This is a genomic window from Kitasatospora mediocidica KCTC 9733 (assembly GCF_000744225.1).
In the GTDB taxonomy this organism is placed as follows: domain Bacteria; phylum Actinomycetota; class Actinomycetes; order Streptomycetales; family Streptomycetaceae; genus Kitasatospora; species Kitasatospora mediocidica.
In genome coordinates this window covers 112,785-340,602 of sequence record NZ_JQLN01000006.1, presented here as the reverse complement: position 1 = coordinate 340,602, position 227,818 = coordinate 112,785, and the positions used below count along the sequence as shown (strand labels likewise).

The 227,818-nt window shown below is 72.8% G+C and carries 209 protein-coding genes and 6 pseudogenes (2 of these 215 only partly in view); 111 read left to right on the top strand and 104 right to left on the bottom strand.

Annotation, left to right across the window (positions count from 1 at the left end):
- Positions 1-912: the 3' portion of a multicopper oxidase domain-containing protein gene (locus tag BS80_RS27815; protein WP_035803285.1), read on the top strand. Its footprint begins 273 nt before the window's first position; only the last 912 of its 1,185 coding nucleotides appear in the window; its start codon lies beyond the left edge, outside the window; it ends in the stop codon at positions 910-912.
- Positions 913-931: 19 nt separating this feature from the next.
- Here the strand turns inward: BS80_RS27815 and BS80_RS27810 are convergent, their stop codons facing one another.
- Complete coding sequence (locus tag BS80_RS27810) at positions 932-2,566, bottom strand: FAD-dependent oxidoreductase (protein ID WP_035803284.1); 1,635 nt, start codon at positions 2,564-2,566, stop codon at positions 932-934.
- Between the two features lie 251 nt (positions 2,567-2,817).
- Between BS80_RS27810 and BS80_RS27805 the strand changes: the two genes are divergently transcribed.
- The 7 genes from BS80_RS27805 to BS80_RS27775 all read left to right on the top strand — a co-directional run bounded on the left by BS80_RS27805 (position 2,818) and on the right by BS80_RS27775 (position 8,220).
- Complete coding sequence (locus tag BS80_RS27805) at positions 2,818-3,969, top strand: SchA/CurD-like domain-containing protein (RefSeq protein ID WP_157536639.1); 1,152 nt, start codon at positions 2,818-2,820, stop codon at positions 3,967-3,969.
- A 56-nt stretch (positions 3,970-4,025) separates the two neighbouring features.
- Positions 4,026-4,442, top strand: coding sequence for a cupin domain-containing protein (locus BS80_RS27800; protein WP_035803279.1), 417 nt, complete (start codon positions 4,026-4,028; stop codon positions 4,440-4,442).
- The gene (locus tag BS80_RS27795) at positions 4,439-5,707 is read left to right on the top strand and encodes a beta-ketoacyl-[acyl-carrier-protein] synthase family protein (RefSeq protein WP_035803277.1); all 1,269 of its coding nucleotides are present in this window, start codon (positions 4,439-4,441) and stop codon (positions 5,705-5,707) included. Before BS80_RS27800 ends, BS80_RS27795 begins: the two co-directional genes overlap by 4 nt.
- Entirely contained in the window at positions 5,704-6,972 is a 1,269-nt protein-coding gene (locus tag BS80_RS27790) for a beta-ketoacyl synthase N-terminal-like domain-containing protein (protein WP_051967271.1), read from the top strand. Before BS80_RS27795 ends, BS80_RS27790 begins: the two co-directional genes overlap by 4 nt.
- Positions 6,973-7,020: 48 nt before the next feature.
- Positions 7,021-7,278 carry an acyl carrier protein gene (locus BS80_RS27785; protein WP_035803270.1) on the top strand — a complete coding sequence of 86 codons (258 nt, stop codon included), beginning with the start codon at positions 7,021-7,023 and terminating at the stop codon, positions 7,276-7,278.
- 1 nt (position 7,279) lies between these two features.
- Positions 7,280-7,765: an SRPBCC family protein gene (locus tag BS80_RS27780; RefSeq protein WP_035803268.1), complete on the top strand. Its 486-nt coding sequence runs from the start codon at positions 7,280-7,282 to the stop codon at positions 7,763-7,765.
- A gap of 122 nt (positions 7,766-7,887) precedes the next feature.
- Positions 7,888-8,220: a TcmI family type II polyketide cyclase gene (locus tag BS80_RS27775; RefSeq protein WP_035803266.1), complete on the top strand. Its 333-nt coding sequence runs from the start codon at positions 7,888-7,890 to the stop codon at positions 8,218-8,220.
- A gap of 136 nt (positions 8,221-8,356) precedes the next feature.
- Here BS80_RS27775 and BS80_RS27770 read toward each other — a convergent pair whose 3' ends face one another.
- The 4 genes from BS80_RS27770 to BS80_RS27755 form a co-directional block, all read right to left on the bottom strand.
- Positions 8,357-9,412, bottom strand: coding sequence for a methyltransferase (locus BS80_RS27770; RefSeq protein ID WP_051967270.1), 1,056 nt, complete (start codon positions 9,410-9,412; stop codon positions 8,357-8,359).
- A gap of 42 nt (positions 9,413-9,454) precedes the next feature.
- Complete coding sequence (locus BS80_RS27765; RefSeq protein WP_035803262.1) at positions 9,455-10,543, bottom strand: right-handed parallel beta-helix repeat-containing protein; 1,089 nt, start codon at positions 10,541-10,543, stop codon at positions 9,455-9,457.
- Between the two features lie 271 nt (positions 10,544-10,814).
- Positions 10,815-11,285, bottom strand: coding sequence for a cyanase (gene cynS / locus BS80_RS27760; protein ID WP_035803259.1), 471 nt, complete (start codon positions 11,283-11,285; stop codon positions 10,815-10,817).
- A 66-nt stretch (positions 11,286-11,351) separates the two neighbouring features.
- Complete coding sequence (locus BS80_RS27755; RefSeq protein WP_035803257.1) at positions 11,352-11,966, bottom strand: carbonic anhydrase; 615 nt, start codon at positions 11,964-11,966, stop codon at positions 11,352-11,354.
- A 118-nt stretch (positions 11,967-12,084) separates the two neighbouring features.
- Here BS80_RS27755 and cynR point away from each other — a divergent pair, with 118 nt between their 5' ends.
- Positions 12,085-13,008 (top strand): transcriptional regulator CynR, encoded by a 924-nt coding sequence (cynR, locus tag BS80_RS27750; RefSeq protein ID WP_408607436.1) that lies wholly within the window; start codon positions 12,085-12,087, stop codon positions 13,006-13,008.
- 69 nt (positions 13,009-13,077) lie between these two features.
- On the opposite strand, the gene BS80_RS43115 is transcribed toward cynR, so the two are convergent.
- The 4 genes from BS80_RS43115 to BS80_RS27730 form a co-directional block, all read right to left on the bottom strand.
- Positions 13,078-13,593 (bottom strand): SRPBCC family protein, encoded by a 516-nt coding sequence (locus BS80_RS43115; protein WP_035803255.1) that lies wholly within the window; start codon positions 13,591-13,593, stop codon positions 13,078-13,080.
- Complete coding sequence (locus BS80_RS43110; RefSeq protein WP_035803253.1) at positions 13,590-13,910, bottom strand: ArsR/SmtB family transcription factor; 321 nt, start codon at positions 13,908-13,910, stop codon at positions 13,590-13,592. Before BS80_RS43110 ends, BS80_RS43115 begins: the two co-directional genes overlap by 4 nt.
- A gap of 70 nt (positions 13,911-13,980) precedes the next feature.
- A complete protein-coding gene (locus BS80_RS27735; RefSeq protein ID WP_035803252.1) occupies positions 13,981-14,490 on the bottom strand; it encodes a mycothiol transferase in 510 nt (169 codons plus the stop codon).
- 44 nt (positions 14,491-14,534) lie between these two features.
- Entirely contained in the window at positions 14,535-14,804 is a 270-nt protein-coding gene (locus BS80_RS27730) for a GlsB/YeaQ/YmgE family stress response membrane protein (RefSeq protein ID WP_035803249.1), read from the bottom strand.
- 1,386 nt (positions 14,805-16,190) lie between these two features.
- On the opposite strand from BS80_RS27730, the gene BS80_RS27725 reads away from it, so the two are divergent.
- Positions 16,191-16,796: an acetate uptake transporter gene (locus BS80_RS27725; RefSeq protein WP_035803247.1), complete on the top strand. Its 606-nt coding sequence runs from the start codon at positions 16,191-16,193 to the stop codon at positions 16,794-16,796.
- A gap of 175 nt (positions 16,797-16,971) precedes the next feature.
- Complete coding sequence (locus tag BS80_RS27720; RefSeq protein WP_035803245.1) at positions 16,972-17,769, top strand: DUF4232 domain-containing protein; 798 nt, start codon at positions 16,972-16,974, stop codon at positions 17,767-17,769.
- Between the two features lie 48 nt (positions 17,770-17,817).
- Here BS80_RS27720 and BS80_RS27715 read toward each other — a convergent pair whose 3' ends face one another.
- A complete protein-coding gene (locus BS80_RS27715) occupies positions 17,818-18,159 on the bottom strand; it encodes a DUF5713 family protein (RefSeq protein WP_035803243.1) in 342 nt (113 codons plus the stop codon).
- A gap of 147 nt (positions 18,160-18,306) precedes the next feature.
- On the opposite strand from BS80_RS27715, the gene BS80_RS27710 reads away from it, so the two are divergent.
- The 3 genes from BS80_RS27710 to BS80_RS27700 all read left to right on the top strand — a co-directional run bounded on the left by BS80_RS27710 (position 18,307) and on the right by BS80_RS27700 (position 21,200).
- Entirely contained in the window at positions 18,307-19,302 is a 996-nt protein-coding gene (locus tag BS80_RS27710) for a pirin family protein (protein WP_035803241.1), read from the top strand.
- A gap of 175 nt (positions 19,303-19,477) precedes the next feature.
- The gene (locus BS80_RS27705; protein WP_035803239.1) at positions 19,478-20,713 is read left to right on the top strand and encodes a beta-ketoacyl-[acyl-carrier-protein] synthase family protein; all 1,236 of its coding nucleotides are present in this window, start codon (positions 19,478-19,480) and stop codon (positions 20,711-20,713) included.
- Positions 20,714-20,786: 73 nt separating this feature from the next.
- Positions 20,787-21,200 carry a hypothetical protein gene (locus tag BS80_RS27700; protein WP_157536638.1) on the top strand — a complete coding sequence of 138 codons (414 nt, stop codon included), beginning with the start codon at positions 20,787-20,789 and terminating at the stop codon, positions 21,198-21,200.
- Here the strand turns inward: BS80_RS27700 and dacB are convergent.
- The gene (dacB, locus tag BS80_RS27695) at positions 21,167-22,762 is read right to left on the bottom strand and encodes a D-alanyl-D-alanine carboxypeptidase/D-alanyl-D-alanine endopeptidase (protein WP_051967268.1); all 1,596 of its coding nucleotides are present in this window, start codon (positions 22,760-22,762) and stop codon (positions 21,167-21,169) included. The genes BS80_RS27700 and dacB overlap by 34 nt on opposite strands.
- A 155-nt stretch (positions 22,763-22,917) precedes the next feature.
- Entirely contained in the window at positions 22,918-23,370 is a 453-nt protein-coding gene (locus BS80_RS27690; protein ID WP_232246670.1) for a MarR family winged helix-turn-helix transcriptional regulator, read from the bottom strand.
- 110 nt (positions 23,371-23,480) lie between these two features.
- Between BS80_RS27690 and BS80_RS27685 the strand changes: the two genes are divergently transcribed.
- Positions 23,481-24,404, top strand: a complete 924-nt coding sequence (locus BS80_RS27685; RefSeq protein ID WP_035803237.1) for an alpha/beta hydrolase — start codon at positions 23,481-23,483, stop codon at positions 24,402-24,404.
- Between the two features lie 80 nt (positions 24,405-24,484).
- On the opposite strand, the gene BS80_RS27680 is transcribed toward BS80_RS27685, so the two are convergent.
- Positions 24,485-25,975, bottom strand: coding sequence for an MFS transporter (locus BS80_RS27680; protein WP_157536637.1), 1,491 nt, complete (start codon positions 25,973-25,975; stop codon positions 24,485-24,487).
- A 243-nt stretch (positions 25,976-26,218) separates the two neighbouring features.
- Between BS80_RS27680 and BS80_RS38095 the strand changes: the two genes are divergently transcribed.
- From BS80_RS38095 to BS80_RS27665, 3 genes are all read left to right on the top strand, one after another.
- Positions 26,219-27,049: a TauD/TfdA family dioxygenase gene (locus tag BS80_RS38095; RefSeq protein ID WP_083975451.1), complete on the top strand. Its 831-nt coding sequence runs from the start codon at positions 26,219-26,221 to the stop codon at positions 27,047-27,049.
- Positions 27,050-27,150: 101 nt separating this feature from the next.
- Positions 27,151-30,039 (top strand): glycosyl hydrolase 2 galactose-binding domain-containing protein, encoded by a 2,889-nt coding sequence (locus BS80_RS27670; protein ID WP_198045638.1) that lies wholly within the window; start codon positions 27,151-27,153, stop codon positions 30,037-30,039.
- 125 nt (positions 30,040-30,164) lie between these two features.
- Positions 30,165-30,578, top strand: a complete 414-nt coding sequence (locus tag BS80_RS27665; RefSeq protein WP_035803235.1) for a hypothetical protein — start codon at positions 30,165-30,167, stop codon at positions 30,576-30,578.
- A 5-nt stretch (positions 30,579-30,583) separates the two neighbouring features.
- Here BS80_RS27665 and BS80_RS27660 read toward each other — a convergent pair whose 3' ends face one another.
- Entirely contained in the window at positions 30,584-31,441 is an 858-nt protein-coding gene (locus tag BS80_RS27660; protein ID WP_035803233.1) for an SDR family NAD(P)-dependent oxidoreductase, read from the bottom strand.
- Between the two features lie 451 nt (positions 31,442-31,892).
- Between BS80_RS27660 and BS80_RS27655 the strand changes: the two genes are divergently transcribed.
- Together BS80_RS27655 and acs are read left to right on the top strand one after the other, a co-directional pair.
- The gene (locus BS80_RS27655; RefSeq protein ID WP_035803228.1) at positions 31,893-32,540 is read left to right on the top strand and encodes an acetate uptake transporter; all 648 of its coding nucleotides are present in this window, start codon (positions 31,893-31,895) and stop codon (positions 32,538-32,540) included.
- A gap of 18 nt (positions 32,541-32,558) precedes the next feature.
- A complete protein-coding gene (gene acs / locus BS80_RS27650; RefSeq protein ID WP_035803226.1) occupies positions 32,559-34,529 on the top strand; it encodes an acetate--CoA ligase in 1,971 nt (656 codons plus the stop codon).
- 12 nt (positions 34,530-34,541) lie between these two features.
- Here acs and BS80_RS27645 read toward each other — a convergent pair whose 3' ends face one another.
- Both BS80_RS27645 and BS80_RS27640 read right to left on the bottom strand, forming a co-directional pair.
- A complete protein-coding gene (locus BS80_RS27645) occupies positions 34,542-34,802 on the bottom strand; it encodes a hypothetical protein (protein WP_035803224.1) in 261 nt (86 codons plus the stop codon).
- A gap of 426 nt (positions 34,803-35,228) precedes the next feature.
- Positions 35,229-35,543 (bottom strand): hypothetical protein, encoded by a 315-nt coding sequence (locus tag BS80_RS27640; RefSeq protein ID WP_035803222.1) that lies wholly within the window; start codon positions 35,541-35,543, stop codon positions 35,229-35,231.
- A gap of 315 nt (positions 35,544-35,858) precedes the next feature.
- Between BS80_RS27640 and BS80_RS27635 the strand changes: the two genes are divergently transcribed.
- The 3 genes from BS80_RS27635 to BS80_RS27625 all read left to right on the top strand — a co-directional run bounded on the left by BS80_RS27635 (position 35,859) and on the right by BS80_RS27625 (position 37,822).
- Positions 35,859-36,254 carry a YciI family protein gene (locus BS80_RS27635; RefSeq protein WP_232246710.1) on the top strand — a complete coding sequence of 132 codons (396 nt, stop codon included), beginning with the start codon at positions 35,859-35,861 and terminating at the stop codon, positions 36,252-36,254.
- Positions 36,251-37,510, top strand: coding sequence for an RNA polymerase sigma factor (locus BS80_RS27630; protein WP_035803218.1), 1,260 nt, complete (start codon positions 36,251-36,253; stop codon positions 37,508-37,510). The genes BS80_RS27635 and BS80_RS27630 overlap by 4 nt, the downstream gene beginning before the upstream one ends.
- Positions 37,511-37,603: 93 nt before the next feature.
- Positions 37,604-37,822 carry a DUF2277 family protein gene (locus tag BS80_RS27625; protein ID WP_035803217.1) on the top strand — a complete coding sequence of 73 codons (219 nt, stop codon included), beginning with the start codon at positions 37,604-37,606 and terminating at the stop codon, positions 37,820-37,822.
- A gap of 6 nt (positions 37,823-37,828) precedes the next feature.
- On the opposite strand, the gene BS80_RS27620 is transcribed toward BS80_RS27625, so the two are convergent.
- Positions 37,829-39,898 (bottom strand): sensor histidine kinase, encoded by a 2,070-nt coding sequence (locus tag BS80_RS27620; protein WP_051967265.1) that lies wholly within the window; start codon positions 39,896-39,898, stop codon positions 37,829-37,831.
- An 843-nt stretch (positions 39,899-40,741) separates the two neighbouring features.
- Between BS80_RS27620 and cspE the strand changes: the two genes are divergently transcribed.
- Positions 40,742-40,951, top strand: coding sequence for a transcription antiterminator/RNA stability regulator CspE (gene cspE / locus BS80_RS27615; protein WP_035803210.1), 210 nt, complete (start codon positions 40,742-40,744; stop codon positions 40,949-40,951).
- Between the two features lie 81 nt (positions 40,952-41,032).
- Here the strand turns inward: cspE and BS80_RS27610 are convergent, their stop codons facing one another.
- Together BS80_RS27610 and BS80_RS27605 are read right to left on the bottom strand one after the other, a co-directional pair.
- Positions 41,033-41,806 (bottom strand): leucyl/phenylalanyl-tRNA--protein transferase, encoded by a 774-nt coding sequence (locus BS80_RS27610; RefSeq protein ID WP_035803208.1) that lies wholly within the window; start codon positions 41,804-41,806, stop codon positions 41,033-41,035.
- The gene (locus BS80_RS27605; protein ID WP_198045637.1) at positions 41,803-45,093 is read right to left on the bottom strand and encodes an amino acid adenylation domain-containing protein; all 3,291 of its coding nucleotides are present in this window, start codon (positions 45,091-45,093) and stop codon (positions 41,803-41,805) included. The genes BS80_RS27610 and BS80_RS27605 overlap by 4 nt, the downstream gene beginning before the upstream one ends.
- 295 nt (positions 45,094-45,388) lie before the next feature.
- Between BS80_RS27605 and BS80_RS43105 the strand changes: the two genes are divergently transcribed.
- The 3 genes and pseudogenes from BS80_RS43105 to BS80_RS27590 all read left to right on the top strand — a co-directional run bounded on the left by BS80_RS43105 (position 45,389) and on the right by BS80_RS27590 (position 51,184).
- A complete protein-coding gene (locus tag BS80_RS43105; RefSeq protein WP_232246669.1) occupies positions 45,389-48,535 on the top strand; it encodes a putative bifunctional diguanylate cyclase/phosphodiesterase in 3,147 nt (1,048 codons plus the stop codon).
- Between the two features lie 91 nt (positions 48,536-48,626).
- Positions 48,627-48,794, top strand: a pseudogene (locus tag BS80_RS27595) (precorrin-6A synthase (deacetylating)); the annotation flags it as partial.
- Positions 48,795-48,955: 161 nt separating this feature from the next.
- Positions 48,956-51,184 carry an FUSC family protein gene (locus tag BS80_RS27590; protein ID WP_051967262.1) on the top strand — a complete coding sequence of 743 codons (2,229 nt, stop codon included), beginning with the start codon at positions 48,956-48,958 and terminating at the stop codon, positions 51,182-51,184.
- A gap of 28 nt (positions 51,185-51,212) precedes the next feature.
- On the opposite strand, the gene BS80_RS27585 is transcribed toward BS80_RS27590, so the two are convergent.
- Positions 51,213-52,643 carry an alkaline phosphatase family protein gene (locus tag BS80_RS27585; RefSeq protein ID WP_408607435.1) on the bottom strand — a complete coding sequence of 477 codons (1,431 nt, stop codon included), beginning with the start codon at positions 52,641-52,643 and terminating at the stop codon, positions 51,213-51,215.
- Positions 52,644-52,905: 262 nt separating this feature from the next.
- Between BS80_RS27585 and BS80_RS38090 the strand changes: the two genes are divergently transcribed.
- Both BS80_RS38090 and BS80_RS27575 read left to right on the top strand, forming a co-directional pair.
- Positions 52,906-53,535, top strand: a complete 630-nt coding sequence (locus BS80_RS38090; RefSeq protein ID WP_051967261.1) for a C40 family peptidase — start codon at positions 52,906-52,908, stop codon at positions 53,533-53,535.
- A 50-nt stretch (positions 53,536-53,585) separates the two neighbouring features.
- Positions 53,586-54,281, top strand: a complete 696-nt coding sequence (locus BS80_RS27575) for an NADPH-dependent F420 reductase (protein ID WP_035803203.1) — start codon at positions 53,586-53,588, stop codon at positions 54,279-54,281.
- Here BS80_RS27575 and BS80_RS27570 read toward each other — a convergent pair.
- On the bottom strand, positions 54,278-55,333 hold the full coding sequence (locus BS80_RS27570) for a bile acid:sodium symporter family protein (RefSeq protein ID WP_157536636.1): 1,056 nt from the start codon (positions 55,331-55,333) through the stop codon (positions 54,278-54,280). The genes BS80_RS27575 and BS80_RS27570 overlap by 4 nt on opposite strands.
- Before the next feature lie 121 nt (positions 55,334-55,454).
- Here BS80_RS27570 and BS80_RS27565 point away from each other — a divergent pair, with 121 nt between their 5' ends.
- A complete protein-coding gene (locus BS80_RS27565; RefSeq protein ID WP_035803201.1) occupies positions 55,455-56,315 on the top strand; it encodes a LysR substrate-binding domain-containing protein in 861 nt (286 codons plus the stop codon).
- A 58-nt stretch (positions 56,316-56,373) separates the two neighbouring features.
- Entirely contained in the window at positions 56,374-57,198 is an 825-nt protein-coding gene (locus tag BS80_RS27560; RefSeq protein ID WP_035803199.1) for a M55 family metallopeptidase, read from the top strand.
- 29 nt (positions 57,199-57,227) lie between these two features.
- Here the strand turns inward: BS80_RS27560 and BS80_RS27555 are convergent, their stop codons facing one another.
- The 6 genes from BS80_RS27555 to BS80_RS27530 all read right to left on the bottom strand — a co-directional run bounded on the left by BS80_RS27555 (position 57,228) and on the right by BS80_RS27530 (position 63,636).
- Entirely contained in the window at positions 57,228-57,446 is a 219-nt protein-coding gene (locus BS80_RS27555; RefSeq protein WP_157536635.1) for a hypothetical protein, read from the bottom strand.
- Between the two features lie 308 nt (positions 57,447-57,754).
- Positions 57,755-58,534, bottom strand: coding sequence for a 3-oxoacyl-ACP reductase (locus tag BS80_RS27550; protein ID WP_035803195.1), 780 nt, complete (start codon positions 58,532-58,534; stop codon positions 57,755-57,757).
- A gap of 4 nt (positions 58,535-58,538) precedes the next feature.
- Positions 58,539-59,927 (bottom strand): aldehyde dehydrogenase family protein, encoded by a 1,389-nt coding sequence (locus tag BS80_RS27545; protein WP_035803193.1) that lies wholly within the window; start codon positions 59,925-59,927, stop codon positions 58,539-58,541.
- Between the two features lie 48 nt (positions 59,928-59,975).
- A complete protein-coding gene (locus tag BS80_RS27540; RefSeq protein ID WP_035803191.1) occupies positions 59,976-60,689 on the bottom strand; it encodes a gamma-glutamyl-gamma-aminobutyrate hydrolase family protein in 714 nt (237 codons plus the stop codon).
- On the bottom strand, positions 60,686-62,050 hold the full coding sequence (locus BS80_RS27535; RefSeq protein ID WP_035803190.1) for a glutamine synthetase family protein: 1,365 nt from the start codon (positions 62,048-62,050) through the stop codon (positions 60,686-60,688). The genes BS80_RS27540 and BS80_RS27535 overlap by 4 nt, the downstream gene beginning before the upstream one ends.
- On the bottom strand, positions 62,050-63,636 hold the full coding sequence (locus tag BS80_RS27530) for an amino acid permease (RefSeq protein ID WP_408607434.1): 1,587 nt from the start codon (positions 63,634-63,636) through the stop codon (positions 62,050-62,052). Before BS80_RS27530 ends, BS80_RS27535 begins: the two co-directional genes overlap by 1 nt.
- A gap of 243 nt (positions 63,637-63,879) precedes the next feature.
- Here BS80_RS27530 and BS80_RS27525 point away from each other — a divergent pair, with 243 nt between their 5' ends.
- Genes BS80_RS27525 through BS80_RS27510 form a run of 4 tightly spaced genes read left to right on the top strand, consistent with a single transcriptional unit; the run spans position 63,880 to position 66,666 of the window.
- A complete protein-coding gene (locus BS80_RS27525; RefSeq protein WP_035803188.1) occupies positions 63,880-64,626 on the top strand; it encodes a FadR/GntR family transcriptional regulator in 747 nt (248 codons plus the stop codon).
- Positions 64,627-64,662: 36 nt separating this feature from the next.
- Entirely contained in the window at positions 64,663-65,460 is a 798-nt protein-coding gene (locus BS80_RS27520; protein WP_035803186.1) for a methyltransferase domain-containing protein, read from the top strand.
- Between the two features lie 43 nt (positions 65,461-65,503).
- Positions 65,504-65,935 carry a YchJ family protein gene (locus BS80_RS27515; protein WP_035803184.1) on the top strand — a complete coding sequence of 144 codons (432 nt, stop codon included), beginning with the start codon at positions 65,504-65,506 and terminating at the stop codon, positions 65,933-65,935.
- Positions 65,935-66,666 carry a class I SAM-dependent methyltransferase gene (locus tag BS80_RS27510; protein ID WP_035803183.1) on the top strand — a complete coding sequence of 244 codons (732 nt, stop codon included), beginning with the start codon at positions 65,935-65,937 and terminating at the stop codon, positions 66,664-66,666. The genes BS80_RS27515 and BS80_RS27510 overlap by 1 nt, the downstream gene beginning before the upstream one ends.
- A gap of 72 nt (positions 66,667-66,738) precedes the next feature.
- Here BS80_RS27510 and BS80_RS27505 read toward each other — a convergent pair whose 3' ends face one another.
- From BS80_RS27505 to gndA, 5 genes are all read right to left on the bottom strand, one after another.
- Positions 66,739-67,026 carry an RICIN domain-containing protein gene (locus BS80_RS27505; RefSeq protein WP_035803181.1) on the bottom strand — a complete coding sequence of 96 codons (288 nt, stop codon included), beginning with the start codon at positions 67,024-67,026 and terminating at the stop codon, positions 66,739-66,741.
- 192 nt (positions 67,027-67,218) lie between these two features.
- Positions 67,219-67,743: a gamma carbonic anhydrase family protein gene (locus tag BS80_RS27500; RefSeq protein WP_035804067.1), complete on the bottom strand. Its 525-nt coding sequence runs from the start codon at positions 67,741-67,743 to the stop codon at positions 67,219-67,221.
- A gap of 69 nt (positions 67,744-67,812) precedes the next feature.
- On the bottom strand, positions 67,813-68,616 hold the full coding sequence (locus tag BS80_RS27495) for a family 1 encapsulin nanocompartment shell protein (RefSeq protein ID WP_035803179.1): 804 nt from the start codon (positions 68,614-68,616) through the stop codon (positions 67,813-67,815).
- Positions 68,613-69,641, bottom strand: a complete 1,029-nt coding sequence (locus tag BS80_RS27490) for a Dyp-type peroxidase (RefSeq protein ID WP_035803177.1) — start codon at positions 69,639-69,641, stop codon at positions 68,613-68,615. The genes BS80_RS27495 and BS80_RS27490 overlap by 4 nt, the downstream gene beginning before the upstream one ends.
- Positions 69,638-71,116 carry an NADP-dependent phosphogluconate dehydrogenase gene (gene gndA / locus BS80_RS27485; protein WP_083975443.1) on the bottom strand — a complete coding sequence of 493 codons (1,479 nt, stop codon included), beginning with the start codon at positions 71,114-71,116 and terminating at the stop codon, positions 69,638-69,640. Before gndA ends, BS80_RS27490 begins: the two co-directional genes overlap by 4 nt.
- Before the next feature lie 238 nt (positions 71,117-71,354).
- Here gndA and BS80_RS27480 point away from each other — a divergent pair, with 238 nt between their 5' ends.
- From BS80_RS27480 to BS80_RS27455, 6 genes are all read left to right on the top strand, one after another.
- A complete protein-coding gene (locus BS80_RS27480; RefSeq protein ID WP_035803175.1) occupies positions 71,355-71,909 on the top strand; it encodes a YceI family protein in 555 nt (184 codons plus the stop codon).
- A 135-nt stretch (positions 71,910-72,044) separates the two neighbouring features.
- Positions 72,045-72,506, top strand: coding sequence for a cold-shock protein (locus BS80_RS27475; RefSeq protein WP_035803173.1), 462 nt, complete (start codon positions 72,045-72,047; stop codon positions 72,504-72,506).
- A 61-nt stretch (positions 72,507-72,567) separates the two neighbouring features.
- A complete protein-coding gene (locus BS80_RS27470; RefSeq protein WP_035803171.1) occupies positions 72,568-72,852 on the top strand; it encodes a DUF427 domain-containing protein in 285 nt (94 codons plus the stop codon).
- Between the two features lie 132 nt (positions 72,853-72,984).
- Entirely contained in the window at positions 72,985-73,704 is a 720-nt protein-coding gene (locus BS80_RS27465; protein WP_035803169.1) for a YoaK family protein, read from the top strand.
- Between the two features lie 115 nt (positions 73,705-73,819).
- Complete coding sequence (locus tag BS80_RS27460) at positions 73,820-74,611, top strand: SGNH/GDSL hydrolase family protein (protein ID WP_035803167.1); 792 nt, start codon at positions 73,820-73,822, stop codon at positions 74,609-74,611.
- A 213-nt stretch (positions 74,612-74,824) separates the two neighbouring features.
- A complete protein-coding gene (locus BS80_RS27455; RefSeq protein WP_035803165.1) occupies positions 74,825-75,106 on the top strand; it encodes a hypothetical protein in 282 nt (93 codons plus the stop codon).
- Positions 75,107-75,129: 23 nt separating this feature from the next.
- Here BS80_RS27455 and BS80_RS27450 read toward each other — a convergent pair whose 3' ends face one another.
- Positions 75,130-75,417, bottom strand: a complete 288-nt coding sequence (locus BS80_RS27450; protein ID WP_035803163.1) for a hypothetical protein — start codon at positions 75,415-75,417, stop codon at positions 75,130-75,132.
- Between the two features lie 31 nt (positions 75,418-75,448).
- Positions 75,449-75,604 carry a hypothetical protein gene (locus BS80_RS42060; protein ID WP_035803161.1) on the bottom strand — a complete coding sequence of 52 codons (156 nt, stop codon included), beginning with the start codon at positions 75,602-75,604 and terminating at the stop codon, positions 75,449-75,451.
- A 167-nt stretch (positions 75,605-75,771) separates the two neighbouring features.
- On the opposite strand from BS80_RS42060, the gene BS80_RS27440 reads away from it, so the two are divergent.
- From BS80_RS27440 to BS80_RS27425, 4 genes are all read left to right on the top strand, one after another.
- Positions 75,772-76,401, top strand: a complete 630-nt coding sequence (locus tag BS80_RS27440; protein ID WP_035803159.1) for a TetR family transcriptional regulator — start codon at positions 75,772-75,774, stop codon at positions 76,399-76,401.
- 180 nt (positions 76,402-76,581) lie between these two features.
- Positions 76,582-76,926, top strand: coding sequence for a hypothetical protein (locus BS80_RS27435; protein ID WP_035803157.1), 345 nt, complete (start codon positions 76,582-76,584; stop codon positions 76,924-76,926).
- 318 nt (positions 76,927-77,244) lie between these two features.
- Positions 77,245-78,915, top strand: coding sequence for a glycosyltransferase family 2 protein (locus BS80_RS27430; protein WP_035803155.1), 1,671 nt, complete (start codon positions 77,245-77,247; stop codon positions 78,913-78,915).
- Between the two features lie 15 nt (positions 78,916-78,930).
- A complete protein-coding gene (locus BS80_RS27425) occupies positions 78,931-82,014 on the top strand; it encodes an acyltransferase family protein (RefSeq protein WP_051967260.1) in 3,084 nt (1,027 codons plus the stop codon).
- Between the two features lie 55 nt (positions 82,015-82,069).
- Here the strand turns inward: BS80_RS27425 and BS80_RS27420 are convergent, their stop codons facing one another.
- Positions 82,070-83,440, bottom strand: coding sequence for an amidase (locus BS80_RS27420; RefSeq protein WP_035803153.1), 1,371 nt, complete (start codon positions 83,438-83,440; stop codon positions 82,070-82,072).
- 168 nt (positions 83,441-83,608) lie between these two features.
- Positions 83,609-83,929, bottom strand: a pseudogene (locus tag BS80_RS27415) (transglycosylase family protein); the annotation flags it as partial.
- Positions 83,930-85,185: 1,256 nt separating this feature from the next.
- Here BS80_RS27415 and BS80_RS27405 point away from each other — a divergent pair.
- The 10 genes and pseudogenes from BS80_RS27405 to BS80_RS27360 all read left to right on the top strand — a co-directional run bounded on the left by BS80_RS27405 (position 85,186) and on the right by BS80_RS27360 (position 96,545).
- Entirely contained in the window at positions 85,186-87,507 is a 2,322-nt protein-coding gene (locus BS80_RS27405; RefSeq protein ID WP_051967259.1) for a nitrate- and nitrite sensing domain-containing protein, read from the top strand.
- Complete coding sequence (locus BS80_RS27400; protein WP_035803149.1) at positions 87,504-87,926, top strand: roadblock/LC7 domain-containing protein; 423 nt, start codon at positions 87,504-87,506, stop codon at positions 87,924-87,926. Before BS80_RS27405 ends, BS80_RS27400 begins: the two co-directional genes overlap by 4 nt.
- 86 nt (positions 87,927-88,012) lie before the next feature.
- Complete coding sequence (locus BS80_RS27395; protein ID WP_051967258.1) at positions 88,013-89,182, top strand: ABC transporter substrate-binding protein; 1,170 nt, start codon at positions 88,013-88,015, stop codon at positions 89,180-89,182.
- A gap of 44 nt (positions 89,183-89,226) precedes the next feature.
- Positions 89,227-91,052 (top strand): annotated as a pseudogene (locus tag BS80_RS44280) (ABC transporter permease subunit).
- Positions 91,049-91,798, top strand: a complete 750-nt coding sequence (locus tag BS80_RS42055; RefSeq protein ID WP_035803145.1) for an ABC transporter ATP-binding protein — start codon at positions 91,049-91,051, stop codon at positions 91,796-91,798. The pseudogene BS80_RS44280 and the gene BS80_RS42055 overlap by 4 nt, the downstream one beginning before the upstream one ends.
- Before the next feature lie 2 nt (positions 91,799-91,800).
- Positions 91,801-92,532: an ABC transporter ATP-binding protein gene (locus tag BS80_RS27380; protein ID WP_035803143.1), complete on the top strand. Its 732-nt coding sequence runs from the start codon at positions 91,801-91,803 to the stop codon at positions 92,530-92,532.
- On the top strand, positions 92,532-93,347 hold the full coding sequence (locus BS80_RS27375) for a class I SAM-dependent methyltransferase (protein WP_035803141.1): 816 nt from the start codon (positions 92,532-92,534) through the stop codon (positions 93,345-93,347). Before BS80_RS27380 ends, BS80_RS27375 begins: the two co-directional genes overlap by 1 nt.
- Before the next feature lie 42 nt (positions 93,348-93,389).
- Positions 93,390-94,133 carry a PIG-L deacetylase family protein gene (locus BS80_RS27370; RefSeq protein WP_035803139.1) on the top strand — a complete coding sequence of 248 codons (744 nt, stop codon included), beginning with the start codon at positions 93,390-93,392 and terminating at the stop codon, positions 94,131-94,133.
- Between the two features lie 94 nt (positions 94,134-94,227).
- Complete coding sequence (locus BS80_RS27365) at positions 94,228-94,770, top strand: PadR family transcriptional regulator (RefSeq protein WP_035803137.1); 543 nt, start codon at positions 94,228-94,230, stop codon at positions 94,768-94,770.
- A gap of 53 nt (positions 94,771-94,823) precedes the next feature.
- Complete coding sequence (locus BS80_RS27360) at positions 94,824-96,545, top strand: acyl-CoA dehydrogenase (RefSeq protein WP_035803135.1); 1,722 nt, start codon at positions 94,824-94,826, stop codon at positions 96,543-96,545.
- Between the two features lie 76 nt (positions 96,546-96,621).
- On the opposite strand, the gene BS80_RS27355 is transcribed toward BS80_RS27360, so the two are convergent.
- Positions 96,622-96,996 carry a hypothetical protein gene (locus BS80_RS27355; RefSeq protein WP_157536633.1) on the bottom strand — a complete coding sequence of 125 codons (375 nt, stop codon included), beginning with the start codon at positions 96,994-96,996 and terminating at the stop codon, positions 96,622-96,624.
- A gap of 179 nt (positions 96,997-97,175) precedes the next feature.
- Here BS80_RS27355 and BS80_RS27350 point away from each other — a divergent pair, with 179 nt between their 5' ends.
- Positions 97,176-98,414, top strand: a complete 1,239-nt coding sequence (locus tag BS80_RS27350) for an NAD(P)/FAD-dependent oxidoreductase (protein ID WP_035803131.1) — start codon at positions 97,176-97,178, stop codon at positions 98,412-98,414.
- 18 nt (positions 98,415-98,432) lie between these two features.
- Here the strand turns inward: BS80_RS27350 and BS80_RS27345 are convergent, their stop codons facing one another.
- From BS80_RS27345 to BS80_RS27325, 5 genes are all read right to left on the bottom strand, one after another.
- Entirely contained in the window at positions 98,433-99,140 is a 708-nt protein-coding gene (locus BS80_RS27345; RefSeq protein ID WP_051967257.1) for a hypothetical protein, read from the bottom strand.
- A gap of 105 nt (positions 99,141-99,245) precedes the next feature.
- Entirely contained in the window at positions 99,246-100,640 is a 1,395-nt protein-coding gene (locus BS80_RS27340) for a cytochrome P450 (RefSeq protein ID WP_083975439.1), read from the bottom strand.
- A 251-nt stretch (positions 100,641-100,891) separates the two neighbouring features.
- Positions 100,892-102,181, bottom strand: coding sequence for a cytochrome P450 (locus tag BS80_RS27335; protein ID WP_035803130.1), 1,290 nt, complete (start codon positions 102,179-102,181; stop codon positions 100,892-100,894).
- Positions 102,182-102,364: 183 nt separating this feature from the next.
- Positions 102,365-103,225: a lysozyme gene (locus tag BS80_RS27330; protein ID WP_035803128.1), complete on the bottom strand. Its 861-nt coding sequence runs from the start codon at positions 103,223-103,225 to the stop codon at positions 102,365-102,367.
- Between the two features lie 202 nt (positions 103,226-103,427).
- Complete coding sequence (locus tag BS80_RS27325) at positions 103,428-103,901, bottom strand: MarR family winged helix-turn-helix transcriptional regulator (RefSeq protein ID WP_035803125.1); 474 nt, start codon at positions 103,899-103,901, stop codon at positions 103,428-103,430.
- Between the two features lie 135 nt (positions 103,902-104,036).
- On the opposite strand from BS80_RS27325, the gene BS80_RS27320 reads away from it, so the two are divergent.
- Together BS80_RS27320 and BS80_RS27315 are read left to right on the top strand one after the other, a co-directional pair.
- On the top strand, positions 104,037-104,750 hold the full coding sequence (locus BS80_RS27320) for a GTP cyclohydrolase II (RefSeq protein WP_083975437.1): 714 nt from the start codon (positions 104,037-104,039) through the stop codon (positions 104,748-104,750).
- A 59-nt stretch (positions 104,751-104,809) separates the two neighbouring features.
- On the top strand, positions 104,810-105,799 hold the full coding sequence (locus BS80_RS27315) for a threonine/serine dehydratase (RefSeq protein WP_035803123.1): 990 nt from the start codon (positions 104,810-104,812) through the stop codon (positions 105,797-105,799).
- A gap of 12 nt (positions 105,800-105,811) precedes the next feature.
- Here the strand turns inward: BS80_RS27315 and BS80_RS27310 are convergent, their stop codons facing one another.
- Together BS80_RS27310 and BS80_RS27305 are read right to left on the bottom strand one after the other, a co-directional pair.
- Positions 105,812-107,035 (bottom strand): 4-hydroxybenzoate 3-monooxygenase, encoded by a 1,224-nt coding sequence (locus BS80_RS27310; RefSeq protein ID WP_035803121.1) that lies wholly within the window; start codon positions 107,033-107,035, stop codon positions 105,812-105,814.
- A 179-nt stretch (positions 107,036-107,214) separates the two neighbouring features.
- Positions 107,215-107,715: a MarR family winged helix-turn-helix transcriptional regulator gene (locus BS80_RS27305; protein ID WP_035803119.1), complete on the bottom strand. Its 501-nt coding sequence runs from the start codon at positions 107,713-107,715 to the stop codon at positions 107,215-107,217.
- A 118-nt stretch (positions 107,716-107,833) separates the two neighbouring features.
- Here BS80_RS27305 and BS80_RS27300 point away from each other — a divergent pair, with 118 nt between their 5' ends.
- Positions 107,834-108,334, top strand: a complete 501-nt coding sequence (locus BS80_RS27300; RefSeq protein ID WP_035803117.1) for a VOC family protein — start codon at positions 107,834-107,836, stop codon at positions 108,332-108,334.
- A 22-nt stretch (positions 108,335-108,356) separates the two neighbouring features.
- Here the strand turns inward: BS80_RS27300 and BS80_RS41155 are convergent, their stop codons facing one another.
- Complete coding sequence (locus BS80_RS41155; protein ID WP_157536631.1) at positions 108,357-108,509, bottom strand: hypothetical protein; 153 nt, start codon at positions 108,507-108,509, stop codon at positions 108,357-108,359.
- 142 nt (positions 108,510-108,651) lie between these two features.
- On the opposite strand from BS80_RS41155, the gene BS80_RS27295 reads away from it, so the two are divergent.
- Positions 108,652-108,846, top strand: a complete 195-nt coding sequence (locus BS80_RS27295) for a hypothetical protein (protein ID WP_035803115.1) — start codon at positions 108,652-108,654, stop codon at positions 108,844-108,846.
- 32 nt (positions 108,847-108,878) lie between these two features.
- Here BS80_RS27295 and BS80_RS27290 read toward each other — a convergent pair whose 3' ends face one another.
- The gene (locus BS80_RS27290; protein WP_051967256.1) at positions 108,879-109,673 is read right to left on the bottom strand and encodes a VOC family protein; all 795 of its coding nucleotides are present in this window, start codon (positions 109,671-109,673) and stop codon (positions 108,879-108,881) included.
- A gap of 180 nt (positions 109,674-109,853) precedes the next feature.
- Between BS80_RS27290 and BS80_RS27285 the strand changes: the two genes are divergently transcribed.
- The gene (locus BS80_RS27285) at positions 109,854-110,897 is read left to right on the top strand and encodes an AI-2E family transporter (RefSeq protein ID WP_051967255.1); all 1,044 of its coding nucleotides are present in this window, start codon (positions 109,854-109,856) and stop codon (positions 110,895-110,897) included.
- An 11-nt stretch (positions 110,898-110,908) separates the two neighbouring features.
- Here the strand turns inward: BS80_RS27285 and BS80_RS27280 are convergent, their stop codons facing one another.
- The 6 genes from BS80_RS27280 to BS80_RS27255 form a co-directional block, all read right to left on the bottom strand.
- Positions 110,909-112,303 carry a class II fumarate hydratase gene (locus BS80_RS27280; RefSeq protein ID WP_035803113.1) on the bottom strand — a complete coding sequence of 465 codons (1,395 nt, stop codon included), beginning with the start codon at positions 112,301-112,303 and terminating at the stop codon, positions 110,909-110,911.
- Positions 112,304-112,389: 86 nt separating this feature from the next.
- Complete coding sequence (locus BS80_RS27275) at positions 112,390-112,803, bottom strand: VOC family protein (protein ID WP_035803111.1); 414 nt, start codon at positions 112,801-112,803, stop codon at positions 112,390-112,392.
- Positions 112,804-112,914: 111 nt separating this feature from the next.
- Positions 112,915-113,637, bottom strand: coding sequence for a DUF7158 domain-containing protein (locus BS80_RS27270; RefSeq protein ID WP_035803108.1), 723 nt, complete (start codon positions 113,635-113,637; stop codon positions 112,915-112,917).
- Positions 113,634-117,851 carry a glycoside hydrolase family 38 N-terminal domain-containing protein gene (locus BS80_RS27265; protein ID WP_035803107.1) on the bottom strand — a complete coding sequence of 1,406 codons (4,218 nt, stop codon included), beginning with the start codon at positions 117,849-117,851 and terminating at the stop codon, positions 113,634-113,636. Before BS80_RS27265 ends, BS80_RS27270 begins: the two co-directional genes overlap by 4 nt.
- A gap of 102 nt (positions 117,852-117,953) precedes the next feature.
- Complete coding sequence (locus tag BS80_RS27260) at positions 117,954-118,916, bottom strand: glycosyl hydrolase family 18 protein (protein WP_083975436.1); 963 nt, start codon at positions 118,914-118,916, stop codon at positions 117,954-117,956.
- Positions 118,917-119,088: 172 nt separating this feature from the next.
- Positions 119,089-120,108: a LacI family DNA-binding transcriptional regulator gene (locus BS80_RS27255; protein WP_035803105.1), complete on the bottom strand. Its 1,020-nt coding sequence runs from the start codon at positions 120,106-120,108 to the stop codon at positions 119,089-119,091.
- A gap of 163 nt (positions 120,109-120,271) precedes the next feature.
- Here BS80_RS27255 and BS80_RS27250 point away from each other — a divergent pair, with 163 nt between their 5' ends.
- From BS80_RS27250 to BS80_RS27225, 6 genes are all read left to right on the top strand, one after another.
- The gene (locus tag BS80_RS27250; protein ID WP_035803103.1) at positions 120,272-121,564 is read left to right on the top strand and encodes an ABC transporter substrate-binding protein; all 1,293 of its coding nucleotides are present in this window, start codon (positions 120,272-120,274) and stop codon (positions 121,562-121,564) included.
- 38 nt (positions 121,565-121,602) lie between these two features.
- Positions 121,603-122,475: a carbohydrate ABC transporter permease gene (locus tag BS80_RS27245; RefSeq protein ID WP_035803101.1), complete on the top strand. Its 873-nt coding sequence runs from the start codon at positions 121,603-121,605 to the stop codon at positions 122,473-122,475.
- A complete protein-coding gene (locus BS80_RS27240) occupies positions 122,475-123,395 on the top strand; it encodes a carbohydrate ABC transporter permease (protein WP_035803099.1) in 921 nt (306 codons plus the stop codon). Before BS80_RS27245 ends, BS80_RS27240 begins: the two co-directional genes overlap by 1 nt.
- Before the next feature lie 11 nt (positions 123,396-123,406).
- Positions 123,407-124,684 carry a glycoside hydrolase 5 family protein gene (locus tag BS80_RS27235; protein WP_232246666.1) on the top strand — a complete coding sequence of 426 codons (1,278 nt, stop codon included), beginning with the start codon at positions 123,407-123,409 and terminating at the stop codon, positions 124,682-124,684.
- Positions 124,685-124,747: 63 nt separating this feature from the next.
- Positions 124,748-127,789 (top strand): alpha-mannosidase, encoded by a 3,042-nt coding sequence (locus BS80_RS27230; RefSeq protein WP_035803097.1) that lies wholly within the window; start codon positions 124,748-124,750, stop codon positions 127,787-127,789.
- Positions 127,790-127,875: 86 nt separating this feature from the next.
- Complete coding sequence (locus tag BS80_RS27225) at positions 127,876-128,850, top strand: ROK family protein (protein ID WP_051967254.1); 975 nt, start codon at positions 127,876-127,878, stop codon at positions 128,848-128,850.
- 32 nt (positions 128,851-128,882) lie between these two features.
- Here the strand turns inward: BS80_RS27225 and BS80_RS27220 are convergent, their stop codons facing one another.
- Together BS80_RS27220 and BS80_RS27215 are read right to left on the bottom strand one after the other, a co-directional pair.
- A complete protein-coding gene (locus BS80_RS27220) occupies positions 128,883-129,740 on the bottom strand; it encodes a hypothetical protein (RefSeq protein ID WP_035803096.1) in 858 nt (285 codons plus the stop codon).
- Between the two features lie 143 nt (positions 129,741-129,883).
- Complete coding sequence (locus BS80_RS27215; RefSeq protein WP_232246665.1) at positions 129,884-130,996, bottom strand: PP2C family protein-serine/threonine phosphatase; 1,113 nt, start codon at positions 130,994-130,996, stop codon at positions 129,884-129,886.
- 208 nt (positions 130,997-131,204) lie between these two features.
- Here BS80_RS27215 and BS80_RS41150 point away from each other — a divergent pair, with 208 nt between their 5' ends.
- Positions 131,205-131,387, top strand: coding sequence for a hypothetical protein (locus BS80_RS41150; RefSeq protein WP_157536630.1), 183 nt, complete (start codon positions 131,205-131,207; stop codon positions 131,385-131,387).
- Positions 131,384-132,088 (top strand): LysE family transporter, encoded by a 705-nt coding sequence (locus tag BS80_RS27205; RefSeq protein WP_035803092.1) that lies wholly within the window; start codon positions 131,384-131,386, stop codon positions 132,086-132,088. Before BS80_RS41150 ends, BS80_RS27205 begins: the two co-directional genes overlap by 4 nt.
- Positions 132,089-132,177: 89 nt before the next feature.
- On the opposite strand, the gene BS80_RS27200 is transcribed toward BS80_RS27205, so the two are convergent.
- Positions 132,178-134,073, bottom strand: a complete 1,896-nt coding sequence (locus BS80_RS27200) for a cholesterol oxidase substrate-binding domain-containing protein (protein ID WP_083975434.1) — start codon at positions 134,071-134,073, stop codon at positions 132,178-132,180.
- A gap of 362 nt (positions 134,074-134,435) precedes the next feature.
- Here BS80_RS27200 and BS80_RS27195 point away from each other — a divergent pair, with 362 nt between their 5' ends.
- Entirely contained in the window at positions 134,436-135,170 is a 735-nt protein-coding gene (locus BS80_RS27195) for a PIG-L deacetylase family protein (protein WP_035804054.1), read from the top strand.
- 124 nt (positions 135,171-135,294) lie between these two features.
- On the opposite strand, the gene BS80_RS27190 is transcribed toward BS80_RS27195, so the two are convergent.
- Positions 135,295-135,957, bottom strand: a complete 663-nt coding sequence (locus BS80_RS27190; protein ID WP_051967252.1) for a TetR/AcrR family transcriptional regulator — start codon at positions 135,955-135,957, stop codon at positions 135,295-135,297.
- 73 nt (positions 135,958-136,030) lie between these two features.
- On the opposite strand from BS80_RS27190, the gene BS80_RS27185 reads away from it, so the two are divergent.
- Positions 136,031-136,936 (top strand): alpha/beta fold hydrolase, encoded by a 906-nt coding sequence (locus BS80_RS27185; RefSeq protein ID WP_035803090.1) that lies wholly within the window; start codon positions 136,031-136,033, stop codon positions 136,934-136,936.
- Between the two features lie 228 nt (positions 136,937-137,164).
- Here the strand turns inward: BS80_RS27185 and BS80_RS27180 are convergent, their stop codons facing one another.
- The 3 genes from BS80_RS27180 to BS80_RS27170 all read right to left on the bottom strand — a co-directional run bounded on the left by BS80_RS27180 (position 137,165) and on the right by BS80_RS27170 (position 143,249).
- Complete coding sequence (locus BS80_RS27180) at positions 137,165-139,231, bottom strand: phosphocholine-specific phospholipase C (RefSeq protein ID WP_035803088.1); 2,067 nt, start codon at positions 139,229-139,231, stop codon at positions 137,165-137,167.
- A gap of 249 nt (positions 139,232-139,480) precedes the next feature.
- Positions 139,481-141,658 carry an MMPL family transporter gene (locus BS80_RS27175; protein ID WP_035803086.1) on the bottom strand — a complete coding sequence of 726 codons (2,178 nt, stop codon included), beginning with the start codon at positions 141,656-141,658 and terminating at the stop codon, positions 139,481-139,483.
- A gap of 10 nt (positions 141,659-141,668) precedes the next feature.
- Positions 141,669-143,249 carry an SDR family oxidoreductase gene (locus BS80_RS27170; protein ID WP_051967251.1) on the bottom strand — a complete coding sequence of 527 codons (1,581 nt, stop codon included), beginning with the start codon at positions 143,247-143,249 and terminating at the stop codon, positions 141,669-141,671.
- Positions 143,250-143,376: 127 nt separating this feature from the next.
- Here BS80_RS27170 and BS80_RS27165 point away from each other — a divergent pair, with 127 nt between their 5' ends.
- Positions 143,377-144,159 carry an isocitrate lyase/PEP mutase family protein gene (locus BS80_RS27165; protein ID WP_035804051.1) on the top strand — a complete coding sequence of 261 codons (783 nt, stop codon included), beginning with the start codon at positions 143,377-143,379 and terminating at the stop codon, positions 144,157-144,159.
- 52 nt (positions 144,160-144,211) lie between these two features.
- Entirely contained in the window at positions 144,212-145,279 is a 1,068-nt protein-coding gene (locus BS80_RS27160) for an NAD-dependent epimerase/dehydratase family protein (protein ID WP_035803084.1), read from the top strand.
- A gap of 6 nt (positions 145,280-145,285) precedes the next feature.
- Here BS80_RS27160 and BS80_RS27155 read toward each other — a convergent pair whose 3' ends face one another.
- The 3 genes from BS80_RS27155 to BS80_RS27145 form a co-directional block, all read right to left on the bottom strand.
- Positions 145,286-146,140, bottom strand: a complete 855-nt coding sequence (locus BS80_RS27155; protein ID WP_035803082.1) for an alpha/beta fold hydrolase — start codon at positions 146,138-146,140, stop codon at positions 145,286-145,288.
- A 166-nt stretch (positions 146,141-146,306) separates the two neighbouring features.
- Entirely contained in the window at positions 146,307-147,485 is a 1,179-nt protein-coding gene (locus tag BS80_RS27150) for a sensor histidine kinase (protein ID WP_035803080.1), read from the bottom strand.
- A complete protein-coding gene (locus BS80_RS27145) occupies positions 147,482-148,234 on the bottom strand; it encodes a response regulator transcription factor (protein ID WP_035803078.1) in 753 nt (250 codons plus the stop codon). The genes BS80_RS27150 and BS80_RS27145 overlap by 4 nt, the downstream gene beginning before the upstream one ends.
- A gap of 104 nt (positions 148,235-148,338) precedes the next feature.
- Here BS80_RS27145 and BS80_RS43090 point away from each other — a divergent pair.
- From BS80_RS43090 to BS80_RS27130, 4 genes and pseudogenes are all read left to right on the top strand, one after another.
- A pseudogene (locus BS80_RS43090) lies at positions 148,339-149,061 on the top strand (glycosyltransferase family 2 protein); the annotation flags it as partial.
- On the top strand, positions 149,035-149,682 hold the full coding sequence (locus BS80_RS43085; RefSeq protein ID WP_408607445.1) for a TIGR04282 family arsenosugar biosynthesis glycosyltransferase: 648 nt from the start codon (positions 149,035-149,037) through the stop codon (positions 149,680-149,682). The pseudogene BS80_RS43090 and the gene BS80_RS43085, both read left to right, overlap by 27 nt.
- A complete protein-coding gene (locus BS80_RS27135; protein ID WP_035803077.1) occupies positions 149,679-150,368 on the top strand; it encodes a methyltransferase domain-containing protein in 690 nt (229 codons plus the stop codon). The genes BS80_RS43085 and BS80_RS27135 overlap by 4 nt, the downstream gene beginning before the upstream one ends.
- Positions 150,369-150,480: 112 nt before the next feature.
- Positions 150,481-150,699: a dodecin gene (locus BS80_RS27130; protein ID WP_035803075.1), complete on the top strand. Its 219-nt coding sequence runs from the start codon at positions 150,481-150,483 to the stop codon at positions 150,697-150,699.
- On the opposite strand, the gene BS80_RS27125 is transcribed toward BS80_RS27130, so the two are convergent.
- The 4 genes from BS80_RS27125 to BS80_RS27110 all read right to left on the bottom strand — a co-directional run bounded on the left by BS80_RS27125 (position 150,662) and on the right by BS80_RS27110 (position 154,595).
- A complete protein-coding gene (locus tag BS80_RS27125) occupies positions 150,662-152,071 on the bottom strand; it encodes a glycosyltransferase 87 family protein (RefSeq protein ID WP_063772089.1) in 1,410 nt (469 codons plus the stop codon). The two genes, BS80_RS27130 and BS80_RS27125, sit on opposite strands and share 38 nt — an antisense overlap.
- A gap of 90 nt (positions 152,072-152,161) precedes the next feature.
- Entirely contained in the window at positions 152,162-152,650 is a 489-nt protein-coding gene (locus BS80_RS27120) for a GNAT family N-acetyltransferase (RefSeq protein ID WP_035803074.1), read from the bottom strand.
- 89 nt (positions 152,651-152,739) lie between these two features.
- Positions 152,740-153,999 carry an MFS transporter gene (locus BS80_RS27115; RefSeq protein WP_232246664.1) on the bottom strand — a complete coding sequence of 420 codons (1,260 nt, stop codon included), beginning with the start codon at positions 153,997-153,999 and terminating at the stop codon, positions 152,740-152,742.
- A gap of 110 nt (positions 154,000-154,109) precedes the next feature.
- Positions 154,110-154,595: a universal stress protein gene (locus tag BS80_RS27110; protein WP_051967250.1), complete on the bottom strand. Its 486-nt coding sequence runs from the start codon at positions 154,593-154,595 to the stop codon at positions 154,110-154,112.
- A gap of 223 nt (positions 154,596-154,818) precedes the next feature.
- Here BS80_RS27110 and BS80_RS27105 point away from each other — a divergent pair, with 223 nt between their 5' ends.
- Both BS80_RS27105 and BS80_RS27100 read left to right on the top strand, forming a co-directional pair.
- Positions 154,819-155,931, top strand: a complete 1,113-nt coding sequence (locus tag BS80_RS27105) for a molybdopterin-dependent oxidoreductase (protein WP_232246707.1) — start codon at positions 154,819-154,821, stop codon at positions 155,929-155,931.
- A gap of 5 nt (positions 155,932-155,936) precedes the next feature.
- A complete protein-coding gene (locus tag BS80_RS27100; protein ID WP_035804045.1) occupies positions 155,937-156,350 on the top strand; it encodes a hypothetical protein in 414 nt (137 codons plus the stop codon).
- A gap of 360 nt (positions 156,351-156,710) precedes the next feature.
- Here BS80_RS27100 and BS80_RS27095 read toward each other — a convergent pair whose 3' ends face one another.
- Entirely contained in the window at positions 156,711-157,340 is a 630-nt protein-coding gene (locus BS80_RS27095) for a TetR/AcrR family transcriptional regulator (protein ID WP_035803072.1), read from the bottom strand.
- Between the two features lie 178 nt (positions 157,341-157,518).
- Between BS80_RS27095 and BS80_RS41145 the strand changes: the two are divergent.
- From BS80_RS41145 to BS80_RS27085, 3 genes and pseudogenes are all read left to right on the top strand, one after another.
- Positions 157,519-157,953: pseudogene (locus BS80_RS41145) on the top strand (cupin domain-containing protein); the annotation flags it as partial.
- Complete coding sequence (locus BS80_RS41140) at positions 157,936-158,841, top strand: alpha/beta fold hydrolase (protein WP_332262205.1); 906 nt, start codon at positions 157,936-157,938, stop codon at positions 158,839-158,841. The pseudogene BS80_RS41145 and the gene BS80_RS41140, both read left to right, overlap by 18 nt.
- A gap of 172 nt (positions 158,842-159,013) precedes the next feature.
- Positions 159,014-160,135 (top strand): DUF5954 family protein, encoded by a 1,122-nt coding sequence (locus BS80_RS27085; protein ID WP_035803068.1) that lies wholly within the window; start codon positions 159,014-159,016, stop codon positions 160,133-160,135.
- 93 nt (positions 160,136-160,228) lie between these two features.
- On the opposite strand, the gene BS80_RS27080 is transcribed toward BS80_RS27085, so the two are convergent.
- Positions 160,229-161,017 (bottom strand): maleylpyruvate isomerase N-terminal domain-containing protein, encoded by a 789-nt coding sequence (locus BS80_RS27080; protein ID WP_035803066.1) that lies wholly within the window; start codon positions 161,015-161,017, stop codon positions 160,229-160,231.
- A 187-nt stretch (positions 161,018-161,204) separates the two neighbouring features.
- Entirely contained in the window at positions 161,205-162,371 is a 1,167-nt protein-coding gene (locus tag BS80_RS27075) for an alpha-hydroxy-acid oxidizing protein (protein ID WP_035803065.1), read from the bottom strand.
- Between the two features lie 121 nt (positions 162,372-162,492).
- On the opposite strand from BS80_RS27075, the gene BS80_RS43640 reads away from it, so the two are divergent.
- The gene (locus BS80_RS43640; protein ID WP_051967248.1) at positions 162,493-163,566 is read left to right on the top strand and encodes an Lrp/AsnC family transcriptional regulator; all 1,074 of its coding nucleotides are present in this window, start codon (positions 162,493-162,495) and stop codon (positions 163,564-163,566) included.
- A 37-nt stretch (positions 163,567-163,603) separates the two neighbouring features.
- Here the strand turns inward: BS80_RS43640 and BS80_RS27065 are convergent, their stop codons facing one another.
- The 6 genes from BS80_RS27065 to BS80_RS27040 all read right to left on the bottom strand — a co-directional run bounded on the left by BS80_RS27065 (position 163,604) and on the right by BS80_RS27040 (position 170,799).
- Positions 163,604-163,912: an NIPSNAP family protein gene (locus BS80_RS27065; protein WP_035804044.1), complete on the bottom strand. Its 309-nt coding sequence runs from the start codon at positions 163,910-163,912 to the stop codon at positions 163,604-163,606.
- A 46-nt stretch (positions 163,913-163,958) separates the two neighbouring features.
- A complete protein-coding gene (locus BS80_RS27060) occupies positions 163,959-165,212 on the bottom strand; it encodes a vWA domain-containing protein (RefSeq protein WP_035803061.1) in 1,254 nt (417 codons plus the stop codon).
- Positions 165,209-166,474, bottom strand: a complete 1,266-nt coding sequence (locus BS80_RS27055) for an AAA family ATPase (protein ID WP_035803059.1) — start codon at positions 166,472-166,474, stop codon at positions 165,209-165,211. The genes BS80_RS27060 and BS80_RS27055 overlap by 4 nt, the downstream gene beginning before the upstream one ends.
- A 51-nt stretch (positions 166,475-166,525) precedes the next feature.
- Entirely contained in the window at positions 166,526-167,962 is a 1,437-nt protein-coding gene (locus tag BS80_RS27050; protein WP_035803057.1) for a hypothetical protein, read from the bottom strand.
- A gap of 150 nt (positions 167,963-168,112) precedes the next feature.
- On the bottom strand, positions 168,113-169,393 hold the full coding sequence (locus tag BS80_RS27045) for a M16 family metallopeptidase (protein ID WP_198045635.1): 1,281 nt from the start codon (positions 169,391-169,393) through the stop codon (positions 168,113-168,115).
- 62 nt (positions 169,394-169,455) lie between these two features.
- Complete coding sequence (locus BS80_RS27040) at positions 169,456-170,799, bottom strand: M16 family metallopeptidase (protein WP_083975424.1); 1,344 nt, start codon at positions 170,797-170,799, stop codon at positions 169,456-169,458.
- 452 nt (positions 170,800-171,251) lie between these two features.
- Between BS80_RS27040 and BS80_RS27035 the strand changes: the two genes are divergently transcribed.
- Positions 171,252-172,268 carry a helix-turn-helix transcriptional regulator gene (locus BS80_RS27035; RefSeq protein WP_035803053.1) on the top strand — a complete coding sequence of 339 codons (1,017 nt, stop codon included), beginning with the start codon at positions 171,252-171,254 and terminating at the stop codon, positions 172,266-172,268.
- 24 nt (positions 172,269-172,292) lie between these two features.
- On the opposite strand, the gene BS80_RS27030 is transcribed toward BS80_RS27035, so the two are convergent.
- From BS80_RS27030 to BS80_RS43635, 5 genes are all read right to left on the bottom strand, one after another.
- Positions 172,293-172,562 (bottom strand): hypothetical protein, encoded by a 270-nt coding sequence (locus BS80_RS27030; protein WP_035803051.1) that lies wholly within the window; start codon positions 172,560-172,562, stop codon positions 172,293-172,295.
- A gap of 16 nt (positions 172,563-172,578) precedes the next feature.
- Positions 172,579-173,877, bottom strand: coding sequence for an MFS transporter (locus BS80_RS27025; protein WP_035803049.1), 1,299 nt, complete (start codon positions 173,875-173,877; stop codon positions 172,579-172,581).
- Between the two features lie 13 nt (positions 173,878-173,890).
- Positions 173,891-174,733 carry a phytanoyl-CoA dioxygenase family protein gene (locus BS80_RS27020; protein WP_035803047.1) on the bottom strand — a complete coding sequence of 281 codons (843 nt, stop codon included), beginning with the start codon at positions 174,731-174,733 and terminating at the stop codon, positions 173,891-173,893.
- Positions 174,730-175,890 (bottom strand): M29 family metallopeptidase, encoded by a 1,161-nt coding sequence (locus tag BS80_RS27015; RefSeq protein WP_035803045.1) that lies wholly within the window; start codon positions 175,888-175,890, stop codon positions 174,730-174,732. The genes BS80_RS27020 and BS80_RS27015 overlap by 4 nt, the downstream gene beginning before the upstream one ends.
- 102 nt (positions 175,891-175,992) lie before the next feature.
- Entirely contained in the window at positions 175,993-176,121 is a 129-nt protein-coding gene (locus BS80_RS43635) for a hypothetical protein (protein ID WP_269676125.1), read from the bottom strand.
- Positions 176,122-176,373: 252 nt separating this feature from the next.
- Here BS80_RS43635 and BS80_RS27010 point away from each other — a divergent pair, with 252 nt between their 5' ends.
- Positions 176,374-176,607, top strand: coding sequence for a hypothetical protein (locus BS80_RS27010; protein WP_035803042.1), 234 nt, complete (start codon positions 176,374-176,376; stop codon positions 176,605-176,607).
- A gap of 40 nt (positions 176,608-176,647) precedes the next feature.
- Entirely contained in the window at positions 176,648-177,880 is a 1,233-nt protein-coding gene (locus tag BS80_RS27005) for a cytochrome P450 (RefSeq protein ID WP_051967247.1), read from the top strand.
- 37 nt (positions 177,881-177,917) lie between these two features.
- On the opposite strand, the gene BS80_RS27000 is transcribed toward BS80_RS27005, so the two are convergent.
- The 5 genes from BS80_RS27000 to BS80_RS26980 form a co-directional block, all read right to left on the bottom strand.
- A complete protein-coding gene (locus BS80_RS27000; RefSeq protein WP_035803040.1) occupies positions 177,918-178,178 on the bottom strand; it encodes a hypothetical protein in 261 nt (86 codons plus the stop codon).
- Positions 178,175-179,338: an inorganic phosphate transporter gene (locus tag BS80_RS26995; protein WP_035803038.1), complete on the bottom strand. Its 1,164-nt coding sequence runs from the start codon at positions 179,336-179,338 to the stop codon at positions 178,175-178,177. The genes BS80_RS27000 and BS80_RS26995 overlap by 4 nt, the downstream gene beginning before the upstream one ends.
- A 181-nt stretch (positions 179,339-179,519) precedes the next feature.
- Positions 179,520-180,398 (bottom strand): S-methyl-5'-thioadenosine phosphorylase, encoded by an 879-nt coding sequence (locus BS80_RS26990; protein WP_051967246.1) that lies wholly within the window; start codon positions 180,396-180,398, stop codon positions 179,520-179,522.
- 136 nt (positions 180,399-180,534) lie between these two features.
- A complete protein-coding gene (locus BS80_RS26985; protein WP_051967245.1) occupies positions 180,535-181,077 on the bottom strand; it encodes a DUF4383 domain-containing protein in 543 nt (180 codons plus the stop codon).
- Between the two features lie 120 nt (positions 181,078-181,197).
- The gene (locus tag BS80_RS26980; RefSeq protein WP_035803036.1) at positions 181,198-181,584 is read right to left on the bottom strand and encodes a DoxX family protein; all 387 of its coding nucleotides are present in this window, start codon (positions 181,582-181,584) and stop codon (positions 181,198-181,200) included.
- Positions 181,585-181,824: 240 nt separating this feature from the next.
- Between BS80_RS26980 and asnB the strand changes: the two genes are divergently transcribed.
- The gene (gene asnB, locus BS80_RS26975) at positions 181,825-183,675 is read left to right on the top strand and encodes an asparagine synthase (glutamine-hydrolyzing) (RefSeq protein ID WP_035803034.1); all 1,851 of its coding nucleotides are present in this window, start codon (positions 181,825-181,827) and stop codon (positions 183,673-183,675) included.
- Positions 183,676-183,724: 49 nt separating this feature from the next.
- Here asnB and BS80_RS26970 read toward each other — a convergent pair whose 3' ends face one another.
- Positions 183,725-183,907: a hypothetical protein gene (locus BS80_RS26970; RefSeq protein ID WP_035803032.1), complete on the bottom strand. Its 183-nt coding sequence runs from the start codon at positions 183,905-183,907 to the stop codon at positions 183,725-183,727.
- A 225-nt stretch (positions 183,908-184,132) separates the two neighbouring features.
- Here BS80_RS26970 and BS80_RS26965 point away from each other — a divergent pair, with 225 nt between their 5' ends.
- Positions 184,133-184,525, top strand: coding sequence for an RDD family protein (locus BS80_RS26965; RefSeq protein ID WP_051967244.1), 393 nt, complete (start codon positions 184,133-184,135; stop codon positions 184,523-184,525).
- Between the two features lie 265 nt (positions 184,526-184,790).
- On the opposite strand, the gene BS80_RS38085 is transcribed toward BS80_RS26965, so the two are convergent.
- Complete coding sequence (locus BS80_RS38085; RefSeq protein WP_157536628.1) at positions 184,791-185,633, bottom strand: AfsR/SARP family transcriptional regulator; 843 nt, start codon at positions 185,631-185,633, stop codon at positions 184,791-184,793.
- 150 nt (positions 185,634-185,783) lie between these two features.
- On the opposite strand from BS80_RS38085, the gene BS80_RS26955 reads away from it, so the two are divergent.
- The 8 genes from BS80_RS26955 to BS80_RS26920 all read left to right on the top strand — a co-directional run bounded on the left by BS80_RS26955 (position 185,784) and on the right by BS80_RS26920 (position 193,582).
- Positions 185,784-187,154, top strand: a complete 1,371-nt coding sequence (locus BS80_RS26955) for an FAD/NAD(P)-binding protein (RefSeq protein WP_035803030.1) — start codon at positions 185,784-185,786, stop codon at positions 187,152-187,154.
- A 345-nt stretch (positions 187,155-187,499) separates the two neighbouring features.
- Entirely contained in the window at positions 187,500-189,032 is a 1,533-nt protein-coding gene (locus BS80_RS26950) for an ATP-binding protein (protein ID WP_157536690.1), read from the top strand.
- Positions 189,032-189,436, top strand: a complete 405-nt coding sequence (locus tag BS80_RS26945; protein ID WP_198045658.1) for a roadblock/LC7 domain-containing protein — start codon at positions 189,032-189,034, stop codon at positions 189,434-189,436. Before BS80_RS26950 ends, BS80_RS26945 begins: the two co-directional genes overlap by 1 nt.
- Complete coding sequence (locus BS80_RS26940; protein WP_035803024.1) at positions 189,433-189,795, top strand: DUF742 domain-containing protein; 363 nt, start codon at positions 189,433-189,435, stop codon at positions 189,793-189,795. Before BS80_RS26945 ends, BS80_RS26940 begins: the two co-directional genes overlap by 4 nt.
- Entirely contained in the window at positions 189,776-190,393 is a 618-nt protein-coding gene (locus BS80_RS26935) for a GTP-binding protein (RefSeq protein WP_035803022.1), read from the top strand. The genes BS80_RS26940 and BS80_RS26935 overlap by 20 nt, the downstream gene beginning before the upstream one ends.
- 93 nt (positions 190,394-190,486) lie before the next feature.
- Positions 190,487-191,911: a cytochrome P450 gene (locus tag BS80_RS26930; RefSeq protein WP_035803020.1), complete on the top strand. Its 1,425-nt coding sequence runs from the start codon at positions 190,487-190,489 to the stop codon at positions 191,909-191,911.
- Between the two features lie 196 nt (positions 191,912-192,107).
- Complete coding sequence (locus tag BS80_RS26925) at positions 192,108-192,983, top strand: alkaline phosphatase family protein (protein ID WP_035803019.1); 876 nt, start codon at positions 192,108-192,110, stop codon at positions 192,981-192,983.
- 134 nt (positions 192,984-193,117) lie between these two features.
- The gene (locus tag BS80_RS26920) at positions 193,118-193,582 is read left to right on the top strand and encodes a COG1361 family protein (RefSeq protein WP_157536627.1); all 465 of its coding nucleotides are present in this window, start codon (positions 193,118-193,120) and stop codon (positions 193,580-193,582) included.
- An 18-nt stretch (positions 193,583-193,600) separates the two neighbouring features.
- Here BS80_RS26920 and BS80_RS43905 read toward each other — a convergent pair whose 3' ends face one another.
- Together BS80_RS43905 and BS80_RS26910 are read right to left on the bottom strand one after the other, a co-directional pair.
- Positions 193,601-195,103, bottom strand: a complete 1,503-nt coding sequence (locus BS80_RS43905) for a glycoside hydrolase family 16 protein (RefSeq protein ID WP_332262199.1) — start codon at positions 195,101-195,103, stop codon at positions 193,601-193,603.
- Positions 195,104-195,177: 74 nt separating this feature from the next.
- Positions 195,178-195,714, bottom strand: a complete 537-nt coding sequence (locus BS80_RS26910) for a GNAT family N-acetyltransferase (protein WP_035803015.1) — start codon at positions 195,712-195,714, stop codon at positions 195,178-195,180.
- Positions 195,715-195,868: 154 nt separating this feature from the next.
- Here BS80_RS26910 and BS80_RS26905 point away from each other — a divergent pair, with 154 nt between their 5' ends.
- The 9 genes from BS80_RS26905 (at position 195,869) to BS80_RS26865 (ending at position 206,903) form a co-directional block, all read left to right on the top strand.
- Positions 195,869-196,972, top strand: a complete 1,104-nt coding sequence (locus tag BS80_RS26905; RefSeq protein ID WP_035803013.1) for a hypothetical protein — start codon at positions 195,869-195,871, stop codon at positions 196,970-196,972.
- A gap of 31 nt (positions 196,973-197,003) precedes the next feature.
- Positions 197,004-198,443: a pyridoxal phosphate-dependent decarboxylase family protein gene (locus BS80_RS26900; protein WP_051967241.1), complete on the top strand. Its 1,440-nt coding sequence runs from the start codon at positions 197,004-197,006 to the stop codon at positions 198,441-198,443.
- Positions 198,444-198,526: 83 nt separating this feature from the next.
- Positions 198,527-199,927: a GNAT family N-acetyltransferase gene (locus BS80_RS26895; protein ID WP_083975416.1), complete on the top strand. Its 1,401-nt coding sequence runs from the start codon at positions 198,527-198,529 to the stop codon at positions 199,925-199,927.
- A 214-nt stretch (positions 199,928-200,141) separates the two neighbouring features.
- Entirely contained in the window at positions 200,142-201,410 is a 1,269-nt protein-coding gene (locus BS80_RS26890; protein WP_035803009.1) for a MurT ligase domain-containing protein, read from the top strand.
- 107 nt (positions 201,411-201,517) lie between these two features.
- Positions 201,518-202,258, top strand: coding sequence for a type 1 glutamine amidotransferase (locus tag BS80_RS26885; RefSeq protein WP_035804035.1), 741 nt, complete (start codon positions 201,518-201,520; stop codon positions 202,256-202,258).
- Between the two features lie 293 nt (positions 202,259-202,551).
- On the top strand, positions 202,552-203,577 hold the full coding sequence (locus BS80_RS26880; protein WP_035803007.1) for a 6-phosphofructokinase: 1,026 nt from the start codon (positions 202,552-202,554) through the stop codon (positions 203,575-203,577).
- Positions 203,578-203,828: 251 nt separating this feature from the next.
- Positions 203,829-204,788: a cytochrome c oxidase assembly protein gene (locus tag BS80_RS26875; RefSeq protein WP_035803005.1), complete on the top strand. Its 960-nt coding sequence runs from the start codon at positions 203,829-203,831 to the stop codon at positions 204,786-204,788.
- Between the two features lie 328 nt (positions 204,789-205,116).
- The gene (locus BS80_RS26870; protein ID WP_051967240.1) at positions 205,117-206,253 is read left to right on the top strand and encodes a hypothetical protein; all 1,137 of its coding nucleotides are present in this window, start codon (positions 205,117-205,119) and stop codon (positions 206,251-206,253) included.
- Positions 206,214-206,903, top strand: coding sequence for a hypothetical protein (locus BS80_RS26865; protein WP_051967239.1), 690 nt, complete (start codon positions 206,214-206,216; stop codon positions 206,901-206,903). Before BS80_RS26870 ends, BS80_RS26865 begins: the two co-directional genes overlap by 40 nt.
- Before the next feature lie 101 nt (positions 206,904-207,004).
- Here BS80_RS26865 and ltrA read toward each other — a convergent pair whose 3' ends face one another.
- The 4 genes from ltrA to BS80_RS26845 form a co-directional block, all read right to left on the bottom strand.
- Positions 207,005-208,762 (bottom strand): group II intron reverse transcriptase/maturase, encoded by a 1,758-nt coding sequence (ltrA, locus tag BS80_RS26860; protein ID WP_035804032.1) that lies wholly within the window; start codon positions 208,760-208,762, stop codon positions 207,005-207,007.
- 892 nt (positions 208,763-209,654) lie between these two features.
- Positions 209,655-210,602 carry a DDE-type integrase/transposase/recombinase gene (locus tag BS80_RS26855; RefSeq protein ID WP_083975414.1) on the bottom strand — a complete coding sequence of 316 codons (948 nt, stop codon included), beginning with the start codon at positions 210,600-210,602 and terminating at the stop codon, positions 209,655-209,657.
- 70 nt (positions 210,603-210,672) lie between these two features.
- Positions 210,673-211,056, bottom strand: coding sequence for a transposase (locus BS80_RS26850; protein WP_035803003.1), 384 nt, complete (start codon positions 211,054-211,056; stop codon positions 210,673-210,675).
- Between the two features lie 207 nt (positions 211,057-211,263).
- Positions 211,264-211,572, bottom strand: a complete 309-nt coding sequence (locus BS80_RS26845) for a hypothetical protein (protein ID WP_232246663.1) — start codon at positions 211,570-211,572, stop codon at positions 211,264-211,266.
- 304 nt (positions 211,573-211,876) lie between these two features.
- Between BS80_RS26845 and BS80_RS26840 the strand changes: the two genes are divergently transcribed.
- Together BS80_RS26840 and BS80_RS43900 are read left to right on the top strand one after the other, a co-directional pair.
- Positions 211,877-212,551 (top strand): SMI1/KNR4 family protein, encoded by a 675-nt coding sequence (locus BS80_RS26840; protein WP_035803001.1) that lies wholly within the window; start codon positions 211,877-211,879, stop codon positions 212,549-212,551.
- 141 nt (positions 212,552-212,692) lie between these two features.
- A pseudogene (locus BS80_RS43900) lies at positions 212,693-212,980 on the top strand (transposase); the annotation flags it as partial.
- A gap of 108 nt (positions 212,981-213,088) precedes the next feature.
- On the opposite strand, the gene BS80_RS26835 reads toward BS80_RS43900, so the two are convergent.
- Positions 213,089-213,751 (bottom strand): CGNR zinc finger domain-containing protein, encoded by a 663-nt coding sequence (locus BS80_RS26835; RefSeq protein WP_051967237.1) that lies wholly within the window; start codon positions 213,749-213,751, stop codon positions 213,089-213,091.
- Between the two features lie 274 nt (positions 213,752-214,025).
- On the opposite strand from BS80_RS26835, the gene BS80_RS26830 reads away from it, so the two are divergent.
- Entirely contained in the window at positions 214,026-215,630 is a 1,605-nt protein-coding gene (locus BS80_RS26830) for an FAD-dependent monooxygenase (protein ID WP_035802999.1), read from the top strand.
- Here the strand turns inward: BS80_RS26830 and BS80_RS26825 are convergent.
- From BS80_RS26825 to BS80_RS26800, 6 genes are read right to left on the bottom strand one after another with little or no spacing between them, the layout of a single operon-like run.
- Positions 215,625-216,482: an urease accessory protein UreD gene (locus tag BS80_RS26825; protein ID WP_051967236.1), complete on the bottom strand. Its 858-nt coding sequence runs from the start codon at positions 216,480-216,482 to the stop codon at positions 215,625-215,627. The genes BS80_RS26830 and BS80_RS26825 overlap by 6 nt on opposite strands.
- Positions 216,467-217,153, bottom strand: coding sequence for an urease accessory protein UreG (gene ureG / locus BS80_RS26820; protein ID WP_035802997.1), 687 nt, complete (start codon positions 217,151-217,153; stop codon positions 216,467-216,469). The genes BS80_RS26825 and ureG overlap by 16 nt, the downstream gene beginning before the upstream one ends.
- Positions 217,143-217,817, bottom strand: a complete 675-nt coding sequence (locus tag BS80_RS26815) for an urease accessory protein UreF (protein ID WP_035802995.1) — start codon at positions 217,815-217,817, stop codon at positions 217,143-217,145. The genes ureG and BS80_RS26815 overlap by 11 nt, the downstream gene beginning before the upstream one ends.
- Complete coding sequence (locus BS80_RS26810; protein ID WP_051967235.1) at positions 217,814-219,571, bottom strand: urease subunit alpha; 1,758 nt, start codon at positions 219,569-219,571, stop codon at positions 217,814-217,816. The genes BS80_RS26815 and BS80_RS26810 overlap by 4 nt, the downstream gene beginning before the upstream one ends.
- A complete protein-coding gene (locus BS80_RS26805; RefSeq protein ID WP_035802994.1) occupies positions 219,564-219,887 on the bottom strand; it encodes an urease subunit beta in 324 nt (107 codons plus the stop codon). The genes BS80_RS26810 and BS80_RS26805 overlap by 8 nt, the downstream gene beginning before the upstream one ends.
- Positions 219,884-220,186 carry an urease subunit gamma gene (locus BS80_RS26800; protein ID WP_035802992.1) on the bottom strand — a complete coding sequence of 101 codons (303 nt, stop codon included), beginning with the start codon at positions 220,184-220,186 and terminating at the stop codon, positions 219,884-219,886. The genes BS80_RS26805 and BS80_RS26800 overlap by 4 nt, the downstream gene beginning before the upstream one ends.
- A 374-nt stretch (positions 220,187-220,560) precedes the next feature.
- On the opposite strand from BS80_RS26800, the gene BS80_RS26795 reads away from it, so the two are divergent.
- Positions 220,561-221,223, top strand: coding sequence for a phosphoribosyltransferase (locus BS80_RS26795; protein WP_063772088.1), 663 nt, complete (start codon positions 220,561-220,563; stop codon positions 221,221-221,223).
- A gap of 238 nt (positions 221,224-221,461) precedes the next feature.
- Entirely contained in the window at positions 221,462-222,916 is a 1,455-nt protein-coding gene (locus tag BS80_RS26790; protein WP_035802990.1) for a catalase, read from the top strand.
- Positions 222,917-222,998: 82 nt separating this feature from the next.
- On the opposite strand, the gene BS80_RS26785 is transcribed toward BS80_RS26790, so the two are convergent.
- On the bottom strand, positions 222,999-223,655 hold the full coding sequence (locus BS80_RS26785) for an NAD(P)H-binding protein (protein ID WP_035802988.1): 657 nt from the start codon (positions 223,653-223,655) through the stop codon (positions 222,999-223,001).
- Positions 223,656-223,777: 122 nt separating this feature from the next.
- On the opposite strand from BS80_RS26785, the gene BS80_RS26780 reads away from it, so the two are divergent.
- Positions 223,778-224,356: a dihydrofolate reductase family protein gene (locus tag BS80_RS26780; RefSeq protein WP_035802986.1), complete on the top strand. Its 579-nt coding sequence runs from the start codon at positions 223,778-223,780 to the stop codon at positions 224,354-224,356.
- On the opposite strand, the gene meaB is transcribed toward BS80_RS26780, so the two are convergent.
- The 3 genes in view from meaB to BS80_RS26765 are tightly spaced (at most 4 nt apart) and all read right to left on the bottom strand, a layout consistent with a single transcriptional unit that may run on beyond the window.
- Positions 224,342-225,334, bottom strand: a complete 993-nt coding sequence (gene meaB / locus BS80_RS26775; RefSeq protein ID WP_035802984.1) for a methylmalonyl Co-A mutase-associated GTPase MeaB — start codon at positions 225,332-225,334, stop codon at positions 224,342-224,344. The genes BS80_RS26780 and meaB overlap by 15 nt on opposite strands.
- Positions 225,335-225,338: 4 nt before the next feature.
- The gene (scpA, locus tag BS80_RS26770; RefSeq protein WP_232246662.1) at positions 225,339-227,549 is read right to left on the bottom strand and encodes a methylmalonyl-CoA mutase; all 2,211 of its coding nucleotides are present in this window, start codon (positions 227,547-227,549) and stop codon (positions 225,339-225,341) included.
- Positions 227,549-227,818, bottom strand: partial view of a methylmalonyl-CoA mutase subunit beta gene (locus BS80_RS26765; RefSeq protein WP_035802980.1) — the 3' end only. Its footprint extends 1,638 nt past the window's final position; the window shows 270 of its 1,908 coding nt (coding positions 1,639-1,908); its start codon lies off the right edge, out of view; the stop codon is at positions 227,549-227,551. Before BS80_RS26765 ends, scpA begins: the two co-directional genes overlap by 1 nt.

Genomic DNA, 227,818 nt, shown 5'->3' with positions numbered 1-227,818 from the left:
GAGCACAACGCGGTGCCCAACGGCTACGACGGCATGACGGGGATGCGCTTCACGGCCGCGCAGACGAGCTTCTGGGCGATCGGCCTGCGCGCCTACACCCCCAACTGGGCCGCCCCGCTGGACCCGGACCTCAGCCCGCAGGGCGTCGGCCCCAACACCGGCATCCCCGGGCCGGTGCTGCGCGCCGAGGTCGGCGACACCATCCGGGTGCACTTCCGCAACAACGACACGCACTACCGCTGGCCGCACAGCCTGCACCCGCACGGGGTCGGCTACGACCGCGACAACGACGGCGGCTGGCTGGCCGACGAGCCGGACCGGCCGGGCACCGCCGTCGCGGTCGGGGAGAGCTACACCTACACCTGGGTCTGCCGCCCCAGCTCGGTGGGCACCTGGCCCTACCACGACCACTCGGTGCCTCAGTCGATTCCGCTGCCCGACGGCAGCGCCTCCACCCACCCCAGGCCCGACGTGATGGAGATCGGCGCGGAGCTGGGCATGTTCGGCATCATCGCCGTCACCGACGAGCAGACTCCGCCGGTGGACCGGGAGTTCGTGCTCTTCTGCCACGACGCCTCGCCCGCCGACGTCCCCTCCCTCGCGCAGAACACCAACATGTTCAACGGCGGCGCGTTCGTCGACAACACCCCGACCTTCACGGCGAAGGCCGGGGAGCGGGTGCGCTGGCGGATCGCCGCACTCGGCAACGAGACCCACGTCTTCCATCTGCACGGGCACCGCTGGCGCAGCAACGAGGGCTTCCAGGGGTGGGTGGACTCGCAGATCATCGCGCCCTCCACCACGCTGACCGTCGAGTACACCGAGGACAACCCGGGCGACTGGATCTACCACTGCCACGTCACCCACCACATGATGGGCGGCATGGTCGGCCGCTACCGGGTCACCTCCTGAGCCGGTAGCGGCCGATAACTCACCCGGACCGGCCGAACACGCCGGCCAGCACGCCCTCAAGCTCATCCTCGTGCGCGCCCGCGAAGCCCTCCGCCGAGCGCCACGCCACGAACCCGTCGGGTCGCACCAGCACCGCGCCGCCCACCGTCGTCCCGTGCAGCTCGGCCCAGTCCGGGCCGGGCTCCGGGACCAGCTCGTGGTCGCCGCCGTCGCCCACCCGGTAGCAGGCCATCGGTACGCCGGTGCGCTCGGCGACCCGCAGGCCGGCCCGGTGCCAGGCCCCGCCCTCGGGGCCGCTCAGCAGCACCGGCACCCGCTCGTACAGGTCGAGCGTCGAGAGCCGGACGCCGTCCCGGTGCACCCACAGGTGCGGGGCCCGGCCGCCGGGTTCGGCCACCGGGCGGAAGTTCTCGGGGACCGCCGGCCCGTCGGGGTCGGCGCCCAGCACCGCACCGCCGGGGTAGCGGTAGCCCAGCACCACCGCGAGCATCCCGGCCTGGCGCCCGACGCCGGGGCTGACGTCGTAGCCGGGGTGGCGGTGCTCGGCCGAGCGGGCGGAGGCGCGCGCGCTGGTGGCCAGCGCGACCGGGCGGCGCTCGGCGTCGTACGACTCCAGCAGGCCCGGGCCGGCCCAGCCGCCGAGCACGGCGGCGAGCTTCCAGGCCAGGTTGTGGGCGTCCTGGATCCCGGTGTTGGAGCCGAACGCGCCGGTGGGGGACATCTCGTGGGCCGAGTCGCCGACCAGGAAGACCCGGCCGTCGCCGTAGCGCTGCGCCACCCGTTCGGCGGCGTGCCAGGGCGCCTTGCCGGTGATCTCCACCTCCAGGTCGGGCACGCCGGTCGCGGTGCGGATCAGCTCCGCGCAGCGCTCGTCGGTGAAGTCCTCCAGCGTCTCGCCGCCGTCTGGGCGCCAGGGCGCGTGGAAGACCCAGTGCTCCTCGTTGTCGACGGGCAGCAGCGCGCCCGGGCTCTGCGGGTTCGTCAGGTAGCAGACGATGAACCGGCGGTCGCCCACCGCGTCGGCCAGACGCTTGGCGCGGAAGGTGATGCTCACGTTGTGGAACAGGTCGCCCTGCCCGGTCAGCCCGATGCCGAGCTTCTCCCGGACCGGGCTGCGCGGGCCGTCGGCGGCGACCAGGTAGCCGGCCCGCACGGTACGGCTCGCGCCGGTGTCGCGGTCGCGGACCACGGCCGTCACGCCGTCGCCGTCCTGCTCGAAGGAGACCAGCTCGGTGCCGAAGCGCAGCTCGCCGCCGAGCGCGCGCGCACCGCGCAGCAGCACCGGCTCCAGGTCGTTCTGGCTGCACAGGCACCAGCCGGACGGGCTGAGCCGGGACAGCGCGCCGCCCGGGTCGATCTGCTTGAAGAGCCATTCCTGGTCCGCGCCGGTGAGCGTGTCGGCCTGCAGGATCCCGTGATTCTCGGCCAGCACGGAGGCGGCCTCGCGGATCAGCGGCTCGACGCCGGCCGTGCGGTACAGCTCCATGGTGCGCACGTTGTTGCCGCGCCCGCGCGGATGGTGCGAGGTCCGCGCGTGCCGCTCGACGAGCAGGTGCTCGATGCCGAGGCGGCCGAGGAACAGCGAGGTGGACAGACCGACCAGCGAGCCACCGACGATCAGGACGGGCACACGGTCGTCGACCTTCGACGTCATCAACTCTCTCCAGACACGTACGCGGGCCCCGTCGCGGGCGGCGACGGTCGTTCCCGGCTGGGCTTGTCTATTCCCAGCCGGGCGGGCGCGCACCGGATCTTCACTCGCACGACTCACGCATCGCGCGACATCCGTTGCGGTGCGTAAGCATCGAACGCATGCGATCGGTCGCGCCCAGATCCCGTGGCGGCCCGCGCGATCCGGGACGAGCCGCCCCGCCGCATCCAGGAGGAACGAGCACCTTGACCACCATGACCGACCAACAGTCCACGCTCCCCGCAGTCGACACGCCCCGGCTGCGGGTGGTGCTGCTGCTGGACGTCCTCGACGGCCACCAGGAGAAGTTCCTGATGGCCTACGAACAGATCCGCCACCAGGTGGCGGGGCTGCCGGGCCACGTCAGCGACCAGCTCTGCCAGTCGCTGGGGAACTCCTCGCAGTGGCTGATCACCAGCGAGTGGGAGGCCGCCGAGCCGTTCCTCTCCTGGGTGGACAGCCCCGCCCACCGCACGCTGGTCGAACCGCTGCACGGCTGCGTCCGCGACACGCAGTCGCTGCGGTTCGTGATCGCCCGCGAGACCCCCGAGCCGTCGGCCGTCCATGCCGCCGCGCAGCACGCCCCCGGCGCGCCCGCGAAGGGCGGCACCACGTACCGGACCGGGCTCGACCCGGTGCCCGCGCCGCCGCTGGCCACTGGCGGCGTGGTCCGGCACGCGCTCACCTTCACGGTGAAGCCGGGCAGCGAGCCCGCCGTCGCCAAGATCCTGGCCGGCTACCGCTCCCCCAAGGCCCGGGTGGACGGCGTCACGCAGCTGCTGCGCACGTCGCTGTTCATGCACGGCAACCGGGTGGTGCGGGCCGTCGAGGTGGCGGGCGACCTGGGCAACGCGCTGCGGCACGTCGCGTCCCAGCCCGAAGTGCGGGCGGTCGAGGAGGCCGTCAACCCGTACCTGGAGGAGGCCCGTGACCTCAGCGACCCGACCTCGGCGCGGACCTTCTTCGCCCGCGCGGCGCTGCCCGCCGTGCACCGGGTGGACGCCGCACCCGGGACCGCGGGCGAACTCACCCGTCTGGCCTACCTGCACACCGTGCGCCCCGGTTGCGGCCCGGCCGCCGCCCAGCTGCTCGCGGACCTGGACCGGGCCGCGGCCGCCGACCCGGCGCAGCCGATGGTCGCCGGCACGGTCTTCCTCAGCGAGGACGTGCTGGTCCGGGTGGTCGACCTCCGCGGGCCGCACCGCGAGACGGCGGCCGGTCCGGGCCTGCGCGGCGCGGCGGCCGAGCTCGGACGGCTGCTCGACCTCGGCCCCGGCGGGGACCTGAGCACCGAGGAGGGCGTCCGGCGCTACCTCGCCGACTGCGCGATGGACCCGGTCACCGACCGCCGGACGCAGGAGTCCTGAACCCCGGGGTCCCCCGGCTCCCCACCCGCACCACGAGAAAGCCAGAGAGAGCGATCATGAGCACTGAGTCATCCCGCATCGTGCACCTCGACCAGACGCAGCCCAACCGTCGCCGCGGCGGCGACCTGCGCGCCCTGCTCACCCCGACGTCGGTGGGAGCCACCAGCGGGTTCATGGGCGTGGCGATCATCCAGCCCGGCGAGCGGATCGGTGAGCACTACCACCCGTACTCCGAGGAGTTCGTCTTCGTCGTCAGCGGTTCGCTGGAGGTGGACCTGGACGGCGAGAGCCATCCGCTGCGGCCTGACCAGGGGCTCATGATCCCGCGTGAGGTCAAGCACCGGTTCCGCAACGTGGGCAGCACCGAGGCGCGGATGGTCTTCCATCTGGGACCGCTGGCCCCGCGCCCCGAGCTCGGCCACGTGGACACCGAGGAGACCGAGGACGCGGCCCAGCTGGGGGCACGGACGTGACCCGCCGGGTGGCGGTCACCGGGCTGGGCGTGGTCGCTCCCGGCGGCATAGGCGTGCGGGCCTTCTGGGACCTGCTCACCGCTGGGCAGACCGCGACCCGCGGCATCACCCTGTTCGACCCCGCGGGCTTCCGCTCCCGGATCGCCGCGGAGTGCGACTTCGACGCGGTGGCCTGCGGACTGGACCCGGTGCGGGCCGAACGCTCCGACCGCTACGTGCAGTTCGCACTGGCGGCGGCCACCGAAGCGGTCCGCGACTCGGGGCTCGACCTCGGGCTGCAGGACCTCTGGCGGGTCGGCGTGTCGCTGGGCTCGGCGGTCGGCGGGACCACCCGGCTGGAGCACGACTACGTGGCGGTCAGCAGCTCGGGCGGCCGCTGGGACGTCGACGCCCGCGGCGCCGGGGCGCATCTGCACCGGGCCTTCTCGCCCAGCGCGCTGGCCTCCGAGGTGGCCGAGGAGATCGGCGCGCACGGCCCGGTACAGACCGTCTCGACCGGCTGCACCTCCGGCCTCGACGCGGTCGGCCACGCCTTCCACGCCATCGAGGAGGGCAAGGCCGACATCATCGTGGCCGGCGCCGCGGACTCGCCGATCTCCCCGATCACGGTGGCCTGCTTCGACGCGATCAAAGCGACCTCCACCCGCAACGACGACCCCGCGCACGCCTCCCGGCCGTTCGACGCCCAGCGGGACGGCTTCGTCCTGGGCGAGGGCGCCGCGGTGCTCGTCCTGGAGGAGCTGGAGCACGCGCGCGCCCGCGGCGCCCGGATCTACTGCGAGATCCGCGGTTTCGCCACCTTCGGCAACGCGTACCACATGACCGGTCTCACCACCGAGGGCCGGGAGATGTCCGAGGCGATCGACCGGGCGCTCGCGCAGGCCCGGCTCGACCCCGGCGCGGTGGACTACGTCAACGCGCACGGTTCAGGCACCAAGCAGAACGACCGGCACGAGACCGCGGCCGTCAAACGCTCCCTGGGCTCCCATGCGTACGACATCCCGATGAGCTCGATCAAGTCCATGGTCGGCCACTCGCTCGGGGCCATCGGGGCGATCGAACTGGTCGCCTGCGCCCTGGCGCTGGCCAACGGCGTGGTGCCGCCGACCGCGAACTACGAGACCCCGGACCCGGACTGCGATCTCGACTACGTGCCGAGGATCGCGCGCGAGGCGAGGCTGCGGACCGTGCTCTCGGTCGGCAGCGGCTTCGGCGGCTTCCAGTCCGCGGTGGTACTGGCGCGAGACAACGGGAGGCCCTCATGAGGGAACCGGAACAGCAGGAACCACAAGCCCGGGCCGGCCGGCGGGCGGTGGTGACCGGCCTGGGTGTGATCGCCCCGAACGGCGTCGGGACCGACGCCTTCTGGAAAGCCGTCCAGCAGGGAACCACCGTGCTCGGACCGGTCACCCGCGAGGGCTGCACCGAACTGCCGCTTCGGGTGGCCGGCCAGGTCAACGACTTCGACCCGGCCGGGCTGATCGAGAGCCGCTTCCTGGTGCAGACCGACCGCTTCACCCATTTCGCCATGGCCGCGGCCGATCTCGCGCTGTCCGACGCCGGGTTGGCGACCGACCCACAGGATCCGTTCGCCATCGGCGTGGTGACCGCCGCGGGCTCCGGCGGTGGCGAGTTCGGTCAGGGTGAGCTCCAGCAACTGTGGGGCCAGGGACCGCACTTCGTCGGCCCGTATCAGTCCATCGCCTGGTTCTACGCGGCCAGCACCGGGCAGATCTCCATCCGCGGCGGCTTCCAGGGGCCGTGCGGGGTGCTGGCCAACGACGAGGCCGGCGGCCTGGACGCCTTCGCCCAGGCCTGCCGGTCGATCCGGCGCGGCACCGACGCGGTCGTGGTCGGCGCCACCGAGGCGCCGCTCGCGCCCTACTCGGTGGTCTGCCAGCTCGGTTACCCCGAGCTCAGCCTCGCCCAGGACCCGCAGCGCGCCTACCTCCCGTTCACCGAGGACGCCTGCGGCTTCTCGCCCGCCGAGGGCGGCGCGATGTTCGTGGTGGAGGAGGAGGCGGCGGCGCTGCGGCGCGGCGCGCGGATCCGGGCGGTGGTCGCCGGGCACGCCGCGACGTTCACCGGCACCGGCGACTGGGGACGGTCCCGGCAGGGACTGGCCCGGGCGATCCAGGCCGCCCTGGCGGAGGCCGGCTGCTCGGCCGCCGACGTCGACGTGGTCTTCGCCGACGCCCTGGGCGTGCCGGCCGCCGACCAGGCCGAGGCGCTGGCGATCGCCGACGCGCTGGGCCCGCACGCGGCGGACGTGCCGGTGACGGCGCCCAAGACCGGCTTCGGCCGGGCGTACTCCGGCGCGTCGTCGCTGGACGCGGCGGCGGCGGTGCTCGCGCTGGAACACGGCGTGGTGCCGCCCACGCCCAACATCACCGAGGTGCGCCACGACCTCGACCTCGTCACCGGCCATCCCCGCCAGCTGCGGCTGCGGACGGCACTCGTGCTGAGCCGCGGCCTGATGGGCTGCAACGCCGCCCTGGTACTGCAGCGCGCCGTCGACGACCGGCCCTGAGCCGGGGCGCCGCATCGCCGGCGCCCCCACCGAAGAAGGAGAGCACCCATGAACGACCCCGTGACTTTCGAGGACCTCGCCACCCTGATGAAGCGCCGGGCCGGCCTGGCGGTCGACCCGTGGGAGATGGAGAGCCGGCCCGACGCGGACTTCGCCGACTACGGCCTCGACTCGCTGGGCCTGCTCGGCATCGTGTCCGAGCTGGAGAACCGCTACGGCACCTCGATCGGCAACAACCCGGAGACCTGCCGGACCCCTCACGAGTTCCTCGACCTCGTCAACACCCAGCTCACCCTTGGAGCCTGACATGACCGGACACACCGACAACCAGATCGTCATCTCCGCCCCCGTGGACCTGACCTGGGAGCTCACCAACGACCTCGAACGCTGGCCGCACCTCTTCAGCGAGTACGCCTCCGTCGAGGTGCTCGAACGCGACGGGGACCGGGTGACCTTCCGGCTCACCATGCACCCGGACGAGAAGGGCAAGATCTGGAGCTGGGTCTCCGAGCGGGAGGCGGACAAGGAGTCGCTCACCGTGGAGGCGCGTCGGGTGGAGACCGGCCCGTTCGAGCACATGAGCATCCGCTGGGAGTACGAGGAGGTTCCGGGCGGCACCTCGATGCGCTGGATCCAGGACTTCGCGATGAAGCCGACCGCGCCGGTCGACGACGCGGGAATGACCGAGCACATCAACCGCAACTCCCGGATCCAGATGGAGCTCATCCGCGACAAGGTCGAGCAGCACGCCAAGGAGACGGGGAGGGCGGCCCCGGCGGCGATGCCGCGCTGAGTCGGACAGTGTGCGGGCCCGACCGGGCCCGCACCTCCGTTTTGCCCCCACCTCCGTTTTGCCCCCACCTCCTCCCCCAGTGAACTCCCGCAGCGAACTCCCGTACCGAAAGGACCACAGAGATGCACCGCGCCCTGATCGTCGCCCGGATGCGACCGGACGCCGCCGAGAACATCGCCGAGACCTTCGCGGCCTCCGACAGCGGGGAGCTGCCGGGCCTGATCGGGGTCACCGGCCGCAGCCTGTTCCAGTTCGGCGACCTCTACCTGCACCTGATCGAGGCCGACCGCCCGCCCGGTCCCTCGGTCGCCAAGCTGCACGGCCACCCGGAGTTCCGCGACGTCAGCGACCGGCTGGCCGCGTACGTCCAGGCCTACGACCCGCAGACCTGGCGCGAGCCGAAGGACGCGATGGCCCGCGAGTTCTACCGCTGGGAGCGCGGCGCCCTCGGCTGACCCCGCGCCGACGCGAGCACCCGGTCACCGCCCTGGTGACCGGGTTCGTCCGTGTCCGGGCCCGGCCGGGACGCGAGCACGCCGCAGCCCGCGTCCCGCCGGGCGGCGGAGGCGCGGCTGCGGGGTGCGGGCGGGGTCAGCCGGCCACGGTCGCCTCGAAGGCGTGCAGGTAGGCGTTGACCGGACGGATCTCGCCGACGGTCAGCCCGGCCTCGGTCATCAGCGCGATCAGACTGTCCTTGCTGTGCTTGGCTCCCCCGACGTTGAGCAGCAGCAGCAGGTCCATGGCGGTGGTGAAGCGCATCGACGGGCTGTCGTCGATCAAGTTCTCCACGACCATCACCCGGGCGCCGGGACGCGCGGACTGGACGATGTTGCGCAGCGTCATCCGGGTGCTGGCGTCGTCCCACTCCAGGATGTTCTTGATGATGTAGAGGTCGGCCCGGACCGGGACGGCGGTGCGGCAGTCCCCCGGGACGAGCTGGACGCGCGGGGCCAGCGGGCCGCCGTCGCGCAGCCGCGGATCGGCGTTCGCGACCACCTTGGGGAGGTCGAGCAGGGTGCCGCGCAGCGCCTCGTCCTTCTCCAGCAGGCTGGCCAGCGCGTGGCCCTGGCCGCCGCCGATGTCCACCACGGTGGACACCCCGGTGAGGTCGACGAAGTCGGCGAGGTCCTGGGCGGACTGCCGGCTGGAGTGCGTCATGGCCTGGTCGAAGACCCGGGCCGAGTCCCCCGCATCGCTGTGCAGGTAGTCGAAGAAGCCCTTGCCGTACAGGTCGGCGAAGACGTCCTTGCCGGAGCGGACCGCCTCGTCGAGCAGCGGCCAGGCCTCCCAGGTCCACGGTTCGGTGCACCAGAGGGAGATGTAGCGCAGGCTGTCGGGCGAGTCCTCGCGCAGCAGGCGGGACATCTCGGTGTGGGTGTAGCGGCCGTCCTCGGTCTCGGCGAAGACGCCGTAGCAGGAGAGAGCGCGCAGCAGGCGGTGCAACGGCTGCGTGGCGAGGCCGAGTTCGGCGGCCAGCTGGTCGGCGGAGGCGGGCGTGTCACCCAGGGCGTCGGCGACGCGCAGGCGGGCCGCCGCGCGCACCGCGGCGGCGCAGGCCGCGCCGAACACGAGTTCGCGCAAGCGCATGGCGGGGAGCTGGGTGGCGGGGGGTGCGGGGGCGGTGGCGGTAGCGGGTGCGGTGGGCATGAAGGCCGTCTTTCTCCTGGGGGGAATTCGGACAGGGACCGGTCAGCAGTGGCCCGCGGGCTCGGAGACCAGGCAGCCGTTCGTCCTGGCGGCGAAGGCGTCGCCCAGACCGGTGTCGCGGTCGGCGAGGTCGGACGGGCCGTTGTCCCTGACCGCGTTGTCGCGGACGGTGACGCCGGTGCTGGCTCCCCCGTTGAAGCTGCGGAACAGCACGACGCCGCCGGACATCGGCGAGGCGCCGACGTTGTCCCTGACCTGGTTGCGCGTCACCAGCGTGTCCTCCACGCCGGTCAGCACGATGCCGATGCCCTGGAGGTAGGGCAGACGGTCGTTGGGCGGGCAGTACGCGTTGTTGGCGGTCACCTGGTTGTCGCGGACGGTCAGCGCGCCGGCCCGGGGCCGGTTCTCGTCGCCGACCACGAACACCCCGCTGCAGTTGCCGCTGATGGTGTTGCGTTCGACCGCGAGGTTGCGGGCCCGGCGGACCACCACGCCGATCCGGTTCGCGGACAGGTCGTTGTCGCCGATCACCGCGCCCTGGGTGTCGATCGCCCCGCCCTCGCCGTAGGCGATGTTCGCCAGGAAGACGCCGGCCTGGCCGTTGCGCCGGGCGGTGTTGTCCACCAGGACGCCGCGGGTGGACTTCTCCTGCGCGATGCCCTCCTCGCCGTTGTCCTGGACCAGCAGGCCGCGAACCGTCATCCGGTCGGTCTCGGAGCCGGAGACCCCGTTCTTCGGGAAGCCCTGGACGGTCAGCGACTCGATCCGCACGTCGGCGACCCGGTGGCCCTCGGTCCCGGTGACACAGATCCCGTGACCGGCGGCGCCGCAGGCGTTGGCGGAGGGCTGCGCGCCGGGCGTCAGCACCGACTGCCTTCCCACCCCGCGCAGCGTCACACCGGGCCGGGTGAGCTGCACGCTCTCGTGGTAGGTGCCCGGGCCGAGCTGGACGATGTCGCCCGGGTCGGCGGCGTCGAGCGCCTGCTGGATCGACTCGCCGGGCAGTACGGCCCGCATGACGACATGCCGGCCGGAAGCCTGCGCCGAGGGTGCGACGCCCAGTGACGTTCCCAGGGCCAGGACGGTGGCGGCGGCCGTGCTCGCCAGGTGAAGAGCCCGTGGTGTGGGCATGAGTGCCAACCTGCTTTCCAGGATCCCGGCGAGGCAGCGTCGTGCTCGGCGGCGGATCTGATCGGGGGTCCGTCGGCGGTGGCGCGCTCGGCGCTCCGACACTCCGTCCGATCGCTGACACGCCCCGCCGAATCGAAGCTATGGGCCGCCACCACAGCCCGCCACTCCTGCTCGGCCGCCCGGGCGCCGGAGGCCGTCGCGGCGGGCCGAGGACGGCGAACGCCCCCGTACCGCCGCGCCGGGCGGTGGTACGGGGGCGTTCGCCGTCGGGTCAGAACGGCTTGGTGGGGAGGTACTTGCCGTCCAGGGTGATCACCGCGCGGTGACCACCGTCCGGGTCCTCGACCTTCTTGACGTCCAGCTTGAAGTTGATCGCGCTGATGATGCCGTCACCGAACTCCTCGTGGACCAGGGCCTTCAGCGTGGTGCCGTAGACCTGGAGCATCTCGTAGAAGCGGTAGATGGTCGGGTCGGTGGGGACCGTGCCGGGGATGCTGCCCCGCACCGGGATCGACTGGAGCAGCAGCGCGGCGTCCTCGTCGAGGCCGAGCAGCTCGGTCACGGCCTTGGCCGCGTCGGCGGGCAGCGGGTGCTGGCCGAGCAGGGCGGCGGTGACGAAGGCGACCGACAGGCCGGTGACGTCGGCCAGCTGCCGCCAGCTGAGGTCCTTGCGCATCTTGGCCTCGACGGCCTCGATGGCGAGCTGCTGACGGGCCTGCGGGTCGGCCTGGGAGTGCATCATGACGGGTCCTTTCGAGGGGCTGAAAAACGGGGTTGGGAGGAGGGGGGGCGCAGGCGGTGGCGGGGATCAGCCGACCAGCTCGGCGAAGTGGCCGCTGACGGCGTCGAGCTCCTCGACGGCGCCGGAGGCGATGTCGTAGACCCAGCCGTGCAGGGTCAGCTGCTCGCGGGCCAGCGCCCGGACCACCGAGGGGTGGGTGCGCAGGTTCGCCAGCTGGCTGCGCACGTTGTCCCGGATCAGGGCCGCGACGGTCTCGGCACCGGCCGGGTGGCCCCCGGCGTCCGGCCGGGCCACGGAGGCCTCGGCGTGGCGCAGCCAGTCGGCGACCGCCGGCAGGTCGGTGAGGTCGCTGCCCGTCGCGAGGGCGGTCATCGCGCCGCAACCGGAGTGGCCGCAGACGATCACGTCGGTGACGCCGAGCACGCTCACCGCGTACTCGATGCTGGCCGCCACGCCGTCCGCGCCCGGGGTGTACGGCGGGACGAGGTTGCCGGCGGTGCGGATGACGAACAGCTCACCCGGCTCGCGCTGGGTGATCAGCTCCGGCACGACCCTGGCGTCCGAGCAGCTGATGAACAGCGCGGGGGGCTGATGGGTGGTGGCGAGGTGCGCGAAGAGCGCCGCCCGGGCCGGGTACACGTCCCGCCTGAAACGCTGGTTTCCTGCTGCGAGCTCCTGCATCGGATCACTCCTCCTGCTGGACCGATTGGGTCGATGGCTCAACCCTGCATGAGCTGGATCTATAGTGTCCAAGTCGTGGAACGGATCGAATCCATCGACCATGCCTATAGTGGTGCCCATGGAACTGCGTCATCTCCGGTATCTGCTGGCCGTCGCCGAACACGGCAACTTCACCCGCGCCGCGCAGGCCCTGCACGTCTCGCAGCCGACGCTGTCGCAGCAGGTCAAGCAGCTGGAACGGTCCCTGCGGGTCCAGCTGCTCGACCGCTCGGGCCGCACCGTCCGGCTGACCGACGCCGGGGAGGCGTTCGCCCGGTACGCGCGCCGTGCGCTGCAGGACCTGGCCGCGGCCGAACGCGCCGTCCTGGACGTCCAGGACCTCTCCCGGGGCACGCTCCGCCTCGCCATGACGCCGACCTTCACCGCCTACCTGGCCGGACCGCTCGTCGCGGAGTTCCACGAGCGGCATCCCGGGATCACCATGGAGATCAGCGAGTTGACGCAGGATCAGATCGAGGCGGCACTCCTGGACGACCGACTGGACCTGGGCATCGCCTTCGACGACTCACGGCGCCCGGCCGTCGCGGCCACACCGCTTTTCGTCGAGGCCCTCGGCCTGGTCGTCGGCGCCGCCCACCCCTGCGCCGGCCACCCCGGACCGCTCCCGGTCGGGGAACTGGACATCGACCGCGGCGCTTACCGACTCGCCCTGCTCACCCGCGACTTCGCCACCCGGCTGCATGTGGACGGCTACCTGGCCGAGCATCGGGTGCGCCCGCACATCGCGGTCGAGGCGGACTCGATCAGCGCGCTCGTCGAGATCGTCAGCCGCGGCACGCTGGCCACCGTGCTGCCGGAGGCCATCGCCCGCGAGCAGCCGCGCTTGTACCCCGTCCCCGTCGAACCCGCACTGCCCGCACGCACGGTCGTGCTGCTGCACCGGGACGCCGCCTACCGCGGCGCCGCCGCCCGCGCGTTCACCGAGCTCGCGACGGGCTGGGCGAAAGCGCGGGGCCTCACCGGGGGCAACCCCCTCGCCTGACCGGCGGCCTGCTCAGGCCGGTGGGGGTGGGGTCGCCGACCCCACCCCCACCGAATGGGCCGTCCTGTCCTACTGTGCGAGCGTCTTGCCGGTCTCCAGCAGGGACTTGAGGTCGCTGAGGATCCAGCTCCAGCCGCCGCCGGCGCCCTCGTCCTCGACCGCCCCACTGACCATCGACGCCAACTTCGGTGCGCCCGCGAGCTCGTGGACGACCGTGAGCCGGGTGGCGCCGCCCGCCGGGGCGATGTCGTAGCTGAGGCGGGTGAAGCCCTCGGCGGTGGTCTCCGGGTCCATCAGCATGCGCCAGGTCAGGACCAGTCGGCGCGGCGGGTCCGCCTCGAGGACCTCGCCGTCGATGATCACCTCGGGGATCTCGTAGCCCTGCTCGGCACCCGACGCCTTCATCGACTCGCTCGGGCGGGTCCGGAAGGTGGCCCCCGGGCGCAGGTCGTAGTCGGTGAGGCCGCCGTAGCCGTACCGGTCCGTCCACTCGGGCTCGGTGATCGCGGCCCACACCTGCTCGGGCGTCGCCTTGATGTAGATCCGGTAGACCTGCGTGGTCTCCGGGCTCTGCTGGCTGGTCATGGTTCCTTCTCCAGGTCTGCCTTGAGCGTGACGAGCGCCGAGACGTGGCGCTCGGTGTACTTGTCGATCCACCGGTCGTGGATCAGCCGGATCGGCACCGGGTTGAGGAAGTGCAGCTTTTCCCGGCCGGACTTGCGCGGAACCACGAGGCCCGCCTCTTCGAGCACCCGCAGGTGCTTCATGACGCCGAAGCGCGTCATGTCCAGCTCGGACTCCAGCTCGGTGAGCGTGCGGCCGTCCCGCGCGAACAGCAGGTCGAGCAGGAAACGACGCGTCGGGTCGGCCAGCGCCTTGAACACCCGGTCGTCGTCTGTCATGACTCCAGGATAGGTGACCAAAAGGTCACATGTCCAGGAAACCGGAGCGCCGGGGGTCTGCGGACCGCTGCTAGCGCCGCCGGAGCATGCCGCGCAGGAAGGCCGCCTGGCCGGCGTGCTGCAGGTCGTCGGCGATGACGCTCACCAGGCGGACGCCCAGCGTCACGGGCGGGGTCCAGCGCTCGTCCACCACCCGGTTGAGCGCGCTGCCGTTGAGCCCGCGCAGGTAGTCGAGGGTCTGCGCGTGGACGGCGTCGTAGTAGCCGGTGAGCAGCTTCGCCGAACCCACTCTGACCGCGGCGACCTCGGCGTCGCCGTGGCCGTAGCCGGTCGCGTCGACGGGCAGCGGCAGCGCGAAGCGGTCGGCCCAGCCCTGCGCGGTCCAGATCTGTTCGGTGCCCGCGACGTCGGAGAGGTGGTCGTCCTGGATCCGGGACAGGTGCCAGACCAGCCAGCCGATCGAGTTGCCCCCGGGGTCCGGACGCGCCGCCAGCTCGTCGGCGCTCAGACCCCGGACCGCTGCGTGAACGGCCTCCTGGACGCGACCGAAGGCGTCGGTCAACAGCTCTGCACAGTTCATCCAGGGGCTCCTCGATCGGCCGGGGACGGTCCGCCGTACAGGCCTTAGCGGACCCGCTGGCGACCGGCCCACCAGGGGCTGACGATGCCGACCAGGGCCACCGCGCAGGCGATCTGCAGCAGGTGCCGGATCCAGTCGATCCCGGACGTGTGGCGGACGCCGATCCAGCCCGAGACCGCGTTGCCGAGCAGCGCCCCCAGGGCGCCCAGCACCACGGTCAGCCAGAGCGGGACGGCCTGGGGGCCGCGGAGCAGCATGCGCGCGAACACGCCGAGCACCAGGCCGATGATGAGGATCCACACGATCTGGAACATGACGCCTCCAGAGCAACTTCGATCGCACCGCTCCCCACGCGGGGGCGGGCAGGGACACCTGCGTGGCCTTTCTCCCCGGAGCGATGTCGCCGGCCTCGACCGCGGCGTTGCGGCCGGGGCCGGCCACGGCGCGGTGGGGACGACGGTGACGGCGCGCGAACACGCGTCCATCACTGACTCAGGCTAGACCGCCGACACGGGAGGCGGCATCCGCTGCGTCGGTCCGGTCGGGCACCGGGCCCGCCCGCAGGCCCGTCCGGCAGGCCTGGTGGTTGGCCTGGCGGTAGGCGACGGCCGGGCCACGAGCGACTCGCATCCCGCCGGGTGGCACGGTCGTTGACGGGGCATGGATGAGTTTGACGAGCTGTGGAACCGGACCCCCAGCGCGCGGGACCTGACGGATTCTGCGGACGCCTCGGCACCCGCGCAGCCACTGCCGACCGCTCCGCCGGACCACTCGGGCACCCCGGAGTGGATCACGGCCGCGGCCGCGGCGGCGGAAGCGGCGGCGCGACGCAGGCGCCGACTCCAGTGGGGGGTGCCCGGCGTCCTGGTCCTGGCGGGGCTGGCGGCGAGCCTGACGACCTGCGATCCGGGCGGGAGCGCCCCCCGGTCCGCCACGCTGCTGCGGGCGGACGCCTCCGCGGGGCCCGCGACGTCGGCCTCGCCCTGGTCGGTGGTGCCGTGGGGCTCGGGCACGTCGGGGAATCCGCTGCTGCCGGTGCTGCCACCGCCTCTGCCGCCCACGGCCGCGCCGCCCGCGCAGGTGCCCGCCGGTGCGGCGGCGTCCGCACCACCGGCGACGGTCGCGCCGGAGGCCTCCGCCTCCGCTCCTGGAAACGACGACGACACCGCCGACCCCGACAGCGCACCGGAGGACTCCGAGGACGACGGCGCGGCCGACCGCCCCGCTGCGTCCAGGCCGGCGCACCCCGCCCCCAGCGCCACCACCCCTCCGCGGCCGCGCCGCACACCGGCGGCCAGTCCGCGGCCACGAGCCAGCTGCCCGCACCGGCAGCGGGCGCGGCGGGCGGCACGGGGCTCTGCGCGACGGCCGAGCAGTACGGACAGTGGTCGGCGGGTTCTGCGCAGGAGCAGCTGTGCCGCGAGGTCTACGGGCACTGATCCGCGCTTAGACCGACCGGCACATATGTTCGCCTTGTATGAATGGCGTTCGAATCCGCGCGCGCCGACCCCGCCTCGATTGCATCTCATCATTTTATCAACAGTAACACTGGCAACTGTGGTCCCAGCATTCCCAGAACAGGGACCACAGTTCATCAGACATGATAAAAACCCTGCGTACTAGTTGTTTTAAAACAGCTATTCACGCCAGCATATGACTTCTGTCGCGCGTCATCCCAAACCCCCGAAAGGAAGACACCCGTGGCAACCCAGCAGTCCGCTCAACCAGCCGCCACCGCCGCCGAGATTGCCGACCCCGCACCGCTCGGCCTGGCCGGCTTCGCCATGACGACCTTTGTGCTCAGCTGCTTCAACGCCAACCTGCTGGACGCGAAGCTGAGCGCCGTCGTGCTGCCGCTCGCCCTCGCATACGGCGGTCTCGCGCAGCTTCTGGCCGGTATGTGGGAGTTCCGCAAGGGAAACACCTTCGGCGCCACCGCATTCAGCTCCTTCGGCGCCTTCTGGCTCGCTTACTACTTCCTGGTCAAGGACGCGCTGCCGGCCCTCGGGACCGATCCCGACGCCCACAAGGCGGTCGGCCTCTTCCTCCTCGCCTGGGCCATCTTCACCGCCTACATGACGGTGGCCGCCCTGCGGGTGAGCGGAGCCGTGTTCGCGGTCTTCGTCATGCTGACCATCACCTTCGTCGTCCTCTCCATCGGCGCGTTCGGGCCGAACGACTCGGCCACCAAGATCGGCGGCTGGCTGGGCCTGATAACCGCCGCGCTGGCCTGGTACACCTCCTTCGCCGGGGTCACCGCCCACACCTTCAAGCGCTCGATCGTCCCCACCTGGCCCGCCCGCTAGCGGATCGACGTCGGGGCCGGCGCCGCCGCGGCGGCGCCGGCCCCGACGTGCACCCACGTCCCACGGCCTCTGTAACAGGAGTTGTTACTCCGGGGCGGCAACCGGCCGTGCGGGGCAACCGTGTTGGGGAATACGGGCACGACGCCGGCTTCCACGCACGCCTCTGGAGCACCGCATGACCACGACCAGCACCGACAAGCGCCGCCGCATCCTCTCCCTCGCGCTGCTCGCGACCGCCACGACCCTCGCCCTGACCGCCTGCGACGGCCCGAACAGCCCGGACGTGACGTCCGGTTCGGCCTCCTCCGCGGCCTCCGCCACCGCTCCGGCGGCGCCCTCGGGAGCCGGCTCCGCCGCGCCGCAGCCCAGCGCTCCGACCCGGGCTGCCACCGGGGCCACTGCCATCAGCTCCTCGCACCGCCCCACCACCGCCCCCACCGCCAAACCCACCGCCAGCCCCGGCAGCGCCGCCGACGCCGCAGCCGACGCGTACGCATACCAGCACCCCTGCGCCATGGAGCAGCTCAGCCTGAAGACCGTGTACGACGCGCAACTCGGCGCGACCAGGCGGCTGATCGAGGTCACGGACACCGGCAGCACCGCCTGCGGCCTCGACCACTACCCGCTGGTGGCCATCGACCGGAGCAGCACCATCAACGTCGGCAACGGCCAGGCCGAGACCGTCCAACCCGCCGTACCGGCCAACCTCGGCACCGCGCCCGGCTACCCGCTGCACGCCGGCCGCACCGCCTACGCGGTGGTCGACCTGGACCCGAGCCACAGCACAGCGGGCGCCAGTCGCGACTACGACCAGCTGTCGGTCATCGCGAGCAGCAACCTGCCGAACGCCGACGAACTCGACACGAAGATCACCGAAGAGGGCACCAGCCCCGGCAACCCCTACGTCAAGTCCCCGTTCCTGGGCCTCTACCGGGACACCATCGCCGCCGCGGCCGTCTCCGCCGCCGGCTGACGGGCGGCTCAGTCGACCCAGTTGGCCCGGTCGGCCGGGTCGGCGCGATCACCAGTCCCGGGCGGCCACCAGCTGCGCGAGGTCGGCGTCCTCGTACCCGTACGCGTCGGCCACGAACCCGAAGTCCTCGCAGATCTCCTCGCGCGCGAAGGTCTCGATCTCGCTTCCGGCCGCCTCGAACTCGGCCTCCAGCGCGTTGAACTCCTCCGTGGCCGCTTCGGTCAGCGCGTAGAGCGCCGCGAGGTCGGCCGGCTGTTCGGCCTCGATGCGGGCACACAGCCTCAGGAGGATCTCCTTCCCCTTGGCGACGACCTGATCGGGGAAGTAGTCGTCCTCGAAGAGCCCGCGCAGAAACGCGTAGCCCGCCACCTGCTGGTTGTTGATCGACAAGACGACCCCACCCCTCACTACCGAAGCTCCGACGTCCCCATCCTGGACCGCGGCACTGACAGACCCATACAGAACGTCCAATCTTCAACGGCTGTTGTCTCGTACCATCGAGAACAGGTCCGGGAACGGCTTCCGAAGGAGAGTCCGATGCCCGCAGTCACCGTCCAGAACACCCTTGCACTCCCCCGTATCCCCCGCCCCGACAGCGCCGTCCCCGTCCAGCGACCGGTGCTCTCGGTCACCACCGCGCCCAGCGGCTTCGAGGGCGAGGGGTTCCCCGTCCGACGCGCGTTCGCCGGCGTCAGCACCCGCGATCTCGACCCTTTCGTCCACCTCGACCAGATGGGCGAGGTCGACTACGCGCCGGGGGAGGCCAAAGGCACCCCGTGGCACCCGCACCGCGGCTTCGAGACCGTCACCTACATGATCGACGGCATCTTCGAACACGCCGACTCCAACGGCGGTGGCGGTGTCATCACCAACGGCGACACCCAGTGGATGACGGCCGGCAGCGGCATCCTGCACATCGAGGCGCCGCCCGAGCACCTGGTCGCTTCCGGCGGGCTGTTCCACGGCATCCAGTTGTGGGTGAACCTGCCCAGCGCCAACAAGTGGAACCCGCCGCGCTACCAGAGCATCGAGGGCCGCGAGGCGGTCCTGCTCACCTCCGACGACGGCGGCGCGCTGGTCCGGCTGATCGCCGGGGAGGTGGCCGGCCACAGCGGGCCCGGCTCCACGTTCACGCCGATCACGATGATCCACGCGACGATCACGGCGGGCGCGCAGCTGGTGCTGCCGTGGCGGCCGGACTTCAACGCGCTGGCGTACGTGCTCGCCGGCCGGGGCACGGCCGGGCCCGAAGCCCGTCCGCTGCAGTCCGGACAGCTGGCCCGCTTCGGACCCGGCGACCTGCTGACCCTCGCCGCCGCGCAGCGGCAGGACAGCCACACGCCGGACCTGGAGGTGCTGGTGCTCGGCGGTCTGCCGATCGGCGAGCCGGTCGCGCACTACGGCCCGTTCGTGATGAACACGGAGGCCGAACTGCGCCAGGCGGTCGAGGACTACCAGGCCGGCCGGCTCGGCGTCATCCCCGCCACCCACCTGCCGCACACGGGCCCCGGCGACGCCCCGGCGCCCGGCTGACACAGCGTCCGGGTTTGTGGGAAGTCAACAACTCCGTGCCCGCACAGTCCGTGGACTACGGCATCTGACGACATGTGAATCCCCTGGCAGAGTCGGCGACAACGGGCCGACGCCTCCCCCGCGAGCTGCGGGCCGAGCGCGTCCCGATGGAGCTCTACGACAAGGGGAACGTCTGATGTCATCCGACAACGCGAACGGAAGCACGGACGTGGTGGTCACCGGCCTCGGCGCCACCACTCCGCTGGGCGGCGACGTCGCCTCGACCTGGGCCGCCCTGCTGGCGGGCGAGTCGGGGATCAGCGCGATCGAGGAGGAGTGGGCGGCCGCCCTGCCGGTGCGCATCGCCGCCCGGTTGCGGGTCGAACCGGCCGAGGTGCTCGACCGGGTCCAGGCCCGCCGGTTGGACCGGTGCGAGCAGATCGCGCTGATCGCCGCGCGGGAGGCGTGGGCCGACGCCGGACGGCCGGAGGTGGAGCCGCAGCGGCTGGCCGTGGTGATCGGCACGGGCACCGGCGGCGCGCTGAGCATGCTCGGCCAGGACGACATCCTGGAGAGGTCGGGCGTGCGGCGGGTCTCCCCGCACACCGTGCCGATGCTGATGGCCAACGGTCCCGCCGCCTGGGTCAGCATCGAACTCGGCGCCCGGGGCGGGGCACACACACCGGTGAGCGCCTGCGCCTCCGGCGCCGAGGCGATCGCGATGGGCCTGGACCTGATCCGCCTCGGCCGGGCCGACGTGGTCGTCGCCGGCGGCACCGAGGCCTGCATCCACCCGCTGCCGCTGGCCGGATTCGCCCAGGCCAAGGCCCACTCCACCCGCAACGACGCACCGCAGCACGCCTCCCGGCCCTTCGACGTCGACCGGGACGGCTTCGTGATCGGCGAGGGCGCCGCCCTGGTGGTGCTGGAGCGCGCCGAGTTCGCCGCCGCCCGGTCCGCCCGGGTGCACGCGGTGCTGGCCGGCGCGGGCGTCACCTCCGACGCGCACCACATCACGGCCGCTCACCCGGACGGCCAACTGCGCGCCATGCGCCTCGCCCTGGCCTCGGCCGGCCTCCAGCCGCTGGACGTCGGACACGTGCACGCCCACGCGACCTCCACGCCCCGGGGCGACCTCACCGAGGCGGAGTCGATCGCCGAAGCCATCGGCGTCCACCCGGCCGTCACCGCGACGAAGTCCATGACCGGGCACCTCTTCGGTGCGGCCGGCTCGCTGGGCGCCATCGCCGCCGTCCTCGCCCTGCGCGAGCAGGTCGTCCCCGCCACCCGCAACCTGGACGCCCTCGACCCGGGGGTGAAGCTGGACGTCGTCACCGGCCGGCCGCGCCGCACCGCGCTGCACGCGGCGCTGACCAACGCCTTCGGCTTCGGCGGGCACAACGCGTCGCTGGTGTTCACCGCCGCACCCTGACGGGCCTGCCTGCCCGGCGGAGCAGCGGAGGGGGAGGAGACTTGAACCTCACGAGACGTGAACCTCACGCCGGGTGAGGATGCACCTGTTCGGCGCGATGCGGGCGGGCAGCGCCCGGCCCGGGGCGGCGGACGTCCTGCAACGCCACCTGGACGCCGACCAGGTGCGAGCGATGGAGGGACGCGGCGCGGAGCCGGGGCCCACCGCGTACTACCTGCTGGAGATCGAGTGGCCGGAGCTCTACCGCCGGACCGAGGCACTGCGCACCTCCGGCGTCGCCGCCACCGACCCCAGGGTCCGCCGACTCGTCGCGCGGATGGACGAGTTGAGCGCCCTGTTCAGCGGCGGCAACCGGGACGTCTCGCACGGCGTACGGGCCGCCTGGCGCGAGGACCCGGCAGCGATGTCGGGCGATCCCGGCGCCCCGGTCGAGGCCTGGCGGGCGCTGTCCGACTACTGCGACGAGGCCCGCCGCCCGCTGAGCTGATCACCGCCCTGGGCGGCCTCCCAGTCGTGGGAGGAGCGGCGCCCCGCGGTGTCCGGGGCGGGCGCGGCGGGCGCGGCGGCCGACGCGCTGTCGGAGGTGAGTCGGACCACGAAGGCGTCGATGACCGGGCGCGGGCTGACGCCGACGAAGTTGTTCAGCAGGACGCTGAAGGCGAGGGTCCGCCCGTCAGCCCGGTCCAGGTAGCCGGCCAGCGCGTCGACGCCCGTCATCGAGCCGGTCTTCGCGTGCACCCGGCCCTCGGCCGGGGTGCCGCGCAGCCGGTTGGTGAGCGTACCGCCGACCATTCGTCGGGGGTCGCCGGCCACCGGCAGCGCGTCGTACCAGGCGGAGAACCAGGGCTGGCGTCGGGCGAAGCGCAGCAACGCGTCCAGCCGGGAGGTGGTCAGCAGGTCCTGGCGCGACAGTCCCGAGCCGTCGACCTGCCGGGCGGGCGTGCTCTCCAGTCCGTTGCGGTGGACGAAGTCGCGGACCAGGTCGAGCCCGGCGGCCCAGCTGCCGGCGCCCGACCTCACCCGGCCGATCTCCTTGACCAGGTGCTCGGCGATGCCGTTGTTACTGAGCTTGAGGAACGGGACGAGCAGGGCGGAGAGCGGCGCGGAGTCGTGGGCCGCCAACGCGACGGCGTCCGCCGGGGCCGGGCCCTCCCGCAGCCCGCCGCGCACCGCCACACCGTGCCGGGCCAGCGCCGCCGCGAAGACCGTGGCGGCGAGCCGGGCCGGGCCGTCGACGGCCACCCATGCGTCGGTCTCCGCGCTGCCCGCCGGGAGGCTGCCGGAGAGCACGATCTCGTTGCCGCCCGGCCGCCGGTCCGCCTGCACCGTGGTGTCGCTGCCCGCCGCGCCGGTGTCGACCCGTCCGGTGACCCGCACCGGCGCCTCGGGCGGGATCACCCGCACCGCCGCCGGTCCGCCGGGCGAGGCGTCGGGGGTCAGCGCGAGCCGGACGGTGCCCACGTCGTCGTCGCCGTCGGTGGTGAGGGTGAGTGCGGAGATCTGCGGGCTGTAGTAGGCGGCCTGGTCGTCCCACGCCCAACTCGCCCCCAGCGGCACGTCGTCGTAGCGCGAGGCGTCGGCCAGGACGGCGCCGGAGACCTCGGTGATGCCCGCGTCGGCGACCTGGCCGGCCAGCGCCTCCAGGTCGGCGGGCAGCAGGCTGGGGTCGCCGCCGCCGCGCAGCACGAGGTCGCCGCCGAGGGTGGCGCCGGTGCGTGGGCCGGCCGCCAGCACCTGGGTGGTGAAGCGGTGATCCTGGCCGAGCAGGTCGAGCGCGGCCGCCGCCGTGACGGTCTTGAGGGTGGAGGCCGGGAGCAGCAGCGCGCCGGGCGCGTGCTGGTAGAGCACCTCGCCGGTGGCGGCGTCCGTGACCAGGGCGGAGACCTCGGCGCCGGAAAGCCGGGGGTCGGCGAGCAGCCGGTCCAGGTCGGCGGAGAGCGCGTCGGCGGGAGACGGGGCGCGGGGCGGAGCGCCGGACCCCGTCAGCAGCAGCGCGACGAGGACGGCGGCGAGCGGCCCGGCCAGCCGCCGGACCGGGATGCTGCGCACGGTGCCTCCAAGGGGTGGACGATCCGACTGACTGTCAGTCATCACCCTCGGACCGCATGGTCGTTCACCACGCGAAGGCGGCGGCCAGCCGCCGGGGATTCCCCCGGACGGCGGCTGCCCGGGCCAGGCCGCGACCACCCCGGTCCGGCATCGGCTCACCCCGTCGGCATGCCGACCCGCGCATCCTCCAGGGTCTCGCGCAGCAGCGCGACCGCCGCCGCCAGCTGGTCGAGCGCCTTGGGCGTCAACGGGTCGCCGAGCCAGGTCCGCAGCTCGTTCTCGAACGTCGGCGTCGCGGCGTCCAGCAGGGCCCGGCCGGCCTCCGTCAGGCCGAGCAGCGACGAGCGGCGGTTCTGCGGGTTGGGGCGACGGCTGACCCACCCCGCGGCCTCAAGGCGGTCCACTCCCTTGCTGGTGGCGCCCACGGTGATGGCGATCTCGTGCGCGAGGTCGTTCACCCGGCAGTCGTCGCGCCCGCCGATGATCCGCAGGAACTCGAACTGGCCGACGGTGAGGCCGTGCTGGGCCCGCAACCGCTCACCCAGGACGTTGTAGAGCCTCGTCTCGTAGCGGACGAGGTCAGCGAACACCTGCATGTGATCGGTCACACGGCACTCCAGATTCTTGAGAACTATCTTCCATGGAATATAGTGAGGGAAAGGCACGCACCTTCAGCGAGCCATGATCCCAAACCCACCCGACTCCGGGGAGCAGCAGCATGAGCAAGGAACAGCGCGCGGCCGTGGACGCCCTGCTACGGGCAGCGCCGTTCGACGGCAGTCGCACACCGGAAGAGCTGCGCGCGGCCTTCGTCGCCCTGATGGCCGACAACCCGGCGCCGACCGGCGTCACCCTCACCGAGGATTCCCTCGGTGGCCGTCCGGCGCTGAGGATCGAGCCGCAGGACGGCGTCACCGGCGGGACGATTCTCTACTTCCACGGCGGGTCCGGGGTGTTCGGCTCGCCCGCCACCGCCCAGCACATCACCGGGGCCCTGGTGCGCCGCACCGGCGCCCGGGCCGTCTCGCTCGACTACCGGCTCGCACCGGAGCATCCGTTCCCGGCCGCGATCGAGGACGCCCTCGCGGCCTATCGCGAGCTGCTGGAGCAGGGCGTGCCGGCCGGACAGATCGTGCTGGCCGGGGACTCGGCCGGCGGCGGGCTGAGCGTCGTCACCACCCTCGCCGCGCGTGACGCCGGACTGCCGCTCCCGGCCGCGGTCGTCGCGTTCTCGCCGGGGCTGGACGCAACCCGCAGCGGCGAGAGCATGACGACCAAGCACGGCATCGACCCGCTGTTCACCCGGCGGTCGCTGGAGCAGGTGGGCGCCCACTACCTGGCCGGCCAGGACCCTCGGCAGCCGCTGCTGAGCCCCGCCGTGCTGGCCGACCTGACCGGGTTTCCCCCGCTGCTGTTGCAGGCCGGGACGAACGAGCTGCTGCTCGACGACTCGACCCGGCTGGCGACCCGGGCGGCCGCCGCCGGTGTCGACGTGATCCTCGACGTCACCGCCGACGTGCCGCACGTCTTCCAGTCCTTCACCGGCTCGCTCGACGAGGCGGACGCGGCGCTGGACCGGGCCGGCCGCTTCATCCTCGACCGGTTGGCCACGGTCGCGGCGCAGGCACCGACCGGTTTCTGACGGCCCGTCGAGCGGGGTGGCGCCCCTCCCGGTCCCCGACGGGGTTCCGGGCGCGGTGACCGGGGCGCCGACAGCCGCCGTCAGCTCCGGTCGCCCGTCCGGTCGCCCGCCCGGGCCGGGAGCGGGATCGGCAGCCGGTCCGCGCGGGCGCCGCCGAAGATGTCCAGCAGCGTGGTGAGCAGCGCCAGCAGGATGAACCCGACGGCCACCGCGAGGCCCCACTCGAAGGCGCCCGCCCAGTCGCCGCCGTCCGAGGCGACCCGGGAGAAGAAGACCGATCCCACCGCGGCGATGCCCACCGCCGACCCGATCCGCTGCGCGGTCTGCAGCACACCGCCCGCGCTGCCCGCCCGGCTCACCGGGACCTCGCTGAGGGTGAGCGTCTGGTTGGGCGAGATCACCAGGCCACTGCCGATCCCGGCCACCAGCAGCGGGCCCAGCGTGGTCCAGCCGACGGACGGGCCCGACCACAGATGGACGGCTACCGCGGCCGCCGCCAGCCCCAGCACGACCAGCACCAGGCCCGCGGCCACCAGCGGGCGGCCGAACCGGCTCACCACCCGGCCGCCGATCGCGGCCGCGACGCCCGAGCCGAGCGCGAACGGGGTGATCGCCAGCCCGGCCGCCAGCGCGCTGTAGTGCAGACCGTTCTGCAGGTAGAGCGTGAAGATGAAGAAGATCGCGGTGAAGCCGGCGAAGTAGACCAGCGAGAGCAGCGTGCCGAGCGAGAACGAACGGGCCTCGAAGAGCCGCATGTTGACCAGCGGCTCGCCGTGCCGGGCGTAGCGCCGCTCCCAGAGCACGAAGGCCGCCAACAGCACGGCGGAGGCGGGCACCAGCAGCCACTTGGCGGCGCCCGGCCACTGCTGCTCCTGCACGAAGGGGAGCAGCAGCAGGACCGTGCCCAGACCGAGCAGCAGCACGCCGAGCGGGTCGAAGTCGCCGCGCCGGCGCTCCGCCGCCTCCCGTGCGGGCGGCGGTGGCAGCAGGCGCATCGCCAGCGGGAGGGTGAGGAGGCCGATCGGCAGGTTGACGTAGAAGACCCAGCGCCAGCCCTGCTCGGCGCCGAACGCCTCGATGAGCAGACCGCCCAGCAACGGTCCGACGGCCGTGGAGAGCCCGATGGTGGCGCCCAGCAGGCCGAACGCCTTGCCGCGCTCGGCGCCCCGGAAGAGCTGCTGGATGAAGCCGGAGACCTGCGGCACCAGCAGCCCGCCCGCCATCCCCTGGAGCAGCCGGGCACCCACCAGCCAGGCCTCGCTCTGGGCGGCGCCGGCGAGTGCGCTGGTGGCGGTGAACAGGGCCAGACCCGTCATGAAGACGCCGCGCCGACTGCGTGCGTCGCCGAGGCGCCCGGCCGGGACCAGGGCCAGACCGAAGGTCAGCGCGTAGCCCGAGAGGATCCACTGGAGGCCGCTCTCCGACATCCGCAGGCCGCTGCGGATCGAGGGCAGCGCGACGTTCACGATGCTGACGTCCAGCAGGGTCATGAACCCGGCGACCAGGCAGACCGCGAGCGCCTGCCAGCGGTGGTCCCGCCCGGTCGGCGGCGGTTCGGTGGGGATCGGCATTCCCTGATCGTGGCACCGGGCCGGTGCACCCCGTCGCAGGCACGGCCGACACGGCGGCGAAAAGCTCCCGGCGGCGACGGCGGACGGGCGGGGGCGGATTCGGACGCCGGACCCCGGACGCCGGACCCCGGACGCCGGTGCTTCGTGCGCCCCGGGCCGCGCCCTTCTGCGGGGAGCCGCGCGCGTGCCATAGCTGGTAGCCGCGACGAGTCCGTGTGGACGGGCCCGGGAGGGAGCGCATCGATGGTGGAGCATGCCGCTGTCGGGGGAGGCACGGTGTGGGAGCGTGACACGCTGACGGAGGCCGACTGGCTGGTTCCGTTCCGGCCGCCCGCGGCGGGCGGCGCGACGGCGCCGGAGCCGGCCGCGCGGGTCGTCCGGCGGCTGCGGAGCGGCCCCGGACTGGCGCTGCTGCGGGGCGTGGACCTGGACGGACTGGACGACGGGCAGTGCGTGGAGCTGTGCCGGCGGCTGGTCGCGCGGGTGGCCGGAGCGCGACCGCGCGGCTCCGGCGTCCGTCCGGAGAACCTGCTGGTCGCCGCCTCGGGGCCGTCGGCCTCGGAGCGGGACGACCAGGGTCTGGGCCCGCACACGGACCGGTCGGGGTTTCCCGGGTCACCGCGGGTGCTCGCGCTGCTGTGCGTCCGGCCGGCGCTGTACGGCGGGGAGTCGCTGCTGGTCAGTGGGCATGCCGTGCACGACCGGCTGCTGGCCGGGCGGCCTGGCGTCCTCCAGCAGCTCTACCAGGACTTCGACTTCGGCCGCGGGCCGGACTTCGAGCGGATCCATCCCGTCTTCCGCAGGACCGCCGACGGCCTGCGGGTGCAGTACAACAGGTACTGGATCGGGCGCGGCCAGGACGAGAGCGGCGTGCCCTTCACCCCCGCACAGGCGGCCGCACTGGAGGCCTTCGACGAGGTCCTGGCCGACCCGCGGATGGTCGTGCGGCTGCGGCTGCGCCGCGGTGACCTCCTGCTGCTGGACAACACCGTGGTCCTGCACGGCCGGACGGCGTTCACGGATCCGCCGCTCCAGGGCTCCCCGCGCTGCCTGGCGCGCGTCTGGGCCGACTGAGACCGACCGGCAACCGGGCGTGCCGGGACCGTTGACCGCACCGAGGGTGGGCGTTACCTTCCCGGTTAAGTTAGGAAACTTTACTAACTGGGAGGATCAGAGTGAACGTCCGAATCTCACCGCCCCGCGCGGTGCTACCCCTGCTGGCGGTGATCGCGCTGCTCGGCACCTCCGCCGGTTCCGGCGCCGCGCACACCGCCGCCGCCGGCGGGCCGGCCCCGCTCGTCGGGGTCGCGGCCGACGCGGCGCACGCCCAGCCCACCCCCGTCCCCGGAACGGTCCTCGGGTCCGCCGGCTGGCGGGTGACCAGCAGCGCGTCCGCCACCCAGGGCGGCGCCGCGATCTCCGCGCCCGGCTTCGCCACCGGCGGCTGGCTGCCGGTGGCGAACGACGACGGCGGCGCGCCCGGCACCGAGATCGAGGCGCTGCTGCAGAACGGCACCTGCCCCGACGTCGACTACTCGACCCGGATGAAGACCTGCTTCGGCTATCAGAGCAAGGTCGGGGCGGACACCGTCCCACGGTTCGACGTGCCCTGGTGGTACCGCACCGACTTCACCGCCGCGCTCGGCCCGGGTCAGTCCGCCGCCCTGGTGGTCAACGGCATCGTCGGACAGGCCGACGTCTGGGTCGACGGCAAGGAGGTGGCGACCCAGGCCACCGTGGAGGGTGCCTACACCCGCTACACCTTCGACGTCACCAAGGTGCTGAAGCCGGGGACCAACAGCCTGGCGCTGAAGGTCTATCCGAACAACCCGAGCACCATGCTCACGCTGGACGACGTGGACTGGAACCAGATCCCGCCGGACAACAACACCGGCATCCAGTTCCCGGTCGAGCTCCAGGTCACGAACGCCCTGAGCAACGCCGACTCGCACGTGGTGGAGGCCAACGCCGCCGACCTCAGCAGCTCGGCGCTGACGGTCCGGACGAACGTCACCAACACCACCGCCTCCGCGCAGACCGGGACGGTGTCGGCGACGGTGACCGCCCCCACCGGCGGCGCGCAGCCGGTCTCCGTCCAGCAGACCGTGACCGTGCCCGCGAACAGCACCAGGACGGTCTCGTTCACCCCGGCCGCCTTTCCGGCGCTGACCATCCCCAGACCGCAGGTGTGGTGGCCCTACCAGATGGGGGCGCAGCCGCTCTACACCCTCACCACCTCGGTGACGCAGGGCAGTTCACTCTCCAGTTCGACGACCGGCACCTTCGGCGTCAGGAGCGTCGCCTCCTCGCTGGTCGGCGCCGGCCCGGTCGACCCGCTCGGGGTGCGCCGCTACGCCGTCAACGGCGTGCCGTTCGTGGTGCGCGGCGGCGGCTTCACCGAGGACCTCTTCCTGCACTACTCCTCGGCGGACATCGCCCGGCAGATCGCGCTGCTGAAGAACCTGGGCGTCAACCTGGTCCGGATCGAGGGACACATGTTCCCGGACGACTTCTACACCCGGATGGACCAGGCCGGAATCATGATCGACTCCGGCTACCAGTGCTGCGACGCCTGGGAGGGCAAGCTCGGCGGGCAGGCGCTGACCGTCGCCGCCGACTCCGCGCTCACCGTCGGGCAGAACGAGGTCGACCACCCCAGCGTGGTGACGTTCAGCTGGAGCGACAACGCGCCGAGCGCGGCGGACGAGAAGGCGACCCTGGCGGCCTTCGCCCAGGCCGACTTCGACGTCCCCGTGGTCTCCTCCGCCGAGGAGAACAGCTCGCCGATCCTTGGGGACTCGGGCGAGAAGGAGGGGCCGTACGACTGGGTGCCGCCGGACTACTGGTACGACACCACGCACAACCAGCCGAACGACAACCAGACCAACGCGGGCGGCTCGTGGGGCTTCGGCAGCGAGCAGAGCGCCGGGGACACCGTCCCGACCCAGGACTCGCTCGACCGGTTCCTCTCCCCCGCCGACCAGGCCCAGCTGTGGCAGTCCGCGACGGACAACCAGTACCACGCCAACTACGAGAACGGGCATGGCCAGTACCAGTTCGGCACGCTCTACTACTTCGACCGGGCGCTGACCGCGCGCTTCGGCGCCCCGAAGAACCTGGCCGACTTCGTGGAGAAGGCCCAGATCCAGAACTACGAGAACACCCGGGCGCAGTTCGAGGCCTTCCTCGACCACTCCACCAACGCGGCCACCCCGTCCACCGGCACCATCTACTGGCAGCTCAACAAGGGCTGGCCGAGCCTGCTCTGGGACCTCTACAACCAGGACGGCGACCAGCCCGGCGCGTACTTCGGCGCCAAGAAGGGCAACGAGACCCTGCACGCGACCTACACCCAGGACAACGGCACGGTCACCCTGGACAACCTGGGCTCCACGACTCAGGGCGGCCTCTCGGTGGAGGCCAGGGTCTACGACCTGGCCGGCACCGTGCTGGACGACCGGACCGCCGGCGGAATGAGCCTGACCGGCCAGCAGGTCCTCAACTCCGTTCTCACGCCCAGGGTTCCGGCCGCCACCAACGCCCCGGCCGCCGCGCAGACGTACTTCGTCGAACTGACGCTGCGTCAGAACGGCACGGTGGTGGACCGCAACGTGTACTGGCAGTCCACCCAGCAGGACGTGATCAACTGGTCGGCCACCAACGGCAACGACAACGCGACCATGACCCAGTACGCGGCGCTCCAGGGCCTCGCGTCGCTGCCGCCGAGCACGATCACCGCCACCGGGCTCAGCACCAGGAGCCGGCCCGGCCCCGACGGCGCCGACACCGTCACGGACGTGACGCTCACCAACACCTCGACCACCCCGACCGTCGGGTTCTTCCTCCGCACCGACCTGCGGCGCGGCACCGCCTCGGGTGGCGAGCTGTCCGGCGACAACGAGGTGCGCTCCGCGCTGTGGAGCGACGACGACGTGACGCTGTGGCCCGGTGAGTCGCAGACGCTGAGCGTCACCTACCGCGCCGCCGACCTCGCGGGCGCGACGCCGGTGATCAGCGTCGCCGGGTCCAACGCCGCGAGGTTCGACGTCACCGTGGGCGGCTGAACCGGGGCCTGCCCGGGCCGACGGCGACGTCGGTCCGGCGCAGTGCCCCCGGCAGTCCGGACAGGTACCGCGACGTGGGAAGATCGCCTCCTCGACACCGCCCGTACCGTCACCCAGGAGCAGCTGTGACCAAGCAGCCCGGCCTACCGCAGCGCATCGCCGACGCCATCCGCCCGGCCATGCTCGACGGCCTCCAGGACGCCACGCTGCACGGAGCCGCCGGCCGGCAGCGGATCAACGAGTGGGCGGACTGGATCGCCGGGACGGTGGCTTTCCAGGTGGCCGGGCCGATCGCCGCGGAGCGGGACGCCTTCGCCGACCGGGTGGACACCCTCTCGGACGTCGCCAAGCGTCACAAGGACGCCTACCGGGACGCCGCGGCGCAGGCCCAGCGGCTGGAGAGCCGGGTCGCGGAACTGGAGGCCGAACTCGCGGCCCTGCGGGCCGACGACGCGGCCCAGGCCGCCGAGCCGGCGAGCCCGGACGCCGCGGCGTCCGAGCCCACCCACCCCACCGAGCCCGGGCAGCCGCAGGGCTGACGCCGTCAGGCCCGGGCGGTGACCAGCTGGTCGGCGAGCTTGGCCAGCCGGCGCAGCGAGCGCTCCTCGTGGACCACGCCGGCGCTCGGGGCGATGTCGCCGCCGTCGTAGTACTCGCCGTTCGTGAGCCGGACGTCCGGCCGGCAGAGCCGGACCACGGCCGCCGCCCCCTCGGCTGCCGGGGCGCCGACCCGCCCGTACAACGGAAGCAGCGCGGTGTCGCACAGGCCCGGGTTCACGCTGACGGCGGTGATGCCGCTGCCGGCCGGGGCCATGTCGCGGGTGGCCATGGTGAGCGCCAGCTGCGACTGCGCGTAGGCGGCGACCCGGGTGTACTTCTTGGCGCGGTGCGGGTCGTTCCAGTTCATCGCGGCGGTGCGGTGCAGGGCGGAGGAGACGTTGATGATCCGGGCCTCCCCCCGGGCCTCGGCGGCGGCCGAGAGCGGGCCGCGCAGCAGCCGGGCGAGCAGGTGGGCGGCCAGGAAGTTGACCTGGAGCGAGACCTCGTTGCCGTCCTCGGAGAGCGTGCAGCGCTCCGGCGCCATGATCGCGGCGTTGTTGACCAGCAGGTCCAGGGTCGGGAAGGCCGCCGTGACGGTCCCCGCCAGCACCGTGACCTCCGCGAGGCGGGTGAAGTCGGCGGCGAGCGTCTGCAACCGGTCGCGCGAGACCCCGGCGGCGGCCAGCCGGTCCACCGCGTCCTCGCCCTCCTGGACGGTCCTGGCGTGCAGGATGACGGTGGCGCCCTGCTCGGCGAGCAGGCGGGCGGTCTCCCAGCCGATGCCGGAGGAGGCACCGGTGACCAGGGCGGAGGGGGTACCCCCGGCCGAAGGCTGGGGGAGCGAGGAGAGTACGGCGGACATGTCCATCCAAGGGTGGCAGGGCACCCCGGGGTGCCGGGGCGCAGAGGTGCGCGCACCGGGGGCCGGGAGTGCGGGAGGTGAACTGCGCAGGGAGCGCGGGGCCCGGAGGCCGGGGCGCGGGCCCGGGAAGGCGCGCCGGAAGCGGTGCTACCGGGCGGCGGAGACGGCTGCGACGACTACCGGCGGCCGCGGATGCGGCGGACGGTCGTGGTGGCGCTCCGAGCGGGTCATGGCCCCATTCAAGTCTCCCCGCAGCGACCGGACAAGCCCGCGCACCGCGCTCTGACGGATCCTTGACACCGCGTCAACACCCGTCGCTCAGCGTCCACCGGACGGCTGCGGACGACGGGATCGGCGAGGCCGAGCGTCCGACGTCCGGCACGAGGTGTAACCGCGCCAGAGCCGGGCAGGCGAGAGTATGCGGTGTCGGCCGTCACGGAAAGGACCTGTCATGGCCGACGAACAACCCGAATCACAGCCCGTCTCCCGCCTCACCCCGGCAGGAGCGGCGGGACCGGCGCCTGCCGCCATCGCCGACCCGGGCGCGCTGGGGCTGGCGGCCTTCGCGATGACCACGTTCGTGCTCAGCTGCTTCAACGCCGGGCTGATCAACGTCTCCGTCGAGCGCGTGGTCCTCCCGCTGGCGCTGTTCTACGGCGGACTCGTGCAGCTGCTGGCCGGGATGTGGGAGTTCCGCCGCGGCAACACCTTCGCCGCGACCGCCTTCTCGTCCTTCGGCGCGTTCTGGCTCACGTTCGCGGCCTACGTCGGCGTGGTCGCGCCCCGCCTCGCGCCGGCGCACGCCTACCAGGCCACCGGCGTCTACCTGCTGGCCTGGACCATCTTCACCGTCTACATGACCCTGGCGGCCCTGCGCACCAGCGTCTCGGTACTGGCCGTCTTCGTCACCCTGAGCCTCACCTTCCTCTTCCTGACCATCGGCGCGCTCGGCCAGTCGAGCACCATGACCAAGGTCGGGGGGTGGGCAGGCCTGGTCACGGCGGTGGTCGCCTGGTACGCCTCGTTGGCGATCGTCACCAACGGCACCTGGCGCAGAACCGTGCTGCCGACCTGGCCGCTGATCCGGTCCCAGCGCTGACCCGGGGAGCGCCGAGGGATGACCGACCAGACACTGTCCAACCTGCTGCACGAGAGTCGGCGCTTCCCGCCCCCGCCCGGACTCGCGGCGACCGCGAACGTCACGGCCGACACCGTCCGGGCGGCCGCCGAGGACCGGCTCGCCTTCTGGGAGCAGCAGGCCCACCGGCTCAGTTGGGAGCAGCCGTGGTCGCAGGTGCTGGACTGGAGTTCGGCGCCGTTCGCCCGCTGGTTCGTCGGCGGCCGGCTGAACGTCGCGTACAACTGCGTGGACCGGCACGTGGCCGCCGGGCACGGCGACCGGGTGGCCTTCCACTGGGAGGGCGAGCCCGGTGACCGGCGCACCCTGACCTACGCCGACCTCAAGGACGCGGTCTGCCGGACCGCCAACGCGCTGGTGGAACTGGGCGTGCGGGCCGGCGACCGGGTGGCGCTCTACATGCCGATGATCCCGGAGACCGCGATCGCGATGCTCGCCTGCGCCCGGCTGGGCGCACCGCACACCGTGGTCTTCGGCGGCTTCTCGGCCGAGGCGCTGCGCGGGCGCATCCTGGACTGCGACGCCCGGGTGGTGATCACCGCCGACGGCGGCTTCCGCAAGGGCGCGCCCGCTGCCCTGAAGCCCGCGGTGGACGAGGCGGTGGCGGGCTGCCCGGCCGTCCGGAGCGTCCTGGTGGTGCGCCGCACCGGCGCACCGGTGGCCTTCACCGAGGGCCGCGACGTGTGGTGGCACGAGCTGGTGGACCGTCAGTCCACCGAGCACCGGGCGCAGGCCTTCGACGCCGAACACCCGCTCTACATCATGTACACCTCCGGCACGACCGCCCGCCCCAAGGGCATCCTGCACACCAGCGGCGGCTATCTGACCCAGGCGGCCTGGTCGCACTGGGCGGTGTTCGACATCAAGCCGGAGCAGGACGTGTTCTGGACCGCCGCCGACATCGGCTGGGTCACCGGCCACTCGTACATCGTCTACGGGCCGCTGGCCAACGGGACCACCTCGGTGATGTACGAGGGCACGCCCGACACCCCGCACCAGGGCCGCTGGTGGGAGATCGTCCAGCGCTACGGCGTCACCGTGCTGTACTGCGCGCCGACCGCGATCCGCACCTTCATGAAGTGGGGCGAGCGGTTCCCGGCCGGCTTCGACCTGTCCAGCCTGCGGCTGCTCGGCTCGGTCGGGGAGCCGATCAACCCGGAGGCCTGGATCTGGTACCGCCGCCACATCGGCGGCGACCGCTGCCCGGTGATGGACACCTGGTGGCAGACCGAGACCGGCGCCCACATGCTCAGCCCGCTGCCGGGACTGAGCACCTGCAAACCCGGCTCGGCGCTCGGCCCACTGCCCGGCGTCGGCGCGGACGTGGTCGACGACGAGGGCCGCCCGGTGCCCGCCGGCTCCGGCGGCTACCTGGTGCTGACCGAGCCGTGGCCCGCCATGCTGCGCACCATCTGGGGCGACGAGGAGCGCTACCGCGAGACGTACTGGTCGCGCTTTCCCGGCGTGTACTTCGCCGGGGACGGTGCCAAGAAGGACGAGGACGGCGACATCTGGCTGCTCGGCCGGGTCGACGATGTGATGAACGTGTCCGGCCACCGGATCTCCACCACCGAGGTGGAATCGGCGCTGGTCTCGCACCCCCGGGTGGCCGAGGCGGCCGTGGTGGGCGCCTCGGACGCCGCCACCGGGCAGGGCATCGTCGCCTTCGTCATCCTGCGCGCGTCCCAGGAGCCGCAGCCGGGGCCGCCGGAGACGGCGGCGCTGCTGCGGGCGCACGTCACCGAGCAGATCGGCCCGATCGCCCGGCCCCGGCAGGTCCTGATCGTCCAGGAGCTGCCGAAGACCCGCTCCGGCAAGATCATGCGACGCCTGCTGAAGGACGTCGCGGAGCACCGCGCGCTCGGCGACGTCACCACCCTGACGGACACCTCGGTGATGGACCTGATCAAGGACATGCTGCCCACCGGGGGTGACGCCGACCGGAGTTGAGCGCCGGGGAAGTCAGCCGGGGAAGACCTGGAGTACGGGAGCGGCGGCCCGGGTGACGGCGTCGGCGCGGGAGACCGCCGAGCAGGCCTTGCCGAGCAGCATCGAGTGCCCGCGGCCGTCGAGTTGGTGCCCGACGACGGTGGCGCAGTACTGGGTGGCCGGGGCGGGGAGCGGGCGGGCGGCGGCCGGAGCCGCCGGGGCCGCCAGTGCGGCGGTGCCGGCCAGCAGCGACACCACCACGGCCAGGGTGGGGAGTCGACGCAGGTGACGCATGGGAGGTTCCCTTCACGTGTCGCGAGTGCCGTGCAGAGGGCAGGACGGTCCGGTGGGGGCGGCCACGGCCTGCCGGCGCTCCCATTCGACCGAGCCGCGGCACCCTGCGGCGGCCGACGCGCCGACGGGCCGAATAAGTCGTACGGGTACGCAGTTCCCGCGCCGATTGCCCGACCCGAGCCCGGGTAGGCGCGCGGGTGCGACACCCCTTCGACCCTGATCCCCCCGGGAGGAGCGAACGATCATGGCTTCCGTCCCCGTCCCCCTCGACCCCGACATCGGGCCGCTGCCCCCCGACCCCGCACCCCTGCCCCCGGTACCGCCCGAGCCGGCCCCCGTCCCGCCGTGGCCGCCGCAGCCCGGCCCGGGCCCCGACCCCGAGCCGCCGTCCCCGGAGCCGGACCCGGACCCGAACCGGCCCCTGGCCTACCCCACGTCGATCGCGGTGACCACCGCGTCGCCCATGAAGACGTCGTCCTCCGCGTAGTCGGCCGCCGCCAGCGCGGTCAGCGCCACGCTCATCGCCAGGCCCTCCGCCGCCCCGCTGTCCTCGGCGGTGACCTCCAGCCGCAGCACGAACCTGGTGTCGCCCTCGTCGGCGCTGAGCACGTCCAGGTCCGGGGGCACCGTGCCCACCTCGTCGGGATCGACGCCGCGCAGCGCGTTCAGCAGCCGGCGTCGCGACTGCCCGCTGAGCGGATGCTTGAAGGTTCCCGGAATGGTCAGCACAAATCGGCTCATACGGACCACCTAACCGCCATAGCCCCCGGTAAACCGGCGACTGTCCATGCCCGGCCCGCAGAAAACGCGGTGGAACCGGACGTCCCGGACTGCCTGAGGTTCCCAGCTATCCCAGGCCGAGGACCTCTCGCAGGCCGCGCTCAGCAAGCGCCAGCGCCACGCCGCTGCCGCCCAGGGCGACGCCTGATCGCCACGGTTCAGTCGCCTCCGTGCGATTGTCGCGGCGAGGATGTCGAAATCACGGCGTCTGCTTCTACTGAACAGTGAGAGCGCCCGCAGGGGGCGCGCGAAGCAAGGAGCAGAGCCGTGAAGTACATGCTGCTGATGCAGTTCAGCCAGGACATGTCCGACGCGCTTCCGCCGATCGACACCTGGTCGGCCGAGGAGGTGCAGGCGCACATCGGCTTCATGGTGGAGGCCAACCAGAAGCTCAGCGCGGCCGGAGAGCTGGTCGACGCGCAGGGCCTGGCGATGCCCGCCACCGCCCGGATCGTCCGCGCCGGGGCCGACGGCGCGCCCGTGGTCACCGAGGGGCCGTTCGCCGAGACCAAGGAGTTCCTGGCCGGCTTCTGGATCGTCGACTGCGACAGCGCCGAGCGGGCGGTGGAGATCGCCGCCTACGTCTCGACGGCCCCCGGCCCAGGCGGCGCGCCGCTGAACATGCCGATCGAGGTCCGCCAGGTGATGTCCGCGCCGCAAGGCGAGCTGTGACCTCGTCCGACACCGAGGAACCCGTCGATCACCTGCTGCGCCGGCTCGCGCCGCAGGTGGTCGGCGTGCTCACCAGGCGTTTCGGGGACTTCCACGACGCCGAGGACGCCGTCCAGGAGGCGCTGCTGGCGGCGGCCGTCCAGTGGCGGACGGAGGGGGTGCCCGGCAACCCGCGTGGCTGGCTGGTCCAGGTGGCCGGCCGGCGCATGATCGAGCAGGTCCGCAGCGAGCAGGCGCGCCGTCGTCGCGAGGACCTGGTGGCCCGCCAGGTGCCGGACGACAGGCAGGCGGCGCCCCCGGCGGACAGCGAGGACACCGGCGGCCGGGACGACACGCTCCGGCTGCTCTTCCTCTGCTGCCACCCCGTCCTGTCGCCGACCTCCGCGGTCGCGCTCACGCTGCGCTCGGTCGCGGGGCTCACCACGGCCGAGATCGCCCACGCCTTCCTGGTGCCCGAGGCGACCATGGGGCAGCGGATCAGCCGGGCCAAGCAGCGGATCAGGGCCTCCGGCGCCACCTTCCGGATGCCGGACCGGGAGGACTGGCCGACCCGGCTCGCCAGCGTCCTGCAGGTGCTCTACCTGATCTTCAACGAGGGCTACGCCACCTCGGCCGGACCCGAGCTGCTGCGCGTCGAGCTCTCGCGCGAGGCGATCCGGCTGACCCGGACCGTGCACGCCCTGCTGCCCGGGGACAGCGAGGTCGCCGGGCTGCTGGCGCTGATGCTGCTGAGCGACGCCCGCAGCGCCGCGCGCACCGGCCCCGACGGCGAACTGATCCCGCTGGACCGCCAGGACCGCGCCCGCTGGGACGCCGCCGCCATCGCCGAGGGCGTCGCCCTGATCACGGCGGCGCTGCCGCGCGGACCCGTGGGTCCCTACCAGGTGCAGGCGGCGATCTCCGCCCTCCACGACGAGGCGCGGACGGCCGCGGAGACCGACTGGCCGCAGATCCTGGCGCTCTACGGCGTCCTGGAGCGGATCGCCCCCGGACCGGTGGTCACCCTCAACCGGGCCGTCGCCACCGCCATGGTGCACGGCCCGGCCGAGGGGCTGGCCCTGCTGGCGGGTGTCGCGGCGGACCCGCGGCTGGCGGGTCACCACCGGCTCTTCGTGGCCCGGGCCCACCTGCTGGAGATGGCCGGCGACCGGCCGGGCGCCGTCGAGAACTACCGCGCGGCGGCCGAGCGGACGGCCAGCCTGCCCGAGCGGCACTACCTCACGCTGCGGGCCGCCCGCCTGGCCGCACCGCCGTGACCCGGTTCCGCCGTCCGCCCGGCGACGGTCACGCCACAACCGAACGTGACCCTTCCCCCGCGCCGCACCCCGCCGGTGGCGCAGACTGGGGTCATGTGCCGAAGCATCAAGACCCTCCGCCCGCCCACGACGCCCGACGTCACCGAGGAGGACATCCGGGCGGCCGCCCTGCAGTACGTCCGCAAGGTCTCCGGGTTCCGCGCCCCCGCCGCCCACAACCAGGCCGCCTTCGACGCCGCCGTGGACGCGGTGGCCGAGGCCACCCACGAGCTGCTCGCCGCCCTCGTGGTCCGCGGCGCCGCCGCGGCGTAATCCGCCCTACCGCCGTCGTCCCGACAGCAGGTCGCGTTGCGGCAACGGCTCACCCGGCTGGACGGCCGGCAGCGCCTCCGCCGGGCCGAGCGGCCGCCCGGCGTAGCCGCCGACGGGCGGAGCGGTCGCGTGCACGGCCGCCGGCGGGGCGCCGGCCGGGGTGAGGTCGGCGGGCAGGACCACCAGGGCCGCGGTCCCGGACGTGTCGCTGGGGCGCAGCTGGATCCGGATGCCGTGCCGCAGGGCCAGCCGGCCGACCACGAAGAGGCCCATCCGGCGCGAGACCGAGACGTCGACGGTGGGCGGGTTGGCCAGCCGCTCGTTGATCTCGGCGAGGTCGTCGGGGCTGAGGCCGATGCCGGTGTCGTGGATCTCGACGAGCACCCGGCCGTCCGGCAGCGCGTGGCCGGTGACCCGCACGCGGGTCTGCGGGCTGGAGAACGAGGTGGCGTTCTCCAGCAGCTCGGCGAGCAGGTGGACGAGGTCGTTGACGACGCGGCCGGCGACCTCGGCGGAGGGCACGGCGGCCAGTTCGATGCGCTCGTACTGCTCCACCTCGGAGGCGGCGGCGCGCAGCACGTCGACCAGCGGGACGGGACGGGTCCAGCGGCGGCCCGGGTCCTCGCCCGCGAGGACGAGGAGGTTCTCGCCGTTGCGGCGCATGCGGGTCGCGAGGTGGTCGAGCTTGAAGAGGCTGGCGAGCTGGTCCGGGTCGGTCTCACGGCTCTCGAGCTCCGAGATCAGCGACAGCTGACGCTGGATGAGGCCCTGGCTGCGGCGCGAGAGGTTGGTGAACATCGCGTTGATGTTGCCCCGCAGCAGCGCCTGTTCGGCGGCCAGTCGGACCGCCTCGCGGTGCACCATGTCGAAGGCGTGCGCCACATGGCCGATCTCGTCGGTGGTGTCGATCCCGATCGGGGTCACGTCGGCGTTCACCTCCTGCGGCTCGGCCTGGGACAACGCGATGACCAGCTGCGGCAGTTGGTGCTCGGCGACGTCCTCCGCCGCGCGCTGGAGCCGGGCCAGGGCGCGTGCCATCGAGCGCGCCACCAGGACCGCTCCGCCCACCGCGACCAGCAGCACCAGCGAGATCAGGATCGCGTTCAGCAGGGCGGTGCGCCGGGTGCGCGACTGCAGGTCGGCCGCCTGGCCGTTCATGTCGGCGATCAGGTGCTGCTCCACCTGGTTCATGGCCTGGATGCGGCGCCCGGCCAGGCTCGTCCAGGTGGCGGCGGACATCTCGCCGCTCGTGGTGGTGCGGCCGCTCGGGTCGGACAGCACCTGGCGGGCGTACTGGTCGGCGTCCAGCGTGCTGGAGTCCTGGGTCAGCGAGGCGAGCAACGGCGCGGCGGCGGCGCTGCCGTAGGCCGCGCGGAACGCGTTGAGCAGGCTCTCGCGGTCCTTGGCCGCCTGGGCGGCGTACGCCTGGTCGTCCGGGCTGAGCCGCTGCCCGGGGCCGGCCAGCGCGGCGCCGATCACCGCGCGCACCACGGAGGTGTCGTCCTGGGCGAGCGAGAACTGCTGGAGGGCGTGCGCGGTGCGGATGATCCGGGCGTTGCCGGTGCCCAGCGCCATGTCCTGGCCGAGACCGATGACGCTCTGGATGACCGAGTCGTAGTCGGCCACGGTCTTCTGGACCGTGCTGCGGCCGGTGCTGGTCGGCGCGAACGCCTGTTGCCGGATCAGCGCCAACTCCCGGAGTCCGGACTGCACGTCGTTCAGTGCGATGTCACCGCCGGGCAGGGTGTCGGGTTTGACGGCGGCGGTGACCGTGCCGAAGGTGGCCCGCGCGCGGTCGGTCGCGTCACGGGCGGCCTGGACGTCGGCGTTCACGGCGACCGGCTGGACGGCCAGCGCGCCCGGGGCGGGCGGGACCGGCGGGGCCGCCTGCGCGGCCGGCAGGATGCTCGCGGAGACGTCGCGCTCCTGCTGCAACGCGTCTGCCAGCGAAGTGGCCGCGCCGGTCAGCCGGTTGGTCGCGGTGACCGCGGCGAGGGCCTGGCCTCGCTGCAGGGAACTCTGCACCCGCAGCCCGCCCAGGACGGTGGCCGCCAGCACCGGCAGCGCCAGCAGCACCGCCAGCCGGCTGCGGATCCGCCAGTTCCGCAGCGCGTAACCCTTATGGGTAACGGATTTTGACGGTATGTCAGGACTGGAGCTCCCCCAACCGGTGCGCCCGGGGCCGCGGCCGTGCCGTGCGCCTCTGCCCTCCCCCGCCGTGCCGGCCCCAGCGTTGTTCGGGAACGCCGATGGATCCGGCGTGGCGGTGGATGCCTCGTTTTCCTCAGATGACCCGTGCACGTGTGTCGAAACCCTTAGGAGCGGTACCCCGCGCTGACGCGGAGGACGAGTGAATGTGGACCGAACCAGGCGAAGGCGGAGAGAAGCGCGAAGAGGGAGGGGAGGGGGCGGAGGGAGCCCGAGAGCCGGGCACACCCGTGGGCGCGGCCGCTGGACGGGCCGAAGGCCCCGGCATCCGGAGCGAAAGGGCGCGGGAGAGCGGCGCGGGGACCGGACCGGAGCCGGCGGCGCAACGCGGCAGAGGGGAGGGAACGACGTTCCAGGAAAAGGGCGTTCAGGCCGGTCGGGCCGTGCCTATGATGAGGACGGCTCGCCGGAACCGCATCTCGGACGGGCGTTCACCGCGCAGGTGCGGGGCCCGGCGGGCGGGCGCGCGGGACATGCGGCGAGTCTGCCGCGGTGGCGGCCAGGCCGAACCGGATGCCAGAGACATACGCGGATTGACATGGGCATGATGCTAGCAGGGCATCGACGGTGCGTGACCGAATGACGACAGATGGCGAGAAGTTGCCAACCACGCTCGTCGCGACCGATCCGTTTCTCCGCCCTCGCCGTTGGGCATGATCGTCGCGGCGCGCCGCTGTCGGCCGCGCCTCGGACACGAGCGAGGACATCTACATGGCGGCGATACAGGGTCAGGTCAAGTGGTTCAACGAGTCGAAGGGGTTCGGTTTCATCACCCCGGCGGACGGGACCAAGGACGTCTTCGTCCACTTCTCGGCGATCCAGGGCAACGGCTTCAAGACGCTGGCCGAGGGCCAGAACGTCGAGTTCGAGATCCAGGACGGCCAGAAGGGCCCGAGCGCGGTCAACGTCGTGGCCATCTGACCCACCTCACTCGCAGCTGCCCCAACCTGGCTGAGCCCGCGCGGCGTCCCGCCCCACACCGGGATGGGACGCCGCGCGGGCTCAGCCGGCCAGGCGGCGGGCCGGGAGGGGGTGCGCGGCCGGGGGCGGGAGGTCGGGCGAGGTGTGCAGCAGGTCGAGGTAGCGGGTGCGCGGCAGAGGGCCGGCGCCGATGCCGCGGGTCTGCGGACTGTCCCACTGGGTGTCCAGCAGCACGCCGCCCACCTGGCCGAACCGCGCCGCCAGATCGGCGACCGCGACCTTGGCGGCGTTGGAGCGCCGGTGGAACATCGAGTCGAGGCTCAGCACCGCTCCGGCCCGGACGCCGAAGACGCCGCCCACCAGCGCGTCGTCCTCCCAGACCTCCGCGCTCAGCGCCCATCCCGACTCGTGCAGCAGGGCCAGGCTGTCGACCAACTCCTTGGTCAGCCAGCGTGGTTCACGGCCCTCCCGGCAGGCCTCGACCACCTCGCCGAAGGCCCGGTTGAGGCTGGTCGACCAAGGCGCCCGGTTGCGGACCTGCTTGGCGAGGGTCCGGCCCAGCCGCATCCCGGCCACCGGCAGCACCGGACGCGGGTCGGGCGACCACCAGGAGACGGCGTAGGGGTCGATGTCCTCGCGGCCCACCAGCGCGACCCGGCCGTCCGCGACCTGCTCCTCGAAGAGCGCCTCGTTGAGGTCGCGCAGCATCGGGTCGGCGGCCGGAAACGGGTAGAGCCCGGCCCGGTAGGCCGCGAGCAGGCTCTCCGGTCCCAGGTCGCCGCAGAACGCCACCGGTCCCCCGGCCGGCGCGAGGGAGAGGTCGAGCGCCGCCCAGTCGGCGCACCTCCTGGTCATGCGGCCGCTCCGCGTCCGACCCGCGGCGGGGCCAGGTAGCCGGTCGCCAGCAGGTTCTCCAGGTAGCGGTCCAGCAACTCCCCGCCGACCGGCGGGATCCGGATCCCGCTGTCGGCCAGCGCCGCTTCGGCGCGGTCCCTGGTGAAGGCGGGAAAGGTGCCCCGGAAGTAGAGCTCGCTGACGGTCAGGTCGGTTCCCGGGCTGCGGTCGACGAACAGCGGCAGGAAGGAGGTCATGGGGTGGTTCGGATGGGCCGCCGCGAAGCCCGCGAACCGCCGGACCCACTGCGCGAACGGCAGCTCCTCCACCGGGTAGCCGAACGCGCGGATCCGCTCGACCAGGGTGTCGATCGACGCGTCCCGCGGATTTGTGAGGTGGTAGGTCTCACCGGTCGCCCGGTGCCGGGTGGAGATGTGCACCAGCGCCTGGGCGAAGCAGTCGGCGGGCAGGTAGTCGAGCGGCAGGTCGACGTCCGGGCTGCACCCCGCGTCGACGATGAACTTGATCAGCGCGCACACCTCGGTGTTGGTGTTCATCACGCCCGTCCGCTGGTCGCCGGTCACGTCGTTCAGCCGGTAGACCGAGACCGGCAGCCCGGCCGCGGAGGCCTCCTTCAGCAACGCCTCGGCCACCCACTTGCCCTCGACGTAGCCGACCGCCAGGTACTCCGGGTGGGCCAGCGGGCTGTCCTCGGTCACCCGGCGCACCCCGGCGGCGCCGTAGCCGGCCAGCACCGCCATGCTGGAGAGGTAGTGCAGCGGAATCGCCCGGGAGTGGCCGGCCAGCCGGATGAGCTCCCTGGTCCCGGCGATGTTGGCGGCGCTCATCTCGCGGTACGGGTAGATGAAGTTGACCTGGCCGCCGCAGTGGTAGATCAGGTCCACGCTGTCGGCGAGCGCGTGGAAGCGGTCCGGCTCCAGGCCCAGCAGCGGCTCCGCGAGATCGCCGAGGACCGGGATGATCCGGTCCGCCGACCGTTCGCCGAGCTGGTCGTGCGCCAGGTGGCGACGGCAGGCGGCGCGCAGCCGCTCCAGCGCGTGCCCGGCGTCCCTGGCCCGGATCAGGCAGTGGATCCGGGCGTCGGTGCTGCGCAGCAGCTCCTCCAGCAGGTGGGCGCCGCAGAAGCCGGTGGCTCCGGTCAGCAGGACGTCGGCGGGCCGGCGCCAGTCGGGCTCGGGGCGCCCGGCCTGGTTGACCGGCACCAGCAGGCGGCTCTCGGCCGCGAAGTCCACCCGGCCGTGGCCGTTCTCCGCCAGCGTCCCGGCACGGGCCGCCAGCGTGCTGCGGACGAACGGGGCCAGTGCGGCGTCCTCCAGCAACGCCCGGGTCAGCGCGCGTAGTTGGGTGACACCGATGCCGAACATGATCCGCACCCGGGCCAGCATCTCCATCGCCAGCAGCGAGTTGCCGCCGCTCCGGAAGAAGTCGTCGTCGTCCCCGACCCGTTCGAGGTCCAGCAGTTGGGCCCAGAGCTGGGAGACACCGGCCGCCACCGATTCCCCGGGATCGCCCGTCGGCAACAGCGCGGCGGGCGGCGGGCCGGTGGGCACGTCGGCCGACGCGTCCCGGATGCCGGTGCCGAGCGACAGCCGTCGGCGGTCCACCTTGCCGTTGTGGTCCAGTGGCAGCGCCTCGACGGCGGTCAGCCGGGTCGGCAGCATGTAGCCCGGCAGCCGCTCGGCGAGGAAGGACCGCAACTGCGCCTCCGGGACCGCGGGACCGGCCCGGGTGTAGAAGGCCACCAACTCCCGTTCGCGGCCCGCCGCCGCGGCCACCGCCGCGACCTGGCCCACCGCCTGGTGGGAGGTCAGCACCACCTCGACCTCGGCCGGGTCCACCCGGTAGCCGCGGATCTTCACCTGGTCGTCGATCCGCCCGAGGAACTCCAGCCGGCCGTCCGGGCGCCACCGCCCGGCGTCGCCCGTGCGGTACATCCGCGCGCCCGGCTCGTCGGCGTACGGGTCGGGCAGGAACGCGTCGGCGGTCCGGCCCGGCTGGCGCCAGAAGCCGCGTGCCACCCCGCTGCCGCCGATGAAGATCTCGCCGCGCCGGCCCGCCGGGACCGGGCGCAGCGCACTGTCCAGCAGCTGCACGGAGGTGTCCGGGAGCGGGTTGCCGATCGGCACCGGGCCGGCGTGCGAGCCCGCCAGGACCTCGGTGTCCAGGTGGCAGAGCGTGGAGGTGATGGTGGTCTCGGTCAGCCCGTAGGCGTTGACCAGCTGGACGGCGGGCATCCGGCGCAGCCAGCGGCGGCAGTCGTCGGCGTGCACGCTGTCGCCGCCGACGATCAGCAGCCGCAGCGAGGCCGCGGCGGCGACCTCCTGGCGGGCCGCGCCGAGGAACTGGTGCCAGTAGGAGGGGGTGAGGTCGGCGACCGTGATGCCGTGCTCGCGCAGTCGGCGGGTCAGCTCGGTCGGCGCCCAGCCCGGGCCGTGGGCGAGGACCAGTGTCCCGCCGCCGAGCAGCGTGGTGAAGATCTGTTCCAGCGAGGTGTCGAACCCCAGGGCGGCCAGTTGCAGCACCCGGTCCTCGGGGCGCAGCACGTAGGCGTCGACCAGGTTCAGCAACACCCGGGCGAAGGACCGGTGATCGACCATCACGCCCTTGGGGACGCCGGTCGAGCCCGAGGTGTAGATCATGTACGCGAGGTCGTCGGGCTCCGGGCCGCCCGGCAGCACCGGGTCCGAGCGGGCATCGGCGTCGGCCTCCGCTTCGTCGACCAGCACGACGGTGGCGCCACCGGTGACGAACCGGGCGTGATCGCTGCTGGTCAGGACCGCAGCGCAGGAGGAGTCCTCGACCAACTGGGCGAGCCGCCGCGCGGGCAGGTCGGGGGCGACCGGGAGGAACGCGCCGCCCGACTTCAGCACCGCCAGCAGCCCGACCACCATCGCCGGGGTCCGGTCCAGGAGGACCGTCACCACCGACTCGGTGCCCACCCCGCAGCGGCGTAACCGGCGGGCGAGACGGTCGGCCCGGTGCTCCAACTCCGCGTAGCTGAGCGACCCGTGGTCCGACAGCACCGCCGTCCGGTGGCCGGCGACCGCCGCCCGCTCGGCGAGCAGCTGCGGAACGGTGGCCGCCGCCGGCCCGCTGCCGACCGGGCGCAGTCGCGTCCAACTCGCGTCGACGGCGGCCACGCAGGCGGCTCGGGAGGCGGGCTCCCCCTGGCGGTGCCAACCCCTCGGGACCTGGAGTGCGGCCGGCCAGAGCGAATACTGTCCCCTGGCATTCCTGACGACCGTCTGCAATTCGTCGGCCGGTGGCGAGAAAGAGTCGCGGTCCACCACGTCGGCCCTCCCGCTCTCTAGGCGATCGCGAACGTATCTCGAATATACGCCTGCCCGCCGAACCGGCAGCCGATGGCGACCGGCGGTAGCCTTCCGCACGTGCAAGTGCACCGTCAGGAGCGGGAATTACACCTTCAGGGTGGTCGGGTATGCTGGTGGGGAATTCCGCCCGAAATCTGCCGCGCGACCTCCCGGCACCAATCGTGCGTACGCGGTGCGTACCCCGTACACACGGCAGTACCCGTCGGTTGCTCTCGCGCGTATCTCGGTGGAGCACTGCATGCTGAATGCGATGACCAGGTGGCGGTGGCAGTACGTCATGCTCGGATTTCTCGGGTGGATGGGCCTGTTCACGGTCATGTACTACGTGCATCCCGGCGAGCGGATCGTCTGGTGGACGGGGATCGGCCTCGGTGGCGTGGCGGCCATCCTGCTCGGCACGCTGCGCAACCGCCCCTCGCACCCGCTGCCGTGGCTGCTGCTCGCGGCGGCCAACCTGAGCTTCACGGCGGGCGAGGTCGCCGAGGTGGTCCTCACCCAGCTGCTGCACCAGGGCAACCCGTTCCCGTCCGTGGCGGACGTCTTCTACCTGGCGACCTACCCGCTGTACGCGGCCGGGCTGCTGATCTTCATCCGCCGCCGCAGCGCCGGGCGCGACCGTGGCAGCCTGATCGACGCGCTGACCTTCACCGCCGCGCTGACCCTGCTCTCGTGGATCTACATCGTCCTGCCGAACGTGCACAGCGCCGACCTGACCTGGGTGCAGAAGGCCTTCGCCATCGCCTACCCGCTCGGCGACATCCTGGTCCTGGCGATGCTGTTGCGCCTGCTGGTACCACACGGCCCCAAGAGCTGGTCGCTGCGGCTGCTCACGCTCGGCACCATCGGCATGCTGGTCTCGGACGTCCTGTTCGGGCTGATCCAGCTCTACGGGACCTGGCGGATCGGCACCGCCGTCGACCTCGGCTGGGCGATGTACTACACGGCCTGGGGCGCGGCCGCGCTGCACCCGTCGATGGTGACGATGACCCGGCCGGTGCTGCGCCAGCGCTCCGACGTCGGGCGCGGCCGGATCGGGCTGCTCTGCTTCGCCTCGATGATCGCCCCCGGTGTGCTGCTGCTGGAGTCGGCCAGGGGCCAGAACCGCGACGCCGGGGTGGTCGGCGCCTTCTCCGCGCTGCTGTTCCTGCTGGTGCTGGCCCGGCTCTCCGGCGTGGTCGCCGCGCACCGGCTGACCGTCGCGCGCGAACGGGCGCTGCGAACCGCCGTCGGCTCGCTGGCCGTGGCCACCAGCCTGCACGAGGTGACCGCCGCGATCCGTACCGCCGGCGCCGCGCTGCCGCCGACCAATTCGCAGCGCCTGGTGCTGCTCGGGCTGAGCGACGACGGCCGGTTACGCTTCCCGTCCGGCCCGGGTGACGCGGCCCTCGGCCCGCTCTTCCCCCGGCTGCCGGCCGCCGAGCACGCCATGATCGTCACCCGCCGGACCCGGCTGCGGCCGGTGCCCGAACTGGGCGGGGAGTTCACCGCGCTGCTGCCCGGCTGCGCCGACGCGCTGCTCTGCCCGCTGGCCCTGCCGGACCGTCCCTCGGGCGACCCGCTGATCGGCGTCCTGATCATCGGCGGCGAGGAGGACGAGCTGGTGCCGCTGATCACCACGGTGGAGTCGCTGGCCGCCCAGGCCGCGCTGGCGCTGGAGCGCATCACGCTCAGCCAGGAGGTCTCCCGCCGCAACAGTGAGGCCTACTTCCGCACCCTGGTGCAGAACGCCTCGGACGTCATCCTGATCCTCGACGACGACGACCGGGTCCGCTACGCCAGCTCCTCGGCGGACCGGGTGCTCGGCTACCCCGGGCTGGTCGGCACCCCGATCGTCGACCTGGTACCCGCGGAGGAGAGCGCCACAGCGGTCGGCGCGCTGTCCCAGATGCGCAGCCGCGACCACCGCGACCGCCGCGAGCACTGGCGGATGGTGCGGCACGACAACGTGGACATCGAGGTCGAGGTGCGGGCCAGCGACCTGCGCACCGACCCCACCGTGCTGGGCCTGGTGCTCACCCTGCGCGACGTCACCGAGCAGCGGCAGCTGGAACGCGAGCTCAGCCACCGCGCCTTCCATGACTCGCTGACCGGCCTCGCCAACCGGGTGCTCTTCCAGGACCGGGTCAACCAGGCCTTCCTGCGCGGGGTGCGCGGGGGCGTGGCGGCCGGCGTGCTGCTGATCGACCTCGACGACTTCAAGGTCGTCAACGACACCATGGGCCACGGCATCGGCGACGAACTCCTGGTGGCGGTCTCGCTCCGGCTGTCCACCATCGCGCGCGCCTCGGACACCGCGGCCCGCCTGGGCGGCGACGAGTTCGCCGTCCTGATCGAGAACTCGCTGGGCCCCGCCGACGTCGAGGCCTTCGCCAACCACGTCATCAAGGCGTTCACCGAACCGTTCCGGCTCAGCACCGGGCCAGTCAACGTCTCGGTCAGCGTGGGCATCGCCACCACCGAGGACAGCGAGGACGCCGCCGAGCTGCTGGCCCACGCCGACCTGGCGATGTACGCGGCCAAGGGGGCCGGCAAGCGCCAGTGGCGGCGGTTCCACCCCGTCCTGCAGGCGGGCATGGTCGAACGGCACGAGCTCCAGGAGAGCCTGGACGCGGCGGTCGCCGCGACGGCGTTCACCGTGCTGTATCAGCCGATCGTGGAGATCGCCTCGGGCGGCCTGGTCGGCTTCGAGGCGCTGCTGCGCTGGCCGCACTCCAGTCGTGGCATGGTGCCGCCCGAGCAGTTCATCGGACTGGCCGAGGAGAGCGGCCAGATCGTCCCGCTCGGCGCCTGGGTGCTCGGCCACGCGGCCGAGGAGGCCGCCCGCTGGCAGCGGACCGCCCCGGACAACGGCACCGGCCTGCCCGTGCCGACGCCGCTGTACGTCAGCGTCAACGTCTCCGCGCGCCAGTTCCGCGACCCCGGCTTCGTCGACGTGGTGCGGCACACCCTGGACTCGTACGCGCTGGACCCCGGCTCGCTGGTCCTGGAGCTGACCGAGAGCGTCCTGATGCGCCGCGACGACCGGATCCGGGCGGACATGCTGACCCTCAGCGAGCTGGGCATCCGGCTGGCCATCGACGACTTCGGCACCGGCTACTCCTCGCTCAGCTACCTGCGCGAGTTCCCGATCACCATCCTGAAGATCGACAAGTCCTTCATCGACGGGCTGGGCAAGTCCTCGCAGCAGTACGCGCTGGTCGAGGGCATCACCCGGATCGCCGAGACGCTGGGCGTGCGGGTGATCGCCGAGGGCATCGAAAGCACCCAGCAGCGCGACCTGCTGGCGATGATGGGCTGCCCGCTCGGGCAGGGGTACCTGTTCTCGCGGCCGGTGGCGTCGGAGCGGGCCAGCTCGCTGATCCGCTCCGGCGGGGACCTCTCGGCCCGGCCGCTGTAGGAGTCGCACGGGCCGCACGGGCCTCGCGGGCTCGGGGAGAATCACGGGTATGCAGCAGATCCTCGTCATCGGCATCGGGGCGGGCGACCCCGAGGGCCTCGACATCCACTACGGCGCCTACCTCGGCACGCCGGACGAGATCCTGGTCGCCGGTCCGCTGGCCGACGCCGCCCCGCGGATCCGCGAGCTGCGCGCAAAGGCCCGCGCCCGTAAGGGCTGGATCATGGACAGCTACCTGCTGCGCCGCTCGGACGGCTGAGGCCGGGCCCGGCCGGGCGCGTGTGCGGGGCCGCGCGGCCGGTGGGACTCTGGAGTGGCGAGGGGACCCGACTGCCAGGCGGGCGCGGCTGCATGGACGACGAAGCGGACAGCGGGAGTGCTCCGGTGAGCGCTCCGACGTGGCGCGCGAGGGCCCGACGCATGGCAGCCGACCTGCTCGGCAGCAGCGGCCCGGCGGCCACCGCGGCCCGGCGTTCGGTGCGCGTCACACTGGCCGCCTGCGCCGGCTTCTACGGCTGCCTGTACGGGCTGCACCAGCCGGTGACCGCGACCTACGCGCTGTTCGCCTCGGTGGCGATGGCCGGACTGTCACGGATCCCCGGCTCGGGACGCCAGCGCGCCGCCGTCCTCACCCGGCTGCTGCCGCTGAGCTGGCTGCTGATCTGCGTGGGCAGCCTGCTGGCCGTGCGGACCGAGGCGGCGGTCGCGGGCATGTTGGTGATCGGCTTCGGCCTGGCCTTCGCGGCGGCCGGCGGGCCCCGGCTGGCGGGCGCCGCCCCCGGGCTGCAACTGCTGTACATCCTGCCGTGCTTCCCGCCCTACTCGCCGCAGACCCTGGACGAACGGCTGGCCGGCGCCACCCTGGGCCTGCTGCTGCTCATCGCCGCCGAGTCGCTGCTGCTGCCCGATCCGCCCTGCCCGAGCTATCCCGAACTGCTGGCGGCGGCCGCCGTCGCCGTCACGCGGTGCACCGACGAACTGACCCGCCCGCCGTGGGCGCTCAGCCCGGCCACCCGCGAGCGGGCCCGGGCGGCGAGCGAGGCGCTGCGCCCGTCGCGGGTGCCCGCGGCCGAGCGTCCGGCCGGTCCCGGGGTGCGGGAGCGGGCGCTGTCCCACGCGGGCGGGGGCGCGCGCGAGCTGCTGGCCCGCCTGGCGGACCTGCCGCCGCTCACGCCCACCGACCGGCCGGGCGGCCTGGGCCTGCGGCTGTTGGCCCGGGTGGGCGAGACCGTCGGGCAGGCGGGCACGCTCCTGCGCAGCGGCCGGCCCGGCGACGGCGGCCTGCGCGCGGTCGCGGAACTTCAGGCGACCCTGGACGCGTACCGCAGGGGCCGGGTCGCCCGCAGCGGCACCGCGCCCGGGGTGCTGCGCCGCCAGTCCTCGCTGATCGAGGCGGCCAGCGGCGCGCTCACCATGGTCCGGGCCGCCGACATCGCCCTCGGCTGCCGCGACGTCCCCCCGGAGCTGCTGGCGGGGCGGTTCTGGTACGCGGGGCTGAGCACCCCCCGGCTCTGGTGGCACCGGCTGGCCTGGAACCTCAGCCGGCGTTCGGTGTACTTCCAGAACGCGGTCCGCACCAGCGTGGGCCTGGCCGCCGCCCGCACGGTGGCCGGGGTGGTGTCACTGCCCCACGGCTTCTGGGCGATGCTGGCCGCGCTGACCCTCACCCGCACCACGACCGCGCAGACCCGCACCACCGTCCGCCAGGCGCTGACCGGCACGCTCGCGGGCGCGCTGGTCGCCGCCGCCCTGCTGATCGTGGTCGGCCGGCAGACCGACGTCTACGCCGCGATCCTGCCGCTGCTGATGCTGGCCACCTTCTGCCTCGGGCCGATCCTCGGGGTCGGCTGGGCGCAGGGGCTGTTCACCCTGGTGGTCTCCGTGGTCTTCGCCCAACTCGCGCCCGCCGGTTGGCAGCTGGCCGAGGCGCGGTTCCTGGACGTGCTGACCGGCAGCATGATCGGCCTGCTCTGCGGGCTGCTGGCCTGGCCGCGCGGCGCACAGGACGAGCTGCGCCGGGCCACCAGCGCGCTGCTGCACGCCGTCGCGACGACCGTCACGGACACCGCCGGCACGGTCACCGCGCGCGGCGGCGGGCAGGGGGTGCTGTCGGTCCCGCCCGTCCAGCACGCGCTGACCCTGGTCGAGTCGTCGTACGCGCAGGCGCAGTCCGAGCCCGACCTCAGCTGGGGCAGCCGGCTGGACTGGCAGGCCGCTCTGCTCGCCGGCCACCACGCGCTGAACGGCTCGCTGCGGCTGCTCGACCACCACGACCCGCCGGGCGCGGCGGGGCTCGGACCGCACTCGGGCGCCTGGATCCGCGACCGCGCCGCCGAGGTGGCGGGCCAGTACCTGCTCCTCGCCGAGGAGCTCGACCTGGCGGGCGGCGACGGGCGGCCCGGGCAGGGGTCCGCGTCGGGGTCGGGGTCCGCGTCCGAGGCGGCGTCCGGGCTCGGCCAGGGGCCCGAGGGGCCCCCGGCCGGCTCGTACCGGACGAATCGGTGGCTGCGGTCCGCGCCCGCCTTCGGCATCACCGACGGCGGCACCGACACGCCGCCGCCCGCGCTGCCGCTGCTCTTCGACACCGGCACCTGGCTGCTCGGCCTGGCCAACGACCTGCGGCGGATCACCCCGGCGCAGCCGCCCTGAGGCAGGCGCCGCGCCCGGGGCCCGGTTGTCAGTGCTGCTTCGGTGGCACCCGCTTGCGGCCGCCGCGCTCCTGGCGGGGCGGACGCTGCTGGGCGCCGGGCAGGGTGGGCGCCGGCAGGGTCGCCACCTCCTTTTCGGCCAGGGCGAGTTGAGCCGCGGTCGGGGGCAGCCTGGGCGCGCGGTGGCCGGAGCGGTCGAACTGGAAGGCCGAGGTCAGGTCGCCGAACGCCTCCCGGCGCCAGTCGGTGACGTTGGCGGCGCGCACGCCCGTGAAGCACTCCAGGAACTGCAGCACCGAGGTGTGGTCGAAGGCCTCGGACGCGACCCAACCACCCACCGTCCAGGGCGAGACGACGATGCACGGCACCCGGAAGCCGCCGCCGATCGGCAGCCCCTGGACGTACTCGCCGGCGGTGCCCGCCTCCGGCACGGGCGGCGGCACATGGTCGAAGAGGCCGTCGTTCTCGTCGTAGTTGAGGATGAAGACGGTCTTCGCCCAGACCTTCGGGTTGGCGGCGATCGCGGCGATCTTGGAGGCCACGAAGTCGGCGCCGGCCGCGGGCAGGTAGTCCGGGTGCTCGGACTGGGTGCTGGTCGGCAGGATCCAGGAGACGGCCGGCAGGCGGTCGTTGCGCGCGTCGTCCTCGAAGGTGCCGGTCGGTTGGGCGGTCATGCCCTTGTCGTACAGCGGGTCACCCGGTTTGGCCTGCTGAAAGGAGTCGAAGAGCGACAGCACGTCGGTGCCGTAGTTGTCGGCCTCCTGGTAGACCTTCCAGGAGACGCCCGCCGACTCCAGCTGCTCGGCGTAGGTGGTCCAGGTCAGCGGGGTCGGCGCGGCGTTCTTCAGGATCGGGCCGCCCTGGGTGCCCTCGGCGTCGATCGAACCGGTCATCCAGTAGAGCCGGTTGGGCCAGGTCGGACCCTGCACCGAGCAGAAGTAGTTGTCGCAGATGGTGAACGCCTCGGCCAGCGCGAACTGGAAGGGGATGTCGTCGCGGGTGTAGTAGCCCATCACGTACGGGCCGTTGACGCCGTCGGCGGCCCGGTGGGCCGGCAGCCACTGGTCCATCTTGCCGCCGTTCCAGGCCTGGTGCTGCACCGCCCAGGCGTGGCTGGTGGACGGGATCGCCTGCGCGCTCGTCGTGCGGGTGTCCAGGTGGAAGGGCAGCAGGTAGCCGTCGGGGTTGACGCTGTCCGGCTGGTAGAAGACCGAGCGGCCGGTGTCCAGCCGCAGCGCGTCGGGGTCGTTGAACCCGCGCACCCCGGACAGGGTGCCGAAGTAGTGGTCGAAGGAACGGTTCTCCTGCATCAACAGGACGACGTGCTCGACGTCCCGCAGCGAGCCGCGCCGGGGCACCCCGGCCGCCACCGCCTGCTGAACACTCGGCGGCAGCAACGCCATCGCCGCAGCTCCACCTGCCACGCCGGCCGCCGAACCCAGCAGCCTGCGTCGGGTCATTCCGGACACTGGTCTCTCCCTCTGTGCTCACTCGCACGAAGCGCCTGAGGTACGGACGCACCAAGAACCGGCTTCGACTCTGACCCAACGACAGGTGCGGTGTCAGCAGGGCAACCCGTGAACAACGGGACAATCCCAGGGGACCGGTGATCCCGGTTGCTCCAGCGGGATCGGGGTGGCGTCCACGCACGGCGGGTCGTCCCACGGCAGCGGCCCGGCCGCTCTAGCGTCGGACTTCGCACCGAACTGTGGAGGTTGCCCCGTGGACGCCAGCTCTGCTGCCCCGGCCCCTGCTCCGCCGACCCGCCGACGGCTCCTGCTCGGTGCGCTCGCGGTCGCCGGGGCCGCCGGAGCGGTGACCGCCGCCGATCCGTCCGAGGCCAGGGCCGCCGGGGGCACGGACGATCCGGGCCGGTCCGCGGCGGAGCTGGCGGAGCGTCAGATCGGCGTCCCCTACGCCTGGGGCGGCGGCGACCGGCTCGGGGCGGGCATCGGCTTCTGCGAGGACGACAACGGCTACCTGGACGGCGTCTGCGAGGGCGACACCACCATCGGCTTCGACTGCAGCGGCCTCACCCTCTACTGCTGGTACGTGGCCAGCGGGGGGACGGTCCAGCTGGCGCACTACACCGGCGCGCAGTACCGCACCGGCACCCCGGTCCCCCGCGCGGAGCTACGCGCCGGGGACCTGCTGTTCTTCTCGCGCCCCGACGCGCCGCTGCACCACGTGGGAATCCACGCGGGCGACAACGCCATGATCCACGCGGCGCACACCGGCACGCCGGTCGCCCGGCTGGAGAACGTCTTCGACGACCCGTACTGGGGTCCCCAGTACGCCGGCGCCGTCCGGCCCCAGGCGCGCAGAACCTCGACGGGACCCTCGTTCGGGTGAGCCGACGCCCGGTCAGGAATACGACCGGTGGCCGCGCGGCTGTCACCCGCATGGCTACTCTCGGACTCATCGGCAGCGGAAACATCGGAAGCACCCTGGCCCGCCTCGCGGTGAACGCCGGGCTGGACGTGGTGCTCAGCAACTCGCGCGGGCCGCAGACCCTCGCCGACCTGGTGGCGGAGCTCGGCCCGCACGCCCGGGCCGCCACCCCTGCGGAGGCCGCCGAGGCCGGGGACTGGGTCGTGGTGACCGTCCCGCTGAAGAACTACCTGCAAATCCCGGCCGCCCCGCTCACCGGCCGCACGGTGCTGGACACCAACAACTACTACCCCGAGCGCGACAGTCGGATCCCGAGCCTGGACGCGCAGCAGAGCACCAGCAGTGAGCTGCTGCAGCGGCACCTGGCCGGCTCCGAGGTCGTCAAGGCGTTCAACAACATCTACTTCGGGCACCTGACCGCGCTGGCCCGCCCGGCCGGCGCCGCCGACCGCACCGCCCTGCCGATCGCCGGCGACGACCCCGCCGCCAAGGACCGGGCCCGGACGCTGCTGGACGCGCTCGGCTTCGACGCGGTCGACGCCGGGAGCCTCGCGGAGGGCTGGCGGTTCCAGCCGGACACGCCCGCGTACGGCCTGCCGTACCTGGCCGAGCCCGGTCTCCCGTTCAACGAGGACCCGGGCAGCCCGGCCGACGCGGCCGCCATCCGCGCCGCGCTGGACGCCGCCAAGCGTCCCTCGGCGCTCTAGGCCCCCTTCGGCTCGACGACGTCGGGCGCCCGCCGGTCGGCCGCGTCGCCCTGCGGGCTGCCGGCCACCACCAGCGTCGACCCGGCCTGGGCGGCCCAGCGGCGGGCGAGGACCGCGCAGACCATCAGCTGGATCTGGTGGAAGAGCATCAGCGGCAGCACCATCAGCCCGACCGCGGCACCGGGGAAGAGCACCGAGGCCATCGGCACACCGCTGGCCAGGCTCTTCTTCGAGCCGCAGAAGACGATCGCGATCCGGTCCGCCCGGCTGAACCCCAGCCGGCGGCCGACCGCCGTCGTCGCCGCCAGGACGACGGCCAACAGCACCACCTCCACCAGCACGAGCGCCGCCAGCCGGGGCAGCGAGAGTTCACCCCAGACCCCGCCGACCACGCCCGCGCCGAAGGCGCTGTAGACCACCAGCAGGATCGAGCCACGGTCGACCAGGCCGAGCACCACCTTGTGGCGGGCGATCCAGGGGGCGATCCAGCGGCGCAGGAGCTGTCCGGCCAGGAACGGCAGCAGCAGCTGTTCCACGGTCCCCAGCACCGCACCCGCCGAGACCCCGCCGCCCTGCGTACTGAGCAGGGCGGCGGCGAGCAGCGGGGTGAGCACGATGCCGAACAGGCTGGAGAAGGTCGCGCTGCACACCGCCGCCGCCGTGTTGCCCCGGGCGATCGAGGTGAACGCGATCGACGACTGCACCGTGGACGGCAGCAGGGTCAGGAAGAGCAGGCCCTGGTAGAGCTGCGGGGAGAGCAGATCCGGGACGAGGAGCCGGCAGGCCAGCCCGAGCAGCGGGAAGAGCCCGAACGTGACGGCCAGCACCGTGCCGTGCAGCCGCCACTGCCGCGCACCCTGCACCGCCTCACGCGTCGACAGCCGCGCGCCGTAGAGGAAGAAGAGCAGCCCGACCGCGCCGACCGCGGCCCCCGAGACCACCGGCGCCGCAGCTCCGCGCGCGGGCAGCAGGACGGCCACCGCGACGGTGCCGAGCAGCGTGGCGATGAAGGGGTCGATCGGCAGTTTGCGCGGCAGGCGCGGCAGGGGCATGGGGGTCTCCGCAGAAGGTTCGGGGCGTGTTCCCAGCCTGGCCCAGCGCCCGGTCATTGTGAATCCCGTTCAAGCCACTCACTGTCATCACCGATCATGATGGCCGCGCTAGGCTGGTGGCGTGTTCGATCCGGTGCAGCTCAGGTCCTTCCTCGCGGTCGCGCAGACCGGCGGGTTCACCCGGGCCGCCGAGCGGCTGGGGCTGCGACAGTCCACCGTCAGCCAGCACGTGCGGCGTCTGGAGGCCGCCGCCGACCGGCAGCTGTTCGTCCGGGACACCCATTCCGTGCGGCTCACCGGCGAGGGCGAGGCCATGCTCGGCTTCGCCCGCTCGATCCTGCGGGCGCACGAGCAGGCGGCCGGCTACTTCGCGCAGACTCCCGTCCGGGGGCGGGTGCGGTTCGGCGCCTCCGAGGACTTCGTGCTCACCGAGCTGCCGCAGATCCTGCGGGCGTTCCGGCACGACCATCCACAGGTCGACCTGGAACTCACGGTGGGCCTCAGCGGCGTCCTGCACCAACAACTCGCCGACGGCCGGCTCGACCTGGTGCTCGGCAAGCGCCCGGCCGACGACGCGGACGGCCGGCTGCTCTGGCGCGACCAGCTGGTCTGGATCGGCGCCGAGGACTTCCGACCCGACCCGACCCAGCCGGTGCCGTTGATCGTCTACCCGCCGCCGAGCATCACCCGGGCCCGCGCGCTGGAGGCCCTCGACCGGGCCGGCCGCCCCTGGCGGATCGCCTGCACCAGTGGGAGCCTCAGCGGGGTACGGGCCGCCGCGCTGGCCGGCCTCGGCGTGCTGGCCCACGCCCGGAGCCTGGTGCCGCCCAGCCTGCGGCCGCTGGCCCGCCAGGAGGAGCTGCCCGACCTCGGCGGCGCCGAGTTCGTCCTGAGCACCGGCCGCGCGACTGCCCGGGGGCCGGCGCGGGCGCTGGCCGATGCGGTCATCGCGGGCGGCGACCGGCTGCACCGGGCCCGCTGACCGGCCGGCCCCAAGTCCACCTCCCCGTCCCCATCCCCCAGCTTGAGGAGAGTCAGTCGTGAAGATCTTCATCTCGTCCGACATGGAAGGCACCGCCGGAGTCGCCGACTGGGAGCAGTGCAGGGCCACCGGGCCCTCCTACCCGTACTTCTGCGAGCTGCTGCAGGGCGAGGTGAACGCCGCGATCGAGGGGGCGATGACCGGCGGCGCTGACGCGTTCCTGGTCAACGACTCGCACGGGGCGATGGCCAACCTCCGCCCGGACGCGCTGGCGGGCCGGGCGCGCTACCTGTCGGGCCGCCACAAGCCGCTGTACATGATGCAGGGGCTGGACGCCTCGTTCGACGCGGTGTTCTTCGTCTCGTACCACGGGTCGATGGGCGGCCCCTCCTCGGTGCTGTCGCACACCTACAACCCGCGGGCGATCGCCGAGGCCCGGCTGAACGGCGTTCCCGTGGGCGAGAGCGGGATCAACGCACTCGTCGCGCTCGGGCACGGGGTGCCGGTGGTGCTGATCACCGGGGACCCGACCACCGCCGAGGAGGCCAGGCCGTTCGTCCCCGGCATCCACGCCGCCGTGGTCAAGACGTCGGTCTCCCGGTACGCGGCGGACAGCATGCACCCCGAGGAGGCCCGCGAGCTGATCAGGGCGACCGCCCTGGAGGCCGTGCGAGGGCTGCCGCAGGCCGCACCTCCGGCGATCGAGCTCCCCGCCAGGCTCGACATCCGCCTGCGCAACGCCGACCTGGCCGAGATGGCCACCTGGATCACCGGCGTGGTCCGCGACGACGAGCTGAGCGTGCACATCACCGACGACGACCCGATCCGGCTCTACCGGACCTTCGTCGCGATGGTGCTGCTCACCCGGTCGATCGCCGAGTAGGGCCGCCTACCCACTGAGCGCCCGGCTGCTCAGAACTGCGCCTCGGGGGCGGAGAACGTCAGCCGGTCGGCGGCCCGGGGGCGCGGGGTCGCAGCCACCGGCTGGTCCTCCTCGGGCACCGGCTCCTGCTGGAAGACGGCCCGCCCCACGGGTGCGGGCCGGGGGCCCGTCGACTGCTCGGGCGGAGCGGCCAGCGGCTCGGAGAAGGCGAGCCGCAAAGGCTGCTGTGCATCAGACGTATTGGTCATTCCCGCAGTCTCCCTTATTCGCACACGGTGCAGTGACGAATCGTCACACCGATTTCCATCGGTGCGGCAGGATATGGCCCCATTTGATGGGGTCCCTGGATTCGTCCGGGGCCTGGAAAACCGCCGAATTCTGCGATTCGCCGCCACACCGGGCGCTTGCCGAGCGCATCGAGCGCCTCACAGGTGAGTGTACTCAGTTCCCCTCACCGAAAACGAGAGGCGGCGGAGCGGCGGCCCGGAGACCGGACGCGTACGGCGGCGGCCCGGGTGGGCCGCCGCCGTACGGGTGGGGGGCGGGGGCGCTGGGGCTACTCCGGGGTGACGTACGCGCCGGAGATGCCGCCGTCGACCAGGAAGGTGTTGGCGGTCATGAACGAGGAGTCGTCGCTGGCCAGGAAGGCGACGGCGGCGGCGATCTCGGACGGCTCGGCGAACCGGCCCAGCGGGATGTGGATCAGGCGGCGGGCGGCGCGCTCGGGGTCCTTGGCGAACAGCTCCTGGAGCAGCGGGGTGTTCACCGGGCCGGGGCAGAGCGCGTTGACCCGGACGCCCTCGCGGGCGAACTGCACGCCCAGCTCGCGCGACATCGCCAGCACGCCGCCCTTGGAGGCACTGTAGGAGATCTGCGAGGTGGCCGCGCCCATCACCGCGACGAACGAGGCGGTGTTGATGATGGAGCCCTTGCCCTGACGCTGCATGTGCGGGATGACGTACTTGCAGCACAGGTAGACGCTGGTGAGGTTGACCTCCTGCACCCGGCGCCAGGCCTCCAGGCCGGTGGTCAGGATCGAGTCGTCCTCGGGGGGCGAGATACCGGCGTTGTTGAAGGCGATGTCGACGCTGCCGTACTCGGTCACCGCGGCGGCGTACATCGCGCGCACGGCGTCCTCGTTGGTGACGTCGGCCTGGATGAACATGCCGCCGACCTCGTCGGCGACGGCCTTGCCGTTGGTCTCGTCGAGGTCGACGCAGACCACGTTCGCGCCCTCGGAGGCGAAGCGCAGGGCGGTGGCGCGGCCGATGCCGCTGCCGGCGCCGGTGATGACGGCCACCCGGCCGTCGAGGCGGGGGGCGAGGGGGTTCGTCATGGTGCTACTCCTCCGTTGAGATGAAGACGTTCTTGGTCTCGGTGAATGCGTTCAGGGCGTCCGGGCCCAGCTCGCGGCCCAGTCCGGACTGCTTGAATCCGCCGAACGGGGTCGAATAGCGCACCGAGGAGTGGGAGTTGACGGACAGGTTGCCCGCCTCCACGCCCCGGGCGACGCGCAGGGCGCGGCCCAGGTCCCGGGTCCAGATCGAGCCGGAGAGGCCGTACTCGGAGTCGTTGGCGATCCGCAGTGCCTCCTCCTCGTCGCGGAACGGGACGACGGTCACCACCGGTCCGAAGACCTCGTCGGTGAAGACCGGCGCGTCCAGCGAGGCGGGCAGCACCACGGTCGGCGGGAACCAGAAGCCGGCACCGTCGGGGGCGCTGCCGCGGAAGGCGACCGACGAGTCGTCAGCGACGTAGCCGGCCACCCGGGCGCGGTGGGCGGCCGAGATGAGCGGGCCCATCTCGGTCTTCTCGTCTGTCGGGTCGCCGACCCGCACGGCCCGCACGGCGGGCTCGAAGAGCGCCATGAAGTCGTCGAAGACCGACTGCTGGACCAGGATCCGCGAGCGCGCGCAGCAGTCCTGGCCCGCGTTGTCGAAGACGGCGGAGGGCGCGCTGGCGGCGGCCCTGGCCAGGTCGGCGTCGGCGAAGACGATGTTGGCGCTCTTGCCGCCCAACTCCAGGGTGACCGGCTTCACCTGCGCCGCACAGCCGGCCATGATCTGCTTGCCGACCGCGCTCGATCCGGTGAAGACGACCTTGCGGACGTCCGGGTGGGTGACGAAGCGTTGTCCCACCACCGGGCCGTAGCCGGGCAGCACCTGGAGGACGCCCGGCGGGATGCCCGCCTCGAGCGCGAGCTCCGCCAGTCGCAGGGCGGTCAGCGGGGTGAGCTCGGCGGGCTTGAGGACGACGGTGTTGCCCGCCGCCAGCGCCGGTGCCAGCGCCCAGGCGGCGATCGGCATCGGGAAGTTCCAGGGGACGATCACCCCGACCACGCCGAGCGGCTCCTGGAACGTGAGGTCCACGCCTCCGGCCACCGGGATCTGCCGTCCGAAGAGGCGTTCGGGCGCGGCCGCGTAGTACTCGATGACGTCGCGGGCGTTGCCGGCCTCCCAGCGCGCGTTGCCCACCGTGTGTCCGGCGTTGGCGACTTCGAGCGCCGCGAGGTGTTCGCGGTCGGCGTCCACGGCGGCGGCGAAGGCGCGCAGCAGCCGGGCCCGGTCGGCGGGGGCCACCGTGCGCCAGGTCGCGAAGGCGGCCTTGGCGCGGGCGATCGCCGCGTCGGTCTCCTCCAGGCCGGCCATCGCGACCGTCTGGATGACCTGCTCGGTGGTCGGGTTGACCACCTCGTACAAGGTCGGGGCGGAGGTGCTCAGTTGGGACATCGTTGACTCACCGGCTCCTTGCGGCAGACACTGCTGATGCGGGTGCTCTCATGACCGTCGGGACTCCTCGACGAACGCCTCGAACAGGCGCAGGTCGCCGCCGTCCTGCTCCGGGTGCCACTGCACGCCCACCGCGAAGCGGCGGTCCGGCAGTTCGACGGCCTCCACGCACTCGTCCGAGCTCCACGCGGCCGGCAACAGCCCCTCGCCGAGGCGGCCCACCGCCTGGTGGTGGTAGCACTGGACCTGCGTCGCCCCGCCGAGGATCCCGGCGAGCCGGCTGCTGGGCCGGATGCGCACCACGCGGGCGGCGAAGGTCGCCGGGGCGACCTGGTGGCTCTGGTCGCCCAGCACGTCGGGCAGGTGCTGGACCAGCTCGCCGCCGAGCGCGACGTTCAGCAGCTGCATACCGCGGCAGACGCCGAGCACCGGGACGTCGCGCTCCAACGCGGTGCGCACGAGGTCGAACTCCCAGGCGTCACGGGCACTGTGGGGCGCGCCGGTGCGCGGGTGCGCGGGTGCGCCGTAGCGGGCGGGGTCGATGTCGGGGCCTCCGGCCAGCAGCAGGCCGTCGATCAGCTCCAGTACCTCGGGCGAGCCCGACGCCTGCGGGGGCAGCAGGACGGGGACGCCGCCGGCCCGCACCACGCAGTCGACATAGGTCTGCGGGACGAGTGCGGCCGGCTGCCGCCAGACGCCCCAGGAGGCGGTTTCGAGGTAGCTGCTGATGCCGACCACCGGTCGGCGGGCACCGGCGTTCACAGGCGCTCGAATCCGCGGCGCCGCTCCCAGTCGGTCACCGCCGCGTCGTAGGCGGCCAGTTCGACCCGTCCGTTGTGCGTGTAGTGCTCGACCACGCCCTTGCCGAACGCCTCGGCGGCGACCTCGCTGGCCGCGAACAGCTCGACGGCGTCGCGCAGCGTCGCGGGGACCCGCGGGGCATCGGAGGCGTAGGCGTTTCCGGTGAACTCCGCCTCCAGCGGGAGGCTCTGCTCGATGCCGTGCAGGCCGGCGGCGATCAGGGCGGCGACCGCGAGGTAGGGGTTCACGTCGCCGCCGGGGACCCGGTTCTCGAAGCGCAGCGACTGGCCGTGCCCGACCACTCGCAGGGCGCAGGTGCGGTTGTCGCGCCCCCAGGCGATCGCGGTCGGCGCGAAGCTGCCCGGCACGTACCGCTTGTAGGAGTTGACGGTGGGGGCGAGCAGCAGCGAGAACTCGGCCAGGCAGGCCAGCTGACCGGCCAGGAAGTGTTCCATCACCGGGGAGAAGCCGAAGTCGCCCTCTCCCGCCATCACCGGTACGCCGTCGTCGTCGCGCAGGCTCAGGTGGATGTGACAGGAGTTGCCCTCGCGCTCGTTGTACTTGGCCATGAAGGTCAGGCTCACCCCCTCCTGGGCGGCGATCTCCTTGGCGCCGGTCTTGTAGACCGCGTGGTCGTCACAGGTGGACAGCGCCTCCGCGTACTTGAAGGCGATCTCGTGCTGTCCGAGGTTGCACTCACCCTTGGCCGACTCCACGGTCAGGCCCGCACCGGCCATCTCGTTGCGCACCCGGCGCAGCAGCGGCTCCACCCGGGAGGTGCCGAGGATCGAGTAGTCCACGTTGTACTGGTTGACCGGGGTCAGGCGGTGGTAGTCCTTGTCCCAGGCCTGCTCGTAGCTGTCCTTGAAGACGATGAACTCCAACTCCGTTCCCGCGTAGGCGTTCCAGCCGTAGGCCGCGAGCCGCTCCAGCTGGCGTCGCAGGATCTGCCGGGGCGAGACGGCGACGGGGGTGCCGTCGTGCGCGATGACGTCGCACTGCACCATCGCGGTACCGGGGTGCCAGGGGACCATGCGCAGGGTGGCGAAGTCTGGCTTGAGGACGAAGTCGCCGTAGCCGGTCTCCCAGGAGGAGATCTCGAAGCCGTCCACGGTGTTCATGTCGATGTCGACGGCCAGCAGGTAGCCGCAGCCCTCGGCGGCGTTCTGGACGGTGTCGGCGAGGAAGAAGTCCGCGGCCATCCGCTTGCCCTGGAGGCGGCCCTGCATGTCGGTCATGGCCAGGACGACCGTGTCGATGCTGCCCTCTTCGACCAGGACACGCAGGTCGTCCAGGGTCATCCGGCCTCGTCGTTGGCTCATCAGATCTCCAGTTCGCGTTCGATGGCGGCGAGTTCCTCGGGCGATCCGTGGATCTTCGGCCCGGTGAACCAGTGACGGGCCGAGACCAGCCACCAGATGCCGGCGAAGCCGAGGACCACCGCGACCGCGACGGGGGTGTAGTTGAAGTTGCTCGCCGTGATGGGGCTGAGCGTCGGAAGCATGAACAGGACGGTGATCAGCGCCGTCCACCCGACGGCGACCACGCCGATCGGCCGGCTCCAGCGTCCCAGGTTCCAGGGGCCGTTCTGGAACCGCTCGCCCTGCCGCAGCCGCAGCAACACCGGGATGGCGTAAGCGATGTAGAGGCCGATCACGGAGACCGAGGTGACCGCGGCGTAGGCGGTGGGGTTCCACAGGTCCGGCACGCCGAGCAGGAAGGCGCCGCCGGCGGCCAGCCAGACGGCGCTGGTGGGGGTCTGGGTGCGCGGGTTGATCCGGTGCCAGAGGCGCGATCCCGGCAGCGCGCCGTCCCGCGAGAAGGCGTAGATCATACGGGAGTTGGCGGTGACCGAGGCCATTCCGCAGAAGAACTGGGCGCCGATCACGATCAGCAGCAGGAACTTGGCGCCGTTGGTGCCGACTGCGTCGATGAAGATCTGCGCGGGCGGGACGCCGGTGGCGCTGTTCAGCGCGCCGTCGTAGTTCTGGATCGCGAAGGTGATGCCGAGCAGCAGGATCCAGCCGGCCACCAGGGAGACCCCGATGGACATCACGATGCCGCGCGGTCCCGAGCGGGCCGCGTCCACCGTCTCCTCGGTCATGTGGGCCGAGGCGTCGTAGCCGGTGAGGGTGTACTGGGCCAGCAGCAGTCCCAGCATCGCGACGTAGAAGGAATTGTGGAAGCCGGTGTTGTTGACGAACTTGGTGAAGACGAAGGAGGCGGACTCGTGGTGGGAGGGTACGAGCACCAGCGCGCCGACGATGACCGCGACGCCGACCAGGTGCCACCAGACGCTGACGTTGTTGAGGATGGCGACCAGCCGCACGCCGAGCGTGTTGAGCAGTCCGTGCAGCACCAGGATGACGGCGAACAGCTCCACGGTGTGGGCGGGGGTGGCCGCGAAGCCGAACTGGAGTTCCAGGAAGGCGTTGGTGAAGAACCCGGCGCCGAAGTCGACGCCCGCGGTCACCGCGACCTGGCCCATGAAGTTGAACCAGCCGGTGAACCAGCTCCACGCGGGCCCCCGGGAGGGCGCCAACTTGGCCGCCCAGTAGTACAGTCCGCCCGCGGTCGGGTAGCTGGAGCAGATCTCCGCCATCGCCAGGCCGACGGTGAGGGTCATCAGGCCGACCAGCGGCCAGCCCCAGGTGATCATGGCCGGGCCGCCGGTCGCCATGCCGAAGCCGTACAGGGTCAGGCAGCCGGAGAGGATCGAGACGATGGAGAAGGAGACCGCGAAGTTCGAGAAGCCCGACATCGAGCGGGCCAGTTCCTGGGTGTAGCCGAGCTCGTGCAGCCGCTGCTCGTCCGCCGTGCGGACCGAGCCCTCGTCGGCGGGGGCACCGATCGCGGAACCGGACGGGTCGAGCATCTCGGCGCCGTTCACCGGATGGTCAGGAGACATGCGCACCTCCTAGGAAGTGGGGTGGGATCCGTGTGCAGACGTGGGGGTGGGATCCGAGGGGGCGACCACAGCCCTGTGGCGCGCTCTCCGTTCGTCCAATGGACCAGAATCAGTCCATTGGCGTTTCGGGTATGGTTCACCCCCCGCACACGCCCCGTCAAGAGCCCACGGGCAACCGGTACGAATCCGATCACCACCCCGTGTTACCGCCCTGTAAACGCGTCGCGTGGGTACGATGCGCGGATGGACGAGCCAGCCGAGCAGGACGCGCGGATAGATTGGCCAGGTGGCGCGATCTTTCGCCCTGTCCGCACGGGCAACGCCTTCGAGGAGGCCATCGAGCGGATCCTCCAGGCGATCAAGCTCGGCATCTTCGCGCACGGTGACCGCCTGCCCGCCGAGCGGGACCTCGCCGTCCGGCTGAACATCAGCCGCGACACGCTGCGTGAGGCCCTGCGCTCGCTCCAGCAGGCCGGCTGCGTGGAGTCGCGGCGCGGCCGCTACGGGGGCACCTTCGTCACCTACCGACTGCCCGCTCCCAACCTCAGCGACCTCCGGCGCGCCGCCGAGGACCTGGGCGCCGAGCTGGAGGACGCGCTCACCTACCGCCTGGTGCTGGAGACCGGCGCCTCCGAGCGCGCCGCCAAGCGCGACCTGACGGACGATCAGCGAGCTTACCTGGAAAGACGGTTGGCCGATCTCGAAGCGGCCCCCGCCGACGCCTACCGGCAGTGCGACTCGCGTTTCCACCTGGCCATCGCCGAGTTGACCGGCTCGAACTCGCTGGCCGGCAGCATCGCCGAGACCCGGATGCGGCTGAACGACCTGCTGAACGCCATCCCGATGATCGGCCGCAACATCGAACACGCGTCCCACCAGCACCAGGCCATCGTCCGGGCGATCCTCACCCAGGACGCCGAGGCCGCCCGCCGCGTCACCGAGGAGCACCTGGAGGCCACCGCCGCCCTGCTCCGCGGCTTCCTGGGCTGAGGCGGGCCCACCGGGTCGAACTGGCATGATCGTCGCATGTCACGTGACGACGACCGCTACCTCCTGGACAACCGGCAGGCCGAGGCCGGGACGCGCTTCGACGCCCTCGCCGAGCTCTTCGACCCCTCCACCTTCCGGCACTTCGACGACCTGGGCCTCGCCGCGGGCTGGCGGGTCTGGGAGGTCGGCGCGGGCGGCCCGTCGGTGCCGCGCCGGCTGGCCGAGCGGGTCGGCCCCACCGGGCGGGTACTGGCCACCGACATCGACACCTCCTGGCTGAGCGACAGCGCGGTTCTCGAGGTCCGCCGGCACGACATCGGGACGGACCCGGTCCCGGCCGAGTCGTTCGACGTGGTGCACGCACGGCTCGTCCTGGTGCACGTCGCCGACCGCGCGCAGGCGCTGCGGACGATGGTGCGGGCCCTGCGCCCCGGCGGGGTGCTCTTCCTGGAGGACGCCGACCCGGCCCTGCAACCGCTGCTCTGCCCCGACGAGTCGGGCCCCGAGCAGGAACTCGCCAACCGGCTGCGCCGGGGCTTTCGCGAACTGCTGGCCGCCCGCGGCGCCGACCTGGGCTACGGCCGCAAGCTGCCGCGCCTGCTGCGCGAGGCCGGCCTCACCGACGTCAGGGCCGACGCCTACTTCCCGATCACCTCGCCCGCCTGCGCCGTCCTGGAGGCGGCCACCGTGCGGCAGGTCAGCGCCTCGCTGCTGGCCAACGGGCTGGCCACGGAGGAGGAGCTGACCCGCCACCTCGCCGCCGTCGAAGCCGGCCGCCTGGACCTGGCCACCTCGCCGATGATCTCCTGCTGGGGCCGCCGCCCGCTCGACTGACGCCGATGCGGTCCGGCGCCGCGGAGGGCGCCACAATGGGGGCATGTCTCGACGCCGCTCCCAGCCCCAGCCCTCCCCCGCCCGGCCCTCCGCCGACACGCCCTGCCCCTGCGGGCTGCCCGCCGACTACGGCGACTGCTGCGGCCCGCTGCACCGCGGCGAGGCGGCGGCGGCCACCGCCGAGCAGCTGATGCGCTCGCGGTTCAGTGCGTTCGCGGTGCACGACGAGGCGTACCTGCTGCGCAGCTGGCACCCCGACACCCGGCCGGCGACCGTCGACTTCGACCCCGGCCTGAGCTGGCAGCGCCTGGAGGTGCTGGCCACCACCGACGGCGGCCCGTTCCACGCCGAGGGCACCGTCGTCTTCCGCGCGCACTACACCGACGGCGGCATTCCCGGCGCGATGCAGGAGCACAGCCGCTTCGTCCGCCACGACGGCGCCTGGGTCTACCAGGACGCCCTGCTGGAGGGCTGATGGCGACCGTTCGCTACGACGATCGGACCGCCGAGGAGTACCGGCTCGCACGTGAGGTGCCGCGCGCCGGTCTGGAGGCCTGGCGCCTGGCCATCGCCGCCGCCGCGCCGCTCACCCCCGGCATGACCGTCCTCGATGTCGGCGCCGGGACGGGTGCTTTCGCGACGGCTTTCCGCGACTGGTTCAGCGTCCGCGTCCTCGCCGTCGAGCCGGCCGAGGCCATGCGGGCGCTGATCCCGTCCGGTGCGGGGATCGATGCTCTGGACGGACGCGCCGACGCGCTCCCCGTCCCGGACGGCTGCGCGGACGCCGCCTGGCTCGGCTCGGTGCTGCACCACCTCCCTGATCTGGAAGCCGCCGCGCGCGAACTGCGCAGAGCACTGAAGCCCGGCGCGCCGGTACTCGTCCGCAATGTCTTCCCCGGTCGCTGCGACCGCGATCTGCGCGTGCGCTACTTCCCCGAGACCGCGCGCGGTATCGAGGGCTACCCGACCGTCGAGCAGACCTGCGCCGCATTCGCGGCCGCGGGGTTCAGCCGGGTCTCGCTGGAATCCGTCCCGCAGCGGAGCGCGCCGAATCTGGCGGAATTCGCCGCGAAGATCCGTCGCGACACGGACTCCAAACTCCGCAGCCTCAGCGACGAGGAGTTCGACCGCGGCATGGCACGGCTGCGCGCGGCGGACCCGGCCGAGCCGGCCACCAGTTGGATGGACCTGCTGGTGCTGGCCTGATCCGCAGGCAGCGGACCCGCGTGGCGAACGGGCGGGACAGTGCCCGCCCGCCACGCGGGAGTCGACCCGGACTCAGTGCCACGTCCAACTCTGGTTGCTCCAACCGTTGCAGGCCCAGAGCTGCACCTTCGCACCGTTGTTGCCGATGGTGTTCGTGTCACCGTCCAGACACTGGCCCTTGTCGTTGTTGGTGAACGCACCGGTGTGGTAGGTCACGTTGGCCGCCGCCGGGGTCGCGGCCAGCGCGGAGCCGACCGCCGGGGGCTGGGAGGCCGTGGCGGGGGCGGTGAGGTCGGGGCCGGGGTCGCGGGGGGGTGGCGGCGTGGGCGGTGGCGCCCAGGGCGAGGATGCTCGTTCCAACCGTGAGCGCGAGCATGAAGCGCTTCCTGCGCATGTGCTGTCCTCGGGGTCGTCGCGGAATGTTCTCCGTATACGACGTTATAGAGAATGCCGAGGACCCCGCGCAAGGGGTTCAGAAATAGAGTGACAGTCACAAGAAGGCCGACGTCTGTCGGAGCAACTGCCGTACTAACAAACCCCTTTGACGGGTCGCTAGGGCCGGATCTCGCGGTGGCCGTGGGCCAGCAGTTGGTACCCCTCGCCATTGGCGGAGATGCCCGCTCGCTCGTCCTCGGTGAGCGCGCGCTTCACCTTGGCCGGGACGCCGGCCACCAGCGAACCGGCCGGCACCTGCATGCCCTGCGGCACCACGGCCCCGGCCGCCACCAGTGAACCGGCCCCGATCCGGGCGCCGTTGAGGACGACCGCGCCCATCCCCACCAGCACGTCGTCCTCCACTGTGCACCCGTGCAGAACGGCGTTGTGGCCCACCGAGATCCGCGCGCCGAGCACCGCCGGGAACCCCAGGTCGCTGTGCACGGTGCAGTTGTCCTGGATGTTGGTCGCCTCGCCCACCGTGATGGACTCGGCGTCGCCGCGCAGCACCGCGCCGTACCAGATGCTCGCTCCGGCGGCGACGCTCACCGATCCGACCACCACCGCGTTGGGGGCGACGAACGCCGTCGGGTCGACCTCCGGCACGCGGCCGAAGACTGCGGCGATCAGGGGCTCTGGCACGGTCTCTCCCAACGCTGGTCCGGTCCTGGCGACCGGCTCAGCCCGCACGCTATCGGCGCCGACCGGCCCTCAGACGGCCGGGGTGAGCGTGACGGCGGCCTCCGGCGAGTAGAGCGAGAAGGTCAGCGACTCCTGGAGGTAGAGCTGGACGGTGTCGGCGTCGTGCCCCAGGTAGCCGATCGAGAGGTCCTGGCCGAGGTGGAGCTCGAAGTCGCCGCCCCGGGTGGACAGGACCACGGCGCCGGCCAGCGCGGGCGCCCAGACGATCTCGCCGTCCACCACCCGCGCCAGGTGCCCGCGCAGCGGATAGCCGTGGTTGGACGTCTCGTTGACCGCCGTGTAGGCATCGGCGCCGAGCAGCAGCGCGTACGGGCCGTCGACGCCGGCCAGCCGCAGGGTGGTCAGTGCCCGGCTGACGGCGTCCGGATAGTCCCGGACGTCGGCCGGCAGCGCCAGCACCGGGTTGGACGTGCCGGTGCGCACGCCGGTGATCCCGGCGGCGGCCCAGCCCTCGAAGACCGCCGAGTCCTCGGCCAGCGCGACGGTCCGCGCGGCGTCCTTGACGGGCTGCCAGTCGGAGTCCTTGGAGCCGCGTTCGACGTCGTCCACCGCCTGGCGGGAGACGGTGAACGGCACCCGCAGCTCGACCACCTGCTGCGCGCTGCGCGCGCGGGCCTGCGCGCCCGCCACCGGCGACTCGATCGCCCGCAGATGGCCCGAGCCGACCGCCGACAGCTCCACGCCCGCCGGTCCGGCGAGGTCGACCACCCGGCGGCCCGCCAGATGCAGGATGAACGTCCGCCGCGCCTCCTCCTCGATCTCGGTCCAGGCAGCCGTGGACACCGGGGCGAGTTCGCGATGCAGATTGTTCATGGCGCGGTGCTCCTTCTGAGACTGCCGATGGCCAGCGACCCGTCGGCGACGGCAGCGGGCGCAGCAGCGGTGGCGGCGGCAACGGTGACGGACGGCGACGGCGCGGGCGGGTCGTCCAGGAAGTCGGCCGGCGGCACGAAGAAGAGCGAGCCGGTGACCGCCGTCGAGAAGTCCAGCAGCCGGTCGTGGGTGCCCGGCGGACGGCCCAGGAACATGTTCTCCAGCATCTCCTCGGTCACCCGGGGCGTGCGGCAGTAGCCGATGAAGTACGTCCCGAACTCCGCCCGCCCGGGCGAGCCGAACGGCATGTTCATCCGGACGATCTGCCGCTCGGTACCGTCCGCGCTCTCCAGAGAGGTCAGCGCGACGTGCGAGTCGGGCGGCTTGACGCCGTCGGCCAGCTCGATGTCGGAGAGCTTGGTCCGGCCGACCGCGTGCTCCTGGGCCTCGACCGGCAGCGCGTCCCAGGACGCCATGTCGTGCAGGTACTTCTGCACGATGACGTAGCTGCCGCCGGCGAACGCCGGGTCCTCGCCCTCCACCAGGACGGCGGCGCCGGCCTCCGCCCCCTCGGGGTTCTCGGTGCCGTCGACGAACCCCAGCAGGTCGCGCTCCTCGAAGAACTTGAAGCCCTGCACCTCGTCCGCCACCTCGACGGCCCCGCGCAGCCGCTTCATCAGCTGCGTCGCCAGCTCGAAGCAGGCGTCAAGCCGGGTGGCCCGCAGGTGCAGCAGCAGGTCACCCGGGGTGGCCGGCGCCGTGTGCCGGGCGCCTGCCAGCTCCCGGAACGGGTGCAGCTCGGCGGGCCGCGGGCCGCCGAAGAGCCGGTCCCAGGCCTCGGAGCCCACCCCCAGCACGCAGCTCAGCTGCGCCCCGGGGACCCGGAAGCCCACCGCGCGGCGCAGCCCCGCGAGGTCCGGCAGCAGCTCCCGGACGGCCTGCTCGCCGCCGGGCCGCACGGTGAGCACCAGGAACACCGCGGCGCTGGTCAGCGGACCGAGCACCGCCTGCGGGCGAGGGGTCACCGCTGTTCCTCGGTCCGGTCGCCGCCCCACAGCGTGTGGAAGGAGCCGGGCCGGTCCACCCGGCGGTAGGTGTGCGCGCCGAAGTAGTCGCGCTGGCCCTGTACCAGCGCCGCCGGCAGCCGGGGCGCGCGCAGCGCGTCGTAGTAGGCCAGCGCCGAGGCGAAGCCGGGGGCCGGTACACCCAGCTGCGCCGCCGTCGAGACCACCCGGCGCCAGGCGAACTGCGCGCCCTCCAGCGCGTCGCGGAAGTGCGCGTCGGTCAGCAGGGTGGGCCGCTCGGGGTCCGCGTCGTAGGCGGACTTGATCCGGTCCAGGAACCGCGCCCGGATGATGCAGCCGCCCCGCCAGATGGTCGCCATCGCGCCCGGGTCGATCCGCCACTCGTACTCCGCGGCGCCGGCCTGGATCTGCTGGAAGCCCTGGGCGTAGGCGACCATCTTCGAGGCGTACAGCGCCTGCTCGACCTCCCCCGCGAAGGTGTCGGCGGCCGCGCTGTCCAACCAGGTCTCGCCGGGCCCGGGCAGCCCGTGGGCCGCCTCGCGCAGCGCGACGGTGCCCGAGAGCGAGCGGGCGAAGACCGCCTCGGCGATCCCGCTCACCGGAACGCCGAGTTCCAGGGCGGTCTGCACGGTCCAGCGCCCGGTGCCCTTCTGCTCGGCCTGGTCCAGCACGACGTCGACGAACGGCTTGCCGGTCTCGGCGTCGGTGTGCGCGAGCACCTTGGAGGTGATCTCGATCAGGTACGACTCCAGCCGCCCGGCGTTCCAGCCCCGGAACACCTGGGCGATCTCGCCCGGCTGCATCCCGGCGCCGCGCCGCAGCAGGTCGTAGGCCTCGGCGATCAGCTGCATGTCGGCGTACTCGATGCCGTTGTGCACCATCTTCACGAAGTGGCCGGCGCCGTCCGCGCCGACGTGGGTGCAGCACGGCACGCCGTCCACCCGCGCCGCGATCGACTCCAGCAGCGGCCCGAGCACCCGGTAGGACTCCGCGCTGCCGCCCGGCATGATGCTCGGGCCCAGCAGCGCGCCCTCCTCGCCGCCGGAGATCCCGCTGCCGACGAAGTGCAGTCCGTGCTCGCGCAGCGCGGCCTCCCGGCGGCGGGTGTCCAGGAAGTGCGCGTTCCCGCCGTCCACCACGACGTCGCCGGGGTCCAGCAGCGGGACCAGCTCGTCGATCACCGCGTCGGTCGGCGCGCCCGCCTTCACCATGATCACGATCCGGCGCGGGCGCTCCAACGAGGCGACGAACCGCTCGGTGGACTTCGCCGGCAGGAAGTCGCCCTCGTGCCCGAACTCGTCGACCAGCTCGGTGGTCCGGGCCGCGGTCCGGTTGTGGACGGCGACGCGGTAGCCGTGCCGGGCGAAGTTGCGGGCCAGGTTGCGGCCCATGACGGCCAGTCCGGTGACACCGACGTGGGCGTGGGCCTGCTCCCCGGCCTGGCTGTGGTCCTGCTGCTGCGCCTGTTCGGTCATGACGGGCTACTCCACCAGGTCGTCCGAAGGGTGTGCCGCTCTCCGTCCAGCCTGCCGCCATCTGCGCGGCCCTGCACCCGGGCGGGCGCGGACGGCCGCGCCGGATCGCGCCGGATCGCGCCTTTGGGCCGGGAGAGACGGCCGCGCTCACCCGGACAGCCCGTTTCACCCGCGCGGGGGGCGGTTACCCATCGGGCTCAAACCGTCCGTTCGTCACCGGCGAAAGCAGGGTCCCCCGATGTCCGCTCTCCTCCAGCTGCCCGGACTCACCCCGGGCGTCTGGGCACTCGATCCCGTCCACTCCACGGTCGGCTTCATGGTGCGCCACATGATGGTCTCCAAGGTCCGTGGCACCTTCGACACGTTCTCGGGGCAGATCACCGTCGCCGAGGACGCGCTGCTGTCCTCCGTGCGGGCCGAGATCGACATGACGTCGATCAACACCCGCAACGCCGGGCGCGACGACGACCTGCGCAGCCACAACTTCTTCGAGACCGACAAGTACCCGACGATGACCTACACGTCAGCCTCGGTAAGCGGCTCCGGCGACGACTACACGGTCGCCGGGGAGCTCACGCTCAAGGGCGTCAGCCGGCCGGTCGAGCTGGCGCTGGAGTTCCACGGCGTCCGCAGCGCCCCCGGTATGGGCACCCGGGCCGGTTTCTCGGCCACCGGTGAGATCAGCCGCAAGGAGTTCGGGGTCTCCTTCGACATGCCGATGGCGGAGGGCGGGGTCGTGGTCGGCGACCGGATCCGGATCGAGCTGGACATCGAGGCGATCCTGCAGGAGTAGCGGCCGGCGCCGGCGAGTCTGCGGAGTGTGCCCGTACGCACCCGGTTCAGGCTCGCCGACCCGCGCCCGCCTGGCATACGATCTGACTCAGGTTCGGGCAAGGGGTCCGGATTTCTTGTGTGTTGGGGGTTTGGTGTGGCGACCGGTCGTGTGGTGCGGTTCGACGGTGTGCGGGGCTATGGGTTCATCGCTCCCGACCATGGCGGGGAGGACGTCTTCCTCCATGTGAACGACATGTTGATCCCCGAGGCGGCGGTCCGCTCGGGTCTGGCGGTCGAATTCGAGGTGGAGGACGGCGATCGCGGCCTGAAGGCCTCGTCGGTCCGGCTCGCTCCGGGAGTCGAACTCCCGTCGGCGACCCCCGCGGCGGCCTTCTCGGCCGCTCCCACCGCGTCGTCGGCCAGGCACGTGGAGCGGCACGTCGACCGCGGTGCCGACGACGACTCGATGTGCGACGTGCTCAGCGTCGCGGAGTACACCAGGGACGTCACCGAGCTGCTGCTGAAGGCGGCGCCGACGCTGACCGGCACGCAGATTGTCCAGATCCGCAGCGGGCTGGTGCAGTTCGCCAAGGACCGCGGCTGGACCGACGCCTGAGCGCCGGGTGTCCGGGGCCGCACCGCCGCCCCGGACACCCGCTGAGTGCGACACTGGGCGTATGACTACAGCGCGTTGGAACGGCCAGGTCATCGCCGAGAGCGACGACACCACGATCGTCGAGGGCAACCACTACTTCCCGCTCGCGAGTGTGCGGGCCGAGTTCCTGGAAGCCTCGGACACCACCAGCGTGTGCCCCTGGAAGGGGATGGCGAACTACTACCACCTCGCCGTCGACGGGAAGCAGAACCCCGACGCCGTCTGGTACTACGCCGAACCCAGCCTGGAGGCCGCGCAGATCCGCGACCACGTCGCCTTCTGGCGGGGCGTCGAGATCACCGACTGACGGTACGTCAGTTCCGGAGTCGGACAACCCCGTTCGGCCCACGCCCGCCGCGCCGGTACGCGGCCGCCGTGGGCCGCACTCGTACCGTGGGAGCCGAGGCGGCGGCCTGCGGGCAAGGTGCGGGAGGCGACATTGCGAGCGGTACTGCGCGGGCTCCGGCGCACGCTGCTGCCTGCGGAGGGCGACCGGCACGGGCCGCTGCCACCGCTGCTGCTCGGGCTGACCCTGGTCACCGGACTGGTCGACGCGGTGAGTTATCTGCTGCTCGGCCGGGTCTTCGTCGCCAACATGACCGGCAATGTGGTCTTCCTGGGCTTCGCACTGGCCGGCGCCCCGGGCTTCTCGCTGGCCGCGTCGGCGACCGCGCTGGGCGCCTTCGGGTTCGGCGCGCTGCTCGGCGGACGCATCGTCAGAGTGCACCGCCACCGCGGCCGGGCGCTGCTGACCGGCGCGCTGACCGAGGCCGCGCTGCTCGCGGCGGCGACCCTGCTGACGGCGACCGGCGGCGTGCACCACGACCGCCACGCCGTCATCGTCGCGATGGGCACGGCGATGGGCGTCCAGAACGCCGTGGTGCGCGGCCTGGGCGTACCCGACCTCGCCACCAATGTGCTGACCACGACCATCACCGGCCTGTTCGCCGACGCCGGCGACGCCTCGGCCGCCGTGAAGGCCGCCCGGCGGCTGCTCTCGGTGCTGGCGATGCTGTCCGGCGCCGTGGCCGGCACCACCGTGGTGCTGCACGCCGGCCACACCGCGGCGACCGCCCTGCCGCTGGCCGGGGTGATCGTGATCACCGCCGCCACCACCTACCACGCCCGCGCCAACGCTCCCTGGACCAGGGCCGTCTGAGCGTCCGCACGCCGCCCGTCACGGTATTCCCGGGGGCGGGGTGGTCAATGTCACGGTGCGCTGTCCCTCACCTACGGTCGCGTAGGTCACTTGATTTAGTGAACTATTTACGTCCATGGCCGAACTACCGGAGACCGCTGCCCTCACTTCCTACGCTTCCTACGTCGCGCTCGGCGACAGCTTCACCGAGGGGCTCAACGACCCCTCCCCCGCAGGCGGGTTCGCCGGCTGGGCCGACCGCCTGGCCGCCCTGCTCGCCGAGCGCCGGCCCGCGGGCGAGTTCCGCTACGCCAACCTCGCCGTCCGGGGACGACTGCTCGACCAGGTGGTCGCCGAGCAGGTCCCGCAGGTCCGGCGGATCCAGCCCGACCTGGTGACCTTCTGCGCGGGCGGCAACGACATCCTGCGGCCCGGTGCCGACCCGGACGAGGTGGCCGAGCGCTTCGAGGCCGCGGTGCGCGACCTGCGCGAATCCACCGGGACGGTGCTGATCTGCACCGGGTTCGACACCCGGGGTGTGCCGGTGCTCCGCCATCTGCGCGGCAAGATCGCCACCTTCAACGTCCACCTGCGGGCGATCGCCGACCGCAACGACTGTGCGGTGGCGGACCTCTGGTCGCTGCGGCCGCTCCAGGGCCGCCCGGCGTGGAGCGACGACCGGCTGCACCTCTCCCCCGAGGGTCACCAGCGCGTCGCCCTGCTGGCGGCCCGCTCGCTCGGTCTGACGCCCGATCAGGACCCGGACGCCCCCTGGCCCGCCGAGGCACTGCACACCCCGGCCGAACAGCGCCGCGAGAACATCCAGTGGGCGCGGACCTACCTGCTCCCGTGGGTCGGCCGCCGGCTGCGCGGCGAGTCCTCCGGCGACCACGTCGAGGCCAAGCGCCCGGACCTGCTCCCGCTCTGAACGGGCCGTCGCCGGGGTGCCGCGACCGGGCGGCTGTCCTGCGCGCACGCCCGTCGCCGCCGGTGACCCAGGGTCACCGGCCGGCCGACCGGAGCGGGCGACGGCGACGGATGACGTGGGGGCGAGAGCGGTACGGAGCGACGACGGCAGAGCGGGCGGGCAGGTCGGCGAGACCCGGGACGGGGAACCTGGCGGGACGAGAGCCGGTTCGCCGTGCTGGCCGAGGACCCGGCCGTCCAGGCGACGGTCGACGCCTACCTGTCCCGGTCCGCCGCGCCCGCGCCGAGCGCCAAGCAGTTCCTGGCGTCCTGGGGCGCCACGCCGGTCATCGGCGGGTCCCTGCTGCGCGGCGCCGAACGCGGCCGGAGCCGGTGGCTCGGGCGCGGCGTCGGGGTCAACCGCTCGGCCGGTGCGGAGTTCGACCGGCCGGTGGGCGAGGTCATCGTCGGCGCGCTCTGCTCGCTGGCCAGGACCGGGCGCCCGCTGAAGTCGTAGTCCGCTCACTGGGCGAGTGCTTCTCAGGCGCCGAGCTGCCAGATCGTGCCATGGCTGGAGAGGACGGCGACCGCCAGCACCAGCAGGTCGGCCGCGCCGAGCGCGATGCCGAGCAGGGCGCGGCCTCGGCGGGCGGTGCGGCGGGTGAGCGCCAGCGAGCCGAGCACGAGGGCGCACGGGCCGAGGACGACGTTGAAGATCAGCAGGCCGATCAGGCCGAGGACGAAGGACGCCACGGCCATGCCGTCGGCGTCCTCGGTCGTGGCGGGGGAACGGTCGGGCTGGGGCTGCGGGTGCGTCAGGGCTGACATCGGTCTGTTCCTTCCCGGGGGTGGTGGTGTCTCAGTGACGGCGGGCGCGTGCGACGCCCTCGCGGACGCCGAAGGCGAGCAGCCAGGCGGTGATGGCGGCCGACGCGGCCAGGAAGACCGGCAGGGTGGTGTGGCTGGCGGCGCCCATCAGGACGCCCATGACGGCGATCACGGCAAGGAGGAACATCTGCGGCCTTTCGGGACGGATCGGCCGGGTAACAGCCGACGGTGCGGGCGGACATATGGGCGACGTACGGGCGACGACCATTCAGCGAACAGTTGGGATAACAACTGTTCGCTGACTTCTCCACTCTACGCTGGCCAAAGTCGGCAAACAGTTGTTTACTGAATGATGTGAGTCACACCCTCGGAGTCAGACAGGCCCAGAAGCAGCAGAGCCGCCGCGCCCTGCTCGACGCGGGACTGCTCCTGCTCGAACACCAGAACCTCAGCAGCCTCGGCGTGCGCGAGGTGACCCGCACCGCCGGGATGTCACCCGCCGGGTTCTACCGGCACTTCCGCGATCTGGACGACCTCGGCGTCGCGCTCGTCGAGGAGTCGCTGGCGAGCCTGCACGGCATGATCACGGCGGTGCTGGCCGGCGAGGGCGACGCCGAGCAACTGATCGACCGCACCGTCGAGGTGGTGGCCCGGCACGTACGGGAGCACCGCGCGCACGTCCGCTTCCTGGCGCGCGAACGGCACGGCGGCGTGCAGCCCGTCCGGGCCGCGATCACCGCCGAACTCGACGCGTTCACCGTCGAGGTGGCCGCCGCGCTCGGCACCCAGGAGCAGAGCGCGGCCTGGAGCCAGGCGGACCTGCGGATGCTCTCCGGGCTCTACGTCGAGCACCTGGTCTCCACGGCGGCCGCATTCCTGGAGGCACCCGGGGACCAACCCGAGGCCGAGCAGCGGATCGCCGCCACCGCCCGCGCACAGTTGCGCCTGATCAGCCTGGGCCGCCTGCACTGGCCGACCGCCTGAAGGCGCCCACGGTACGAGGGCCGGCGCCGCAGCCAGTGCCGCGGCCACGTGCGGTCGCCGGGTAGCCCAAACGGCGTACAGAGAGTGTCCCGGCCGCAGGCCACGCGTTGAACGCGACGTTGGTTACTGCGTCGGCGCCCCCTCGAAGGTCCGCGCCGGGCACTGTCGAAAGGATGACTCATGTTCAAGAAGGCTCTTGCGGGTGCCGGAATCGCCGTCGCCTCGATCGCCGCGCTCTCCGCGCCGGCGATGGCGATCGGCGACACCGACGGCTCCGCGGCCTCCGTGCAGGGCAATGGCGGGACCAACACCACCGGAACATCGGGCAACCACAGCGCGAACTACCACACCGCCGACAACCTGAACCTCTGCCTGCCGGAGGTGCACCACGTGCAGGTCGGCGTGCTCGTTCCGGTGCAGGTGGACGTGCCGGTGCTCAACCAGCAGGGGCACCAGATCTGCAACGTCGGCCAGACCACCCAGGCCAACGGCGACGCCGCGCTGCTCTCGCACGCGATCGGCTGACCTGTTCTCCGAAGGCCCACCAGCCCTCGGGGCGAACGGAGTTGGATCCTGACATCCAGCTCCGTCCGGCTCGCACAGTCCCCGCAGCCTCGACTGCGGGGACTGTTCGCGTCTGCGGGCGCGGGCGGTCCGGGACGGGCCTGTTGGACCACTGTTCACCCCGCCGCGACCTGCCGATTCCCCGCGCGGCCGGGCGGATCGGCGAGGCTGGCCGAAACGTGCCCGGAGACGTTCCACTCCCCGGACCGTGGTCAAGTGGTCTATACCAATCAGCTACCGTTGCCCTCAGGATGTCGGACACACGGCTGTGGGGGCCATATGACTGTCGATCACCTGCCTGCTCCACCCAACGATCAGGAGCTCTACTGGTACTTCGGGCCGCAGCGCCGCTGGGTACTCATCTGCACCTCGCTCGCGTTCGTCTTCACCGCGGCCACCATGCTCACCTTCGCCCTGCGAACTCCCGCACTGTGGGCCTTCCTTGCGGTGCTGGGGCTCAACGTGGCGGCGCTCGCGCTCTCCTCGCTCAACAGCCTGCGCAGCCGCCGGCTCACCCGGCAGTCGCACGAGGTCCTGGTCCGTGCCTGGCAGCCGGCCCGGGCGCCGAGCGTCGACCTCTACCTGCCGACCTGCGGTGAGCCCCTCGCCGTCCTGGAGAACGCCTACCGCGCGGTGGCCGCCGCCGACTGGCCCGGCGAACTGACGGTCTGGGTGCTCGACGACGGCGACCGCGCCGAGGTCGCCGCCCTGGCCGACACCTACGGCTACCGCTACGTGGTGCGCCCCGACCGCGGCCACCTCAAGAAGGCGGGCAACCTCAACCACGCGCTCACCCTCAGCAGCGCCGAGTACATCGCCATTCTGGACGCCGACTTCGCACCGCGCCCGGACTTCCTGCGCCACCTGGTGCCGTACTTCGCCGACGCGCGGATCGGCATCGTGCAGAGCCCGCAGTGCTTCGACACCGACGAGAGCATGAGCTGGATCGAGCGGGCCGCCGGCTCGGCGCAGGAGTGGTTCTTCCGCTGGATCCAGCCCTCCCGCGACGCCAGCGACGCCGCCATCTGCTGCGGCAGCAACGCGGTCTACCGGCGCAGCGCGATCGACGCGGCCGGCGGCTTCGCGCGGCTCGACCACAGCGAGGACATGTACACCGGCCTCGCCCTCTTCGAGCAGGGCTACCGGACCCTCTACGTCCCGATCCTGGTCGCCAAGGGCACCTCGCCCGACAGCCTGGCCTCCTTCGTCAACCAGCAGTACCGCTGGACGATGGGCAACCTGCACCTGCTGCGCAGCTCCGACCTGAAGCGGGTCAAGGCGCCCTGGCGGATGCGGTTCTGCTTCTACGAGGGCATCGTCGGCTACCTGACCATGGCGGTCAACCTCTTCGCCGCGCCACTGCCGCCGCTGGTGATGATGTACTGCTACCCCGGCCAGATCCGCCCCTGGCACGTCCTGCCGCTGCTCGCGCCGCTCTGGCTCTGGCACGTCCTGCTGCCCCGGGTCAGCCGGACCCGCTGGCGGGTCGAGGTGGTGCGCGCCAACGTGCTGATGAGTGTCGCCGCGGCGGCCGCCTTCGTGCACACGCTGCGCGGCCACAGCGCCGCCTGGGTGCCGACGGGCGCCGGGCGGGCGAAGCCGGGCGGGCTGGCCCGCAAGGTCGTGCTGATCGCGTTGGTCTGGCTGGCCTGCTCGCTGACCGCCGCGGCCGGCGGTCTCGCGCTCGACGTCTCGGCGCACGGCTGGGGGCCCAACTGGGGCCTGGGGCTCTACCTGCTGGTGCAGGCCCAGATCGGCCTGCCGCTCATCCGGGACCTGGTCGCAGAGTTGCGGCCGTCCACCCGTCGTGCCCCGCACGGGCCGTCCCGCCGCGCGACGGGCATGCTGCCCCGGCGCTGGCCCGAGGCGCTGGCCGTCACCGCCGCCCTCGCGCTCACCGCCCTGCTCGCCTCCGGCTGGGTCAGCCCGATGCTGCCCTGGCTGGGCTGAAAGGTCGTCACACCGATGTCTCCGACCGCTGTTCCCGAGCTCCTTCCGGACGCCATCAGCATTCCCGGCCCGCCCTCCGCGGGCTCCGCGCACGGCCCGCAGGGTCGTGCCTCCGCCTTCCGTCCCGACATCGAGGGGCTGCGCGCGGTCGCGCTGCTCGCGGTGCTCGGGTTCCACGCCGCGGTGCCGGGCCTGGCCGGCGGCTTCGTCGGCGTGGACGTCTTCTTCGTCATATCCGGCTACCTGATCACCGGTCTACTGCTGCGCGAGGCCGTCAGCACCGGGCGGATCAGGCTGGCCGAGTTCTTCTCCCGGCGGGCCCGCCGGCTGCTGCCCTCGGCCGCGCTGGTGTTGGCCGTGGTCGCTCTCGCCGGCGTCTGGTTCACCGCGCCGCTGCGGCGCACCGACCTGGAGTACGACGTCCTGGCCTCCGCGCTCTCCGTCGCCAACTGGCGGTTCGTGGCGCAACAGACCGACTACCTCGCCGCCGGGCGGGACCCGAGCCCGCTGCTGCACTTCTGGTCGCTGGCGGTGGAGGAGCAGTTCTACCTGGTCTGGGCGCCGCTGCTGGCGCTGCTCGTGCTGCTCACCGCCCGCGCTCTGCGACGCGACGGCGGCACCCGGCTCGGCGGACGGGCCCTGCGGCTGGTCCTGATCACCGCCACGGCCACCGCGACCGCGGTCTCGTTCGCCCTCGCGCTGCGCTGGACGCACGGCTCGGTCTCCCTCGCCTATCTCGGATCACCCTCCCGGGTCTGGCAGTTCGGCGTCGGCGCGCTGCTCGCGCTGGCACCCCTGCACCGGCTGCGCGGGCCGAGCCCGCTGCGCGCGCTGAGCGGCTGGGCCGGGGCCGCCGCGATCGCCTGGTCGGTGCTGCGCTACGACGCGAGCACGCCCTATCCGGGCTACGCGGCGCTGCTGCCGACCCTGGGCGCCGCGGCGGTGCTGCTGTCCGGGGCGCCTGGACGCGACGGGGTCGCCCAAGCCCCGTACAGTGTCGGGTGGTTGCTCTCGACCCGGGCGCCGCGGGCGATCGGCCGACTCTCCTACAACCTCTACCTGTGGCACTGGCCCGTACTGGTGCTGGCCGAGGCCAGGCTCGGGACGATCGGCTGGCCGGTGAAGGTGGCCCTGACGGCCGCCGCCGCGCTGCCCGCCACTGCGGCCGTGCGCTGGGTGGAACGGCCGTTGCGCAGCAACCGCGTGGTGACCGAACTGCCGCGCCGTGGGCTGTCGTTGGGCCTGGTCGCGGTGATCGTCCCGGTCGTGCTCGCGCTCGTGGTGGGCACCGGGACGCTGCGGCTGCTCGGTCCCGCCGCGCCGGTCGACCTGGCCGGGCTGCCGCCGGGCTCCCCCGACGGCACCTCGCTGCTCGTGCAGGGCGCGGCGAGTGCCCGTGGCGGCCCGGTGGTGCCGGACGCGGTCCAGGCGCGCAAGGACTTCCCGCCGGACGGCTCCTGCGAGGTGCCACCGACCGCGACCAGCAGCCCGCCCTGCCTCTTCGGCGCCGCCACCCGCAGCAGCTCCACGGGCAACGGCAACGCGGCGGTGGGGGCCGGCGCGGCCGCCAGCGCCAACGCCGCAGGACCGGACCGGATCGTGCTGCTCGGCGACTCGCACGCCGGCCAGTGGTTCTCCCCCTTCCTCGCCATCGCCGCCGAACGGCACTGGGGTCTGGAGGAGTTGGTCAAGCAGGGCTGCCCGCTGCCGCAGCTGGAGGTGGTCAATCCGCAGCTCGGCCGCAGCTACCACGAGTGCGACAGCTGGCGGGCGAACAGCCTGGAGCGGCTGCGCAGCGAGCCGAAGCCCCGGCTGATCGTGGTCGCCTCGTTGAACCGCTACACCGCCGACCAGCAACTCCTCAGCCAGGCCTGGGACCAGACGCTGGCGCCACTGCGCGCGCTCGGCGTGCCGATCGTCTACGTCAAGGACACCCCGATCCCGGGGACCGACGTCCCCGCCTGCGTCTCCGGCCACCCGGCGGACCCCGGCGCCTGCGACTTCGCCCGCAGCTCGGCCCAGTGGCCGGACCCGCTGGCCGACGCGATCGCCGCCGGCCGCGAGCCCGGCGTGCACACCCTGGACGTGAACGCGGTGCTCTGCCCCGGCTCGGGCCGCAGCTGCCCGGCGGTGCTGGAGCGGATCCTGCTCTACCGCGACGACGCCCACCTGACCAACGTCGCGGCCGTGGTCCTGACACCCCGCCTTGAGCGGCTGCTCACCGACGCGGGCCTGGTTCCCGCCCGTAACGCGCCCACCGGCGGCCAACCGGCGGCCGACGGCTGGACCCAGGTGTTGCGCGACGACTTCGACGGCCCGGCCGGCAGCCGGCCCTCCGGCGCACTCTGGCAGTACGACACCGGCACCTGCTACCCCGGCTGCCCGGCCGCCCAGTGGGGAACCGGCGAGCTGGAGACGATGACCGATTCGACCGACAACGTCCGCCTGGACGGCAAGGGTTCACTGGAGATCGTGCCCACCCTGAGCCAGGGGAAGTGGAGTTCGGGCCGCATCGAGTCCCGCCGCGCCGACCTGGCACCGCCACCCGGCGGCCTCCTGCGGATCGAGACCTCGATCGCCCTGCCGGACGTCACCGGCCCGGCGGCGGCCGGCTACTGGCCCGCGTTCTGGACCCTCGGCTCCGGGCTGCGCGACGGCTACACCGGCTGGCCGGGGATCGGCGAGATCGACGCGATGGAGTCCGTCAACGGACGGGCCGGTGTCTTCGGGACCCTGCACTGCGGCACCGCCCAGGGCGGCCCCTGCCAGGAGCCGAAGGGACTCGGCTCGGGCGAGCAGCCGTGCGCCGGTTGCCGGAGCGGCTTCCACACGTACGCGGTGGAGGTCGACTTCTCCAGCAAGCCCGAACAGGTCCGCTGGTACCTGGACGGGCGCGAGTACCACCGCGTGTCGGCGGACCAGATGGACACCGCGACCTGGGACGCCGCCGTGCACCACGGGCTCTTCCTGATCATGGACGTGGCCGTCGGCGGCAACCTGCCGACCGCGTACGGGGCTTCGGCAGGGCCGGGCACCGAACCGGGGCATCCGATGCGGGTGCAGTACGTCTCGGTGCAGACCCGGCCGGGCAAGCCCTAGGCGTGAGCCGGTCCGGGCCCGCCGTGCGCAAGACGCACGGCGGGCCCGGCCGCGTTCAGCGCACCGGATCGAGCGGCGCCGTCCGGGTCCACGGCCGCCGCTTCTCCAGCAGGGCGGCCAGCGCGAGCAGCCGCTCCTCCCCGCCGGGCGGCGCGACCAGCTGCACCGACAGCGGCACGCGGTGGGTCGGGTGTTCACCCGCCGGCAGCGCGAGCGCCGGCCAACCCGCCAGGTTCCAGGGGAAGCTGAACGGGGCGTAGCGGATGTTCGACGCCACGTTGACCGCCCAGCCACGGGTGTGCCAGCGCTCGGCCGAGGGGGCGCGCTGGGCCAGGGTGGGCGTGACCAGCACGTCATGGCGGGAGAAGAACGACTCCAGCAGTTCCTCCCAGCGGCTGCGCTGCGTGGCGCGGACCAGTCCGGTGCGGGCCACCAGGCGTCCGACGGCGGCGTGCCGGCGGGTCCGGGCGTTCAGCAGCCGGGCGTCCAGCGCGGCCGCGTCGGCCGCGGTGCCCTCCAGCCAGCGGCCCACCGCCGCGGGACCGAGCCAGAGCGGGTACGGCGCCTCGGCGCGCGAAACGATGTGCCCGGCGTCGGCCAGCAGCCGTCCGGTGCCGCGCACCGCGGCGACGTGCGCCGGATCGACCCGGATCCCCACCGAGGGACAGCGCGCCGAGAGCGCGATCCGCAGCCCGTCGGTGCGGTCGGGCGCGGCGGCGGAGTCCGTCCAGGCGCTCTGGGCCAGCACCCGGTACATCAGCACCGCGTCGGCGGCGCTGGTGGTGATCGGCCCGTTCTCGGCCATGCCGAACCAGCCGTCCACGCCCAGGCCGGCGGGCACCGAGCCACGGCCGGGCTTCAGGCCGAGGACGCCGCAGTTGGCCGAGGGGATCCTGATCGACCCCATGCCGTCGTTGCCCACCGCGATCGGCACCATCGCGGCCGCCACCGCCGCCGCACTGCCGCCCGAGGAGCCGCCCGCGCTGCGGCTGAGGTCCCACGGACTGCGGGTGACGCCGTAGACACTGTCGGTGGTGCCGAAGACGCAGAGTTCGGGCACCTGCGTGAGGCCGACCGGCACCGCGCCGGCCGCCCGCAGTCGGCGGACCACCTCGTGGTCCTCCCGCGCGGCGTCGCTCGGCGTCGCGGCCGAACCGTGCCGGGTCGCCTCACCGGAGACCGCGAGGTTGTCCTTGACCGCCACCGGGACGCCCGCCAGCGGCAGGTCCGCCAGGTCGGAGCGCCGGTCGAGCGCCTCCGCCTCGGCCAGCGCCCGCGCCGGCCAGACGGTACGGAACGCCCCCACCCGCCCGTCGACGTCCGCGATCCGCGTCAGGTGCTCGGCCACCACCTCGCGCGCCGTCACCTCGCCCGCTCGTACGGCGGCGGCGATCTCCACCGCGCTTCGTCCGACCCAGCTCGCCATCGGTCCCACCTTCCGTCGCACCGGCCGCACGCACGCGTCGGCGCGGTAGGAGGCAACCTAGCGAACCGCGCTCCGGTGATCCAGGGCGGGAACGCCGACGGCCCGGCCGTCCCCCAGGTACTACGGGGGGACGGCCGGGCCGGGTTCAGGCTGTGGTGGCGCGGATCAGGACAGGCCGGCCTTGACCGAGCAGACCGGCCAGGCGCCGGGGCCCTGAGCGGCCAGGACCTTCTCGGCCACCGAGATCTGCTGCGCCTCGCTGGCGTGCGCGGCCTTGTCGGCGAACGCGGTGCCACCGAACGCGGCCCAGGTCGACTGGGTGAACTGCAGACCGCCGGAGAAGCCGTTGCCGGAGTCGATGCTCCAGTTCCCGGTGCTCTCACACTGGGCCACCTTCTCCCAGGTGGAGGCCGACGCGGCCGAAGCCGTCGTCGCCGTCACGAGACCCGCAACCGGCAGGGCGACGATGACGCCACCCATCAGCGCCATCCGCAGACGGCCACGACGACCGGCCTTCACGGAGTTACCGGCGACAGCGGAAGCGGAGTTCTCGGTACGGAAGGTCATGTACATCCTCTCGACAGACCCCGGGCGGACACACGGAACCAGACCCTGACGAAAGGGCCTCGAAATCCCGCTTGCCTCTCCAACAGACGACCGGCGCGTCCTCGACGCGCCGTGCCGCCCCGGCCACCCATCCACACCCGCACGCCCCGGACAGGGGGCCGTACGAGAGACACCGACAGAACACGGTGCGCCGGGGGTGAACCCGAGTAGTGCTCGCTGCACTGAGAACGAAGTTAGGCGCCACCCCCACCCAGCACAAGCAATTCCACAAACCCCCAGCTCAGAACGGCGTTACCGCCGGTAAAGATCTCCCCCACCACCCCCACACCCCGTCAACCCCAAGCACCACCCACCCCCACCCACCCCCGAAAGTGGCCCACCCCACACCACAAAACCCCACCACCCCCACTCCCCGTCCACCCACCCACCACCCACCGCCACCAACCACCCCACCCCCAGTGGCCCCCACCACACCACCCCCGGATCCGGCGCCGAGCCATACCCGAGGTCACCGATCAGGTGCGGACGGTTACCAGGAGCCCGTCGCCGCCGCGGCCGGCCCGGGGCCCGCACGGCGGAGCCTTCCGCACTCACCCCCCGCAGCGTCGTCGTCGCTGGTCACAGCGGTCCGCCCAACCCCGCTCCGAGCTCCGAGGTCTGACGGCACATGAGTAGGCTACGCTTCCGCCTGAACCCCGACCGGGGATGGCCGGTTCGAGGGCCGAACTCCTGTCCGCAGTCGCGCATGGCAGGTACCTGATCCCACCGGAGGCCGCTGTGCTCATCGCCGATCGCACCGCCACCCGGCGGCGCGTCGTCACCGAGCGGCGGACCACGGACGACGGGAACGCGCCGCCCGACCGCGGCCGATCCGCGCAGGCCCCGGCCTGACGCCCGGCGGCCCCGGAACCAGGCACGGCCCGCCCGACCCGCACCCCTCACCCGCGCGCCGCCCGGCGCCGCGCGGATCCTCGGGCCGGGCGACACCCCGCACCATCCGCACGACGGAGTCCGCCTGCCCGTGGCAGGGTCGGACCGCTCCGCCGTTGCGGCCCATGTCCGGACCAAGACCCCTCCCAAGGCGCTTCCATGACTGATCGTCATATCCACCCCGCTGTCCGCCGCATACCCCGCGCCAGCACTCCGCGCGGCACGCAGCGGCTCGGGGGTCCGGCCCTGTGAGGATCACCCGCAAGCTCGCGGTACTCGCCGTCGTCCCGCTGATCGCCGTACTGGCCTTCGCCGCCCTCGCCGTGCGCACCGCCGCCGGGCAGGCCCTGGACGCCGCCCGACTGCGGACGCTGGTGCAACTCGGCTCCCAGGCAGGCCAGCTGACCCACCAACTGCAGAACGAACGCACCGCCGCCGCCGTGCTGCTCTCCGGCGGCGGCCCCGCCGACGGCACCACCACCGGCGACGCCCCCATTGCCGCACAGAGCAACGCCTACCTCGACCAGACCCGGACCACCGACGCGAGCATCACGCAGTACCGCAGGCTCCGCGACCGCCTGCAGGCGATGCCCGGCGGCACCGACGGCCTGCTGCAGACCGTCGACGGCGCGCTCGACGGCCTGCCCGCGCTGCGCCGACAGGTCCAGTCCGGCGCCGGGGCCGAACTCTCGGCCGTCACCTTCCAGTACCGGATCCTGGTCGCCGACCTCCTCGACTTCCGCGCCGACGTGGCCGAGGCCGGCAAGGCGTCCGCCACCGTCGCCGCCCGGATCAACAGCGCGGTCGCCCTCTCCCGGGCCGAGGAGTACGCCAGCCAGGAGGAGTTGGCCGTGCTGCGGGCCCAGGCCGCCGGCGGTCTGACGCCCGCCGCACAGGACGCCATCGCCTCCACCCGCAGCGGATACACCGAGTCCGTCCTGGAGTTCGGCCGGACCGCTGACCCGCTCTGGCAGGCCTGGCTGGACCACGCGCTGACCGGCGACGGCGTGATCGACGCCGGCCGGCTGGAGGACGCCGTCGAGCGCTCCCGGCCCGGCGACCGGCTGCCGGGCACCGACGTCTGGACCGGCGCGATGGACCAGCGCGTCGACCGCCTCCAGCAGGTCGAGCAGCGGATCGACCAGTCGATCTCCGGTGATGTCACCCACCTGCGCAACGTCCAGCGTGCCTGGACGCTCGGCGAGGTCCTGGCGGTGCTCTTGGTGGTGGCCGGTGTGGTCACGCTGGCGATCCGGCTGGGCCGCCCGATGATCCGCGAGCTGCGCCGGCTGCGCGACGCGGCGCACGCCGTCGCACACGAGCGACTGCCCGCCGCCGTCGAGGCGTTGGCGGCCCGCGGGGCGCTCGGCAGCTCCACCCCCGAGGAGTTCGCCGCCGCCGCGGGCGACCCGGTCAAGGTCCGCGGCCGCGACGAGATCGCCGAGGTGGGCTCCGCGTTCAACTCGGTCAGCCGCGAGGCGGTCCGGATCGCGGCCGAACAGGCCGCCATGCGCGACCGGTTGGGCGCCCTGCTGGTCGGCCTGGCCCGGCGTGGCGACCGGCTGACCGGCGCGCTGATCAAGGCGCTGGACGCGGCCGAGCGCGACGAGCACGACCCGGCCCGGCTGGAGCGGCTGTTCGCGCTCGACCACCTGGCCAGCCGGATGGGCCGCAACAACCACAGCCTGCTGGTGCTCGGCGGCGAAGCCTCCGCGCGGGTGCGCGGCCGGGACGCCGCCATCGAGGACGTCCTGCGGGCCGCGATGGGCCAGATCGAGCGCTACACCCGGGTGGACTTCGGCACCTTCGACCCCGGGGTGCTGATCGCGGCCGAGGCGGTCGACCACCTGGTCCACCTCTTCGCCGAACTCCTGGACAACGCCACGGCGTTCTCCCGCCCCGAGTGCCGGGTCACCGCCGAGGCGCGGCTGCTCGCGGACCGGGTGGTCGTGCTGATCTGTGACGAGGGCATCGGCCTGGCCGAGGACCAGTGGGCGCCCGTGAACGCCCGGCTGGCCTCGCCGCCGCCGGTGGAGGTGACCGGGGTCCGCGCGATGGGCCTGGGCGTGGTCGGCCAGCTGGCGTCCTGGTACGGCGTCCGGGTCGAGCTGCGGCCGCGCCCGGGCGGCGGGACGATCGCCGAAGTCTCGCTGCCCGAAGCGGTGTTCAGGGTCGCCACGGCCGAGCCGGTGCGACCGCCGGTGTCCGTCGCGGCCCTCCCGGCCGTCCCGGCCGCCGTCGTGGAGCCCGAACCCGTCCTTGCCCTGGCGGCGGCGGGCCGGACCGGCGGACCCGCACCGACCACGGCCGTCCTCTCAGCGAACAGCGCGAACAGCGCGACCACCGCGATCACCGCGGCCGGCCTGCCGCAGCGCCGCCCGCGCGGCGCCGAGGCCGAACCGTCGGCTCCCGCCCAACCGGTCCCCGCCCCGCCCGTGGAGGAGCGGCGCGACCCGGCCCGGGTCTCGGCCGCGATGGCCGCCTACGCGCGCGGCATCGGCGCCAGCCGCTCCGGGCGCGTCGCGCCCACGTCCGTCCTGTCCGACCCAGAACAGAAGGAAAACTCGTGACCTCCCAGACTCCCGACCTGGACTGGCTGCTGAACGACTTCGCGGCCCGGGTGCCCGAGATCACCCACGCGGTGGCGGTCTCCGCCGACGGCCTGCTGATCGCCGCCACCCGCGACGTGGCGCCCGAGCGCGGCGACCAGCTCGCGGCGATCGCCTCCGGACTGGTCAGCCTGCTGGCCGGAGCCGGCCGGCTGCTGGAGGCCGACCCGGTGATCAGCAACCTGACCGAGCTCCAGGGCGGTTTCCTCTTCTCGATGGCGGTCAGCAGCGGTGCCTCCCTGCTGGTGCTGGCCGGCAAGACCTGCGACATCGGACAGGTCTCCTACGAGATGGCCGAGCTGATCAACCAGGTCGGCCCGGCACTGGCCCCAGCCGCCCGGGCGATGCTGCTCAACTCCACGTCCTCGGGCGCCTCCTGACGTCTCGCTCCCCCTCTCCCACCGACCCTGGAGTACGCATGACATCGGCACGCGGCGCACGCACGCGACGCACCTCGACACGCGGGATGCGCGCCACGGGACTTCTCCTGCTCGTCACCGCACTCGGCGCCTCCGGGTGCAGCGGTGGCAGTTCCCGCGCCGCCGCCGGGTCGGGCAGCGTCAAGATCGGCCTGCTGGCCTCGCTCTCGGGGACGTACAAGGAGGTCGGCACCGACATGCGCGACGGCTTCCAGCTCTACCTGGACGGCCACCAGGGCAGGCTCGGCGGCCACCCCGTCGACCTGGTGGTGGCCGACGAGGGCGACGGCGCGCCCACCGCGCTGCCCGCCGCGACCAAGCTGGTCAAGCAGGACAAGATCCTCGCGATGACCGGCATCGTCGGCGCCGGCTCGGTGGCCGCGGTCACCCCGTTGCTGACCGAGAACAAGATCCCGCTGGTCAGCTCCAACGGCCGCCCGGTGATCAAGGACGTCAGCCGGCAGTGGAGCACGAGCTTCATGTCCGACGACCCGGGCGCGGCAATCGCCCAGTACGTCCACGACACCGTCCAGGGACCGGTGTTCGCGATCGGGCCGGACTACCAGGGCGGCTGGGACGAACTCCAGGGCTTCACCCAGGCGTTCACCAAGGCGGGCGGCCAACTCGCCAACCCCGCAGGCAAGACGCTCTTCACCCCGTTCCCGCAGACCACCGACTTCACGCCGTACCTCACGCAGATCAAGAACTCGCACGCCAAGGCGGTCTACTGCTTCTACGCGGGCGGCGCGGCGGTCGACTTCGTCAAGCAGTACGCACAGTCCGACGTGGCCGGCGTGCCGCTCTACGCGGCCGGCTTCCTCACCGAGGGCGGCGTGCTCAACGCCCAGGGCAACGCGGCCAAGGGCATTCAGTCGGTGCTCAACTACGCGCCCGACCTGGACAACGCCGGCAACCGCGCCTTCGTCGCCGCCTGGCAGGCCAAGCACTCCGGCCCGCCGACCACCTATGCGATGGCCTCCTACGACGCGGCCGCCGTGCTGGACAAGGCGATCGCCGCCGCCGGGAAGAACCTGACCCCGGAGACCCTCAACACCGCGATCGGCGGTCTCGGCCAGATCGACAGCCCGCGCGGCACCTGGGAGTTCGGCAAGAACACGCACTCCCCGGTGCAGAAGTGGTACCTGCGGCAGGTCAAGAACGACGGCCGGGCGCTGTCCAACCTGACCGTCCAGGACCTGGCCACCATCGGCAACTGAGCCGTCAGCCACCAGCCGTCAGCCGGAGCCGGGGAGCATCCGCCGTGGGCCTGATCGACGCCAACCTGGTGCCCGCCGTCGACGGGGTGGCCTTCGGGCTGCTGCTCTTCGTCGCGGCGGCCGGGCTCACGCTGGCCTTCGGCACCGGCGACGTGCTCAACCTCGCCCACGGGACGCTGTACACCGTGGGCGGGTACACCGCGGCGGCACTCTGCGACGGGACCTGGCGCGGGCTGCTGCTCGCGCTGGTCGCCGGCACGGCGGCCGCGGCGGCCGGCGGCGCGCTGCTGGCCGCGCTCACCGCACCGCTGCGCCGGCGCGGCCATCTCGCCCAGGCGCTGCTGACGTTCGGCGTCGCACTGGTCGGCGGCGACCTGCTGAGCAGCGCGGCCGGCCCCGGCGACCTGCCGGTGGCCTTCCCCGCCGCGCTGAACGCCAGCGTGCTGCTGGCCGGGCACCGCTACCCCGTCCACCGGCTCGCCCTGATCGTGGTCGCCGCCGCGCTGGCGGGTGCCGGACAGCTGGTGCTGACCCGGACCAGGGCCGGCGCGCTGGTGCGGGCGACGGTGGACGATCCGCAGATGGTCTCCTGCCTGGGCACCGATCCGCGCCGGGTGCACGCCGCGGTGCTGGTCGCGGGCGGCGCGCTGGCGGGGCTGGCCGGGGTGCTCGGCGCGCCGGTGATCGGTCCCGGACCGCAGAGCGCGGACACCGTGCTGCTGCTCTCGCTGGTCGTCGTGGTGCTCGGCGGCCTCGGCTCGGTCGGGGGCGCGCTGCTGGCGGCCGTGGCCGTCGGCGAGGTGCAGACGCTCGGCGTGGTGCTGGCGCCCGACCTGGCCCCCTACCTGCTGTTCGCCGCGATGGCCGGCGCGCTCGTCCTGCGCGGCCGGCGCAGCGGCACGTCGTGGCGGCGGGCATGAGAGGGGAAGCGCGCACGAAGCTGCTCGGCGCACTCGCCCTCACCGCGCTCGCCCTGTTCGTCGTCCCGGCCGTCCTGGACGACGGGACGCTCGCCATGCTGGCCCCCGCCGCCGCGCTCGGCCTGCCCGCCGTCGGGGTGAGCGTGCTGACCGGGCGGGCCGGGCTGCCGACGCTCGGCCAGGGCGCGCCGTTCGCCGTCGGCGCCTACGCGACGGCGCTGCTGGCCCGCGCCGGGCTCACGGTGGGCCCGCTGCAACTGCTCGCGGCGGCGCTGGCCGGGGCGCTCTTCGCGCTGCTCACCGGCCCGGTGGTGGTGCGGGCCCGGGGCGCCACGGCGCTGATGATCACCCTGGCGCTCGGCGAACTGGTCGCCACGGCGGCCGGCCGGTGGACCTCGGTGACCGGCGGGACGGACGGCCTCGCGGGCATCCCTGCTGTCCGACTCTGGTGGGGCGGCGCACCGTTGACGGACGACACGGCGCTCTACCGGTACCTGGTGGTGGTCACCGCGCTCGCGCTGGGCGCGACCGTGCTGGTGCTCGGCTCCCCGCTGGGGCTGCTGCTGGCCGGCAGCCGCGACCACGAGGAGCGGATGCGCGCCGCCGGCCACCGGGTCGGCGCCGCGCTGCTGGCCGCCTGCACCGGGGCGGGCGCGCTGGCCGGGCTCGGCGGCGCGCTGCTGGTGACCGAGCAGAGCTATGTCTCCCCCGCCGACGTCGGCTTCGGCACGTCCTCGCTGGTGCTGCTCGCCGCGGTGCTCGGCGGCATCGGCTCGCCGCTGGGCGCGCTGGCGGGCGCGGTGCTGGTGGTGGTGGTCCGCGACCAGCTCGCCGCGCGCTGGCCGGGGCACGGCCCGCTGCTACTCGGGGCGCTCTTCGTCGCGGCGGTCTACCTGCTGCCGGACGGCGTCGCGGGCGTCCGGCTCCGGCGGCCGGGAGGCGGCCGGTGAGCCCCGCCCCGCTGCTCGCCCTGACCGCGGTGAGCCGCCGCTACGGCCCGCTGACCGCCGTCGACCGCGTCGACCTCGCCATCCGCGACGGTGAGCGGCACGCCGTGATCGGGCCCAACGGCGCGGGCAAGTCCACCCTGCTCGCCCTGATCGCCGGCACCACCCGCCCCTCGGCCGGCCGGATCCTCCTGGACGGCCGCGACCTCGGCGCCGCCGGGCCGGCCCGCCGGGCCCGGGCCGGTATCGCCCGCACCTTCCAACAGCCGGCCGTCGCCGACTCGTTGACGGCGCTGGACAACGTCGCGCTGGCGGCCTGGCCACGGGCGGCCGAACGCGGACTCTGGCGGCCGGGCCGCTACCGCGCGTTGCGCACGCGCTGCCTGGACTGGCTCGACCGGGTCGGCGCCGCCGACCTGGCCGACCAGCAGGCGGGCGAACTCTCGCACGGACAGCGGCGGTTGGTCGAACTGGCGGCCGCGCTGGCGGGCCGGCCCCGACTGCTCCTGCTGGACGAGCCCGCGGCCGGACTGACCGACACCGAGTCCGCCCGGTTGGTGGCCGTTCTCGCAGAGCTCCCGGCCGAGGTGTCCCTGCTGTTGGTCGAGCACGACCTGGCCTTCGTCGGCGCACTGGCGGGCCTGGTCACCGTGCTGCACGAGGGCCGCGTCCTGGCGCACGGCACCCCCGCCGCCGTCGGCGCCGACCCCGCGGTGCGGGCGGTCTACCTCGGCGCCCGGGAGCTGTGACGATGCTGGAGATCGAGAGCCTGAGCGCCGGCCACGGTGGCGGCACGGTGCTGCACGGGATCGACCTCACCCTCACCGAGGGCAGCGTGCACGCCGTCCTCGGGCACAACGGCGCCGGCAAGACCACCCTGCTGCACACCGTCGCCGGCCTGCTCCGCCCGTCCCGGGGCAGCGTCACGCTGGCCGGCCGACGACTCGACGGACAACCGCCGCACCGGATCGCCCGGGCCGGCGTGGGCCTGGTGCCGCAGGGCCGGCGGGTCTTCGCCCGGCTCACCGTGGCCGAGCACCTGGCGCTGGCGCACCGCCGCCCGCGTGGGCAGGCCGCGCCGTGGACCCCGCAGGCCGTCCTGCGGCTGCTCCCCCGGCTGGACGAGCGGCGCTCGCAGCCGGGCGGTCGGCTCTCCGGCGGCGAACAGCAGATGCTCGCGCTGGCCCGGGCCCTGCTCGGCCAGCCGCGACTGCTGCTCCTGGACGAGCCGACCGAGGGCCTGGCGCCCGACCTCGCCGACGAGGTCCTCCAGCTGACCAGGAGGCTGGCCGACGACGGTCTGACCGTCCTGCTCGCGGCCCCGCAGCTGCGGCTGGCCGCCTCGGTGGCGGACCGGCTGACCGTGCTGACCGCGGGCCGGATCACCGCCGCCCAGGACGGCGCCGCCGCCCGCGCCGACCCCGCCGCCCTGCTCGCCGCGCTCTCCCCCGTCCCCGTCACCGGCTTGGAGGCCACCCCCTGATGCCCGACTCCACGTACGCCTTCGACAACCGCGCCGCCGACGCCGAGGTCCAACTCGCCGTCCTGGAGGCCTTCCTGGACCCGATCACAGCCCGCCGACTGGACGCCCTCAAACTGGCGCCCGGGGCCCGCTGCTGGGAGGTCGGCGCGGGCGGCGGCTCGATCGCGCGACTGCTCGCGCAGCGGGTCGGCCCGCAGGGGCGGGTGATCGCCACCGACATCGACCCGGCCCGGTTCCGGGGCGAGGCCGCCAACCTGGAGCTGCGCCGGCACGACGTGCGCCACGAGGAACCGCCGGGCGGCGGATTCGACCTGATCCACGCCCGCCTGGTCCTGCTGCACCTGCCCGAGCGGCACGAGGTGCTGGCCGCCCTGGTCGGCGCGCTGCGGCCGGGCGGCGTGCTGCTCGTCGAGGAGTTCGACCGCAGCCCGCTGACGGTGCTCTGCGAGCTCGCCCCGGAGCAGCGGGCGCTCTTCGCCCGGGTCGTCGAGGGCATCCTCGACGTGCTCGGCGCGCTGGGCGCCGACCTGCACTGGGCGCACCGCGCGCCCGCCGCGATGACCGCGCTCGGCCTGCGGGAGGTGCACACCACCGTGCACGCCGAGAGCTGGACGGGCGACGGCGGGGCCCGGCTGCACGAGATCAACTCCCGCCAGCTCCAGGACCGGCTGCTGGCGGCCGGCCTGACCCTCGACGAGCTGACCCGGTTCCGCGAGCTGGTGCGCCGACCGGGGTTCAGCGCGCTCTCGTACTCCCTGGTGTCCACCTCGGCGCGGATGCCGGCGCGGGAGAACGGCGTGGCTACAGTGGCCTGACGGATGATCAACACCTGATCACCATCTGGGAAGGACCTCCCCATGACGGAACAGGCCCCGGCGCCGTTCGAACCCCTGGACGAGGACTGGGAGCGGGCCCTGGCGGTCGTCGCCCATCCGGACGACATGGAGTACGGCGCCGCGGCGGCCGTCGCGCGCTGGACCTCGCAGGGCAAGACGGTCGTCTACGCGATGGTCACCAGCGGCGAGGCCGGCATCGACTCGATGGAGCCGGAGCGCTGCCGTCCGGTGCGCGAGGCCGAGCAGATCACCTCGGCCGCGCTGGTCGGGGTGGACACCGTCGAGTTCCTGGGCCACCCGGACGGCGTACTGGACTACGGCCTGGCGCTGCGCCGCGACATCTCCCGGGTGATCCGCCGGCACCGCCCGGAGATCGTGATCACCTGCAACTTCCGCGACACCTACGGCGGCACCTTCCCCAACCAGGCCGACCACATCGCGGCGGGCCGGGCCACCCTGGACGCCATCCGGGACGCGGGCAACCGCTGGGTCTTCCCCGACCTGACGGCCCAGGGCCACGAGCCGTGGGACGGCGTCCGCCAGCTCTGGGCGCTGGGCTCCCCGCAGGCCCGGCACGCGGTGGACACCACCGAGTTCTTCGCCGCCGGCGTCGCCTCGCTCAAGGCGCACCAGGCCTACCTGGCCGGACTGGGCGGGAGCATGGCGGACGCCGAGGGCTTCCTGGAGTCGATGGGCCGCGCCACCGGCAGCCGGCTCGGGGTCCCCTTCGCCGCCTCCTTCGAGGTGCTCCCGCTGCGCTTCTGAGCCCCGCCACCAGGCCGGACACCGACCGTGACCTGCGTCTCACGCCGCCTCGGCCCCCTTGCTATGCAACTCGTTGCATAGCAAGCTGTGGGCCATGGCGCTTGAGTACGCGATCCTCGTCTCCCTGCTGGAGCAGCCCGGTTCCGGCTACGAGCTGGCCCGGCGCTTCGACCGCTCCATCGGACGGTTCTGGACCGCCACGCACCAGCAGATCTACCGCGTGCTGGGCCGGATGGAGGCCGACGGCTGGCTGGCCGTCGAGCTGACCGCACAGAGCGCCAGACCGGACAAGAAGATCTACTCGGCCGCCGAGCCGGGCCGCACCGCGCTCGCCGCCTGGCTGCGCGAGCCCGTCCAGCCCGAGTCGGTCCGCCACGAGATGGCGGTCCGGATCCGCGCCGCGGCGTTCGACGACCCGGCCGCGCTGATCCCCGAGGTGGAGCGCCACCGCACCGCGCACGCCGAGCTGCTCGACCGGTATCTCGCGGGTGAGCAGCGGGACTTCCCCGATCTCGAGTCACTCGACGTCCAGCAGCAGCTCCAGCACGTGGTGCTGCGCGGCGGCATCGAGTACGAGCGGATGACGCTGGCCTGGCTGGACGACGTCCTCGTCACGCTGCACAAGCTCAGCCACTGAACCACCTCAGACCTCAGGCAACTGACCCTCACTCCACACCCCTTGGACTCATGATGGCCGAATCCCTGCTGTTCAACCCCCGCACCTTCGACCCCACGCAGTTCGACGAGCCGACCCGCCGCCTGCTGCGGGCCACCGTCGACTGGTTCGAGTCGCGCGGCAAGAAGGCGCTGATCGACACCTACATCGACCGGTCCTGGTACGGCGACTTCCTCGAATTCGCTGCCAAGGAAGGCCTGTTCGCCGCCTTCCTGACCCCGGCCGAGCAGGCCGACGGGGACGCCGCGAAGCGCTGGGACACCTCCCGCAACGCCGCGCTGAACGAGATCCTGGGCTTCTACGGCCTCGGCTACTGGTACACCTGGCAGGTCACCATCCTGGGCCTGGGCCCGGTCTGGCAGAGCGAGAACGAGGCCCTGCGGGCCCGCGCCGCCAAGCTTCTGACGGAGGGTCACGTGATGGCCTTCGGTCTGTCCGAGCGTACCCACGGCGCCGACATCTACTCGACCGACCTGATCCTGACCCCGGACGGCGAGGGCGGCTTCCGCGCCAACGGCTCCAAGTACTACATCGGCAACGGCAACGTGGCAGGCCTGGTCTCGGTCTTCGGCCGCCGCTCCGACGTCGAGGGCCCCGAGGGCTACGTCTTCTTCGCCGCCGACAGCCGGCACCCGGCCTACCACCTGGTGAAGAACGTGGTGAACTCGCAGATGTACGTCAGCGAGTTCCGCCTGGAGGACTACCCGGTCACCGCCGAGGACGTGCTGCACACCGGCAAGGCCGCCTTCGACGCCGCGCTGAACACCGTCAACGTCGGCAAGTTCAACCTCTGCACCGCCTCGGTGGGCATCTGCGAGCACGCGATGTACGAGGCCGTCACGCACGCCCACAACCGCGTGCTGTACGGCAAGAAGGTCACCGACTTCCCGCACGTGCGCCGGGAGTTGACCGACGCCTACGCCCGCCTGAATGCGATGAAGCTGTTCAGCGACCGCGCCGTGGACTACTTCCGCTCGGCCTCCCCCGAGGACCGCCGCTACCTGCTCTTCAACCCGATGACCAAGATGAAGGTCACCACCGAGGGCGAGAAGGTCATCGACCTGATGTGGGACGTCATCGCGGCCAAGGGCTTCGAGGCGGACACCTACTTCGACAAGGCCGCGCGCGACATCCGCGGCCTGCCGAAGCTGGAGGGCACCGTCCACGTCAACCTGGCGCTGATCCTCAAGTTCATGGGCAACTACCTGTTCGCGCCCGCCGAGTACCCGGCGGTGCCCACCCGCACCGACGCCGCGGACGACACCTTCCTCTTCCAGCAGGGCCCGGCCCGGGGCCTGGGCGCGATCCGCTTCCACGACTGGCGGACCGCGTACGACGCGCACGCCGGGGTGCCGAACGTGGCGCGCTTCCGCGAGCAGGCCGACGGCCTGTGCGCGCTGCTGCTCGCCCACGCCCCCGACCAGGCGCAGCAGCAGGACCTGGACTTCCTGCTGGAGATCGGCCAGCTCTTCGCACTGGTCGTCTACGGCCAGCTGATCCTGGAGCAGGCCGAGCTGATCGGCCTGGACGGCGACCTGCTGGACGGGATCTTCGACGTGCTGGTCCGGGACTTCTCAGCGCACGCCACCGAGCTGCACGGCAAGGCCTCCGCCACCGAGGAGCAGGCCGCCTGGGCGCTGGCCCACGTCCGCCGCCCGGTGGCCGACGCCGAGCGCGCCGAGCGGCTCTGGGAGCAGGTCGCGGCGATCTCCGGCGCGTACGAGATGCAGCCGTAGTCCGTACACCGCACCGCAGGGCACTACACCGCTGCGGACCGCGACCTCGTCGGTCACGGTCCGCAGCGGTTCCGTTTCAGCTCTGCGTCACCCGGCGGTGGCGTCCCTTGCCGGAGCGTTCCTCCAGCATCCTCGCGGCCAGCGCGATCATCGCGATCACGGTGACGCCCCAGACGACCGCGAAGAGCCCCACGACCCACCCGGTCTCGATCTGCACGGCGCACAGGCCCAGCCCGAGCGAGGCCGCGACCAGCACGAACACCGTGTGGATCCTGATCTCGTAGAGCGCCGTCAGCGCCCCGCGCGCCATCCCGGCCGCCGTGGGCGCCGTGGACACGACGGGCGCCGCGGGGGTCGGCTCGACCTGCGCGAGCTGTGCGGCATGCGCTTCCTGCACGGCCTGCACATCCGTCGGCGGCCCCGCGCGCCCGGCGTCGTTCGTGGGTTCCATCGCAGCCTCCTTGAGGACCTGCCCGCCGCGCCGGCGCGGCCGGGTCATTCCATCTTCCGCCCGCCGCGCCGAGGCCGCTCGATTCACCCCCGCCCGGCGCTTCCCCCGCGTGGCGGTTGGCAGCCGCCGCCGCGCCGGGCTGTGATGGACCCGACAGCCCGCAGACGGAGGAGTCGGCCTTGGACGCGAACACGCCACACGTCATCATCGGAGCGAGCCTGGCGGGCGCGAGCGCCGCCCGCACGCTGCGCGAGGAGGGCTGGGACGGCCCGCTGGTGCTGATCGGCGAGGAGAGCGAACTCCCCTACGAGCGACCGCCGTTGTCCAAGGGCTACCTGATGGGCGCCGAGCCCCGGGAGAAGCTCTACGTCCATCCGCAGGAGTGGTACCGCGAACAGCGGATCGACCTGCGGCTCGGCACCCCGGTCACCGCCGTGGACCCGGACGCGCACCGGATCACGCTGCAGGACGGCGCCACCCTCAGCTACGCGAAGCTGCTGCTGACCACCGGCTCCTCCCCGCGCCCGCTGCCGGTGCCCGGCGCCGATCTGCCCGGCGTGCACTACCTGCGCACGCTCGGCGACAGCGACCGGCTGCGGGCCGCGCTGCGCTCCACGGGCCGGCTCGCGGTGATCGGCGCGGGCTGGATCGGGCTGGAGGCGGCGGCCGCCGCCCGGTCCGCCGGGGTCGATGTGACCGTGCTGGAGAGCGCCGAGCTGCCGTTGCTGCGGGTCCTCGGCAGCGAGGTGGCCGAGGTCTTCGCCGCCCTGCACCGCGACCACGACGTGGAGTTGCGGTTCGGCGTCCAGGTCGAGTCGCTGACCGGCGGCCCGGACGGCGTGAGCGGCGTCCGGCTGGCGGACGGCAGCGTGGTGGAGGCCGACACCGTCCTGATCGGCATCGGCATCACGCCGAACACCGCCCTCGCCGAGGCCGCGGGCCTCGTGGTGGAGAACGGCGTCAAGACCGACCAGAGCCTGCGGACCTCGGCCGCCGACGTGTACGCGGCCGGCGACGTCGCCAACGCCTACCACCCGATGCTCGGCCGCCACCTGCGCGTGGAGCACTGGGCGAACGCCGTCCACCAGCCGCGCACCGCCGCCCGCGCGATGCTCGGCCAGGACGTCGCCTTCGACCGGACGCCGTACTTCTTCACCGACCAGTACGACCTGGGTATGGAGTACACCGGCTACGCCGAACCGGGCGGCTACGACCGGGTGGTCTTCCGCGGGGATGTCGCGGCACGCGAGTTCATCGCGTTCTGGGTCCGCGACAACCGGGTCCTGGCCGGGATGAATGTCAACGTCTGGGACGTCACCGACCCCATCCGCGACCTGGTCCGCACCGCCCGACCGGTCGACCTCAGCAGCCTCGCCGACCCGGCCGTCCCGCTCACCGACCTGCCGGACGCCGGCTGACGACGCTCCACCCGCCGTTCAGTTGGCGTCGTCGTCCGGGTCGCTGGTGGTGACGGGTCCGGCCCCGAGGCCGAGCCGTGATTCGGCCGTCGTCCAGTCGGTGGCTATCGCCTGCTGGGCGGCGGCCAGGGTGACCTGGTTCTTGCAGATGGCGGTGTGCAGGCGGGTCTCCACCGAGTCCTTGGGGTTGTTGGGGCCCTTGCCCGCCACGTGGCCCGGGGACGGCGGCTCGACCCAGAGGTTGCGCGGGTCGTTGGGGTCGCCGCCCAGCTGCAGGCTGATCAGGTGGTCGTACTCCGCGTCGCCCATCGGGCCGGTGTAGCCGTAGGACTTGGCGTTGGCGGCCTTCTCCTTGTTGGTGACGCTGGTGGTGGGCCGGATCCCGGAGGTGTAGCCGCCGGCCTTGCAGATCGTGGTGCCGATGGTCGCCTGGGTGACCGCCGGGCTGGTCGCGCCGGGTGTGCAGGCCGGGTCGGGCAGCGGCTGCTTGTCCGCCGTGTAACGGAAGTGGCAGGAGTCCGGCGCGGGCTGCGGCGAGGCCGAGTAGGCGGCCTGCGGTCCGGCGCCGACCGGGATGGCGGCGGCGGGGCCGGGCGCGGGCGCGGCGGCGCCACCGGTCGAGCCGGCCGGGTGGGCGCCCTTCTCGGCGGAACAGGCGGCCAGCGGCACTGCGGACAGCAGGACGGAGAGCGCGACGACGGCAAGGCGGCGGCTGGGTATCGGCACCAGGGTTTCCCTTCAGGCGTGCTGACGGGCCGGCAGTCGCCGACCCGTCCGGCAGGGATTCTCGCAGGCCACGGAGGTTTGTTCGAACGGCCCCGGATCCGGCGGTCAGCGCCGCTCGGGAAGCATCGGCAGCGGGCCGGTGCCCAGCGTCATGCCCGGCTGTGCCCGCACCGCACGCCCGGGCTGGGGGTGCAGCCGCCAGCGCGTGGAGATCCGGGCCAGCGCCAGGGTCGCCTCGGTCAACGCGAAGGAGTCGCCGACGCACTTGCGGGCGCCGCCGCCGAACGGCAGCATCGCCCCGCGCGGCACCTCCTCCAGGCGTTCTGGCAGCCAGCGGTCGGGGTCGAAGACCTCCGGATCGGCGAACAGCGTGGGATCGTGGTGGAGCGCGTACGGGCTGAACGCGACCGTGCTGCCCGCCCGCAGCCGGCGCCCGCCGAGTTCGGTGTCGACCGTCGTCACCCGGGTGAGCAGCCAGACCGGCGAGCGCAGCCGCAGCGACTCGGTGAGGGTCCGGCGGGCGTAGGCGAGCGCGGGCAGGTCCTCGACCCGTGGCGGGGAGCCGCCGAGTACCCGGTCGAGCTCGGCGTGCAGCCGGACCTCGGCCTCGGGGTGGGTGCCCACCAGATGCAGCGTCCAGGCCAGCGCGTTGGCGGTGGTCTCGGTGCCCGCCGACAGCATGGTCATCACCTGGTCGTGGATCTGGTGGCCGGTCAGGCCCTCGCCGCTCTCCTCGTCCCGGGCCGCCAGCAGCGCCGAGAGCAGGTCCCCGCGGTCGGTGGGGTCGCGGCGGTGGTTCTCGATCATCGTGTCGATCAGCTCGTTGAGCCGCGCCAGCGCCCGCTGGAAGCGGCGGTTCCCGGGCGTCGGCAGCCGTCCCGGGAAGCCCGTCGGCGCCACCATCCGCTGGTGCAGTCCCGCCAGCACCACGGGCAGGTTGTGGGCCAGCTCGTCCATGGTCGGCTCGTCGATGTCGGTGGAGAAGAGCGTGCGGGCGGTCACCCGCGCGGTCAGGGTGTGCATCCGGACGCCGACGTCGAGCGGCACGCCCGGCTGCCAGTCCGCGGTGGCCCGGTCGGTCTCGGCGACCACGGCCTGCGCGTACGTGCCGACCCGGACGGGGTGGAACGCGGGCTGCACCAGCCGCCGCTGGCGCCGGTGTTCGGTGCGGCCGCAGGTCACCAGGCCGTCGCCGATCAGCAGCCGGGCCTTGTCGAAGACCGGGCCGCCCTTGTCGAAGGTCTGCGGGTCACGCAGGACCTGGCGCACCAGCTCGGGGTGGCAGACCAGGTACGCCGGCAGGCGGCCGAAGTGGACGGTGACCAGGTCACCCCGGGCCGGCAGCTCGCTCAGGAACTCCAGCGGCCGTCTGCGCAGGGGCAGCGCGTGGCCCAGCAGCGGCAGCCGCCCCGGTGCCGAACCGATGGTGTACCGCGTGCTGCTCCCGGTGCTGGCCCCCGTGCTGTTCTTCCCCGCACCGAGCCCGATGGTGTGCGCCATGGCTGTGCCCCCTCCGTCCTGGCGACCGACGCGGGGACCGGCCGCCCCCGACCGGTTCCCCGCAGCAGGGACTTGCCACCCGACCACGGGCGGGAAACGGCCCGGCGCGGCCCACCGGAAGCACCAGGGGCGTCCGAGGCCCTCAGCCGGCGCGAACACCCCGGCCGGCGGGCCCGCGTGCGCGGGCCTCCGACGGCTCGTCAGGTCGTCCCACCGGTGTGCGGCGGTCCGGTCACGGCTCGGCGAGGAGCTCAGAAGGTGAAGCGGAGCGAGCGGACCCGGTGGTCGAAGCTGGACGGGACCAGCTCCGGCCCGCCGACCGAGCGCAGCTCCGGCAGGCGGGTGAACAGTTCCCGGTAGAGCGCCTTCATCTCCTGGCGGGCCAGCGGGGCACCGAGGCAGAAGTGCGGACCACCGCCGCCGAAGCCGAGGTGCGGGTTAGGGCGGCGGGTGATGTCGAAGGCGTCAGGGGCCGTGAAGACCTCCTCGTCGCGGTTGGCGGAGCCGTAGAAGAGCACCACCTTCTCGCCACGGGCCAGTTGGGCGCGGCCCAGGGTGTGGTCGGTGGCAACGGTACGGCGGAACTGGATAATCGGGGTCGCGCAGCGGATGATCTCGTCCACAGCGCCGTCCAGCCGGCCGTCCGGGTCCGCGAGCAGAAGCGCACGCTGGTCCGGGTGTTCGGTGAGCAGGTGCAGGCCGTGGGCCAGCGCGTTGCGCGTGGTCTCCACGCCGGCGACCAGCAGCAGCGAGAAGAACGCGCCGAGTTGACGGTAACTCAGGGCCCGTCCGTCGACGTCCGCGATGACCAGGGCCGAGATCAGGTCGTCCGTGGGCCGGCGCCGGCGCTCGCGGCCCAGGTCGGCGACCATCCCCTGCATCCGGGCCAGTGCGCGAAGTCCCCGTCCGGGCAGGCGAATGCGCCGACGGAACGGGCGCTGGACGCCGGTGTGCTCCGAGGCGTGGTTCACCTCGGCCAGGATCGCCGGGCGCCGGTCCTCGGGGATGCCCATCATGCTGCAGATGACCTGGAACGGCAGCTCGGCGGCGACCGAGGTCACGAAGTCGTCGGGCCGGTGGGCGATCACGTCATCGACGATCCGCTCCGCCACCGCACGGATGTCGTCCTCGACGCGGGCGATCAACCGCGGGGTGAAGGCACGCGAGACGACCCGGCGCAGTCGTGCGTGGCCCGGGTCGTCCAGGTTGACCATCGAGTCGCCGAACAACGCCCTGACCCAGCGGGCCGGTTCGGGCGTGGTGACACCAGGGGCACTGCGGAAGACCTCCGGCGTCCGGCTGGCGGCCACCACGTCCGCGTGCCGGACCAGCGCGTGGAACCCCCGCTCGGCCCGGAACAGCGACCGCGGGCGCTCCACGAAGTAGGCGGGCGGACCGAGTTGGCGCAGCCGGGCGAAGGCGGCGGCCTGCTCGGCCGCGGACAGGCGCCAGAACCCGGGATCGGCCAGGTCGATGGAGTCGGGAGCGGCTTGCGCTCCCCGGGAGAGGCTCGCCTTCTTGCTCCTCGGTACCGTGACCACCCCTGCGCCTCCCTGCCGTCCCCGGTCGGACGGTTCGCCCGACCGGAGACCCAGTTATAGGGGAGGGGGTGATCACACTGTCAAGTCCAGTTTCCCTCAAAAGAGTTGTCGCTCAGACCGGACACCCCTCGGCAGGCATCGCAGACCCGGCGGAACCTCACCCGGACGAGCGAGGTTACCGGATCAGCCCCGGGCCAGAGCCTGGACCTGGCTCAGGGCGCCGTTGAAGTAGTCCTGGTCACCGGGAAAGGTGCCGGAGTCGGCGTACTGCCAGAAGGTCTGGTAGGACCAGCCGTTCGGCAGGGTGCCGGGCGAGGAGGAGTAACGGGCGATCCACAGCGGGCTGGTGGAGCCGAATCCGGAATTGTTGCCAGTACAGCTCGACCACCAGTCGGTGGTGGTGTAGATGGTCGGATAACGGCCGGTGCGGCTGTGGACGGTGGTGCTGAAGTCGTGGATCCAGCTGACCATGGCAGCCTGGCTGAGGCCGTAGCAGGTGGCGCCGTAGGGGTTGTACTCGATGTCGAGCGCGGGCGGCAGGGTCTTGCCGTCCGCCGACCAGCCACCGCCGTTGCTGACGAAGTAGTTGGCCTGGGTGGCGCCGCTGGAGGCGTTCGGCAGCGCGAAGTGATAGGCGCCGCGGATCAGTCCGGCGTTGTACGAGCCGTTGTACTGCTGCGCGAAGTCGGGGTTGGTGTAGCCGGTACCCTCGGTGGCCTTGACGTAGGCGAATTTGGCACCCGCACCGGCCGCCGAGCTCCAGTTGACGCTGCCCTGGTAGCTGGAGACGTCCATCCCCGGAGTCTGGGTGACCTGCGGCTGGAGCGGGCCGGCGGGGCCGCGGCCCTCGTGGGCGACCACCGTGGAGCCGGCGAAGTCCCGCTCGGGGTGGGACGGCTGGAACGGACGGCCGGCGCTGTCGGCCTGCGCGGGGACGGCCGCCGCGCCGAGCAGCAGCGCCCCGAGGGCGAGAGCGGTGGCGAGCGTACGGGCAGAGGCAAGCGGACGGGCGGTGGCGGGCGTGCGGGGGGCGGTACCGGACATGATCGCTCCTACGGGCCTGGGCGGATTCCGGGCAGGGCAGAGCAGAGCACAGCAGGGTCTTGTTCCACGCATACCTATGATTGGCATGACCGCGATGGGCTGAGCGTAGTGGCCAACCCGAGCCACCCGCTAGACAGTTGACCGCCGGTCCGGTCGCAGATTCGCACCAGGACCCGCGTAGACCCGTCAGCTCACCGGGAGTTCACTCGCCCGTTCGGTCCGGGCCGCGCAGCCGTCGCGAGACCTCCCCGAGCGCCTCGGCCAGCACGACGAGCTGCTCGCGGTCCAGCACGTCGATCAGCGCCTCGCGCACCGCGGCGACATGTCCGGGCGCCGCCTCCCGCAGCACCGCCGCGCCCTGCTCGGTCAGTTCGGCGAAAACGCCGCGGACGTCGCTCGTACAGGACCGCCGCCCGACCAGCCCCGCCTTCTCCAACTGCGCCACCTGATAGGTGAGTCCGCTCTTGGAGGTGATCAGCCGCTCGGCCAGGTCGGCCATCCGCAACGCACCGTCCGGGGCCGCCGACAGGTGCACCAGGATCTCGTACTGGGTGTGCGACAGGCCCGCCTCGTCCTTGAGCTGCTGCTCCAGCCGCCGCGCCACCAGGTGACCCGCCGCGAGGAAGCCGCGCCAGGCCGCCATCTCCTGCTCGTCCAGCCATCGGGTCTGCGCCATGCCGGTCAGCCTATCGGGTTGTTCACATTCGAACCACGGTGTACGGTCACCCGAAGCTCACAGAGTTCAAATTTGAACAACGTGCTCTCACCATGACAAACGCCCCGCCCGCCCCTGGATGACCGGAGCCCGGACATGCCTCGTCCTCCCGCCGTCGCCGAACCGCGCGACCTGCCCGCGCCGCACGACCAGCCGACGCCGCACGACCAGCCCGCGCCGCCGCCCGCCCGCGTGCGCACCAAGGTCCGCGTCCCGCTGCGCTTCGGCGACGGCTACCGCGTCGAGGCCGACGTGCTGACCTTCCACGACCTGGCCGACGGCGCCGAGCACCTGGCCCTCGCCCTGGGCGACCCGGAGGCCGCCGCCACCCCGCTGGTCCGGCTGCACTCGGAGTGCCTCACCGGGGACGTCTTCGGTTCGGAGCGCTGCGACTGCGGACCGCAGCTGCGCGAGGCGGTCGAGCAGATCGCCGAGGTCGGCGGCTACCTGCTCTACCTGCGCCAGGAGGGCCGCGGCATCGGCCTCTACAACAAACTCGACGCATACGCCCTGCAGGACGCCGGCGCGGACACCTACGCCGCCAACGCGGCCCTGGGCCTGCCCGAGGACGGCCGCGACTACACCGCCGCCGCCCAGATGCTGCACACCCTGGGCGCGGACCGGATCGACCTGCTCAGCAACAACGTGGACAAGGCCGAGCAGCTCGCCGCGCTCGGCATCGAGGTCGGCGCCCGGGTTCCCACCGGCGTGCACACCTCCCCCAGTAACCTGCACTACCTGCGCACCAAGGCGCACGGCACGGCGCTGACCCACGCGCACACCATCCAGCTGCTGCCCACCGGAGCGTAGCCGGGCCCAGGACTACGCTCCTAAGACCGACCCAGCCCGCCCGCCAGCAGGGAGCTCCCGTGCACCAGATCGACTACCGCGACGTCGAGCAGGCCGCCGCCCGGATCGACGGCCTGGTCCGCCGCGTGACACTCGCGCCGATGGACCCGGGCGCCGTCCCGGGCGGCTCGGCGGCCGAGCCCTGCGAGGTGTGGCTGGCGCTGGAGTACCTCCAGCACACCGGCAGCTTCAAGGCGCGCGGCGCGGCGAACTTCCTCACCGCGCACCGCCTGGCCGGTACCCTGCCGCAGGCCGGGGTGACCATCGCCTCCGGCGGCAACGCGGGCCTGGCCTGCGCGTGGTCCGCGCGGCAGCAGGGCGTGCCGGCGACCGTCTTCCTGCCCGCGAACGCCCCGGACGTCAAGGTCGCCAAGCTGCGCGGCTACGGCGCGAAGGTGGTGCTGACCGGCTCCGAGTACGCCCACGCGCTGGCCGCCTGCGAGGAGTTCGCCGCGACCAGCGGAGCACTGGCCTCGCACGCCTACGACCACCCGCTGATCGCGGCCGGCGCGGGCACCCTGCTGGACGAGATCCACGCGCAGCTCCCGGGCCTGGACACCGTGGTGGTCTCGGTCGGCGGCGGCGGGCTGTTCGCTGGGGTCGCCGCCGCCGCCCGACGGCACGGCGTGCGCACGGTGGCGGTCGAGCCGGAGAACTGCCGGGCGCTCAACCGGGCCCTGGAGGCCGGCGAGCCGGTCGACGGGCCGGTGGACTCGATCGCGGCGGACTCCCTCGGCGCCCGCCGCACCTCGCGGATGGCCCTGGACGCGGCGCGCCAGGACGGCGTCCGGTCGGTCCTGGTGGCGGACGCCGACATCGTCCGGGCCCGCCGCACGCTCTGGGACCAGCACCGGATCGCCGTCGAACACGCCGCCGCGACCGCCCTCGCCGCCCTCACCGCGCCCGCACCGGGCACCGACACCGGCGCGGCCTACCGGCCCGGCCCCGGGGAGCGGGTGGCGGTCGTCCTCTGCGGCGCCAACACCGACCCCGCCGACCTGGCCCGCTGAGTGCCGCCGGACTCAGACCCGCACGGGGACCGGCGCGGCGCCCGCGTAGCCGTCGGCGAAGGTGGTCGCGAAGGTCGGCGAGTCCCGCAGCTGGGCCAGCCGGGAGAGCTGCAGGCGGTGCATGAACGCCGCGTCCGTGCCGCCGTCCGACGGGCTGTGGGTGAGGTGCAGCAGCCAGCGCGAGAACTCCTGGGTGCGCCAGACCTCCGGCAGGCGGGCGGCCGAGTAGCCCTCCAGCAGGTGCCCGCCGTCTCCGGCGTAGTACGTGGTCAGCGCGCGGGCGAGTTCCGCCGCGTCGGCGATGGCCAGGTTCATGCCCTTGCCGCCGGCCGGTGTGATGATGTGCGCCGCGTCCCCGACCAGGAAGAGCCGGCCGTACTGCATCGGCTCGACCACGAAGCTGCGCATGTCCAGGATGCTCGTCTCGGTGATCCGGCCCGTCTTCAGCTCCCAGTCGGCCACCGCGAGCCGGCGGCGCAGGGTGGCCCATATTCGGGCGTCCGGCCAGTTCTCGACCGCGTCGCCGACCGGGACCTGGAGGTAGTAGCGGCTGACCGTCGGGGTGCGCAGCATGTGCCCGGCGAAGCCCTCCTCGTGCAGGGCGTAGATGATCTCCGTGGTGGACGGCGGCGCCTCGGCCAGGATCGCCAGCCAGCCGAACTCGTGCTGCCGGGCGAACGCGCGCATCCGCCCGGCCGGGACGGACGGCCTGGCGGCGCCGTAGAAGCCGTCGCAGCCGGCGACGAACTCGCAGTCGATGTCCACCGGTTCACCGCCGCCGGTGCCGTCCTCGCTGCCGGCCGGCTCGCAGCGCAGCACCGCCCGGTCGCTGTCGAGTCCGGCCACCCCGACCACCGGGTGCGAGAAGAACACCGTGCCGCCCGCGGCGATGAACGACTCGATGAGGTCCCGCACCAGGAACTGCTGGGGGTAGACCAGGTGCTCGCGGCCCCCGGTGAGCGCGGCGTACGGGACGGAGAAGCGCTCACCCTGGTAGCGGAACTCGCAACTGCCGTGCCGCGCGCTCTCCATGGTCAGCCGGTCCGCCAGGCCGTGCCGGGCGAGGAAGTCCGCCGTCCGGTGCTCGATGACCCCGGCCCGGGCGCGCGCCTCGACGTAGGCCCGGGTGTGCCGCTCCACCACCACACAGCCGATGCCGGCCTGCTGGAGCACGTTCGCCACCACCAGCCCGGCCGGCCCGGCACCGATGATCCCCACCTGAGTGCGAAGACGCACGACTCCCCCAGTCCGGATGGTCACTCGGAGGCGGCCCGGAAACCGCCGGCCCCGCCCCACCCCGCGCCGGTTCGCCCGGGGTCCCTGCGCACAGCCTATGCGCCCGCTGGTGACGGTGGGTCAGTTGGTCACGGGTACCGCCTCGGTGGCCCTGACCAGGGCACCCCGTACCGGAGCCGTCAGCTCCGCCCACCACCGCTGCCGAACAGGTCGGGGCTCTCGCCGTCGCGGTCCAGCGTGGTCAGGACGGTCCGCAGGGTCTCCCGGAGCTCCAGCACCTGTTCGCGGCTCAACGGGTCGAACAGATGCTGGCGGACCGCCTCGACATGGCCGGGCGCCGCGGCCGCCAGGACCTCGAAACCCTCGTCGGTCAGCTGGGCGAAGGTGGTCCGGCGGTCACCGGGGTGCTTGACCCGCCGGACCCAGCCGGACTCCTCCAGCCGGTTGACCGCGTGCGAGAGCCGGCTGGGCGAAGAACGGGCCAGCCGGGCCAGCTCGCTCATGGTCAGCTCGCGCCCGGGGGCCTCGGAGAGCATCACCAGGATCACGTAGTAGGCGTGCGGCAGACCGGAGTCGCGCTGCAGCTGGCGGTCCAGGGCCTCGTTCAGCAGTCGCGAGGTCCACAGGAAGGCGCGCCAGGTCTGCTGCTCGTCCTCGTCCAGCCATCTGGTTTCGGTCATGGGACTATCCTAGTGAGGTTACTTGAGCTCTCAACATTTGAAGACTCAAGTAGTCTGGACTATCCTGAATCTTGAAGGCTCAAGCAATGCGCCCCTGAACCCCCGAGGAGAGCCAACCATGCCCGTGCGACGCCTCAACCACGCGGTCCTCTACATACGTGAGGTCGCCCGATCGGTGGAGTTCTACACCGACGTCTTCGGTTTCAAGGTGGACGTGGAGATCCCCGGCCGCGCCGCGTTCCTCAGCGCCGAGGACACCCTCAACGACCACGACCTCGGCCTCTTCTCGGTCGGCTCACAGGCCGGCGGCCCGGTGCCCGGCCAGGTCGGCCTCTACCACCTGGCCTGGGAGGTCGGCACGCTCGGCGAGCTGGCCGAGATCGCCGAGCGGCTGGGCAAGCGCGGGGCGCTGGTGGGCGCCACCGACCACCGGGTGTCCAAGTCGCTCTACGCCAAGGACCCCGACGGCATCGAGTTCGAGGTGATGTGGCGCGTTCCGCGCGCCGACTGGCCCGGCGACGACGGCCAGGGCGGCCTGCTGCCGCTGGACCTCCAGGACGCCCTCGACCGTTGGGGTGCCGACCTGAAGACCGGCGCCGCCGCGGGCTCCGCCACCTGACGGACGCCCGCGCGTCCGGCGGTCAGTCCTCGCCGAGCACCGCGTAGGACTCGACGTCGCCGTGGTCGAACGGGTCGCTCGGGTCCGCCTCATCCGCGGCCCGTACCGGCGGCTGCTCCTGCCAGCCGCCCAGGTCGGTCTTGGTGGCGGTGGCGGTGGCGCTCTCGCGTTCCATCTCGGTCTCCTCCGGGTAGTCGATCTTCGCTCGTCGAGCCGTAGGCCGACCCGTTACCGGGTCCGGACGCACCCAAACGACCAGCCCGCCAGGTTCCCCCGAACGGCCGCCCGACTGCGCCCGTCCGGCCTACCATGGCGCTGTGCAGGATCACTGGAGTCACGCCCCGGCCGATGCCGCAGCCGGGCCGGCGGACGACCGGCCGGCGGACGAGCCCGAGTACGGCGGCGAGCCGGCCTGCCTGCTCGACCGGGTCTGCCCCGACTGCGGGGCGCTCACCGAACACTCGCCGCCCACCCGCTGCCCGCGCTGCGGTGCGACCGTCGAACGGGCCTGAGCGCAGGGATCCCCCGGCTCGCAGGCGGCGGCTCAGCCCCGGCCGCTGATCACCGAGAAGCGGCCGCCCTGCGGGTCGTGCAGATGAGCCACCCTGCCGTACGGCGTGTCCGCGGCCGGGCCCGCGGCCGTGGCGCCCAGTTCCAGGGCGAGCGCGACGGCGGCGTCGGTGTCCACCACCGAGAAGTAGACGTGCCAGGCCGGACGGTGCTCCTCGTCCGTCGCCACCATCGCGGTGAGCGCGGCCACGCTGCGGCCGTCGGTGCGCAGCACCACCCGCTCGTGCTCCCAGCGCACCTCCAGCTGCCGGGGGTCACGGGTGTCCCAGGCGAACACCTCGCCGTAGAAGAGCGCCGCCTCGAACGCGTCCCGGGTGCGCAGCTCGATCCAGACCGGCGCGCCCGGCGCCGACAGCCAGGACGGCCCGTGCCGACCCTGGCCCTCCCACAGGCCGAACGGGGCGCCGGCCGGGTCTGCGGCGACCGCCAGCCGGCCGGCGTCGAAGCCGAGCGGTCCGACCGCCACCGTGCCGCCGCGGGCCCGCACCCGCTCGGCGGTCACGTCGGCGTTCTCGGTGCCGAAGTACGTCGTCCAGGCGACCGGCAGCTGGAGGTCCACGGACGAACTCAGCCCGGCCACCGCCACACCGTCCACCACCGCCCGCACGTAGGGGCCCCAGCGGTCCGGCCCGCGCTCGAAGGACCATCCCAGCAGCGGACCGTAGAAGGCCTGCGCAGCGTCCAGGTCACGGGCCATCAAGGTGACCCAGCTGGGGACCGCGGGCACGCACCGCACCGCCGCCCGCGCCGCTGCTGCTGCTTCGGTCATGGAAGCTCCTCCTCCGTGCACGGCCCGTTCCCCTCGACCGTACCCGTAGCATGCGCGCGCCGCACGGACCCGCCAGCGCAGGCGCCGCAGGGCGCGCCATGGCATCGTGGACGGACGGCGCCTGACGGCCCGTCCGACGGAACGGGGGCGGGGCGCGTGAGGCCAGGAGGGGCGGGCACGGTGGCCGAGCAGAGCGAGCGGGTCCGGCGCTCCTGGTTCACCATCGGCTTCGGCCTGGCGGTGGGCGCCCTGGTGGCCTACCACCTGGCCCAGTCGGTGGTCCGGATCACCGGCATCCTCACCCTCGTCCTGCTGGCGCTGTTCATCGCGATCAGCCTGGAACCGATGGTCGGCTGGCTGCTCCGGCGCGGACTGCGGCGGGCCTGGGCCGTGGCTGTGCTCGCGCTGGCCGTGCTGGGTCTGGCCGGCGGTTTCGTGGCGCTGGTCATCCCGCCGCTGAGCGGCGAGATCGACGCGCTCAGCAGGGCCATCCCGACCTGGCTCCAGCAGCTGCACGACCACCAGTCGGCACTGGGCCGGCTGGAGGACCGTTACCACCTGGTGGACCGGGTGAAGCAGCAGCTGAGCGGCGGGAACGCGACGACGCTGGTCAACGGCGTGCTCGGGGCCGGTCAGCTGCTGCTGAGCACGCTCACCGACCTGGTGATCGTCTGCACGCTGACGCTGTACTTCCTGGCGGGACTGCCCACCATCAAGGCGTTCGGCTACCGCTTCGTGCCGCGCACCCGGCGGTCCCGGGTCCAGGACCTGGTGGAGGAGATCCTGATCCGCACCGGGCGCTTCATGCTGGCCAACATCGTCACCTCCGCGATCGCCGGGCTGGCCACCTTCCTCTGGCTGGAGGCCTGGGGCGTGCCCTACCCGGCGGTGCTGGGGCTCTTCGTGGCACTGATGGACCTGGTGCCGGTGGTCGGCTCGACCATCGGCGGAGTGGTGGTGTCGCTGGTCGCGCTGGTGGTCTCCTTCCCCGTGGCGCTCGGCACGGCGGCCTTCTACATCGTCTTCCGGCTGGCGGAGGACTACCTGATCATGCCCAGGGCGATGAAGTACGCCGTCGAGGTGCACCCGGTGGTGACGGTCCTGGCGGTGCTGATCGGCGGCGCACTGCTCGGCATCGTGGGGGCGCTGGTCGCCGTGCCGGTGGCGGTGGCGCTCGGGCTGGTGCTGGACGAGGTGGTCTTCCCCCAGCTGGAGAAGGCCTGAGCGCCCAGGCGTCAGGGGTGGGTCATCCGCAGGACGTCGAGTGCCTCGTCCAGCTGGGCCAGGGTGAGTTCGCCGCGCTCGACGTAGCCGCGGTCGAGCACCACCTCGCGGATCGTGCGGGACTGTGCCAGCGCCTGCTTGGCGACCTTGGCGGCCTCCTCGTAACCGATGTAGCGGTTCAGCGGGGTGACCACTGACGGGGAGGACTCGGCGTAGGCACGGGCCCGTTCGACGTTGGCCGTGATGCCGTCCACCGTACGGTCGGCCAGCAGCCGGGAGGCGTTGGCCAGCAGCCGGACCGACTCCAGCAGGTTGCGGGCGATCACCGGGAGCATCACGTTGAGCTCGAAGTTGCCGCTCGCGCCGGCCATCGCCACCGTCGCGTCGTTGCCGACCACCTGTGCGGCGACCATCGCGACCACCTCGGGGATCACCGGGTTCACCTTGCCCGGCATGATCGAGGAGCCGGGCTGGAGGTCGGGCAGGTTGATCTCACCCAGGCCGGCGCGCGGGCCCGAGGCCATCCAGCGCAGGTCATTGACGATCTTGGTGAGGCCGACCGCGACCGTCCGCAGCTGGCCGCTGAGCTCCACCAGCGCGTCGCGCGCGCCCTGCGCCTCGAAGTGGTTGCGCGCCTCGGTCAGCGGCAACCCGGTGGCCCGGGCCAGCTCGGCGATGACGGCGGCGGAGAAGCCGGGCGGGGTGTTGATGCCCGTGCCGACCGCCGTGCCGCCCAGCGGCAGTTCGGCGACCCTGGGCAGGGTGGCCCGCAACCGCTCCTGGCCGTAGCGGACCTGGGCCGCGTAGCCGCCGAACTCCTGGCCGAGGGTGACGGGCGTGGCGTCCATCAGGTGGGTGCGGCCGGCCTTCACCACCTGGTCGAAGGCGGCGGCCCTGGCCTCCAGCGCCGTCGCCAGCCGGTCCAGCGCGGGCAGCAGATCGTCGGTGACGGCGGCGGTCGCGGCGATGTGGATCGAGGACGGGAAGACGTCGTTGGACGACTGGCTCGCGTTGACGTGGTCGTTCGGGTGGACCGGCTCGCCCAGCCGCTCGGTCGCCAGGGTGGCGACCACCTCGTTGGTGTTCATGTTGGAGGACGTGCCCGAGCCGGTCTGGAATACGTCCACCGGGAAGTGGTCGTCCCAACGGCCCTGTGCCACCTCCTCCGCGGCCGAGACGATCGCCCGGGCCACCGGCTCCCGGAGGATCCCGAGCTCCGCGTTGACCTTGGCCGCCGCGGCCTTGATCCGGGCCAGCGCCGCGATGTGCGCGCGGCCCAACCGCTGCCCGGAGACCGGGAAGTTCTGCACCGCCCGCTGCGTCTGCGCCTGCCACTTCGCCTCGGCGGGAACCCTCACCTCCCCCATCGAGTCGTGTTCCGTCCGGTACGTCTGCTCATCGCCCATGGCGCCACACCTCCACCCAGCACAGCTCACCCGGACCGGCGGGTATTTCCGACGGCCCGGGTGAATTCGATCATGGCTGGTTGACGTTAGTGGGCTTTACGGGGCTCACCCCGGTACGTGCCGAACGACCAGCGGTTGCCCTCCGGGTCGCGGGCGGCGAAGTCGCGCGAGCCGTAGTCGGTGTCGTGCGGTTCGCTGGTGATCTCGGCCCCCGCCGCCTTGGCCCGCGCGTACAGGGCGTCCGGCTGGTCGGTCACCACGTAGGCGCCGAACGAGCCGGGGACCAGTGGCCAGGCGTCGTCGGTGGTCTCGCGGGCCGAGCCGAGCATGATGCCGCCGCCCTCCGGCCAGGAGAGCTGGGCGTGGTGGACGGTCTCGCCCTCGCCGTAGACCACGGTCTCCTCGAATCCGAACGCGTCGACCAGGAAGCGGATCAGCGCGCGGGCGTCGCGGGCCCGCAGGCTGGGCCAGACCTGCGGCGCCGGTGTCAGATCGGCCATCTCGAGCGGACCTCCTCGGTTCTGCGCCCGGGCTCTCCGGGGCACGCTCTCAGCATCGCGCCGCCGGGCCGCCCCCGCTCCGCACGCGTCGCGGGCGGCCGCGCCGGCCTCTCAGTGCCGGTGGTGGTTGTCCGGCTGGAACGGGTCCCCGGGGTGCTCCAGGCCCTCGACCAGGGTGAGCCGCTCGGCGCGGGCCCGGTCGAGCCAGCGGACGAAGGCGATCCGTTGGGCGCAGGCGCGCAGCTGCCCTGCCGGATCGACCGGCGCGGGGTCCGGGAGCGGGTCCAGCAGCGCCGCCGTCCAGGCCCCGACCGTGACGTACCGCCCCGGCGGCGCGGCGCGCAGGGCGGCGGCGAGGTCGGCGGGGAGGGTGGCCGGGTCCGCGTCGAAGTCGCCGTCGGGCGTGCCGATCCGCCAGCGCTCCGGCGACGGGTCGGCCGAGCGGGTGGCCGCGCGGTAGGCGGTGACCTCCGCCGGGGTGGCGGCGACGTCGGCGGTGACGGCGGCGAACACCGCGCGGACCGCCGCGCTGCCCTCGTAGGCAGCCGCCGCGATGGAGCCCAGCTCGACCGCCGCCCGCTGGTCCAGGCGCACCGGCGCGGCGGTCGCGAGGTCCAGGCCGCGCGCGGCGGCCTCGGCCTCGCAGAGTGCCTCGGTCAGCAGCACCTGCGCGACCCAGCGGGTCAGCTGCCGGTCCTCGGCGCTGCCGACCGCGGGCAGCGCCGAGGCGCGCGGGCCCTCGCGCAGCGCGGCGAGCCTCTGGTCGAGGCCGGCGCGCGACAGCTGACGTCCGTCCAGCAGGCCGAGCGGACCGCCCGGGCCAGGCCCGCTCACGGCGCGACCACCAGTTCGACGGTCGGCGCGTACTGGCAGCGGCCGAACCACATGACCTTGGTGACCGCCCAGTAGCCGCCCGGGTCGGTGTCCAGCGGTGGTGCCACGTCGAAGGCGACCGTCCGCCGCTCCCCCGGTGCCAGGGCGAAGCCGCGGACCGGCGTGCCGATCGTCTCCCAGCTGCCCCAGGGGGAGACCGTCTGCAACTCGCCACGGATCTCGCCGCGCGTGCGGTTGGTGAGCAGTACCTCCAGCCGGGCCCGCCCGCCGGGCCTCACCCGGACGGAGGAGGCGCCGACCTCGACCGACAGGCCGGTGTCGCGGCCGGTCTCCGCGCGGGTGCCCTGCGCCTGGTCCCAGCCGTCCGGGAGGTCTCCGGTGGCCGGCAGCAGCTCGGGCAGATCGCCGACGGCGACGGTGGCCACGTCCTCGACCTGCTGCCCGTCGAACTCGGTGCGCACCGCGACGAAGTACAGGCCCGGCTGAGCGTCGGCGGGCGGCGTGAGGGTGACCGGGAAGCGCAGGTGCCCGGCGGCCTCCAGGCGGTACGGGCGGCGGCGCAGGCTCACCCGCCAGCCCTGCGGCGCGATCACCTCGGCGGTTCCTTCCACGGCCGCGTCCCGCAGGTGCGAGGCGAGGACGACGGAGACGTCGAGCTCCGCGCCCGACTGACGGACCGTCAGCAGCCCTGGGCTCACGCCCACCGAGACCGGCAGGTAGCCCATCGGGGCGGGGCCGCGGTTGTGCAACCAGTAGCGGGCGTGCACGGGTTGGGCGGCCTCGCGGACCGGTCCGAGCGGCCCGAGCGGCTCCTCGCTCGGCACCGCCCCGGTGGGCAGCGCGGTGAAAGTGGCCACCTGGGCTCCTGCCAGACGGAGTTCGCCGTCCACCGGCTCCTGCGGTCGCTCCAGCAGGTCGGCCCGGTGCAGGGCGCGGAGCCCCAGCTCGCCCGTCAGCCGCGCCGTGCCGCCGAGGCCGGTGGACTCGACCAGGCGGATCGTGACACCGTCGGCCGGGTCGAGGGCGGCGGCAGAGCCCGCGGCCATCGGGTTCCCGGTCGGCTTGAGGCTGCTGAGGCGGACCGCCCGGGCGGGCTCGACCCGCAGCCAGGAGTGGCCGGCCGGCAGCGGCCCGTCCTGCGCGGGGACCAGCCGGGTCAGCAGCGCGTGGTTGAACTCCTGCCCCTGCGCGGGCAGTTCCAGGCTCCGCCAGTCGCCCTCGCCGGAGACCAGGGCGTAGCTGAAGTCATGGGTCCAGTGCTGGAGTTGGAAGGACGTGCCGTCCACCGCGGTGCGCCGGGGCGGATCGATCCAGACGCCCGAGGGCCAGCCGGTGCAGGAGCGCAGCAGGGACAGGTGCAGCGCGCCGGTGGGGTCGACGGCGAAGCCGGGCAGGCCGTAAGTGAGCAACGCGGCGGTGTGATCGGTGAGTTGCTCGGCGAGTGGCAGCGCGCCCGCGCAGACCGCGTCGATCCGGGCGTCGGCGAGATCCGCGACCAGGGCGGCAAGGTCGGTGACCAGCAGGGCCGGCAGCGCGCGCAGATCGCGCAGATCGGCGTTCGGCTGCCACATCTCGGCCAGCGGCTTCTCGGCCGGGACCCAGACCCGGCCGTGGGCGGCCAGCGCGGCGGCCGCGTCGGTACCGGCCCGTTCCAGCAACTCGGCTACTGCGGCGCTTGCTTCGGCCGTTCCCAGGACGATGCGGAAGTCCGGGAGGTTGGAGTCGACGTCCAGCCAGCCGTAGCGGGAGCCGTCCGCGCTCGCGGTCGTCGCCGTGACGCCGGCCCTGGCGAGGGCCACCACCAGGTCGCGGGCGTCGGCGGCGTCCGCCTGCCGGGGAACGACCACCTCGGCGACCCCCAGCGCACGGGCGCCCAGCGCCGTGCCGTCCGGGCCGGTGAGGGTGACGCGGGCGGTGGCGCTGAGGCCGAACCAGGTGTTCGCGGGGTTGTCCAGGGTCCACGGCGCCTCGGCCACGTCCACGTCCGGCAGGGCGAAGCCGCGACCGACCACGGCGTCGGCGACCTCGCTGACCGGCAGGGTGCCCGGCAGGTCGAGCGGGAAGCGCAGCCGCAGCAGCCGGTCGGCGCCGGCGTGGTCGACCACCCGGGTTCGGCAGTCGACGCGGTCGACGCCGTGCCACAGGGTGACGGTCTGCTCGTACTCCAGGCCGTCGACCGTCCCGGCGACCACCAGCCGCTCGCCGAGCGGCCCCACCTCGCGCCGCACCGAACCGGCGCCCTCGCGCGAGCCGACCACCGGACCCTTGGGCAGCAGGTGCCAGGGGCCCTCGCCGAAGTCGGGGTGCTGCGGGTACTCCTCGTACATCCGCAGCTCGTTGCCGATCTGGCCGGAGCGGATCAACTCGCGTCCGTGCAGCTTGTCGTGGACGCTGCTGAGGCCGCCGCCGCGCGCGGGGTCGGCGGTGACCCGGTAGCGCCGGTTCTCGGCCGTCAGCCCCTCGGCGCTCTGCCACAAGGTGGCTGACGTTCCGTCAACAACGCGCCAGGTGCGCCAGCCGAGCGCGGGAACGGCCTCGGCGTGGAAGGAGAGCGTGCCGCGGTCGAGGGCGCAGGGCACCGGTGCGCCGGTGTCGTCCAGGACCCGGACCCGCGCGAGGTCGGGCGCCAGGTCGGCGGGGAGGCGGACGGCGACGGTGCCGGAGCGCTCGAAGGAGAGCGTGTTGGTGACGACGACGGCCCGGCCCTCGCCGCGGGTGTCGATCCGGCCGACCAGCGCGTCCAGGGCCGTGTCGCGCACCTGCGCGGCCAGGTCGTGGGCCTCACGCCAGCCGCCGAGCAGGTCCAGGTAGACCTGGTCGGACTCCGAGCCGGTGATGGCGTCGTGGTGGGCGCCGTAGGCGAGGTGGCGCCAGACCTTGTCGAGAGCCGCCTGCGGGTAGCTGCCCAGGCCCTGCAACGCGGCCAGTACGGCCAGCTTCTCCGCGTCCAACGCGGCCACCTCGCCCGCCCGTTGGGCCTGCTTGGTGTCGATGTACGAGACGTCCTTGCCGGTGTAGACCGGGTTCATGTCGCGGGTCTGCGGGCTGGGCCGGCGGCCGTCGGCGGCGAGTTCCTCGCGGACCGCGTTCAGGAAGTCGCGCGGGATCGCGCAGACGAAGCGCGGCCAGACGTACTTGGCCGCCCAGGAGCGGTGGATCTCGGTGACCCACTTGTTCGGCGGGGTGTAGTCGGTGCCGACCGGGAGCAGCAGGTTCTTGGTCGCGCCGACCGGCTTGAGCTTGCGGTACAGCTCGTAGACGGCCGCCTCGGCGGTGGCCAGGTCGGCGGAGGAGTCCATCCACCAGCCGGCCGAGTAGTGGTTGGGCATGTAGTGGGTGAGCACGCCACGGCCCGAGGGCGAGATCCACTCGAACTCGCTGGGGAACTGCATGACGGTGGCGTCGTCCTTGGCCTCCCGGAAGTTCTTCTGGATCGGGCCCCACTGGTGGAAAGGGCCGCGCGCCCAGGCGCTGCCGGTCAGTCCGGCGTCGGCCAGGTAGCCCGGGAACTGCGGGTCGTGGCCGAACACGTCCAGCTGCCAGGCGGTCTGCGGGTCGCCGCCGAGGATGTCGCGCTGGTAGCCGATGCCGTGGACGATGTTGCGGATCGTCGTCTCGGCGCCGGTCAGGTTGGTGTTCGGCTCGTTGTAGGTTCCGCCGACCAGCTCGACCTGGCCGCGCTCCAGCAGTCGGCGCAGGTCGGCGCGGCGCTCCGGGTGCTGGTCGAAGTACGGTTTGAGGTAGTCGACTTCGGCGAGCACGAACTTGTAGACCGGGTCGCGCATCGCCAGTTCCAGGTGGGCGTCCACCAGGGCGAAACCGTTGCGCTCCCAGAGCGGCCGGGTGGTGGCGTCGCCGGAGAGCAGCTCCCAGGGCGAGGTGTAGGCGGCCTGGGTGTTCCACCAGACCGGGTCGTAGTGGAAGTGCGAGACCAGGTAAATGGTCCAGCCGGGCTCGGCGACCGTGACGACGGCCTCGGCGCGGGCCCGGCCGGCCGCGACCGTGACCGGGATCTCGGCGCCCGGGAGGGCGTCGCAGAGCTCCAACGGCACCTCGACCGTGCCCGTGCCGGTCGCCTCGCCGCGCACGCCCGGCCCCTGAACGGTGATCGGGGTCGGTGGTCCCTCGACGACCACCCGCAGCACCTGGCGTGGCGCGTGGGCGGTGCCGACGAACAGGTCGGTGCACTCGACGGCGGTGATGGTGACCGGCACGGTCGATCCTCTCTGGCGGACGGCGGATCGGTGAAGCGGTGGAGCGGTGAAGCGGTGAAGCAGCGGTGCAACGAGGGGGTCAGGCGGCGGTGCGGTGGCTCGTCACCCCATCGCCTTCTTGGCGGCGGCGTACCAGGACGCCGGGCCGGTGCCCTTCACCGGGACGGCGTTGAAGTACTCCCACCCCGCCACCCCGGCGAAACCGGGGTACGTGCCGACCAGCGAGGTCAGCGTTCTGCTCAGCCGGGTCGGCGCGACGTAACCCGAGCAGTTGGCGGCGTTGGTGACGGTGCCGGCCACCACCCGGGAGGCGTCGAAACCGGCGGCGACCACGCTGTCGTAGTCGGCGGTGCTGCTCAGATCGCCCCAGCCGCAGTAGAACTGGGCGTTGTACCAGGAGACCTGGCTGCCCATGTCCTGCTCCAACTGGTTGTAGCTGAAGCCGCCGGAGAAAGTGGAGCCGCCGGACAGGTCACTGGCGACGGGCGCCAGGGTGATCACGAAGCCGCTGCCGAAGTCGGTGCGCAGCTGGTTGATCAGGTGCTCGGTGTCGGCGAGTGAGAAACTCTCCTCGATGTCGAGATCGACACCGTCGAAGTGGTACGTGCGCAGGGTGTCGCGCAACTGCGGGTAGTAGGTGGCGAAGTCGTTGTGCAGGTCGGCGTAGCTGCCCTGGGCCGCGCCGCCGAGCATCGCCTCCACCCGGGTGCCGGACTTCTGCAGCGCGGCGAGGTCGCTCCACATCCGGGTGTACCTGGCAGCCGACGGCGGGTCGTCGTTGAGGGTGATGCCGCTGCCGGCGTTGAGGTGGAAGGCGGCCACGTCGATGTCGGTGGCGGTGTCCTTCAGGGGCGTCGGCGAGACGTAACTACCGTTGCTGTACTGGGTCTGGTAGTAGGCGACGACGCGGTGGGCCGAGGCGCCGTGGTGCTGGGCCACGGCGGAGCCGGACGGCGCGGGCCTGGTGGGGTCGGCGGGCACGTGGGCGTTGGCGGTGCCGGCGGCGAGCGCGAGTGCGCCCACGGTCAGCAGGGCCGAACAGGCACGGGCGAGGCGACGCGACATGGGACCTCCCAGTGGGGGTGTGGGTGGTGGTCACGCGGGAAGCGTCCGCCGATCGGCGGACGCTGTGTCACAGGACGCTAAAGCGATTTAGTTCACCCGTCAATGCCTTGCCGCAGCTGCCTTCCCTGGAGTGGACCGACCGGCTCCCTGGCGGCTCGGGGCGCTCGGGCGCTCAATCGCGCGGGACCGCGGTGCTCTCGCGGACCGTCAGGCGCGGGGTGGGGGTCTTGAGGTCCACGGCGGCGGCCGGATCGTCGATCACCGCGAGCAGCGCGCGGGCGACCTGCTCGCCCAGCAGGAAGGTGTCCCGGGAGAGCGCGGTGAGCGGCGGGTGGACGATCCGGGCCAGCACCGAGTCGTCGAAGGAGACGATCGACAGCTCACCGGGCACCGCCACGCCCATCTCGGTGGCCACCCCCAGACCCGCCACCGCCATCACGTCGTTGTCGTAGATGATCGCGGTCGGCCGCTCCCGGCGGGCCAGCAGGGTCCGGGTCGCGGCCGCCCCCTCGGCGTCGCTGAAGTCGGTGGGCAGCGAGAGTGCCTCGCTCAGGCCAAGCCGCCTGGCCGCGTCGCGCAGCGCGCGGATCCGGCGCTGGGTGTGCTGGAAGGCCGGCAGCCCGGCCAGGTGCGCGATCCTGCGGTGCCCGAGCGCCGCGAGATACTCGACGATCGAGAGCATCGCCTCGCGGTCGTCGGCCCAGACGCTGGGCAGCCTGCCGTGCCGGCCAGGACCGCCCAACACCACGGTGGGCATGCCGAGTTCCTCCAGGACCTCGATCCGCGGGTCGCGCACCTGGAGGTCGACCAGGACGAAGCCGTCCACCCGGTGCTCGGAGGCCCAGCGCCGGTAGACCTCGATCTCGGCGGCGGTGTCCTCGACCACCAGCAGCTGCAGCGCGGTCGAGCGGACCGAGAACTCGGCCTGCAGACCGGAGAGCAGCTGGGCGAAGAACGGCTCGACGCCGACCGTGCGGGCCGGCCGGGCCAGCACCAGGCCGACCGCACCGGCGCGCGCGCCGCCCAGTGCCCGCGCCGCGCTGTGCGGACGCCACTTCATCCGCTCCGCGATCTGCAGGATCCGCTGCCGGGTCTCCTCGCTGACCCCGGGGCGCCCGTTGAGAGCGAACGACACCGCACCCTTGGACACCCCTGCCTCACGGGCGATGTCGGCGATCGTCGGCCTGCTCATCGTGGGGTGCTTCCTCTCTTGACACGTCTATCGAGCTGGAGCATAGTCCACTGGCAGGAGCTGTACCGGTTTAGTAAACCGTTTCAGAACTTCCCCCCAACTCGCCCCCTCGCCTCCCCGCCACCCCGGGAGGGCCCCGGCCGGGCAGGACCAGGAGTACTCCATGCCAAGAACCCGAGCAGGCTTCACCCTCGCCGTGATCGCGGCAGCCTCGCTCACCGGCTGTGGTGTCGGCGGCGCCGGCACCGGCTCGTCCCAGCAGACCGTGGCGTCCGACGCCCCGCTGAAGGGCGCCATCACGTTCCAGACCTGGTCGCTGAAGAACGACAAGTTCACGCCCTACTTCACCGCCCTGATCAAGGACTTCGAGACCCAGCACCCGGGCACCACGGTCAACTGGGTCGACCAGCCCGGCGACGGCTACGCCGACAAGGTGAGCAGTCAGGTCACCAGCGACAGCCTTCCCGACGTGATCAACCTCCCGCAGGACATCGCGCACTCGGTCGCCAAGGTCGGCGGGCTGCTCGACCTCAGCAAGAACGTGCCCACGCTGGCCCAGGACTACGTGCACAGCGGCGTGGCCGCGTACACCTATCCCGACCTCGGCGGCGACGGCTTCGCCTTCCCCTGGTACCTGGGCACCGACGTCAGCTTCTGGAACAAGGCCATGCTGCAGCGCGACGGGCTGGACCCGGCCAAGCTGCCGAAGACCTTCGACGAGCTGGTCGCCCAGGCCAAGGTCATGCACGACGCCTCGGGCGGCAAGGACTACCTGATGAGCCGCCCGCCCGGGCTCTCCGACATCGTCAACTCCGGTACGCCGCTGATGACCCCGGACGGCAAGAAGTTCGACTTCAGCAGCGCGCCCGCCGCCGCCATGCTGGACAAGTACACCGCCGCCTACGCGGCCGGCTACCTGCCGTCCAACGTGCTCACCAGCACCTACGAGGGCAACTCGGCGCTCTTCACCAAGCAGGAGGTGGCCTGGACCACCGGCGGCGGCAACTACATCCAGAGCACCACGCAGAGCAACCCGACGCTGGCCCCGCAGATCGTCCCGTCCCCCGCGCTCGACACGCCCCCGCTCTACGTGCAGGGCATCTCGGTGGCGGCCAAGAGCAAGAACCTGCCGCTCGCGCTGGCCTTCGGCAGGTTCGTCACCGACGACGCCAACCAGAAGGCCTTCATCAAGCTGGCCCCGGGCTTCCTGCCCGGCAGCGCCGCCTCGGCGAACGACCCGGCCTACAGCAAGAGCGACGGCACCGCGCAGGGCGACGCCTCGGTGATCGCCTACCAGGACATGCAGAAGGCCGTGATCTTCACGCCGCCGGTGTGGACCGACGCCATGAACACCTTCCTGAACCAGCAGGTCGCCCTCGCGATGACCGGAAAGGAGTCGGCCAAGCAGGCCCTGGACAACGCCGTCAGCAGGGCGAACCAACTGCTCGGCCAGTAGTCCCCTCCCGCCATCCCCCACCCGTCCAGGAGGCGACGATGAAGTCCCATCGCTGGTACACCCCCTGGCTGTTGATCGCCCCCGCGCTGCTCTGGCTGGCCACCTTCAGCCTCTGGCCCGCGATCAACACCGGTGTGCTCTCCTTCACCAACGTGCACACCCTCAGCGGCGGGCAGTTCATCGGCGTCCACAACTACGCCCTGATGTGGCACGACCCGCAGCTGCGCGACGCGATCGTCAACACGCTGATCTTCATGGCGGTCTGCGTCCCGCTGCTGACCTTCCTGCCGCTCCTGTTGGCCCTACTGGTCCAGCGGACGCTGCCCTTCATGAGCTTCTTCCGGACCGTCTTCTACTTCCCGGTGATCGCCTCGGCCGTCGTGGTGGCGCTGATCTGGCAGTGGCTGCTGGACGACCGCGGCCTGGTGAACGGCCTCGGCAAGCAGGCCGGCCTGATCCACAGCGCGCTGCCGTTCCTCACCGACCGCTGGCTGCTGCTGTTCAGCGCCATCGCCCTGACGGTCTGGAAGGGCCTGGGCTACTACATGGTGCTCTACCTGTCGGCGCTCGGGAACGTCCGCCGCGAACTGCACGAGGCGGCCGCGGTGGACGGCGCCGGAGCCGTCCGCCGGTTCTGGGCGGTCACCGTGCCCGGAGTGCGCGCCACCATGGCGCTGGTCTCGGTGCTGATCGCGGTCAGCGCCATGCGCGTCTTCTCCGAGCTGTACATCCTCGGCGGGCGCACCGGCGGCATCGGGGGCCAGGACGTGTCGCTGGTGATGCTGATCCAGCAGGCCGCCTCGGGCAGCGACGGGCGGATCGGCTACGCCTCCGCGCTCAGCGTGCTGCTCTTCGTGCTCACCGTCGGCCCGTTGCTGCTCCTGGCCCGCTGGAACCGGAGGACCGACTGATGACCGCCCTGTCCGAACGGATCGAGACGCCGCCGGCCCCCGCCCGGGCGCCCGCACGCAGGCCCGCGCGCCGACGCCGCTCGCCGGTCTTCGACGCGGTGACCCCGCTCGGCCTGACCGCCCGCTACCTCACGCTGCTGGTGATCCTGGCCGTCACGGTCGGGCCGATGCTGTGGGAGCTGTCCACCTCGTTGAAGAGCGTCTTCGAGGACGTCTACACCGCCACGCCCCAACTCCTGCCACAGCGGCCGACGCTGGACAACTACTCGCAGGTCGCCCGGACCGTCCCGATCGCGCACTTCGCGCTGAACTCGGTGATCGTCGCGGCGCTGTGCGTGGGCGGCAACCTGCTGGGCGCCACCGCCGCCGGGTACGCGCTGGCGCGGCTGCACTTTCGCGGGCGGCGCCTGATGCTGGGCCTGTTCCTGTCCACGCTGGTGCTGCCCGGGGAGGTGACCATCATCTCGCAGTACCAGACGGTCACCCGGCTGGGCCTGGGCAACTCGCTGGTCGGCGTGGCGCTGCCCGCGATGATCGGCGCGCTCAACGTGCTGCTGATGCGCAACGCCTTCCTGGCCATCCCCGCCGAGGTCGAGGAGGCCGCCGTCATCGACGGCGCCACGGTCTGGCAGCGGCTGCGCCACATCGCGCTGCCCAGCGTGAAGGGCACGCTGAGCGTCATCGCCATCCTGACCTTCATCGGCGCCTGGGACGACTTCCTGTGGCCGCTGCTGGTGCTGCAGAGCCCCGACAAGCTCACCCTCACCGTTGGACTGTCCTATCTGCAGAGCGTCTTCGCCGCCGACCCGCGCATCATCGCGGCCGGCGCGATGATCGCCCTGCTGCCGATCCTGGCCCTCTTCGTGGCGTTGCAGCGGTTCTTCTTCCGCGGCGTCGGCGAGGGTGCGGTGAAGGGCTGACGAGAGCAGCCATGACGACCGGAGACATGATGACCACCCCGACCCACCCGCCGCGGTTCGGCGTCAACTACACGCCGTCCCAGGGCTGGTTCCACCACTGGCTGGACTTCGACCTCGACGCCGTCCGGGCCGACCTGGACTCGATCGCCGCGCTGGGCCTGGACCACGTCCGGGTCTTCCCACTCTGGCCGCTGTTCCAGCCCAACCGCACGCTGATCCGCCCGCGCGCCGTCGAGCAGCTGACCGCCCTGGTGGACGCGGCCGGCGAACGCGGCCTGGACGTGGCGGTGGACGGCCTGCAGGGCCACCTGTCCAGCTTCGACTTCCTGCCCGCCTGGACCAGGACCTGGCACCGGCGCAACCTCTTCACCGACCCCGACGTCGTCGAGGCCCAGGCCGCCTACCTGCACACGCTGGCCGCCGCCCTGGCCGAGCGCCGCAACTTCCTGGGCCTGACCATCGGCAACGAGATCAACCAGTTCTCCGGCGACCCGCACCCGGACCCGGACCGGATCACCCCCGAGCAGGCCGCCGGCTGGCTGCGCCGCCTGCTCGCCGCCTGCGAGCAGGGCGCGCCGGGCCGGCTGCACCTGCACGCGGAGTACGACGCGGCCTGGTACCAGGACGACCACCCGTTCACCCCGGCGCAGGCCGCCCGGATCGGCGCGGCCACCGCCGTGCACTCCTGGGTCTTCAACGGCACCGCCCAGCGCTACGGCCCCCGTTCCACCGCCACCGGACAGCACGCCGCCTACCTCGTCGAGCTGTCCAAGGCCTGGGCCGACGATCCGCACCGCCCGGTCTGGCTCCAGGAGGTCGGCGCCCCGGCCCCGCACATCGCCGCCGAGGACGCGGGCGACTTCACCCAGACCACGGTCGCCGCCGCGCTCGACTGCCCCGACCTGTGGGGGGTCACCTGGTGGTGCTCGCACGACGTCGACCGCTCGCTCGCCGACTTCCCCGAACTCGAATACAGCCTGGGCCTGTTGACCAACGACCGGCAGGTCAAGCCGGCCGGGCGGGCGCTGGCCCGGGCGGTCGCCGAGGCCAGGGACCGGTGGCGGCCGCCGCACGCCCGCCACACGGCCCTGGTCCTGGATCTGCCGGACGACGCGCCCAAGCGTTCCACCTGCGCCCCGGGCGGAGCCTTCTTCGAGGCCTTCATGCGACTGGCCGCCGACGGCGCGCGGCCGACCGCGGTGCTGGCGGAACACGCCTTCGACCCCGGGCACCTGGACGCTCGGGGAATCACCGAAGTCGTCACGGTCGAGGATGTCGACCATTCCTGACGGATGGTCAAGAGTGATCCTGAACCCCAGCACGTCCACCCTCGCAGCCCCCCGGAGCCCCCTGTGCACGATGACCGCAGCCTGGTCGAGTCCCGCCTCAAGCGCGTCCTCGACGAGCGCATCCGCCCCGCGATCCACCCCGAGTCGACGCCACTGGAGGTCGGCATCTGGACCGCCCCCGACGAACCCGTCCCGGTCGCCGAGGGTCTGAGCGCACCGCGCACCCCGATCGCCGTCGGGCAGCCGTGGGGCGCGCCCTGGGGCACCAGCTGGCTGACCGTCTCCGGCACCGTGCCCGCCGCCTGGGCCGGGCGGACCGTCGAGGCGCTGATCGACCTGGGCTTCGACAAGAACATGCCCGGCTTCCAGTGCGAGGGCCTGGTCTACCGGCCGGACGGCACGCCGGTGAAGGGGATCAACCCGTGCAACCAGTGGGTGCAAATCGCCGCGCCCGCGGTCGGCGGGGAGCAGGTGCTGCTGCACGTGGAGGCCGCCTCCAATCCGGTGATCCTCGACTACCACCCGTTCCTGCCCACCGGGTTGGGCGAGAAGGCAACCGCCGGCGACCAGCCCCAGTACCGGCTGGCCCGGATCGACCTGGTGGTCTTCGACGAGACCGTCTGGCAGCTGGTGATGGACCTGGAGGTGCTGGGCGAGCTGATGGCCGAGCTCCCGGTGGACGGCGCGCGCCGCTGGGAGGTGCTGCGCGCGGTCGAACGGGCGCTGGACGCCGTCGACCTGCAGAACGTCAACGCCACCGCTGCCGCCGCCCGTTCGGAGTTGGCCGGGGTGCTGGCCGCGCCCGCCTCGGCGTCCGCACACCGGATCAGCGCGGTCGGCCACGCGCACATCGACTCCGCCTGGCTGTGGCCGCTGCGCGAGACGGTCCGCAAGGTGGCCAGGACCACCGCCAACATGACCGCGCTCCTGGAGGACGAACCGGACTTCGTCTACACCATGTCCCAGGCCCAGCAGTACGCCTGGATCAAGGAGCACCGGCCGGAGGTGTACGCGAAGGTCAAGCAGGCGGTGGCCGAGGGCCGCTTCGTGCCGGCCGGCGGGATGTGGGTCGAGTCGGACACCAACATGCCCGGTTCGGAGGCGATGGCCCGCCAGTTCGTGCACGGCAAGCGGTTCTTCCTGGAGGAGTTCGGCGTCGAGAACGAGGAGGCCTGGCTGCCGGACACCTTCGGCTTCACCGGCGGCCTACCGCAGATCATCAAGGCGGCGGGCTCCAAGTGGCTGCTGACCCAGAAGATCTCCTGGAGCCAGATCAACAGCTTCCCGCACCACACCTTCTGGTGGGAGGGCATCGACGGGAGCCGGATCTTCACCCACTTCCCGCCCATCGACACCTACAACTGCTCCATGAAGGGCAGTGAAATCGCCCACGCGGCACGGAACTTCAAGGACAAGGGCCGGGCCACGCACTCGCTGGCACCGACCGGCTGGGGCGACGGCGGCGGCGGTACCACCCGCGAGATGATCGCCAAGGCGGCCCGGCTGCGGAACCTGGAGGGCTCGGCCACCGTCCGGTGGGAGAAGCCCGCCGAGTTCTTCGCCAAGGCGCAGGCCGAGTACCCCGACCCGCCGGTCTGGGTCGGCGAGCTCTACCTCGAACTGCACCGTGCCACGCTGACCAGCCAGGCGAAGACCAAGCAGGGCAACCGGGCCAGCGAGAACCTGTTGCGGGAGGCCGAGCTGTGGGCCGCCACCGCCGCCGTTCAGACCGGATCCGCCTACCCGTACCAGCAGTTGGACCGGATCTGGAAGACCGTCCTGCTGCACCAGTTCCACGACATCCTGCCCGGATCGTCGATCGCCTGGGTGCACCGGGAGGCGGAGCAGACCTACGCCGCCGTCGCCGAGGAGCTGACGGCTCTCATCGGTGAAGCCCAGCTGGCGCTGGTCGGTGACGGTACGTCAGGCGGTGAGGTGGTCTTCAACGCGACGCCGCACGAGTGGGCCGGCGTGCCGGCCGGTGGCGCCCGCGGGGTGGCCCGGGCGCAGCAGGGCTGCACGGTCCAGGCCCGTCCCGAGGGCGGATTCCTGCTGGACAACGGCCTGTTGCGGGTCGCGGTGGACGGGCGCGGGCTCGTCGTCTCGGCGTACGACCTCCTGCACGAGCGTGAGAGCGTCGCGCCCGGCGCCGCCGCCAACCTGCTGCAGATCCACCCCGACTTCCCGAACATGTGGGACGCCTGGGACGTCGACCAGTTCTACCGCAACACCGTCACCGACCTGACCGACCTGGACGAACTCACCGTCGTCGCCAAGGACTCGGACGCCGTCGCGGTCCGGGTGACGCGCTCCTTCGGCGCCTCGCGGGTGGTGCAGACACTGACGCTGAGCGCCGGCGCCCCACGGCTCGACCTGGACACCGAGGTGGACTGGCACGAGACCGAGAAGTTCCTCAAGGCCGCCTTCCCGCTGGACCTACACACCGAACGCTACGCCGCCGAAACGCAGTTCGGCCATCTGCACCGTCCCACCCACACCAACACCAGCTGGGAGGCGGCCAAGTTCGAGGCCTGCAACCACCGCTTCGTCCACTTCGCCGAACCCGACTGGGGCGTGGCCCTGGTGACCGCCTCCACCTACGGTCACGACGTGACGCGCACCGTGCGGGCCGCCGACCACGGCACCACCACCACGGTCCGCGTCTCGCTGCTGCGCGCACCGCGCTTCCCCGACCCGCACACCGACCAGGGCGTGCACCGGTTCCGGCACGCGCTGGCACCCGGCGCCACGATCGGCGACGCGGTGCGCGAGGGCTACCGGATCAACCTGCCCGAGCGGCGGATCCCGGGGGACAGCGAGGTCGCGCCACTGGTGAGCGTCGACAACGACGCGGTGGTGGTCAGTGCCGTCAAGCTGGCCGACGACGGGAGCGGCGACGTGGTGGTCCGGCTCTACGAGGCACACGGCGCCCGGGCCCGCGCCGAGCTGCGCACCTCCTTCGCCCCGGCCGGAGTGCAGGCCTGTGACCTGCTGGAGCGCCCGCTCGGCGAACACCCCGCGCTGCGCGGGGGCACGGTGGAGCTGAGGCTGCGCCCGTTCCAGCTGGTCACGCTGCGGCTCGCACGCGCGGCCGACGCCTCGTAGCGCCCCCGCGTCCCTGCGTCGTAGCGTCCCCGCGTCGTAGCGTCGCTCCTTCCCCACCCGCAGGCTCCAGCTCCGCGAGGCCCCCGATGACGAGCACCCCGCACCCCACCGACCGTCCCGCCGACCCGTCCGCCGCCCTGTTCGCCGCGCTCGACATCGGGGGCACGAAGATCGCCGGTGCACTGGTCGACGGTCATGGCACCCTGCTGCACCGGGTGCAGCGCCTCACTCCGTCCCAGGAGCCGGGTGAGGCAGTTATGCTGACGATCCATCAGGTGATCGGGAAGCTGGCCGCGGACCCGCGCTGGCGCGAGGTGCGAGCGGTGGGGATCGGCTGCGCCGGTCCGGTGGACATCGCCCACGGGACCGTCAGCCCGGTCAACATCCCCGGCTGGCGGGGGTTCCCCCTCGTCGCCCGGGTCGCCGCCGACCCCGCGGTGGCGGGCCGGCCGGTGGTGCTGGGCGGCGACGGCGTGGCGATGGCGGCCGGAGAGCACTGGCGCGGCGCCGCCCGGGACGCCGGCGACGCGCTCTGCCTGGTGGTATCCACCGGCGTCGGGGCCGGGCTGGTACTCGACGGCGCCGTCCGCCCAGGCCCCAGCGGCAACGCCGGGCACCTGGGCCACCTCAGCGTGGACCTGAACGGCGAACCCTGCCCGTGCGGCTCGCGCGGCTGCGTGGAAATGCTCGCCAGCGGCACCGCCATCGCACGCCACGCCCTGCGCTCCGGCTGGCAGCCCGCCGCACGCGGCGGCGCCACCGACGCCGCCGCGGTCGCCGAGTCGGCGCGGCAGGGCGACTCGCTGGCCCTCGCCGCCTACGACCGCGCGGGCCGGGCGCTGGCCGCCGGCATCGCGGCCACCGCCACCCTGCTCGACCTGCGCTTGGCGGTCATCGGCGGCGGCGTGGCGCAGGCCGGTGAACTGCTGCTCGCGCCACTGCGCCGCCACCTGCACACCTACGCCGCCCTGCCGTTCCTGCACCCGATCGAGGTCCGGCGCACCGGACTCGGCTCCGACGCGGGCCTGATCGGCGCGGCAGCCCTCGCCGCCTCGCACTGACCCACCGCTCCCGCGCGAGCCGAACGGACGGCTCAGTGCAGGATGTTCACGGCCCGGGCCACCACCAGGAGCACGGTCAGCAACGACACCACGGACTGGAACATCATCAGCATCTTGGCCCAGAGCGAGAGCGGCATGGTGTCGGTCGGGCTGAAGGCTGTCGCGTTGGTGAAGGCGACGTAGAGGTAGTCGAGGAACCCGGGTTCCCACAGCGCCGGGGCGATATCCGGCTGCTGCATCTGCGGGAAGAGAAAGTCGGGGTAGTCGGCCGTGCCGAGGGACCGGGCCGCCGGGCCGCCACGGTCCCACTCCCAGTACCAGAGCGCGAACGCGATCACGTTCGTCGCCCAGACCGCGCCGCCGGTGCCGAGCAGGCCGAGCGGGGTGGGCGCTCCGGCGCCGGTGATCAACTCGCGGACCAGCTTGACCGCCGACCAGCCGTTGGCGAGGCTGATCGCCGCGACCAGGGTCAGACTCAACGAACGCAGCGCGCGCGTGCTGTGGTCGATCCGCCGGTGCGGGTTCAGCGCGACCAGCGCGACCAGCAGGCTCAGCTCCAGCGCCGGCAGCATCCAGCGCGGATGGATGCTGAGCCGGGGCGGCAGGAAGAGCTGCAGCACGACGGCGGAGAGAATCGCGACCGTCACGGCCCAGCGCTGTTCGGCCTCGGTCTCGGCCCGCCAGACCGGCCGGACGGGGATGTCCGCCGCGGACTTCCCCGCCGACGCGTCGGCGCCGCCGGCCGCGTCGGCGCCGCCCGCCGCTCCGCCCGCCCCGGACGCTCCGACCCCTCCGGACGTGAGCAGTGCCTCGATTCGGTCCAGCCGAAGGTGGAGCTGTCGGCTCAGGTGGTCCGGGTCGGGGGCGTCACTGTCGTGATGGGTAGTCATGACGGCCATTCTCCTCGCCGAGACCCGCCAGCCAGCCAGCCCGCCCGCCGGACAGCAGGCGCCACCCGTGAGCGGCCGTTCGGCACCGGCGAAGCGACAAAGCGGCGACAGAGGCGAAGCTGCGACGGAGGCGATCCGCGGCCTCACCCCTCGCAGCGGACCGCCAGCAGGGCCGCGTCGTCCGTCAGGCCGTCGACCACGTAGGCCTCGACGTCCGTCAGGAGCTGGTCGAGCAGCGCGCCCGGCTCGTGCGCGGGGAATCCGGTGAACCGGGACGCGAGTGGATAGAAGCGCCCGCCCGCGTCCCGCGCCTCGGAGACCCCGTCGGTGTAGAGCAACAGCAGGTCGCCTGGGTACAGCTGGACGCTGCGGACCCGGTAGGCCTCGCCGGTCAGGTCGCGCAGGCCCAGGGGCGGTGAGAAGCCGGGCGGGTCCAACTCGCTGACCACGCCGGCCCGGCGCAGCATGGGCGACGGGTGACCGCAGTTGACGAGCTGCGCCGGCTTCGCCCCCAGCGGCACGCCGACCAGGACGGCCGTCACGAACCGGTCGTTCTGCGGGCCGCGGGCCAGTTGAGAGTCCAGCCGCTCGGCCACCGCGGCGAGGTCGGTCTCGGTGCGGGCCGCCTCACGGAAGACGCCGAGCACCTCCGAAGCCGTCTCGACGGCCACCAGGCCCTTGCCCTGGACGTCGCCGAGCAGGATCCGCACGCCGTGCGGGGTGTCGAGGACCTCGTAGAGGTCGCCGCCGATCCGGGCCTCGGCGGCGGCGGCCTCGTACCGGACGGCGATGCGCAGCGGGCCGGCCCGCGTCGGGATCGGGCGCAGCAGGGCCCGCTGGGCGGCCTCCGCCACCGTGCGGACTTCGCGCAGCTCGTGGTCGCGGGCCAGCAGCAGGACGACGTTGGCGGTGCTGGCCAGGGTGACGGCCATGACGGCGATCAGGGCGGCCACGTGGACGGAGACCGGCACGTCCGGGTTGGCCAGGCTCAGCAGCCCGACGGAGGCAAGTGAGAGCGCCCCGGCCAGCAGCGGGACCCGGGCCGCGTGGCTGCCCGTGCCCGCCAGCACCGGGACGGCGGCGAGCACGGGTGAGACGGTCGTCCCGGGGCCGGTGACCAGGTCCGCGACGATCGCCAGGACGAGCAGCAGGTAGGCGCCGAAAAGCAGTCGGCGCGACCGTCTGGGCAGGCCCGCCTCGCCGGCTGAGTGCCTACCCGGCGGGGCCGGCCGCCGCTGCAGGACGTCCTCGGGCACGGTCGGCTCCCTCAGGGTCGGTCCGCTCCTCGGGCCGCACGGCAGCCGGCGGGGTGGCGGCGCCTGCGGCCCGGTTCTCTCCCTTCACACTCTCCACCGTTCCCGCCGGGGCGGCGACGCGGCGCCTCCGCCGACGCCCGTCGCCGTGCCCCTCAGGGCGACGGAAACTCCGTTGCCCGGTGCCTGCGCGGTGAGCAGGATGGCGCCCATGACCGCACTCACCGCGCCCGGCCCGCGCCCCGCCTCGCCCGTACCCTCACCAGCGTCCTCGCCGGTGTCGTCGCTGTCGTCGTCGCCGGTGACCTCGCCCGCGTCGTCGTCGGCCGCGATCGGCGCCCGCCGACAGCAGACCGCCCTCCCCACAGGACGGACCGCCGCGGCACTGACGTGAGGGCCGCGCTGTTGGCCGGGCTGCTGGCGGGGTACGGGATCGCCATGCCGGTCGGCGCCGTCGCGGCCCTGCTGGTCGGCCTGAGCGCGCGCACCTCGCTGCGGATCGGCGCGGCGGCCGCGCTCGGCGTGGCGACGGCGGACGGGCTCTACGCCGCCGCGGCCGCGCTGGGCGGCGCGGGCGCGGCCCGGCTGCTCGCGCCTGCGGCCACCCCACTGCGCTGGGCGGCCGGGCTCGCACTGATCGCCCTGGCCGCCCGGACCGCCGTCACCGCGCTGCGGGCGCACCGCGGACGGCTGCCGGAGACCGGCCCCGGCGGCTTGGCCAGCTCTCCTCGGCGGGCCTATGCCGGACTGCTCGGGCTGACCCTGCTCAACCCGACGACCGTCGTCTACTTCGCCGCGCTGGTGCTGGGCCGACAGGCCTCCACAGTCGTCTCCACGCCGATCTCCTCCACCCTCCCTGCCTCGGTCTCTGCCTCTGCTTCCGCCTCCTCCACCTCCGCCGGCAGCTCGTCGCTCTGGCTCGCGGCCGCCTTCGCCCTCGCGGCCTTGGTCGCCTCCGCCAGCTGGCAACTGCTGCTCGCGGCCGGGGGCGCCGCGCTCGGCCGGTTCCTCACCGGTCGGCTCGGCCGGCTGATCACCGCACTGCTCTCCAGCACGGTGATCAGCCTCCTCGCCGTCCGACTCCTGTCGCTCTGAGTCCGCCCGGGCTCGCTCCGAGACCACCCGTACCGCGCGTCTGCCGCACCGGGGGCCGGGCCGGACACCGCGCGCCCGGTACCGGTGGCTCAGTGCAGCAGGGTGTCCAGCAACGGGCTGCTGAAGACGCGATGCGGGTCGTAACGGTTGAGAGTGGCGACGGCCTCGTCCCAGCCCGGGCCGCCGCCGGCCCGGTGACTGTCGGGGATCACCCGGCCTATGACGTCGGGGTCGGCCCAGGTGGCGTCGGCTGTGTAGGCCCAGCCCTTGGACCACTCGACGCGCAGTGCCGCCCGGGTGCCGTCAAAGGTGGTCAGCAGATACTGCTCCAGGTCACGGCCGAACTGGTGGAGTCCGGGGGTGGTGGGCAGCGTCAGCACGTCGAACCAGACCGCGGTGTCCCATTCGGGGTGGTCCGGCCGCGGGCTGAGGGCGGAGAGCAGCGGTGCACGGGCACCCGGTACGCCGACCACGGCCGGATCGTCGAGCCCGGTCACCCGGATCTCCACTGCCCCGTTGATCGGGAAGGCGCCACGTGTCTGATACTCCGTCAGCAGGTTCTGGTAGCCGGAGGTGACCTGGCTGACCACCCACTGCACGTCGGAGCGCTTGCAGAGCACCGCGTACCCGTTCGCAGTCATCCGCAGGGTGGTCGGCCGGACGTACTGCAGGAGGGTGCGCGAGGGACCCCACAGGTCCGAGCTGAGGCCGTCGGCGAGCAGGTGGGTGATCACGTCGAGGGTGAGCAGGTCGCGCAGCAGGCCGCCGGAGAGCAGCACATCGGTGATGTCCCCGGTGAGGCCGAGACGGGCGATCAGGTACTGGAGCTGCCCGAAGACCGGCGCCAAAGCCCAGGAGCCACCCACCAGTTGACCTGCGAGATCGGCGACCGGGGTCGGGATGCTGTCGGAGAAGGGGTAGTTGTACGGCTGCTCGACCCCTCTGGAGGAGAAGGGCTTGTCGGCCGTGACGCTCCAGGACTTCAGCCAGGGGTACTCGGTGAAGGCGAACCAGATCGCCTCGACCCGGCCGTCGCGCTCCAGGAAGTCCGCGAACTGCCGGGAGCTGGAGGCCGAACCGGGCGCGGCGAACAACTCGGTGGCGGGAATGTCCAAGCGGCTGACGCAGCGCAGGTTCTGGTCGACCCCGGCGCGCAGCACCGCCTCCGTCACGAAACCCCGGCCCAGGTGGACCAGGAACGCGGCGCTGTCGGCCTCGGCGCGGTCGAAGGTCCGCAGGGCGTAGCGGCCGGCGCTCTCGTCCCAGACCACGGCGGTGAGTTCGGTGACCAGGTTGCTGACCGATCCGTAGCCGTGGCCGGGCGGCGCGGACTCCCCAGCAGCGGGGACGGCAGTACCGTGGCCGCCGATGGCGAGCACGCCGCCGACCGTCACATCCCCGGGGGCCGGGCAACTGGTCACCCCCAGGCCGTGGTCGGCGAGGAAGGCGAGTACCTGCTCCATCCCCGCACCGGCCTGGGCCCGGACGGCGGGCGGTCCGCCCGGCACGGTGGCCAGACTCACCGCGGTGAGGTAGCGGGTGGTGTCCACCATCAGCACGGTGGCCGAGGACGGCGTTCCGTCCGCCACCGCCAGCGGCGCCCAGGTGTGCCGGTACCCCTGGGCCCGCAGCCGCCAGCCCTGCGCGTTCGCCCAGTCGGCCAGCGTCACCACGTCCTGCGGGGTGCGCGGTGCGCACGTCCACAACTGATCGGTGTGGATCTCGCCGGCCCAGTTCTCGAAGACCTGCCGGTAGAGCTCCACGCCGGCGGGGAAGGCGGGCGGGGCGGCGACCGCGTCGGCGGACGCCGCCTCGGGCCCGATCGCGCCACGCAACAGCCAGACCCCGCCGCCCAGCGCGGCGGACCCGGCCAGGAGCCGACGCCGGGTCAGACCCGCCGCCCCCTGCGCGACCTCACCCACCACGTCACCCGCCGCGCCGCCGCCCTGCGGCGATACCTGTCCCGGTGACCTGCGCACTGCCATGGCCGCCCCGCCCTCTCCTGGATCCAACACATCGTCAGAGCACGGACGACCCGCGGTCGATCCGTGGTACAGACGCTACGGACCCACCCGAGCCGCCCGCCGGAAGTTCGCATTCAATCATTAGTTCGAGTGAAACTCGGATCACCGGGAACTTTCTTCCATCGAAACCCGCACGGAACATCCCGCCACCACCGCACCGCCGGCCCACCCCGTCACCCCGGATCCAACCAGCGCCAAATTGGTCTGGACCACAAGCCGAACGACGGTTAGGGTCGCGTGTCAGATTCCGCGCCCGGATGCCGCTCCGCTCCGAGGATGCCCTCCTCGACTTCCTGGCCCCCGACCCACAAAAGCAGGCCCTCGTGACCGCAGCGCCCCGGCGCACCATCGTCCTCTCCCCGCACTTCGACGACGCCGCCCTCTCACTGGCCGGCCTGATCCCCGAACTCCCGGGCCCAGTCGTCGTGGTGACCGTCTTCGGCGGCGCCCCGGCCCCCGGCCTCCCGGTCTCCTGGTGGGACAGCACCTGCGGATTCTCCACGGCCACCGAGGCCTACCGGGCCCGGCTGGCCGAGAACGCCCGGGCCTGCGCCCTGCTCGGCGCCGCGCAGATCGCGCTGGACCACCCGGACGGCCCGTACGCGCAGTCACCCGAACTACCGCATCTGGAAAGTTTCCTGTCCGACCTCCCGGACCACTCCAGCATCCTCGTCCCGCTCGGCAGCAACCAGCCGGACCACGAACGGGTCCGCGAACACGCACTGCGCACCCTGGACCGGCTGGGCGCACCGCCGCCGCTGGTCTACGCCGACCTCCCGTACACCGGCCACCTGCCACACTGGGCCGGCGACGAGGCCGGCCAGGCACTCGGCCACAGCCCGACGTGCGGGCTCGCCGACCAGAACCTGCTGCTCCGCTACCGCACGACCGTGCGGCACGACCTGCGACTGACCGACGAACAGTGGGCCCGCAAGCGCGCGGCGGTGCTCTGCCACGGCTCCCAACTCGCCCCGCTGGCAGCCGATCACGGCAGCCTGCTGGCCCGCGGCGGCCCGCTGCGCGCCGAGCTCGTCTGGTCCCTGGAGAAGGTCTCGTGACGCGTGGCTCCCGTGCCACGGCAGCGGATCCTCACCGCCCGCGATCATGGCTTGGCAGTGGTCAGCCCCGAGTGGGGACGAGGTTGTCGGGGCTGTCGACCTCGTGCGTCTCGCCGGTCACCGGCTACTTACCACCCGCCGGGTTCCGGCCGGCCGAGGCCTTGCCGCCCTCGTCCGATCCGCCACCGCCGTGAAAGAGTCGACCGAGGTGGTAGCGCAGAACGGCATTCGCGTCGTCGGCCGTGCGCTGGCCGAGCAGGACGCTCAGGCCGAGGCCGGCAGAGACGGCCAGGAGGACGACGGCCTCCTGACGGGCATCCAGGTGCGGATCGGCGTCCCCAGCCTGCTGGGCGGCTGCGAGCTGGCTGATCAGGAACCCTTCCATCTCCTTGGGTGCCGCGAGGAACCGCTGGCCGCCGAGGGCGCGATCGGTGATGGAGAGCACCGCGTACTCGGTGTGGACAAGGTGGAAGATCCGGCTCTCCTCGTCGGTGGGCACGGCTTCGAGCAGGACCGCTTCGACGATGTCGCGCGGAGCCGGCGAGGAGCCGGCGGTCCTCACCCGGTCGCGGACCCGCTCGCCCATGCGCGCCGTCAGGCGGTTGACCGCGGCGAGCAGCAGCTGCTCCTTGGTGTCGAAGTAGTACTGCACGAGCCGCACCGAGGTGCCCGCCTCGATGGCGACGGACCGCATGGTGACGGCGTGCAGCCCGGTGTCCGCCGCCGCGCGGAGCAGGGCGTCGATGATCTGGGCCCGTCGCTCCTCATGGTCCACCAGCTTCGGCATCGGGTTCCCTTCGAACGTTTTTATGGTACAAACATACCATCAAGTCCTGCTGTTTCGCGTGTCGGGAGGGACCATGACCAGGACGAGCGTCGGACGTTTCGTCAGCGAGGAAGCCCGCGGGAAGTTCCTTGAGGCGTACGACCGTGCCATGGGGCTGTGGCCGAGCCCGCGCGAAGAACTGGACGTCGAAACCGGCTACGGCACCGTCCATGTCCACCGCTACGGGGCCCTGACCGGTGAGCCGATCGTGCTCCTCCACGGCCACGCCGGACACGCTTCCAACTGGTACCCGCAGGTCGCCGCCCTGGGCGAGAACCACCCGGTCTATGCGATCGACACCCTCGACGACCCCGGCCGCAGCGTGCAACGCACCGTCGCGGCCGACTCCGAGGACAACGCGGCCTGGCTCGGCGAGGTCCTCGCCGGACTGGGGCTGGAGCGCGTCCACCTGGTCGGCCTCTCCTACGGCGGATGGCTGGCCCTCAACCAGGGCATTCACGGACCCGAGCGCCTCGCGTCCATCGTCCCGCTGGACCCGGGCGGGATCGAGAAGGTCCCCGCGCGGTTCTACGCCCACATGATCGGCGGGCTGTTCGGAATGCTCGCCCCACGCCCGCTCCGACCTGCCCTGGGGCGCCTGCTCGCCAACCCCGCCCTCAGCTCACCGCCCCAGATGATCGCTCCGCTGATGCTGGGCATGCGGACCTACAAGCCGAACACCCGCCCCGCGGCCCGACCGTTCACCGACGAGGAACTGAGCTCGATCCAACTGCCCGCCCTCGTCCTGCTCGGACGCCGAAGCGCCCTGCTCCGGCCCCACCAGGTTCTGAAGCGGGTCACTGCGCTGATCCCGAATGTTCAGGCCGAGATCGTTCAGCGGGCCGGCCACGGCCTCAACCTGGAGCGTCCCGAGCTGGTCAACGAACGCCTCCTGCAGTTCATCACCGCACTCCAGCCCGAGCCCACCCGGAGTGAGTAGCACCACCTGCCGCTTCCCTTGGTGAATACAGCCCCCTCCGAGACTGGGGCCCGCCTTCTCGCACAGCCGGCCCCACCCCGGCCCCGCCCCCGGCACCGCCTCGACGCACCTCGACGCCACAGGCGCTGACCGGTCGGCCGCCGTGGCGGCGACGCCCCAACGCCCGGCCGGACGCGGGGGTCGTCGCGCCCGTCGTGGGCGACGACCCCCGCACCCGCCGGCGTGGCGTCAGCCGCTGACGCTCACGCTGCCGGTCTCGATGTGGCCGGTGGCGCGGCGGCTCCAGGAGGCGTCGCCGGTGACGGTGACCGTGAAGTCGTACCAGCCGCCGGCGATGGTGACGGCGTTGAAGTAGTCCGAGACGGTGGCCCCGGGGGCGACCTGGTACGTCCACGGGCCGTCGGTACGGTAGTTGGTCGACGTGATGGTGAAGGTGACCGTGCTGGAACCGGTGTTGGTCAACTTGAACCAGACGGCCGGCTTCCCGGTGTTCGGCGCCGGCGCGTAGTACGTGGAGGCCTCGGCGTCCTTGCCGGCGGTGGTGGCGTTGCCGGTGAAGCGCCGCAGGAAGCGGTTGGGGCCGACGACGCTCAGGTCGTACTGCCCGGCGCCGTAGTTCGTGCCGATGTTGAAGTAGTCGCTGGTGCTGCCGTCCACGCCGGTGGCGGCGTTGTACGGCGCGACCGTGTACTGCCAGGGGCCGCCGGTGCGGTAGGCGTTGGCGTAGACCGAGTAGTGCGCGTAGGCGGTGGCCTGCGGGCCCTGGTTGGCCATGTCGACCCAGAGCAGGATCTGGCCGTTGGCGTCGTACTCGAGGCGGTCCACCCAGGCGTTGGGCTGGTACGGCAGGGCACGGGCGGGCTTGGTGCCGCTCTCCTGCGCGGGCATGGCGTTGTTGCCCGGGCTCGGGTTGACCTGCACGTTCGCCGTGGCCTGGCTGATCACGGCGCTGGTGGAGGGGAGGGACGGCAGCCCGTAGACCGGGTTGGCGAAGTCGAAGGCCCCGGTGAGGTCACCGCAGACCTGCCGGCGCCAGGCGCTGATGTTCTGGCAGGCGGCCGGGGTGCCCAGCGCGGCCGTCCAGGTCTCCAGGAAGCGGATCACGCTGGTGTGGTCGTAGACCTGAGAGTCGACGAAGCCGCCGCGGGTCCACGGCGAGGCGATGATCATCGGCACCCGGAAGCCGAGGCCGATGTTGGTGCCGGAGTAGAACTCGTCGGTGGTCCCGGCGGGCGCGACGGGCGGCGGCACGTGGTCGAAGAAGCCGTCGTTCTCGTCGTAGTTGAGGAACAGGACGGTGGAGTTGAAGGTGGTCGGGTCCGCCGCCAGGGCCTGGATGACCAGGTTGACGAAGTGCGCGCCGTTCTCCGGCGGGCCGTCCGGGTGCTCGGAGTAGAGCTGGTTGGCGACCACCCAGGAGACCTGCGGCAGGGTACCGGCGACGGCGTCGGCTCTGATCGCGGCCGCGATGTCGTCCGGCGTCGATCCGGTGCTGGGCACCGATCCCATGCCGCGCTGCGCGAGCGGGCTCGAACTCGGCGCGCTCGTGAACTGGTTGAAGTACGCGAGGGCGTTGTCGCCGAAGTTGTCGGAGGCGTTCTGGTAGACCTTCCAGCTCACCCCGGCGTTCTGCAGCGCCTCGGCGTAGGTCTGCCAGTGCAGGCCCGACTCGGAGCCGCCGTCGTACGCCGCGCCGCCCGCGGTCGCCTGCGGGTCGATCGTGCCGGACCACAGGTAGGTGCGGTTGGGGCCGGTCGCCGACAGGATCGAGCAGTGGTAGGCGTCGCAGATGGTGTACGAGTCGGCCAGCGCGTAGTGGAACGGGATGTCCGAACGGTTCATGAAGCCCATGGTCCGCGGCGAACCCTTGGCCGCTATCCAGGAGTCCATCTTCCCGGTGTTCCACGCCTGGTGCTGGGTGGACCAGGAATGGTCGAGCGAGCCGTCACACTGCGCCAGTGTCTCGCCGCTGCTGCCCCACCACCACGTGCTGGTCGCGCTGAGCTGCCACGGGTACTGCCGGCCGCTGCCGTTGGGCTGGTTGAAGACGCTGTTGCCACCCGACAGCTGGATGGTGGCGCGGTCACCGAACCCGCGCACCCCCTTCATCGCGCCGAAGTAGTGGTCGAAGCTGCGGTTCTCCTGCATCAGCACGACGACGTGCTTGACGTCGGCGATCGTCCCCGTGGTCGCCGCGGCCGCGCGAGGAGCCACGCCGGGCAGGGAGTCCAGGCCGATGGCCGCGCCGAGCGCGGCGGCAGAACCGAGGAAGGTACGCCGGGTGACGGGCGTCATGTAGTTGCCTCCGGGGAAGTTAGCTGGACAACTCCAGCCTGGAGACTGTGCGGCAGTCAGGTGTCTACTGTCCAGTAGTCACGTAGCGGCAAGATGAAGCACAGCGGACTTCTGGGACGGGAGCATGGGCCACGGGCCGAATGTTCGTACACCTGAATTGCCTTGACGGACCGTCAGACTTCCCCACTCGGTGATCACTCCCCCCGGCCCCCGGGCAGCCGGTCCCCGCCTTCCCCGGCCGGCCGCCCCTCAGTCGTGGTGGGTGAGCTGCTTCTCCAGCTTCTCGCCCTCGATGTCGGGGTCGGGCACGTACCTGGCGAACCACTGCGGGTGGTACCAGACCTTCGAGCGGGCGATCGCCAGCACCGCGGGCACCAGGGTCAGCCGGACGACGAACGCGTCCAGGAAGACGCCCGCCGCGAAGCCGAAGCCGATGGCCTTGATCGTCGGGTCCTTGCTGAACATGAACGCCACGAAGATGGAGAACATGATCAGCGCGGCGGCGGTCACCACCCGGGCCGACAGGCCGGTGCCGCGCTCCACGGCGCCCCGGGCGTTGCCGGTCTTCGTGAAGTCCTCCTTGATCCGGGAGACCACGAAGACCTCGTAGTCACTGGAGAGGCCGAAGATGATGGCGAGCATGATGATCGGCAGGAAGCTGATCGTCTCGGCCTTCGTGATGCCGAAGATCCGCTGGCCCCAACCCCACTGGAACAGCGCGACCGTCATGCCGAACGCCGCCGAGACCGACAGCAGGAAGCCCAGGATCGACTTGATCGGGACCAGGATCGTCCGGAACGCGAAGGTCAGCAGCAGGAACGCCAAGCCCACCACGACCGCCAGGAACACCGGCAGCGCGTCGGACAGCTTGGCGGAGACGTCGATGTTCGAGGCCGTCACCCCGCCGACGAGGACCTCGGCGCCGCTGGACCCCTCGATCACGGCCCGGTTGTCGCGCAGGGCGTGCACCAGGTCGGCGGTGGCCGGGTCGCTGGGGCCGGTCGTGGGCACGACGCGGATGACGGCGAGGCCGTTGGTGAGGGCGACCTGGGTGGCCTGCGCGACGCCGTGGACCCCGCTCAGCACGGTCGTCATGGTCTGCGCCGTCTCGGGCGAGGTGACGCCGTCGGCGACGACCTGGAGCGGACCGTTGAAGCCCGGGCCGAAGGCCGCGGTGGTCAGGTCGTAGGCCCGGCGCGAGGTGTCGGAGGTCGGCTTGGAGGAACCGCTGGGCAGTCCGAGCTGCACGTCCAGGGCCGGCACCGCGAGCAGCAGGAGCAGGGCGACGCCGCCGATCAGCACCGGGACGCGGAAGCGGACGACGAAGCGGGCCCAGGCCGCGCCGAAGGTCTTCTGCGGCGCGGTGGCCGCCGTCACCGCGATGTCCTCGTGGTGTCCGGGGCGCAGCGGCGTATTGATGAAGTTCGTGACCTTCTCCCCCGCGAAACCGAGCATGGCGGGCAGCAGGGTGAGCGAGATCAACAGCGCGATGGCCACCGCCGCGGCTGCGGCCAGACCCATGACGGTGAGGAAGGGGATGCCGACGACCGACAGGCCGCACAGCGCGATGACGACGGTCAGCCCGGCGAAGACCACCGAGCCACCGGCCGTGCCCGCCGCCAGGCTGACCGACTCCTCCAGCGGACGGCCCTGCAGCAGGTTGTTGCGGTGCCGGGAGAGGATGAACAGGCCGTAGTCGATGCCGCAGGACAGGCCCAGCATCAGGGCGACGGTCGTCGAGGCCGACGCGATGGTGATGACCGAGGCGATCGCGGTGACGCCGGTCAGGGTGATCACCACGCCGATGACCGCGGTCAGGATCGGCAGTCCGGCGGCCACGAAAGCGCCGAACGTGACCAGCAGGATGATGAACGCGACGATCAGGCCGACCAGTTCGGGGAGCTCCGAGGGAGTGACCCGCCAGCCCGGGTAGACGCTGCCGGAGTACTCGACCTGGACGCCGGCGTCCCGTGCCGGGGTGACGGCCCGCTGCACCGCGTCCAGCGTGGCGTCCTTCACGTCGGCCGGCTGCGCGGTGAACTGCACCTGGCCGAGCGCGACCTGGTCGTTCGGTGAGACCGCCTTCGCGACGAACGGGTTCGAGGCCGAGACCAACTGCGGCACTGCGGCCAGGTTCGCCACCGCGGCCTCGATCCCTGCCTTCGGCCCCGGATCGGTGACCTTGACCGTCCCGTGCGTGGCGAAGACGACCTGCATCTGTCCACCCGCCAGCGCCGGCAGCTTCGCCTTGAGCAGGTCCACGACCCGCTGCGACTCGGTGCCGGGGATGGTGAAGTTGTCGTTCGTCTTGCCGCCGCTCGCGACGGAGATCGTGACCGTGGCGACCGCGGCGACGAGCCACAGGCTCAGCACCAGCCTCCGCCGTCGGAACGCCCACTGCGCCAGGCTGAACAGGTAGGTCGACACGCGCCCACCCTCACACGCCGCGCGCCCCACCCGCCCGCCTGGCTGCGCCGTCCGGGGAGCCGCTCGGGGAGCCTTCCGCAGTCCCGTCCGCAGTGCCGCCCGGGGGGATGTCGGCACGGGCGCGACCGGCGATGTTGCGGGCCATGCCGCCGAAGACCACGGCGTGGAAGGGGGCCACGCTCCACCAGTACGCGTGGCCGGCCAGGCCGTGCGGGTGGAAGAGCGCGCGCTGGTGCAGGACCGCGCCGCCGCCCGCGTCCGGGGTGACACCCAGCTCCAGCCAGGCCAGTCCGGGCAGCCGCATCTCGGCGCGCAGCCGCAGCAGACGGCCGGGTTCGATCTCCTCCACCCGCCAGAAGTCGAGCGAGTCGCCCACCCGCAGCCGCTGCGGGTCACGCCGGCCGCGCCGCAGGCCCACGCCGCCGACCAGCCGGTCCAGCCAGCCGCGGACGGCCCAGGCCAGCGGGAAGGAGTACCAGCCGTTGTCGCCGCCGATGCCCTCGACGACCCGCCACAGCGCCCGGGGGTCCGCGTCGACGGCCAGCTCCCGGGTGTCGTGGTAGAGACTGCCGCCGGCCCAGTCGGGGTCGGTGGGCAGCGGGTCGCTCGGCGCGCCGGGCAGCGAGGCCGACGACCAGCGGGTGGCCACGTCCGCCTCCCGGACCCGCTTGAGCGCGAGCCGGACCGCGTCGTCGAAGCCCACCGGACCGCCCGGCGGGTCAGGGACGTACCGGGCGATGTCGTGTTCCGAGCAGACCACCTCGTGGCGCAGCGACTCCACCAGCGGGCGGGCCAGGCTGCTGGGCACGGGGGTCACCAGGCCGACCCAGTGGCTGGAGAGGCCGGGCGTCAGCATCGGGACCGGCAGGATCACCCGGCGGGGCAACCGGGCCACCTCGGCGTAGCGCAGCATCATCTCCCGGTACGTCAGCACGTCCGGTCCGCCGAGGTCGAAGCTGCGGTTGACGTCCGGCGGCAGGCTCGCGGCGCCCACCAGGTAGCGCAGCACGTCGCGGACCGCGATCGGCTGGATCCGGGTGTGCACCCAGCTGGGGGTGACCATCACCGGCAGGCGTTCGGTCAGGTAGCGCAGCATCTCGAACGAGGCGGAGCCCGATCCGAGGATCACCGCCGCGCGCAACTCGGCCGTCGGGACACCGGCGGCCCGCAGGATCCGGCCGACCTCGGCGCGCGAGCGCAGGTGCGGCGAGAGGGTGTCCTCGGGGACGCCGGCCGGGAGCAGCCCGCCGAGATAGACGATCCGGCGGACCCCGGCCCGGGCGGCGGCGCGGCCGAAGCTCTGGGCGGCGTGCCGGTCGCGGGCCTCGAACGACGGGCCGGTGCCGAGCGCGTGCACCAGGTAGTAGGCGACCTCGATCCCGTCGAACGCGCCGTCCAGGCTCTCCTCCCGGGTGACGTCGCCGCGCACCGTCTCCACCGCGTCGTGCCAGGGCTGGTCACGCAGTCGGCCGGCCTCGCGCACCAGGCAGCGGACCCGGAACCCGGCGGCCAGCAGCTCCGGGACGAGTCTGCCGCCGATGTAACCGCTCGCCCCGGTGACCAGGCAGTTCGGCGTTCCCAGGTCGGCCACGGCCGCTCCTCCCGCAGGTGTCCCCCTCGCTATTCTCCCCGTTCCGCGCCGCCGCGCCGGGCGGGCGGTTCCGCGTCCACGAGTTCCCGCAGCCCGGCGGCCGCCCGGGGTGACCTACGGTGAGGGCATGACGAGTTTCGCCGCGCTGCACCACGCCGACGCCCCCCTCCTGCTGCCCAACGCCTGGGACCACGCCTCGGCAGCCGCCCTCGCCGCCCAGGGGTTCGCGGCGATCGGCACGACGAGCCTCGGCGTGGCCGCGGCGGCCGGCCTGCTGGACGGCGCGGCGGCGACCCGTGAGGAGACGCTGCTGCTCGCCCGGCGGCTCGGCGGCGGGCCGTTCCTGCTCTCCGTCGACGCCGAGGGCGGGTTCAGCGACGACCCGGCGCAGGTCGCCGAGCTGGCCCGCTCGTTGGCCGCCGCCGGGGCGGTGGGCATCAACCTGGAGGACGGCCGGGCCGACGGCAGCCTCGCCCCGGCGGCGCTGCACGCGGCGAAGATCGCGGCGGTGAAGGAGGCCGCGCCGGAGCTGTTCGTCAACGCCCGTACCGACACCCACTGGTCGGGCGACGGCCGGGAGGCCGAGACGACAGCCCGCCTGGACGCCTACCAACAGGCGGGCGCCGACGGCGTGTTCGTCCCCGGCCTCAGCGAACCCGCGCGTATCACGGCCCTGTTGACGGGGTTGGATGTCCCGTTGAACATCCTCTACACCCCCGCCGGCCCCAGCCTCGCGCAGCTCGGCGACCTCGGCGTGCGCCGGGTGAGCCTGGGCTCGCTGCTGTTCCGGGTGGCGCTCGGCGCGGCGGTGGCGGCGGCGCTGGACGTCCGGGCGGGCCGTCCGGTGACCGCGTCCGCCGCCGGCTACGCCGAAACGCAGGCACTGACGCAGGCTCTTACGAAGTCCTGACGGCGGCTGCGGCCGGCGGCTGCGGCGCCCTTCGCCGCGCTAGCGTCGGGGCATGGAGATTCTGCTCACCGGCGGCGCCGGGTTCATCGGCTCCGCCGTCGCGGCCCGGCTGGTCCGGGCCGGCCACCGGGTCCGGGTGCTGGACGCGCTGCTGCCGGCCGTCCACCCGGACGGCCTGGCCGGCGTCACGCTGCCGCCCGAGGTCGAGTTCACGCACGGCGACGTCCGCGACCGCGCGACCGTCGAACGGGCGCTGCGCGGGGTGGACGCCGTCTGCCACCAGGCCGCCATGGTCGGCCTCGGCCTGGACCTGAACGACGCCCCCGAGTACGTGAGTTGCAACGAGCTGGGGACCGCCGTCCTGCTGGCCGCGATGGCGCGCGGCGGGGTGCACCGGCTGGTCCTGGCCGGGTCGATGGTGGTCTACGGCGAGGGCCGGTACAGCTGCGCCACGCACGGCCCGGTCGCGCCCGGGCCGCGCCTGAGGGCCGACCTGGACGCCGGACGGTTCGAGCCGCCGTGCCCGCACTGCGGCGCGCCGCTGCTGCCCGGCCTGGTCGCCGAGGACGCGCCGGCCGACCCGCGCAACGTCTACGCCGCGAGCAAACTCGCCCAGGAGCACCTGGCCGCCGCCTGGGCACGCGCCTGCGGCGGCCGGGTCGCCACGCTGCGCTACCACAACGTCTACGGCCCGGGGATGCCGCGCGACACGCCGTACGCGGGGGTCGCCTCGCTGTTCCGCTCCGCCCTCGCCGCGGGCCGTGCACCGCAGGTCTTCGAGGACGGCGGGCAGCGCCGCGACTTCGTCCACGTGGCCGACGTTGCGGCGGCCAACGAGGCCGCCCTGACGGCCCTGACGGAAGCTCCCGAGGGCGGCGTGCGGGCGTACAACACCGGCAGCGGCGGGGTGCGGACGGTCGGCGAGATGGCGGGCGCGCTGGCCCGGGCGTTCGGCGGACCGGCGCCGGTGGTGACCGGGCGCTACCGGCTCGGCGACGTCCGGCACATCACCGCCGACTCGCAGCGCCTGCGCACCGAGCTCGGCTGGCAGCCCACCGTCGCGTTCGAGGCGGGCATGGCCGAGTTCGCCGCCGCCCCGCTGCGCGGCGCCCGCAACTGAAAGTTGTCAGCGTGGCCCGGCGTTGGCCGCGATCGCCCCGACCAGCGCCGGCCACAGTGCCCGCGGCAGGTCGTGCCCCATACCCGGCACCAGCCACAGCCGCGCGCCGGGGACGGCCGCCGCGGTGGCCCGGCCGCCGCTGGCGTCCACCAGCGGGTCCTGCTCGCCGTGCACCACCAGGGTCGGCACGGTCACCGCGCGCAGGGCCGCGGTACGGTCCGGCGAGGCGAAGATCGCCGCCAGCTGGCGCATGAACCCGTCGGGGCGGTAGGCGCGGTCGTAGGCGGCGGCGACGTCGGCCCGGCGCTCGGCCGGGTCCATCGGGTGGTCGGGCGAGGCGATGATCTCCCCGAACGCGACGCCCGCGTCGATCACCCGCTCGCGCCCCTCACCCGGCAGGGTCGTCAGGGCCTCGCCGACGTGCGGCCGGGTGTCGCCGCTGACCCCGTCACCGGGCCGGGACATGATCGAGCAGAGACTCAGCACCCGGCTCGGGTGGTCGATCGTCAGCTGCTGGGCGATCATCCCGCCCATCGACGCGCCGACCACGTGCGCGGCCTCGATCCCCAGCGCGTCCAGCAGCCCGGCCGTCTCCTCGGCCAGGTCGGGCAGCAGGTACGGCGGCCGGCGGACCCCGTCGGCCCGGGGCGGCTGCTGCTCGTCGACGGTCGTGGTGAGCCCGGTGTCACGGTTGTCGAAGCGCACCACGTGGTAGCCGCGCTCCGCCAGCTGCGTGCAGAACTCGGTGGGCCACCAGGTCAGTTGCGAGCCCAGGCCGGCGATCAGCACCAACGCCGGGTCGGCCGTCCGGCCGAAGGTCTCGTACTCCGTCTCCAGCCCCTTGAGCTGCGCACGCGCCATGTCCCAACTCCCCGTCCCAGGGCCCGTCCCGGGCGGACGGTCCGCAGGCACGCTACGGGCATCCGCTCCGCGGGACAACATCGCACGGCGTGGCGTCAGATCCACTCACGCCGGGGCCGCTCACACCGGGGCCACGCGTGCCAGATCCACGCGCGCCGGGGCCCGTTCACGCCAGGGCCGACCGCGCCGCCGGCAGCGCGATCTCGAAGCAGCACCCGCCGCTGACGTTGCGCACCGACGCCCGTCCGGCGTGCGCCTCCACGATGCCGCGGACGATCGCCAGGCCCAGGCCCGCGCCGGTGTCGCCGTGGTGCTCGATCGCCGAGCCGCGCGGTCCGCCGTTGAACGGGCGCGCCGCGCGCGGGGTGCGGGCGCTCCCGGCGCGCCAGCCGGTCTCGAAGACCCGGTGGAGGTCCTGCTCGGGGATGCCGCCGCAGCCGTCGGTCACCGAGAGCACCACCTCGCCCTGCTCGCGCCGGGCCGCCACCGCGACCACGCCGTCCTCGGGCGTCGAACGGATCGCGTTGATCAGCAGGTTGCCGAGCACCCGGGTGATCTCCCGCGGGTCGACCTCGACCGGCGCGGCCTCCACCTGGTCGCCGCTCAGGTGCACGCCGCGTTCGCGGGCCAGCGGGTAGGCGCCCGCGATGGCGTCGCCGACCAGGTCGTAGACCGAGATCCGGGAGAGCGACAGGGTGAGCGCGCCCGCCTGGATCCGGGAGAGTTCGAAGAGGTCGTCGACCATGCCGGTCAGCCGGTCCACCTCGGTGCGGATCCGCGCGTGGTAGCGGGCCGGGTCCTCCGCGACGCCGTCCTCCAGCGCCTCGGCCATCGCCCGCAGTCCGGCCAGCGGGGTGCGCAGGTCGTGCGAGATCCAGGCGATCAGCTCCCGACGGGACGACTCCAGCGCCTGCTCGCGCTGCCGGGACTCGGCCAACCGGGCACTGGTGGCCGCCAGTTCGGCGCTCAACTCGGCCAGTTCGGAGCCCAGCGGCTCAGCGGGGGCGGCGAATCCCCCGTCACTGCCGACCGTCCGGGCCGCCACCGCCAACGCCCGGCTCCCGGCCACCACCTGGCGTCCGAGCAGGGCGGCGGTGACCAGCGAGACGACGGCCGCCATGCAGGTGACCGTGATCTCCACGCCGAGGTCGTGGTGCGAGAGGAACATCGCCTGGGCGACGGCGACGGTGCCGGCGGTCATCGCCAGCACGGTCACCACCGCGACGGCGAAGAGCGAGAGCGCCACCGAGCGGCGGCGCAGCAGCCGCACGGCCGGCCAGCCGAGCAGCCCGGCCACGCCCGCCCCCAGGGCCGCGATCGCCGCGATGAGCAACAGGTCCTTCACGCGGACGCACCCCCGGGCCCGGTGGCGGGGTCGAAGCGGTAGCCGACGCCCCACACGGTACTGATCAGCACCGGCGCCGCCGGATCGTCCTCGACCTTCTCGCGCAGCCGCCGCACGTGCACGGTGACGGTGGACAGGTCGCCGAAGTCCCAGCCCCACACCTTGTGCATCAGTTCCTCCCGGCCGAACGCCTTCCCGGGGTGCTGCGCCATGAACGACAGCAGGTCGAACTCCCTGAGTGTCAGCGAGAGTTCGCGCTCGCCGCGGTAAGCCCGGCGGGCCTGCGGGTCGAGCGTGAGATCCCCGGCGCGCAGCGGTGCGACGCCCGGTCCCGGCGCCGGGGCGGCATGGCGGCGCAGCACGGACTGGATCCGCAGCACCAGCTCGCGCGGGCTGAACGGCTTGGTGACGTAGTCGTCCGCACCCAACTCCAGCCCGAGGATCCGGTCCGACTCCTCGCCCTTGGCGGTGAGCATCACCACCGCCGGGCCCGCGCCGCCGGCCCTCAGCCGCCGGCAGACCTCCAGGCCGTCGATCCCGGGCAGCATCAGGTCGAGCACCACCAGATCGGGGCGCCCGGCCGCGGCGCGCTCCAGCGCCTCGTGGCCGTCCGCCGCGCGGTCCACGGCGTACCCGGCGCGCAGCAGGTAGCCGGTCACCACCTCGGCAACGGTCGGGTCGTCGTCCACCACCAGCACACGGGCGGCGGACGTCGCGGGGGGCGGCGGGGTCGGCGGGGTCTCTGTCACGCTTCGAGCATAGGGAGTGCGAGAGCGCGGGCGGCGCCACGAGGGCTCTCGTACGACTTCCGTAAGGTGCCGTAACCACCTCTGACGTGGTGACCGTGCGTAGCGTGGACGGCGTGACCACTCCCTCCCCCACCCCCTGCGTCGATGTCGTGCTGCCCTGCCTCGACGAGGCGGCCGCCCTGCCCTGGGTACTCGGCCGGATCCCGCCGGGCTGGCGGGCCGTCGTCGTCGACAACGGCTCCACCGACGGCTCGGCCGAGCTGGCCCGCTCGCTGGGTGCCACCGTGGTGCACGAGCCGCGCCGCGGCTTCGGCGCCGCCTGCCACGCCGGGCTGCTGGCCGCCACCGCCGAGCTGGTCTGCTTCCTGGACTGCGACGGCTCGCTGGACCCGGCCCAACTCCCGCGTGTGGTGGACCCGGTGCTGTCCGGCGAGGCCGATCTCGTGCTCGGGCGACGCCGGCCGACCGCGCTGGGCGCCTGGCCGGCCCACGCCCGGCTGGCCAACACCGTGCTCGCCCGCCGGCTGCGCGCCCGCACCGGCGCCCCGCTGCACGACCTCGGCCCGATGCGCGCGGCCCGCCGCGAGCGGCTGCTCGCGCTCGGCCTGGGCGACCGCCGCTCCGGCTACCCGCTGGAGATGGTGCTCACCGCCTCCGCCGCCGGGATGCGGATCGCCGAGGTGGACGTCGACTACCGACCGCGTGCCGGGCGCTCCAAGGTGACCGGCACCCTGCGCGGCACCCGCCAGGCCGTCCAGGACATGCGCGCCGTGCTGGCGGCGCCGTCGCCGACCCTGCTGGTGATCGCCAAGTCCCCGGTCCCCGGACGGGTGAAGACCCGGCTCACCCCGCCGTACAGCCCCGAGCAGGCCGCCGCGCTGGCCGAGGCCGCCCTCGCCGACACGCTGCACACGCTGGGCACCGTCCCGGCCGGTCGCCGGCTGCTGCTGCTGGACGGCGCGCCCGGAGGCTGGCTGCCACCCGGCTGGGAGGTGCTGCCGCAGCCGGACGGCGGACTGGACGTCCGGCTCGCCGACGCGTTCGCGCACGCCCCGGCCGGCGCCCCGGCGCTGTTGGTCGGCATGGACACCCCGCAGCTGCGCGCCGAGACGCTGGCCGCGCCGCTGGCCGCCGCCGCCCGCTGCGGCGCCGACGCCTGGTACGGGCCGGCGTCCGACGGCGGCTTCTGGGCGCTGGGCCTGGCCCGGCCCAGCGCCGAGCTGGCGCGGCGCCTGCTGGTCGGGGTGCCGATGTCCTCCCCGGAGACCGGCCGGATCCTGCTGGAACGGCTCGCGGCGAACGGCCTGGCCGTCCGCCGACTGCCCGAGCTGACCGACGTGGACACCGCCGCGGATGCCGACCAGGCCGCCGCCCAGGTCCCCGACGGTCGCTTCGCGGCCCGCCTGCGCGAGATCGCGGTCGCCCGGCGCGCCGGGGTGACCGGGTGAGCCTGCTGCAGACCACCACCGCTCGCCCCGCCGTCCGTCCGGCCACCCGGCCGTGGAGCGACGACCCGTTCGCCGAGGCGATGCGCACCGGACGCGGCCCGCTCTGGCTGCGCCGCGCCGACGGCGGACGCCACCAGCTGGACGTCGAACGCTGGTGCGCGCCCCCCGACGCCGCCGACCGCAGCCTGCTGCTGCGCTGCCTGGCCACAGGCCACCCGGTGCTGGACATCGGCTGCGGCCCCGGGCGGCTGGTCACCGAGCTGCTGGCGCGCGGCCTGCCCGCACTCGGCGTGGACATCACCCGGGCGGCGGTCCTGCGCACCCGCAGGCTCGGCGGCGCGGCGCTCTGCCGATCGGTCTTCGACCCGCTGCCCGGCGAGGGCCGCTGGGGCACCGCGCTGCTCGCCGACGGCAACCTCGGCATCGGCGGCGACCCGACCGCGCTGCTGGCCCGGACCGCCGAGCTGCTGGCCCCCGGCGGCATGCTGCTCGCCGAGGTGGAGCCGGGCGAGGCGGACGAACGGCTGACGGTCCGCGTCGAGGACGCCACCGGGTGGTGCGGGCCGCCGTTCCGCTGGGCCCGGCTGGACGCCACGGCCGCCGCCCGCTGCGCGGCCGAGGCGGGGCTGACCGAGTGCGAGCGCTGGACCGTGCGGGGGCGCGCCTTCGTGGCGCTGCGCCGCTGAGGCTGCGCTGCGCGGGGCAGCCGTCCGACGCGCGGACCGGGGCGGGATGCCGCACGGTGGAGGGGAGAAACAGCAGCTCCCCACCACCAGCCGTCCCGCCCCGGAGGCCGCCATGTCCGAGCACACCTACCGCGTGACCGAGATCGTCGGCACCTCCCACGAGGGCACCGACGCCGCGATCCGCAACGCCCTGACGCGCGCGTCGCAGACCCTGCGCAACGTCGACTGGTTCGAGGTGGTGGGCGTCCGCGGCCACGTCGAGAACGGCGTGATCGGCCACTACCAGGTGACCGTCAAGGTCGGCTTCCGACTGGAGGACGCCGAATCCTGACCCGGCTGGTGGGTCCCACCCGGGACGGCCGTCGCGCACGGACCACCGCGGCCGCCAGCACCAGTCCCAACGCCGCCGCGTAGGCGGGCTGTTGGGCGTCGCCGCCGAGCAGGTACTGCACCTGCCCGGCGGCCGGCACGCCCAGCCACTCCCAGCGGCCGTCGAGCCCGACCAGCGCGACCACCAGCAGCCCGTACCAGGGGTAGGCCGGCGTCAGAGCCAGCAGCGCCGTCCCGGTGACCAGCAGCGCGCCGCGCCACGGCCGGTCGGGATCGCCACAGCACAGCACGTACAGCACCGCGGCCAGCACCACGGCGGCGGCCCCGGCGGCGGCCAGCGAGTCCGGCAGCACCAGCCGGACCAGCGCGAACCGCTGCACCTGGCCCTGGTCGTAGCCCTCTTCGCGCAGGTAGCCGGGCAGGAAGCCGAGCACCTTGCTGCCGGAGAGCGCCAGGTAGGGCAGATAGCTCAGCACGAAGACGCCCAGCGCCACCAACGGCAGCAGCAGCATCCGGCCGCGCTCGGCACGCGAGCGGCCCCCGCGCGCCAGCAGGCCCGACAGCGTCCCGGGCAGCGCGAGGGCCGGGATCAGCTTCACCGCCACCGCCGCCCCGAGCGCAGCGCCGCCGACCGTCCGGCGGCCCCGGGCGGCGAGGCCCAGGCCGAGCACCATCAGCAACGCGCCGAGGGTGTCCACGTGCGCGTCGTTCACCGACCACACCGCGACGCCCGGGAACCACCCCCAGAGCGCGGCCCGACGCCGGCGCTCCGGGCGCAGCAGCACCAACAGCGCACCGGTGGTGGCCACCGCCAGCAGCGCGCCGCCGACCTGCGCGGTGCGCACCCCGTGCGCGTGGCCGACCAGGTCGAGGCCCGCGAACCAGGCCTCGGCGACCGGCGGGTAGATGGTGGGCACGCCCGGCCGGTTGACGTGGCTGCAGAAGCCGGGCGCGGCGCGCCGAAGGTCCCAGCCGACGCAGTCGCCGGCGGGCGGGAAGAGCGCCGGGGCGTGCGCGCGCAGCGCGGCGAGCTGCGGCGCGTCCGGCGGATAGGCGTAGGGCGAGATACCGGCGACCTGGACCTGTCCGTCCCAGAGGTACCGGTAGGCGTCGTCGCTGGTCCGCGGCGCGGCCAGCAGCCCGGCGCCGGCCACCACGACGCTGCCCAGCAGCACCAGTCCCGCCACCCGCCGCGCGGGCACCCGGCGCAGTGCGAGCAGCGCGAGCGCGAAGAGCCCGAGGTCCACCGGGTACCAGACGTACAGCGGGCCGTGCCGCGCGAGCGTGCCGCCGCCGGTGAAGGTCAGCCCGAGGGCGGCGGTCAGCGCCGCGACGGCGGCTAGGCAGAACCAGGAGGAGCGAGAACCGGACATCTCGTCACCCTCCCACCCGCGGTGCCCCGCGCGTGCTCCCGACGGCCCGCCGTACGACTTCCGTAAGGGGGTCCGGGTGCTCCGGTCCGGTCAGAGCGGGCGGTACATGATGTGCAGCCCCACCAGGCCCTCGCGCGGGTGCCGGAAGCCCTCCGGCAGGGTGCCCAGGATCTCGAAGCCGAGCGAGCGGTAGAGCCGCACCGCGTTGACGTTCGTCTCCACCACGGCGTTGAACTGCATCGCCCGGAACCCGGCCGCGCGGGCCCACTCCAGCGAGTAGGAGCAGAGCGCCCGGCCGACCCCACGGCCCGCGTGCGCCGGGTCGACCATGTAACTGGCGCCCGCGATGTGCGAGCCGTTGCCCAGGTGGTTGACGTTCATCTTGGCCGTCCCCAGGACCGTTCCGTCCTCGTCGACGGCGACGACCGTACGGTTCGGGGGCGCGAGCAGCCACCAGTCGCGGGCCTGCTCGTCGGTGAGGTCGAGCGGGTAGGTGAAGGTCTCGCCGGCGGCGACGATCGCGTGGAAGAACGGCCAGATGGCGGGCCAGTCCGCGACGGTGGCTTCTCTGATCAGCATCAGGACAGGATGCCGCCACAGCCGCCCGGCCCGCCAGTGCGTTTGTGGCGGTGCCGACGGGGTCGGCGGTGTTGGCGGTGCCGGCGCGCTCAGCCGGACGTCGACGCCGCGGGTGCGGGCGGGCGGGTGCGTTCGGCCCAGGCGGTGAGCGGGGGGCCGAGCAGGCCCAGGACCGCGAAGAACACCCCGAGCAGCAGCCAACCCAGCTGACCGAGCCCGAGGCAGACCGTGGCCAGCAGCGCCGGTGCCAGCGCCTGGCCGGTGTCGAACCCGAGCCCGACCAGCCCCTGGTACTGGCCCTGGGCGTGCTCGGGCGCCAGACCGAAGCCGAGCGCGAAGCCGGCCGACGACTGCCACACCTCCCCGACGCTGTGCACGGTGATCGCGACGAGCAGCAGCACGATCGCGGCCCACGGCGGGACGTCGGCGGTCAGGGCCATCAGCGGACAGCTCAGCAGAAAGAGCAGCCCGGCCAGCCGCAGCGCCCGGCCACCCTGGCGCGGGGTCTCCACCGCGGAGCCGATCCTGAGCTGGAAGAGCGCGCAGACCGCCGAGTTGACCGCGTAGACGGCGGCGACGGTCCACCGCGGCGCGTGCGTGTGCGCGGCGATCCAGATCGGCAGCAACAGCGAGGCGACCGGGTACTGGAGGCCCATCGCGCCGTCGAGCAGCGCGAAGAGGGCGAACGGCCGGTCGGCGAGCGCCGCCCAGCGGCTCTCGCGCTTCGGCCGGGGCAGCGCCTGGTAGTTCGGCACCCGCAGGAGCAGCAGCCCGCAGCCGACGTAACTGGCGGCGTTGGCCAGGATCAGCGCCGTGTACGCCGCCCGGCTGTCGATCTGGACGGCGAAGGCCGCGCCCAGAGTCCCGCACACCACACCGACGTTGACGAAGGTGCGAAGCCTGGCCCGGAACGCCGCCGGCCGGTCGCCGCCGACCCGCGCGATCAGCGCGCCGCGCGCGGCGTTGTTGGCGGAGGCCGCCAGCAGGTCCAGCGAGGCGATCAGCGTGAACGCGCCCCAGGCGTGCACGAAGACGAACGCCGTCATCGTCAGCGCCTGGACCGCCAGCGTCAGCATCATCACCCCGCGTGGCCCGCGCCGGTCCGCCAGGTCTCCCGCCGGAATGCCCGCGAACAGCCCCACCACCCCCGCGATGGTGAGCCCGAGCCCGACCTGAGCCGCCGACAGGTGCACCACCCGCGTGAAGTAGAGCACCGAGGCGGTGTTGAACAGCCCGTTGCCGACCCGGTTCACGAAGCTGGACAGCAGCAGCGACCGCTGCGGACCGCGCGGCGGCAGCGCGTCGGTTATTCGCCCGGTCATCCGCTGGGCGAGGCTGAGTTCGATCATGGCCAGCAGGCTAGTTCATCGTCTGACCGCACCTCACGGCCCGGGCCGCCCGTGGCGCTGACGTACCGTCAGGGCGCGACCGTCAGGGCGCGACCGTCAGGGCACGACCGTCAGGGCACGACCGTCACCGGCCAGCGCCCGGCCCGGACCAGGCGCACCGCGACCGAGCCCACGATCCGGTGCCCCACGTGTTCGGAGACGCCGACGACCACCGCGTCGGCCCTGAGGTCGTCGGCCGCCTTCGCCAGCTCGTGGTACGGGTCGCCATGGAAGGTACGGAACTCCCAGCGCAGCGAGCGCGGATCGCCGAGTCGCTCGACGGCCTGCCGGATCTCGGCCAGCAGGCCCTCGGCGACCTCCTGCGTGATCGCGTCCACCGCGACCCCCATCATCGCGCCCGCCGCCTGGACGGGCTGGACGTAGACGAAGGCGACCAGCGCCCCCTGCCGCCGGGCCAGGCCCGCGCCGTAGGCGGCCGCGCGGTAGGAGGAGTCGGAGCCGTCGAGTCCGACGACGATGGTCCCGGGTCCGTCGGTGCCCAGTTCGAACCCGGCGGGCGCGTTGCCACCCGCATGCCTGTCAGTGCCGTCCGTCACGCCCCCGAGGCTAACGCCCCGGCCCAGGTATCGGGCGGTGGCGCCGCGAGCGGGCCGTCGACGCGTCACTCCCCCGTCCCGCCGCGGCCTCCGTAGGACTTCCGTAAGCACGTTCTGGCGCCTCAGGGCGCTCCGCAGGCGGTGTGATGGTGGGGTGGACGACGACACCCCTGCCCCCCGGCGCAAGCCGTACGACCTCCCGCTGCCGACCCCGCCGGACGCGCTGCGGCGCGGGCCGCTGCGCGAAGGCACCTTCACCTCCGCCCTGCACGAGCCGCGCACGGCCGTGGTGATCGGCCGCTGGCTCGGCGCGGCCCTGCTCACCTGCTTCCTGACCGGACTGCTCAGCCATCTGCTGCAACAGCCGCCCGGTTGGCTGCGCGACCACCTGCCCAGCCGGCCGGTGAACGGCTACCAGGTCACCCAGGGGCTGCACGTGATCAGCGGGATCGCCGCGATCCCGTTGCTCGGCGCCAAACTCTGGACCGTCTACCCCCGGCTCTTCGAATGGCCGCCGGCGCGCAGCGTGTTGCACGCGCTGGAGCGGCTGAGCATCGCGATCCTGGTCGGCGCGATGGTGCTGGAGGTGTTCACCGGGCTGCTCAACACGCTGCAGTGGTACCCGTGGCCGTTCCCGTTCCGCCAGACGCACTTCTGGCTGGCCTGGCTGGCGGTCGGCGGACTGCTGCTGCACATCGCCGCCAAGGCGCCGCTGATCGCCCGGCACTGGCGACGCGTCAGGCCGGGCCTGGCGCAGCGCCGGGCGTTCCTCACCGCCGTCACCGCCTCGGTAGGGGTGGTCACCCTCACCACCGCCGGGCAGAGCGTGCCGTGGCTGCGCGCGCTGGACCTGTTCGCGCCGCGCCGTCCCGACGTCGGGCCGCAGGGCCTGCCGGTCAACCGCACCGCCGTCCAGGCCGGCACCAGCACGGCGTCGGCCGAGAACTGGCAGCTGACCGTCCAGGGCCCGCACCCGATCCGTCTCACCCTCGCCGACCTCGCACAACTTCCGCAGACCACCGCCGAGTTGCCGATCGCCTGTGTGGAGGGCTGGAGCGCCTCGGCCCACTGGACGGGCGTGCGCGTCCGCGACCTGCTCGACCTCGCCGGTGCCCCCGCCGACGCACACGTCCAGATCACCTCCCTGGAGAAGGACGGGCCGTACCGGGTGACCGACATGCCCGCCGGCTACGCCCGCGACCCGCTCACCCTGCTCGCGCTACGCGTCAACGGCCAGGTCCTCGACCCCGACCACGGCTACCCCGCCCGGATCATCGCCCCCAACCGACCCGGCGTCCTGCAGACCAAGTGGGTCACCCGGATCGAGGTCCTCTGATGCCGATGCGCACCGCACGCACCCTGCTCGTCCTCGTCGGTCTGGCGCTGACCGGCTGCGGCCTCTACGGCATCGCCACCGACCCCTACATCGACCTCACCCACCACCCCCTCGACATCGCGCGCTGGGCGATCGGCGGACTCGTCCTGCACGACGGGCTCTGGCTTCCGCTGGCCTGCCTGGCCGGTGTCACCATCGCCCGCACCACTCCCGTCCGCACCGGTCTCATCGTGGCCGCCGCCGTCAGCGCCGTCGCCCTCCCCGCCGTCCTGCGGGCCGGCCACCACAACGGCAACCCCACGATTCTGCCGCTCCCCTACCTGCGAAACTGGCTGCTCGTCCTCGCCGCGATCGCCGTCATCACCGCTGCCTGGTCCGTCGTGTCGCACCTCCGGCGCGGGCGCCGACGCCGCCCGTGACACCGCCGTTCGGGACGAAGCGGAGCCGGGGCACGGAGAAGGCCGCTCCCGCATCCCTGCGGAAACGGCCTGAGCCCTGGGCAACTGCCGCAGTGCTCAAGTCCTGAGCTGTGCAGCAGACGGTTACCTGCGCCCCCGACCCCGTGCGTCTTTGTCAGTCTCCCCGCCGGAGGCTGGGTGAGAGTGTCGTGACCACGAGTCGCAGCGTCAGGGCTTCTGCATCACCAAGCTGCATGTAATGACCTCCTCGCGGTCGACCGCCGGCTGGTAACTCCGGCGTGTTCCACGTTACTCCGCAGCACGGGCGGGCGCGCCGTCGTCGTCGGGCCGGGCGACGGCGGCGTGCTGCGTGCCGGGGTGCTACACGTCGGCGTGCTGCGTGTCGGCGTGCTGCGTGTCGGCGTGCTGCTGGAGCACGCCCCGGGTGAGGGCGGTCGCCGTGTGTACGGCAGTGGCGATGGCGTCCTCGGGGGGCAACCGGCACAGGTCGGTGAGGGTGAAGAGGGCTTCGGCGCTGACGACGACAGCGAGACCGCTCTTGAGCTGGGCGAGGGCCGCGGGTGCGGTGGCGCCGAGGGTGTCGGCCAGCGGGGCGAGCGCGTGGTCGATCAGGCCGACGCGCAGCGCGGGCCGGGCCTCGGCCGCGGCCGCCGGGCGGGTGATGGTCGCCGCGATCATCGCGCGGGTGGCGCCCTCGTAGGCGAGGACCAGGCGCAGCAGGTGCTCGGTCGCGGCGGCGACCCGTTCGACCGGATCGACGGAGTCGGCGACGGAGGCCAACGCCTCGGCCGGGGACGGCAACTCCCCGACCATGGCCTCCTGGAGCAGGCTGGCCAGGTCGGGGAAGTAGCGGTAGGCCGTGGCCTCGGAGACCAGCGCGGCCCTGGCGACCTCGGGCATGGTGATCTCGCGGCCGGTGCGCATCAGCTCGGCGGCGGCCTGCCGGATCGCGGTGCGGGTGCGCAGCTTCTGGTTCGCCCGGCCCGTCATACCCGCACCTGTACCCGTGTCCGCGCTCGTACCCGCGCTCGCGCTCTGCCGTGCCCTCGGTTCGCTCTTCTCCATGGGACAACTCTAGCAAGTCCACTCTGGTGATGAGAGAGCACTTGCACGAATGCGTGCGAGCGCTCTATATTCATGACAGTTGACTCTCACCAAGGAGCAGATCATGAACGACGTCTCGGTCGTCCGCCCGGACGACGGCGAGGTGATCGACCTGGGGGCCGCCCGCATCCGGATCCTGGAGAGCGGCGCCACCACGGCACACCGGCTGGGAATCGCCGAGGTCACGATCCCCCCGCACACGGCGGGCCCGCCTCAGCACCGGCACGCCCAGCACGACGAGGGCTTCTACGTCGTCTCGGGCACAGCCAGGTTCACTGTGGGACAGGAGGAGCACGAGGCACCTGCCGGCACCCTCGTCATGGTCCCGACCGGCGCTCCGCACACCTTCGCCAACCCGGGCGACGAGCCGCTCGTCATGATCAACACCTTCACCCCGGATCTGTACGTGCAGTACTTCCGGGATCTGCGCGACATGATCGGCGGCGGCCGGGGGGCGACCCCGCAGGCCGTCGCCGAGGTCATGAGCCGCTATGCCACCACCGTCACCGGCACCGCCGTCACAGGCACCGCCGTGACCACCAACGATTCAGCGACAGAGGACCTCACGATGACTGCCACCGCTCCCACCAGCACCACCCGCACCATCACCCTGCCGGGCGGCCTGAGCCTGACGGTCCAGGAGTTCGGCGAGAACACCGACGGCACCGGCGTGCTGATGCTGCACGGCGGCGCCGGCCCCCGCTCGATGGCCGGGTTCGCGGCCGGGATGTCCCAGCACGCCTACGTGGTCGTCCCCACCCACCCCGGCTTCGACGGCACGCCGCGCCCGCACTGGGCCGACAGCGTCGCCGACCTGGCCGGCATCTACCTGGACCTGCTCGACGCGCTCGATCTCAACGGCGTGCTGGTGGCCGGCAGCTCGGTCGGCGGCTGGATCGCCGCCGAGATGGGAGTCCGCGACAACCGCGCCGCGATCAGCGCCCTGGTCCTGCTCGGCGCCACCGGCATCGCGCCCCAGGCCCCGATCCAGATCGCCAACCCCGCCGAGATCGGCCCGGTCCGGACCGGCGAACTCGCCTTCCACAACCCGGCCCTGCGCCTCAACCCCGCCACCCTGACCGACGAGCAGAAGGCCGCGATGGGCGCCAACCAGGCCACCCTCGCCGTCTACGCCGGCGACCCGTTCTGCCACGACCCCAAGCTCCAGGGCCGCCTGCACCGCGTCGCCGTCCCCGTGCTCGTCCTGGCCGGCGAGCAGGACGGCATCGTCCCGCTCGCCTACGAACGCGCCCTGGCCGACGCCTTCCCCCGCGCGACCTTCCACCCCGTCCACGAGGCCGGCCACTTCCCCCACATCGAGCAGCCCGCAGCCGTCTTCGCCGCCATCGGCGACTTCGTCGCCACCGAGGTCAAGCCGCACGGCTGAGCGGATGCGGGCCTGGACCCGCTCCTTCCTCCACCCACCATGTGCCGGTCGGTCTTGGATACCGCTCACCCGACCGGTCGCCGATCAACCTCACCGGTGGCAGTCCACTCGTGCAGGGGAACGGCGGCCGGTTTTGCTGCGCTCGGTGCCCGCCCGGTCGCATCATGTGCGCATGGCGAACTTCCCTGACGATGCTCCCGGTTATCTGACCATCAGGATGACCGCTCCGGTCGGTCCGGCGGCGGAGCTCGCGGATGTCGAGGCGTGGACCGCACGCAAGGAGTATCCGCGGATCCTGTCGGCCGGCAGCCCGGTCTTCGGCGTCGCCCGCGAGCTACCGGGCGGTGGCTGGGAGTTGCTCTCCTCGCTGAGCGAGTGCTATCCGCAGTCGGCACGCGAGCATCTGGGCATGCTCAGTCGTGAGCAGGCCGCCTGGGCGCGGGACGCCGGCGACACCGAGGCGCAGCAGCGGTACCAGGCGCTGGCCGAGCGGCTGGACTGGGAGAAGATCGACGAGATCGAACTGGGGACCCGCTACCGCGTGGTGCGGGCCGAGCGGCACATCCGCAGCGGTCCGGACGGCCCCGAGCCACCCCGCTCCAGCGACCCCGACGACGACCAGCACAGTCAGGGCCTGGCCAAGGGGTTGGAGCCGAGCGTCGGGTTCGTCATGGACCCCACCCTGCCGACCGGCATGTCCGAGGGCATTCTGAAGACCGACCTCATCCAACTGCTGCCCCCCGAGGGGCAGGTCGCACCGGAGGTCCGCGAGGACGCAATGCGGGTGAACCGGACCCACCCGGGGGTGGTGCTGTTGCCGGCCGCCTTCACCGTCGCGGAGCGGGTGGCGGGCAGGTGGCGGCCGAACGGCATGCCCGACGCGCCCACGCCCTTCCGCGCCCGGGACATCCTGTCGATGCACCTGCGGGTGAGCGAGCCGATCGAGCGTCGCCTGACCCCCGAGCAGCGGACGGTCTACGCCCGGGCGGCGGACCTGCTCGAAGCCGAGCAGAGCTGCGAAATCACCGTCGAGGACCGGTTCGTGCGGATCATCCGGGTGGAACGCACGGTCCGGTTCGGCCCGGACGGCCCCGAGGGCCCGCGCCGCTCCGACCGCGACCCGGAGGATCCGATCATGGTGCACGACCAGCGCCTGCGCGCCCAGGGCGTCAACGTGGACGAGGACGCCCCGATCGTCCTCGACGAGGCGGCGAAGGAGTTCCAGCGCCTCTTCGAGGCCGAGATGGCCCGCCGTGGCAAGCCCGTCCCGCGCTTCGAGGACAAGGACGCATAGGTTCGCGGACAAGGACGCATAGGTTCGCTGTCAGGCCCAAGCCCGAAAGGTCCGAAGGCGGCAGTGTCCGGGCGCGGCACGAGGTGTGCGGTCCTACTCCATGTCCCACTCCTCCAGCAGGTCGAAGAGGTGCCGGTCGCCTTCGAGCTTCAGGGAGTCCAGCGGGATGCGACCGTAGAAGGCCAGGACCAGGTCACTCGCCGTGCCCCGGGCGGAGACGTCGACCGACTCCGAGTTCTCGCCGGCGGCGGGCACACCGCCGGATTCGGGCAGACGGAAGGCCCGCGAACCATCGGCGGAGACCGATTGGCGCCAGGAGTCGCCCTCGGTGACGTGGTAGTCGACGACGGCGGGCGCGTGCGGCCAGGCGACCGTCGTGGTGCAGCAGGTGAACAGGAACTCCTCGACACCATCGAGCGCCACTTCCTCCGGCAGCGGCTCCGGGGCGCCCACGGTGAGCTGGGCGTCATAGGTGTGCATCGCGATCTCCTGGAGCTGGTGCCGGGCGACGGCGCCGCAGGTCCGCGGCGACTGCGACGATCCCCACCACGTCCAGCAACCGCGCTCCGGGCCGGCCTCCCGCAACGCGTCCAGCATCTGCCGCGTCGACTCGGCCAGCCAAGCGAGCAGGGCCTCGCGCTCCTGCGGTGCGGCCAGGCCCTCCCCCGCCAACTTGCCCGAGGCGTCCGGCCCAGCCGCGACCGTGGCGGCCCAGGCGCGACGCCCCCCGCCCAGGTGGTGCACCAGGTCGAGCAGCGTCCACTCGGGGCAGGTCGGCACCTGCACATCGAGGCTGGGCGCGGAGGCGATCGCGGCCCGGAAGGCGGCCGACCGCTCGTCGATCAGGCGCAGCAGGTCGGGGAAGTCCAAAGTCTTGGTCACCCGGGTTTTCTATCACCGTGCGGCGGCGACTGAACAGCGATTATTCCGCACTTGAGTACCTGGCAGGTTGCCCACGCTCTGCACTGATCTACAACGGCAGGGGCTCACGCAACACGCGCCGACTGGACACGGAAAGGGATCAGCCGGACCTTGAGGGCAGGCTCGGGCTCCGCCGGGGCCAGCGGCGTCACCGGGTGCGTCGCAGGGCGTCGGGCGTGAGCGCCGCGAGCGAGGGGTAGCCGTCGACCGCCATGGTGAGGTCGGCCTCGGCCAGGATCGAGCGCAGCACGTGGACGGCGCCCTCCGTGCCGCCCAGGGCGAGGCCGTAGGCGTACGGGCGTCCGATGCCGACGGCGGTGGCTCCCAGGGCCACGGCCTTGACCACGTCGGTGCCGTTGCGGACACCGGAGTCGAAGAGGACGGGCAGGTCGCCGGCCGCGTCGACGACGTCGGGCAGCGCGTCGAGGGCTGCGAGCCCGCCGTTCGCCTGGCGACCGCCGTGGTTGGAGCAGTAGATGCCGTCCACGCCGCCGTCCTTGGCGCGCCGCACGTCCTCGGGGTGGCAGATGCCCTTCACGATCAGCGGCAGCGAGGTGAGCGAGCGCAGCCACGGCAGGTCGTCCCAGGTGAGCGGGTTGCCGAAGACCTGTATCCAGCGCAGGACGGCCCCGGCCGGGTCCTCCTCCGGCGTCCGGGCCAGCTGGGAGCGGAAGACCGGGTCGCTGGTGTAGTTGGCCAGGCAGTGGCCGCGCAGCTGGGGGAAGTTGCTCGCGGCCAGGTCCCGGGGGCGCCACCCGGTGACCCAGGTGTCCAGGGTCACCACGATGCCCTTGAAGCCGGCCGCCTCGGCGCGCCGCACCAGGCTTTCGGCCAACTCCCGGTCGGTCGGGGTGTAGAGCTGGAAGAAGCCCGGGGTCGGGCCGAACTCCGCGGCGACCGACTCCATCGGATCCACCGTCAGGGTCGAGGCGATCATCGGGACGCCGGTGCGCGCGGCGGCCCGGGCCGTGGCGAGGTCGCCGTGGCCGTCCTGGGCACACAGACCGATGACGCCGACGGGGGCCATGAACAGCGGCGACGGCAGCGTCATCCCGAACAGGTCGACGGAGAGGTCGCGTTGCGCGGCCCCGACGAACATCCTCGGCATGAGCCCCCACCCTTCGAAGGCACTGACGTTGGCCCGCTGGGTGTGCTCGTTTCCCGCGCCGCCGGCCACGTAGGACCAGACCGACGGGGGCAGCGCGGCCTGCGCCCCCGCCTCCCAGCCGCTGTAGGTCATCGGGAACGACGGCATCACCCCGCGAAGACCGCCGCCGTAGATCTCGTCCTGATACGAACCGAACGCCTGGCTCATGACGTGCTCCTCCTGGTCGGGCCCCGGCTCCAGGGTCCCTCGAACTCCGTTGCCACCACAGTGCGATGCTGGGCGGTGGGAGCACCGAAAACGCAGGAATCCCGCAGGGAGCAGCGCAGAGATGCAGGAAAACGAGCCGATGTTGGGCGAGGAGGACCTCGCGCTCATCCACGCCCTCCAACTGCGGCCGCGGGCGTCGTGGGCGGTCCTCGGCAGCGCCCTCGGAGTGGATCCCGTCACCGTCGCGCGCCGCTGGAGCCGGATGCGGCAGCGCGGTGAGGCCTGGGTGCTGGGCTCACCGGGCCCGCTGCTCTTCGAGCACATCTGCGTCGCCTTCGTGGAGATCGACTGCGCGGTAGGAAGCGCCGACGACGTGATCCGGGAGCTGAGCGGCCACGCGCACGCGCTCACCCTCGAACGCCCGGCGGGCAGCCACGATGTGCTCGCCACGGTGGCGACCCGCGACCTCCTCGCGATGTCCCGCTACACCCTCGACCAGCTGCCGGCGATTGCGGGCGTGACCGCCGTCCGCACCCGGATCGCGACGCACATGTTCACCGAGGGCGGCAGCTGGCGGATAGCCGCACTCGACCCCGGCCAGCGCGCCCAACTGGCCGCGCCGCCCGAGGAACCGCGCACCCGCCGGGGTTCGCCGGACGTCAGTGCGTTCGACCGGGCGATCCTCGTCCGGCTGGCGGTCGACGGCCGGGCCTCCTACCAGGCGGTGGCCACCGCGCTGGACACCAGCGCCGCCACGGTGAAGCGCCGGATCGACCGGCTCGTCCGCCTCGGGCTGATCACCTTCCGCTGCGACTTCTCCCGCCCGCTGGGCGGCTGGCCGGTCGCGGTCACCTTCTGGGCCCGGGTACCGCCCGCCGACCTCCCGGAGGTCGGCCACGCCCTCGTCCAGTACCCGCAGACCCGCAACTGCGCTGCCGTCAGCGGCCCTTACAACCTCATCGTGGAAGCGAGCCTGCACTCCCTCGCCGATGTCCTGCGCTTCGAGACGCACCTCTCGACCATGCATCCCAGCCTCGACATCGTCGACCGGGCGGTCATGCTCCGCCAGGACAAGCTGCTGGGCCACCTCCTCGACCCGTACGGCCGATCCCTGAGCGTCGTACCGGCCGACCTCTGGTCCGCCCCCGGCACCCCGGCCGCCGAACACCGCCGGAGCCCGGAGGCCGCCCGCTGACCGCTGACGCCTCGGCCGACGCCCTGCACGCCCTGCGCTACACGCCGTCGAGCGGGCGCAGGAAGCGGCGCTCGTAGCGCTTGATGCAGCCGGTGCGACGCGCCAGGTCGAAGGCCTCCTGGCACTCCGGGTCGGCGGCGCTGTCCATGCGGTACTGCTCGTACGCGGCGAAGCCGGGGAAAGAGAAGAGGGCGTAGGCGATGTCGCTGTCGCCCTCGCTGGGCAGGAAGTACCCGTGGTGCGTGCCGCCGAAGCGGTTGACGAGGCCGACCCAGCGGCGGCCGTACTCCTCGAAGTCGTCGAGCTTGTCGGGGTCGATCTCGTACTTCAGGTGAACAGTGATCATGTGCCCCATGATGCGCCACCGGGAACGGCCTTCGGCGGGCGGGCCGTCATCCGATGTCGACCACCCGGGCCCAGTCGGGCGGCGCCTTCGGGACGTAGTCGGGATCGTCCTCGTTCCACCCACGTGCCGTGTGCGGCCGGGCGAACAGACCCACCACCGTCCGGCACGACGGCCGGGTGGCCGGCCAGGGCGTCTGGCCGTCGGTCAGGACCACGATGACGTCGGGCCGGGGCCGCGTGCGCAGGGCCTTGGCGAAGCCCGTCCGCAGATCCGTACCCCCGCCGCCGATCAGCGGGATCCCCGCGGCCTGGCAGAGCGGGTGCGCGATCCGGGCCGACGCGTCGCACGGCAGCACGGTGACCAGGTCGCGACGGCCGCCCACCGCGCGGGCGATCGCGGCGACCTCCAGGAGCGCGCTGCCCAGCTCGGCGTCGCTGACCGACCCGGAGGTGTCGATGATCACCGAGACCCGGGGCGGCCTGCGCCGCAGGCTCGGCAGCACGGCGCCGGGCACCGCGGCCGAGCGCCGCGACGGCCGGCTGTAGGTGTAGTCCTGGCCGGCGCCGGATCCGGAGGAGGCCGCGCGGACCGCCGCCCCCAGCAACTCCCGCCAGGGTTGCGGCGGGTGGAACGCCTCCTCGGCCCAGCGCTGCCACGCCCTTGGGGTTCTCCCCGGGCGGCCGGCGATGCCCTGGGCCACCCGGAACCGGACGGCGTCCCGTTCCTGCTCGCTCAGGCCGTGCGCGCCTTCCGGCCCCAGGTCCCACTCCCGGTCCAGGCCGTCGGCGCCGCTGCCGCAATCCAGCCAGGCCAGGTCCTGGGTGCCCGCGCCGAGCCCGAACTGACGCAGGTAGTCCTCCATGAGCTGCCCTGCGGGCAGCCCCAACAAGCCCGGCTCGACGACGCCTTCGGGCCGCAGCAGCCCGTGCCCGAAGACGTCGTCGTTGATCTCGAAGTCCGCGGCGATGTTCATCCGCAGCCGCTCCCCCGGGCCGGTCAGCCCGCGCTCGCGCGCGACCCGGTCGCCGCGCCCGTGATGGTCGCGCAGCAGGTGCGACACCTCGTGCACCCAGACCCCGGCCAGCTCCTCCTCCGGCGTGCGGTCGACGAACCCGGGTGAGACGTAGCACCGCCAGTGCCGGTCGACGGCCATCGTCGGGACCCGGCGTGACTCGACGATGTGCAGGGCGAACAGTGCCGTGGCCAGGTAGGGGCGGACCCGCACGGCGTGCAGGCGGGCGGCGAGGAGCTTGTCGAGGTCCAGCCTCCCCCGGGTGCCGGGCGCCGTGTCCGGGCTCATCGGCCCGCCTCCGCGGCGGACCCGACGCGGTCCGCCGTCCGCTCCGCCGCCCGGTCCGCCCGCTGGGAGAGGGCCACCGCGCCGGCCAGCCGTTCGATCGCGGCCGGAACGTCCCAGCCCTCGCGGCGCAGCGAGGCGAGGGTGGTCGCGGGGACGACCACGAGGTCCGGGGCGCCGGTCTCCAGCGCCCGGACCAGCAGCGCCCACGCCGCGTCCCAGCGGGACTGCTCCGGACGCGTGCGGACGGCGGCCACCACGCCGTCCAGCACGGCCTGGCGCAGATCCCCCCGCTCGGGCAGTACGGCGGCGGCCGGGTCGGCGAGCAGCTCCTCGGGATCCGGGAGGTCCAGCCGGTCCAGGCTCGCCAGCAGTTCCAGCCCCGGGCCGTCCCCCACCGTGCCCCGGACCAGCAGGGACAGCACGTCACGATCCGCGCCGGCCGCCGTCGCGAAGGCAACCAGGCACAGCGTCATGTCCCAGCTCCGCGGCGACGGCCAGGGCCCGCCCCGCCGGGTCTCGTTGCCGGGCAGCCGGTGCACGAGCGCGGGACGGGCGGCCAGCAACCCGCACACCGCGCGCCGGGCGAAGGCCACCGCCGCCGGCAGTGCCTGCGGGTCGAGCCGGGGCAGGGTCGCCCGGGGCCAGGTGCCGCCCAGGCCGCGGACCACGACCTCATGGTCGTGGGTCCACTGGAGATGGACGAACCGGTTGGCCAGCGGCGGGCTCAGCTCCCAGCCGTCGGCGGCCGAGGAGCGCGGATTGGCGGCGGCCACGATCCTTACGCCCGGCGGGAGTTGAAGGGCGCCGATGCGCCGCTCCAGCACCAGGCGCAGCAACGCGGCCTGCACGGCAGGCGGCGCGGTGGACAGCTCGTCCAGGAAGAGCAGCCCGCGGCCGGCCCGCACCAGCCGCACGGCCCAGTCCGGCGGGGCCATCGGGACACCCTGCACGGTGGGATCGTCGCCGACGATGGGCAGCCCCGAGAAGTCGGACGGCTCGTGGACGCTGGCGATCACGGTGGTCAGCGGCAGGTCCAGGGAGGTGGCGAGTTGGGTCAGGGCGGCGGTCTTGCCGATCCCCGGTTCTCCCCAGAGCAGCACGGGCAGGTCGGCGGCCACCGCCAGCGTCAGGGCCTCCAGCTGGGTGTCGGGACGAGGTTCGGTGGTGGTGTCGCGCAGCAGGGCCAACAGGTCTCCGGCCAGGTCGAGTTGGGAGGCGGAAGCCGGGTCGGAGAGGGCGACGGACGGGGTGCACATGGGCATGGGTGATCACCTGAGGGGGTTCGTGGTGGAAGGGGACGGAGGTCCCCGGGGTCAGCGCAGGTGCGCCAGGCGCGGGCGGGAGCGGCGGTCGCCGGGAAAGGCGTCGGTCGGGCGGGAGCGATGGGGAGCCATGCGAGCGGGCGCTGGTCCCACCAGGCCTGCTCTGAAGAGTCCGTAGGTGATCCGCCGCAGCGCGGCCGCCTCCAGTTCGTCGCGCAGATCGCCGCTGCGCAACACCGCGCCGGGGCCCAGCAGGCCTTCGACGACGGCCAGCGCACCGGCGGTGTCGCCATGGTCCAGGCGTTCGCGGACGCCGGTGAGGCAGTCCGGACGACGATGCGCGGCGTCGATCGCCCGCAGGCAGGGCAGCGGAGTGCCGCTCAGCGCGACCAGCAGCTCCTCCCGGCGGATCTCGGCCGGGTCGTGGTCCAACGGCACCAACACCCCGTCGACCAGGGCGATCCGGTGCACGGCTCCCCGGCACTCCACCAGGCGCGGCCGGCCTGCCCGGTCCGGCGGCAGGGACGGACCGGCCGGCGCGTGGTCCGGCGCCAGCGCGGAAGCGACCAGCGGGTGCAGCCGGTCGACCTCGATCGAACCGGCGCGGACCAGTTCCAGGTCGGGCAGCACCCAGGTCGCGGCGTCGGGCAGGACCAGCAGCGGCGCGCGGGCGTCACCGTCGGCGGGCGCCGCCGCGGCCACCGTCAGGCCCAGGTCCGAGTCCACCTGGGCGTCCAGGACCAGCCGGTGACGGGTCCCGCAGCGCACCCGCAGGCGCCCTGACGAACGCCCCTCGGCGCGGAGCAGGATCCCCGCCTCGGCCGCCCACCGGTCGACGGCGCAGCCGTGCCCCGGCGGCAACAGCCCCAGAAAGTCCGGGTCCGCCGATGGGCGGCCGTCGGCGGGCGGCCGATCGGCCCCGGACCGGGTCCGCAGCTCGTCGGACCTGTGCGCGTCCCACAGATGGCGGTGCAGATCCAGACGGAACTGCCGGTTCGGCCGCAGATGCGGATGCGCCGGCGCAGGCGGCTGCCCGGGCGGGTGGCCGCCGGTCTCGGCGTGCGAGCCGTCCCACAGCGCGAGGCTGATCCGCTGACCGCCGTCCGCCCAGGCGGGCGGAGTCCGCACCACCAGGTGCACCGGTCCCGGGCCGTGACGCCCCGCAGGGTCGTACCGGGCCAGCGTGAGGGTCAGCCCCGGGCGCAACAGTCCGTCGGGCGCGACCCTGGGCATGTGCCAGCGCAGCAGGTCGGGAGCCAGCCGACGAAGGTCGGCGCGGATCCGGGCTGCCAACTCCCGGCCGTACGTGCGCGCCGCGGCGCGCAGGTTGAGATCGACGTCGAAACCCGCGGCGGCACAGGCGCCGGCCCAGTCGCCGGCAGAGCGGCGAGCGGTCGCGGTCTCGATCATGGACGGCGGCACGGCGTACTCGCGCACGCGCAGCCAGAGGGAAAGTCGGGAATCACCGTGCACGGTCTGAGTGAGCATCAGCACTCACCTTGCGTGGACGGGTCCCCCATTCTGCTGTCGGAGTGAGTCATCATCGCGGGGAGCCTAGCGCCGTCGAACCCGATCTGCCAGCCGATTACCGCGAGTTCCGCACCGACTGACTGACAGGGGTCGCATCGTCGACCCCCGTCAGCCCCGCCGGACCGTCACCGGCGTCAGCGCCGCGACCGCGTGCCCCACCCGCTGCGCGTCGGCGAGCAGTACGGTGACCGCGCCCGACGGCGCGAGGTAACGGCGGGCGGCCTCGTGCACCTCCTCGACGGTGGCCGCCGCGAGCCGGTCGGCGTACCCGGCCAGGTACGTCAGCGGCAGTCCGCCGTCGACGAGGCCGGCGGCGAGGTCGGCGAGGTCACGGTGGGTGGACATGCCGAGCACCACCAGCGCGCCGAGCGTGTAGCCGCGCGCGCGGTCCAGTTCGGCCTGCCCCGGCGGCAGGCAGGCCATCCTGGCGAGTTCGTAGAGCGTCTCGCCGAGTGCCGCGGCCGCGTGCTCGGCGGCCACCTCGGCCGAGGCGATCAGCCGCGCCCCGGCCCGCCGGTCCTGGATCACCGAGCTCGGGCCGTAGGTGTAGCCCTTGTCCTCCCGCAGGTTGGCGGTCCAGCGCGAGCAGAAGTAGCCGCCGAAGACGAGGTTCGCCAGCCGCAGCGCCGGGTTGTCCGGGTGGCCGCGCGGGACCGCCGGAAAGGCCATCCGCAGGGACGACCGCGTGCTCCCGGGCCGGTCGACCAGGAGCAGCGCACCGGGTCGGAGCGGCGGCACCGGGGGCAGCGCGTACTCGCTCACCGCGCCGGTCCAGCCCGCCAGTTGACGCGCCGCGACCGCGACGACGGCCTGCGGATCCAGGTCGCCGACCACGACCAGGGTGCTGCCGGCCGGCCGGACCAGCCGCGCGTGCAGGGCGCGCAGCTCCCCCGCCTGCACCGAGGCCACCTCCTCGGGCTCGGGCGCGTCCAGGCGGTACGGGTGGCCGGGATAGATCCGCGCGGCGAGCGCCGCCCCCGCCAGCCGGGCCGGCTCGCACCGGTCCGTGCGCAGCCGGTCGGCGAGGGCGGCACGGGCGGTGGCGACCTCGGACGGCGGGTAGGCGGCCGCTTCGAGGGCCTGGGCCACCGTCGCGAGCAGCCGGTCCAGGGCGCCGACCGGCGCTCGGCCGCTGATCCGCAACCGGTCCTGGTCGACCTCGACGCCGAGGGTGGCGCCGAGGTCCCGGACGGCCGCTGCCGTCCGGGCCGCCGACCCGGACGTGCTGCCCGAGAAGAGGGTGCGCGCGAGTAGTCGGGCCGGCGCGGGATCCGCACCGGCGAACGGGATCCGTAGCCTGATCTCCGCCAGCGGCTCGCCGTGGCGCTGGACGGCCAGCACCCTGAGGCCGTTGGGCAGCGTGCTCTCGACATGCTCGGGGACGCGCACCGGCCGCACCGCGCCGAGCGCGGGAAGCCTTCGCGTGGGAAGCCTTCGCGCGGGTGGCCGGGTCACCGGGTTCCGGCCCCGGGCACGACCTCGATGGCCGAGCGCCGGTCCGGGGTCAGCCGCCCGGCCGCCTCGCGCACCGCGTCCGCTCCCACCGAGCCGAGCAGGCGCGGCAGTTCGCCGAGGAGGAGCGGGTCGTCGCGTTGCAACTCGAAGACGGCCAGCCGTTCGGCGCGGCCCAGCGCCGAGTCGGTGCGCTCCAATTGCTTGACGACCACCCGTGCGGCGACGCCGTCGAGTTCGGCCGGGTCGGGGCCGTCCAGGGCGAGTCGCTCGATCTCCTCGTCGACGGCGTCCAGGAGCCGCCACGGGTCACCGTCGGCCGGCAGCCGGGCCTGGAACACCAGGGCCGTCGGGTCACGCAGGGCGAACGGGTCGCCGAGGAAGCCGACCCGGCCGGTGACCGACGTCGCCGTCCGGTCCACCGAGACCAGGCGCCGGACCAGGCGGGAGGTGTCCGGGCCGGCCAGCAGACCGGCCAGCAGCAGGTAGGGCAGGAACCCGTCGAGGTCTTCGATCGGATCAGGCACCCGCCAGCCCCAGGCGATCGCCGGCCGGGGTGCCAGCGGGTCCCGGTAGCATGCGCGGCGCTCACCGGCCCGCTCGGGCTCGCGGACGTCGGCGGGGGCGGGCACCGGTCGGGCCGGGATGTCGCCGAAGTAGCGCTCGATGCCCCGGCGCGCGCGATCGGGGTCGAAGTCTCCGCAGACGCACAGCACGGCGTTGCCCGGGGCGTAGTAGCGGTCGAAGAAGTCGGCTGCCTCCGAACGGGTAGCCCGCTCCAGATCGGCGAACGAGCCCCGGCCGTCATGGGTGTTGGGGAAGGTGTCGAACATCAGCGACGGCAGCCGGGGCCAGGGCAGAGCGCCGTACGGCCGGCTCAGGACGTTGGCCCGGATCTCCTCCTTGACCACCGAGATCTGGTTGGCGAGGTTCGCCTCGGTGAGTCGCAGGCCGCGCATCCGGTCGGACTCCAGATAGAGCATCCGCTGCAGGGCGTTGGCGGGGGCGACCTCGCCGTACTGGGTGAGGTCGAGGTGCGTGGAGCCGCGGAAGGTGCCGCCGGACCGCTCCACGTGCCGGGTGTACGCGGCGTTCCGCAGACCCACCGAGCCCTGGAACATGAGGTGTTCGAAGAGGTGGGCGAACCCCGAGCGGCCCTCGGGCTCGGTCCGCGTCCCCACGTCGTAGACGACCGCGACGGCCGCGACGAGGGCGTGCCGGTCCGGGCTCAGCACCAGCCGCAGTCCGTTGCCGAGCGTTCCGCGCTCGACGACCCGCTGCCTCGGGCCCGGGGAGCCGGACCCGGAGCCGGACCGGGACCTGGTATGCGTCGTCAGTGCCATGCCCCATGGATACGCGGCGCGAGGCGTCGGCCGGAAGTGGTCAGTTGCGGTCAGCCCGGGCGGGCGGGCGAAAGCGGCCGGACGTGCGGAAGCGGGCCGGTTCGGGCCGCCGCGCTCCGGTGCAGCTTTCGGCCACCCCCTCGGGCTGACGCGGCCCGCCGCGGCCCAGCGGCGCCATCCGCCACCGCACAGGAGTATCGCTCCAGCCGAACTCCACTACAATCCACCGTAGTTCGAGCGATCTCCGACCACCGGACCCATCTCGCAGCACCCGCCGCCCCGACCGCCGGCGCTGCGATCACCGACGGGTGTCCCGACCGGCTCCCTTGTCGGACAGCACGTCAAGTGTCACTCTGTGAAGACCAGTTGACAGATGTGGCGACTACATGAGCAGAACCGGGAGGAGACGTGCGCCAAAGTCCGTCGCCGAACCGCGACAGAGGGAGTGGCCAATGTTCCAAGGGCTTGGGCTGAGCAGCCTCGCCGAGTCTGTGTACCTTGCGATGCTTCAACACCCGGACGAGGGCCTCGACGTGCTCTCCCGCCGGCTCCACGTCGACCACGACCAGTTACGCGTCGCGCTCGACGAGCTCACCGGTATCTCACTGCTCCAGGTGTTCCCGGGCCGGCCCGGGCCGAAGGCCGTACGTCCCGAGGTCGGCCTCTCCGCCCTGGTCGCCCGTCAGCAGGCCGAGATGGCCCGTCGGCACCAGCAGATCGAGGAGGGCACGGCCGCGCTGTCCCTCCTGCTGGCCGAGCGCGCCGAGAGCCGGCCGGCCGACTCCGCCTCGGACGCGGACGCGAACTCCGAGATCGAGCGCCTGTCCGGCATCGACGCCATCCGCGACCGGCTGAGCCGGCTCGCGCGCTCCTGCGAGTGGGAGGCCTGCTCGTTCATGCCGGGCGGTGCCCAGTCCGAGGAGAACCTCAACGCCAGCCGGGTGCTGGACGCCGAGGCGATCGAACGCGGGGTGCGGGTCCGCACGGTCTACCAGGACAGCGTGCGCAACCACAAGCCGACCCTGGAGTACGCCCAGTGGCTCGGCGGGCTCGGCAGTGAGGTCCGCACCACCGCGTCGCTGCCGCTGCGGATGCTCGTCGTGGACCGCCGGGTGGCGGTGGTGCCGCTCGAGCCGGCCGAGGGCGGCACGGCGGCGATCGTGATCTCCAGTGTCGGCGTCATCACGGCACTGACCGCCCTGTTCAACTCGGTCTGGCGCTCCGCGACGGCGCTCGGCGCCTGTCGCCGTCGCGACGACGACGGGCTGTCCAGCCAGGAGCGGCAGGTCCTGCGGCTGCTGGCAGCAGGGCTGACCGACGAAGCCATCGCCCGCCAGCTGGGCGTCTCGGTCCGCACGGCCCGCCGGGTCGCGGCGGACCTGCACACCAGGCTAGGCGCACGCAGCAGATTCCAGGCCGGAGCCCAGGCCGTCTCGCGGGCCTGGATCACCCCGGACGACCTCGAATAGCACGGATCCGCCCCACCGCGACCCTCAGGGGCCCACCTCGGTGGAGCGGACGGCCCAGCCGTGGCAGGCGCTGGCCATGGTCCGGCAGCAGAGCTGCTCGGCCACCCGCGCCGCGTCCAGCAGGTCGTGGGCCTGTACGTAGAGGCTGAACACCACGAAGTCCGGATGGACCTCGATATGCGCGTGCTGCAGGCTGTCGCTGCCCGCCGTGCTGCGGAGCAGTTGCCGGTGCAGCTGCTCCGCGGACTGCGGCCCGTCGCCGGGCGTGTCCACCGTGGTCTTGGTCAGGTACATCAGACGCCCCGTCCGCTCACATCGCGATCGGCGGGTCCGGAGCCCACCGCGTCAGGGCCCAGCGGACCAGCTGCGGGCCGAGGGCGAGGGCCAGCACCGCGAACGCGACGACCATCGCCCACCGCGTTCCGTACCCGATGGCCAGCGCCCCACCGATCGGGACCCCGATCAGGCCGGCGGCCTGCAACTGCACCCAGGCCATCGCCATCACCTGCGCGATCCGCTCGCGCGGCGCCGCCGCCTGGAGGCCGCCGAAGACCGTGGCGACCAGCAGCGTCCCGCCGAAGCTCCCGGCGAGTTCCAGCAGCACCAGCCCGGCCATCGCGCTCGGCCCGGCCGACGCGAAGGGGAGCAGCGCGAGCGACAGCAGGCTGGCGGCGGCGCCCACGGCCACCGTCCGGCCCGAGCCCAGCGACTTCTGCGCCCGCCCGACGAGCATGCCGCCGGCCACCCCGCCGACGGCGCCGAAGGCCAGCAGCGAACCGATCAACGACGGCCGCATGTGGACGGACCGCACCAGGAAGAGCACCAGCACCGGCTGCGTGAGACCGTTGACGAACGCCACGGCCACCATGGCCCGGACACCGGACTGTCGCGCCATCGCGCGTGCCAGCCGCACGTTCGCGGCGGCGCCGAGCCTCTCCTTCGCCGCTTTCGGGGCGCCTGTGGTGGCACCCTGGGCCACCTTTTCGGTCCGCACTCTGCTCAGCAGGGCGGCGGACAGCAGGAACGACAGCGCGTCCACCAGCACCACCGACGGCGCCGCGATCCGCGCGAGCAGCGCCCCGCCGAGCGCGGGCCCGCTGATGTCCGCCACACTCCGGGTCGCCGACATCTTGCCGTTGGCCTCCACCAGGTGCGCCTTCGGCACGATCTGCACCAGCAGCGGACTGGCCAGCGCGGAGTACACGCCGAGCGCGAACGAGGCCACGGCGGCCAGCACCAGCAGCAGCACGATGTTCAGCGCCCCCAGCCACCACAGCAGCGGCACCAACCCCATGACGGCGGCCTGCACCAGGTTGCACGCCGCCATCACCGGCGCGCGCGGACGGCGCAGCCCGTCGGACCACGAGGCCGCCGGAATCCTGATCAGCAGCGACGGGAGCAGCTCGATCACCGCCAGCCAGGTCATCTCCAGGGCCGAGGCGCCCAGCGTGACCGCCGCACAGACCGGAATCGTGACGTTGCTGACCGCCGAGCCGACCTGGGACAGGCCGGTGGCGGCCCACAGCGCGCGGAACCGACCGTCCGGGAAGGCCGCCGGCGACTGCGAGGTCTGCTCGTCCCCGCCGGCGGCCAGTGTCGTCGATGTCAAGTCGCTCGCCCCTTCACAGCGTGACGATCTGGACGGCCGCGTCGGCGGCCTCCTTGGCGAACCAGGCCGGGAAGCTCTCCGGGTAGCGCATCCGGGCGATCTCGGCGAGCCGGGGGATCCGCCGCGAGACGCCGTTCATGGTGCGCATCGAGTCCACCGCGATCTGCGTCAGGAACCGGTGGTTGTCGCGCGCGTGCGGGCGGGCGTAGCTGAAGAAGACCCCGAACTTCTCCCGGCCCGGCTCCCGCAGGACCGGCGTGCTGGTGTGCATCAGACGAGCGTCCCAGACCACGACGTCGCCGGCCCTGGTGTCGACCCGCTCGCGCAGGTCGGACTCGCCCACCGTGCGCGCCGGGATGTCGAACTCCGGTTCGGTGGTGCCGTATCCGTCGAAGGACATCAGGTGCGAGGCACGCACCACGTCGATGCCGCCCCCGCCGACCGGGTCGTTGTCCTGGAGGTACAGGCCGCACTGGACGTGCGCGAAGCCGGGCTCCCAGACGTAACCGGCGGTCGGTCCGACGAACGTCGCGTCCACGTGCCACGGGACGTAGACGTTCTTGCGCGCGGTGCAGTTCGGGTAGAGCACCGGCCGGTCCTCGCCCAGCAGCACCTTGACGGCCCGCACCACGCGCTCGCGCAGCACGATCCCGGCGAGGAAGTCGTCGGCCAGGAAGTCGCTGGTCAGCATCTCCTGCGAGCCCTCGCCCGTGAGGTGTCCGGTGCACAGGGCGCGGGCCCGCCGGACCTCGTCGGCGTCCAGGATCCCGCGCAGGATCACATAGCCCCGCCGGGCGAGCGTCGCGGCGTCGTCCGCCAGAGCACCATCCGCCGTGGCCGGCTCGGTGGTCCTCATCGCTGGATCCTCTCCGGGATGTCGGAGCCGGCGGGCACCGCGCAGGCCAGGCCTTCGAGTTGACCGTAGCCCAGGCCGCAGCAGTCACCGGTGATGTCCTCGTCGAGGGCGTCGGCCGGGTGCTGCACGTCGGTGGCGGCGAAGCTCTCCAGGTCGATCGGCACCGGGTCGTCGTCGACCCAGACCAGCGCGCCGTCGGTGATCAGGTCGAGGTGGACCTCGGCGACGTACGGGACCCGGCTCAGCCGCTGGTTGTGCTGCCCGAATCCCAGGTGGACGCCGCAACGCCGTTCGTTGATGTGCGAGTTGGCGGTGATGAACTCGTCGATGCCGCGGTTGGTCCCGAGCCCGAACTCTCCGACGTTGCGGCCGTAGGGGCTCTTCAGGCACAGCTGGAACATCTCGTCGAGCTGCGGGTCGGCGCAACTGAGGCTGACCGCACAGCCGTTCTTGATCTCCACCCGGACCGGGTTGGCGGCCAGGCTGGCGTTGAGCGGCGTGATGATGTTGGCGTTGAACGCGCCGTCGGCGACCAGCACACCGTCGACCGTGACCGGGAAGGTCGCGATCTCGCCGGCCGGCAGGATCGTGAAGCCGCCGGGCCGCCAGACGCCCCGGTTGCTGATCCAGTGGTAGCGCTCCGAGTCGAGCTCGACGGTCAGGTCGGTACCGCCGCGGCTGGTGATCCGCACCTTGCGGGCCGGCTTCACCCGGTCCAGCAACGTCGCGTTGAACCGGCTCAGTTGAGCGGGCGCGAGGTTGAGGGACTTGGCGAAGAACGCGGTGGAAGCACTGATGATCCGCAGGATCATCGTGCGCTCGCCGCCGAACTTCCGCATCGCGGCCTCGAAGACGTTGAAGTGCGACATGGTGTCGCGCTCCAGCGTGAGGACGACCAGACGCCCCGGCAGCGTCTGCGGGTCGGGGAGCGCGGCCTCGAAACGCCCGGCGAACTCCGGGTCCTGGAGCTTGCGCATCGCGACGATCCCGGCCGGGAAGCCCCGGTGCTTGAGCGCGAGGGCCAGCCAGGCCGCCGGTTCACGGCTGTCCGGGGTGTAGGCGATGACGAAGGTGTCGGTGCTCTCGATCAGGACGTAGTCGTCCAACAGGACCTTGATGCCCTGCTGCACCTTCTCGTCCGGAATGACGAAGTTCATGGCCGAGCTCCTCGGGATCGGACGAAGCAGGGGCACTCCTCGCCCGGGCGGGAAGGGAGGACCTTCCCGCACGGTGCGACGAGTGCCCCTGCCTTGCGGGTACTAGGAGTTGTAGAAGGTCGAGTACGAGATGCGCCACGCCACGTCGCCGACGCCGTCCTCGTCGTTGTCCTCCGGCTCGGCTGCGGCCATCGTCGTGACCAGGTTCTCGAGTTCCTCGAACGCAGACATATTCCAGTCTCCTTCGGGTGGTGGACCGTGCCAGCGGGCTGCTGACACATCCCATGCTGCGGGCCGCGCCGGACCGGGTGAAGTGGTCACTTCCTGCACTCCCCCGCGCCTGGCCTGAACCGGCCGAACGGTGCCGCAGCGGACTCTCCCTGCCATGTCCGCCACCTGCCAGCACCAGCCGCAGACCGGCCCGGAACCCCGCTGTATACAGGATTCAACAGCTCCCCGCAGACCCCTCCCGGAGGCACGAACATGTCCAAGTCCATTGCCACCAAGGCCGGTTCCACGACCATCCGGTCGGCCGTCGCCGGCGTCGCGATCGCCGCCGTCCTCAGCCTGACGGGCGTCGCGCTCCACCTCGACGCCTCCGCCGCCTCCCCCTCCGCGGACGGCACGACCGCCACAGCCACCGCGACCGCGACCGGCACGCCGACCACCCCCGCGGGCGACGGCTTCGGCTGGGAGAGCATCCCGCAGCACGCCTGACCCCGATCCCCGATCCCGCGCCGCAGAGAGGAACCGCCCGGTGAAGTACCCCGAACGCACACCGGAGGTGCAGCCCTACCCCTTCGGCGAGCCTCACCTGCTGCACCTCGATCCGCGCTACGCCACCCTGCGCGACGCCGAGGGACTGTGCCCGGTCGACCTCGGGGATCTCGGCCCGGCCTGGCTCTGCTCCCGCTACGCCGACGTCCGCAGGCTCCTCACCGACCCCCGCTTCGACCTGACCCCGCCGACCGAGCCGACCGAGCCGACCGAGCCGCCGCCGACCGCAGCACTGTCGCCGGCGCAGGTCACCCGGGTGACCAAGGCGGGCCTCAAGCCCCGGCAGATCGAGCGACTGCGCCCGCTGGCACGGACGCTGGCCGGTGAGCTGATCCACCGTCCGGACCACCGCGAGGGCCCCGCCGAACCGTCCGAACTGCCCCAACCCACCGACCTGATGGCCACGTTCGTCAAGCCACTGGCCGCCGCGGTCGTCTGCGAGCTGCTCGACGTGCCTCCCGCGGATCGGACCGACGTCCGGGCCTACCTGCTGGGAGCGGCCGGCACCACCACCCCGCCGTCCGAGGCCGAGAAGCAGGACCGGCGCGCGCTGACCCGGTACCTGACGGAGCTCACGGCCGCCCGCTCGGCCGCCGCCTCCGGCACCGCCGACGACCTGCTGAGCTCCATGATCCGGACCCGCGGCGAAGGCGCGGAGCGCCTGACCGACCGCCAGTTGGTCACGGTGGCCCTGCGGCTCCTGCTGCCGGGGCTGCAGAACATGGTCCTGATGCTGGCGAACTTCGTGTGCGCGCTGGCCTGTCACCGCTCGGAGCTGGAACGGCTGCGGCTGCGCCCGGATCTCGTACCGTCGGCGGTCGAGGAGTTGATCCGCTTCACCCCGTTCCACAGCACCTCGACGTTCCCCCGCTACGCCGCCGAGGACGTCGAGATCGGCGGCACACTGATCCGTCGCGGCGAGGTGGCGGTGGGCGCTCTCTGCGCGGCCAACCGGGACGAGCGCGCGTTCCCCGGCCCGGACACCTTCGACGTCCGGCGCGGCGAGAACCCGCACCTCGGCTTCGGCATGGGCTCCCACCACTGCCCCGGCGCCGCACTGGCCCGCCTGTATCTCCAGGAGGCCATCGGCGCCCTGGCGCGCCGGACGGACGACCTGCGCGTCCTGCGTCCGGAGACCGGAGCGCGCGGCGGAAACGAACGCATCGTCGGATGGTTCGACGCCCTGCCCGCCTCCTGGTCCGCCCGAGGGTGACCCCGCAGGGCGACGCCTCGGCTCTCCGTGCCGACCGTCAGCTGTGGTTGACGATGACGGAGATGCCCCAGCCGATCGCGGCGAGCACCACCGCGAAGCACAGACCGGCCAGGGCGTAGCCGACCGGCCCGGCGCTCGGCCGGTCGGCCGCCACCTCACCGGTCGCCACCCCACCGGCCGGGGCCGGCGGGCTGAGCAGGCGCAGACCGACCGCGAAGAGGGCCGGCAGTCCGGCTCCGGCGAGCAGACCGACCACCACGATCTTCCACAGCGCGTTCAGGTTGATCCAGGTGTTCACGACCGCACCTCGTCCGTGTCCTTCGGGGCCGGCACCGGGGCAACCGATCCGGTCCACGCGGCGTTGACGTTCTCCGGCGTCACCGCCGGGTGGCGGGAGACGACGAAGAAGGCGATCGAGGCCAGCACCAGCACCACGAAGATCACCACCACACCGGCAGTCCCGCCGATCCCGTTCGCGGCCCAGTAGGCCAGCGCGCCGACCACCGCCGAGGCCGGCAGCGTGAGCAGCCAGGCTGCCACCATCCGGCGCGCGACGTGCCAGCGCACCACGCCCCCCTTCTTCCCCATCCCGGAGCCCAGGATCGAGCCGGTCGCCACGTGCGTGGTGGAGAGCGAGTAGCCGAAGTCGGTGGAGGAGAGGATCACCGCGGCCGAGGCCGACTCGCTGGCCATCCCCTGCGGCGACTCGATCTCCACCAGCCCCTTGCCCAGCGCCCGGATGACCCGCCAGCCCCCGATGTAGGTGCCCAGCGCGATCGCCGTGGCGCAGGAGGCGATCACCCAGGTCGGGGACTTCGCTCCGCTGTGCAGGGTTCCGTTGGCGATCAGCGCCAGCGTGATGACGCCCATGGTCTTCTGCGCGTCGTTGGTGCCGTGGGCGAGTGAGACCATCGAGGCCGAACCGACCTGGCCGATCCGGAAGCCGTGCGCGCGCGGCCGTTCGGCCACGTCGTGGGTGAGCCGGTAGACCAGGTAGGTCCCGAGCGCGGCGATCGCGCCGGCGATGAACGGCGACAGCGCGGCGGGCACGATGACCTTGGAGACCAGCCCCTGCCACTTGACGGCCGAGGAGCCGGCCGCGGCCATCGTCGCGCCCACCACACCGCCGATCAGCGCGTGCGAGGAGCTGGACGGGATCCCGAGGAACCAGGTCGCCAGGTTCCACAGGATGCTGCCGATCAGCCCGGCGAAGACCACGGTCAGGGTCACCTCCTGACTGTTGACCAGCCCACTGGCAATGGTCGCCGCGACAGCGGTCGACAGGAACGCCCCGACCAGGTTCAGCACCGCCGAGAGGCCGACCGCGACCCGCGGAGGCAGCGCCCCCGTGACGATCGAGGTGGCCATCGCGTTGCCGGTGTCATGGAATCCGTTGGTGAAGTCGAAGCCGAGCGCGGTGACGACCACCAGCGCCAGGACCACATCGTTGCCGGTCACACGCTGTAACCTAGCCCGTCGGCCCACCCGCCCGCGGCCCCGGCGGCACGGCGCGCCGGTGGGCCCGCGGCCACCATCCGATCGGACCAGGCGAGGACGGCTGCCGCTGTGCGGCCGCTGCGCCGGTCGCATCCGCTCGGTCTCGCCCGGCCTACCGGCCGACCTGCTGACGGCCCGCGCCTCAGGCGGACGGCACGCCCGGCAGGCCCGTCACGGCGCCGTCCAGGGCGTGCGAGCAGACGCAGTCACGGGTGGCCGGCAGATTCTCGACGGCCTGGAACAGCACGGTGCGCAGCCGGTCGACGTTGCGGGCGAAGACGGCCAGCACCTCCGCGTGGGTGACGCCCTCGCCCGACTCGACGCCCGCGTCCAGGTCCGTGACCAGGGCGAGGGAGCTGTAGCAGATCCCCAACTCGCGGGCCAGCACGGCCTCCGGATGGCCGGTCATGCCGACCACCGACCAGCCGTTGGAGGAGAACCAGCGCGACTCTGCGCGGGTGGAGAACCGCGGGCCGTCGATCACCACGAGCGTCCCGCCGTCCACCGGCTCCCAGGCCTGCGCGCGGGCGGCGGCCAGCGCGGCGGCCCGCCCGGCCGGGCAGTACGGATCGGCGGCCGAGACGTGCAGGACCTCGGGCACGTGGCCGCCGGGCAGCGCGACGCCGTCGTAGAAGGTCTGCTCCCGGCCCGAGGTGCGGTCCACGAACTGGTCGGGGACCAGCAGCGTGCCCGGCCCGAACTCCGCCCGCAGTCCGCCCACCGCGCAGGGGGCGACCACCTGGCGCACCCCGAGCGCGTGCAACGCCCAGAGGTTGGCCCGGTAGTTGATCCGGTGCGGGGGGATCCGGTGGCCGCGCCCGTGCCGGGGCAGGAAGGCCACCGATCGGCCGCCGATGGCGCCCACGAAGAGCGCGTCGCTGGGCGGCCCGTACGGCGTGCCGACGGTGACCTCGGTGACGTCGTCCAGCAGCTCGTAGAGGCCCGAGCCGCCGATCACCCCGATCTCGGCGACGGGGGCGACCACGGCGGCGGTCTCGGAATCGGTCTCGGCGGCGGTCATGACGAAGCCCTTCGCTGGGTGCCCGTGGAGGGCGGTTCTGCACGCTCCACGGGCACCCTACGAGGGCCGGGGCGGTGTGCGGGCCCGCACACGCCTTACGAAAAACGGACGGACGCAATACGGACGGACGGGCGGATCAGTGCCGCACGGTCGGGCGCAGCGCCGTCTTGAACGCCGGCACGTGCCAGCGGCCCTGGATGGCGGTCTCCTCCTCGTGCGGGTCGGTGTGCCGATGCTGCCAGTAGGGATTGTCGTGCGGCAGGTGGCCGCTGACCCTGCCGTACATCCCGAAGGTGGCGATCATCAGCCCGAAGACGAAGCTGAAGAGCACGTTGGCCATCCGGAAGGCCAGGTGGTTCCAGCTGCTGCCGAGCGCCGCCAGGCCGACGAAACCGGCCACGAAGAAGATCGCTCCCACGGACATGTTGATCCAGGAGGCGGTGTTGCCGCCGATCACCGCACCGATCATCAGAACGGCGCCGAACACGATGGACAGCACGCCGAGCGCGCCGTTGCTGGACAGACCGGCGAGGTTGTTGCCGGTGGTGTCCAGGAAGCCCGCCTCACCGGCCAGGCCGAAGCAGCCCCAGATCAGCAGCAACAGGCCTCCGAGACCGGCGCCGAAGCGGTAGACCTGGGCGAGCCGGTGGTCGACGGGGAGTTCGTTCTGCAGTTTCATTGCGGCCTCCACCAAGCGGTTCAGTGGTCGTGGACCGGACGGGCGCGCGGCGTGCGGGCCGGATGGCGGGCGACGGGTGCGCGACGGCTGTCACATCCAGGGACGGATGTCACCTCCAAGTTACGCCTGTCGGCGCACCTTCGAGCGCTTGGCGACCCCGAGCGACCAGAGCACCAGCGGCACCTGGAGCGGCAGCCGGCCGTAGGCGAGGGCCTTCTCACGCGGACCGCGATCGCGCCAGTCGAGCGCCATCTTGACGTTGGCGGGAAACACCGCGACGAAGAACCCCGCGCCGGCCAGGGCGCCGACCCGGCGGGTGGCGGGGACCGCGACGGCGGCGGCCAACGCCAGCTCGGCCACACCACTGGCCCGGGTCCAGTCGCGTGCCTCCCCCGGCAGCCATCCGGGGACCAGCTCGTCGAACATCTTCGGCTTGCGGAAGTGCGCGGCACCGGCTGCTCCGAGCAGGGCGGCCAGCGCGTACGGGGAGAGGCGACGGAGGGACAAGGCGGCCTGCTTCCGGTCGATTTCGGGGGCGGAGCGCCAGATTACCCGCCGGTAGCAACCAGTGGGACTGTTCGAGCCTGAGCGAATTGACGGAACCTCATGCACATGCCGTTCACGAGGCGTAGCGTGACCATCTGCACACGGATCGATGCAGCGGACGGCCCTGCTCCCACTCGTACCGCAGGGCTGCCACTGCCGCCTGCCCCCGTCGGGGCGGCCAACCTAGGGAGTCTGCAAGAGATGTGCGGGATCACCGGCTGGGTGGCGTTCGACCACGACCTCACGACTCAGCAGCAGGCCATGGACGCCATGACCGCGACCATGATCTGCCGCGGCCCCGACGCGGGCGGCGTCCACCTCACACCGCGCGCCGCGTTAGGCCACCGGCGACTGGCGGTGATCGACGTCGAGGGCGGCGTGCAGCCGATGACCGTCGAGGAGGACGGACGCCTGCTCGCCTCGCTCACCTACAGCGGTGAGGTCTACAACCACCTGGAGCTGAAGGCCGAGCTGGAGAGCCACGGCCACCGCTTCCGCACCCGCAGCGACACCGAGGTGGTGCTGCGCGCCTACCTCCAGTGGGGCAGCGGCTTCGTCGAGCGACTGAACGGGATGTTCGCCTTCGCGATCTGGGACAACCGCAGCGAGGAACTGCTGCTGGTCCGCGACCGGATGGGCGTCAAGCCCCTGTACTACTACCCGACCGCCGATGGTGTGCTCTTCGGTTCGGAGCCCAAGGCGATCCTGGCCCACCCGACCGTCGACCCGGTGGTCGGCCTGGACGGGCTGCGCGAGCTGCTCTCGCTCGTCAAGACGCCCGAGCACGCGGTGTACCAGGGCATGAAGGAGGTCCGCCCCGGACACTTCGTGCGGGTCCGCCGCCAGGGCCTGACCGTGCACCGCTACTGGTCGCTGGAAGCCCAGGAGCACACGGACGACCTGGACACCACCATCGGCACGGTCCGCGACCTGCTGGACGACATCGTGCGCCGCCAGCTGATATCGGACGTGCCGCTCTGCTCGCTGCTCTCCGGCGGCCTGGACTCCAGCGCGATCACCGCGCTGGCCGCCCGCGGCCTGGCCGCGTCGGGCACCGGGCCGGTGCGCTCGTTCTCGGTCGACTTCGCCGGGCAGCTGGAGAACTTCCAGCCGGACGCGCTGCGTGCCACGCCGGACGGCCCGTTCGCCCATCTGCTGGCCCGGCACGTCGGCGCCGACCACAGCGACATCGTGCTCGACGTCGCCGCACTGGCCGACCCGGCCAACCGCAACGCCGTGCTGCACGCCCGCGACCTGCCGTCCGGCTTCGGCGACATGGACACCTCGCTCTTCCTGCTGTTCCGCGAGATCCGCCGGCACTCGACGGTCGCCCTGTCGGGCGAGTCGGCGGACGAGGTGTTCGGCGGCTACCCCTGGTTCCACCAGCCGGCCGCGGTCAACGCCGACACCTTCCCCTGGCGGGCCGCGGCCGAGCAGCTGGCCGGGACGGGCGTCGCGCCGCGCGAGGGCCTGCTCGACCCGGACCTGCTGAGCCGCCTCGACCTGGAGGCCTACATCGCGGACAGCTACCGCAGCGCGATCGCCGAGGTCCCGCACCTGCCCGCCGCCGACCCACTGGAACGCCGGATGCGGGAGATCTGCTACCTGCACCTCACCCGGTTCGTGAACCTGCTGCTGGACCGCAAGGACCGGATGAGCATGGCCAGCGGCCTGGAGGTCCGGGTGCCGTTCTGCGACCACCGGCTCGTCCAGTACGTGTTCAACACACCGTGGGCGATGAAGACCTTCGACGGCCGGGAGAAGAGCCTGCTGCGCGCGGCCACCCGCGACGTGCTGCCGACCGAGATCGTCGAGCGGGTGAAGAGCCCGTACCCGAGCACCCAGGACCCGGGCTACCCGCTCGCCCTGCACACCGAGCTGACGGCGCTGGCCTCCGACCTCAAGGCGCCCTCGCAGGGACTGATCAACCAGGCCGCCCTGTCGACGGCGATCGCCCCGGGCAGCGACCCGCAGCGGGCACGCTCCAGTGCCGAGGTGCTGCTCGGCCTCGACGGCTGGCTGCGGGAGTACCCGGTCTCGCTGCGGGTCTGAGCCGCAGCGAGAGCGCGGGACCCCTCGCGGGGTCCCGCGCCGATGCGGGTCAGCGGTACTCGTCCTCGTCGACCGGGACCTCGCGGCTCTGCTCGACCGCGTCCGCGACGTCGGCGGCAGCGGCCAGCGGAAGCTCGTCGAGTGCCGGAACGGCCTCGCCGACCGGGGTCTCGGCCTCCAGATCCTCCGGGTCCAGCGACTCGGCGACGAACTCCGCGGCGTAGTCGGACATGACCTCACCCCTCACGGCTCGGGGACCTCGGCGGCCCCTGCTGTGCTCAACACTTACCCGACCAGACGCGCCCCACTCAGGACCCTCCCCCGCACGTCGGCGTGTTGGCGCCGCCGATGTGCCACCACACCGGCGCCCGCGCCGCCACTCGGCGCACCAGCGGTTGCACGCCCGCCTCCCGCGGCCACCCTGGAGACAAGGACCGGCGCACGCGAGGAGAGAGCGTTGACCTACGCCCACTGGTCGGTGCGGGTGGTGTCCCACATGATCGACATCCTGGCCTGCGGCGCGCCGAACATCATCGCCGGCGTGTTCGACCCGGGGAACGTCGCCCTCCAGGTCGGCATGGGCGCGGTGTCGCTGAGCCTGCTGGCGTACAACCGCTGGTACCTGGCGGGCCGGACGGGCCAGAGCTGGGGCAAGCACCTGATGGACACCACGATGGTCCGCTCGGACGGCTCCCCGGAGGTCGGCGTGCTGCGCGCCTTCCTGCGCGACCTCGCCCACCTGCTCGACACACTGTCCTGTTTCGTCGGCTGGTTCTGGCCACTTCGGGACGCCAAGCGACAGACCTTCGCCGACAAACTGGCGAGTACCGCGGTGCTGTCGACCGTCTGAGAATCCGGGCCGCCGGGAAAACACCCTCGCTAATTCCCGGCGCCGCTTTTTCCCGTTCCGCATACGGTCCGCATATGGGCCGCATACCAGCAGGTCGGCGCCCACGCGGGGCATTGCCCGCCGACCTCGGGAAATACCCGCAGACCCGCTCCGGTCCCGCGTCGGCCACGGTTCGACAGGGTTGACAGGGAGATCCCCCGGCGGCTTTTCTCGACTTCGCCGATTCCGACGAAGTGAGGCCAGCGCCGTGCCCGTGTCCGTGCCGTCACACCGTCGTGACGGACCTGGCCCCGACCGGGCCACCGCCCGACCCGTGCAGGTCGGCGGTCCTGATCGCCCCGAGCAGCGACTGCACCGCGATCGCGCTGCGGTTGAGCACCGCCGACTGCAGCGAGGCCAGGTTCCGCGACGGCTCGACGCCCAGTTCGGCCCGCAGCAGCCGGCGGAACTCCTGGTAGGCGGCCAGCGCCTCGGAGAGATCGCCGTCGCCGTGGTGGGCGGCCATCAGCACCGCCCACGGCCGCTCGCGCAGCGGGTGGTCGGCGATGATCGAGCGCGCCCGCACCACGGCCTGCGCGCACGGTCCCGCGTAGAGGGCGGCCTCGGCGAGGTCCTCGCGGCAGTGCAGCCAGAGTGCGTCGAACGCGGCGAGGTGGCGGCGCAGCCGTACGGAACCCGCCGCGTCGACGCCGGCCGGTCCTCGCCACAGCGCCAGCGCCCGGCCTAACACCCGCTCGCTCTCGACGGAGTAGCCGGTGTCGAGCAGCCGGCGCCCGGTGCGCACCAGATCGGCGAACAGGCGGTGGTCCACCTCGCAGTCAGGAGCATCGAGTTGATAGCTGACGCCCAGTCGGCCGGCGCGCCGCCCGGAGAGCACTCCGCGGCCCGCCACCTGCAGTTCCCTGCGCAACCGGCTCACGTACTGCCGCAGGTTGGCGTTCGCGGAGGCCGGCGGTTCGTCCCAGAGCAGTTCGAGCAGGCGGGACTGCGACATACCGGTCCCCGGATCCAGGCTCAGCGCCACCAGCGCACCGCGGACCATCACCGACGTCGGGGCCCGCTCGACCCCCGCCGCCTCGATGCACACCGGCCCGAGAATCCGGATCACCGCAGCCCCCTTTGAGTAACTCCCGAACAGCTCACTGTAGTGCGCGGCCACCGGGCCATCAGCCCCTGTCAGCACCTGATCCGGCCTGATCCCACCCGTGCCGCACCTGCCGGCACGCCCCCGACCAACCCGTACTGAGAGGTGTAGAAGATGACCGGCAGCCAAGAGGCGCAGCCGACCCACCAGGTCGCGGTGATCGGCGCCGGGGCCTCCGGAACGCTGACCGCGGCCCGGCTGCTCCAGCGCGCCCGGGAGCGCCGACTGCCCCTGGACGTACGGCTGATCGACCCGGCCGACGCGGGCCGCGGCGTCGCCTACGGCACCGAGGACCCGCGCCATCTGCTCAACGTGCCGGCCGGCCGGATGAGCGCGTACGCCGAGGACCCCGGGCACTTCCTGCGCTGGGCGACGGCGCAGCAGGCCACCGACCCCGGCTTCGGCGACTTCCTGCCGCGCCGGCTCTACCGCCGTTACCTGGCCGACGTGTTGGAGCGCGCGGCGGAGCCGGGCGGCGGCGTCCGGCTGCACCACCTGCGCGAGCGGGTCCTGGGGCTGACGGCCGAGCCGCGCGCGGTCGCGCTGCGGCTGCCCGGCGAGGCCGCGGTGCGGGCCGACGCCGCGGTGCTCGCGCTCGGCAACCTCCCTCCCACGCTGGGCTGGGCGCCGCCGGAGCTGCGCGACTCGCCGTACTTCGTGGCCGACCCGTGGGCACCCGGGGCGCTCGCCGCGATCCCCGAGGACGCCGACGTGCTGCTGGTGGGCACCGGCCTGACCATGGTCGACGCCGCGCTGACCCTGGACCGCCCCGGCCGCGTGATGCACGCGGTGTCCCGCCACGGCCTGCTCCCACAACCGCACGCCACCGGCGAACTCCCGGTGCTCGCACCGCCCTTGCTCGACGACTCGGGCGACCCGCGGGCGACGGCGCTGCGCCAGATCGGCACCGCCCTGCGCCTGCACGGCGACTGGCGGCCGGGCGTGGACAGCCTGCGACCGGTCACCGCCGCCCTCTGGCAGCGCCTCGACCTGGCCGAACGGGCCCGCTTCCTGGCCAGGGACCTGCGGCACTGGGAGGTGCACCGCCACCGCATCCCGCCGCGCACGGTGGCCGCCCTGGACCGCGCCCGGGCCGCCGACCGGCTGCGGACCGGGCGCGGCGAGGTCGCCCGGGTGGTGCCGACCGCCGCGGGCCTCAAGGTCGAACTCGTGGACGGCACCGCCCTGGAGGTCGGCGCGGTCGTCAACTGCACCGGCTCGCAGGCCGACTTCCGCCGGCCCGATGACCCGCTGGTGGCGGACCTGATCGCCTCCGGCACCGCGCGGCCCGGACCGTGCGGCCTGGGCCTGGACACCGTCGACGCCGGGCGCCTGGTCCCCGGCCCGGGCGGCCCGGCCGCTCCGCTGTGGACGCTGGGCCCGCTGCGCCGCGGCAACCTGCTGGAGACCACCGCCGTCCCGGAGATCCGCGACCAGGCCGACACCGTCGCCGTAGCCGTCCTCGACGCGCTGGTGAGCCGCTGAACAGCCTGCCGGGAACACCCGGCGCCCCCCTGCCCACAGACGGGCAGGGGGGCGTCGTACATGACCGCGAGGGTGACCTATCACCAACTCTCGCCGTCGCGGGGCAGTTTCTCGGTTATTCCCCTCTCATGAGCGAACTGGGCCCGGACGTCGATACGACCGGCCCGAGGCGGGCAATGCTGGTGCCAGCACCACCCCGACCGGCGGGGTGCGAGGCGCCGAATCGGCTGTGCGGAAGGGCTTTTGAGGCCCTGTCAGCACTGTCCTGACAGCCCCGCCCCGGACGCGGCCCGCACCCGCTGGTCCCACCCGTCTCCGTACTCTTTTGATCGTTTGAGGATGCTGATGCTTCGTGCTGGATCGTCACCCGGAGGTCAGCGCTCCGCTCCCGTTCTGGCGTGGCTCCTGCCCACGGTCGTGACGGCGGCCGTCGCCGTCGTCGCCGCGTCGGTCGCCCCCGGCGACGCCCGTGCGGGAGTCGTCTGGTTCGGCGCGGTGGGCACCGCGGCGGTGGCCGTGGTGGCCGCCGAGGCGGCGCGCCGGGGACGCGCGCTGGCGGCGCTGCGCAGGCGGCACGCCCAGCGGGAGAGCGAGTTGCACCACCGCCTGGCCCGGTGCGACGCCGGGATGATCCGGCTGGCCAGGGTGGAGGTGCCCGAGGCGGTCGGCCGGCTCCAGCGCGGCGAGTTCATCGAGGACGTGCTGAAGGGGTACCGGCCCCAGGACACCACCGACCCGCAGTTCGAGGCCACCCGGCAGTCCGTGCTGCGCTCGGTCCTGGAGGCCGTCGACAACGAGGAGGGCATGCGCGAGTCCACCCAGCGAGCCTTCGTCAACATCGCCCGCCGCGTGCAGGCGATCATCCACCGGCAGGCCCAGGACCTGCGCGAGATGGAGCACCGGCACGGCAACGACCCGGCCGTCTTCGAGGACCTCCTGAAGCTGGACCACGGCAACGCGCTGGTCGGCCGCCTCGCGGACAGCATCTCCGTCCTCGGCGGCGCCCGCCCCGGCCGGCAGTGGAGCAGGGCGGTGGGGCTCTACAGCGTGCTGCGCGGTGGCATGTCGCGGATCCTGGACTACCAGCGGGTGGAACTGCACCCGGTCTCCCAGGTCGCCGTGGTCGGCCCCGCCGTCGAACCGCTGATCCACGCGGTCGCCGAACTGCTGGACAACGCCACCCGTTACTCCCCGCCGCAGACGAGTGTGCACCTGACCGCCGTCGAGGTGCAGACCGGTATCGCGATCGAGATCGAGGACGGCGGCCTCAGCCTGAGCGAGGAGGGCCGCGCCCGCGCCGAGCGGATGCTGGCCGAGGCGGCGGCCGGCATCGACCTCAACGACCTCGGCGAGACCCCCCGGCTCGGCCTGGCCGTGGTCGGCCGCCTCTCGCGGGCCTACGGCTTCCAGGTCTCGCTGCGCCCGTCCGCCTACGGCGGTGTGCGGGCCGTGCTGATCGTGCCGCAGGAGCTCATCACCACGGCGCCCGCCACCGGACGGCCCAGCGGCATCGGCATCGCCAACGCGCGCCGGCCCGCCGGCGGACCGCGGCCGTGGGGGGCGAGGGCGGTGCCGCCCTCCTCCACGGGCCCGCTGCGCGGGGCCACCCTGGGCACCGTCGCGGCGCCGGGACCGGCCGACGACGAGGCGCCGGTGGTGACCGAGTGGACGCCGAACGGCCTGCCGCAGCGCCGCCGTCACGCCGCGCCCTCCCGCGCCGCCGCGCCCAGGCCCGTCAGCACGCCGGCCCCAACCCAGGAACCGGTCCAGCCCGGCATGTGGCTGGCCGCGTTCACCGAGGGGGTGAACGGCCACGCACCGTCCAGCGGTGCGGCCGGCCCCACCAACGAAGAGTCGGCAGCGGAGGGCGAGCAGTGATGCACCAGCGGACCAACATGGACTGGATGCTCAAGGACCTCGCGGAGAGCGTCCCGTGCGTCCGCCACGTCATCGTGCTCTCCGCCGACGGCCTGCGGATGGCCCAGCACGGCGCCGACGCCGACACCGCCGACCGCCTCGCGGCCGCGTGCGCCGGCCTGCAGAGCCTGGCCACCGCGGTGGGACACGAGTTCCCGCACGGCGACGGCCGGATGCGGCTGGTCGTGATCGAGATGAGCGGCGGCTTCTTCTACCTGATGGCGGCCGGCGCCCGGGCCTACCTCGCGGTGCTGGCCGACGAGGGTGTCGACGCCGGGCTGATGGGTCAGCAGATGCGGGACCTGGTCGCCCGGATCGGCGAACATCTCAGCACCGCCCCACGCAACGGCGAGCAGGTCGCATGAGCGAAGCCGACCCGGGCCCGAGCGAAGAGGACGACCCCGAACGTCTCTACGTGATCACGCGAGGCCGCAGCGGTCCGAACGGGGAGACCATGCTCGACCTGGTCACCCTGATCGTCTCCCGCTCGGACCCGACTCCCGCGCTGCAGCCCGAACACGCGGACATCCTGCGGATCTGCGGCTCGCCGCTGTCCGTGGCCGAGGTCTCGGCCTACCTGCGGCTGCCGGTCAGCGTGGTCACCGTGCTGCTGGCCGACCTCCTGACCCAGGAGCTCATCGAGGCCCGCGCCTGCGTCCCGCAGGCGATCCTTCCCGACCGTGCCCTGTTGGAGGCGGTGATTCATGGACTTCAGAAGCTCTGAACCGGTGGTGGGGCCGTCGAGCGCGGACCTGCTGCCGGCCTCGGCCGCCATGGCGGTCAAGGTGGTGATCGTGGGCGGCTTCGGCGTCGGCAAGACGACCCTGGTCGGCTCGGTGAGCGAGATCCGCCCACTGACCACCGAGGAGACGATGACGCAGGCCGGAGCCGGCGTCGACGACCTCGCCGGGGTCGAGCGCAAGACCTCCACCACGGTCGCGATGGACTTCGGCCGGATCAGCATCAGCGACGAGCTCGTCCTCTACGTGTTCGGCACCCCCGGGCAGGAGCGGTTCTGGTTCCTCTGGAACGGCCTGTTCGAGGGCGCCCTCGGTGCGGTGGTCCTGGTCGACACCCGCCGGCTGGAGGTCAGCTTCGAGGTGATCGGGCGGCTGGAGGATCGCGGCGTGCCCTTCGTCGTCGCGGCCAACACGTTTCCGCAGTCGCCGAGTTATCCGACCGAGGAGCTGCGGGCCGCACTGGACCTGCCGCCCGAGGTGCCGATCGTGACGTGCGACGCCCGGACCCGCGAATCCAGCCGGGACGTCCTGATGGCCCTGATGCGCTACCTGTACGACCTCTCGGCCCAGCCCGTGCCGTGACCGCCGCCGCACGACCACCGTTCACGAGCACCGTTCACGAGCACCGTTCACGAGCACCGCTCACGACCGCCTCGCGCCGACCCCGGAGATACCGTGACCACCCCGTACCCAGAGGACTCCCCCACCCCGCCCCCCGGCTGCCCTGCCCACCGGGCCGGCACCGATACCCTCCGGCGGCTCTACGGTCCCGAGGCCGAGGCCGATCCGATGGGCCTCTACGAGAAACTCCGCGCCGAACACGGCGAGGTGGCACCCGTGCTGCTGCACGGCGACCTCCCGGCCTGGCTGATTCTCGGCCACTCCGCGAACCTCACCGCCCTGCGCACCCCGTCCCGGTTCTCCCGGGACTCCCGCCGCTGGAGCGCGTTCCAGGAGGGCCTGGTCACCCCGGACTCCCCGCTGATGCCGGTGATCGCCTGGCAGCCGCTGTGCGTCTTCGCGGACGGCGAGGAGCACCGGCGCCTGCGCGGCGCGGTCACCGACGGCCTGAACCGCTTCGACCGGCGCGGGATCCGCCGCTACGTCACCCGGTTCACCGACCAGCTGGTCGAGGACTTCGGGTCCACCGGCCGGGCCGAGCTGGTGGCCGGGTTCGCCGAGCACCTGCCGATGCTCGTGATGACCCAGGTGATCGGGATGCCCGAGGAGTACGGGCCCCAACTGGTCGCCGCGGCACGTGACCTGATGAAGGGCACCGAGACGGCGATCGCGAGCAACGACTACGTCGTCCAGACCCTGCGCCGCACGATGGAACGCAAGCGCGTGGCCCCCGGCGCCGACCTCGTGTCGTGGCTGATGCAGCACGAGGCAGGGCTCACCGACGACGAGGTGCTGGAGCACCTGCGGGTGGTGCTGCTGGCCGCGAACGAGACGACCGTCAACCTGATCGCGGACACCCTGAAGCTCGTCCTCACCGACCCGCGGTTCCGCGCCCACCTGTCCGGCGGCCACATGACCCTCGCCGAGGCCCTGGACCAGGTCCTCTGGGACGCCGCGCCGATGTCGTTGGTCGCGGGCCGCTGGGCCACCGGCGACACCGAACTCGGCGGGCAGCAGATCAAGGCCGGCGACATGCTCCTGCTCGGTATCGCGGCCGGCAACGTCGACCCGGCCGTCCGTCCCGACCTGGCGAAGCCGCTCTACGGCAACCGTTCCCACCTGGCGTTCGGCGGCGGCCCGCACGAGTGCCCCGGCCAGGACATCGGCCGGGCCATCGCGGAGACCGGCATCGACATCCTGCTGACCCGCCTGCCGGACCTGCGACTCGACATTCCCGAGGAGGAGTTGACCTGGACCTCGGCCTGGCTGTCCCGGCATCTGGTCGAGCTGCCGGTGTGCTTCACGCCCCGGATCGAACCGGAACCGGAACCCGAACACGAGCCGGAGCCAGAGCCGGTGGTCGCCGCCACCACCCCCGCACCGGTGGCTCCCCCGGTGCCGGTGACGCCGCCGTCAGCCCCGCGGCACCGCCCCCGACGCACCTGGTGGCGCGTCCTCACCGGGGTGTTCCGGCGCTGACCCCACGGCGGGCGCTCCCCCGAGCACCCGGCGGGCCGGGCGGCAACCGGCGGGCGAACACTTGACCCCTGACAGGTAAACAGTTCGATCGACGAGCCCGATAATCCCGGGAAGCGGCTGGGCGGCCCGCCCCCGGGACCCCGCTCGTCCGGCTAGGGTGCCGACAGCTCCCGCTCCCGAAAGATCGGATCCCCCCGTGTCCAGCAGCTGGCCCGCCGGCCCCCGCCGTGTCCTGGTCGTCGGCATCGACGGCGTCCGCCTCGACCTCCTGCCGGAGCTGGACACCCCGCATCTGGACGCGGTCGCCGCCGCCGGCTTCCTCGCCCCGGTCGAGGTGGACGAGGCCACCCCGACCATGTCGGGACCGTGCTGGGCCACCATCGTCACCGGTGTGAGCGTGGCCAAGCACGGCGTCTTCGGCAACCACTTCGGCGGCAACCGACTGGACGTCTTCCCCGACTTCACCACCCGGCTGGCCGCGGTCCACCGCCGCCGCACCTTCGCCGCCGGCGGCTGGGAGCCGCTCTTCCTGGCCCGCCAGGGCGGCCCGCTGTTCGCGGCGCCCGGCCGGCTCTCCTACATCGCCCCGCTGGAGGACACCCCGCAGGCCTGGGAGGTCTGCGACGAGCGGGTGACGGCCGAGGCCGTGTACGTGCTGGGCGGCGACGACGACCCGCAGGCCTCCTTCGTCTACCTCGGCGCGGTGGACGAGACCGCGCACTTCCTGGGCTGCGGCGAGGAGTACCGGCAGTCGATCCAGGCCGCCGACGAGAGGCTCGGCCGTCTGCTGACCGCCGTCCGCGAGCGCCCGGGCTACGCCGACGAGGAGTGGACGGTGATCGTGGTGACCGACCACGGCCACCTCGACCAGGGCGGCCACGGCGGGCGCAGCACCCTGGAGCGCACCGCCTGGGTGGCCGCCTTCGGCCCCGGCATCGAGCCCGGCGCCCCCGTGCGGACCGTCCGGCACCCGGACGTCGCCGCGCACGTCTACGCGGCGCTCGACATCACCCCCGACCCGCACTGGACGCTGGACGGGCGCCCCTTCACCCCGGCACTGAGCCGGGTCTGACCGCTCCGCACCGCTCAGCCATCCGGGGGCGGGCGGCGGCGGGGTGGGCGTTGCGCGGCCGGACCCGGTCCGCCGACTCCTACCGTGACCGTGTCCGAGCAGGATCAGGCACAGCGCGTGCGAGGTGTGGACCGATGGTTCGTAGATTGGCAACGGTGGTGGCGGTGTGCTGCGTGGCGGGCGCCCTGCTGGGTGCGGCGCCCGCCACGATCCGTGCGGAGGGCACGGATCTCAAGGTCAAGCGGATCGATCCCGACCCGGTGGCCGCGGGCGGCCTGACCGTCGTGCGCGGGTTCGTGGCCAACAAGGGCCCGGCGGACGCGGGCGAGTTCACCGTGACGGTGTCACTGCCCGAGGGCGCCACACCCGAGGGGCCGTTCTTCCCGAAGGGCTGCGCAGTGGTGGGAGACCGGACGGTCCGCTGCAGGTTCCGCGCCGGCCTGCAGGTGGAGCAGACGGCGACCGCCCAGGTCCCGGCGCGGATCGACGCGGACGTGCCGGCGGACACCGTCCTCCACGGCACGGTGTCCGTCAGCAGCGACAACGACCCCTATCCGAACAACGACACGGCGACGTTCGAGATCCAGGTCACCTCCTGAGCGACGCGATCGCGCCGGTCAGCGGTAGACGCGGACGTAGTCCGCGGCGAAGCTGGCCGGCGCGGTGCCGCTCGGGCCCGGGTGGAAGTCCCCCGAGCAGAGCGAGAGGTTGAGGATCAGGTAGGCCGACCAGTTCGCGCCCACGCCCCTGCCGTCCTCGAAGACGTTCACCCCGTTCACGTACCAGCCGACCGACTTCGCGCCGTAGTGCGTGCCGATGGTGACCCACTGCCCGGGCTTGACCGCGTCCTTGTCGGTCCAGTACTTCTGCGCGTGGATGACGTGGTTGGTCAGCTCCAGCAGGTTCGGGTTGTCCGGGTGGTACTCGAAGGAGTCCACCTCGTTGCCGCCGTCGCGCCAGGTCCACAGCGCCGGCCAGGCGCCGATCGTCTCCGGCAGCTTGACCCGGGTCTCCGCGTAGTCGCCGGTCCTGACCATGAACTTCTCGGCCGTGTTCTCGGTGGTCAGCAGACCCGTGCTCCAGGCCTGGCTGCCGCCCGGGAGGGTGAAGACGCTGGGCCGGGCGGTGAAGGTGGCCACGCCGTTCGCCACCGTGACGCCGTTCGGGTCGATCCGGTCGAGTTTGTCGTCGTCGGGGTTGTGCGTGCCGTACTTGTACGCGCTGCTGGTTGCCTTGTTCCACCGGGCGGCCGAGAGCGGTCCGTCGAACTCGTCGGACCACACCAGTCTGGTGCCGGCGATCGGCGAGGTCGGGGTGGCCGCGGTGACCGTCAGGGTCTGTTCGGTCAGGTTGTGCCAGCCGCCGGCCTGGTCCTGGTAGAAACCGAACATCCGGTACGTGCCCTCGGGGAGGGTGCGGGCGCCGGTGGTCAGCGAGACGCCCTGCGGGCAGATCGACGTGTCGGTGAGCCCGCCCGGGAAGTCCAGGTTGGTGTCCGCCGCGTCCCGCACCCCCACGCCCACCACCTTCGCGGTGAAGCAGAGCGAGGAGTGCAGCGTCAGCCGCGCGGTGAACGGGGTGCCGGTCGGCACCGAGCTGGGCTCCAGCCGATCCTGCGTCACCCGGGGCGCGGGACCCGGCGTGGGCCTCGGAGTCGGAGTCGGAGTCGGGGTGGGCGTCGGGGTCGGCGTGGGCGTGGGGGTCACGCCGACGACCAGGCGCTGCTCGGTGAGGTTGTGCCAGCCGCCGCCCTGGTCCTGGTAGAAGCCGAAGATCCGGTACGTCCCCGCCGGGAACGACCGCGCGCCGGTGGTCAGCGACACGCCCTGCGGGCAGATCGTCGTATTGGTCAGCCCACCGGGGAAGTCCAGGTTCCGGTCCGCCGCGTCCCGCACCCCCACGCCCACCACCTTCGCGGTGAAACAGGCGGACGAGTGCAGCGTCAGCCGCGCGGTGACCGGAGTGTTCGGGGTCGCCGACGTGGGGGTCAACCTGTCCTGGGTCACCTGGGGCGACGGTGGGGCGGACCAGCTGGGGGCCGAGCCGACGGTGGGGATCGCGAGCAGTGCCAAGGCGCAGGCGAGGACGCCGGCGCGCGCACGGAGGCGGAGTGGGGTCACAAAATGCAGACTAAACACACATAAAGGCGGTCACCACTTGTCACGAATGATCGGCAGAATGTGACATCAGGTGTTCAGAGCACCTTGGTCAGCGTCTCGAAGGCCAGGTCGGGCCGCTTGGGCACGCCGAAGCGCTCCTCGCCATAGGGGAACGGCGAGAGCACACCGGTGCGCCGGAACCCGCGCCGCTCATACCAGGCGATCAGCTCGCTGCGCTGGACGATCACCGTCATCTCCAGTTCGGCGGCCTGCCACTCCTCGCGGGCGAAGCGCTCCGCCTCCGCGAGCACCGCCCGGCCCAGCCCGCCGCCCTGGCGCTCCGGCCGCACCGAGAACATCCCGAAGTACGCCCGCTCGCCACGCCGTTCCAGCTGGCAGCAGGCCAGCAGCTCACCGGCCCGCTCGGCCACCAGCACCCGGCTGTTCGGCCTGGCGAGCAGTTCCGCGACGGCGTCCGCGTCGGTGCGCTGACCGTCCAGCAGGTCCGCCTCGGTGGTCCAGCCGACCTTGCTCGCCTCCCCGCGGTAGGCGGACTGGACGAGCGCGACGAGCGCGTCCGTGTCGCTCCCGGTCGCGGGGCGGAAACTCAGGGCGGGGGCGGACGATTCCATGCGGTACTCCAAACAGGCGTAGGAGAGTCTCCCCCGCATGCTGCCACAGCCGGGGCGCGCCCCCGGATGGCCCACGGAATGGCGGATTTCCGCACCCCGCACGCCAGGATGAGGGGATGTCCGTCCACTTCGCCCACCGGGGGATCTGACCGTCATGCACCCGCGCGCCTTCGCGATCCTCACCGCGTTCCTGCTCGGGGCTCTGGGCCTCGGCGCGGTGGCCGTCACCCAGTGGGTCCCGCCGGCCGCCGTCACCGCCGTCAGAGCCGGCGCGCCCGGTACGACCGCCCAGGGCGCGGCGGCCGGATCCCCCTCGCCGACCGGGGACCCGGCGGTGTGGACCCGCAGCACGCTGCGCAACAAGCTGATGGCCGAGATGGCGGCCACCGACCCCGGGGTCGCCCTGGCCGACCTGGACAAGATCACCAAGAAGGACCCGTACACCGTCCGGTTCTGCCACCCGGTCGCGCACGAGCTGGGCCACGCCGCCGTCAAGCGCTACGACCGCGACTTCGCCAAGGTGATCTCCTTCCCGCACGACACCTGCGCGGCCGGCTACCTGCACGGCGCGGTCGAGGAGATGCTGGCCACCTCCACCGACCCCGGCACCGACCTGCTCAAGCTCTGCGCCCCCGAGTTGCGGGGTCCGTGCGTACACGGAGTTGGCCACGGCACGATGTTCGTCGCCAAGCAGGACGTGCCGACCGCGCGCACGCTGTGCAACAGCTTCGGCAGCGACCACCTGCGGATCACCTGCTCCGAGGGCCTGTTCATGCAGCTCTTCGGCCCGGACGAGGAGGACGAGAAGGCCAAGGCGCAGCTGCCCGCCGACAAACTCGCCCAGGAGCCGCTCTACCCCTGCCCGGAGCAGCCGGCCCTCTTCCAGTCCGCCTGTTACTTCTACGCCCCGACGTTCTTCCTCAGCTCGCACGACTACGCCAACCACCCCGAGGTCTACGCCCAGGCACTGAAGTGGTGCCTGGCCGGGCAGGCGTCCGGCGGTGCCAACGACTGCAGCCGGGGCGTCGGCTCGCGAACCATGAAGTACAACCTGGACCGCGAGGACTGGGTGGGCCAGCAGTGCGCCACGGCGGCGGACGGCTGGCAGCGCAAGGCCTGCGCCGAGGGCATGGTCAGCTACTACACGGTCAACTACACCGACAGCGGCGCGGCCGGCCGGCTCTGCGCCAAGCTGACCAACACCGAGATCGCCCGCTACTGCCGCTCCGCCGCCGGGCTGTCCGCATCCCTGGACTAGGCCGTGTCTGCCCGCACGTACGATCGACCCCATGCCCGAGTACTTCCGCGAAGCCGCCCACGCCACCGCCGACCTGGTCGCCGACTACCTGGAACAGGTCCCCGGCAAGCCGGTCTGGCAGCCGATGGACCCGGCCGCCCGCCAGGCCCTGCTGGAGGCGCCGCTGCCCGCCGAGGGCCGCGCGCTGGCCGAGCTGCTGGCGGTGATCGGCGCCGAGGTGATGCCGGCGCCGATGGGCAACGGGCATCCGCGGTTCTTCGGCTGGGTCAACTCGGCCCCGGCGCCCGCCGGGGTGCTGGCCACGCTGGCCGCCGCCGCGATGAACCCGAGCTCGGCCGGCGGCGACCACGCCGACGTGCACCTGGAACGGGCCGTGGTGCGCTGGATCGCCGAGCTGGTGGACTTCCCGCACCCGCCCGGCGGCGGACTGCTCACCTCGGGCACCTCGATGGCCACCATCGTCTGCCTGGCCGCCGCCCGCGGCCGGGCCGCCCGCCGGGCCGGTCACGACGTCCGGGCCGACGGCCTGGCGGGCCTGCCCCCGCTGGTCGGTTACGTCAGCGGCGAGACGCACTCCTGCGTGCGCAAGGCCGCCGAGCTGCTGGGCCTGGGCAGCCGGCAGCTGCGCACGGTCGCCACCGACGCCGAGGGCCGGCTCGACCCGCAGGCGCTGCGCGCCGCGGTGGCCGCGGACCGGGCGGCCGGGCTGCTGCCGTTCCTGGTGGTGGCCTCCGCCGGGACGGTGAACACCGGCGCGGTGGACCGCTTCGAGCCGATCGCCGACCTCTGCGCCGAACAGGACCTCTGGCTGCACGTCGACGGCGCGTACGGCGCCTTCGGCGTGCTGGACCCGTCGATCGCGCACCGCTACGCGGGCCTGGAGCGCGCCGACTCGCTCGCGCTCGACCCGCACAAGTGGCTCGGCGTGCCGGTGGACTGCGGCTGCGCGCTGGTGCGCGACGCCGAGGAGCTGCGCGCCACCTTCAGCCTGGTGCCCTCCTACCTGCGCGACGAGGACGCCGGCGGGCTCGGCTGGTTCTCCGAGTACGGCACCGAGCAGACCCGCCCGTTCCGCTCGCTCAAGGTCTGGGCCACCATCGCGCACCGCGGCCGGGACGGCATCGCCGCCGACATCGCGCACTGCACCCGGCTGGCCCGCCGGCTCGGCGAACTGGTCGAGGCCGATCCGCAGCTGGAGCTGCTGGCCCCGGTGGAGACCTCGATCGTCGCGTTCCGGGCCCGCCCGGCCGGGCTCGACGAGGAGGCTCTCAACGTGCTCAACCAGGCACTGCCGCAGGCCGTCCAGCGAGGCGGGCAGGCCTTCGTCACCGGGACGGTGCTGGCGGGCCGCGAGGCCGTCCGGGCCTGCCTGCTGAACGCCACCACCACCGAGGCCGACCTCGCCGTCCTGCTCGCGGAGGTGCGGTCGGCCGCCTGCGAACTGACGGGCCGGCTGAGTACTCGTCAGTAGCCCGTCGCCCTGCGTCAGAGACATTAACCAGCCGGTCACAAGGCATTCGTGATCGTGAAACACCCGCAGGGCATGGTGAAGACATGACTGAGCTTCCCGTCCCGCACCTGCCCCTCCAACAGCCCTCGCGTGCCCAGCGCCGCAGCAGAGCGGACCGGTGGCGGCGCGACGCCGTCGAGATCGCCGCGGTCTTCCTGGCCGTGGCCACCGCCGACCTGGTCGCCGACGTGGTGGTGCACGGCCACGACGGGCCGGTGCTGCTGGTCTCCTCCGCCTTCGCCCTGGTCGCCACAGCGGTGTTCCACTCGTGGTGGGAGCACCGCCATCCGCACGGGCCACCGGGCCCGGAGCCCACCGCGGCGGACCGGCCCGTCGAGCAGCCCGCCGAGCAGGCTCCGGCGCTGCCGCCCGCCGAGACCACGCTCTGGCGGCTGCGCGCCACCGTCTCGGACGCCCCCGGCAGCCTCGCCACGGTCTGCACCGCCCTCGCCGAGCTGCGGGTCAGCATCATCTCGTTGCAGACCCACCCGCTGCCCGAGGCCACCGTCGACGAGTTCCTGTTGCGCGCGCCGCGCGACCTGCCCCGCGCCATGCTGGCCGGCGCGGTCGCCCGGGCCGGCGGGCGGGAGATCTGGACCGACCCGGCCGACGCCCACGATCTGGTGGACCTGCCGGCCCACGTGCTGGCACTGGCCACCAGGACGGCCCTGGACGCCGCCGAGCTGCCGGTCGCACTGCGCAAGCTCTTCGGCCAGTGCACGATCCGTCAGTTCCCGGCCACGGGAGGGCAGTCGTCCGCGCCGAGCCTGGACGGCCACCTGATGCGACTGCCGATGCCGTCCGGCGAGCTCGTCGAACTCTCCCGGCCCCATCTGCCGTTCACCCCGACCGAGTTCGCCCGCGCCAAGGCGCTGGTCGAGCTGGACGCGGTGCTCGGCCCGCGGGTCCCGCAGGTCGCCGCCCGGCTCAGCCTGCCGGCCGGCACCGACCTGACCGTGCGGCGGGCCGACCCGTCCGACAAGGCCGAGGCGCTGGCCATGCACCGGCGCTGCTCCACCGGCACGCTGCGCCTGCGCTACCACGGCCCGGTGGCCGACGCGGACCGCTACCTGGACCACCTGCTCGACCCTCGGCACGGGCAGACGCTGGCCGTGCAGAGCGCCGACGGGCGGATCGTCGCGCTGGCCCATCTGATGTGGGACGACGACAGCGCTGAGCTGGCCGTCCTGGTCGAGGACGGCTGGCAGCGCCGGGGTCTGGGCCTGGACCTGCTGCGGCGGATGGCAGCGCTGGCGGCCGAGGCGGGCGTCTCCACCGTCTACGCGGTCACCCAGGCCGCCAACACGGCGCTGATCGCCGCGATGCGCCGGCTGGCCATCCCGCTGGACTACCAGATGGAGGACGGCACCCTGGTGATCACCGCCCACCTCGCGGGCGCCGTCGAGCAGTTGCCCAGCCCGTGGCCCGCCGTCCCCGGCCGTTAGGCCGTCGTCGGACCCGCCCTGGCACGCCTCCCCTGACGGTCGCCGGACAGCCGCAAGCGGTTGTCCGGCGACCGTCAGGGCGCTGACCGCGCACGACAGCACGGGGGCATGGCTCGGCCTGCCACGGACAAGCCGTTAGGCTGACCCCGTCCCCGCCGCCCAGCGGCCCGACAAGGCCAAGGGGGGTCGTCAGCAACAGGAGGAACCCCTGAGCATGCCAGGCACCGGATCGGAGGCCGCAGCGCCCGGCGCGCGCGACTCCTCACTTCCCGCCCGCGCCAAGCTCGCCGTCACCGCGGGCAAGGTGGCTGCCGCCGCCTCCCGGACGGTAGGCCGCGGCAGCGGATCGGTGATCGGCGGCAAGGTCGCCCTCAAGCTGGACCCCGACCTGCTCGCCAAACTCGCCGACCACCTGGACGTCGTCCTGGTGAGCGCGACCAACGGCAAGACCACCACCACCCGCCTGATCGCCGAGGCGCTGCGCGCCGCCGGCCCCGTGGTCTCCAACGCGCTCGGCGCCAACATGCCGGCCGGCATCACCGCCGCCCTGGCCGGCGGCAGCGACGCCCGCTACGGCGTGATCGAGGTGGACGAGAAGTACCTGGCCGGCGTGGCACGGGACACCAGCCCCAAGGCCATAGCGCTGCTCAACCTCTCGCGCGACCAGCTGGACCGGGCCGCCGAGACCCGGATGATGGCCGAGAAGTGGCGCGAGGGCCTGCAGGACACCGATGCCGTGATCATCGCCAACGCGGACGACCCGCTGGTGACCTGGGCCGCGTCCTCCTGCCGCCGGGTGGTCTGGGTGGCCGCCGGGCAGGCCTGGAAGGAGGACGCCTGGTCGTGCCCGTCCTGCGGCGGCGTGATGCAGCGCCCCGGCGACGACTGGTACTGCCAGGAGTGCGGCTTCCGCCGTCCGCAGCCGCACTGGGCGCTGCAGGGCGTCCACGTGGTCGACCCGAACGGCGCCGCCTGGCCGATCCAGCTCCAGCTGCCGGGCCGGGCCAACCTGGCCAACGCGACCAGCTCGGCCGCCGTGGCCGCGGTCTTCGGCGTTCCGCCGCAGGTCGCCCTGGAGCGCATGCAGTCGGTGTCCGCCGTGGCGGGCCGCTACGACGTGGTCTCCTACCAGGGCCGTGACGTGCGCCTGCTGCTGGCCAAGAACCCGGCCGGCTGGCTGGAGACCTTCTCGCTGATCGACGGCCCGCCGGCGCCGGTGATCCTCTCGGTGAACGCGATGGACGCCGACGGCACCGACACCTCCTGGCTCTGGGACGTCGACTACGAGCGGCTGGCCGGGCACCCGGTCTTCGTGATGGGCCAGCGCAAGCTGGACCTGGCGGTCCGTCTGGAGGTGGCCGGCCTGCAGTTCCACGTGGTGGACTCGCTGGCGGACGCCGTCCGGATGGCCCCGCCGGGCCGGATCGAGGCGATCGCCAACTACACCGCCTTCCAGCAGCTGCGCAAGGTGGTGGCCGGCTGATGTCGATGCCCCCGCCGCCCGGCTACGACCCGCGCCAGCAGCAGCACCCGCAGCAATACCAGCAGCCGCCGCAGCAGCAGCAGCAGCAATACGGAAGGCCCTCTCGGATGAGCGACAGCAGTCTGCGGCTGGTCTGGATCTACCCTGACCTGCTGAGCACCTACGGCGACCGCGGCAACGCGCTGGTCCTGGAGCGCCGGGCCCGTCAGCGCGGCCTGGCCGTGTCGCGGATCGACGTCCGCTCCGACCAGCCGGTGCCGACCAGCGGCGACATCTACCTGATCGGCGGCGGTGAGGACCGGCCGCAGCGGCTGGCCGCCGAGCGGCTGCGTCAGGACTCGGGCCTGGCCCGGGCCGTGGACAACGGCGCGATCGTCTTCTCGGTCTGCGCCGGCTACCAGATCCTGGGGCACGAGTTCATCAACGACCTCGGCCAGCGTGAGCCGGGCCTGGGCCTGCTCGACGTCTGGAGCACCCGTGGCGAGGGCGCCCGCAGCGTCGGCGACGTGCTCGCCGAGCCGGACCCGCGGCTGGGTCTGCCCACGCTGACCGGCTTCGAGAACCACCAGGGCGTCACGCACCTGGGCCAGGGCGTCTCCCCGCTGGCCACCGTCACCGCCGGCGGCCCGCACGGCGGCGGCAACGGCGACGGCAACGGGACGGAGGGCGCCTGGCGGGACACCGTCTTCGGCACCTACCTGCACGGCCCGGTGCTGGCCCGCAACCCCGCGGTCGCCGACCTGCTGATCAAGCTGGCGCTGGACGTCAACGCGCTCCCGCCGGCTGACACCACCTGGTACGACGCGCTGCGCGCCGAGCGGATCGCGGCCACCGGCCAGCCGGCCTGATCGTCCGACCGACTCAGCGTCCCCGCCCCGGATGTCCACCATCTGGCGGCGGGGACATCCGCAGCGCAAAACATATGACAATAAGACGCGTCGACCGCACACCCTCCTCGGCAGTCGACGGCACACCGCGCGGGAGCGTCGACGACGCCGCCTCCACGCCTGCTCCCACCTGGCCGGAGGCGGGGGCCGCTATGATCAGCTTCGGGCTGAATGTCCGATTCCGATCGCCCTGAGCCCCCCGGGTTCCCAGGGTTAGTCCGGCCGTCCGGTTCTCTCGGGAGTTGCGAAGAACGATGCGTATTGGTGTGCTGACCAGCGGCGGCGACTGCCCCGGCCTCAACGCCGTGATCCGCTCCGTGGTCCACCGGGGGGTGGTCGACCACGGCGACGAGATCATCGGCTTCCAGGACGGCTGGCGAGGCCTCCTCGAAGGCGTCCACCGTCCACTGACCCTCGACTCGGTCAGCGGCATCCTGGCCCAGGGCGGGACGATCCTGGGATCCTCCCGCGTCCAGCCCAGCCACCTGCGGGACGGGGTGGAACGGGCCAAGAAGTACTGCGACGACCTCGGGATCGACGCGGTCATCCCGATCGGCGGCGAGGGCACCCTCAAGGCGGCCAAGCTGATGAGCGACGGCGGCCTGCCGGTGGTCGGGGTCCCCAAGACCATCGACAACGACATCGCCTGCACCGACGTCACCTTCGGCTTCGACACCGCCGTCTCGGTGGCCACCGACGCGCTGGACCGGCTGAAGACCACGGCCGAATCCCACCAGCGGGTCATGGTCGTCGAGCTGATGGGCCGCCACACCGGCTGGATCGCCCTGCACGCCGGAATGGCCGCCGGCGCGCACGCGATCGTCGTTCCGGAGCGGCCGTTCCACATCGACAAGCTCACCGAGGTGGTCCGCGAGCGCTTCGACCGCAACAAGAAGTTCGCGATCGTGGTCTGCGCCGAGGGCGCCAAGCCCGAACCCGGCACCATGCACTGGGAGGAGGGCGTCAAGGACATCTACGGCCACGAGCGCTTCACCGGTGTCGCCAACCAGCTCTCCCGGGAGCTGGAGCACCGCCTGGGCAAGGAGGCCAAGCCGGTCATCCTCGGTCACACCCAGCGCGGCGGCACCCCCACCGCGTACGACAGGGTGCTCGCCACCCGGTTCGGCTGGCACGCCGTGGAGGCCGTCCACAAGGGCGCCTTCGGACAGATCACGGCCCTGCAGGGCACCCAGATCGTCCTGGTGCCGCTGGCCGAGGCGGTGGCGGACCTGAAGACCGTGCCGCCGGAGCGCTACGTCGAGGCCGAGATGGTCATCTGACCGCCTCTTCCGCGTCCGCCCGCAAGCCCCGCCGTCCGACGGCGGGGCTTGCGGTGCTTCGGGGGTGCGGTTGCGGTGCTTCGGGGGTGGGGTCGCGGTGCTATGAGGGTGGGGTCGCGCGCAGCGGGCCGACCGGGCGCCCGTAGGGTGGGACCCGACGAAAATCGGACGAACCGGACCTCGCGGGGGCCGGCCGTCCGCGACTGCACAGGATCAGGGAAGCGGGGCCGCCGATGGATGGCATGTCAGGGATGCACCACCACGGCGGAGGCGCGCTCGGACCGTTCTCGCTCTCGTCGGTGCTCACCTGGTCGCCCGACTGGGCGTTCCTGCTGGGCTGCCTGCTGATGCTGGCGCTGTACGGCGCCGGCGTGGTCCGGCTGGCGCGGCGCGGCGACCGCTGGCCGGTCGGCCGGACGGCGGCCTGGGTGGCCGGCGTGCTGACCATGGTCTTCGTGACCTGCTCGGGTCTGAACGACTACGGCATGGTGCTGTTCAGCGCGCACATGATCCAGCACATGGCGCTCAGCATGCTGGTCCCGATCCTGCTGCTGCTCGGCGCGCCGATCACGCTGGCGCTGCGTTCGCTGCGCCCGGCTGGCAAGGGCCGCCCGCGCGGGCCGCGCGAGCTGCTGGTGGCGCTGCTGCACAGCCGGTACGTCAAGGTGATCTCGCACCCGGCCTTCACCATCCCGCTCTTCATCGCCAGCCTCTACGGCCTGTACTTCACCCCGCTCTTCGACTTCCTCATGCAGTCGCGGATCGGGCACATCGCGATGATGGTGCACTTCCTGATGGCCGGGCTGCTCTTCTTCTGGCCGATCATGGGTGTCGACCCGGGCCCGCACCGACCCGGGCACGTGATGCGGATCATCGAGCTCTTCATGGGGATGCCGTTCCACGCCTTCTTCGGCGTGGCGGTGATGATGGCGACCAGTCAGCTGGTGACCACCTTCACGGCGGCCGGCGCCCCGCCCGGGACCGACCTGATGGCGGACCAGAAGCTGGCCGGCGGGATCACCTGGGCGTTCGGCGAGATTCCGACCGCGGTGGTGCTGATCGCGCTGGTCTTCCAGTGGGCCAAGTCCGAGGAGCGCACGGCGCGACGCGGCGACCGGGCCGCCGAGCGCGACGGTGACGCCGAGCTGAACGCCTACAACGCCTACCTCGCCTCGCTGGAGAAGCGCGGCGGCCGGCCGGCCCAGACCTGAGCCCCCGGCAGCACCCGCAGCACCAAGGACCCCGTCGGCCCCCGGCCGGCGGGGTCCGCTGCTGTGCCGGCCTGCCCCGGACCGCGTCGGCCGGGCGCCGGCGCCGGGCGGGCCGCCGCCAGGCGGGTGGATCGCCGACAGAGGATCGCGTGGGCCGGGGCCCTGCGGCAAGATCACGGAGCATGGTTATCCTGACACCCACCCGTTGCTTCGGTCCGGCCTGCTCGGCACCGTGACTCCCTGTCGAGGACTCCATGACGCATGCCAGCAGCCCCGTGTCGACCGCTGCGGCGCCGGGTTGAGCGGCGACGGTTCGAGCGGCAGCGGGTTGAGCGGCAGCAGATCGAGCGGGCTCGCGGGGCGTCAACGGTTCGGCTACCGGCAGCTGCGGTCGGCACTGCGCCGTCCGGTGGTCGCCGCGACCCTGCTGGCACTGGTCCTGCACGCGGTCTGGGCGCTGTTCCTGGCGCGCAACGCCGGCGATCTGGCTGCCCAGTACGCGTGGACCGAGTTCATCCGCAGGAACCCCGACTCCAGCTACAACCTGTCCTGGTACGGCGGGATGTACACCGTCTCCTACAGCGTCCTCTCGCCGTACGTGATGAGCCTGATCGGCGTGCGCACCACCGGCGTGATCGCGGGCACGGTGGCGGCGGCCCTCGCCGCCCGGCTGCTGGAACGCTCGCGGCTGGACCGGCCCCTGATGCCCGCACTCTGGACGGCCTTCGCGTTCTGGTGCAACGCCGCCTCGGGACGGGTCACCTTCGCACTCGGCTGCGCCTTCGGCCTGGCCGCCACCGCGCTGCTCTTCCCCGAGAGCCCGCTCCCGCGCCGGAGCGCGCGGACCGCCGCGGTCGCTCTGCTCGCGACGCTGGCCACGCTGAGCAGCCCGGTGGCGGGCCTGTTCCTCGGAGTGGCCGCCGCCGGGCTTTTCCTGACGGGACGCCGACGGGACGCGTACGCGGTGGTCGCCGGGCCGGCCGCGGTGATCGCCGGGACCTCGCTGCTCTTCCCGTTCTACGGGGTGCAGCCCTTCGACTGGTACGTCGCGCTCCCGGTCGCCGTCGGGACCGGACTGCTCGCGGTGCTGGTGCCGCGTCAGTGGCGGGTGCTGCGGGTCGGGGCGGCGGTGTACGCGGTCGGGGTGCTGCTGACCTGGCTGGTGCCCTCGCCGATCGGCAGCAACGTCGAACGGCTGCTGCTGCTCTTCGGCGCCGGCACGCTGCTCGCCGCAGCGCTCGACCGGGCGTCGGCGGACCAGCCGCGGGCAGTCGCCGGGGCTGGCGGCCTGGCGGGAGCAGGTGGGCTGGCGGGGGCAGGCGGCGTAGCCGGGGCAGGCGGCGTGGCGACCGGTCGGGGGCCGGTGGCGCTGGGCGTCCGGCTCGGGGCTGGCGGCGGGTCGGGCTGGGCGCCGCGTTCCTCGCCGTGGCCACCTGGCAGATCGCCACGCCCGTCGGCGACCTGATCAGCACAGTCCCCTCCCCGACGACGGCCCTGCCGGCCGCGCCGATCATCAACGAACTGCACCAGGTCGGCGCCGACCGGGGCCGGATCGAGGTCGTCCCGCTGCGCAGCCACTGGGAGTCCTCCGCCCTGGCGCCGTACGTCGACCTGGCGCGCGGCTGGAACCGGCAGGCCGACGTCAGCCGCAACCCGCTCTTCTACCAGGACGGCCTCACCCCCGAGGCCTACCACGCCTGGCTCCAGCACTGGGGCGTCGGCTTCGTCCTGCTCCCTCCGGACACGCCCGACGACGCCGCCGTGGACGAGGCCAGGATCGTCGCGGCCGGCTACCCCTGGCTGAACCTCATCTGGCACGACGACAAGTGGCGCCTCTACCGGGTCACCGACGCCACCTCGCTGGCCGCGCCGCCCGCCACCGTCACCCAGGCCACCCCGGCCGAGCTGACCCTGGAGGTGCCGTACGCCGGACCGGTCCTGCTACGGATCCCCTGGTCACCGTGGCTCGGCGTCCAGGGCACCACCGACAGCGCATCGCGCGGCTGCCTCGCCGAGTCCAACGGGTGGACCATGCTCTACGCCCCCGAGCCCGGCACCTACCGGGTCGCCGGACGGTACACCCTGAACCCCAGCAGCCCGTGCGCGCACGCCTGAGTCGGGTAGCCGGGTCACGTTGCCGTGACCCGGCCCCCTCAGAACCGGACGTGCCAGTCATCCCGGCATCCGGCTCAAGCAAGCCGCATGGGCTTCGCAGGTCAGCAGGTTGACGTGGTCTGTTTGCCGTCGCCCGCGTGGTGCTGGCGGTGGCATTCGGAGTGCACGAGGCGAAGGTTGTTCCGCTCGTCCGTGCCGCCGTGTCGCCGGTAGGTGAAGTGATGCTTGTGGAGCATCTTCTTCGAGGCCGCGAACCAGTTGATCCACTCGCGTGGACTGTCCGGTTCGTACTCGGCCCCGGCGATCAGCGCCTGCTTGCAGAGGGGGCAGAGCCCCTGCTGCCGGACCGCCAGAACGAGACTGGTCTTGTCCATCGGCGGCGGCGCCTTCCTGCGGCGGCGGTGCTGCCAGTACTCGGCGAGTGCGGGGTCGTCCGGGGACGCTCCGCCCTTGACGAGTTGGTGGCGGACGATTCCGGTCCAGGCGAACTTGGGTAGGAAGGCGCCGCTGTCGCGGTCACCGAAGACCCACCGATCTTGCCTGGACGGGTGGAACTTGCCGAAGTACCGGTCCACGATCCAGTACCTCGACTTCTTGGGATGGCCTCGCCTGGCCCAGTTCCAGGTCAGACGCCACATGTAGTGGTCAAGCGACGCGAACGTCGTCGTGGAGGACATCGCCCGGTAGTAGGCCGCCCAACCGCGAACGATCGGGACGAGCCTGCGCAGTACGGCCTCGGCGTTGGCACCGTGAAGGGCTTTCACCTCGGTCCGTAGCCGCTCCCGGAGCCTCTTGCAGGCCGCCGTGCTCGGTTTGACGATCAGTTTGCCGCCCGTTCGGCGGACGGTGAAGCCGAGGAAGTCGAACCCCTCATCGAGGTGAACGACCTTGGTCTTCTCCTCGTTGAAGCGAAGACCTCTCGGCTTCAGCCAGTCCTCCAGCCGAGACCTGACCTGGTGCACCTGGGCTTCGTCGTGGCAGAGCACCACGAAGTCGTCGGCGTACCTCACCAGCACGGGAGTGCCGGGGGACGCACCGGGTTCTCGCTCGGCTCCGGTTGCCCTGTATTGGCACCCTGCGGCCTGTTCCAGTCCGTGCAGAGCGACGTTCATCAGCAGCGGACTGATCACACCACCTTGAGGAGTTCCCTCCTCCGTCGGTGCGAACCGACCACGGTCGACCACTCCCGCTTTGAGCCAGCCCCGGATCAGGTCCCTGGCAGGGAACTGGCCGATGGAGGACATCAGATGGTCGTGGTCGATGCGGTCAAACGCCGCAGACAGGTCCGCGTCCAGCACCCACTGACGTTTCGAGGACTTGCCCTTCACCGTCAGGAAGATCGTCATGATCGCGTCCTGGCAGCCGCGGCCGGGCCGGAAGCCATAGGACCTCGGCTCGAACCGCGCTTCCCACTCGGGCTCCAGCGCGTTCTTCACGCGGGCCTGGAGCACCCGGTCACGGATGACCGGGATGCCGAGCGGTCGCTGTTTCCCGTTGCTCTTCGGGATGAACACTCGCTTGACCGGCCTGGCCTTCCAGGGCTGGGACGACCGATGGATCTCGGCCGCCAGCTTGCCCCTCGCCTCTGGGGTGAGGGCTCGCTCCCCGTCGATGCCGGCGGTCTTGCGACCACTGCTCTGCTGCGTCACCCGCTTCACGCTGACCAGCGTGTTGCTCCGGCTCCGCAGCATGAGCTTCTGCAGGTTGCGGACCTTCTTCAGGTCCCCGTCCTGCGTCGCCTTGAAGATCCTCTGCCTCAGTCGCCGTACGTTCTCCTCGCACTCGGCCCAGTCGATGCTGTGCCAGTCAAGGGTCTCGTCCTCAGGTCCGTTCACCGCAGCCGCCGAGAGCTCAGCCAAGACCGTGCCCCCCAATTCGCGCCTCCAGTACCTAACTTGTCCTTCGGTTGCGACGTCCTTGCAGCGGTGACTTCAAAGGCTCACCCGATCCACGTGGGCTCCCTTTCGGGCCGGGCCACCAGGGCCCGTATCCGGCGAGTTATGCGGGAGCGGGTGAAGGTCCCGTTCTCCCGGTTTCCTCCGGCCTTTCGGCCCACCGGCTTTCGCTTCTTGGATCATCCTTCTCCCGCCGGGGAGTTCAGCTCTCCTTACGGTCGGCCTACCAGGCTCTTCACCTGGACCTCGACGGGGTTTCCACGTTCCGCACCAGTAAGACGCGGCTGGGGTGGGCGCCCCCTTTGCCCCGGGACCAGCGGTGTCCTCCCCTCTGGTATCAGCTTCCTGAGGGTCGCTTGGTGCCTCTCAGCACCGGGTCCTGTGACCGCCGCTTGCATGCCATCGCGCGGTCTTGAAATCACGGGGCGTCGTCAGGGGTTCACTTGCGTTCGCCCGTCCAGCCTTCCCCTCGCCTGTGGCTCCTCGATGGCCGAGGCGCCCTTGGGCTTGAACGCTCAGCTTCACACCCCGCCGTTGCCAGCGACGCATGTGAGCGTGGGGACGGGCCTTGGACACTGGCCCGAAGTTCAGCCGATCGATACCTCCTTCACCTGGCTGCCCTTACTTACTTGGAGCGACCTCGTGTCGCACCTGATCGTTTCAGAATGAGATCGGTGTGTCGGTCAGTTGGTGGTTGACGGGTTGACGGTGCATCTGGGCAGAGTTCGCGGAGTATCTGCTGAGCTTTCTCCTGATGACCTCTGGGAGCGCATAGCTTCCTTACTTCGAGGCCGACAGGCGCCATCGTCATCCCGGGCGACTCGGAAGCTGTCAAGTCAAATGAGACGGTTTGATGCTATGAAGACTGTTGTGCGGCTTCTGTCTCCTGCTTCGGCTCGTTGATCCACGCATGCTCGGGTATCCGGGGTGGTCTGGGCCGACGGGCGAAGCGTTCGGGGTGACGGGTGTATGCCTCGGCCAGTGTGACGGCGCGTTGCTCGCGGACCAGGTCGGCGGTCCCGAAATGGACGGACGCCGGAGTGTGCAGGCCGATGCCCGAGTGTCGGTGCTCGTGGTTGTAGTACGAGAAGAATCCGCCGCACCAATCACGTGCATCAGCAAGGGAGTTGAAACTTCCAGGGAAGTCGCCCATGTACTTCATGGTCTTGAAATGCGACTCGCTGTAAGGGTTGTCGTTGGAGACTTTGGGGCGCGAATGGCTCCTGGTGACACCGAGGTCGATCAGCAGCTGGGAGACCTTCTTGGAGGTCATCGAGGTGCCGCGGTCAGCGTGCACGGTCTCGGGAACGATGCCGTTGCGGGCGATGGTCTCGCGGATCAACTCCTCTGCCCGCTCGGCGGATTCGGCCCGTTCCACGGTCCAGCCGCAGATGTAGCGGCTGTAGATGTCGATGATGACGTAGGCGTGGTACCACTCGCCCTTGTTCGGCCCCTGAAGCTTGGTGATGTCCCAGGTCAGGACCTGCCCCGGGGCGGTGGCCAGCAGTTGCGGTACGGCCTTGGCCGGGTGCGTGGCCAGGCGGCGGCGCTCGCCGTTCTGCCCGGCGGCGGTCAGGATCCGGTACATCGTGCGTTCCGAGCAGTGGTAGCGGCCCTCGTCCAGTTCGCGGGCCCAGACCTGCGCAGGCGGCAGGTCGGCATAGTCGGGCCGGTTCAGCAGGGCCAGGACCTCGGCGCGCTCGGCAGGCGTCAGCGCCGAAGGCGGCGCGGGGCCCGCTTCCTGGGGGCGGGCGGATGGAGTCTTCGGTAGTGCGTGGCCCGCGAGCGCCCGGACAGCCGGCAAGCGGCCGTGGTGCTCAACTCGCGCTCCAAGCCGGGGAACAGCTCATCGACGACCTGCTCGACGTCGCGCTTCAGTCCGCGCTCTCGGAGAGCATTTCCAAGAGCGCATGTGCTTTTCCCAGCAGTTCCAGAGCCGCGTCCTTCTGCGCGCCCTCCTTCTCCAGCCGGGCGACCTTCTTGCGCAGCCGCTCGAGCTCGGCCTGCTCGGCGGCCTTCTTCGGCCGGGCCGGCGAGGTGCGTTTGTCGACCAAGGTGGCCATCGCGCCCGCGTCCCGGGCGGCCCGCCACTCGATGATGTGCGAGTGGTAGAGCCGCTCGCGGCGCAGGATCGCGCCCTTCTCCCCGTTCGGGGCCGCGTCGTACTCGGCGACGATCCGCAGCTTGTACTCCGCCGGGAACGTCCGCCGCTTCGGGCGCGGTGCCGGGTCCTGCTCGGGGTGGGTGGCGCTGGCCATGCCGGTGATACTCCTGTCTCGCCGATCCAGACTAACCCGACATACCGGGCGTCTCAGCCGAGACTGTCAGAGAGGGACTCCCGGCATCGGACCGCGTCGCGCAAAGGGGTGGCCTGGCGCGACGTCCCGATCCAGGTCGTGGGCTGCTCCAAGCGCATGGTGCATCACCTGCCTGCAACGGCTCTGAAGGACAGCCCGGCCACTCAGTCAGTAGCGCAGGCGAGCCGTGTCCCCGTCGATCCGCAGCACGCAGTTCCTGAACACGCCCAACGAGGGCTGCTGCCCCCCAGTGGGGACGAGCGTGAGTTCCAGGTCCCGCAGAGGCGTCATGACCCGAGCGGCCTGACTCCCGTCGGGGTCCGGCCCGCTGAGAGTCGTCAGCGCCCCGAACAGGCCCTCGGCGCTCTCCCACCCCGGCCCAGGAGAAAAGCGCGCCAGGAAGAAGGGCTGGTCACAGCCATACTCGCTGAGCTCGCCGAGCAGGACGTCGCCCTGCATGAGCCGCCACTCTGCCACTGATGCTCCCTCCCCACGGTCTCAACCTGAGCCGCCATCCTCTTACGAGTGACGGTCGACCCCGCCCCGCATTCTGAAGCGACCAGTGAGTCGGTCCGCCCGACTTCCGGTGGAGCGGGGCAACTCAGGCGGCTGAGGCTATGTGCTGTTGCTCTACCGATCTTGATGGTCGCGAGTTCGAGGCTGGCTGCTCGGTCGGGTGCTCTGGATCTTGCTGAGCTCGACGGCGGCACTTCCCGATCGTCGTCGGTGTCGCCACCCCGGACAGACTGAGCTCCCGGGGTCGCCGCTAGGGTCGGGCGCCATGACCGACTGGACTGGGGTGCGCGACCGGGTTCTGGCTCTGACTGCAGTGCCAGGCAGCGACAAGGTGTTCGGGGCGAGGGCGCACGGCTTTGCGCTCGATGCCACTCTGACTGCCGCCGAGGTGGCCGACCTCGAGGCATGGCTGGACGTTGACCTGCCCGAGGACTATCGCTCCTTCCTCCTGCATGTCGGAGCGGGCGGGGCCGGGCCGGCGTACGGCATCCTCCCGGTGCGACGCGCGGGCTCCGCAGGCTGGCAGTGGGTCGGAGAGCTCATCGAGGAGGTCGAGCCGGGCATGTTCGCCGAGCCGTTCCCGGGAGGGGCGGATCCAGCGGCAACGGTCGGGATCCTCGCTGAGCGGCCCCTGGAGGAGGAGTTCGACGACCTCGCCGATCTCGCCGCGGCCTTTGAGGAGTGGGAGGAGCGTCTAGGCGAGGTGCAGTACGACCCACGCCGCACAGCCGGGGCGCTTTGCCTGTGCGATGAGGGCTGCGGGATGGTGGTCTGGCTGGTCGTGACCGGGCCGGAGCGGGGCCGAATGTGGCGTGACGATCGCATCAATGGCACGGATCTTCAACCGATGCGCCACACCGACGGCTCTCCTCTGGACTTCGCCGGTTGGTACCTCAGCTGGCTCGAAGACGCCGAGGCTGCCTATGACCAGGGCAGATAGCAGCAAGTCCGCTGCCGATCTTGGCAACACACGACTCTACGCCTGTCGCCCGGTCGGGGGATCTGCGGCCCGTGCGCGCATGGAGACAGGGCCTCCTGCACAGCTCGTGGGTGTCGAAGTCCACGTGCAGCAGGAGACCCCGTGCCGCAGTCTTCCGTCTCGCCCCAGAAACCGTCCAACTGGGCTGCCCGACAGTGTGATTGCCTCGCGCACGCGCACGCGAACGCGTACGGGAACGCGGCCGACCACGGGGAACGTGTGCGACGCTATCCCTCTGATAGGACCGAGGCTGAATGGGTGGCGGTCCGGCCGCTGTTACCGGCACCGCGCTGGCTTCAGGGCCGCGGCGGCCAGCCGAAGGCGTACTGCCACCGGGCGATACTGGACGCGATCCGCTACCTGGTCGACAACGGCACAAAGTGGCGGGCCATCCCGGCACGTCACCACTGCCACGGGCTCACCGACCCTATGCCTGAACAGCGGAAGTGCAGGCATCAAGTTCAGAACGACAACAACCTCCAAGGCGCCACAGGCATCTCAGGCGCGGTCTTCGGGGCTTGCGACGCCAACGGGGTCAGGGCCGGGGCTGGCAGCCGCAGCGGAACCGGGGAGTTCGGCAGGCGCAGCGGATGTCACGGGTCCGGCAGGCACAGCTGGTCCGGCCGAGCTGCGCTGGGTGCGGTGGGCGGCGACGCGGACGCGGGTGGCGCAGCGTGGGGAGCAGTAGCGCTGGGGGGTGCGGCGGCCGGTGTCGATGAAGAAGCGGTCGCAGTCGGGGGCAGCGCAGCGGCCCCAGGCGCAACCGCCTCGTTCGCTGAGCCAGAGGCCGAGGGCCAGGGCGGCGGTGGACAGCAGCCAGTGCGTGAGGTCGGCGTCCTCGGGAGCGCGGGCGTGCAGGGACCAGGGGCGGCCTGGCAGTCGGGTCAGGCGTGGCTCGGCCGGGTAGCGGGCGAGCAGGGCGTTGATCGCTTCGGCCGCACGATCCTCGTCGTGCAACTGCAGGACCTGGATCAGCTGGCCGGCGGCCTCGCTCAGCTGCCGGGCGTCGTCGTCGGTGAGCACGAACGGCGGGCCGCCGTGGCGGGCCAGCAGGTCCTGGAGTTCGGCGGCGTCGACCGTGCCACCCTCCTGGATCGCGTTGGCCAGATCGGTGACGAAGTAGAGGCCACGGGGGTTGGTCCCGCGCAGGTCGTCGGGCACGTACTGCTCTCCTTTGTCAGCACTGCTCTCTTCAGTGAGCAGTGCTCTCGCTAGCGAACATCGACCGCATTCGAGAGCGGCGCACGCCATTGGATGGCGCCGCTCGTGGTAGACGAACACCGCCCTTGTCGTTGAGCATCGCTCGCGAAAGAGAGCAGTGCTCTCACTTGCAGACACTGCTCTCCCTTTGAGGCGTCGCACGCATCGAGAGCATCGCTCGCTCTCATGGTAACGTCAAAATCACTCTATAGGCGTTACCGAGCAAGGGAGAGCCATGCGATTCCCGACCACGACGCGCGTGCTGATCGCGGGCGGCGGGCCCGTGGGCCTGACCCTGTCCGTGCTGCTCTCCGCGTACGGCGTGGACCATCTGCTGGTGGAGGCCCGGCCGGAGGTAGGTCGGCACCCCAAGGCGCGTGGTGTCTCGGCCCGGTCGATGGAGGTGTTCCGGCGCTGCGGCGTCGAGGACGCGATCCGCGCCGCCGGGCTCCCCGCCGACCAGGTCTTCTTCTATCGCGGACGGGACCTCGTGGATCCGGAGTTCGTCCGCGACGGGACCGGGTCACCGGCGCAGGACGGTACCGAGCTCACCCCCTCCCCCGGGTTGATCTGCTCCCAGGACGCTCTGGAACCGGTGCTGCTGCGCCGCGCAAGAGAGGCGGGCGGCGACCGAGTGCGGTTCGGGACCCGGCTGGAGTCGTTCGGCCAGGACGTTGACCAGGTGCATGCGGTACTCATGGACGCCTCCACCGGCGCGCGGCACGTCGTGCGGGCCGACTGGCTGGTCGGCTGCGACGGCGCCGGCAGCGGCGTGCGGGCCGGCGGCGGTGTCGCGATGGCCGGTCCGGTGGGGCTCGGGCACTTCCTCAGCGTCCGCTTCGAGGCACCGCTCGGGCCGGTAGTGGCCGACCGGCTCAGCGCGTCCTACTTCCTCACCCGGCCCGGCGGGGGTGGGTTCCTCGCGGTGGACAACGACCACCGGTGGATCTACCAGCACCCCTTCGACCCGGCCCGGCCCGACGAACGCCTCGCCGACCCCGCCCACCTCGCCGAGCTGGTACGCGGCGCGGCCGGACTCCCCGAGCTGCCGGTGACGATCCAGGACACGATGACCTGGCGGATGGATGCCCAGCTGGCCGACGCCTACCGCAGCGGCCGCGTGCTGCTGGCCGGTGACGCCGCCCACGTCATCCCGCCGACCGGCGGGCACGGCATGAACACCGGGATCGGCGACGCGGACAACCTCGCCTGGAAGCTCGCGGCCATCACGGCCGGGCGGGCCGGTACCCGACTGCTGGACAGCTACGAGGCCGAACGCCGCCCGGTCGCCCGGCAGGTGATCGACATCTCGCTGGACAACTCCCGCAACCGCAGCGGCTACCGCATCGACGACGAGCTCCTGCTCTCGGCGGTCTACCGCTCCGGCGCCGTCATCGGCGAGGGCGAGGCCGGCAGGCCCGGGCACAGCGCGGCGAGCGGTGGCGACGACGGGGGCCCGACGGGGCTGTCCGCCTATCGTCCGAGCGGCACTCCCGGCGCGCGTGCGCCGCACGTGCGGCTCACCGGACGGCCCGGCGTCGACTCCACCCTGGATCTGGTCGGTCCCGGCTTCACACTGGTGACCCAGGCGCCCGACGACGCCTGGCAGCGGCAGGCCGACGACGCCGCTGCGGCCGGACTCGCCGTCACCCTCCGTCCGCTCGACGACGGGCGGTCGCGCGAGGAGCAGCCGGGGAGCTGGCGGCGGATCTGCCAAGTGCCTGACGGCGGCGCGCTGCTGGTGCGCCCCGATGGCCACATCGCCGGACGCGCGGAGCATCCGGGCGCGGCCGGGCAGCTGCACCGGGTGCTGCGGCAGGTCCTCGCACTCCCGTCATGACGGGTCCGCAGGCTGCGTGAGCAGCCGGCGCAGCACCAGGCCGTCGGGGGCAACGGCCAGCAGGAGGCGGGCGTCCGCGCCGGGCAGGGTGAGGGCGACGGCGCCCTGGCCCTCCCCCGGACTCTCCCGCTCCCCCGGCAGCGCAGCGAGAACCGGCAGCGCTGCGGGCACTGGCTCCGTGAACGGCAGTCCGACGGTGAGGAGTTGACCGGTCGCGCGATGGCCGGCCAGGACCGCGGGGCCGTCCCAGCCCGGGGCGCCCGGGCCGAGGTCGCTCTGCTGGTCGAGGATCAGCCGGCCCGCCTGGCGGACGGTCAGGCGCGAGGTCAGCCGCCCGGGCCGCCCGTGCACGGTCCAGTCGTGCTGCCGGCCGAGGATCTGCTCCTCTCGGTAGCGCAGCCGGGCGCCCGCCTCCAGGGTGATCAGGGTGGTGAGCTGCAGGTGGCTCCCGGCCGCAGCGACGACCGGCTCGGGCAGCCACTCCAGCGTGGCGCCCGCGGCCACCGTCAACTCGACGTCGTACCAGGCCGGGCCGGGCTGCGGGCCGGGCAGGCTGACGGTGGCCGCGACGCTGGTCACCCGTAGCCGCGCGCCGGCCTCGACCCGGGCCGTCACGGCGATCCGGTCGCCGCCGAGCGGCGCGGCCATCGCACCGACCAGCGCGACCTCGGCGGGCGCCGGCCCCCGCCCGGCGCGCAGCCGTCGCAGGGCCAGCGGACCGGCGCCGCTGAGCACCGGCAGGAGCGTGCCGGCGTGGTCCTCCCGGGTGTCCGGCACCGCGACGATCCGCGCGACGGACACCGGGAGTTCGCCCCTCACCGGTGCGGCGGCGGCCGTCAGTGCGCGCGCCATCGGGCCAGCTGTTCCCTGACCCAGCCGGCGATCGGCGCGACACCGTCGGGCTCCGCCAACGAGCAGAAGAGCGTGGGTAGTTCGCCGCGTTGCGCCTTGGCGTCGCGGGCCATCACCGCCAGGTCCGCGCCGACCAGCGGCGCCAGGTCGGTCTTGTTGACCACCAGCAGGTCCGAACCGGACACCCCTGGCCCGCCCTTGCGCGGGATCTTGTCGCCGCCCGCCACGTCGATGACGAAGATCTGCGCGTCGACCAGTCCGCGGCTGAAGGTCGCGGTCAGGTTGTCGCCGCCGGACTCCAGCAGCACCAGGTCCAGCGGGCCGACCGAGGCCTCCAGCTCCTCCACGGCTTCGAGGTTGGCCGAGATGTCGTCCCGGATCGCGGTGTGCGGACAGCAGCCGGTCTCCACGGCGGTGATCCGCTCGGGCGGCAACACCGCGTGCCGCAGCAGGAATTCGGCGTCCTCGGTGGTGTAGATGTCGTTGGTCACCACGGCCAGCGACAGCTCGGCGCGCAGGGCGCGGCAGAGCGCGGCGACGGTCGCCGTCTTGCCCGAGCCGACCGGTCCGCCCAGGCCGATCCGCAGGGCCCGGCGCCGACCGCCGGAGAGTTCGGTGGGCGCGGTCGCCCGGGGGGCGCCGAACTCGTCGGTGGGATGGTCACGATGCAAAGAGTCTCACCTTCCATGCGCTGTGCCGCTCGGCGAACAGGTCGAGGAGCGGAGCGGACGCGGCCGGCAGCGGCCACGCGTCCTGTCGGCGGACCGCCTCGGCAGCGGCCCGGGTGGCGGCGTCCGCCACCGTGTCGAGCTCGGGGGCGAGCCGCGCGAGCACGGCCACCACCTGGTACGGGTCCAGTCCCAGCAGCCGGGTGCAGGCGGTGGCCGGGCCGTTGACGCTCTCGTGCGCGGCCGCGAGGGCCGCTTCGGCGGGGGCCAGCCCGGCCGCACGGGCCGCCAGACCGAGGACGACGCTCTGGTGAGCGCCGCCCGGGTGCGCGGCGGCCAGCCCGTCCAGCACCGGGTCCGGCCAGCAGGCCCGTGCCGCCCGCAGGAGTTGGCGTCCCAGCCGGCGGCTGGTGGCGCGCAGCGCGGGTGACGGGGTGCGGGCGTCGGCGGCCTCGTCGAGCCCGGTCGGGTCGAAGCCGTCGGCCGCCGCGGCCGCGAGGCCGGCCGCGGTCAGGCCGGTGGTGTGCAGCCGTCCTGTCAGGAAGGCGGCCAGGCTGTCGGCGTCCTTCACGAGCCCGGCCCGGACCGCTACCTCGACGCCGCCCGAGTGGGCGTGGCCACCGGCTGGGAACCGTCCGTCGGCGAGCAGCAGGAGGGCGCCGCTCAAAAGAGGAAGTACCGCTGGGCGAGCGGCAGTTCGGTGGCGGGGGCGGGCGTGACCGGTTCGCCGTCGATGGTCACGGTGAAGCTGTCGGGGTCGACCCGGACGTCCGGGCGGGCGGTGTTGTTGACCATGTCGTCCTTGGTGACGGCGCGGGTGCTCCGCACGGCCGTGAACGCCTTGTCCAGGCCCAGGCGTTCGGGCAGACCGGCGTCGATCGCCTGCGGCGCGGTGAAGTTGACCGAGTTGGCCGCCGGGGCCCGCCCCTTGGCCCCGAACATCGGTCGTGGGAAGCGGGGTTGCGGCGTCGGGATGGAGGCATTGGCATCGCCCATCTGGGCCCAGGCGATCTGACCGCCCTTGATCACCAGGTCGGGCTTCACCCCGAAGAAGGCCGGGGTCCAGAGCACCAGGTCGGCCAGCTTGCCCGGTTCGACCGAACCGATCTCATGGTCCATGCCCTGGGCCACGGCCGGGTTGATGGTGTACTTGGCGACGTAGCGCCGGGCCCGGTGGTTGTCGGCCCGGCCGTCACCCGGCAGCGCGCCGCGTCGGGCCTTGAGACAGTGCGCGGTCTGCCAGGTCCGGCTGATGACCTCGCCGATCCGTCCCATCGCCTGCGAGTCGGAACTGATGATCGAGATCGCGCCGAGGTCGTGCAGGATGTCCTCGGCCGCGATGGTGCTGGGCCGGATCCGCGATTCGGCGAAGGCCAGGTCCTCGGGGACCGAGGGGCTCAGATGGTGGCAGACCATCAGCATGTCGAGGTGCTCGTCGACGGTGTTCACGGTGTGCGGGCGGGTCGGATTGGTCGAGCTGGGAAGGATGTTGAGCTCGGAGACCACGCTGATGATGTCTGGCGCGTGGCCGCCGCCGGCGCCCTCGGTGTGGTAGGCGTGCACGCCGCGTCCCGCGATCGCGGCCAGGGTGTCGGCCACGAACCCGGCCTCGTTGAGGGTGTCGGTGTGCAGCGCGAGCTGCGCTCCGGTCTGCTCGCAGACCCGCAGGCAGGCGTCGATCACCGCGGGCGTCGCACCCCAGTCCTCGTGGATCTTGAAGCCGACCGCTCCGGCCGCCAACTGGGAGTGCAGGGCGGCACTGTTGACGGTGTTGCCCTTGCCGGTCAGCCCGATGTTGAGCGGGGTTCCGTCCAGGGCGGCGAACATCCGGGCCAGGTGCCAGCCGCCGGGCGTGACGGTGGTCGCCTTGCTGCCCTCGGCCGGCCCGGTACCGCCGCCCACCAGGGTGGTGATGCCCGAGGAGAGTGCCTCGTCGGCGAGTTGCGGCGCGATGAAGTGGACGTGCGCGTCGATCCCGCCGGCCGTCAGGATCCGCCCGTTGCCCGCGATCACCTCGGTCTCGGGGCCGATCACCAGCGCGGGGTGCACGCCGTCCATGGTCTCGGGGTTGCCGGCCTTGCCGAGCGCGCTGATCCGGCCGTCCCGGATGCCGATGTCGGCCTTGACGATCCCCCAGTGGTCGAGCACGACGGCGCCGGTGATCACCGTGTCGAGGGCGCCCTCGGCCCGGCTGGCACGGCTCTGCCCCATCGACTCGCGGATCATCTTGCCGCCGCCGAAGACCGCCTCGTCGCCGCCGGCCGCGCGGTCCTCCTCGATCTCGATCAGCAGGTTGGTGTCGGCGAGCCTGATCCGGTCGCCGGCGGTGGGCCCGTAGAGGTCGCCGTAGCGCTCCCGGGTGACCACCAGGCCGGTCGGGGCCGGGGGAACCGGACGCTCGCCCGGCGCACGCTCAGCCATCGAGTGCTCCGGCGCTCTCGCCGCGCAGGCCGAACACCTCGCGCCGGCCGCCGATCGGGACCAGCGCCACCTCCATCGGGATGCCCGGCTCGAAGCGCACCGCGGTGCCGGCCGGGATGTTCAGCCGTCGGCCGTGAGCGGCCCTCCGGTCGAACTCCAGGCCCGGGTTGGCCTCGGCGAAGTGGTAATGCGAGCCGACCTGGACCGGCCGGTCGGCGCCGTTCAGCACCCGCAGCACGGTGACCGGGCGCCCGGCGTTGAGCGTGAGGTCACCCTCGCCGTAGAGGATCTCGCCGGGGACCGGCGCGGCGCTCACAGGATCGGACCGTGGACGGTGACCAGCTTGGTGCCGTCCGGGAAGGTCGCCTCGACCTGGACGTCCGGGATCATCTCGGGGATGCCGTCCATGACGTCCGCACGGCCGAGCACCTGCCGTCCGGACTCCATCAGTTCGGCCACCGTCCGGCCGTCCCGGGCGCCCTCCAGCAGGTGCGAGGTGATCAGCGCGACCGCCTCGGGGTGGTTGAGCCGCAGCCCGCGGGCCCGCCGGGAGCGGGCCACGTCGGCGGCGACGTGGATCAGCAAGCGTTCCTGCTCATGGGGAGTGAGCCTCATCTGCGCGCACCTCGCGGGGAGTTCTGCCGTCCGGGATTGTCGCCGGAGGCTGAGGGCGCGGACACAGCGCTGTGCCGCGTGGGACTCCCGGCGGGGGCGTGGCGGCAGCGCCGTGGGGAGGCGGCTTCCGGCCCGCACGCGGGAGTTCGGATCTCGTGGCCGCTACCGTAGCGGACATCGGGCCCGGTGGGGAGGGCGCCGAGGCCGTGTCGGGCGATCACCACGGGAGTGCGACCCACTACATTCGGCAGTCATGACCACACAGCGGCGAAGAACCGCCCCAGCGACGCCGCGCGGCCTGCTCCGGCCGCCCGCCGGGCCCGCGAACAGCGCCTCCGGTGGCAGGCTGGACAGCGTGGCAGGCGGTGAGAGCGATGACGGTGTTCAGTAGCCGGCCGATGTTCCAGGACCGCAGGGACGCCGGGCGGCAGCTCGGCGTGCGGGTCGCGGACTGGGGGGCGGACCACCCGGTGGTGGTCGGTCTGCCGCGCGGCGGCGTCCCGGTGGCCTACGAGGTGGCCCTCGCGCTCGGCGCGCCGCTGGACATCCTGGTGGTCCGCAAGATCGGCGCGCCCGGGCAGCCCGAGCTGGCCCTCGGCGCGGTCGGCGAGGGCGGCATCCGGCTCTACAACCACGACATCGTCGCCGCCCTGGGTATCCCCGCCCAGCAGCTGGAGCGGCTGACCGACGAGGTGAGTGCCGAGGTCGTCGCCCGCACCGCGCTGCTGCGCGGGCCACTGCCACCGCTGGAGCTCGCCGGGCGCGCGGTGGTCCTGGTGGACGACGGCATCGCCACCGGCGCCACCGTGCGGGCGGCGATGGCCGTGCTGCGGCGGCGGGAGGTGAGCGAACTGCTGCTGGCGACCCCGGTGACCGCGCCCGAGGCGCTGCGGATCCTCGGCCCGCTGGCCGACGACCTGGTCTGCCTGGGTGCGCCGGCCCTGTTCCAGGCGGTCGGGCAGTACTACCGGGACTTCGACCAGACCAGCGACGAGGAGGTCCGCCGACTGCTCGCCACGTCCGGCGACGGGACGTAGCCGAGAGGACGCGGGCGGGGGACGTAGCCGAGAGGACGCGGGCAGGGGGACGCGGGCGACCGGGCTGACGCGACAGGGCGTAGCGGTCGCCGACGCAGCGGTTGTGGGACCGGCCGGCCGGTGTTTGAGTCGTATACGGCCGCAGCCGGCGGCCCGCTGTCCGCGCGGGAGCCGCGCGGGCCGACGGGCTCGGTGTCCACCCCGTCGGCACGTCCGAACCGCAAGGAGGCCTTTCCCCATGTCCGAGTCAGCGGTCCCGTACACCACCAACAACGCAGGCGTCCCGGTCGAGAGCGACTCCGACTCGCTCACTGCGGGCCCGGTCGGCCCGATCCTGCTGCACGACCACTACCTGATCGAGAAGATGGCCCAGTTCAACCGCGAACGGGTCCCGGAGCGGGTGGTGCACGCCAAGGGCGGCGGCGCGTACGGCGTCTTCCAGGTCACCAACGACGTCAGCCAGTACACCAGGGCCGACCTCTTCCAGCCCGGCAAGAAGACCGAGATGCTGGCCCGCTTCTCCACCGTCGCCGGAGAGCTCGGCACCCCCGACAGTTGGCGCGACCCGCGCGGCTTCGCGCTGAAGTTCTACACCGAAGAGGGCAACTACGACCTCGTCGGCAACAACACCCCGATCTTCTTCGTCCGCGACCCGATCAAGTTCCAGGACTTCATCCGCTCGCAGAAGCGCCGCCCCGACACCCACCTGCGCGACAACGACATGCAGTGGGACTTCTGGACGCTCTCCCCCGAGTCGGCGCACATGGTGACCTGGCTGATGGGCGACCGCGGCATCCCGAAGACCTGGCGCCACATGAACGGCTACGGCTCGCACACCTTCCTGTGGGCGAACGCGGGCGGCGAGAAGTTCTGGGTCAAGTACCACTTCAAGACCGACCAGGGCATCGACTTCCTCACCCAGGCGGACGCCGACGCACTCGCCGGCCAGGACCCGGACGCCCATCTGCGTGACCTCTACGACTCGATCGAGCGCGGCGAGCACCCGTCCTGGACGCTGTACGTCCAGGTGATGCCGTTCGACGAGGCCTGGGGCTACCGGTTCAACCCGTTCGACCTGACGAAGGTGTGGCCGCACAGCGACTACCCGCTGATCGAGGTCGGGCGGATGACGCTCAACCGCAACCCGGACAACTATCACGTCCACATCGAGCAGGCCGCGTTCGAGCCGTCGAACCTGGTGCCCGGCATCGGCGTCTCGCCGGACAAGATGCTGCTGGGCCGGATCTTCTCCTACCCCGACACCCACCGGTACCGGATCGGCCCGAACTACGCCCAGCTCCCGCCCAACCGGGCGCACGTGCCCGTCCACTCGTACGCCAAGGACGGCCCGATGCGGTTCGACGCCTCGCGCGCGACCACGCCGTACGCGCCGAACTCGTACGGCGGACCGGCCGCCGACACCGCGCGCTTCGGCGACCCGCTGGGCTGGGACGTGGCCGGGCAGATGGTCCGCGAGGGCTACCCGCTGCACCGTGAGGACGACGACTGGGGCCAGGCCGGCACGATGGTGCGTCAGGTGCTGGACGACGCGGCGCGCGACCGCCTGGTGTCGAACGTCACCGGCCACCTGAAGAACGGCGTCTCGGCGCCGATCCTGGAGCGGGCGTTCCAGTACTGGCGCAACGTCGACAAGGGGATCGGCGACCGGATCGCGGCGGCCGTGAAGAAGTAACGCCTGGTCCTCCTACGGCGTGATGGCCGCCCCGGTCCGTCCGGGGCGGCCATCACGCCGTTGCCTGCGAAGGCGGTGGGCGTCAGGCGGTGGCCAGTGCCTTGCTGACGGTGTCCGGGCCCGAGACCAGTTCGAGCGTGCGGCCGACCGCCGGGGCCGACTCGTCCAGCAGCGCGGCCAGGACGGCGGCGACGTCGGCGCGGGGGACGGCGCCGCGGCCCGTCGAGTCGGCCAGCCGGACCAGGCCGGTGCCCGGCTCGTCGGTGAGCGGACCGGGGCGCAGCACCGTCCAGTCGAGCGAGTGGCGGGAGCGGATCTCGTCGTCGGCGGCGCCCTTGGCGCGCAGGTAGGCGCCGAAGACCGGGTCGGCGCCGTCGGGCGCGGCGGCGTCGGCGCCCATCGAGGAGAGCAGGACGTAGCGCCGCACGCCGACCCGCTCGGCGGCGTCCGCCAGGAGTACGGCGGCCGCCCGGTCCACGCTGTCCTTGCGCCCGGCGCCGCTGCCGGCGCCCGCGCCGGCCGCGAAGACCACCGCGTCCGCCCGGGAGACGACGGCGGCCACCGCGTCCACGTCGGCCGACTCCAGGTCCAGCACCACCGGTTCGGCCCCGGCGTCGCGCAGCGCCGCCTCCTGCTCAGCCCGCCGGATCAGCCCCACGGGCCGGTCCCCACGCTCGGAGAGCAGCCGTTCCAGCTTCAACCCGATCTGTCCGTGTCCACCCGCGATGACGATACGCATGCCGCTTACGCTAGCCCCGCAGCGGCCCCACGCCCGGGATCACCGCGCCGACGCAGAGCCGGACGCCTTGCTGAGTGAGACCGACCGGCTGAGTAAGACCGACCGACTGAGTGAGGACCGCGATGCGAAAGATCGTGCTGATGATGTCGGTCTCCCTCGACGGGTTCATGGAAGGACCGGAGCGGGAGATCGACTGGCACCTGGTCGACGACGAGTTGCACCAGCACCTCAACGAGTACGTCGCGGGGATGGGCGCGATCCTCAGCGGGCGGGTCACCCATCAGCTGATGGCGGACTTCTGGCCGACCGCGGACGCCGACCCGGCGGTCACCGGGCCGGCGGCGCAGTTCGCGGGGATCTGGCGGGAGATGCCGAAGTTCGTCTACTCCAGGACGTTGGAGCGGGCCGACTGGAACACCACGGTGGTGCGGGAGGTGGTGCCCGAGGAGGTCCTGGCGCTCAAGGCGCAGCCGGGCGGGGACCTGCTGCTCGGCGGCGCGGATCTCGCCGCGACCTTCCTGCGGCACGACCTGGTGGACGAGTTCCACCTCTACGTCCATCCGGTCCTGATCGGGGCCGGGAAGCGGCTGTTCGGGCCGTCCGACGCCCGGGTCACGCTGCGGCTCAGCGAGACCCGGGCGTTCGGCAACGGGGTGGTGCTCCTGCACTACACGCGCGGCGGGGCCTCACACGGGCGGTAGCCGGAAGCCCGCGAGGATCCGTTCGGCGGCCAGGGTGGCGGTGAGGGTGCCCTCGCGGACCTGCTGTTCCAGGTCGGGCGCGATCCGGCGCACCTCGGGGTGGGCACGCAGCTGGGAGAGCAGCTGGTCGTGGACCATCGCCCAGGTCCAGGCGACCTGCTGGTCGCGGCGCTTGGCGGCGAGCGCGCCGGTCGCGTCCAGTATCTGGCGGTGCTGCTGCAGGCGCTCCCACAACTCGTCCAGGCCGGCGCCGTCCCGGCCGCTGCAGGTGAGCACCGGGGGCGTCCAGGCGGCGTCCAGGGCGTGCATCAGCCGCAGGGCGCCGGCCAGTTCGCGGGCGGCGGCGCGGGCGTCCGTCTCGTGCGGGCCGTCCGCCTTGTTGACGGCGACCAGGTCGGCGAGCTCCAGCACGCCCTTCTTGATGCCCTGGAGCTGGTCGCCGGTGCGGGCCAGCGTGAGCAGCAGGAAGGAGTCGACCATGCCCGCGACGGTGGTCTCGGACTGCCCGACGCCGACCGTCTCGACGAGCACCACGTCGTAGCCGGCCGCCTCCATCACCACCATGCTCTCCCGGGTGGCCCGGGCCACCCCGCCGAGCGTGCCGGAGGTGGGTGACGGCCGGACGAACGCGGCCGGGTCCACCGCCAGCCGCTCCATCCGGGTCTTGTCGCCCAGGATGGAGCCGCCGGTGAGGGTGGAGGACGGGTCGACGGCGAGCACCGCGACCCGGTGCCCCAGGCCGGTGAGCATGGTGCCGAGCGCGTCGATGAAGGTCGACTTGCCCACCCCGGGGACACCGGTGATGCCGACCCGGACGGCCTTGCCCGAGTGCGGCAGCAGCTGGATCAGCAGCTGCTGGGCCAGCTCGCGGTGGTCGGCGCGGGTGGACTCCACGAGCGTGATCGCCCGCGCGATGTAGGCGCGGGAACCGCCGAGCACGCCCTTGACGTAACTGTCGAGGTCGATCGCCCTGGCCATCGGCTCACAACTCGTGGCCGAGGGACGCGGCAAGCGTCTTCAGCAGGTCGTAGGCGGCGTCCGGGATCACCGTGCCCGGCGGGAACACGGCGGCGGCGCCGGCCTCGTAGAGCGCCTCGAAGTCCTGCGGGGGGATCACCCCGCCGACCACGATGGTGATGTCCTCACGCCCGGCGGCGGCCAGTTCGGCGCGCAGTGCCGGGACCAGCGTGAGGTGCCCGGCCGCCAGCGAGGAGACGCCGACGATGTGCACGTCGGCCTCCACCGCCTGCATGGCCACCTCGGCCGGGGTCTGGAAGAGCGCGCCCACGTCGACGGTGAAGCCGAGGTCGGCGAAGGCGGTCGCGATCACCTTCTGGCCGCGGTCGTGGCCGTCCTGGCCCATCTTGGCCACCAGGATGCGCGGGCGGCGGCCCTCGGCCTCCTCGAACGCCTCGACCAGGTCGCGGGTCTTCTGCACAGCCGTGGAGGGTCCTGCTTCGTCGCGGTACACACCGGAGATGGTACGGATCTGTCCGGAGTGGCGGCCGTAGACCTTCTCCAGGGCGTCCGAGATCTCGCCGACGGTGGCCTTGGCCCGGGCCGCGTCGACGGCCAGCGCCAGCAGGTTGCCCTCCAGCCCGCCGTCCCGCTGGGCACCCGCCTGCGCGGAGGCGGTCAGCGCGCGCAGGGCCGCCTGGCAGGCCTGCTCGTCGCGCTCGGCGCGCAGCCGGCGCAGCTTCTCGATCTGCTGGGTGCGGACCGAGGAGTTGTCGACCGCGCGGACCTCGATCTGCTCGTCGGTGGCGACCCGGTACTTGTTGACCCCGATCACCGGCTGGCGGCCGGAGTCGATCCGGGCCTGGGTGCGGGCCGCGGCCTCCTCGATGCGCAGCTTGGGGATGCCCGCGTCGATCGCCTTGGCCATGCCGCCGGCCGCCTCGACCTCCTGGATGTGCTGCCAGGCGCGCGCGGCGAGGTCCTGGGTGAGCTTCTCGACGTAGGCGCTGCCGCCCCAGGGGTCGATCACCCGGCAGGTGCCGGACTCCTGCTGGAGCAGCAGCTGGGTGTTACGGGCGATCCGGGCGGAGAAGTCGGTGGGCAGCGCGAGCGCCTCGTCCAGCGCGTTGGTGTGCAGCGACTGGGTGTGGCCCTGGGTGGCGGCCATCGCCTCCACACAGGTGCGGGCGACGTTGTTGAAGACGTCCTGAGCGGTCAGCGACCAGCCGGAGGTCTGCGAATGGGTGCGCAGCGACAGCGACTTGACGTTCTTCGGCGCGAACTCCTTGACCAGTTTGGCCCAGAGCAACCGGGCCGCGCGCAACTTGGCGATCTCCATGAAGTAGTTCATGCCGATCGCCCAGAAGAACGAGAGCCGAGGCGCGAAGGCGTCCACGTCCATCCCGGCCGCCAGGCCCGCGCGCAGGTACTCCACGCCGTCGGCCAGTGTGTAGGCCAGCTCCAGGTCGGCGGTGGCTCCGGCCTCCTGAATGTGGTAGCCGGAGATGGAGATCGAGTTGTAGCGCGGCATCTTCTGCGAGGTGTACGCGAAGATGTCGGAGATGATCCGCATCGAGGGCTGCGGCGGGTAGATGTAGGTGTTGCGGACCATGAACTCCTTGAGGATGTCGTTCTGGATGGTGCCGGCCAACTTCTCCGGCGGCACCCCCTGTTCCTCGGCCGCCACGATGTAGAGGGCCAGCACCGGGAGCACGGCGCCGTTCATGGTCATCGACACCGACATCTTGTCCAGCGGGATGCCGTCGAAGAGCTGGCGCATGTCGTAGATCGAGTCGATCGCCACGCCCGCCATGCCGACGTCGCCGGTGACCCGGGGGTGGTCGCTGTCGTAGCCGCGGTGGGTCGGCAGGTCGAAGGCGACCGAGAGGCCCTTCTGACCGGCCGCCAGGTTGCGGCGGTAGAAGGCGTTGGACTCCTCGGCGGTGGAGAAGCCGGCGTACTGGCGGACCGTCCAGGGCTGGTTGACGTACATCGTCGGGTACGGGCCGCGCAGGTACGGCGCGACGCCCGGGTAGGTGCCCAGGAAGTCCACGCCGGCCAGGTCCTCGGCGGTGTAGAGCGGCTTGACGGCGATGCCCTCGGGGGTCTCCCAGAGCAGCTCGTCGACGTCCTTGCCGGTGGCCTGCTGCCAACCGGCCCGCCACTGCTCGGCGGTGGCGGCGCCGTCGGCACCGTCCGCGCCGTCGAGTCCGATCTCGGTGAAGTCGGGGATCATCACAGCGCTCCGATCTCGTCGAGGACCGAGGTGAGGACGGCGACGGCGTCGCCACCCGCGAAGACGAACTCGTCCACCCCTGCCCGCTGGTAGGCCTCGCGCTGCTCGCCACCGGGACGGCCCGCGAGCAGCACCCGGCGGGCTCCGGCGGCCTTCAGCGCGATAGCCGCGGCCTCGGCGTGCTCCGCGTACAGCTTGTCGCCGGAGCAGAGGCAGGCCGTGCTCGCGCCGCTGGCGGCGAACGCCTCGGTCAGCGCGGCGGTGTCGGC

Coding starts and splice junctions, on each gene's coding strand:
- BS80_RS27810 (WP_035803284.1), bottom strand. CDS start 2,566: ATGACGTCGAAGGTCGACGACCGTGTGCCCGTCCTGATCGTCGGTGGC.
- BS80_RS27805 (WP_157536639.1), top strand. CDS start 2,818: ATGACCGACCAACAGTCCACGCTCCCCGCAGTCGACACGCCCCGGCTG.
- BS80_RS27800 (WP_035803279.1), top strand. CDS start 4,026: ATGAGCACTGAGTCATCCCGCATCGTGCACCTCGACCAGACGCAGCCC.
- BS80_RS27790 (WP_051967271.1), top strand. CDS start 5,704: ATGAGGGAACCGGAACAGCAGGAACCACAAGCCCGGGCCGGCCGGCGG.
- BS80_RS27785 (WP_035803270.1), top strand. CDS start 7,021: ATGAACGACCCCGTGACTTTCGAGGACCTCGCCACCCTGATGAAGCGC.
- BS80_RS27780 (WP_035803268.1), top strand. CDS start 7,280: ATGACCGGACACACCGACAACCAGATCGTCATCTCCGCCCCCGTGGAC.
- BS80_RS27775 (WP_035803266.1), top strand. CDS start 7,888: ATGCACCGCGCCCTGATCGTCGCCCGGATGCGACCGGACGCCGCCGAG.
- BS80_RS27770 (WP_051967270.1), bottom strand. CDS start 9,412: ATGCCCACCGCACCCGCTACCGCCACCGCCCCCGCACCCCCCGCCACC.
- BS80_RS27765 (WP_035803262.1), bottom strand. CDS start 10,543: ATGCCCACACCACGGGCTCTTCACCTGGCGAGCACGGCCGCCGCCACC.
- cynS (WP_035803259.1), bottom strand. CDS start 11,285: ATGATGCACTCCCAGGCCGACCCGCAGGCCCGTCAGCAGCTCGCCATC.
- BS80_RS27755 (WP_035803257.1), bottom strand. CDS start 11,966: ATGCAGGAGCTCGCAGCAGGAAACCAGCGTTTCAGGCGGGACGTGTAC.
- cynR (WP_408607436.1), top strand. CDS start 12,085: ATGGAACTGCGTCATCTCCGGTATCTGCTGGCCGTCGCCGAACACGGC.
- BS80_RS43115 (WP_035803255.1), bottom strand. CDS start 13,593: ATGACCAGCCAGCAGAGCCCGGAGACCACGCAGGTCTACCGGATCTAC.
- BS80_RS43110 (WP_035803253.1), bottom strand. CDS start 13,910: ATGACAGACGACGACCGGGTGTTCAAGGCGCTGGCCGACCCGACGCGT.
- BS80_RS27735 (WP_035803252.1), bottom strand. CDS start 14,490: ATGAACTGTGCAGAGCTGTTGACCGACGCCTTCGGTCGCGTCCAGGAG.
- BS80_RS27730 (WP_035803249.1), bottom strand. CDS start 14,804: ATGTTCCAGATCGTGTGGATCCTCATCATCGGCCTGGTGCTCGGCGTG.
- BS80_RS27720 (WP_035803245.1), top strand. CDS start 16,972: ATGACCACGACCAGCACCGACAAGCGCCGCCGCATCCTCTCCCTCGCG.
- BS80_RS27710 (WP_035803241.1), top strand. CDS start 18,307: ATGCCCGCAGTCACCGTCCAGAACACCCTTGCACTCCCCCGTATCCCC.
- BS80_RS27705 (WP_035803239.1), top strand. CDS start 19,478: ATGTCATCCGACAACGCGAACGGAAGCACGGACGTGGTGGTCACCGGC.
- BS80_RS27685 (WP_035803237.1), top strand. CDS start 23,481: ATGAGCAAGGAACAGCGCGCGGCCGTGGACGCCCTGCTACGGGCAGCG.
- BS80_RS27680 (WP_157536637.1), bottom strand. CDS start 25,975: ATGCCGATCCCCACCGAACCGCCGCCGACCGGGCGGGACCACCGCTGG.
- BS80_RS38095 (WP_083975451.1), top strand. CDS start 26,219: ATGGTGGAGCATGCCGCTGTCGGGGGAGGCACGGTGTGGGAGCGTGAC.
- BS80_RS27660 (WP_035803233.1), bottom strand. CDS start 31,441: ATGTCCGCCGTACTCTCCTCGCTCCCCCAGCCTTCGGCCGGGGGTACC.
- BS80_RS27655 (WP_035803228.1), top strand. CDS start 31,893: ATGGCCGACGAACAACCCGAATCACAGCCCGTCTCCCGCCTCACCCCG.
- acs (WP_035803226.1), top strand. CDS start 32,559: ATGACCGACCAGACACTGTCCAACCTGCTGCACGAGAGTCGGCGCTTC.
- BS80_RS27645 (WP_035803224.1), bottom strand. CDS start 34,802: ATGCGTCACCTGCGTCGACTCCCCACCCTGGCCGTGGTGGTGTCGCTG.
- BS80_RS27640 (WP_035803222.1), bottom strand. CDS start 35,543: ATGAGCCGATTTGTGCTGACCATTCCGGGAACCTTCAAGCATCCGCTC.
- BS80_RS27635 (WP_232246710.1), top strand. CDS start 35,859: ATGCTGCTGATGCAGTTCAGCCAGGACATGTCCGACGCGCTTCCGCCG.
- BS80_RS27625 (WP_035803217.1), top strand. CDS start 37,604: ATGTGCCGAAGCATCAAGACCCTCCGCCCGCCCACGACGCCCGACGTC.
- cspE (WP_035803210.1), top strand. CDS start 40,742: ATGGCGGCGATACAGGGTCAGGTCAAGTGGTTCAACGAGTCGAAGGGG.
- BS80_RS27610 (WP_035803208.1), bottom strand. CDS start 41,806: ATGACCAGGAGGTGCGCCGACTGGGCGGCGCTCGACCTCTCCCTCGCG.
- BS80_RS43105 (WP_232246669.1), top strand. CDS start 45,389: ATGACCAGGTGGCGGTGGCAGTACGTCATGCTCGGATTTCTCGGGTGG.
- BS80_RS27590 (WP_051967262.1), top strand. CDS start 48,956: ATGGCAGCCGACCTGCTCGGCAGCAGCGGCCCGGCGGCCACCGCGGCC.
- BS80_RS27585 (WP_408607435.1), bottom strand. CDS start 52,643: ATGACCCGACGCAGGCTGCTGGGTTCGGCGGCCGGCGTGGCAGGTGGA.
- BS80_RS27575 (WP_035803203.1), top strand. CDS start 53,586: ATGGCTACTCTCGGACTCATCGGCAGCGGAAACATCGGAAGCACCCTG.
- BS80_RS27570 (WP_157536636.1), bottom strand. CDS start 55,333: ATGCCCCTGCCGCGCCTGCCGCGCAAACTGCCGATCGACCCCTTCATC.
- BS80_RS27555 (WP_157536635.1), bottom strand. CDS start 57,446: ATGACCAATACGTCTGATGCACAGCAGCCTTTGCGGCTCGCCTTCTCC.
- BS80_RS27550 (WP_035803195.1), bottom strand. CDS start 58,534: ATGACGAACCCCCTCGCCCCCCGCCTCGACGGCCGGGTGGCCGTCATC.
- BS80_RS27545 (WP_035803193.1), bottom strand. CDS start 59,927: ATGTCCCAACTGAGCACCTCCGCCCCGACCTTGTACGAGGTGGTCAAC.
- BS80_RS27535 (WP_035803190.1), bottom strand. CDS start 62,050: ATGAGCCAACGACGAGGCCGGATGACCCTGGACGACCTGCGTGTCCTG.
- BS80_RS27530 (WP_408607434.1), bottom strand. CDS start 63,636: ATGTCTCCTGACCATCCGGTGAACGGCGCCGAGATGCTCGACCCGTCC.
- BS80_RS27525 (WP_035803188.1), top strand. CDS start 63,880: ATGGACGAGCCAGCCGAGCAGGACGCGCGGATAGATTGGCCAGGTGGC.
- BS80_RS27520 (WP_035803186.1), top strand. CDS start 64,663: ATGTCACGTGACGACGACCGCTACCTCCTGGACAACCGGCAGGCCGAG.
- BS80_RS27515 (WP_035803184.1), top strand. CDS start 65,504: ATGTCTCGACGCCGCTCCCAGCCCCAGCCCTCCCCCGCCCGGCCCTCC.
- BS80_RS27510 (WP_035803183.1), top strand. CDS start 65,935: ATGGCGACCGTTCGCTACGACGATCGGACCGCCGAGGAGTACCGGCTC.
- BS80_RS27495 (WP_035803179.1), bottom strand. CDS start 68,616: ATGAACAATCTGCATCGCGAACTCGCCCCGGTGTCCACGGCTGCCTGG.
- gndA (WP_083975443.1), bottom strand. CDS start 71,116: ATGACCGAACAGGCGCAGCAGCAGGACCACAGCCAGGCCGGGGAGCAG.
- BS80_RS27480 (WP_035803175.1), top strand. CDS start 71,355: ATGTCCGCTCTCCTCCAGCTGCCCGGACTCACCCCGGGCGTCTGGGCA.
- BS80_RS27470 (WP_035803171.1), top strand. CDS start 72,568: ATGACTACAGCGCGTTGGAACGGCCAGGTCATCGCCGAGAGCGACGAC.
- BS80_RS27460 (WP_035803167.1), top strand. CDS start 73,820: ATGGCCGAACTACCGGAGACCGCTGCCCTCACTTCCTACGCTTCCTAC.
- BS80_RS27450 (WP_035803163.1), bottom strand. CDS start 75,417: ATGTCAGCCCTGACGCACCCGCAGCCCCAGCCCGACCGTTCCCCCGCC.
- BS80_RS42060 (WP_035803161.1), bottom strand. CDS start 75,604: ATGTTCCTCCTTGCCGTGATCGCCGTCATGGGCGTCCTGATGGGCGCC.
- BS80_RS27435 (WP_035803157.1), top strand. CDS start 76,582: ATGTTCAAGAAGGCTCTTGCGGGTGCCGGAATCGCCGTCGCCTCGATC.
- BS80_RS27430 (WP_035803155.1), top strand. CDS start 77,245: ATGACTGTCGATCACCTGCCTGCTCCACCCAACGATCAGGAGCTCTAC.
- BS80_RS27425 (WP_051967260.1), top strand. CDS start 78,931: ATGTCTCCGACCGCTGTTCCCGAGCTCCTTCCGGACGCCATCAGCATT.
- BS80_RS27420 (WP_035803153.1), bottom strand. CDS start 83,440: ATGGCGAGCTGGGTCGGACGAAGCGCGGTGGAGATCGCCGCCGCCGTA.
- BS80_RS27395 (WP_051967258.1), top strand. CDS start 88,013: ATGCGCGCCACGGGACTTCTCCTGCTCGTCACCGCACTCGGCGCCTCC.
- BS80_RS27380 (WP_035803143.1), top strand. CDS start 91,801: ATGCTGGAGATCGAGAGCCTGAGCGCCGGCCACGGTGGCGGCACGGTG.
- BS80_RS27375 (WP_035803141.1), top strand. CDS start 92,532: ATGCCCGACTCCACGTACGCCTTCGACAACCGCGCCGCCGACGCCGAG.
- BS80_RS27370 (WP_035803139.1), top strand. CDS start 93,390: ATGACGGAACAGGCCCCGGCGCCGTTCGAACCCCTGGACGAGGACTGG.
- BS80_RS27365 (WP_035803137.1), top strand. CDS start 94,228: ATGGCGCTTGAGTACGCGATCCTCGTCTCCCTGCTGGAGCAGCCCGGT.
- BS80_RS27360 (WP_035803135.1), top strand. CDS start 94,824: ATGGCCGAATCCCTGCTGTTCAACCCCCGCACCTTCGACCCCACGCAG.
- BS80_RS27355 (WP_157536633.1), bottom strand. CDS start 96,996: ATGGAACCCACGAACGACGCCGGGCGCGCGGGGCCGCCGACGGATGTG.
- BS80_RS27340 (WP_083975439.1), bottom strand. CDS start 100,640: ATGGCGCACACCATCGGGCTCGGTGCGGGGAAGAACAGCACGGGGGCC.
- BS80_RS27330 (WP_035803128.1), bottom strand. CDS start 103,225: ATGTCCGGTACCGCCCCCCGCACGCCCGCCACCGCCCGTCCGCTTGCC.
- BS80_RS27325 (WP_035803125.1), bottom strand. CDS start 103,901: ATGGCGCAGACCCGATGGCTGGACGAGCAGGAGATGGCGGCCTGGCGC.
- BS80_RS27320 (WP_083975437.1), top strand. CDS start 104,037: ATGCCTCGTCCTCCCGCCGTCGCCGAACCGCGCGACCTGCCCGCGCCG.
- BS80_RS27305 (WP_035803119.1), bottom strand. CDS start 107,715: ATGACCGAAACCAGATGGCTGGACGAGGACGAGCAGCAGACCTGGCGC.
- BS80_RS27300 (WP_035803117.1), top strand. CDS start 107,834: ATGCCCGTGCGACGCCTCAACCACGCGGTCCTCTACATACGTGAGGTC.
- BS80_RS41155 (WP_157536631.1), bottom strand. CDS start 108,509: ATGGAACGCGAGAGCGCCACCGCCACCGCCACCAAGACCGACCTGGGC.
- BS80_RS27290 (WP_051967256.1), bottom strand. CDS start 109,673: ATGACCGAAGCAGCAGCAGCGGCGCGGGCGGCGGTGCGGTGCGTGCCC.
- BS80_RS27280 (WP_035803113.1), bottom strand. CDS start 112,303: ATGGGCGATGAGCAGACGTACCGGACGGAACACGACTCGATGGGGGAG.
- BS80_RS27275 (WP_035803111.1), bottom strand. CDS start 112,803: ATGGCCGATCTGACACCGGCGCCGCAGGTCTGGCCCAGCCTGCGGGCC.
- BS80_RS27260 (WP_083975436.1), bottom strand. CDS start 118,916: ATGTCGCGTCGCCTCGCCCGTGCCTGTTCGGCCCTGCTGACCGTGGGC.
- BS80_RS27255 (WP_035803105.1), bottom strand. CDS start 120,108: ATGAGCAGGCCGACGATCGCCGACATCGCCCGTGAGGCAGGGGTGTCC.
- BS80_RS27250 (WP_035803103.1), top strand. CDS start 120,272: ATGCCAAGAACCCGAGCAGGCTTCACCCTCGCCGTGATCGCGGCAGCC.
- BS80_RS27245 (WP_035803101.1), top strand. CDS start 121,603: ATGAAGTCCCATCGCTGGTACACCCCCTGGCTGTTGATCGCCCCCGCG.
- BS80_RS27240 (WP_035803099.1), top strand. CDS start 122,475: ATGACCGCCCTGTCCGAACGGATCGAGACGCCGCCGGCCCCCGCCCGG.
- BS80_RS27235 (WP_232246666.1), top strand. CDS start 123,407: ATGACGACCGGAGACATGATGACCACCCCGACCCACCCGCCGCGGTTC.
- BS80_RS27225 (WP_051967254.1), top strand. CDS start 127,876: ATGACGAGCACCCCGCACCCCACCGACCGTCCCGCCGACCCGTCCGCC.
- BS80_RS27220 (WP_035803096.1), bottom strand. CDS start 129,740: ATGACTACCCATCACGACAGTGACGCCCCCGACCCGGACCACCTGAGC.
- BS80_RS41150 (WP_157536630.1), top strand. CDS start 131,205: ATGACCGCACTCACCGCGCCCGGCCCGCGCCCCGCCTCGCCCGTACCC.
- BS80_RS27200 (WP_083975434.1), bottom strand. CDS start 134,073: ATGGCAGTGCGCAGGTCACCGGGACAGGTATCGCCGCAGGGCGGCGGC.
- BS80_RS27190 (WP_051967252.1), bottom strand. CDS start 135,957: ATGCCGAAGCTGGTGGACCATGAGGAGCGACGGGCCCAGATCATCGAC.
- BS80_RS27185 (WP_035803090.1), top strand. CDS start 136,031: ATGACCAGGACGAGCGTCGGACGTTTCGTCAGCGAGGAAGCCCGCGGG.
- BS80_RS27180 (WP_035803088.1), bottom strand. CDS start 139,231: ATGACGCCCGTCACCCGGCGTACCTTCCTCGGTTCTGCCGCCGCGCTC.
- BS80_RS27165 (WP_035804051.1), top strand. CDS start 143,377: ATGACGAGTTTCGCCGCGCTGCACCACGCCGACGCCCCCCTCCTGCTG.
- BS80_RS27160 (WP_035803084.1), top strand. CDS start 144,212: ATGGAGATTCTGCTCACCGGCGGCGCCGGGTTCATCGGCTCCGCCGTC.
- BS80_RS27155 (WP_035803082.1), bottom strand. CDS start 146,140: ATGGCGCGTGCGCAGCTCAAGGGGCTGGAGACGGAGTACGAGACCTTC.
- BS80_RS27130 (WP_035803075.1), top strand. CDS start 150,481: ATGTCCGAGCACACCTACCGCGTGACCGAGATCGTCGGCACCTCCCAC.
- BS80_RS27125 (WP_063772089.1), bottom strand. CDS start 152,071: ATGTCCGGTTCTCGCTCCTCCTGGTTCTGCCTAGCCGCCGTCGCGGCG.
- BS80_RS27120 (WP_035803074.1), bottom strand. CDS start 152,650: ATGCTGATCAGAGAAGCCACCGTCGCGGACTGGCCCGCCATCTGGCCG.
- BS80_RS27115 (WP_232246664.1), bottom strand. CDS start 153,999: ATGATCGAACTCAGCCTCGCCCAGCGGATGACCGGGCGAATAACCGAC.
- BS80_RS27100 (WP_035804045.1), top strand. CDS start 155,937: ATGCGCACCGCACGCACCCTGCTCGTCCTCGTCGGTCTGGCGCTGACC.
- BS80_RS27095 (WP_035803072.1), bottom strand. CDS start 157,340: ATGACGGGCCGGGCGAACCAGAAGCTGCGCACCCGCACCGCGATCCGG.
- BS80_RS41140 (WP_332262205.1), top strand. CDS start 157,936: ATGAGCCGCTATGCCACCACCGTCACCGGCACCGCCGTCACAGGCACC.
- BS80_RS27085 (WP_035803068.1), top strand. CDS start 159,014: ATGGCGAACTTCCCTGACGATGCTCCCGGTTATCTGACCATCAGGATG.
- BS80_RS27075 (WP_035803065.1), bottom strand. CDS start 162,371: ATGAGCCAGGCGTTCGGTTCGTATCAGGACGAGATCTACGGCGGCGGT.
- BS80_RS43640 (WP_051967248.1), top strand. CDS start 162,493: ATGCAGGAAAACGAGCCGATGTTGGGCGAGGAGGACCTCGCGCTCATC.
- BS80_RS27065 (WP_035804044.1), bottom strand. CDS start 163,912: ATGATCACTGTTCACCTGAAGTACGAGATCGACCCCGACAAGCTCGAC.
- BS80_RS27060 (WP_035803061.1), bottom strand. CDS start 165,212: ATGAGCCCGGACACGGCGCCCGGCACCCGGGGGAGGCTGGACCTCGAC.
- BS80_RS27055 (WP_035803059.1), bottom strand. CDS start 166,474: ATGCCCATGTGCACCCCGTCCGTCGCCCTCTCCGACCCGGCTTCCGCC.
- BS80_RS27050 (WP_035803057.1), bottom strand. CDS start 167,962: ATGCTCACTCAGACCGTGCACGGTGATTCCCGACTTTCCCTCTGGCTG.
- BS80_RS27040 (WP_083975424.1), bottom strand. CDS start 170,799: ATGGCACTGACGACGCATACCAGGTCCCGGTCCGGCTCCGGGTCCGGC.
- BS80_RS27035 (WP_035803053.1), top strand. CDS start 171,252: ATGTTCCAAGGGCTTGGGCTGAGCAGCCTCGCCGAGTCTGTGTACCTT.
- BS80_RS27030 (WP_035803051.1), bottom strand. CDS start 172,562: ATGTACCTGACCAAGACCACGGTGGACACGCCCGGCGACGGGCCGCAG.
- BS80_RS27020 (WP_035803047.1), bottom strand. CDS start 174,733: ATGAGGACCACCGAGCCGGCCACGGCGGATGGTGCTCTGGCGGACGAC.
- BS80_RS27015 (WP_035803045.1), bottom strand. CDS start 175,890: ATGAACTTCGTCATTCCGGACGAGAAGGTGCAGCAGGGCATCAAGGTC.
- BS80_RS43635 (WP_269676125.1), bottom strand. CDS start 176,121: ATGTCTGCGTTCGAGGAACTCGAGAACCTGGTCACGACGATGGCCGCA.
- BS80_RS27010 (WP_035803042.1), top strand. CDS start 176,374: ATGTCCAAGTCCATTGCCACCAAGGCCGGTTCCACGACCATCCGGTCG.
- BS80_RS26990 (WP_051967246.1), bottom strand. CDS start 180,398: ATGACCGCCGCCGAGACCGATTCCGAGACCGCCGCCGTGGTCGCCCCC.
- BS80_RS26985 (WP_051967245.1), bottom strand. CDS start 181,077: ATGAAACTGCAGAACGAACTCCCCGTCGACCACCGGCTCGCCCAGGTC.
- asnB (WP_035803034.1), top strand. CDS start 181,825: ATGTGCGGGATCACCGGCTGGGTGGCGTTCGACCACGACCTCACGACT.
- BS80_RS26970 (WP_035803032.1), bottom strand. CDS start 183,907: ATGTCCGACTACGCCGCGGAGTTCGTCGCCGAGTCGCTGGACCCGGAG.
- BS80_RS26955 (WP_035803030.1), top strand. CDS start 185,784: ATGACCGGCAGCCAAGAGGCGCAGCCGACCCACCAGGTCGCGGTGATC.
- BS80_RS26950 (WP_157536690.1), top strand. CDS start 187,500: ATGCTTCGTGCTGGATCGTCACCCGGAGGTCAGCGCTCCGCTCCCGTT.
- BS80_RS26945 (WP_198045658.1), top strand. CDS start 189,032: ATGCACCAGCGGACCAACATGGACTGGATGCTCAAGGACCTCGCGGAG.
- BS80_RS26940 (WP_035803024.1), top strand. CDS start 189,433: ATGAGCGAAGCCGACCCGGGCCCGAGCGAAGAGGACGACCCCGAACGT.
- BS80_RS26935 (WP_035803022.1), top strand. CDS start 189,776: ATGGACTTCAGAAGCTCTGAACCGGTGGTGGGGCCGTCGAGCGCGGAC.
- BS80_RS26920 (WP_157536627.1), top strand. CDS start 193,118: ATGGTTCGTAGATTGGCAACGGTGGTGGCGGTGTGCTGCGTGGCGGGC.
- BS80_RS26910 (WP_035803015.1), bottom strand. CDS start 195,714: ATGGAATCGTCCGCCCCCGCCCTGAGTTTCCGCCCCGCGACCGGGAGC.
- BS80_RS26905 (WP_035803013.1), top strand. CDS start 195,869: ATGCACCCGCGCGCCTTCGCGATCCTCACCGCGTTCCTGCTCGGGGCT.
- BS80_RS26900 (WP_051967241.1), top strand. CDS start 197,004: ATGCCCGAGTACTTCCGCGAAGCCGCCCACGCCACCGCCGACCTGGTC.
- BS80_RS26895 (WP_083975416.1), top strand. CDS start 198,527: ATGACTGAGCTTCCCGTCCCGCACCTGCCCCTCCAACAGCCCTCGCGT.
- BS80_RS26890 (WP_035803009.1), top strand. CDS start 200,142: ATGCCAGGCACCGGATCGGAGGCCGCAGCGCCCGGCGCGCGCGACTCC.
- BS80_RS26885 (WP_035804035.1), top strand. CDS start 201,518: ATGAGCGACAGCAGTCTGCGGCTGGTCTGGATCTACCCTGACCTGCTG.
- BS80_RS26880 (WP_035803007.1), top strand. CDS start 202,552: ATGCGTATTGGTGTGCTGACCAGCGGCGGCGACTGCCCCGGCCTCAAC.
- BS80_RS26875 (WP_035803005.1), top strand. CDS start 203,829: ATGCACCACCACGGCGGAGGCGCGCTCGGACCGTTCTCGCTCTCGTCG.
- BS80_RS26850 (WP_035803003.1), bottom strand. CDS start 211,056: ATGGCCAGCGCCACCCACCCCGAGCAGGACCCGGCACCGCGCCCGAAG.
- BS80_RS26840 (WP_035803001.1), top strand. CDS start 211,877: ATGACCGACTGGACTGGGGTGCGCGACCGGGTTCTGGCTCTGACTGCA.
- BS80_RS26830 (WP_035802999.1), top strand. CDS start 214,026: ATGCGATTCCCGACCACGACGCGCGTGCTGATCGCGGGCGGCGGGCCC.
- BS80_RS26825 (WP_051967236.1), bottom strand. CDS start 216,482: ATGGCGCGCGCACTGACGGCCGCCGCCGCACCGGTGAGGGGCGAACTC.
- BS80_RS26810 (WP_051967235.1), bottom strand. CDS start 219,571: ATGGCTGAGCGTGCGCCGGGCGAGCGTCCGGTTCCCCCGGCCCCGACC.
- BS80_RS26800 (WP_035802992.1), bottom strand. CDS start 220,186: ATGAGGCTCACTCCCCATGAGCAGGAACGCTTGCTGATCCACGTCGCC.
- BS80_RS26795 (WP_063772088.1), top strand. CDS start 220,561: ATGACGGTGTTCAGTAGCCGGCCGATGTTCCAGGACCGCAGGGACGCC.
- BS80_RS26790 (WP_035802990.1), top strand. CDS start 221,462: ATGTCCGAGTCAGCGGTCCCGTACACCACCAACAACGCAGGCGTCCCG.
- BS80_RS26785 (WP_035802988.1), bottom strand. CDS start 223,655: ATGCGTATCGTCATCGCGGGTGGACACGGACAGATCGGGTTGAAGCTG.
- BS80_RS26780 (WP_035802986.1), top strand. CDS start 223,778: ATGCGAAAGATCGTGCTGATGATGTCGGTCTCCCTCGACGGGTTCATG.
- meaB (WP_035802984.1), bottom strand. CDS start 225,334: ATGGCCAGGGCGATCGACCTCGACAGTTACGTCAAGGGCGTGCTCGGC.
- scpA (WP_232246662.1), bottom strand. CDS start 227,549: ATGATCCCCGACTTCACCGAGATCGGACTCGACGGCGCGGACGGTGCC.